This window comes from Inquilinus sp. 2KB_23, from assembly GCF_052115705.1.
GTDB classification, from domain to species: Bacteria; Pseudomonadota; Alphaproteobacteria; order DSM-16000; family Inquilinaceae; genus Inquilinus; species Inquilinus ginsengisoli_A.
Map to the genome: position 1 here is coordinate 1 of NZ_JBFRHF010000016.1, position 187,244 is coordinate 187,244.

Here is a 187,244-nt window from a genome sequence, read left to right on the forward strand (position 1 = left end):
CTCACACCTGAGCCATCCTACCGAACCGGCTTGCACCGATCCGATACTCATAGCTCTACTAGCGTCCGAGATACCGCGCCCGCTTGTTTGTGCCTCCCACCAGAGACCAAACCGCCGGCCGCGTATCCCTTCTCCACTCTCGTCCAACTTGTCCAAGATCCGTGGCTCACCACTCGATTTCCCGAGCTTCAGAGCCGCATCCGCCCGCCGCGCCTTCCCCCTTCAAGGGACGGCCCGCCAGGGCAGAGGCAACGATGTAATCTCTCCGACTTCTTAGTGCAACCGAATTTTCATCCGGCCCACCGTCTCGTCACCGCCGCTTCGCTTTCGCTCGCCGCCGTGTCGCCGTCGGTGAAGCGGTTTATAGGGAGGTCACCACACCCTGTCAAACGCTTTGTGACGAAAAAAATGCGGACACCGATTTCTCCCCGCGAGGCGCTTTCCCGCGCAAGGCAGAAGGGCCGTCTGACATCGATGGACCAGGTCGGTACGGCCCGGTCCAGCCCCACCTAGATGGTTCTCTACGCGGGCGCGCGCAAGGGCATGCGCTTGTCAGGCGAAAACGGCCCCATCGGTTGACCTCGATCCGCCGGTCCCGCATCTTCGGCCGTCGATCCGGGCGCGCCCATGCCGAACGGGCGGCGCCCCACCCCGCCCCATTGGAGACCGGCCCATTGCGACTCGCGCCGATCGCAGCCCTGTCCTTTCTCGCGCTGGCCGGATTCGGCATCGGCGCGTTCCTCCTCCCCGGATCCCCGCCCGAGGCCGATGCGGCCACCGAGGCCCCGTCGCTGCGGTCCGAGCTGCGCGACCAGATCGCCTATCAGGCGCTGCGCCCGGCGCCGGCCGGGCTGTCGGACTGGATGCTGTCGAATGTCGCCGAAGGGCTGCTGGCCCGCCGCGGCCGCAGCGGCCCGGAGCGCAAGGTACTGGAGGTCGCCGAGGGCGACACGCTGGGCGGCCTGCTGACCGAGGCCGGAGTCGATGAGGGCGATGCCCATGCCGCCGTCTCCGCCCTCGATGGGCTGTACGACCCGACCCGGCTGAAGATCGGCCAGCCGGTCACCCTGACCTTCGACCGCCGCGGCCATGACCGGGTGCTGCGGGCGGTGACGCTGATGCCGGAGGTCGACCGCACCGTCACCGCCCGCCGCGCGCCCGATGGCGGCTTCCGCAGCAGCGAAGCGGAAATGGAGCTGGAGAGCCGGCCGGTCGGGGTTCAGGGCCAGATCGAATCGAGCCTGTATGCCGACGCCACCGCCGCCGGGGTGCCCGACGCGGTGGTGCTGTCACTGCTGCAGACCTGGGCCTATTCGGTCGATTTCCAGCGCGACCTGCAGCCGGGCGACCGATTCGCCGTGCTGTTCTCCCAGGACCACAACGCCGACGGCAGTGTCGCCCGACTCGGGCCGGTCGAGATGGCCCGGCTCGAACTCACCGGCAAGACGCTGACCATGTACCGGTTCGAGAGCCGCGACGGCACGGTCGACTATTACGACCGCGACGGCACCAGCGTGCGCCGCCTGCTGCTGCGCACCCCGGTCGACGGGGCGCGGCTGACCTCGCGATTCGGTGCCCGGCGCCACCCGATCCTGGGCTACACCCGGATGCATCGCGGCGTCGATTTCGGGGCGGCGCGCGGCACCCCGATCTATGCCGCCGGCGACGGGATGGTCGAGATCATCGGCACCCAGCGCGGCTATGGCCGCTATATCCGGCTGCGCCACAGCAACCGGCTGTCGACCGCCTATGCCCATATGAGCCGCTTCGCCAAGCTGGCGAAGGGGGCGCGGGTGCGGCAGGGCGAGGTGATCGGCTATGTCGGCGCCACCGGCCAGGCCACCGGGCCGCATCTGCACTACGAGGTGCTGGTCGGCGGCGCCCAGGTCAACCCGCTGAGCGTCGACCTGCCGACCGGCAACACACTGGAGGGCCGCGACCGCGCCGAGTTCCGCCGCCGGATCGAGGAGATCGACCGCCGGTTCACGCGGCTGACCGAACAAGCGCCGGTCGCCGCCAATCCCCGCGCCGGTGGCTAGGCCGCTTCGGCGAAGCGCAGCGTCAGGCCGGTTCCCGGCAAAGGCGGCACCACCACCTCACCCTGCTGTCGGACATGCGCGACATGGCCCGCGACCAGGCAGGCCTCGCACGCCGCCAAGTCACGGCTGGCGAGGTGAAGCACCGGCGCGGCGCCGAATCCGAGGGTGAATCCGCCGACGCCGACCGAATCGCCGTCGCGCGACGCTCCGTCCAGCGCCGCCCAGGCCGCGGCCGCCGATTCGGTCAGCGGCCCGGCCAGGTCGAGACCGAGGATCCCGGTGGCGCCATTGGGGTGGCGCTCCCACTCCGGCCGGCGCAGCAGCTCCGGCGTCCGGTGCTCGCAGGCGAAGAGCGGCAGGCCGAAGGCGTCGCGCCGGGCCGGATGGGCGAGCCGGAAGGCGGGCTGCACCGGGCCGTCGGGCAGGTCCAGCAGCCGGGCGAGATGGCGCGGCGGCTCCGCCCCTGCCCCGGCCGCCGCGAAAGCCGCCGCCGCCGAATCGGCCGATCCGGTCGCCAGCGCGATGCCGAGCAGGCCCTCGCCCTCCCCCGCCAGCCGCTCGCCCAGGCCGTTGTCGAACTGCGTGGGGTCGAGCACGCCGAGCAGCTCGACATAGTCGGTGGCCAGCATGATGCAGTAGTTCGCGGTGCCCCAGCCGATGTGCCGGCCCCGCGGCGTCACGGTGAAGCCGAGCCGGCGCCAGGTGTCACGCGCCTGGTCCAGCGCCGCGACCGCCAGGATGACATGGTCGAGCCCGGTGATCGCCGGCATCAGAAGCCCCCATGTTCGGCCAGATGCGCCGCCTCATCCGGTGTGCTGTCCCGCCCCAGAATGGGGTTGCGGTGCGGGAAGCGGCCGAAGCGTTCGATCACCGCGAGATGGCGCCGGGCGTAGTCGACATATTCCGGATCACTCAACCCCGCGGCCGACAGCGCGACGCTGCGATGCTGATCGGCCAGGTCCTCGCTGTGCTCGAAGGGCAGGTACAGGAACAGCCGGTGGTCCTCGCCGATCGACGGATCGCGGTCGAAACCTTGGTCCACCGCCGCCTTGGCGGTCGCCAGCGCCCGGGCGTCGGTGGCGAAGGCGCGTGGCGTGCCTCGGAACAGGTTGCGCGGGACCTGGTCGAGCACGATGCACAGCGCGACGGCGCCGAGCGGCGTCCCGCCCCAATCGTCGTGCCGGCCGGCCGCGGCCTCCTCATGCAGGGTGAGGAACCGGGCGCGAATCTCGGCATCGAAGCCGGCATCGCCGCCGAACCAGCGCTCCTTGCCCGACGGCTGGAACCAGAAGGACAGCACGTCGCTGGCAGCGACGGACAGAAGGGTCATGCCGGGCACACTCCGTAGCCGATGGCGTCGTCGAAGACGGCATGCAGCGGATCCTCGGCCAGGTCCAGCCCCGCGACCGGATCGAGCCGGCGGGCGAATCGGTCGGCCATCAGCGCCTTGCGCCGGTCGCCGGCGGCGAGATCGGCCACGGCCTCCTCCAGCATCAGCGCCGCGGCCAGTAGTTTCGCCGCGGGCTGCAGCAGCTTGCGGGCCAGACGCGGCCCATCCTCCGGCCGAGCCCGCAGATGGGCGAAGCCGGCGCGGCACGAGTCGAGCGTCGGGCGCAGCTGGGCCGCGATTCCCGCCAGGGCGGCCGGCGCGGCGTCGAGAATGCCGGAGACCCGGTCGAGGAAGGCCCGATCGCCCGGCAGCTTACCGATGGTGGCGCGCAGGAACTCCAGCGCCTGGACATTGGCCGGCCCCTCCCACACCGCGGTGACCAGGGCGTCGCGGTACAGCCGGGCGGTCGGCCATTCCTCGGTGTAGCCGTTGCCGCCGACGATCTCGACCGCCCGGGCCGCAGCCACGGTGGCCTGCTCTGCGGTCCAGTACTTGGCCAGGGCGACCACGCCGCGGCGCCAGCCCTCGACCGCCGGATCCTCGCCCGGCGCCTCGAACGCCTCGGCGGCCTCGAAGGCCAGCGCGGCCGCGGCCTCTTGGGTCGCGGCGAGGTCGAGCAGCGCGTCGCGCATCATCGGAGTCGTCCGCAGCAGCGTGCCGCCGACCGTGCGGTGGCTGGTCCAGGCCAGCGATTCGAGCAAGGCGCGGCGATGCATCCCGGCGGCGCCGAAGGCGTTGTGCACCCGGCTGTATTCCAGCGCCTCGAGCATCGCCTTCAGCCCATGCGGTGGCGGCGCCACCTCCAGCGCCCAGGCGCCGTCGAGCACGGTTTCGCCGGTGGCCAGGCCACGGGTGCCGATCTTGTCCTTCAGCCGGCGGACATGCAGCCGGTTCGGCGTGCCGTCGGGCAGGGCCGAGGGCACGAGGTAGCAGCCTAGGCCGCGGGCCCCGTCCGGTGCGCCGCGCGGCCGGGCGGTCGCCAGGGCCACCCCGGCGCCGGCGTTGCTGGTGAACCATTTGAGGCCGGTCAGTCGCCAGGCCGATCCGTCCGGCTCCGCCACCGTGGTGGTGGCGCCGACATCGGTGCCGCCATGCAGCTCGGTCGCCCAGGTGCCGCCGGTCAGGGCCTGCCCGTCCATCCGCGCGAGCTGGGGCAGCCAGTCGGCGCGGACAGCATCCGGCGCCAGCCGGTCGAGCACCCAGGCGACGGCGCCGGTCAGGGTCACCGGGCAATGCAGCGAGACATCGGCCTGGGACAGCACGCCGCCCATGACGAAGGACAGCAGATGCGGCGCCCGCCCCGGCCCACCCACCTCGGACCCGAAGGCCAGGCCGATGATGCCGCGGCAATAGGCTTCGGCATGGCAGGCCCGGTATTCGGCGTTCAGCACCACCCGGCTGGTCGACCGGCCCTGGCCGTCATGGGTCTCCAGCCGCGGCGGCGCGTGCCGGCTGGTGTAGTCGGCCTGGGCCTCGACGGTGTCGCCGACCCAGGCGCCGAACTCCGCCAGCCGGTCGCCGAAGCGGGGCAGCAGGTCCGGGCTGCGCCGCACCAGGCGGCGGATGAGGTCGCGGTCGCGGGTGAAGAGGTTCAGGCCGCGCACCGCGGGCGGGGCGTCCAGCGGCCGGGTCTCGATCCGATCCATGACAGCAGCCTCCGAGAAAAGCACCGGCCCAAAATAGCACGAGGCGGCGCAAGCGCCGCCTCGTCCAGGATCATTGCCGCCGCAGGGCAGCTCAATGGGCGTTGGCCCAGACCTTGCGCTTCACGGCATAGAGCAGCCCGGCGAAGACGATCAGGAACAGGATCACCTTGATGCCGATGTGCTTGCGGTCCTCGAGCGAGGGTTCGGCTGTCCACATCAGGAAGTTGACGACATCCCAGGCTTCCTGTTCATGCGTCGCCTTGGTGCCGTCGGTGTAGGTGACGGCGTCGTCGGTAATCATGTTCGGCATCGCCGTGACATGGCCGGGGAAGGCGGCGTTGTAGTTCAACCCGTCCGGGACCTTGAAGCCCTCGGGCGCGTCATGGAAGCCGGTGAGGAAGGCGTAGATGTAGTTCGGGCCATCGGTCTCGCCACCCTCGCCGCGCGCCTTGGCCATCAGCGACAGGTCCGGCGGGGTCTTCCCGCCATTGGCCGCAGCCGCCGCCTTGTCGTTCGGGAACGGGTTGTGGAACGGGTCGGCCGGCAGTGCGGTGCGCTCGATCGGCTCGCCGGCGTCGTTGGTGTCGGCGACCTTGTATTCGGCGGCGATCGCCTTGACCTCGTTCTCGTTGAAGCCGAGCCCCGTGAGGTCACGGAAGTACATCAGCTTCATCGAATGGCAGTTCGAGCAGACCTCCTTGTAGACCTGGAAGCCGCGCTGGGCGGAGGCCCGGTCGAAGGTGCCGAAGAAGCCGCCGAACGACCAGTTCTGCTCCTTCGGGGCGGCCTCGCCTTCGGCCGCCTGGGCGGCCGGGACGATGGTTCCGAGCGACAGCACCACGGCAGCGGCGGCGCCGATGATCTTCAGCTGGGCGGATTTCAGCATGATCTTGTCGAAGAGCGGCATGGTCACGCCTTCACCGTGTTCGGAGCGGCCGACGGGCCGAGGACGGATTCGCTGATGCTACGGGGCAACGGCAGCGGCCGCTCGATCTTGCCCAGGATCGGCAGGATCACCAGGAAATGCAGGAAGTAGTAGACCATGCCGACCTGGCCGATCACCACGGCCGGCCCTTCCGGCGGCTGCGACCCGGCATAGCCAAGGCCGATCACCGAGATCACCAGCAGCCAGAAGAACCAGCGGTAGACCGGGCGGAAGCGGGTGCTGCGGACGCGGCTGGTGTCGAGCCAGGGCAGCACGAACAGCACCGCGATGGCGCCGAACATGGCGATGACGCCCAGCAGCTTCGCCGGGATGCCGAACAGGCTGAAGGTGATCGAGCGCAGGATCGCGTAGAACGGCAGGAAGTACCATTCGGGCACGATGTGCGCCGGCGTCTGCAGCGGGTTGGCCTGGATGTAATTGTCCGCATGCCCCATGAAGTTCGGCATGAAGAACACCATGAAGGCGTAGAAGACCAGGAACACGACGATGCCGAAGCTGTCCTTGACCGTGTAGTACGGGTGGAACGGCAGCGTGTCCTGCGGGCCCTTCGGATCGATGCCGGACGGGTTGTTCGAGCCGGTGACGTGGAACGCGCCGATATGGATGACGACCACGCCCAGGATCACGAAGGGCATCAGGAAGTGCAGCGAGTAGAAGCGGTTCAGCGTCGGATTGTCGACTGCGAAGCCGCCCCACAGCCAGGTCACGATGTTCTCGCCGACCAGCGGGATGGCCGAAAACAGGTTGGTGATGACGGTGGCGCCCCAGAAGCTCATCTGGCCCCAGGGCAGCACGTAGCCCATGAAGGCGGTGGCCATCATCAGCAGGAAGATCACCACGCCGAAGATCCACACCAGCTCGCGCGGCGACTTGTAGGAGCCGTAGTACATGCCGCGGAAGATGTGGATGTAGACGGCGATGAAGAACATCGACGCGCCGTTGGCATGGATATAGCGCAACAGCCAGCCGTAGTTGACGTCGCGCATGATGCGCTCGACCGACTGGAAGGCGAAGTCGACATGCGGCGTGTACTGCATCGACAGGAACAGGCCGCTGGCGATCATGATCACCAGCATCATCCCGGCGATGGCGCCGAAGTTCCACAGGTAGTTGAAGTTCCGCGGCGCCGGATATTCGCCATACTCCTTGGAGAGCATGGAGAAGATCGGCAGCCGCGCGTCGATCCAACGGATCGCCGGGTTCTGGAAGGTCGACTCAGCCGAGCCGTTCGAGCCATGGGCCATGAGGGTAGTCTCCGGAACGAGCGGCTCAGCCGATCTTGATCTTCGTGTCGGTGGTGAAGGCGTAGGTCGGCACGACCAGGTTGGCCGGCGCCGGGCCCTGCCGGATGCGCCCCGAGGTGTCGTAGATCGAACCGTGGCAAGGGCAGAACCAGCCGCCGTAGGGGCCGCGGTTGTCGCCCGGGTTCTGGCCCAGCGGGATGCAGCCGAGATGGGTGCAGACGCCAACGACCACCAGCCACTCCGCCTTCTGCACCCGCGCGGAGTCGGGCTGCGGGTCCGGCAGCACGCCGAGATCGACGTCCTGGGCGGCCTTGATCTGGTCTTCCGGACGGTGGCGGATGAAGACCGGCTTGCCGCGCCACTTCACCGTCAGCGACTGGCCGACCGCGGCGGGCGCCAGGTCGACCTCGACCGAGGCGAGGGCCAGCACGTCCTTCGACGGGTTCATGCTGTCGATCAGCGGCCAGGCGACGCTGCCCACGCCGACCGCGCCGACCGCGCCGGTCAGGAGATACAGGAAGTCACGGCGGGTGCCCCCCTCCCCGGAAGCATGGTGGCCAGACGGCGTGTGGCTCGGGCCGGGTGCGCCCTGGAGGGTGGTGTCCGACATCGCTGCAACGGTCCTTGGGTAGCTGCTCGACCTTGTTGTTACCCATTACCCGCGTCGAAGGCTGGCTTCGGCAACGGGACAGGGCGCCGCATCCCTGGCAGAAGGCGGCCCCGGGTCTATACAATGCCGACCCGACCCTGGCAATTCGCTAGAACCAATATCGACCAGTCGCCGCAACGGGAATTCATGCGCCTCGTCCTCTATGAGCCGGATATTCCGCAAAACACCGGCACCATGCTGCGCCTCGGGGCGGCTCTCGGGGTCGCCGTCGACCTGATCGAACCCTGCGGTTTCCTGATCGACGACCGGCGGCTGCGGCGCGCCGCCATGGACTATGCCGATTTCCTCGACCTCACCCGCTGGACCAGCTGGCGGCGCTATTCCGAGGCCGGCCACGCCGGCCGCCTGGTGCTGCTGACCACCCGCGCGGCGCAGCCCTATACCGAATTCGCCTTCGCCGCCGACGACCGCATCATGGTCGGGCGCGAAAGCGCCGGCGTGCCCGACGCGGTGCATGACGCGGCCGGGGCCCGGCTGGTGATCCCGCTGCGGCCCGAGGCCCGCTCGATCAACGTCGCCACCGCGGCGGCGATGGTGCTGGGTGAGGCGATTCGCCAGACCACGTTATCTATGATCGCTCGGAGATAGGCCTGCGGCTGAAACGCCGATTCCCGCCCCTTCCCGCCCCCGCTAAGGTGCCCGCCCACCCGTGAAGGCCCGCCGCATGAGCACGACATCGCCCGCCGCCCCCGATCCGCAGCGAGTCGAGGCGCAGAAGACCGAGGCCGCGACCTGGTTCGCCGAGCTGCGCGACCGGATCTGCGCCGCCTTYGAAGCGATCGAGGACGACCATGCCGGGCCGTTCGCCGGCCGGCCGGCCGGCCGATTCGAGCGCCGTGCCTGGGACCGGCCGGGCGGCGGCGGCGGTGTGATGTCGACCATGCGCGGCCGGGTGTTCGAGAAGGTCGGGGTCAATATCTCGACCGTCCACGGCGAATTCTCCGAAGCCTTCCGGGCGCAGATCCCGGGCGCCGCCGGCGACGGACGGTTCTGGGCGGCCGGCATCAGCCTGGTGGCGCATCTGCACAGCCCGCTGGTGCCGGCGGTGCACATGAACACCCGTCGCATCGTCACCTCGATCGGCTGGTTCGGCGGCGGCGCCGACTTGACCCCGATGGTGCCCGACGAGACCGACACCCGGGACTTCCACGCCGCGCTGAAGACGGCCTGCGACCGGCACGATCCGGCGTACCACCCGCGCTTCAAGGAGGCCTGCGACAAGTATTTCTACCTGCCGCACCGCGACGAGCCGCGCGGCGTCGGCGGCATCTTCTTCGACAATCTCGACACCGGTGACTGGGACGCCGATTTCGCCTTCACCCGCGATGTCGGCCTGGCCTTCCTGGATTGCTATCCCGGCATCGTCCGCCGCCACATGGACAGGCCCTGGACCGAGGCGCAGCGTGCCCATCAGCTGCAGCGCCGCGGCCGCTATGTCGAGTTCAACCTGCTCTACGACCGCGGCACCACCTTCGGCCTGAAGACCGGCGGCAACACCGAGGCGATCCTGATGTCCCTGCCGCCGATGGTGACCTGGCCTTAGAGACCGCCTGTAAACGCTACTGGTGCGGCCGTCTCGCGGCGGCTTCTCCGCTTCCGGCGCTTACGGACGAGCATGTCCGCTGCGCTCCGGTTCTCGAAGCCACCACCAGCCGACTCACACCAGCGCGTTTCCAAACGATCTCTTTGAAGAATTGCAATTTCGATCACGTGGGATTATTCTCCCCGGGCATTTTGTTCTGAATTCACGACCCGATAATTGTGGATCGCACATCTGATTTCACTATTCGTGCCCCTGTGTGCAATTGACATCGACCGTTGGGCAATTTTGAGAAGCGACTAATTTTCGTCGTCGCGCTGTGGCTTCGTCAGTTTGGCTGCCCCCTCCAGACGATCCTGTTGCTCTGGTGCCAGACCTCGTCTGCCGCAGCCTGCGCATTCCGTGGAGGTCACCGGATGATCGTCGGGATTCCCGTCTACCAGCAGGTCGATCTGCTCGACGTCACCGCACCGCACGAGGTGTTCAAATGGGTGGGCCCGGATGTCGAGGTGCGGCTGCTCGCCGGCTCGACCGAGGAGCCGATCGTGACGCGCGACGGCTTTCGCTTCCTGGCCACGCATCGGTTCGCCGACACGAAGAAGCTCGACATCCTCTGGGTCCCCGGCGGCGATCCCAAGGCGCTGGCGCCGATCATGAGCGGAAAGGAGCCGCGCGACGTCCTGGATTTCCTGCGTCGCATCGGCCCGCATGCGGGCTGGGTCTGCTCGGTGTGTGAGGGTGCCCTGCTGCTTGCGGCCGCCGGGCTGCTCGACGGCTACCACGCCACCACGCACTGGGCATTCATCCCGTGCCTGAAGGAGTTCGACAAGGTCTCCGTCGTGAAGGGATTTCCGCGCTTCCACCAAGACCGCAACCGCCTGACCGGCGGCGGCATCTCGTCCGGGCTCGACGAATCGCTACATCTCGTCCGGCTGTTAAAGGGAGATGACGCGGCGCGCGAGGTCCAGCGCACCATCCAGTATTACCCGAAGCCGCCGTTCCGCAGCGACCTGAAGGCCCCGGCAAACTGCATGTTCTCCTGGTAGGGCCCGTCATTTCCGCAACTGCATTTTCAACCGAAGGAGATTTCCCGATGGCCCGTTCAAGCTCCGACATTGCCGGCAAGTGGACCTATCGCAGCTTCAACAACGATCCCGTGCAGGTCGGGGACGACCCGAAGAAGGCGCTCGCCCTGATCTTCGCCGAGGCCGCGCTGCTGCTGCGGCCGCTCAATAATGTCGACTTCGCCGGCCTGCTCGATTGGGACGGTGGCGGCATGGACCTAAAGGGCAAAATGATCGAAGGCAGCCCCGACATGCCCGTGGCCTTCGCCATCGTCGGCTACGGCCGGCAGGGCACCTCCACCGACGGCTGGGAATACGGCTATAACGGTTGCCTGCCCTACACATGGCCGGAGGGGATCGACCAAGTCCCCTCCCTGGTCGGGTCGATCGTCCGGGTCAAGCCGCACAACGGCAGGCCGGCCGGCTACACCGCCAGCTTCGTCGCGGTGCTGAACAAGGGGTGACATCAGGCCGGTCGGACCATGGGTCCGGCCGGCACTATTTCCGCGGGGCGAAGCTCAGGCGGACGAAGCGCGACCGGTCGGCGCCGATGACCACGGCGTCGATCCGGCGCGCCGTACAGCGGGCCGGGCACCAGCACCGGGACATGCGCCACCCCACCGGGCCGAAGCGGAAGCCCTCAAGATACTGCCGCGCGACGCGTCGGAATTGCGGCCCGGCCCCGGCGGCTACACCGGCTGCTGCTACACCGGCTTCGGATCGAAGCTGTCGGACCGGGCGAGGTTCCAGCTGTCGGCGTACAGCGTGCTCTTCGACTCGCCGTCGACCAGTTCGCCCGGCTTGGCAAAGTAATGCAGCTGGGAGAACAACCGAACCTCGGCCGTGCCGGTCCGCCGCACCAGGTGGTGGGGGCCGAGCTGGGAGGGGTGCTCCAGACCCGCCGCCGCCAGCATCTCGGCCAGGGCCTTCAGGGTGTTGCGGTGGAAGCTGCGCACCCGCTCGGCCTTGTCCGGCACCACCAGGGCCCGCTGGCGCAACGGGTCCTGGGTGGCCACGCCGGTCGGGCAGCGGTTGGTGTGGCAGCTCTGCGACTGGATGCAGCCGATCGCGAACATGAAGCCGCGCGCCGCATTGGCCCAGTCGGCGCCGATCGCCAGCAGGCTGGCGATGTCGAAGGCGCTGACCACCTTGCCGGCGGCGCCGATGCGGATCTTGCTGCGCAGATTGGCGCCGACCAGGGCGTTGTGGACGAACAGCAGGCCCTCGCGCATCGGCACGCCGATATGGTCGGTGAATTCGACCGGCGCCGCGCCGGTGCCGCCCTCGGCGCCGTCGACCACAATGAAGTCAGGCAGGATGCCGGTCTCCAGCATCGCCTTGACGATGCCCATGAACTCCCAGGGATGGCCGAGGCAGAACTTGAAGCCGACCGGCTTGCCGCCGGACAGCTCGCGCAGCCGGGCGATGAAGCCCATCATCTCGACCGGCGTGGAGAAGGCGCTGTGGCTGGACGGCGAGATGCAGTCCTGCCCGACCGGCACGCCGCGGGTCTCGGCGATCTCCGGCGTCACCTTGCGCGCCGGCAGGATGCCGCCATGGCCGGGCTTGGCCCCCTGGCTGAGCTTGATCTCGATCATCTTGACCTGGTCGCTCTGCGCCTGCTCGGCGAAGCGCTCCGGGTCGAAATGCCCGTCGGCGGTGCGGCAGCCGAAATAGCCGCTGCCCAGCTCCCACACCAGATCGCCCTGGTTCTCGCGGTGGTAGGGGCTGATGCTGCCCTCGCCGGTGTCATGGGCGAAGCCGCCCAGCCTGGCGCCGCGGTTCAGCGCCCGGATGGCGTTGGCGCTGAGCGCGCCGAAGCTGATCGCCGAGATGTTGAACACCGAATGCGAATAGGGCTTGGTGCATTGCGGCCCGCCGACGGTGATGCGGAAGGTCGCGGGGTCGGCCACCGGCGCCGGCCGGGTGGAATGGCCGATGAACTCGTAGCCCGGCTGGTAGACGTCGAGCAGCGTGCCGAACGGCTTTTCCCCGCCCTCGTTCTTGGCGCGGGCGTAGACCAGCGAGCGCTGGGCCCGCGAGAAGGGCAGCATCTCGTTGTCGGATTCCAGCAGGTACTGCCGGATCTCCGGCCGGATGCCCTCCACGAGGTAGCGGATGTGGCCGATCACCGGATAGTTGCGCCGCACCGCATGCGGCGCCTGCACCAGATCCCAGACCCCGAGCAGGCTGAGCAGCCCGGCGACCGCCGTCACCGGCCACAGCCAGTGGACCTGGCCGAGCAGCGGCAGGGTGGCCAGGGTGATCAGGACCAGCAGCCCGAAGGCCACGTAGCGGTTCAGCAGGGACATCGGGACCTCGGCGGCATCGGGACTCGCCGCCGACGATACGCCGCCGAACCGAAGCGGCAAATCCACCCTCGGCCTGCCGCCGGATATTGTTCGGTGGCAACCACCGCCGCGGAGGGCGCCGGCCGGGCGCCCTCCGCGGCGGTGACGGCCGCTACGCGGGCAAGGCGCCGGAGCGCTTGGCGGTCCAGGTGGCCATGTAGTCCATCAGCCCGGGCGACAGGCAGTCATACGGTTCGAGCTTCAGCTCCCGCAGCCGGGCCCGCACGCCGTCCATGGTGCTGGGATCGACGCCCGACTCGATGATCGACGACACGAAGGCGGCGAAGCCCGGCTCGGCATAGCCGTCCCGGTCGAACCGCTCCGGATGGATGAAGGACAGCCCCTTGAACGGGTGGTCGCGCTCGACCGGCCCGTGCATGTGGACGCCGCACTGCTTGCAGGCGTGCCGCTGGATCAGGGCGCTGGGATCGACCACCGCCAGCTTGTCGCCGTTCTCCAGCACCGTCACCTTGTCGGACGGCACCACCGCGACGATCGAGAAGGCGACGCCCTTCGGCTTCCAGCATTTGGTGCAGCCGCAGGCATGGTTGTGGGCGACATCGCCCTCGATGCGCACTTTGACGGGACGGTCGGTGCAGGCACAGGTCAGCGTCCCGCCCTGGAAGCTGCCGGACCCGCGGCGCACGCCGCCATCGACGACCGGGTGTATGGAAACTTGGCCGCTCATAGCGTTCTCCCCTGAGGTTTGTTGTCCCGGATGGTCGTTCCGGTGGGAGTTTCGGACATGCGCGACGAAATCTCTATTGGTCCCTCGGATGAGAATTGGTGCCGGGATCGGGCGTCAGCCCAGCCCGGGGAGCGCAATGTTCGGGGCTAAAGCACCGCCGCCGTGTGCTCCGCCATCGCGGCGATGATGAGATCCCAGTCGTCGGGATGCAGCTCGTGGCCGCCGCCGTCGATGCGGACCAGCCTTGCCCCCACCACCGCATTCGCCAGCGCGGCGCCGCGCTCGACCGGGAAGATCGGGTCCGCCGTGCCATGGATGACCAGCAGCGGCGCCTGCAGCTCGCCCAGGCGGCCCCGCCACCGCTCGCCGCCCTTCAGCAGGAAATGGTTGGTCGCGCTGGCAAAATTCCTGGCCCGATCATAGTCGCGCTCGGCCAGCCGGCGGGCGGCGGCCGCGTCATGCGGATGCGCGCTGCCGGCGATCATGCGCGCGTCCCCGGTGATGGCGTCGATCGCCTGGCCGCGGTCCGACCAGTCGACGGCCGGGCCGGTCGCGGCATCCTCGGGATCGGCCGCCGCGGTCTCCGGCGGATCCGGCCTGTCGACGCCGACCGGGGTGGAGCTGATCGCGGTCAGCGAGGCGATCCGGGCCGGATGCGCCAGCGCGGCGAATTGCGCGATCATGCCTCCGGCCGACATGCCGACGAGATGGGCGCGGCGCAGGCCATAGCCGTCGAGCACGCGGATCGCGTCCTCGGCCATGTCGTCGAACCCGTAGGGCGGTTCGCCCGGCGGGTAGGTTGTCGACAGGCCGGTGTCGCGGTTGTCGTAGCGGATCACGTGGCGCCCCTGGCCCGCCAGGCGCCGGCAGAACTCGTCCGGCCACCACAGCATCGAGGCCATGGCGCCCATGATCAGCAGCACCGGCGAGTGGGTCGGGTCGCCGAAGGCCTCGGTCGCGATCTCCACGCCGTCGGCCCTGACCGTCTTCTCGCTCATCTCCCCCCTCCTCCGTCGATACCCGGGCGAGCCGGCCGTCCTAGGCTCCGGCCAGCTCGCGCAGCCGGCCCAGGCTTTCGGCCCGGCCCGGCCGCAGGCCCTGGCCGATCCACCAGCGTTCGACCTCGGCCAAGGCACGGCCGACCGCCGGGCCGGACAGGCCGAGCGCGACGATGTCGCGGCCGCGCACCGGCAGCGTCGGCACCGGCTCCTTCTCCGCGGCCGCCAAGGCACGCTTGAAGCTCCGGCGCTTCGGCGCCGCCGCCCAGGCCAGGCGGATGCGGTCGCGCGCGCCGCCGCGGCCATGCCGGTACAGCAGCAGCCGCACCCCGGCCTCGTCGGGCGCGTCCGCCATGGCATCGGCCCGCAGCCCCGCCAGCCGGTCGCGCTCCTCGTTTGACAGCTTCAGCCGGGCGGCCACCGGCGCCACATCGCCGCGCAGCAGCGCCGCCAGCCGCAGCACCGGATCGGCGCCGGGCGCCACCCGGACCAGGCCCTGCAGCCGTGCGATGTCGCCGTCCTCACCCAGCACATGCCGGGCGATGCCGGCATCGGCCATGACCTGCCACACCGGCACCGGGTCCGGCGCGGCCAGCAGCTTCAGCAGCTCGGCCCGGACCCGCTCACCCGACAGCCGGTCGAGGCCGCCCGCCGCCGCGGCGCAGGCGGACAGCGCCGCCGGGTCGGGGTCGCCCTGGCCGTAATGGGCGTGGAAGCGGAAGAAGCGCAGGATCCGCAGAGCATCCTCGGCGATGCGCTGCGCCGGGTCGCCGACGAATCGCACCCGCCCCTCGCGGGCATCCGCCACCCCGCCGAAATAGTCGTGGACGGCGCCGTCGGGTTCGGCCGACAGCGCGTTCATGGTGAAGTCACGCCGGGCCGCGTCGGCCCGCCAGTCGGCGGTGAACTCGACCACCGCATGCCGGCCGTCGGTCTCGACATCGACCCGCAGCGTGGTGACCTCGAAGCTCTTGCCGCCCGACCGCGCGGTGACGGTGCCGTGCTCCAGCCCGGTGGGGATGAAGCCGAGCCCGGCGTTGCGCAGCGCGGTCATCACCGCCTCCGGCCGCAGCGGCGTGGCGATGTCGACATCCGCCGCGTCACGGCCCAGCAGGGCGTTGCGCACGCAGCCGCCGACGAAGCGCGGGTCGAAGCCCGGGATCGACAGGGCGGCGATCACCGCCCGGGCGGCGGGATCGGTGGCCCAGCCCGGCAGCGACATCAGGTGGTGCGAGGGCATGTCGTAGGCGGTCAAGATGCGGTTCCGAGCAGCACGTCACGCAGATTGCGCAGGATGCCCGCGGTCACGCCCCAGACATAGCGGTCGCGATACGGGAAGGCGTAGTACTGCCGCTCGACCCCCTGCACGGTGATGCGGTGCAGCTTCGGGTTGCCGGGGGCCAGGATGAAGGCCAGCGGCACCTCGAAGATCTCAGCCACCTCGAACGGGTCGGGCGCGGTCTCGAAGGGCGGCACCAGCAGCCCGACGAAGGGATGGATCTCGAAGCCGGTGCGGCTGACATAGGTGTCGAGCCGGCCGACGATCTCGACCCGGTCACGCGTCAGCCCGATCTCCTCCTCGGTCTCGCGCAGCGCCGCGGACAGCGGGTCGGGGTCGCCGGGGTCGATGCCGCCGCCGGGAAAGCTGATCTGCCCGGCATGGGCGGTCAGGTGCGGCGTGCGCAGGGTCAGCAGGATGGTGTCGCCGTCCGGCCGCCGGATGATCGGCACCAGCACCGCGGCCGGCCGCAGCGCCGCCAGCGGCTTGAGGTCCGGGTTGAGGTCGTGGTCGCCGCGCGGGCCGGAACCATGGTCGCTACGTGACTGGCTCGGCCGGTAGCGCCGCAGCCGGTCCAGATCGACCGGTGCCGAGGGGCCCTCCGCGGTCACGCCTGGTCCAGCGGGAAGAAGATCCGATGGCTCCACACCCCCATCCGGCCGTCATGGCTGACGGCGATGTCGGCCAGCTCGTAGAACACCGGGCGCGTCAGCAGCGCCTCGAGCCCGTCCTTGACGTGGACATAGGGCGACGGCTCGCCGGTGTCGGGGGCGAAGGCGACGCGGATCGGGTGGTCGGGCCCGGCCTGGCACAACACATCGAGATTGGTGCGGAAAGTCAGGACCTGGTCCTCGCCGGAACCCTCGGCCTCGACCGCCACGGCGACGAAGGGCGCGTCGTCGACCGTGATCCGCCCGCGCTCGGCCGGCGTGATCAGCCAGTAGTCCCCGGCGGCATCGCGTCGCAGCACGGTGGCGAACAGCTTGACCAGGGCGATCCGGCGGATCGGGCCGCCATGATAGTACCAGGTGCCGTCACGGCCGATGCGGATGTCGTAGGCCTCGTCGGCGGCGGTCGGATCGCGCCGGGCCCCGGCCAGCGCAGCGCCGACATCGGCCGCGGGGGCTGGAGTCTGACCCGGCGACGTTTTGCCCGCCTGCGTTTTGTTCGACTCGTCTTCGCTCAATTCCGCCATACTCTTGCAATAGATCCGTCAGACCACCGGCAGAGCGGCCCGCCCATGCAAACGACCGTTTCGTCCTCGCCCGAGCTCGACACGCCGGCCACGCCCGGCGACATCGATGCGGCGGGTGAACGCCTGTCCGCCGTGCGCACCATGATCGGCCGGGTCATCTTCGGCCAGCAAGAGGTGATCGACCAGAGCCTCATCACCATCCTGGCCGGCGGCCACGTCCTGCTGGTCGGCCTGCCCGGCCTGGCCAAGACCCGGCTGGTCGAGACACTGGGCACCGTGCTGGGCCTGGAGGAGCGGCGGGTGCAGTGCACGCCGGACCTGATGCCGGCCGACATCCTCGGCTCCGAGGTGCTGGAGGAGGCCGAGAACGGGCGCCGCAGCTTCCGCTTCCTGCCCGGCCCGGTGTTCTGCCAGCTGCTGATGGCCGACGAGATCAACCGCGCCAGCCCGCGCACCCAGTCGGCGCTGCTGCAGGCGATGCAGGAGCACCGGGTGTCGATCGCCGGCCGGTATCTGCCTTTGCCCGAACCCTTCCATGTCCTCGCCACCCAGAATCCGCTGGAGCAGGAAGGCACCTACCCGCTGCCCGAGGCACAGCTCGACCGCTTCCTGATGCAGGTCGATGTCGGCTATCCCGACCTGGCGGCCGAGCGGCGCATCCTGCTCGCCACCACCGGCGTCGCCGAGGCCCAGATCGAGCCGGTGATGAGCCCGGATTCGCTGCAACGGACCCAGCGCCTGGTGCGCCGCCTGCCGGTCGGCGAGACCGTAATCGAGGCGATCCTGTCGCTGGTTCGCGCCGCCCGGCCCGATTCGACCGACCTGCCCGAGGTTCAGCGCATGGTCGGCTGGGGCCCCGGCCCGCGCGCCAGCCAGTCGCTGATGCTGGCCTGCCGCGCCCGCGCCCTGCTGACCGGCCGCCCGTCGCCGTCGATCGACGACGTCGCGGCGCTGGCCCATCCGATCCTGCAGCACCGCATGGCCCTGACCTTCGCGGCGCGCGCGGATGGCGCGACGATCACCGATGTGATCGACCGGCTGGTCGCGCGTCTCGGCTGAGGCCGCGATGGCGCTCGCCCCCCCGCCCCTGACCGGCGCTGCGCGGCGCAAGGCCGCCGATGCGCTGGCGGCCACGCTGCCGCCCCTGCTGGTCGCCGCCGACCGCATCGCCGCGACGGTGGCCCAGGGTGTGCACGGGCGGCGCCGGGTCGGGGTCGGCGACAGCTTCTGGCAGTTCCGCCGCTACCAGCCGGGCGAACCGGTCGGCCGGATCGACTGGCGCCAGTCGGGCAAGACCGAAGGCCTGTTCCAGCGCGAGACCGAATGGGCGGCGGTGCAGACCGCCTGGCTGTGGCGCGACGCCTCGCCCTCGATGGACTACCGCTCCTCCAACGCCCTGCCGACCAAGCGCGAGCGCGGCGAGGTGCTGCTGCTGGCCCTCGCCTCCCTGCTCAACCGCGCCGGCGAGCGGGTGGCGCTGATCGGCGGCGGGGCACCGCCGGCGACCGGGCGGGCCAACCTGCTGCGCCTCGCCGCGGCGCTCGACCATTCCGCGCCCGATGACGGCACCAAGGCGGTGCCGTGGGAGCTGCGGGTGCCGCGCCACGCCGCCATGGTGCTGCTGAGCGACTGCCTGGCCCCGCTGGAGGAGATCGGGCAGTCGGTCGCGGCCTATGCCGCACGCGGCGTCCGCGGCCACATCCTGCAGATCCTGGACCCGGCCGAGGCGACGCTGCCCTTCGAGGGTCGCATCCGCTTCGAAGGCATCGAGGAGGTCCAGTCGGCGCTGATCCCGCGGGTGCGGTCGGTGCGCGACGCTTATCGCGACCGCCTTGCGGCGCATCAGGACGGTCTCGCCGCGATCGCCAGGACCGCCGGCTGGAGCTTCGCCATCCACCGCACCGACCGGTCGCCCGAGGCCGCGCTGCTGGGCCTGTGGGCGATCATGTCCGGGGCCACGACCGGCAGGGCCAGATGGTGATCCTCGGCGCGCTCGTGTTCCTGGCCCCGGCCATCCTGGCGGCGCTGATCCTGCTGCCGGTGATCTACTGGCTGCTGCGGGTCACCCCGCCGGCGCCGCGCCGCCTGAGCTTCCCCGCGATCCGCCTGCTGCTGGGCCTCGACGCCCAGGAGGAGACGCCGGAGCGGATGCCCTGGTGGCTGCTGGTGATGCGCCTGGCGCTGGCCGCGCTGATCATCGTCGCCCTGGCCCATCCGGTGCTGAACCCCGCCGCGGCGCTGCCGGGCAACGGCCCGGTGCTGCTGGTGGTCGACAACGGCTGGGCCGCCGGCAAGGCCTGGCCGCAGCGCCAGGACGCCCTGCGCGCCGCCGTCGACAAGGCCGAGCGGGCCGGCCGCGAACTGCTGCTGCTGCCCACCGCGCCGACCGCCCCGGGCGAGCCGGTCGCGGTCAGCCGCCTGCTGCGTCCCGGCGAGGCGCGCGGCGTGATCGACGGCCTGGCTCCCAGCCCCTGGCCGACCGACCGGGCCGCGGCGCTGAAGGCGGTCGACGCGCTGCGCCTGTCCGGCGGCACCCATGTCGTCTGGGCCGGCGACGGCATCACCACCGAAAAGGATGCGGCCGGCGTCCGCGACTTCGCGGCGCGGCTGCAGCGTTTCGGCGGCCTCGAGGTCCTGACCCCGCCGGCCTTCGACCTGGCGCATCTGGTCGGGACGCCCGAGGTGGTCGACACCGCCCTGACCGTGCCGGTCCGCCGCGCCACCGCCGTCGGCGACGTGCCGCTGGTGCTGCGGGCCACGGCCGAGGACGGCCGGCCGCTGGCCCGGACCGAGCTGCGCTTCGCCGCCGGGCAGCGTCAGGCCGAGGCCCGGTTCGACCTGCCGTCGGCCGCGCGCAACGCCATCGCCTCGGTCTCGATCGAGAGCGAGGCCACGGCCGGGGCCACGGTGCTGGTCGACGAGCGCTGGCGCCGCCGCCCGGTCGGCCTGGCCACGCCGCAGGACACCGCGCGGGCCCAGCCGCTGCTGACCGAGAGCTACTATCTGGACCGGGCGCTGGAGCCCTTCGCCGAGATCCGCCGCGGCAGTGTCGCCGAGCTGCTGGGCGGCACCCAGCCGACCGACCGGCTGGCGGCGCTGCTGCTGCCGGACGGGGCACTGTCCTCCGACGCCGACCGCGAGGCCGCCGACCGCTGGATGGAGGGCGGCGGCGCCCTGATCCGCTTTGCCGGGCCGATCCTGGCCGCCAACCCGGACGCGCTGGTGCCGGTGCCGCTGCGCTTCGGCGACCGCACCCTGTCCGGCGCCATGTCCTGGACCGAGCCGATGCCGCTGGCGCCGTTCGACGCCGCCAGCCCGTTCCAGGGCCTGACCATCCCATCGGACATCCGCATCCAGCGCCAGGTACTGGCCGACCCGTCGCCGGACCTGGCCGACAAGACCTGGGCCCGGCTGACCGACGGCACCCCGATCGTCACCGCCGAGCGGCGCGGCCGCGGCTGGCTGGTGCTGATCCACACCACCGCCGGCCCAGGCTGGTCGAACCTGCCCTTCTCCGGCCTGTTCGTCGACATGTTGCGCCGCGTGGTGGCGCTGGGCAGCGGCGTCGGCGGCGACAGCGGCCAGGCCAGCCTGCCGCCGGTGCGGGTGCTGGACGGCTATGGCCGGCTGATCCCCCCGCCGCCCCTGGCGCTGCCGATCGCCGGCCCCGCCTTCGCCACCACCGTGCCGGGACCGGAGCATCCGCCCGGCTTCTACGGCACCGAGGACAACCGCCGCGCCCTTAATCTGGGAGCCGCCGTGACCAGCCTGGAGCCGTTCCCCGACCTGCCCGCGGGCGTCACGGTGTCCAGCTACCAAGCCCCGGTGGAGGTCGACCTGCGGCCCTGGATCTTCGGTGCGGCGATGGCGCTGCTGATCATCGACGGCATCATCGCCCTGGTCATGCGCGGGTTGCTGACGCCGCCGCGGCGCACCACCGTCGCCTCGGTCCTGGTCGCCGGCCTCGCCGCCGCGTCGCTGCTGGGTCCGGCGCCGGCGCGGGCCCAGGACGACGCCCGGATCATCGCCATGGCCAACCATGTCCGCCTCGCCTATGTCGAGACCGGGCAGCAGGATGTCGACAGCGTCAGCCAGGCCGGGCTGGAGGGCCTGGCCCAGGTGCTGCGCGACCGCACCTCGGTCAACGCCGAGGGCGCCGTCGGGGTCAATGTCGAGAGCGACGAGCTGGCCTTCTTCCCGCTGCTGTACTGGCCGGTGACCACGGCCCAGCCGGCGCTGTCCGATGCCGCGATCGCCCGGCTGAACGCCTTCCTGCGCACCGGCGGCACCATCTTCTTCGACACCCGCGACCAGGCGGTCGGGGGTGGCGGCGCCCTAGCCGGCCCGGGCGCCCAGAAGCTGCGCGAGCTGACCCGCGGCCTCGACATTCCGCCGCTGACACCCGTGCCGCCCGACCACATCCTGACCCGCGCCTTCTACCTGATGCAGGATTTCCCGGGCCGCTACGCCGGCGGAGACCTGTGGGTCGAGACCGGGGACGCCACCGTCAATGACGGCGTGTCGACCATCATCATCGGCGCCAATGACTGGGCCGGCGCCTGGGCGATCGATGCCGGGGGCACGCCGATGCTGCCGGTGGTGCCGGGCGGCGAGCGCCAGCGCGAGATGGCGTTCCGCTTCGGCGTCAACCTGGTGATGTACGCCCTGACCGGCAACTACAAGTCGGACCAGGTGCATGTCCCGGCGATTCTGGAACGGCTGGGCCAATAGATGACCGACGCCGCCTCCGTCGCCCTCTCACCCCTGCTGCCCTGGATCGTCCTGGGGCCGCTGCTGGGGCTGGCCGTGCTGGCCCTGCTGGTCGGCGCCTGGCGCCGCGCCCCGGGGCTGGGCTGGCGCACCCTGGCCGCCGCCATGCTGGCGGCCGCGCTGCTGAACCCGTCGCTGGTCGAGGAGAAGCGCGACCCGATCCACGACGTCGCGGTGGTGGTGGTCGACCGCTCGCCCTCGGACCAGATCGAGGACCGCCCGGCCCGGATCGATTCGGCCGTGGCCGAGCTGCGCACCAAGCTGGCCGCCTTCCCCGACCTCGACACCCGCTTCGTCACCGTCGGCGAGGGCGCCAACGCCTCGCTGGACGAGACCCGGCTGTTCGAAGCGCTGGGCGCGGCCACGGCGGACGTGCCGCGGCGGCGGCTGGCCGGCGCCATCCTGGTCACCGACGGCCAGGTGCACGACGTGCCGACCGACCCGGCGGCCCGCACCGCCTTCGGCCCGGTCCACACCTTGCTGACCGGCCGCAAGGACGAGATCGACCGCCGCATCGTGGTCGCCCAGGCGCCGAGCTTCGGCCTGGTCGGCCAGGACGTCACCGTGACCCTGCGGGTCGACGACCTGCCGAAGGGCGAACCCGGTGCCGTCGCCACCGTGACCGCGACCAAGGACGCCGGCGCCCCGGAGGCGCTGCAGCTGCCGGTCGGGCGCGACACCCAGGTGACCTTCCGCCTCGACCATGGTGGGCCGACCGTGTTCGAATTCGCGGTCGAGGGCCTGCCGGGCGAGCTGAGCCAGGCCAACAACCGCGCCGCCATCGTGGTCAACGGCGTGCGCGACCGGCTGCGCGTGCTGCTGGTGTCGGGTGAGCCGCATCCGGGCGAGCGAACCTGGCGCAACATCCTGAAGTCCGACCCGTCGGTCGACCTCGTCCACTTCACCATCCTGCGCCCGCCGGAGAAGCAGGACGGCACGCCGATCAACGAGCTTTCACTGATCTCCTTCCCGATCCGCGAGCTGTTCGAGACCAACCTCAAGGATTTCGACCTCATCATCTTCGACCGCTACCGGCGGATGGGGGTGCTGCCCAACCTCTATCTCGGCAACATCGCCCGCTACGTGCAGGAGGGCGGCGCCTTCCTCGAGGTCTCCGGCGAGGCCTTCGCCGAACCCCTGAGCCTGTACCGCACCCCGATCGGCAACATCCTGCCGGCCGAACCGACCGGCGAGGTGCTGGAGCAAGGCTACCGCCCGACCGTCACCGAACTCGGCCAGCGCCATCCGGTGACGGCGACGCTGCAGGGCGCCACCGACGGGCCGGGCGGCGGGCCGAGCTGGGGCCGCTGGTTCCGCCAGATCGACGTGGTGCCGCATGGCGGCAACGTGGTGATGACCGGGGTGGGCGGCCGGCCCCTCCTGATCCTCAACCGGGTCGGCGAGGGCCGGGTGGCGCAGATGGCGTCGGACCAGATCTGGCTGTGGAGCCGCGGCTTCGAGGGCGGCGGCCCACAGGCCGAGCTGCTGCGCCGCCTGGCGCATTGGCTGATGCGCGAGCCCGAGCTGGAGGAGAACGTGCTGCGGGCAGAGGCCGCCGGCCAGCGCATCGAGATCCACCGCCGCAGCCTCGACCGCAGCAACCCGCCGGTGACCGTGACCGATCCCGACGGCAAGACCCAGAGCCTGGCGCTGACCGAGGCCACGCCCGGCCTCTACACCGGCCGCCTCACCGCCCAGGGGCCGGGCATCTACCGCGTCAGCGACGGCGACAAGACCGCCCTGGCGGTGGTCGGCACGCTGAACCCGCCGGAGCTGAGCGACATGCGCGCCGTGCCCGACAAGCTGGCACCGGTGACCGAGACCAGCGGCGGCGGTGTCGCCTGGCTGGCGACCGACGGGGTGCCGAGCATCCGCCGCACCCGGCCGGACCGTGCCGCCGCGGGCACCGGCTGGATCGGGTTGCGCGGCAACGGCGACTACACCGTCACCGGCATGACCGAGACGCCGCTGCTGCCACCGCTCGTCGCCCTGTTCCTGGGCCTCGGCGGGCTGATGGCGGCCTGGCGACGCGAGGGGCGGTAGCGCCCGCTCTTGGTGCCGGCATTGTCGCCATCGGCGAGGAAGCGTAGGATTATCCGATAATCCGATCGATCGTCGGGCCAGGTCCGGTGATGGGCCCGGCGACCGCTCTGCAGCTTGTTGCAGCCGTAGCTCTTCCGTCGGGCCATGACATCTTTTGATCACAAGGCGGTCCTTATCGTTGGCGGACGGCAGATCGCCGGCGAGGCGCGTTCCCATGCATGGATGGGCAGGGCCGCCGCCCGCCGACGCGATGAGAAGCCGTTCGACGAGGACTGACACCGTTCAGGGAGGCCGAAATGACGAAAGTGAGCTGGGTCGTGAAGGCGACGGAGCTTGCCAACTGCAACTGCGCCTATGGCTGCCCCTGCCAGTTCAACGACCTGCCGACGCATGGGCATTGCCGTGCCGTGGTCGGCTTTCTGATCGAAACGGGACATTTCGGCGATGTCAGCCTCGACGGGCTGCGGGCCGTTGGCCTCTACGCCTGGCCCGGGCCGGTGCATGAGGGCAAAGGCACCATGCAGCTGGTCATCGACGAGCGGGCCGACGCCGCCCAGCGGGACGCGTTGCTCAAGATCATGACCGGCGAGGAGACCGAGGACATGGCCACCATGTGGTGGGTGTTCGCCGCCATGAGCCCGACCCGGCTCGAGCCGCTGTTCCGGCCGATCGAGATCGAGATCGATGTCGACCGCCGACGCGGCCGGTTCGTCGTGCCGGGGCTGGTCGAGACGACCGGCGAGCCGATCCGCAACCCGGTGACCGGCGCCGAGCACCGCGTCCGCATCGACCTGCCGAACGGCTTCGAATACCGCTTGGCCGAGATCGGCAGCGGCACGACCAAGGCGGCCGGCGGGATCGAGCTGGACCTGGCGGGCACCTATGCCCAGTTCGCGCACATCCATCTCAACAACGCCGGCATTGTGGCGTAACCGGCGGCGATGGACACGGGTGCTGCCCCATCCGCGATCGAGGCGGTGCTCCGCCGCGACCGTCTGGTGACGCTCGTCGCCCTCGCCTGTGTCTGCATTGCGGCCTGGATCTATGTCGGCCTCGGCATCGGCGTGGAAATGCCCGGTATGGAAATGCCCGGCATGGAGATGCCTGGCACGGCGATGTCCATGCCGATGCCCTGGACCGGCGCCTATTTCGCCCTGATCGTCGCGATGTGGGCGGCGATGATGGTGGCGATGATGCTGCCCGGGGCGGCGCCGATGGTGCTCACCTATGCCGCGCTGCAGCGCCATCGCCGGCGGGCCGCGCCACAAGCGGCGACCGCCCTGTTTACGCTCGGCTACCTGACGATCTGGGCCGGCTTCAGCATCCTGGCCGCCACCCTGCAATGGCGCCTCGATGCTCTGGCCCTGCTGTCCCCGGCGATGGCGACCGCCAACACGGTCCTGGCCGGCGGCGCCCTTGTGATCGCCGGCGCCTACCAGCTCACCCCGCTGAAGCGCGGCTGTCTCGTCCGCTGCCGGTCACCGGTCGAGTTCCTCACCCGCCACCATCGGTCCGGACCGTTCGGCCTCGGCCTTCGCCACGGCCTCTTCTGCCTCGGCTGCTGCTGGGCGCTGATGCTGCTGCTGTTCGTCGGCGGCGTGATGGATCTCACCTGGATCGGCGTCATCACGCTGTTCGTGCTGCTCGAAAAGACGGTGCCGGCCGGCCGCTGGCTCAGCCGCGTCACCGGAGTCGGCCTGATCCTGTGGGGCGGCTGGACGGCGCTGGTCGTTCTGTAGGCGCCCAGGCAGGGCCGGAAGCGGTCGGCCCCCGGCTCCCCTCCTCTCCTCAGTTCATCACGATCTCGACCCGGCGGTTCTGCGGTTCGCGGACGCCGTCGGCGGTCGGCACCAGGGGATCGGCCTCGCCGACGCCGCGGACCGCGATCAGGGTGTCGTCGACACCGTCGGCGACCAGCTGGCGCCGGACCGCATCCGCCCGGCGCACCGACAGCGCCTGGTTGTAGGCGTCGGTTCCGGACCGGTCGGTGTGGCCGGTGACGCCGATGCGGGTCGATTCGCCCCGCAGCGCGTCGGTGGCGGCGGAGGCGACGATCGACGTCGCCTCGGGCGTCAGCTTCGAACTGTCGAAGTCGAAGAACACGAGATAGCTGCGCTCGCCGGTGGTGACCGGGCTGTCCGGCACGGTCTGCGCCGCGGCCTGGCCGAAGTCGAAGGTGTATTTGAAGCCGGCCAGGATGGTGTGGTTGTTAGGGGCGCCGACCTTGATCTTGGTGTCGCCCGAGGTGGTGTTGCCCTCGGTCTCGCCGAAATAGCGATACTCCAGATTCGCCGCCCAGTTCGGCGTGATGGAGTAGGACACGCCGGCGATGCCCTGGTAGGCGAACAGCGGTGAGCTGAACTCGGTGTCGATGTCGGCGTCCTTGACCTTGACCTTCCAGGTGTTGAAGCCGACGCCGATGCCGCCGCCGACATAGGGCACGAAGGGCGAGCCGAACTCGAAATCGTAATAGACGTTGGCCATCAGCCCGATCGTCCGCTCATGGCCGTCGACGTCGACCTTGACGTCGCTGGCACCCGGGACCGCGAACCGGCCCCGGCGGAAGGAATCGAAGCCGAACAGCACGTTACTGATGTCGTTCTGGCGGAAGCTGGCCTCGAGGTCGGTGCGGAACGCGCCGAAATCGTAGCCGATGTAGACATCACCCGCGACCGCCGCATCGAGGGAGACATCGGCACGGCCTTTGGTGGTCGGGTTCGAGAAGTCCCAACCCTGAGTCTGCGGGATGTTCACCCCCGCCCCGGTGCCGAGATAGATGCCTCGCGCCTGCTGGGCCATCCCGGGCGTGGCCAGCAGCGCGACCACGGCGCCCGCAACAAACACTGCCAGAGTTTTCATCTGCCGCCTTCCTGATCAGAGTCAAACCGAAGGCCGCGCCCTCCCCGACGCCCCACTGCAGGGTTTTATCCAGGCCCCTCGCATCATTACGAAGGCTTCGATAGCTGATCAACCCGAAATCAAAGAATTCACGAGAACCATGCCATTTTAAATCTTCATGAAAAGGTAAAGTCTTGAGCGAGAATCCCGGCCGAATCTGGTTGGACTGCAACCCTGGAGATGCCGTCATGACGACAAGATCGTATTTAGTCGGAATTCTCCACGATTGCATGGCAATCCTGGACATGCCGCAGCGGCGACGGCGGGCCCGGATCAGGGCCGGCCGCTGAATCTCTGACGTCGTGATTCGCTGGGGACGGACGGGGGGCCCTATCCTTGGCGCCGGCAGTCGAACAGGTGGTTGCGGTTCACCCGGAACCGGCGGCGGCGGTGCGGGCCCAGCAGGCGGCGGCTGTCGACGATGATGGGCACCAGCCCGGCGGCAGCCAGCCGGCCGGGAAACTCCCGCCCGTTGATGCGGTAGTGGTAGGGGTGGCCGAAGCGCCGCATCCGTTCGACCGGGTCGACGATGTCGGCCCCGTCCTGGGTCGGCCCCTTGGGATCGAACGGCACCATGATGATGGCATGGCCGCCAGGCCGCAGCACCCGCGCCAGCTCGGCGATCGCCGCGCCGTCGCCGGGGATGTGCTCCAGCACATGGTTCGCCAGCACCCAGTCGAAGCTGGCGTCGGCGAAGGGCAGCGCCGCCAGGTCGGCCTGGATGTCGGCGGAGGGGTCGAACAGGTCGACCGAGCGGTAGCGCAGGTTGGGCAGGCCCCGCAGCCGCTGCTCCAGCCACGGTTCGGGCGCCGCATGCAGCACCCGGTGCCGGCCGGTCAGGAGGTCGGTGTGGGCGGTCAGGTACAGCCAGAGGAAACGGTGCCGCTCGACGCTGCCGCAGGCCGGGCACATGGCGTTGCGCCGCCCGTCCAGGCCGAAGCGCAGGAAGCGGCCGGCCCGCGTGCCGCAGATCGGGCATTCCAGCACCCCGGCCGGGCCCGCCTGCACCTGGGGCCGGGCATGCAGCCGTTCCCGCCGATAGATCGCCGCCTCGTCCAGCCGGTCGCGGGCGATGTCCCCGACGACCCGGCCGAGGTCATGCAGCATTCGAGGATTCCTCGGCCTCGCGGGGGACCTCCCGGGCGGCCTCGCTTCGATCCGCGCCCGGCTTTGCCACTGCGCCGTCGCGCTCGCGCACCGCCGTGGCCAGCACCTGCACCGCCTGCGGCAGCGAGATGTCCGACGCCGCCGGCTGGAACGCGATCTTGGCCTCGCGGAACGCCTTCCAGATGGCGAATCGCAGATCGGTGCCGACACCGGCGAAATTGTCGACGTCGGAGATGTGGCAGCGCAACTCGAGATCCAGCGTCGTGGTGCTGAAGCCCTTGAAGGCGACGACCGGGGCCGGGAAGGCGCTGACCCGGCTGTCCGCCTTGGCGATCTGCAGCAGGATATCGCGCGCCTGCTCGACATCCGCCGAGGCGGCGATGTCGACCGGGATGTCGACCCGGCCGTTCTTGTCCTTATGCGTCCAGTTCACGACCTGGGACGAGATCAGATTGCCGTTCGGCACGATCACCGAGGAGCGCTGGAAGGTCTGGATCTCGGTGGCGCGGACGCTGATTCGGCGGACCACGCCCTCGGCGCCGCCGATCACCACCCAGTCGCCCACCTTCACCGGGCGCTCGACCAGCAGGATCAGGCCGGCGACGAAGTTCTGCACGATGTTCTGCAGGCCGAAGCCGATGCCGACCGAGAGGGCGCCGGCGATCAGCGCCAGGTTCGACAGGTCGAGCCCGAGCACGCCGACGCCGAGCAGCGCCGCGATCAGCACCCCGAGATAGCCGATGCCGGTGCGGATCGAATTCTTCAGGCCGCGGTCGATCTGCAGCTTTTCCAGGAAGCGGGCGTCAAGCCGCCGCTGCAGGAAGCGGGTGGCGGTGATGCCGACGGTGAAGGCGACGATGGCGCCGAGGATGTCGAGCGGCGCGATACGGACGCCGCCGACCTTCGCCCCCTCCAGGATGGTGGTGCCGATCGCCGAGATGTCGCTGGTGCTGAGCCCCAGGACAGGCGCCAGCACCAGCAGGGCGGCCAGGCCGAGGACGATGTCGGTGCAGAGGGCGGCGCCGGTCTCGAACACCCACAATCCGCGATCGGCCGGGAACAGCGAGTGGCGCACCCTGGCCATCGGCCCGACCGGCTGGGTCAGGAACCGGCCGATCGCTTCATGCACCATGCCGCGCAGGACCAGGAAGGCGGCACCGATACCCATCGAGGTGACGAGGAGATAGGTGATGTACAGCGCCAGCTTCTGATAGCCGATCAGCCCGGCGACCAGCACCACCACGGCCAGCAGCGCGGTCACCAGCCGCAGCCGCGGCCAGCGTCCGGCCGGCCGGGCCGGCGCCGGCTGATCGTCGGTCGGCTCGCCTTCCGGCAGCGCCTTGAGGTCGGCGCGATACCCCCACAGCGATCCCGGCAGCAGCGCCAGCAGCGCCAGCGCCCCCGCGGCCAGCGACGCCGCAACCAGCACGGCACGCAGCTCGCTTTGCATCAGGATGCGGCCATCGGCCATCGCCAGCGTCACCCCGGCGACGGCCCAGATTGCCGCGCCCAGCCGCAGCCTGTGGCACAGGGTGCGGGCCGAGGCGTCGGTCAGGTCGATCAGGCGCCAGGCCGGATCGTCGGGTGTCAGCGCGGCCGAGATCGCGGCCGATGCGAGGAAATAAGCGACGATTCCCCAGGCCAGGACGCCCAGGGTGATCATGGCGACGTAGCTGGCCGGCCGGTCGCCGAGCCAGCCGGCGCAGATCACCGCCACCGCCAGCGTCATCATCGCCGGCAGCACGCCATGGGCGATGGTGTAAACTAGGGCCGCGGCCGCCCGCCGCCTCAGGGACGGCACGGTTTCGGTCAAACGGCGGCCGAAGCGTCGCAGCAGCCAGCGCCGCGCCAGCCAGCCGAGGCCGAGGACGATGCCGGCGAACAGGATGCGCCGGGCCATCTCGCCCACCCCATCCCAGCCGGCGCCGGCCTGGTCCTGGAACGGCAGCAGCAGCCGTGTGGCGAGATAAGTGGCCTGATCGGGGACCGAGCCCCAGAGCTGCGGGTCGAAGGCGGCGGGAGCCACCGTCAGCAGATCGCGCCGGAACCGGTCGACGCGCGCGGCATCGGCGGTCTGCTGCAGCAGGTTGGCCTGGGTCTTGACCGCTTCGGCCTGCCGGACCTGCCCGTCGAACTTCGCGAGGGCGTCCGCCAGCTCCTGCCGCTGCTTCACCACATCTGGCGACTCCGGCGGGGCGCCTTCGGCCGGCGGCGGCCCCAGCGCGTCGCTGACCTGCTTGATCTTGCCGAGGGTGTCATTCGCGGCAGCCGACGCGGCCTGGGCCTGATCGACCACCGCAGCCAACTGGATGCGCAGCGCGTTGTAGCCATCGTCGGACAGATTCTGCGCCGACAGCTGGACATAGAGCCGCTTGATCGTGTCCTGCCACCCCGCACTCTGCTTGTCGAAATCCGGGTTGGTCTGGGCCGCGGCCGGCAGGGCGGCGCAGACGAGAGCCAGCAGCAGGAACAGGCGGGGGAACAGGGCGCGAAAGGTCATGGGCGGCCGAACCGGCACCTGATGCAATGGGGGATACGTCTCTTTCCATGCCAAAGCGGCGACAAGAAGGCGAGCCCGCCGATCGTCGCAGCAGCAATGCGCCCCGTCGCACTCAGGATTCGTGGATCAAGCCGTGGCCAGAGGCCCGATCCTCTTGATATGAATCAAAGACCTCGGCCGGCATTGCCGGTATATCGAGACGCGCACTGAGAAGACGATCGAGCGGGAGACCCCATGAGCAGCGAGACCAGCCTCTTCCCCGTGTCCGACGACTGGGCCAAGCGCGCCTGGGTGAATTCCGCGCGGTACAAAACGCTGTACGAGCGTTCGGTCAATGATCCGGAGGGCTTCTGGGCCGAGCACGGCAAGCGCGTAGACTGGATCAGGCCCTTCACCAAGGTCAAGGACACCAGCTTCACCGGCGACGTCCACATCCGCTGGTTCGAGGACGGCACGCTGAACGCGTCCGCCAACTGCATCGACCGGCATTTGGCCAAGCGCGCCGACCAGACCGCGATCATCTGGGAGGGCGACGACCCCAAGGACAGCCGCCACATCACCTATCGCGAGCTGCATGAACAGGTCAGCCGCCTGGCCAATGTGCTGAAGGCGCGCGGGGTGAAGAAGGGGGACCGCGTCACGGTCTACCTGCCGATGATCCCGGAAGCGGCCTATGCCCTGCTGGCCTGCGCCCGGATCGGCGCGGTCCATTCCGTGGTGTTCGGCGGCTTCTCGCCCGACAGCCTGAAGGACCGCATCCTCGATTGCGGCTCGACCATCCTGATCACCGCCGACGAGGGGCTGCGCGGCGGCCGGGCGGTGGCGCTGAAGGCCAATGCCGACGAGGCGCTGAAGAGCTGCCCCGACGTCACCAGCTGCATCGTGGTGCGCCGCACCGGCGGCAAGATCGGCTGGACCGAGGGCCGCGACCTCTGGCTGCATGAGGCTTCGGCCCAGGTCTCCGCCGACTGCCCGCCCGAGGAGATGGGCGCCGAGGACCCGCTGTTCATCCTCTACACCTCGGGCTCGACCGGCAAGCCGAAAGGGGTGCTGCACACCACCGGCGGCTATCTGGTCTACGCCGCCATGACCCACCAATACGTCTTCGACTACCATGACGGGGACATCTACTGGTGCACCGCCGATGTCGGCTGGGTGACCGGCCACAGCTACATCCTGTACGGACCGCTGGCGAACGGCGCGACGACGCTGATGTTCGAGGGCGTGCCGAACTATCCCGACACCTCGCGGTTCTGGCAGGTGGTCGACAAGCACAAGGTCAACATCTTCTACACCGCCCCCACCGCCATCCGCGCCCTGATGCGCGACGGCGAAGGCCCGGTGAAAAAGACCAGCCGCGCCTCGCTGCGGCTGCTGGGTTCGGTCGGCGAGCCGATCAACCCCGAGGCCTGGCTATGGTACCACCGCGTGGTCGGCGACGGCCGCTGCCCGATCGTCGACACTTGGTGGCAGACCGAGACCGGCGGCATCCTGATCACGCCGCTGCCCGGCGCCATCGCGCAGAAGCCCGGCTCGGCCACCCTGCCCTTCTTCGGGGTCAAGCCGCTGATCGTCGACGGCGAGGGCAAGCCGCTGGACGGCGCGGTCGAAGGCAACCTGTGCATATCGGACAGCTGGCCGGGCCAGATGCGCACCGTATTCGGCGACCATGAGCGCTTCATCCAGACCTATTTCGCCACCTTCAAGGGCCTGTACTTCACCGGCGACGGCTGCCGCCGGGACGAGGACGGCTACTACTGGATCACCGGGCGGGTGGACGACGTGCTCAACGTCTCCGGCCACCGCATGGGCACCGCCGAGGTCGAGAGCGCGCTGGTCGCCCACCCCAAGGTCGCCGAGGCCGCGGTGGTCGGCTATCCCCACGACATCAAGGGCCAGGGCATCTACGCCTATGTCACCCTGATCGCCGGCGAGCAGCCGACCGAGGAACTGCGCAAGGAGCTGGCGCAGTGGGTGCGCAAGCAGATCGGGCCGATCGCGACGCCCGACCTGATCCAGTGGGCGCCGGGCCTGCCCAAGACCCGGTCGGGCAAGATCATGCGCCGCATCCTGCGCAAGATCGCCGCCAATGAGCAGGAGACGCTGGGCGACACCAGCACCCTGGCCGATCCGGCCGTGGTGACCGACCTGGTCGACAACCGGATGAATCGGGGGTAGCGCCGCCGGCCATGGCGGAGCCGCATCGCGGCCGATCCCTCGAGACCGCGTGGCTCGAGGATTTCCTGGCAGTGCTGGACGAGGGCGGCTTTTCGCGCGCGGCGGAGCGCCGGGGCGTCAGCCAGCCGGCCTTCAGCCGCCGCATCCGGGCGCTGGAGGACTGGGTCGGCACCACCCTGTTCGACCGCAGCACCCATTCGGTCCGCCTGACTCCGGCGGGCGAGCGCTTCCGACCGGCCGCCGAGGAGATGCTGCGGCGGCTGCAGATCGGCCGGCAGGACGCGCTGAGCGCCGCCCAGGCGGGCTCGGAGACGCTGCGCTTCGCTGCCACCCATGCGCTGGCGCTGACCTTCTTCCCGGCTTGGCTGCGCGCCCTGGAGGCGGCAGCGCCGACCACGATGACGGTGCAGCTGACCGCCGACACCATGGTGGCGTGCGAGCGGCTGATGGTGGAGGGCCGGGCCCAGTTCCTGCTGTGCCACGACCATCCGGCGGCGCCGCGGCGGCTGGCCGGCGACAGCTTCCCGTCGATCGCGCTGGGCCAGGACGTGCTGCTGCCGGTCGCGGCGCCGGTGCTGGCCGGCGGGGCGGCCGCGCCCTATCTGGCCTACACCGCGGAATCGGGCATGGGCCGCATCCTGGCCGCCGCCTGGGCGCAGGCCGGGCGAACGGCGCCGGCCGAGCCGGCCTTCTCCTCGCACCTCGCCAGCGTGCTCGCGGCCATGGCGCGCGACGGCCGCGGTATCAGCTGGTCGCCGCTGAGCCTGGTGGCCGAGGACCTGGAGTCGGGACGGCTGGCGCGGGTCGGCACCGCGGCCGACGAGGTGCCGATGGAAATCCGCCTGTTCCGCCCCAGGGCCCGCCAGAACCCCGCCGCCGAGGCATTCTGGGACCGGGCGGTGACGCTGAGTCGCCAGGCCTGAGCGCAGACCGACTACGAGAAGAACGCCAGCAGCTCCGCCGCCGTCTCCTCCGGCCGCTCCTCCTGCAGGGTGTGGCCGCAGTCGAAGGCGCGCCCGCGGACGTCGCGGGCCTTCTCGCGCCAGGTCTCCAGCACGTTGTACAGCGCCCCGACCGTGCCCTGCCCGCCCCAGAGCGCCAGCAGCGGCGCCGTGACCCGGGCGTCGGCATCGGCGGCGTCGTGGTCGAGGTCGATGGTCGCTGCCGCGCGGTAGTCCTCGCAGATGGCGTGGCGCGTCGCCGGGTCGCGGTAGCAGCGCAGGTACTCGGCGAAGGCGGCCGGCTCGGTCGCGCCGGGCGTCTTGCTCTGCCCGTCGATGTGCTTGCGCAGGAAGAACTCCGGGTCGGCGCCTATCATCCGTTCCGGCAGCGGCTCCGGCTGGATCAGGAAGAACCACCAGAAGTAGCGGGTGGCGAATTCCTTGTCGGTGCGGGCGTACATCGTCGCCGTCGGTGCGATGTCGATCACCGCGAGGCGCGTGACCGCGTCGGGATGGTCCAGCGCCATGCGGTGCGCCACCCGGCCACCGCGGTCATGCCCGGCGACGCCGAAGCGGTGATGGCCGAGCAGCCGCATCAGCGCCACCTGGTCGGCCGCCATGGAGCGCTTGGAATAGGCGATGTGGTTGGCGCCGCCGTCCGGCTTGCTGCTGTCGCCATAGCCGCGCAGGTCGGCGGCGACGACGGTGAAGCGCCGCGCCAGCACCGGCGCCACCTTGCGCCAGGTGGCATGGGTCTGCGGATGGCCGTGCAGCAGCAGGAGCGGCGGCCCATCCCCGCCGACCGCGGCGCGGATGGTCAGGCCGGGCGCCACCGTGGCGTCGACCAGCCGGAACCCGGCCAGGAAGGGCGAGGCGCCGCGCTCGGCGATGGCGTCGGTCAGGCCAGCCATGGGTTCTCCGCGAGATAGTCCCGTTCGAAGGTCTTGATGGCGGCGCGATGCTGCAGGGTCGCGCCGACCGCGTCGAGACCCAGCACCAGCGCCTCCTTCCGGCCCGGCTCGATCTCGAAGCCGGTCGTCGACCCATCCGAAGCCTCGATGCGCTGCCCCGGCAGGTCGATGGTCAGCCGGTTGCTGGCGGCGTCGGAGGCCAGAACCATCAGCCGGTCGACCACCGCGGCCTCCAGGGTGATCGCCAGCAGGCCGTTGCGGGCGCAGTTGTCGAAGAAGATCCCCGCAAAGCTGGTGCCGATCAGCGCCCGGATGCCGAGCTGGCCGAGGCCCCAGACCGCATGCTCGCGGCTGGAGCCGCAGCCGAAGTTCGGGCCGACCACCAGCACCTTGGCGTCGCGCCAGCCCTCCCGGTTCAGCACGAAGCCCGGCCGCTCGGCGCCGGACTCGTCGAAGCGCAGGTCGCGGAAGACGCCGTCGCGCAGGCCGCTGCGGTCGATGCCCTTGAGGTACTGCTTGGGCATGATCACGTCGGTGTCGACATTCGCCGCCGGCAGCGCCGCCGCCGGGCCGGAGAGCAGGGTGAAGGGCTGCATAGTCAGGCTCCATCGCCGGCTTGCCGGGGATCGGCCAGCCGGCCATTGATGGCGGCGGCGGCGACCATGGCCGGGCTCATCAGATGGGTGCGGCCGCCCGCCCCTTGCCGCCCCTCGAAGTTGCGGTTGGTGCTGGAGGCGCAGCGCTCGCCGCTGCCGAGCACGTCGTCGTTCATCGCCAGGCACATCGAGCAGCCGGATTGCCGCCATTCGAAGCCGGCCTCGGTGAACACCCGGTCCAGGCCTTCGGCCTCGGCCTGCCGCTTCACCGCGCTGGACCCCGGCACCACCATCGCCCGCACGCCCGCGGCGACGTGGCGACCGCGGACCACGGATGCAGCGTCGCGCAGATCCTCGATCCGGGCGTTGGTGCAGGAGCCGATGAAGGCCCGCTCGATCGCGATCTCGCTGAGCTTCATGCCGGGCGCCAGGCCCATATAAGCCAGCGCCCGCTCCATATCCCGGCGCCGGTCGGGGTCGGGCTCGGCCGCCGGATCCGGGATGCGGGCGCCGATCGGCGCCGCCTGATCCGGGCTGGTGCCCCAGGTGACCATCGGCTCGATCCCGGCGGCGTCCAACGCCACCTCGCGATCGAAGCGGGCGTCGGGGTCGCTGTTAAGCCCGCGCCAGGCGGCGACGGCCTGGTCCCACAAGGCGCCCTGCGGCGCGCGGGGCCGGCCGTGGAGATAGTCGAACACCCGCTCGTCCGGCGCCGCCAGGGCACCGCGGGCACCGCATTCGACCGCCATGTTGCACAGGGTCATGCGCCCCTCGACGCCGAGGCCGGCGATGGTGCTGCCGGCGAATTCGATGGCGAAGCCGGTGGCGCCGGACGCCCCGATCCGCCGGATCAGCGCCATCACCACATCCTTGGCGCGGACGCCCGGTCCCAGCGGCCCGTCGACGGTGACGCGCATCGATTTCAGGCGGCGGTACACCAGCGTCTGGGTGGCCAGGTAGTGTTCGATGTCGGAGGTGCCGATGCCGAAGCCCAAGGCACCGAAGGCGCCATAGGTGGTGGTGTGGCTATCGCCCGCCGCGATCACCATGCCCGGCAGCACCAGGCCGAGCTCCGGCATCACCACATGCTCGATGCCCTGCAGCGGGTGCAGCACGTCGAACAGCTCGATGCCGAAGTCGCGGCAGTTCTCGGCGAAGTAGGAGGTCTGCCGCGCCGCGCCGGCATCGGGCATCGCCGCGGTGCGCCGCGCCGCGGTCGGGTTGACATGGTCGACGGTGCCCAGCGCCGCGGCGGGGCGCCACAGCGGCCGACCGGCCTCGCGCAGCCCGGTGAAGGCCTGGGGGCTGGTGTATTCGTTCAGCACTGTGCGGTCGATGTACAGCAGCACCTGCCCGCCGTCCGGGTCGAGGCGGCGGACGGTGTGGCTGTCGACCAGCTTGTCGTAGAGCGTTCGCGCTGGGGCAGGCACGGCGGTTCTCCGGGTCTTCGTGTCTCGCCCGCCAGCATGCACCCCGGCAGCGGCAGCGGTGATGCCGTGTTTGCATCAATCGATCCGGCAAAGCTGGCCTGGATCCGCGACCGCCTGGCCGGCACGCCGCTCAGTCCAGGTGGAACACCTCCTCCATCATCGCCCACCACTCGCCCTCGGCGCGGGTCTCGAACGGCTCCTGGCAGGGGATGCAGACCGCCCACCACTCCTGGGTCACCGGATCGGCCGCCATCGCCGCCATGTCGGCCGTGAAATCGGTGCCGTGATACTCCCAGCAGCCGAACAGCAGGTTCTCCGGCTGCTTCAGGTAGATCGAGTAGTTGCGGATGTTCGAGGCGCTGATCCGCGCCAGCACCGCGGGCCACACCGCGGCGTGCAGGCGCTTGTATTCGGCCACCTTCTCCGGCTTCAGCCGCAGGCACATCCCCATGCGCTGCATGTCCGCACCCCGTGATTGCCTGCGCATACGTCTTACAAATATAAGGAATGTCACGCGCCGCGGGAACCCCGGGGCACCCGACACCGAGGCACCGCCATGGCCAGAATCGTCCGCGTCGAAGCCCTGATGCTCGACCTCGTGCCCAAGGTGAAGCGGGTCGACGCGATCCAGTCCTTCGTCAGCCAGGAAACCCCGATCATCCGCATCACCGATGCCGATGGCGCGGTCGGCACGGGCTACAGCTACACCATCGGCACCGGCGGCCCGTCGGTGATGAAGCTGATCGAGAAGACGCTGGGCCCCGCCCTGATCGGCCGCGAGGCCGGCATGGTCGAGCAGGTCTGGCGCGACCTGCTGTTCCTGACCCACGCCACCACCGTCGGCGCCATCACCGCCATCGCCCTGGCGGCGATCGACACCGCGCTGTGGGACCTGCGCTGCCGCAAGGCCGGGCTGCCGCTGCATGTCATGGCCGGCGGGGCGCAGGAGAAGATCCGCCTGTACACCACCGAGGGCGGCTGGCTGCACCTGGAGCCGGCGGCGCTGGTCGAGGACGCGCTGCGCCAGAAGGCGGCGGGCTTCGGCGGCGCCAAGCTGAAGGTCGGCCGGCCGATCCATGAGGATGTCGCCCGCATCGCCGCGGTGCGTGAGGCGGTGGGCCCCGGCTTCGAGATCTTCACCGACGCCAACCAGGCCTTCTCGGTCGACGACGCGATCCGCCGCGCCCGCCACTACGAGCCGCTCGACATCGGCTGGCTGGAGGAGCCGCTGCCGGCCGACGACGTCGAGGGCCATGTCCGGCTGTCCAACGCCACCACCCTGCCGATCGCGGTGGGCGAGAGCCTGTACAGCCATCTGCATTTCCGCGACTACCTGCAGCGCGGCGCCTGTTCGATCGTCCAGGTCGATGTTGGCCGCATCGGCGGCATCACGCCATGGCTGAAGGTGGCGCACCTCGCCGAGTGCTTCAACGTCGCGGTCTGCCCGCATTTCCTGATGGAGATCCATGTCGCGCTGTGCGCCGCGGTGCCGAACGCCCGCTGGGTCGAGTACATCCCGCAGCTGGACAGCCTGACCACCGAGGGCATGACCATCCGCGACGGCTACGCCGTGCCCAGCACCGAGCCGGGCCTGGGCATCAAATGGGACCTGGCGGCGATCGACCAGCAGACCGTCGCCGGCTCCCGCTTCGAGATCAAGGCGTAGGACCCCGAGATGAGCAGAACCATCATGGTCGTCGGCGGCCTCAACCGCTCCGCGCCCTACTTCGCCGACGCGCATGGAAGGGGCCTGAGCCTCTTCGCCTTCGACGAGGCCGACGCGACGGCGGCGCCGCTGTGCGAGGTCACCGGCATCGACAATCCGAGCTACCTCTCGATCAATGCCGACGGCCGCTTCCTCTACGCCAACAGCGAGGTGTCCGGCTGGCCCGAGGGCACCGTCACCGCCTATGCCATCGATGCGGCGGCGCCGCGGCTGCGGGCGCTGAACCTGCAGTCGAGCGCGGGCAGCATCGCCGCCCACAGCAGCTTCGACGCCACCGGGCGGTTCCTGCTGGTGGCGAATTACAGCCTGGGCCCGATGGACGAGGGCTCGAACCAGGCCATCGCGGTGCTGCCGCTGGGCGCCGACGGCCGGCTGGGCCCCGCGGTTTCCAGCGTGCTGCATGAGGGCACCGGCCCGAACCCCGACCGGCAGGAGCGGCCACACCCGCATTGCGTGTTCGCGGCGCCGGACAACCGCTTCGTCGTGGTCGCCGATCTCGGCCTCGACGCGCTGTTCGCCTATCCCTTCGACGCGGAGGGGCGGCTGGATGCGGCGGGCGCGGTGCGCAGCCCCCTGCCCGCCGGCAGCGGCCCGCGCCACTTCGCCTTCCACGGCAACGGCCGGCTGGCGGTGCTGATCTGCGAGCTCGATTCGACCGTGGCGTCGCTGCGCTACGACCCGGCGAGCGGGCGGTTCGAGATCATCGCCATCGTCTCGGCGGTGCCCGAGGGCGTCAGCGGCAGCCATTGCTCCGGCATCCAGATCCACCCCAACGGCCACTTCGTCTACGGCGCCAACCGCGGCCATGACAGCGTCGCGGTGTTCGGCCTCGACGCCGTCAGCGGCCGTCTGACCCCGCTGGGCCACACTCCGTGCGGCGGGAAGACGCCGCGCGACATGACGATCGACCCGTCCGGCCGCTTCCTCATGGTCTGCAACCAAGACAGCGACGTGATCTCGGTCTTCGCCATCGACCCGGCGACGGGCGCGCTGGCCCCGACCGGCCGCGACATCGCCATCGGCACGCCGATGTGCGTGAAGTTCGCGCGGATCGGGTAGCCGCACGCCTACATCACCGCACGCAGCGCCACCACGGCGACCACGCCGACCAGGATGGTGGCGAGCAGCGGCAGCCGGGTGGCGGCCACGGCGGTGACCAGCGCGGCCACGGTTTCCGGCCAGCCGGTGGCCAGCACCATCGGCGCGATCACCGCGGTCAGCACCGCCGGCGGCGCCGCGTCGAACGCGGCCTTCAGCCGGCCCTCCAGCCGCAGCCGGCCAACCAGGAAAAGCCCGGAGATCCGGGTCAGGTACGTCACCACCGCCATGCCGAGGATGGCGGCGAGGGTCGTGAGGTCCACGCTCATGCCGTCACCTCCTCCGGCGCGGCGGTCAGCCACGCCGCGCCGATGCCGGCCAGGGCGCCGGCCGCGACATGCCAGGGCGGCCCGGCGAAGCGGTAGACCAGGGCGGCCACCACCAGGCTGGCGCCGATGGTGGCGGTGCTGCGGTGGCTGCGCCAGAAGCCGGCGACCAGGCCGATGAACAGGGCGGTGAAGGCGAAGTCGGCGCCGATCCGGCTGGGGTCGCCGATGACCGCGCCGACGGCGGCGCCCAGCGTCCCCCACACCACCCAGTTCAGCCAGAAGAAGCCGCCCATCGCCAGGAAGTAGACCGGGGTCATGGCGCCCGAAGCGGCCCGCCGCTCCGCCATCGCCCAGTTCTCGTCGGCCAGCACGGCATAGCCCAGCAGCCGCTGCGCCCAGGTGAAGCCGCCGGTGCGGCGAGCCAGCGACAGGCTCATCAGGATGTGGCGGGAGTTCACCAGCAGGGTCGAGACCACCAGCGTCGCCACCGGCACCGGCCAGGACCACAGGTCGATGGCGGCGAACTGCGCCCCGCCGGCGAAGACCAGCGCGCACATCAGCGCCATCTCGGCCGGGGACAGGCCCTTGGCGGCGCCGAGCGCGCCGCACAGCAGGCCGATCGGGATCGCGGCGATGGCGGGCGGAAGGATGTCTCGGATGCCGTCCGCGGCATCGCGCCAGGGAGATCGGGTCATGCGGGAGCCGTGCGTTAGAGGCGGAGGCCGGCCCGGTAGGCGCCGGGGGCGACGCCGAGCCGGGCCTTGAAGGCGTGGGTCAGATGGGCCTGGTCGCAGAAGCCGGTGGCGGCGGCGACCTCGGCCGGGGTCTCGCCCGCCTGCAGCCGGCGGCGGGCGGCCTGGACCCGCAGGCTGAGGAGATAGGCGTGAGGCGTCATCTGCATCTCGCGCCGGAAGGCGCGGATCAGATGGTGGCGCGACACCCCGGCCTCGGCGGCGAGGTCGTCGAGCGACAGGTCGTCGGCATGGCGGTCGCGCATCAGCCGCGTCACCCGGGCGATGCGGTCCGACCCCGGAGGCGTCTCCGGCTGCAGCGCGGCGTGGCGGACCAGGCAGCGGCCATAGGCGCGCAGCAACAGCTCCTCCGCCGCCATCGGGTCGCCGCCATCGGTCATGGCGGCGAAGGCGGCGGCGAACAGGGCCAGCGTGTCCGGGTCGTGCACCACCGGCTCGGGGAAGAACGGGGTCCCGGTCACCGGCCGGCCGGCGATCTCCGACGCCAGGCGGCGCATCAGCGCCACCGAGGGATAGGTCATGCGGTAGCGGTAGCCGCCGCCATGCGGCGCCCCGTCATGCACGTCCTCGGGGTTGACCAGGGTCAGGTCGCCGGGCCCGCCATAGTGCTGGGCGCCACGGGCGAACCAGGTCTCGCAGCCGGCGAAGATGCCGCCGACGACATAGGTCTCGTGGGTGTGCAGGGCGTAGCGATGGGTGCGGAAGGTCGCCTCCAGGCAATCCAGCCCGTCGAAATCCGCGGCCGTGAAGAACCGCGCCCGCTCGTTCTGCGCGAGCGGCTCGCCCTCCACCGCCTGTTCCTGGGTCACCGTGTCCATCGCCCCGATCATAAGGCCCGGCCCGGAGGCGTCTTGTAGAAAATCGGCATGCCGGCGTGGCCGGGCGCGTCGCCTCTCCCGCACGGCGAGGGCCGGCACGGGCGGCGCCCCCCTCACCCTCCCGGCCCAAGCGGGCCGGGCCCCCTCCCTCTCCCCAAGGAGAGGGAAAGGAAGAGCCGGCCCATTCACCTCTCCTTGGGGAGAGGTCGAAATCGCCTGGCGATTTCGGGTGAGGGGGTGGCACCGGCGGATGGAAAGAGCCCGGAGGCGCAAACGCCTCCGACCTCTCCCGCAAGCGGGAGAGGCGACACACGCAGTCCTGACAGGGCTCGGAGAGGTGGTCACCATCCCATCGGCTCAACTGCTGTCCGGCGGCTTGCGGGCCGGGCGGCCGGCCTCCTCCGCGTCGGCGGACGGTTCGGCCGCCTCGGGGGCGGGGTCGGTCAGCGGTTCGTCGAGCGGCTCGGCCGCCTCGTCCTCTACGACGACGTCGTCCCAGCCCTGCGGCAGCCGGTGCGGCTCGCGGCCGAGGCGGCGGCAGATGCGCCGAACGATCTCATCGATCGGCAGGGTGTCGAGCTCGACATCCAGCACCTCGGTTTCGGTCAGGCTCTCGCGCGGTTCGGCGGCCGGGCTCGCGGCGCCCTTGGTGGCCGCACCATCCGGCCTCTCGGCCTGAAGCGCCTCGGCCACGGCGCGGGCGACCTGCGCCCGCCGCCGCTGCCGGCGCTCCTGGATCTCGACGGCGGCTTTCTCCGCCGCGTCCTTGCGGGCCCGGTAGGCCTCGCGGATGCGCTCGGTCATGGCGATGGTCAGGCGCACCGCACGGGCGATGCGGGCCTGGGACAGCGCGAAGTCGATCACCGGCGGCTCGAACCGGTTCCCGGCCACGATGTGCTGGCCCTCGAGCCGGCGGGCGGTGCGCATGTCGATGTCGACCAGCTCGCGCAGGGTGCCCAGCGCCCACACCGTCCACTCCCGGTCGGGGTCGACCGGCGGGGTCTCGGCGGGAGCGATGTCGGGCGGCGCCTCATTCATGGAACATATCATGAACAAAAAATAGAAGTTAAGCTAGTCCCATCTCACGGATACGCGGTTCCCCGCCTGCCGTCCCCGCCGGCGCAGGGTTGCCGAAACGGGGGAAACTGCCGGCCACCGGCTCCTTTCGTGCGAAAATTATCTCTATGGAATAGCTCTGGACTGCACCCCATAGGTGAGACAGCGGTGACGAATTGCGGTGACAGTGCACTCTTAGGGGCCATGCCGGTTTGGCGGAACCATTCGGGCCGGCCGGAGAGGCGCGGACCGCGCTGTCGGCCCATCACCAGCGCCCCACCAACACCTTTGGCATTTCCTTCGATTTTGGCGTAAAATCGGGCCATGAGCGACGTCCAGGCCCTGTTCACGGCCCTGCGGCAGTCTGCCGACGGCGAGGCCGCGGCGGCGGTGGAGCGGCTGGTGCGGGACGGGCCGGACCGCGCGCTGTGTCGGGTCAATGTTCTCGACTTCGCGGCCCAGACCGGGATCGACGTCGAACGCGCCATCGCGGTGTTCCTGCATGCCGCCCGCCTCGGGCTGTTCGAGCTGTCGTGGAACGTGCTCTGCCCCGGTTGCGGCGGCGTTCTCGACGCCGGCGCCACGCTGAAGACCCTGGACCGGGACGAGTACAACTGCGCCCTCTGCGCCGCAGGCTACGAGGCCACGCTCGACGAGATGGTGGAGGTGGCCTTCACCGTGAGCCCGCGGGTGCGCCGGATCGGCGCCCACGACCCCGACACGCTGCCGCCGGTGGAGTATTGCCGCCAGATGTTCTGGGGATCCGGCATCGATCTGCCGCCGAATTTCGAGCAGCTGGTCGAAGACATCACGCTCGACTTCGTCGAGCTGCCGGCCGGCGAGAAGGCGCTGCTGTCGCTGCAGCTGCCGGCGGAGTTCCTCATCGTCTTCGACCCCGTGAGCCACGCGACCCAGTTCCTCGACGTGAAGGGCGAGCCGACGCGCGATCGCCAGACGCTGTCCTTCATCATCGATCCGGTGCATCGGCCGAACGAAACCATCCCGCTGCGGCCCGGCCCGCTGCGCCTCTCGGTCGAGAACCGCACCCATCGCCGGGTGCTGGCAGGGGTGTGGATCGCCGGGCACGCCATGCACGAGCTCCTCGGCCGGCGCAAGCCGTTCCTGACGGCCAAGCGCCTGCTCACCAACCAGACGTTCCGCGACATCTACCGGACCGACACGCTGGATATCGACCAGCGGCTCAAGATCACCAGCATGACGTTCCTGTTCACCGATCTCAAAGGGTCGACGGCGCTGTACGAGCGCGTCGGCGACCTGGCCGCGTTCGACCTGGTGCGCGCCCATTTCCGCGTGCTGCACGAGATCGTCGCGGCCGAGGCCGGCGCCGTGGTCAAGACCATCGGCGATGCCGTGATGGCCACCTTCCCGACACCCGACCGCGCCGTGGCCGCCGCGCTGCGCATGCGCGACGCCATGGGCCGCCTCAACGACGCGCACGCGAACGAAGACCTGGTGCTCAAGATCGGCATCCACGAAGGGCCGTGCCTCGCGGTCTCGCTCAACGAGCGGCAGGATTATTTCGGCCAGACCGTCAACATCGCCGCCCGCGTGCAGACCCTGGTGAATTCGCGCGCCATCTTCGCGACGGAGTCGGTCGTGACCGATTCCGCCACCGCAAAACTGCTGCAGACCAGCGGCATCGAGCCGGTCGCACAACGCCACACGCTGCGCGGCATCGCGGACGAGCTGACGCTCTACGAGATTCCTTAGCGTCCAAAGGGCCGTCGCTTCCGCCGAATGGTGCGAGAGCGCGGGCGTTATCCCTAGAGGCAGCTCACCACGGGACGGTGCGGCCGAGATAGTCGAGATACTGCAGCCCGGGCGTCTCCTGCTTCGCGAGCAGGACGTTGACCAGGCTGGGAATGCTCTCTTCGATCGAGAGCTTTGCATCCGGGCCGCCCAGGGCGGTGCGGACCCAGCCCGGCGCCATCACCACCATGGCGCGCGCCGTCCCGGCCTGGCGGGCCGCGAAGCTGCGCATGAACATGTTCAGCGCCGCCTTGGTGCCGCGATACAGCTCCCGCTGGCCGGATTCGTTGTTGGCGATGCTGCCCTGCCCGGACGACATCACCCCGATCAGGCCGGTCGCCGCGACGCAGGGCTCCAGGCGTTCGATCACCCGCATCGGGCTCAGGGCATTGGTGACCATGAGGTGCACGAACTCGTCGGTCGAGACCTCGCCGATGGTCTGGTTCGGGTCCCGGTTGGCGGTCCCGGCATTGACGAACAGCATGTCGAACACCCGCCCCGACAGGCGGTGGTGCAGCGCCGCGAGCTGATCGGGGTCGCAGATATCAAGGGTCTCGATCTCGACCCGGCCGCGGTGCTCGTCCGCCAGGTCGTGCAGCAGGGTGCGGCTTTCCCCGCGCACCGTGCCAATGACGTTCCATCCGTGTTTCAGGAATTCAGCCGCCATGGCGTGGCCGAGGCCGCGGGACGCGCCGATGAGCAGAAGGGTGCGGCGGGGCTGATGGGGTTCAGAGAGGGGCATGGGGTCGATGCTTTCGCTGGTGGGGTCTGCCGCTGATGTGGCGGACCGCGCGGGCTTGCACCAGACGCACAAGATTCAATGAACGATTGCATGTGGCGCTATGCCTGCATGCGCCCGCGGCCTATCCTGGGCCATGCAAAGCGTGGATCTGAACCTGCTGATTGCGCTGGACGCGCTGCTCACCGAGCGCAGCGTGACCGGGGCGGCCCGCCGGCTGGGCCTGAGCCCTTCCGCCATGAGCCGGGCGCTGGCACGGCTGCGCCATGCCACCGGCGATCCGCTGCTGGTGCAGGCCGGCCGCAGCCTGGTCCCCACGCCCTATGCCGAAAAGCTGGGCGGGCGGGTTCCCGCGCTGACCCAGGACGTCCAGGCGGTGCTGCGGCCGCCCGCCAGCCGGCTGGACCTGGCGGCCCTGCATCGCACCTTCACCATCCGCGCCGGCGAGGGGTTCGTGGAACTGCTGTCCGCCCCGCTGATGGCGGCGATCACCCGGGCCGCCCCGCATGTCCGCCTCCGCTTCGCGCCGAAGCCCGACAAGGATGCCCAGCCGCTGCGGGACGGGCGGATCGATCTGGAGATCGGGGTGCTCGGAACCGCGGCGCCGGAGGTGCGGACCCAGCTGCTGTTCCGGGACAGGTCCGTCGGGGTCGCCCGGACCGGGCATCCGCTGCTGGGGCCCGGGGGCGTGACGCCGGAGCGCTATGCCGCCTGCAGCCATGTCGTGGCGTCGCGCGAGGGAGACTTCATCGAACCGGTCGACCATGCCCTGGAGGCCCTGGGCCTGAAGCGGACGGTGCGCCTCGTGGTTCCGGGACATCCCGATGCGATGCGGATCGCCAGCCGCTCGGACCTGGTCGCGCTGGTGCCGCGGTCGTGCCTGGGGAATGCCCTGGCGGCCGATCACGCCGCCATTCTGGGGCTCCAGAGCTTCGAGCTACCGGTCCGGACGCCCGAATTCGCCATTTCCGCCATCTGGCATCCCCGCCTGGATGCCGACCCCGCGCATCGCTGGCTGCGCGACACCATCATGGCGGTGGGCAGGGAGGCCTATCCGTAGAGCCAGGCCCGGCTCAGGACATCCCGCAGCGGCCGGGGCTGGCGGTCGAGGTCCAGCGCGCCGACGAAGAGGCCGGCATAGCGCAGCTTCCGGCGTGCGCCCGCACCCAGGAACCGGCGGAACTGGTCGACGAAGCCGGCGTCCCGCCAGGCCGCCTGCTTCTGCAGCGTGCGAAACGCCGTGAGGTCCCGCTCTTCCGCCAGGATCGCCTCGATGGCGTCGGGCCCGACGGCGCGGATCAACTCGTCCTCCAGGTCGCGGTCGCAGATGAAGAAGCCCTCGCGCTCGAGGTCGCTGCGCGTCTCGGGCTGCGTCTGGCCGGACCGCGCCAATGCGCGGCAGAAGTGCCGGGCTTCGGCGGCATCGCACAGGCCGCTGACGCGCAGCCCGACGCCGGCAGGCCCGAAACGGGCCAGGAACTTCGCCACCGATTGCGCGCCGCCGATCGGCACCACCGCCACGCCCTCCTTCGCCAGGTCCCTGGCCTGGAGGCCGGCCAGGGTCTCGACCGCGATCTGGTCGCTGATGCCCTCGACCAGCACGACGGAGCGGGCGTTCCGGGCACGCTCCAGCGCATCGGCGGTCGCCCGGAGCGGAGCATCGGCCCCGCTGGCATATCCGGGAACGGACATCTCCCGGCGCTGACGGCGTCGCGTTCGCACCGGCCCGGTCTCCGCGGCATCATCGGCCAAAGCAGCCACCCATGCTCTGCGACAGGCGCGGCGATCGTACACATCCCGCAGGCCCCCTGGCTACGGATCGGGGACCGATTGCGCCGTCCGGGCCGATACACCGGCGCGGCATTGGTGTCCGGCCGCGCCGGGCGCGATGATGCCGGCAGGCAAGACAGGGGAACCGCCATGAGCGCGATCAAGGAAGTGCAGTCGTGGAGCGCCGAGGGCTATGCCCGCAACGCGCGCTTCGTCGCCGATCTGGGCCAGCCGGTGCTCGACCTGCTGGCGCCGCAGGCGGGCGAGCGCATCCTCGACCTCGGCTGCGGCGACGGCGCCCTGACCGCCAAGCTGGTCGCCGCCGGCGCCACCGTGGTCGGGGCCGACGCCTCGGCCGAGCTGGTGGCCGCGGCCCGGGCGCTGGGCCTCGACGCCCGCATCGCCGACGGCCAGGCCCTGGCCTTCGACGCCGAGTTCGACGCCGTCTTCACCAACGCCGCGCTGCACTGGATGCGCGACGCCGACGCGGTCATCGCAGGGGTCAAACGGGCGCTGAAGCCGGGCGGCCGCTTCGTCGGCGAATTCGGCGGCCACGGCAATGTCGCGGCCATCGCCACCGCGCTGATCGCGGCCTTGAGCGCCCGCGGCATCGACGGCGCCGCGCGCGTCCCGTGGTTCTTCTCGACCCCGGCCGAATACGCCGCGAAGCTGGAGGCGCAGGGCTTCACCGTCGAGACCATCGGCCGGTGCCGCGCCCGACGCCGCTGCCGACCGGCATGCGCGGCTGGCTGGACACCTTCGCCAGCCCGTTCCTCGAAGGCCTCGACGGGCCGGCGCGGGTCGCGGTGCTGGACGAGGTCGCGGCGCTGCTGGCGCCCAGCCTGCGCGACCAGTCCGGCCGCTGGACCGCCGACTACGTCCGGCTGCGCTTCGCCGCGACGCTGGAGGCATAGCCAAGCCCGCCGGCCCGCCGAGGCAGTCGGCCACCGCCTAACCTGGGCGTGGCCGGACAAGGGCTTGGATGGATTTGGGAATTCTGCGGCATCGGGCTCCGGGGCCTGCCGCGGCGGTGGACGCTAAAGGGTGCTCACATGGGGGAACGGGCGGCCGTCACCACAGCTGGGCGACGGCCGTCACCACGAGGCAAACCGCCGCCAGTCCGGCCAGGCCGACCGCAGCCATCACCCAGGCGGCCGCGACCTCCGACCATGACACGGTGGGGGACCGCGTCTCCGACGCCACTCGGCGGCATCTCTGCACCACCGAATCGTCCGGCTCGACGCCGGTCATTCCGATGAGGCTCATCTCACTCTCCGCACATCAATCTGCAATGCTGCGCCCCGGTCCCGGATGTCCTCGGCCGACGCGCACCACCAGATATGACGGTTCCGGCAGCCCGAGGGTGTGACCTGCGCCACAGACGAGGGCCGCGAAAGCAGATTTTTGCGGAAATTCGGAAGGTCGGGTGCCGTCGGCCGCAGGTCCTGGAGCCGACGGCACCCGACCTCGCCCCGCGGAAGCAGGGCGAGGCAGGCTCAGGCCGTCACGTCAGGAGGGCAGGACCAGGGGCCGGCGCGTCAGCGCCAATGGCCCTCGACCCAGCCACCGCCGCGCCAGTAGCCCGGCACCCAGATCCGCTGCGGTGCCTGCTGATAGACCACCCGCGGCTGGGCGTAGACCGGCGCCTGCCCGTAGACTGGCGCCTGCTGATAGACCACGGGCGGCGGGGCATAGACCGGCGGCGGCGCGTAGTAGACCGGGGGCGGGGCGTAATAGACCGGCGGAGCCACCAGCGGCAGGCCGATGCCGATGCTGACGCCGGAATGGCAGCACCAGCCGCCGCCATGCCAGCCACCGCCCCATCCGCCGCCGCGCCACCAGGCCTCGGCCGGGGTCGACATCATCATCGGAAGGGCCAGCGCGGCGCCGAGGGCCGCGAAGACCGCGGCGCGGCGGGGGTTGACGTGGAGCACCTTCAACATGGTGAACACCATCTCTGCTGAACGCGGCACGCCGGACGGGGCGTGTCTCTGTGTCCTACACGAAGAGATGGGGTCTCGCCGTCGCCGGTGACAAGGAATGAATGGAATTTAATGCCGTAACACAAAGGGCGCCGCCCACTGGACGACGCCCTTTGCTTCGCGAAATGCGCCCCGGCGGCTCAGGCCTGGACGGTCTTCTGGGCCTGTTCGCCCAGCTTCTCGATGCCGAGGCGGATGGTCTGGCCGGCCTTGAGGTACTTCGGCGGCTTCTGCCCCATGCCGACGCCCGGCGGCGTGCCGGTGGAGATGATGTCGCCGGTCCGCAGGCTCATGAACTGGCTGAGGTAGCTGACCAGGAACGGCGCCTTGTAGACCATCGTCTTGGTCGAGCCGTTCTGGTAGCGGTGGCCGTCGACCTCGAGCCACATGTGCAGGTTGTCGTAGTCGCCGACCTCGTCCGGCGTCACCAGCCACGGGCCGGTCGGGCCGAAGGTGTCGGCGCTCTTGCCCTTGGTCCACTGGCCGTGGCGCTCGGTCTGGAAGGCGCGCTCGGACACGTCGTTGATCACGCAGAAGCCGGCGATGTGGCTGAGCGCATCGGCCTCGGAGACATACTTCGCCGGCTTGCCGATGACGATGCCGAGCTCGACCTCCCAGTCGGTCTTCTCGCTGTTGCGCGGGATCTCGACGTCGTCGTTCGGCCCGACGATGGCGCTGGTGGCCTTCATGAAGATGATCGGCTCGGGCGGCACGGTGGCGCCGGTCTCGGCGGCGTGGTCGGAGTAGTTCAGCCCGATGCAGATGAACTTGCCGGTGCCGGTGACACAAGGGCCGAGCCGCGGGTTGCCGGTGACCACCGGCAGCGTGGCCGGGTCGATCGCTTTCAGCCGGGCGATGCCGGCCGGGGTCAGCGCCTCGCCGGCGATGTCGGGCACGGCGCCGGACAGGTCGCGGATGCGGCCCTCGGCATCGAGCAGGCCGGGCTTCTCCTGGCCCACGGGGCCATAGCGCAGCAGCTTCATCGGTGTTCGCTCCCTGGAACTCTCATGGCAGGCCTCACGGGCCTGGTTCAGATGGTGATGCCGCCGTCGACGGCGATGGCCTGGCCGGTGATGTAGGAACTCTCGTCCGAGGCGAGGTAGACCGCAAGCGAGGCGATCTCCTCGGCGGTGCCGAGGCGGCCCATCGGCTGGCGCGCCACGAAGGCGGCCCGCGCCTTCTCGACATCGCCCTGCGCCGCCATGCGGTCGTGCAGGCTGGGCGTCTCGACCGTGCCGGGGCAGATGGCGTTGCAGCGGATGCCCTGGCCGACGAAATCGGCGGCGATCGACTTGGTCAGGCCCAGCAGCGCCGCCTTGGTGGCGCCGTAGATGAAGCGGTTGGGCAGGCCCTTGATCGAGGAGCAGACCGAGGCGACGCTGACGATCGAGCCGCCGCCGGCCGCGATCATCGCCGGCAGGAAGGCCCGGCACATGTGGTAGGCCGAGCGGACATTGAGGTCGAAGGAGAAGTCGTAGTCCTTCTCTTCGCAGTCGAGGATGGTGCCGGCATGGACGAAGCCGGCGCAGTTGAACAGCACGTCGACCGCGCCGCGCTCGGCGGCATAGGCCTTGATCGCGTCGTGGCTCAGCACGTCGAGCCGGGTGGTCTTGATCGCGGGCACCTCGGCCGCCAGGGTCTCCAGCGCCGCCGCGTTGATGTCGGTGGCATGCACCGTCGCGCCTTCGCGGGCGAAGGCCAGCGCCACCGCCCGGCCGATCCCCTGCCCCGCCGCGGTCAGCACCGCCGTCTTGCCCGCCAGCCTGCCAGCCATCTTCGGATGCCCCGTTGTTAAGTCGGACGTATTCCTCGCCCCGAGGCATGGCCGCCGTCAAGCCGGAAGCGCATCATCGCTGGTCAAAGCCTGGGCATCGGCGCTAGGAAAGCGGAGCATAGTCGGTGATGAGCGTGGAGACGTCATGAAGCGGTATCGGACCGCGGTGATCGGCGCGGGCTATTTCGGCAGCCTGCACGCAGCCAAGCACGCGGAGCTGCCCGAGGCGGAACTGGTCGCGATCTGCGACACCGACCCCAGCCGGGCCGAGGCGCTGGCGACCAAGCACGGCGCCAGGCCGGTGACCGCGCTGGCCGACCTGATCGGCCAGGTCGACGCCGTCAGCGTCGCGGTGCCGACCAACGCCCATTTCGACACCGCCCGGATCTGCCTGGAGGCCGGCATCCATGTGCTGATCGAGAAGCCGATCAGCAACACGCTGGACGAGGCCGACGCGCTGAGCCGCCTGGCCGCCGACCGCAAGCTGGTGCTGCAGGTCGGCCATCTCGAGCGCTTCAACCCGGTGGTGCAGGGCCTGGCCAAGATCCTGAACCGGCCGCGCTACATCGAATGCCAGCGCATCTCGGCGTTCAAGCCGCGTGGCACCGACGTCAATGTCGTGCTCGACATGATGATCCACGACATCGACCTGGTGCTGAAGATCGTCGGAGCGCCGCTGGAGCGGATCGACGCGGTCGGCGCGTCGGTGCTGAGCGAGGCCGACGACATCGCCAATGCCCGGCTGCAATTCACCAATGGCTGCACCGCGACCGTGACCGCCAGCCGGGTCAGCTGGAAGCGCCACCGCACCATGCGGATCTTCCAGCAGGACGGCTACATCATGGTCGACCTGAGCGAGGCCAAGCTGACCTTCATCCGCAAGACCCGCGGGCGCGACGGCCAGCCGGAGCTGTACCAGGAAGAACAGCAGTTCGAGGCCGGCGACCCGCTGAAGCTGGAGATCCAGAGCTTCCTGCAGAGTGTCGGCAATGGCGGCCCGCCGGCGGTCAGCGGCCCCGAGGGCCGGGCCGCGCTGGCTGCCGCCCTCGAGATCACGCACCAGCTGGCCGACTGGCGTCGGCGCTTCGAGGACGGCGACGCAACTGCAAATTGAAGGCGTGGGCGAAGGGGGGATGCGTTGAAACCGAAGGGGTGCGACATCATCTATCTGGATCAAAGACTTATCTCCCAAGATCCGTTCCCCCGAGATCCCCTTCATGGATGACCCGTACACCGTGCTCGGCGTGCCCCGTACCGCCAGCGACGACGACATCCGGCGGGCCTATCGCAAGCTCGCCAAGAAGCACCACCCCGACCTGAACCAGGGCGACCCGCGGGCCGAGGAACGCTTCAAGTCGGTATCGACCGCCTACGACCTGCTGGGCGACGCCGCCAAGCGCAAACGCTTCGACGCCGGCGAGATCGACGCCACCGGGGCCGAGCGCCCCTATGCCCGCCGCGCCGGCCCGGGGCCGGGGATGGGCGCCGGCATGGGCGGAGGCGGCACCCGCTACCAGCGCTACGACAACTACGACGCCTTCACCGACGCCGGCGACCTCGACGACGTGCTGCGCGGCATGTTCGGCCAGGGCGCGAATGCGCGCGCCGGCGGCGGCAAGGGCCGCGACGTCACCTATGCGCTGCGGGTCGAGTTCCGCCGCGCCATCGAGGGCGGCGAGACCACAGTGACCCTGGCCGACGGCCGCTCGCTCAAGGTCACCCTGCCGGTCGGCCTGACCGACGGGCAGACCATCCGCCTGCGCGGCCAGGGTGAGAAGGGCCCGCGCGGCGTCGCCGGCGACGCGTTGATCGAGGTCCGCATCATCCCCGACCCGGTGCTGGAGCGCGACGGCAACGACATCCGCATGATCCTGCCGGTGTCGCTGCCGGAGGCGGTGCTGGGCGGACGTGTCGAGGTGCCGACGCTGCTGGGCCCGGTGGTGGTGACCATCCCCAAGGGGTCGAACAGCGGCACCGTGCTGCGGCTGAAGGGCAAGGGCGTGCGCAACCCCACCGGCGACAGCCGCGGCGACCAGTATGTCCGGCTCGCCGTGACCTTGCCGGACCCGATGGACCCGGACCTCGCCCGCTTCCTCGAGGAGTGGGCCGTGGCCCATCCCTACGACCCCCGCGCCGGCAAGGCACGCTGAGGCACGGCGGGCCCGCATGGACAGGCGGGCCCGCAATCGCCATATTCTTCCCATGACCGACGCACCCGACAGCTTGGTCCTGCGCTATCTCCGCCAGATCGATCAGAAGGTCGACCGGCTGGCGGAAGACGTGCATGACCTCAAGGTCAGGATGACGGCGGTCGAAGAGAACCTCGCCGGCGTCCATCGGCGCATCGACCGCGTCGAGGCGCGCCTGGAGCGGATCGAACGGCGGCTGGATCTGGTCGAAACCGGCATCTGATCCGCGACCGCGACCTCCCCTCCTGCCCTGCGACATCTGCAGGTTTGACGCGGCGGCGCGCCGGCGCGATAAGCCGGCCCCATGCAATCGACCCCAGCCGCCGCGGCCCTGCGCCCCACTGTTGCCCAACCGGCCAGACGCTCCGTCGCCGCCTGGCTGTTCCTGTCCGCCGCCATGGTCTTCGCCGCGGCGGTGATCGGCGCCATCACCCGGCTCACCGAGAGCGGCCTGTCGATCGTCGAATGGGCGCCGATCAAGGGCATCGTGCCGCCCCTGTCGGACCAGGCCTGGGCCGACGCCTTCGCCGCCTACAAGGCGACGCCGCAATACCTCTACACCAACAGCGGCATGTCGCTGGACGCGTTCAAGGGGATCTTCTTCTGGGAATGGCTGCATCGGGCATGGGACCGGCTGAGCGGCCTGGTCTTCGCCGCCGGCCTGGCCTGGTTCGCCTGGCGCCGGGCGCTGGGCTGGAACCTGGGCCTGCGCCTGCTGGCCCTGCTGGTGGTCGGCGGGCTGCAGGGCGTGCTGGGCTGGGTGATGGTGCGGAGCGGGCTGGACCACCGGCCGTCGGTCAGCCACTACCTGCTGGCCGCGCATCTCGGCCTGGCCGTTCTGCTGTACGCCCTGATCCTGTGGGCCGCCTACGGGCTGGTGCTGACCCGCCAGGGCAATTTCGCCGCCGCGCCGTCGCTGCGCCGCCACGCCGCCATCGCCATCGGCTGCGTCGCCGTCACCATGTGCTGGGGCGCCTTCGTCGCCGGGCTGGATGCGGGGCAGGTCTACAACACCTTCCCGCTGATGGACGGCCGCTTCCTGCCGCCCGAGGCGTTCAGCATCATCCCGGGCTGGCTGAACCTGTTCGACAACACCGCCCTGGTCCAGTTTACCCATCGCTGGCTGGCGATCGGCACCGCCCTGGTGGTGCTGGCCCTGGCGGTCCGCACCACCCGCACGCCCGTCGCCGGCTGGGGCCATCTGGTCGGGCTGATGGTGCTGGTCCAGGTGGGCCTGGGCATCTCCACCCTGCTGACGCAGGTGCCGGTCGGGCTGGGCGCGATGCACCAGGCGGGGGCCCTGGTGCTGCTGGCCCTGCTGCTGGCGTTGCGTTTCGTAACCCGGCCGGTTTCGGAATCACGGCCCAAATGAGCCCAAGAAGAACTTAAAGTACAACCGAAGGGCTGATTCGACACTTTCCTTTTTGCGACTTTTGCAAGGCGCCAAACCTGCTCCAGAATCATAGCAGACCCGCGAATTCGATTGCCGAAGGGCGGTCGAGTCGATACCGTCCACGCCATCACTCCTCGCTGGTGGGAGACGGACGAAATGCGCGTCTGATTGCGACGCGTTTGATGCAAACAAACCAGCGACCGGGACCGAAACCGGAAACAGTAGGGGCGAACACATGCACAGTTTCACCAAGATCCTGGCGCGCGGGCTGCTCGCCGCTGCCCTGATGGGCGGCGTCTCGAGCGCTGCGATGGCCGAAATCGTCTTCAACAAGGGCAATGGCGCCGAGCCGCTGACGCTCGACCCACACAAGCTGTCCGGCGTGCCGGAATCGAACGTGGCCATGGATCTGTTCGAGGGCCTGCTGACGCCCGACGCCAAGGGCGAGCCTTCGCCGGGCGCGGCGGAAAGCTGGACGGTGTCGGACGATGGCCTGACCTACACCTTCAAGCTGCGCCAGAACGAGCAGTGGTCCGACGGCACCCCGGTGACCGCCGCCGACTTCGTGTTCTCCTGGCATCGCCTGATCGACCCGAAGACCGCTGCCGACTACGCCTACTTCCTGGACCAGGTCGTCGGCGCCAAGGATGCCCGTCTCGGCAAGGGGTCGGTGGACCAGGTCGGCGTGAAGGCGATCGACGACCACACGCTGGAAGTGAAGCTGGTTGCCCCGACGCCGTACTTCCTGTCGTCCCTGGTGCATCAGTCGACCTATGCCATCAGCAAGGCCAACTACGACAAGTTCGGCGACGATTTCATCAAGGCCGGCAACCTGATCTCGAACGGCGCCTACCAGCTGGCCGAGGCCGTGCCGCAGGGCTACATCAAGCTGACGAAGAACCCGCATTTCCATGATGCGGACAACGTCAAGATCGACACGGTGATGGTCTATCCCACCGAGGACATCGACGCCGAGCTGCAGCGCTTCAAGGCCGGCGAGCTGGACATGACCTACGAGCTGCCGAGCCAGCAGATCCCGACGCTGCAGAAGGAGATGACGGACCAGATCCACATCGCACCGTATCTCGGCGTCTACTTCTACGCGTACAACCTGACCCATGAGCCATGGAAGAGCAGCCCGGAGCTGCGCCAGGCCCTGTCGCTCGCGGTCGATCGTGACTCGCTGATCAAGAACGTCACCCAGGCCAGCCAGATCCCGGCCTACACCTTCGTGCCGCCGGGCACGATCAACTTCCCGACCTGGGAGCCGGATGTCGCCAAGCTGACCCAGGCCGAGCGCGACGCCAAGGCCAAGGAGCTTTATGCCAAGGCCGGCTACGGCCCGGACAAGCCGCTGAAGCTGGAGCTGACCTACAACACCAGCGAGAACCACAAGAAGGTGGCCGTGTTCATTGCCGCCATGTGGAAGCAGAAGCTGGGCGTCAACGTCAGCCTGGTGAACCAGGAATGGGGCACCTTCCAAGACACCCGCGACAAGAAGGAATTCCCTGACATCGCGCGCCATGGCTGGATCGGCGACTACAACGACGCCTATGGCTTCCTGCAGCTCGAGCTGGGCGATGTCGGCGAGCAGAGCACCTCGGGCTACTCCAACCCGAAGTTCGACGACCTGATGGCCCAGGCCGCCAAGGCGACCGAAGCGACCAAGCGCGGCGAGCTGATGCAGGAGGCGGAGAAGCTGATGATCGCCGACCTGCCGGTGCTGCCGCTGTACTTCTACACCACCCACCACGCCGTCTCCCCCGCCCTGAAGGGCTGGGTGGACAACGTGTCGGATTACCACCTGTCGCGCTGGCTGTCCGTCCAGCGCTGAGGATGAGTCTGTGACGATGCCCGCCCACCGGACCCGCCGGAGGGCGGGCATCGACCTTTTCGGCCCCCGGGATACGTCCGACATCTCCCGCCGGGCGAGGATCTGATGCCATGCTGAGCTATGCCGTGCGCCGCATCCTGGGCGCGATCCCGACCATCCTGGCGATCATCGCGCTCGCCTTCTTCATGATCCGCCTGGCGCCGGGCGGCCCGTTCGCCAGCGACAAGCCGCTGCCGATCGAGATCAAGCGCAACCTGGAAAAGGCGTATCATCTGGACGAGCCGCTCTACATGCAGTTCGGCCGCTACATGGGCAATGTCCTGCAGGGCGATTTCGGCCCCTCGTTCCGGATGCGCGACTATTCGGTGAACGAGCTGCTGCGCCAGGGCTTCCCGTATTCGCTGCAGATCGGCCTGATCGCGGTGGTGATCGCCAGCTTCTTCGGCATCCTGTTCGGCACCATCGCGGCCCTGAAGCAGAACACGCCCGGTGACTACGGCACCATGGCGATCGCCATGATCGGCATCACCATACCCAACTTCGTCGTCGCCCCGCTTCTGGTCCTGCTGTTGGCCGTCACCTGGCGAATACTGCCGGCCGGCGGCATCACCGCCGGCTGGACCTCGTTCATCCTGCCGATCGTGGCGCTGTCGCTGCCGCCGACTGCCTACATCGCCCGGCTGACCCGCGCCAGCATGATCGAGGTGCTGCGCTCGAACTTCGTCCGCACCGCCCGGGCCAAGGGCCTGCCGGAGCGGATCACGATCATGCGGCACACGCTGAAGGCCGGGCTGCTGCCCGTGGTCTCCTATCTCGGCCCCGCCACCGCCGGCATCATCACCGGCTCGATCGTGATCGAACAGATCTTCGGCATCCCCGGCATCGGCCGCTATTTCATCCAGGGCGCGCTGAACCGCGACTACACGCTGGTGATGGGAACGGTGATCTTCTTCGCCGTCCTGATCATCCTGTTCAACCTGCTGGTCGACCTGCTGTACGGCGCGCTCGACCCGCGCGTGCGCTACGATTGAGGACGCGGCGATGACCGACGCCACCATCGGATCCCTTCCCCCGGCCGCCAAGCCGATCAAGGGACGCAGCCTGTGGCAGGACGCCTGGCGGCGCCTGCGCACCAACAAGGCCGCCATCGTCAGCCTCGCGGTGCTGGCCCTGATCGCCGTCGCCTGCGTGGTCGGGCCGTACCTGCTGCCCTACGGGCTGGACGATGTCGACTACGCCGCCTTCACCACGGCGCCCAGCTTCGCGGCCTCGGCCGACGGCACGGCCGCGCATTATTTCGGCACCGAGGCCAACGGCCGCGACCTGCTGGTCCGCACCCTGTACGGCGGCCAGATCTCGCTGATGGTCGGCATCGTCGGCACCCTGGTCAGCCTGATCATCGGCGTCACCTACGGCGCCACCTCGGGCTTCCTGGGCGGGCGGGTCGACAGCATGATGATGCGGCTGGTCGACGTGCTCTATTCCCTGCCCTTCATGTTCTTCGTCATCCTGCTGATGGTGTTCTTCGGCCGGAACATCCTGCTGATCTTCGTCGCCATCGGCGCGGTCAACTGGCTGGACATGGCGCGCATCGTCCGCGGCCAGACCCTGTCGATCAAGCGCAAGGAATACATCGAGGCGGCGCATGCCTGCGGCGTGTCGAGCTGGGGCATCATCCGCAAGCACGTCATCCCGAACACGCTCGGCCCGGTCATCGTCTACATGACCCTGACCGTGCCGCAGGTGATCCTGCTGGAGAGCTTCCTGTCCTTCCTCGGCCTCGGGGTGCAGGAGCCGATGACCAGCTGGGGGGTGCTGATCTCCGAAGGCGCCCGCAGCATGACCATCGCCTGGTGGATGCTGGTGTTCCCGGCCGTGTTCCTGGCCGTCACCCTATTCTGCCTCAACTTCATCGGCGACGGCCTGCGCGACGCCCTCGACCCGCGCGATCGCTGAGCCCAAGGCCATCGGAACCATGACCGCAACACTCCTCACCCCCCCGAGCGCCATGACCGGCACCGTGGCCACCCCGGCCGTCCAGACCGAGACCATCCTGGCGATCCGCAACCTCGTCACCCGGTTCAAGACCGGCGACGGCATGGTCGCCGCGGTGAACGGCATCTCGCTCGACATCGCCGCGGGAGAGACCATCGGCATCGTCGGCGAATCCGGCTCGGGCAAGAGCCAGCTGTTCATGTCGGTGATGGGCCTCCTGGCCTCCAACGGCCGCGCCACCGGCAGCGTGAAGTACCGCGGGCAGGAGATCCTGGGCCTGCCGCCGGCCAAGCTGAACCGGGTCCGCGGTTCGAAGATGTCGATGATCTTCCAGGACCCGATGACGTCGCTGAACCCCTATCTGACCATCGCCCGGCAGATGACCGAGGTGCTGGTGCAGCACAAGGGGATGACCCAGTCCCAAGCGATGAAGCGGTCGATCGAGATGATGGACCTGGTCCGCATCCCCGAGGGCAAGCGGCGCATCGGCATGTACCCGCACGAATTCTCCGGCGGCATGCGCCAGCGCGTGATGATCGCCATGGCGCTGCTGTGCCAGCCGGACCTGCTGATCGCCGACGAGCCGACCACCGCGCTCGACGTCACCGTCCAGGCCCAGATCCTGGACCTGATGCGCGACCTGAAGCGCGAGTTCAACACCTCGATCGTGCTGATCACCCACGATCTCGGCGTCATCGCCGGCCTCGCCGACCGGGTGATGGTGATGTATGCCGGCAATGTGATCGAGGCCGGGTCGGTGCGGGACATCTTCTACGACCCGCAGCACCCCTACACCGAAGGCCTGCTGCAGAGCATGCCGCGGCTGAACTCGGACCGGCATGCCGAGCTGCCGTCGATCGGCGGCCAGCCGCCGAACCTGCAGGACCTGCCACCGGGCTGCAACTTCCAGCCGCGCTGCCGCTACGCCCATGCGCGCTGCCTGGCCGAGGAGCCGGCGCTGCGCCCCTGCGGCGACCCGGCCGCCCTGCGCGCCAAGGCCTGCCATCTCGAGCAGCTGCCCCTGACCGAGGCCGACCGCGCCGTCATCGACGCCGACCGCGCCGCCCGCACCCGTCATTGAGGCCCGTGCCATGACAGACAGCTTCCAGTCCGACGGCAAGCCCATCCTCTCGGTGCGCGACCTGCGCGTGCACTTCGCCATGCCGAAGCGGCACATGTGGTCGGGCCACCGCGACTACCTCAAGGCGGTCGACGGCGTCAGCTTCGACCTCAAGGCCGGCGAGACGCTGGGCGTGGTGGGCGAATCCGGCTGCGGCAAGTCGACCCTCGGCCGCGCCGTGCTGCAGCTGATCCCGCCGACCGCGGGCCAGGTGGTGTGGATGGGCGAGAACATCGCCAATCTCGACAGCAACACGATGCGCGAGAAGCGCCAGGACCTGCAGATCATCTTCCAGGATCCGCTGGCCTCGCTGAACCCGCGCATGACGGTCGGCGACATCATCGGCGAGCCGCTGGACGTGTTCGAGGCCAAGCTGACCAAGAAGGAGCGCCGGGCCAAGGTCGAGGAGATCATGGCGCTGGTGGGCCTGCGGCCCGAGATGATCAACCGCTACCCGCACGAATTCTCCGGCGGCCAGGCCCAGCGCATCGGCATCGCCCGGGCGATGATCCTGAACCCCAAGCTGATCATCTGCGACGAGCCGGTCTCGGCGCTGGACGTCTCGATCCAGAGCCAGATCGTCAACCTGCTGATGCGGCTGCAGCGCCAGTTCGGCCTGTCGCTGATCTTCATCAGCCACGACCTGTCGGTGGTGCGCCACATCAGCCACCGCATCATGGTGCTGTATCTCGGCAAGCTGGTGGAGGTCGCCGACCGCGACGACATCTACGACAATCCGCGCCATCCCTATACCCAGGCGCTGATCTCGGCGGTGCCCCTGCCCGACCCGGATGCGGAGCGGGCGAAGAAGCGGATTGTGCTGACCGGCGACCTGCCGAGCCCGCTGAACCCGCCCACCGGCTGCTACTTCCGCACCCGCTGCCCCAAGGCGCAGGATCTGTGCGCCCAGGTGGCGCCGCAGCTGATCGATGTCGGCAGCCCCGGCCACCAGGCCGCCTGCCACTTCTGGGACACGCCGACCCCGGCCCGGCGGCAGGAAGAGGCGGCTTAGGCCGCTCCGTCCGCCGCCGACGCTTGCGTGGTCCGCGCGATTCCCGCTGTAATCGGACCTCCCCTCCGCAGCCGGGGCCGCGCATGACCACAGACATCCCGGTGATCGACCTGGCGCCGCTCCGCCGCGGCGGGGCGGCGGGGCTGAAGACGGTGGCGCGGCAGCTCGGCCAGGCCTGCCGCGAGGTCGGATTCTTCGCCGTCACCGGCCATGGCATCGATTCGGATCTGACCGGCCGGGTCTTCGCCGCCTCAAGGGATTTCTTCGCCCGGTCCGCGGCCGAGAAGACGGCGCTGTCGATCACCGGCTCGCCCCACAACCGCGGCTATGTCGGCATCGGCGCCGAGACTCTAGACACGACCCGGCCGAGCGATCTGAAGGAAGCCTTCAACATCGGCCTCGACCTGCCGGCGGACCACCCCGAGGTGGTGGCTGGGCGCCCGTTCCGCGGGGTCAACCTGTGGCCCGGCATTCCCGGCTGGCGCGAGGCCATGCTGGCCTATTTCGACGCGGCCTGGCGCCTCGGCCGGCAGTTGCATCGCGGTTTCGCCAGCGATCTCGGCCTCGACCCCGACCATTTCGAGAGCCGGCTGGACGCCCCGATGGCGATCCTGCGCCTGCTGCATTATCCGCCGCGGCCCGGGCAGGTGGCGCCGGGCCAGATGGGAGCCGGCACCCACACCGACTACGGCAACGTCACCATCCTGGCGACCGACGGCGTGGCGGGGCTGCAGGTGCGGCGTCGGGATGGGGTGTGGCTCGACGCGCCGGCCGTCGACGGCGGCTTCCTGTGCAACATCGGCGACTGCCTGATGCGCTGGACCAACGATGTCTACGTCTCGACGCCGCATCGCGTGCAGCCGCCGGAGCGGGAGCGCTTCTCGGTCGTCTTCTTCCTCGACCCCAACCCGGACGCCCGGGTCGAATCCCTGCCCGGCTGCGTCACCCCGGACCGGCCGGCGCGCTATCCGCCGGTGCTGGGCGCGGACTACCTGCAGTCGCGGCTCGACGCCACCTATGCCCATCTGGCGCCGCGCGGCCGCGCTGAGCCATCGTCCGCATAGCAAAAGGGCGCCGGAAAATCCGGCGCCCTTTGGCGTTCGTCCTGTCCCGGAGGATCAGGCGGCGGCGGCCAGCGAGGCCACAACCGTGGTGAAGTGCTCGACGATCGCGCCCTTGAAGGCGTCCATGTCGAGGTCGTCGCGCGCGGTGATCAGGTTGCCCTCGACCAGCACGCTGTCGTCGGCCAGCTTGGCGCCGGCGGCCTCGAGGATCTCACGCGACGCATCGCTGGCCACGACGGTGCGGCCCTGGATGCGTTCGGCCAGCGCCAGAAGCTGCGGGCCGTCGCCGAGCGCCGCGATGGGCTTGCCGGCGTCGGCGAAGCCACGGAGGATGCGCTTGGTGTGCGGGTTGGCGGAGAGCTTGGCAATGCCGCGCTCGCCGCCCGGGATCAGCACCGCGTCGAAATCCGCGGCCAGGGCGTTCGACAGCGGCACGTCGACCGCGAAGTAGTGGCCCCAGGACTTGTCATGCCAGCCATTGACCAGCCCCTGCTCGGTCGAGACGATCTTGAGCGTGGCGCCGGCGGCCAGCAAAGCGCGCTGCGGCTCGGTCATCTGGATTTCCTCGAAACCATTGGAAACGAGGATGGCAATCGTCTTCCCGGCGAGAGGCTTGTCCTGCTGCATGTATTATTCTCCCTCGTTAAGCCGGCTGATCAGCCGGTCCCGGCGGATCCCCGTTGGATCCAGATGGCCGCCTTCCGGACGCGCGCGCGTCGCCGTCCTGCGCTGCGGGTCGCGTCTCGCGGGCAGCGGCAAAACCATGCCGGGATGGTGATTGAATTCGATCGTAGAAGTGGCGGTGCCGGCATCAAAAGTCAATGCCGCTGACCCTTCGCATGGGTGCATTGCACAATGGTTGGTCTCGGGGTCGGGCTCGGCCCGCTTCGAGGGCCCTGCCCACCAACGGAAAACCGCCGCCCCGAGGGGCGGCGGTCTCCAGTTCAACGTTCGGTGAGGCGCCGGTCTTGGAATGCCGACGCTCGCGGATCACCGCGCCGAAGAGATCGATATCAGGCCGGCAGACCGGAGGTCGCCGACGCCGCTCGATCCGACGCACGTCCCATCAGGGCCGCCGCGGAGATCTGGTTCACCAGAGCGCTAGACATCGGATCACCTCCTTTCGGTTGTTTGCACCTGCGACAAAGGTCGGACGTGACGGCGGCGATGTCAACCCCGGTGCCTCAATGGGCCTGACCGGCCGCGACATTGACCGCCAGCGCCAGGATCACGGTGTTGAACAGGAAGGACGCGACGCCGTGGCCGAGGGTCAGGCGGCGCATGTAGGAATTCGTGACCTGCACGTCCGACACCTGCGCCGTCATGCCGACGACGAAGGAATAGTAGAGGAAATCCCAGATCCCGGGCGCGTCGTCGCCGGGGAACTCCAGCCCCTTGGCGTCGCGGCGCTTGCCCGGCGCGCCCTCGCCCCCGGCCCGGGCGTAGTAGAGATGGGCGTAGCGGAAGGCGATGATGGTGTGCAGGGTGACCCAGCCCAGCAGCACGCTGGCAATCGCCAGCAGCAGATGCAGCGTCGACGAGTCGGACTGGTTCAGCAGGCTGAAGATCGAGGCGACGCTGAGGCCGATGCCGATCACGGTGATCGCCGCGATCAGCGGCATCCCCTCGTCTTCGATATCCGCCTTGCGCCGGATCACATCCGGCGTCGCCCGGCGGACCAGCACCGCCGTCCAGATCAGGTAGAGGCCGAAGAAGCCGTCGCCGGCGACGATCACCGACAGCGGGGCGCCGTTGTGGCGGCCGAGCGCCACCCACAGCCCCAGCCCGAGCAGGGCCGCGGCATAGAAGCGGAGGTGGTGCCGCAGGTGGTTCCGGATCAGCTCGGGCAGGGCAGCCTCCTTGAAGCGTGGCACCGGGGAAGCGTGGCGCCGGGCGATCCGGCCGGCTCAGCCGAAGCGCTTCGCCAGCCGCCCCAGCGCGTCGTCCAGCACCGCATCCTGCTTGGCGAAGCAGAACCGCGCCACGGTCGCCAGCGGATCCTCGGCATAGAAGGCCGAGACCGGGATGGCGGCGACGCCGACATCCTCGATCAGGTGGCGGCAGAAGGCCTGGTCGTCGCCGTTGAAGCCGGTCGAGCCGATGTCGAGATTGACGAAATAGGTGCCGTCGCAGGGCAGGACGCCGAGCCCCAGCCGCCGCAGCCCGGCGGCGAAGCGGTCGCGCTTGCCCTGCAGTTCGGCAATCACGCCGTCATAGTAGTCGTCGCCCTTGGCCAGGCCATAGGCCACGGCGGCCTGCAGGTTCGGCGGGGTGGTGAAGGTCAGGAACTGGTGCGCCTTGCCCAGCAGCGTCGCCAGAGGCGGCGCCGCGGTGACGTAGCCGACCTTCCAGCCGGTCAGCGAGAAGGTCTTTCCGGCCGATCCGATCTTCAGGCAGCGGTCGCGCATGCCGGGCCGGGCGATCAGCGGCTGGTGCCGCCGGCCGTCGAACACCAGGTGCTCATAGACCTCGTCGCAGATGGCATAGGCGTTCGAGCCGGTGATGAATTCGGCGAGGAGGTCGAGCTCGGCCGCCCCGAACACCTTGGCCGCCGGGTTCAGCGGGTTGTTGAACAGCACCGCCTTGGTGCGGGGCGAGAAGGCGCGGGCCAGCGCCGCCCGGTCGAACGACCAGTCGGGCGGGGTCAGGTGCACGAATTTCGGCACGCCGCCGGCACGGCGGACCAGCGGCAGGTAGGCGTCGTAGAGCGGTTCGAACAGCACCACCTCGTCGCCCGGCTCGATCAGCGCGAACAGGGCGGCGGCCAGCGCCTCGGTGGCGCCCGACGTGACCACCACCTCGGCCTCGGGATCGACCTCGAGGCCGTAGAAGCGCTTGTCGTGGTCGGCCACGGCCTTGCGCAGCTCGGGCAGGCCGAGCATCGGCGGGTACTGGTTCCAGCCATCGGTGACGGCGGTGGCCGCGACCCGCAGCACATCCTCCGGCCCGCGGCCGTCGGGGAAGCCCTGGCCGAGATTGACCGCGCCATGCTGGCGCGCCAGCCGGGACATGACCTCGAACACCGTGGTGCCAAGGCCGGAGAAGAGGGCGTTTCCGGGCTTCATCATGCGCTTTCGGGACGGTCGACGGGCCGGGGCAAGGTCAGTGCTTGGTCACCTCGGGCGCGTCGAAATCATCCTCGTCGTCGGCGCCGTCCTCGACCACATCGAGCATCTCCTCGAATCGGTCGAGCAGGTCGGAATAGTCGCGGTTGGCGCGCAGGAACTTGCGAAAGGCGGTGTCGTGGCGGTGGTCCGCCTCGAACCAGGCATCGGCCGCCCGCTGGTGCTCGCCATGGGCCGACAGGTGATAGAAGGCGGCCTGCTCGACGCTGTTGATCTCGCTCTCGTCGAGGAGCTCGAGCACCGACCCGACATAGGTCGGCAGGCCGGTGAGGAAGGCGATCTCGTTCGCTGCGGCGGCCAGCTCGGCATCGTCCAGCGGCTCGTCCGGCGCCTCGCCGGCGGCGACGGCGGCGGCGTGCGCGTCCTCCTCCATCTTCTGGATCTCGGCGCGCAGGGCCGCGAAGTCGCTGCCCTCGCCGATCAGCGCCTCGTTCGGGCTGCCGCCGATCGCCGCCTCGATCGCCAGCAGCGTGTCGAGCAGCCGGCGCTTGCGCACCACCCAGTTGGCCCCGCTGCGGATCTCCTCGGCGATCGACCGCAGCCGCTCCTGTTCCTCCGGCGCCATATCGGCGAGCAAAGACGTCTCAGGCTTGGCAATCGCAGTCACGTCGGTCGTCCTGTCTGTCGCGCCCCGGCGGCGCGGCGGCACCCTAGCACAAGCCCCCCGCCGATGGCGAAGCTTGACCCCCGTCCGGCACATGCCTATCTGGTCCGCACGATGTCCAAACTTCCCATCCTCGTCGCCCCCGATTCCCGCCTGAAGACCAGGGCCAAGCCCGTCGCGCAGGTGGATGACCGCGTCCGCAAGCTGACCGACGACATGCTGGAAACCATGTACGACGCGCCCGGCATCGGCCTGGCCGCGCCGCAGATCGGCGTGCTGGAGCGGATCGTGGTGATCGACGTCGCCGGCAAGGACGAGCCGCGGGCACCGCTGCGCCTGATCAACCCCGAGATCACCTGGGCGTCGGAAGACCTGCAGACCGCCGAGGAGGGCTGCCTGTCCCTGCCCGAGCAATGGGCCGAGGTGGTGCGGCCGGCCGAGGTCAAGTTCCGCTATCTCGACGAGACCGGGGCGAAGCAGGAGCGGCACGCCACCGGCATCCTGGCGGTGTGCGTGCAGCACGAGATCGACCATCTCGACGGCGTGCTGTTCGTCGACCACCTGTCGGCGCTGCGCCGGAACATGATCCTGAAGAAGGTCCTGAAGTGGAAGAAGGAGCACGTGGAGTAAGGCTCTCCACGCGCCGCCCGGCTATTCCTTCGCCGCGTCCCAGTAACTGGTGCCGCCGATGTTGAGCGTGTCCGGCGCCGCGGCGTCGCCGACCGCGACGCCGATCCGCAGCCGGGTGACCGTGCCGTCCTCCGCCGTCAGCTGCAGCGCGTAGCCGTCGAGCCGATAGCGCCCGGCCGAATCATGTGACTTGGTGGCCCCGCCGACGGAGAAGCCATTCTCGTTCATGACGGCGCCGAAACCGCCCCCCGAGCCCCCGACCGAGCCGCCATCGGGGCCGGTGCCTGCCAGGCTGTGCATGAAGAAGCTGCCGGACTGGTGCCGCTCGAAGGTCCCATCGGGCCGGAAGACATAGGTGATGCGCGTGGTGACACCGCCCTGCGACACGTTCAGGTAGTAGTAGGAATGGTCGAGCCGGGCATCGGCCGGGAACGGCTTCAGCACGGTGAAGCTGGGCAGGTCCGCCTTCGGCCCCGCCGCCGCGGTCATCACATAGGTGTCGTCCGGATGCTCCCAGCGCGACCAGTCCTGCGGCGCCCGGCGCCGCACCTGCGCCGCGTCCAGGTCGGTCGGCGGATAGGCGAAATCGTAGCGGTAGCCGGTGCCGTCCTTCAGCAGCAGGTAGCTCTCCTCGTTGCGGTCGGTGTAGGTGCCGCCGCCCATCGGATTGATCCCGATCTGGAACTGCTCGCGGAACAGCACCGCCTCGATCTGGTCGGCCGGCACGCCCTTGTCCGCCCCGGCATAGACCTCCTCGGCGCTGGGCGGCCGGTATTCCAGGAGGTCCGTCTCCGGCAGGTCCGACCGGGCGATGCCGCCCGCATCCGCCAGCTGCCGGCAGCCGGACAGCTTGATCACCTTGAAGGCGTAGACCCGGCTGACCTGGCCGAGGATGGTGACGTCCCGCCCCCGCGCCTGCTCGAACCGCGCCTCCTCCGTCTTGTCGGCGAAGTCGCAGGAGACGGTCCAGATCGACCGCTGCTCCGGCAGCCATTGCTGCAGGTCGTCGCTGCCGATCACTCGGCCGGCGACCGCGACAGGCCCGAGCTGCTGCATCGCAGCGACGGCGGCCTCGGACTTCTCGTCGTCGTCCTTGCCCGGCACGCGCTGCAGCAGGCCGGCGCCGAGCGCGGACAGCTGGCCGACGCTGAACAGCGTCTTCGGCTTCGGGGTCAGGCCGGCATCGTCGGGCAGGTTGGCCTTGGCGATGCCGTCGGCACCGTCGAGCAGCCGGCACCCGTCCAGCGTGACCAGCTCGAAGTCGTAGACCCGGTCGATGTGGCCGGAGACGACGACGTCGCGCCCCTCCTGCTGCCGGAACAGCCGCTCCTCGGTGTCGTCGGCGAAGTCGCAGCGGACGCTCCACAGCGACTGCCGGTCGGCGGTCCATTGCTGGATGGTGTCGCTGTCGATGGCCCGGCCGGAGACGGCGATCAGTCCGGTCCGGCCCAGCACCTTGGACACCCAGTCGGTCCGGTCGGTGTCGTCGCCGGGCGGCGCCTGGCGCCACCCTTCGGCCGCCAGAGCCGAGAGCTGGCCGGCGGTGTACAGCGTCTTCGGCTGCGGCATCGTCCCGGCCATCGCCTCCAGCACCGCCCGGGCCGCCGGCGCCTTGTCGGCCAGGGCGAAGGTCTTGTCGCCGAACAGCGCCGGCAGGGCGGCGCACAGGAGCGGCGTCTTCTGGATCAGGGCGTCGGCCTGGGCCGTCAGCGCGCCGTCGAGCTTCGACCGGTTCTGGTCGAGGGTGCCGAACCCAGCCATCGCCCGCTCCAGCAGCCGCTCCAGACGATCGGCGTCGTTGGCGCGGCGCCAGGCGTCGAGCGCCGCCGCATGCGCCGCGGCGCCGGCCGCATCGACCTTGTCGCAGCTGGCGGCGACCGCCCGGGTCAGGCCGATCGGGACATAGACGGTGGTGATGGCCTGGGCCGCGGCCTTGGGATCGGGGCTGCCGGCCGCGTGGGCCGTGCCCGCGGCCAGGGTGGCGGCCAGCGACGCGCCGATGACGAGATGCGCCAGGGTCCTCATCCATCCCTCCCCATCCGACTCCGGCGCCAGCCTGACGCGGCGTCGGGGCAAGAACAAGGCAGGCGGTCAGGCGGCCCGGGACGCCCCGCGCAGGCCGTCGCGCATCGCTTCCTCGCCGTCGCGCAGGGCCAGCACATAGGCCGGCAGGTCCGGGGCGTCGCCCTGCCAGCCGAAGGCGGCGGCGATCTCGGCGGTCGGCACGGCGCCGCCGCGGCGGCGGAACGCGGCCTTGACCACGGCATGGGCCGCGGCCGCGCCGGAGGCATTTTCGAAGCTCTGCTCGAGATACAGCCACTTCCCATCCCAGCCCAGCAGCCGGCTGCGCAGGCTGTAGCGGGCGAAGGCGGGGATCGAGCGGCGGTAGCGGATGGTCACCGCCGCGATCACCGGCATCCAGCCCTGGCGGCGGATGATGCCGACCAGCCCGGCCCTGATCATCAGGTCGGTGCGGCCGAGGTCCATCACCGTGAGGTAGCGGCCGTTGTTGAGGTGCAGGTTGAGGTCGAGGTCGTTCGGCCACACCCGGAACGCGACCACGCTGTCGTCGAACATGCCGATGCGGCGCCCGAACAGCGCCGCCAGCATGACCCGGATGAGGCGGAGATAGAGGTTCATCGGCGTCCCATCCGCCCGTTTGTCATGCCACGGCTCGACCGTGGCATCCAGGGGCCACCAGAGCGGCTCTTCGTGGCCCCTGGATTGCCCGGTCAAGCCGGGCAATGACAGTCAGAGTTACACGCGGCGCGAAGAGGCCCCTCAGAACGCCTCCGCCTCCAGCGCCATCAGGGGCGCCTTGCCGGCCATGATCTGGATGAACAGCGACCCGGTCTCCGGCAGCATGCGCTGAATGAAGAACCGCGCCGTCTTCAGCTTGGCGTCGTAGAATCCGGCCCGGCCCTCGGCCTTCGGCGCCTTCTCCAGCGCCAGCTTGGCCATCCGCGCCCACATCCAGCCCATCGCCACCAGGGCGAACAGCTTGAGGTAGTCGGTCGACGCGGCCCCCGCCTCCTCCGGGTCCTTCAGCCCCTTCTGGGCGATCCAGGCGGTGGCCTGCTGCAGCTTGCCGAAGGCCTTTGCCAGCGGGCCGACGAATTCCAGCATCGCCGGGTTCTCGGCCTCCTCGCGGATGAAGGCGTCGACCGGATGGAAGAAGCTGCGCAGCAGCCGGCCCATGTCCTGCGGCATCTTGCGGCCGACCAGGTCGAGCGCCTGGATGCCGTTGGCGCCCTCGTAGATCTGGGCGATGCGAGCATCGCGGACGAACTGCTCCATCCCCCATTCCCTGATGTAGCCGTGGCCGCCCAGCACCTGCTGCGACCGGGTGGCGACCTCCAGCCCCATGTCGGTGAAGTAGGCCTTCAGGATCGGCGTCATCAGCGACACGAAGTCGTTCGACTGCTGCCGCACCGCCGGATCGGGATGCCTGGTGTAGAGGTCGATGTTGATGCCGACCAGGTAGCCCAGCGCCCGCGCGCCTTCGGCGAAGGCCTTGCCGGTCAGCAGGTTCTTGCGCACGTCGGGATGGACGATGATCGGGTCGGCCGGCTTGTCCGGCGCCTGGGTGCCGGCCAGCGAGCGGCCCTGCAGCCGGTCCTTGGCATAGGTCACGGCGTTCTGGTAGGCGACCTCGGCCACGCCCAGCCCCTGCAGCGCGACGCCGAGCCGGGCGGTGTTCATCATCACGAACATCGCCCGCATGCCCTTGTGCTTCTCGCCGACCAGCCAGCCGGTGGCGCCGTCGAGATTCATCACGCAAGTGGACGACGCCTTGACCCCCATCTTGTGCTCGATCGAGCCGCAGGCGATGCCGTTGCGGGGGCCGGCGACGACCGACCCGCCCTCCTCCTTCGGCAGGAACTTCGGCACCACGAACAGGCTGATGCCCTTGATGCCGGGCGGCGCGTCGGGCAGCCGGGCCAGCACCAGGTGGATGATGTTCTCGGTCAGGTCGTGCTCGCCGGCCGAAATGAAGATCTTGGTGCCGGTGATGCTCCAGGCGCCGTCAGCCGCAGGTTCGGCCTTCGTGCGAATCAGGCCGAGATCGGTGCCGCAATGCGGTTCGGTCAGGCACATGGTGCCGGACCAGATGCCGTCGGCCAGCTTGGGCAGATAGGTCGCCTTCTGCGATTCGTCGCCATAGGCCTCGATCGCGTTGTAGGCGCCCTGCGACAGGCCGGGATACATGCCGAAGGACATGTTGGCCGAGGACAGCACCTCCTCCATCACGAAGTTGACCGCCTTGGGCATGCCCTGGCCGCCATAGGCCGGGTCGGCCGACAGGCCGGTCCAGCCGCCTGCGGTGAAGGTGCGGTACGCCTCCTTGAAGCCCTTCGGCGTGTAGACGACGCCGTTCTCGAAGCGGCAGCCCTCCTCGTCGCCGGGCTGGTTCAGGGGCGTCAGCTCGTTCTCGGCGAGGCGCGCCGCCTCCTCCAGGATGGCGTCGACGGTATCAGGCGTCGCCTCCTCATAGCCGGGAAGCTTGGCGAGCTGGCCGACATCGAGCAGTTCGTGCAGCACGAAGCGGATGTCGTCGAGCGGGGCCTTGTAGCTGGGCATCTCTCGAGTCCTCTCAGTTCCGCAGCGGCTTGCCGGTGGTCAGCATGTGCTCGACGCGGGCGATGGTGCCGGGCAGGCGCACAAGCTGGCTGAACATCTCGTGCTCCAGCGCCAGCACGTCATCCTCGGTCAGCGTCTCGGTGATGTCGGTGTCGCCGCCCGAGAGCACATAGGCCAGCTTGTCCGAGACCACGACGTCGTAGGGCGTCGCCTTGCCGGTGCGCGCCAGGTCGCCCACCGCCAGCGCGAAGCCGGTCCGGGCGGTCGGGCCCGGCAGGCGAATCTCCACCGCCGGCTTGGGCGGCTGGTAGCCTTCGGCCAGCGCCAGCGCCTTGGCCTTGGCGTCGGCCAGCAGCCGGTCGCGGTTCATGGTGATGCCGTCGGCGGGGCGGAGATACAGCAGATCCTTCGCCTCGAAGGCCGATTTCGCCACCTGGGCCGTGCCGATGGTCTGGAACACCTGGCCCAGCGGCGGCATCGGGCCGCCCGGGCGCTTCGGCTGAGCGTTGGCGCGCAGCAGCATCTCCTTGCAGCCGCCCCAGCCGGGGATCAGCCCGACCCCGACCTCGACCAGGCCGCAATAGGTCTCGGCATGGGCCTGGATCGCGGCGGAATGCAGCAGGATCTCGCAGCCGCCGCCCAGCGCCATGCCGGCGGGCGCCGCCACGGTCGGGAACGGAGCGAATTTCAGCGCCTTGTAGGCGTCCTGCCCGCCCTTGATCAGCGCCTCGATCTGCGGCCACAGCGCGATGTTGATGCCGAACAGGGCGAGGCCGAGATTGGCGCCGACCGAGAAGTTGGTGCCCTCGTTGTAGATCACCATCGCCTTGTACTTCGACGCGGTGATGCGGATCGCCTCGCCCAGCAAGGCCATGGTCTGGTCGTCGAGACTGTTCATCTTCGAGATGAACTCGAAGCAGGTGACGCCGTCGCCGATGTCCCACAGCGCCGCCGAGCCGTTCTTCGCGATCGGCTTGGCTGTGCGCTTGATGTCGGCCAGCAGCAGCACGCCGTCCGGCCGCTTCACCTCGGCGTAGTCGCCGCCGGTGGTAAGGTACTGCAGGCGGCCATCCTGGACCCGGTAGAAGCTGCGGCCCTGCGCGGATTTCAGCAGCGCCGGCACCGGCTTGCCCTGGGTTTCCAGCCAGCCGATCAGCCAGTCGGCGCCGACCTGGTCGATCAGCTCGAACGGGCCGAAGCCCCAGTTGTAGCCCAGGCGCATCGCCTCATCGACCGCGACCACGGTGTCGGCGATCTGCGGCACCAGCCCGGCTGCGTAGGACAGGGTCTGGCCCAGCACCGTCGCGGCGAAGCGGCCGGCCTTGTCGTCGAACCCGACCAGCGCCTTCAGCCCGCCCCGGCGTGCCTCCTCGACGCTGTCCAGCTTCGGCTTGTCCGACTTCGCCCAGGCGCCGGTCTTGAGGTCGACGCTTTCCTTCACCCGGGCACCGTCGGTGGCCTTGCTGAGGCGGTAGAAGCCGCCCTTGCCCTTGCGCCCGGTGTAGCCGTCGGCGATCAGGTTCTCGATCACCGGCTCGACCCGATAGATGTCGCGGTACGGGTCGTCCTTCGGCAGGGTGGCCAGCAGGCTCTTGGCGATGTGCGGCATCAGGTCGAGCCCGACCAGGTCGATCAGCCCGAACACGCCGGTCTTGGGCACGCCCATCGGCCGGCCGGCGACCGCATCCGCCTCCTCGACCGTCAGGCCCAGATCGATGGCGGCGTTGACCGCGGCCTGGATCCAGTAGGTGCCGATGCGGTTGGCGATGAAGCCGGGCGTGTCCTTGCAGTCGACCACGCCCTTGCCGAGCGCGATGTCGGCGAAGCGGCGGATGCCGGCGACCAGGGCCGGGTCGCTGTCCGGCCCGACCACCAGCTCCAAGAGGCGCATGTAGCGCGGCGGGTTGAAGAAATGGGTGACCATGAAGGCGCGGCGGAAGGGCTCCGACCGGCCCTCGGTCAGGATCGCCAGCGGGATGGTCGAGGTGTTGGAGGAGACCACCGCCCCCGGCTTCAGCACCTGCTCGATGCGGGCGTAGAGGTCCTGCTTGACCTTCGGGTCCTCCAGCACCGCCTCGACGATCCAGTCGCAGCCGGCCAGCTTGCCGAGGTCGTCCTCGGTGTTGCCGGTGGCGACCAGCCTCGCTGCCGCCGTCGACATGAAGGGCGCTGGGTCGGTCTTGGCCATGCGCGCCAGCGCGCCATCGGCGATCACGTTCCGGTTCTGCGCATCCCTCGGCACGATGTCGAGCAGCAGCACCGGCACGCCGGCATTGGCGAAGTGTGCGGCGATGCCGCTGCCCATCACCCCGGCGCCGATCACCGCGACTTGCTTGATATCCATGGTCTCAGCTCCCTGGTCGCCCTCGCTTCCCCTGGCCGTCATCCCCGCGCAAGCGGGGATCTCATGCAGACCTGGACGAGACTCCCGCTTGCGCGGGAATGACGGGAAAGGGTGGGACGGAAATCGTCAGATGGTCAGGCGGCTTCGAGGATGGTGGCGATGCCCTGGCCGCCGCCGATGCACATGGTAGCCAGCGCCAGCCGGCCGCCCTCGCGCTGCAGCAGCGTGGCCGCCTTGCCGGTGATCCGGGCACCCGAGGCGCCGAGCGGGTGGCCCAGCGCGATGGCGCCGCCGTCGATGTTGGTCTTGGCCCAGTCGAGCTCGAGGTCATGGCCGACCGCCAGCGCCTGGGCGGCGAAGGCCTCGTTCAGCTCGACCACGTCGATGTCCTTGATGGTCAGCCCGGCGCGCTTCAGCGCCTTGCGGCTGGCGTCGACCGGGCCGATGCCCATGATCTCCGGCGCGCAGCCCGCCACCGCGATCGACTTGATGCGGGCCAGGATCGGCAGGCCGGCGGCCTTGGCGAAGGCCTCGCTGGTGACCAGCGTCGCCGAGGCGCCGTCGGTCAGCGGGCTTGAGGTGCCGGCGGTGACGGTGCCGTTCTGGTCGAAGGCCGGCTTCAGGCCCGACAGGCCTTCCTGGCTGGTGTCGGGGCGGATGGTGCCGTCGCGTTCGACCGTGCCGTCCCGGGTCGCGATCGGCACGACCTCTGCGGCGAACTTGCCATCGGTCCAGGCCTTGGCCGCGCGCTGCTGCGAGCGGATGGCGAAGTCCTGCTGGCTCTCGCGGGTGATCTGGTACTTCACCGCGAGGTTCTCGGCGGTCACGCCCATGTTGAAGTAGGCCTGCGGCATCTCGGCGGCCAGCTTCGGGTTCGGCGCCGGGTTGAAGCCCATCATCGGCACCCGGGTCATGCTCTCGACCCCGGCGCACAGGAAGGCCTCGCCCGCGCCCATCTGGATGGCGCCGGCGGCCTGGTGGATCGCCTGCATCGACGACCCGCAGTAGCGGTTGACGGTGACGCCGCCGACCGACTGCGGCAGGCCGGCCAGGAACACCACCATGCGGGCCATGTTGAAGCCCTGCTCCCCCTCCGGGAAGGCGCAGCCCAGGATCAGATCCTCGATCGCGGCGGGGTCGACCCCGGTCTCGGCGACCAGCGCCTTGACGACCGTGGCGACCAGATCGTCGGGCCGCACCCGGCGCAGCTCGCCCTTGTTGGCGAGATGGAAGGGCGACCGCTTGAAGCCGGCGATGACGACGCTCGTGTCCATGATGGTCTCAGGCTCCTCAGCTCTTCTTGTCGTGGGCGCGCGAACACGCCCCGTGCGGATCGGGTGGCGGGCGGCTCAGCCTTCCGGCAGCGCCCCTTCGCGTTTCAGGAAATCGGTGATCTCGGCCTCGATGCCGCGCAGGTCCTCGATGGTCTGCTGCACGTCGACCAGCTGGGTCTCGAGCGAGGCCCGTCGGGCGCGGGCGCGGCCGAGGAAGAAGCTCATCTGCTCGACCTTGCGGTGGTCGCGGGCGTAGAGGTCGAGGAACTCCTTGATTTCGGCCAGGGAGAAGCCGAGCCGCTTGCCGCGGCAGATCAGGGCCAGGCGGGCCCGGTCGCGATGGCTGTAGATGCGCGTCAGCCCGGCCCGTTCGGGCGACAGCAGGCCTTCATCCTCATAGAACCGGATGCTGCGCGGGGTGATGTCGAACGCGGCGGCGAGGTCGCCGATCGAGTAGCTGCGCTGCTCGACGTCGCGCTTCTCCTGGGTTTCCGCCTCCATGGCCGATCCGCCTCCGACTGCGTTGAGAGGGCATGCCGTTTACGTAAACGTAAAGTAGCGCAGCCGGAGCGTCCGGTCAATCGGCGGCGATCAGGTGGCGGCCCGCGCCACCTCCGGCTGGGCCGCCTTCGCCGCCTCCTCCTCCAGCAGCGCCTTGCGCGACAGCTTGCCGATCAGCGTCTTCGGCAGCGGCTTGTCGCGGAACTCGATCAGCTTCGGCATCTCGATCGGCGACAGCTTGTCGTGCAGGAAGGCGACCAGCCCCTCGGCCGTCAGCGCCTGGCCGGCCCGCAGCCGGACATAGGCCTTCACCGTCTGGCCGCGATAGGCGTCGGGCAGGCCGGCAACCACGCATTCCTCGACCGCCGGGTGCAGGTAGATCGCCTCTTCGACATTGCGCGGATAGACGTTGAAGCCGGAGCACAGGATCATGTCCTTGATCCGGTCGACGATGAAGGTGTAGCCGTCCTCGTCCATGTACCCGACGTCGCCGGTGTGCAGCCGGCCGCCGAACAGCGCATCGGCCGATTCCTCCGGCCGGTGCCAGTAGCCCTTCATCACCTGCGGGCCGCTGATGCAGACCTCGCCGCGCTCGCCGGTCGGCATCACGGTGGTGCGGTCGTCCAGCGACACGATCTCGATCATGGTCTGCGGCAGCGGGATGCCGATCGACCCCGCCTTGTTGATGCCGTAGAGCGGGTTGCAGGTGGCGATCGGCGAGCTTTCCGACAGGCCGTAGCCTTCGACGAGCTTGCAGCCGGTCGCCGCCTCGAACGCGTTCTTGACCTCGAGCGGCAGTGGCGCCCCGCCGGAGATGCAGCGCTTCAGCGACGACAGGTCGTATTTGGCCCGGTCGGGGTAGTTGGCGATCGCGGTGTAGATGGTCGGCACCGCCGGGAACAGGGTCGGCTTCTTCTCGTGGATGGTCTTCATCACGGTGTCGAGCTCGAAGCGCGGCAGCATGATGATCTCCGCCCCCGCCCAGATCGACAGGTTCATCACCACGGTCATGGCGAAGACGTGGAAGAACGGCAGCACGCCCAGCATGCGGTCCTGGCCCGGCACCATGCCCTCGAACCAGCAGCCGGCCTGGACCGTGTTGGCATAGAGGTTGGCATGGGTCAGCATCGCGCCCTTCGGCGTGCCGGTGGTGCCGCCGGTGTATTGCAGCACCGCCAGATCGTCCACCGGCGCGATCGGCACCGGGGCGAAGCGGCCGTCATTGCCGACCAGCTCGGCCCAGCGCAGGTATCGCCCGTCGCGCGGCACCTTCGCCACCTCGCGCCGCTTGACGATCGGGAACAGCAGGTTCTTGGGGAACGGCAGGATGCCTGCCATCGGGCAGACCAGGATGCGCTTCAGCGCTGTGCGTCCCAAGAGCGGCGCCAGCTTGGCGTGCAGCTGCGCCAGGTCGAGCGTCACCATCAGTTCGACGCCGCTGTCGTCGATGTTGGTGATCAGCTCGCGCTCGGCGTAGAGCGGGTTGAAGTTGACGACGACGGCGCCGCATTTCAGCAGCGCGAAGTAGCAGATCACGAAATAGGGGCAGTTGGGCAGGAACAGGCCGACCCGGCTGCCCTTGGTCACGCCCGCGGCCTGGAAGCCCTTGGCGGCGCGCGCCACCAGATCGCCGATCTGGCCGTAGGTGAAGGTCTTGTCCATGAAGGTGGCGCAGGGCCGGCCGGCGAACTGCGCGACGGCGTCGTCGAGGATGGCGTAGAGCGGACGCGGTTCGATCGGCCGGTCCCAGGAGATGGCGGGCGGGTAGAGCCTGGCCCAGGCGGGCGGGCGGTCCGAGGCAGCCACGTCCGTCATGTCGGTCTCTCCCCCAAACGATCTTTACCCGGCCGGCGCGCGGCCTTATCCCAGCGATGTAATCGGCGATCGGTTCCGGCCGCAAGGTTGAACGGCAGCCGATAGCGTGGTTTAACGGCCCGCCCGACACCAGCCCACGGATCACCTTGGCCCAGCGCAAGGACAAGAAGCCGCAGCCGCGGCGGTTGAGCGACCGCGAGATCTCGCAGCGGCTGTTGCGCAACTACATCCGGCCGCATTGGCCGAAGGTGGTCATGGCGCTGGTCTGCATGGCGCTGACGGCGGCGACCACCGCGGCCTCGGCCTGGGTGATGAAGCCGGTGATCGACGGCATCTTCACCGAGCGGAACGGCGCCCTGCTGTGGCCGCTGGCCACGGCGGTGATGGTGATCTTCCTGGTCAAGGGCGTCACCGGCTACGCCCAGGGCGTGATCCTGAACAATGTCGGCCGGCTGATCATCGCGGAGCTGCAGGTGCGGATGTTCCGCAACCGGGTGCGGGCCGACCTCGCCAGCTTCCACGACACCAGCTCGGGCCGGATGGTCAGCCACTTCACCAACGACGTGCAGTCGATGTACGGCGCCGTCGCGACCGGCATCACCGGCATCGGCCGCGACCTGCTGTCGTTGATCGCCCTGATCGCGGTGATGTTCTACACCGACATCGAGCTGGCGGCGGCCACCTTCGTGATCTTCCCGCTGACCGTGCTGCCGGTGCTGCAGATCGGCAAGCGCATCCGCAAGATCACCGGCAAGACCTTCACCCAGTACGGCTCACTCAACAACCATCTCGGCCAGGTCTTCCAGGGCATCCGCCACGTCAAGGCCTACAACGCCGAGGAGCGCGAGACCAACCGGGCCGCCAAGATCATCAACGAGGTGTCCCGGCTGCGGCAGAAGGCGATGCGGGTCAGCTCGGCGACCAACCCGATCCTGGAGACCCTGTCCGGCCTGGCCATCGTCATCGTCATCCTCTACGGCGGCAACGAGGTGGTCTCCGGCTCGCGCACCCCCGGGTCGTTCTTCTCCTTCATCGCCGCGCTGCTGATGGCCTATGAGCCGCTGAAGCGGCTGGCCAGCCTGCACAACACCCTGTCCTCCGGCTTCGCCGCCGCCGAGCGGGTGTTCGAGACGATCGACGAGGTGCCGACGATCCGCGACGCGCCCGACGCCATCGCGCTGGAAAGCTGCCGCGGCCGCATCACCCTGACCGACGTCCAGTTCTCCTACAGCCCGAAGATCCCGGCGCTGCGCGGCGTGACCCTGGAGGTGCCGGCCGGCAAGACGGCGGCGCTGGTCGGCCCGTCCGGCGCCGGCAAGTCGACCATCCTGAACCTGATCCCGCGCTTCTACGACGCGACCGGGGGTTCGGTCGCGATCGACGGCCACGACGTGCGCAGCCTGACCCTGGATTCGCTGCGCGGGCAGATGGCGCTGGTGAGCCAGGAGATCACCCTGTTCGACGACACGGTCCGCGCCAACATCGCCTATTCCCGCCCCTCGGCGACGCAGGAGGAGGTCGAGGCCGCGGCCCGCGGCGCCGCGGCGCACGAGTTCATCCTGCGCCTGCCCAAGGGTTACGACACCCTGGTCGGGGAACAGGGGGTGAAGCTGTCCGGCGGCCAGCGCCAGCGCCTGTCGATCGCCCGCGCCATGCTGAAGAACGCGCCGATCCTGCTGCTGGACGAGGCGACCTCGGCGCTCGACACCGAAAGCGAGCGGCAGGTCCAGGCGGCCCTGACCCAGCTGATGGCCGGCCGCACCACGCTGATGATCGCCCACCGCCTGTCGACCGTGCGCAACGCCGACCTGATCTATGTGCTCGACCATGGCCGCGTCGCCGAGATCGGCAGCCATGCCGAGCTGATCGCCGGCGGCGGCCTGTATGCCCGGCTGTGGGCGCTGCAGACCGCCGATGACGAGGAGCTGTCGCCGTGGCCGGTGTGACGGGCCACGGCTCAGGACGTTTGGGGGAAGCACCGATGACCGAGATCGAAAAGCTGCAGCAGCGGCTGCGCGGCATGCGCTGGTTCGCCGTCTGGGCCCTGATCTTCGGCCTCGGCATCGGCCTCTACATCGGCTTCAACCTCGGCGTCAGCACGGCGCGTGACGCTGCGTCCGCACTGGCGCCGAAGTCGGAGTAGCCAGGGTCAGGCTGCGGCCTGCCTCAGGGCGGGATAGTCGGTGTAGCCCTTGGCGGTGCCGCCGTAGAAGGTCTCCTGGTCGGCCGGGTTCAGCGGCGCGCCGTGGCGCAGCCTGTCGACCAGGTCGGGATTGGCGATGAACAGCCTGCCGAAGGCGATCGCGTCGGCCCGGCCGGTCTCCACCGCCTCGATCGCCAGGTCACGGTCATAGCCGTTGTTGGCGATGTAGCTGCCCTTGAACCGCCGGCGCAGCGCCTGGATGTCGGCGCCGGGCGGCAGTTCGCGGGTGCCGCCGGTCTGGCCCTCGACCATGTGGAGGTAGCCGACGCCGAGGCCGCTGAGGCCCTCGATGGCATGGCCGAAGGTCGCCACCGGGTCGCTGTCGGTCATGTCGCCGAAATTGGAGAATGGCGAGAGACGGACGCCGACCCGGCCGGGCCCCCACACCGCCGCCACCGCTTCCGCCACCTCGAACAGCAGCCGCGCCCGGTTGGCGATCGAGCCGCCATAGGCGTCGGTGCGCTGGTTGCTGCCGTCGCGCAGGAACTGGTCGAGCAGGTAGCCGTTGGCGGCGTGGATTTCGACCGCGTCGAAGCCGGCGTCGCGGGCTTGCTTCGCGGCATGGACGAAGTCCCGCACGAGCCGCGGCATCTCATCGGTCTCCAGCACCCGCGGCGCCGAGGACGGGACGAAGCCTTCGCCGTCATAGACCCGCGCCTTCGGCGTGATCGCCGATGGCGCGACCGGCGCGGCACCGTCCGGCTGCAGCACGGTGTGCGAGACCCGGCCGACATGCCACAGCTGCGCCGCGATCCGGCCGCCGGCCTGGTGCACGGCGTCGGTCACCAGCCGCCAGCCGGCGACCTGTTCCGCGCTGTGGATGCCCGGGGTCCAGGCATAGCCCTTGCCCTCCGGCGAGATCTGCGTGCCCTCGCTGATGATCAGCCCTGCCGTGGCGCGCTGGGCATAGTATTCGGCGTTCAGCGCGTGCGGCACGTCGCCCTGGGGCAGCGCCCGGTTGCGCGTCAGCGGCGCCATCACCAGCCGGTTCGGCACTTCCAGGTCGCCGATCCGGGTCGGCGTGAACAGCTTCGGTACGGACATCAATCTCTCCAGGTCGACGCTCTTTTTGAACTGGTCAGTCCATAATTGAGCAAGGGTTAACGCAAAAATCCCCGGCCCGCGCTACCGCATCAGCGGTTCGGCGGCGGCCAGAAGTTCGTCGATCGTGGTGGGCTCGGCGCCTGCCTTGCGCATGACGGACGCGCCGGTGGCCAGCGACAGCAGCGCCCGGGCCTGCGCCGTGACTGCGGCGGCGTCCGCGGCCCCGACATGGCGGGCGAGCAGCCTGGCCAGCACGGCCTCGAGCCGTTCGAGATGCCGGCGCCCCAGGCGTTCGACCTCCGGGTCCTGCCGCGCCAGCTCGACCGTGCAGTTGATCAGGAAACAGCCTTCGCGGCTGCCGCCGACACCGGCGAGCGCGGCCACGGCGGTGCGCAGCGCCCGCCCGGCATCCGGCTCGGCCTCGACCAGTTTTTCCAGGTCGGCCAGCCGCAGATCGCCGTAGCGGCGGATCGCCGCAACCAGGGTGTCACGCTTCGAGCCGAAGCAGCCGTAGAAGCTGCTGCGGCTGAGGCCCATCGCCCGCGTCAGGTCATCCAGCGAGGTCGCTTCGTAGCCCTGGCGCCAGAACACCGCCATCGCCGCGTCGAGGGCGGCGTCGGGGTCGAATTCGCGGGGGCGTCCGAGCGTTTGAGCCATGGCCGGATATATGGACTGGCCGTTCCGGAAGTCAAGCCGACCCGCATCGCGGCACATGCCGCCTGGAACTCCCGGCCCGGCGAAGCGATATGAAGGGGAGGCGGAGGAGCACGGCCATGACGACCAGCAGCGACCCGCGATACCTGTTCGACCCTGCGGCGCTGGAGCGCAACCTCCAGGGCTTCGACGGGGCGGCCCGCCGCGCCATGATCGACGACCTGGTGGAGGAGCTGGGTGAGCGCGCCGCCGCGATCAGCGCCGCGGCCGGTTCCGGCGACCGCGAGGCGGTTGCGCTGGAGGCCTACGCCCTGCGATCCTGCGCCGCGATCTGCGGCGCCCGCACCCTGATCGACCTGGCCGACACCCTGGCCGGCAAGGCGGAAAGCCAGCCCGGCCGGCCGCAGGAGTTGGCCAAGGTGGTCAAGGCCCGCGTTGCCGAAACCCTCAGGGCGCTGGCGATGTGGCGCGGCGGCGAAGAGGAGCTGGAGCGGGAGGAGGAATGCTGACCGGCACCGCCGGGATGGTGTCGTAATCCGCCTCGCCCAGGATCTCGATCCCATCGAGCAGCAGCGCCGCACGCGCCTCGGCCGTCGCCGGGTCGGCCAGCGCATCGCGCAGCGCTCGCTGCAGGGCCGCGACGGTGCCGTCGTCGATCCCCCGCCGCGTGACATAAGGCAGCCCGGGCGCCGGGGCGGTGCTGCCAATCACGCGCAGCCCCGCCAGGGCGGCGGGTCGGTGGCGCTGCAGCAGCGCATGGGTGACGCAGTCGATCGCGGCGATGTCGGCCTCACCAGCCGCCACGGCGGCCAGGCTGGCGACATGAGCGCCGGTGACCACCGCGCCGGCGAAGAACCGGTCCGGCGCTTCCGGCAGCACCGCGGCAAAGCCGACCCAGCCGGACAGGCTGTCCCATTCGTTGACGGCGCAGACGGCGCCGCGGAAATCCGCCAGGGCCCGTTCCGGCCCGCCCGCCCGCGCCACAAGCTGGCTGCGGTAGCGCGGCCCGTCGCAGCCGGGCGCGGCGTAGCATGGCGTCGCCACCAGCCGCAGCCGGTCACGGAAGCGCCTGATATAGGGGTTGCCGCAGGTCTGGCTGAACAGCAGCGCCGGGTCGGTCCACAGATCGGGCAACGCCGGGCCACGGGTCAGCGCCGGCGGCGCCGCGACATGGTCCGCCGAAAGGCGTTCGGCCACCGCCGACCACAGCGCATCGGTGGCCCAGCGCACCTCCGGCAGGTCGTACATCGGCAAGCTGGCTTGGAGCGGACTGGCTTGGAGCAGGCTGGCCGTGCCGGGCACGGAGGTCATCGGGCGCGGCGCTCTTCGTCGAAATCGGGATGGACCGGCGCGTCGACCGGGCGGAACAGGTAGCGCCGGGCGATCTCGCCATAGCCACGATACAACCCGGCGCCGCGCTGCGCCACGGCGGCGGAGTCGTTGGCGGCGGCGAAGCGCGGCAGCTGGTACCAGGCCAGGCCGGGCCGGGCGTGGTGGGCCACATGCAGGTTGTTGTTGAGGAACAGCAGCGAGAAGAACGGCCCGGACGAGACCACCGCGGTGCGCAGGCCTTCCGGCCCGGCCCGGTGCTCGGCGAAGGAGCGCAGCTGCGACAGGGCGGTGCCGGCGTAGCAGGTCGCGACATAGACCATCAGCGGGACGCCGAAGACGCCGGTGACGATGGCGAGGATGGCGGCCGCCCCGGCCAGATGCAGCGCCCAGACGGCGCGGACCTTCCGGTCACGGCGCAGCAGCGGCAGCTCCGCCGCCCACAGCCCGTACCAAGCCAGGGCCGGGCCGACCAGGAAGCGGCCCAGCAGGGTGCGGTTGAAGCGCAGCACCGCCTGCCCCGCTGGGCTGAGCGACGACCAGCGGGCATCGGTGACGTAGTAGCTTTCCGGATCCTCGACCGGCGAGGTCAGATGCGCCTCGCGGTGATGGTGCAGGTGCAGGTCGCGATAGCTGGCATAGGGCAGCCACAGCGACAGGGGCACCCAGCCGATCGCGGCGTTGATCCGGCGCGACCGTGTGGGATGGCCGTGGATGGTCTCGTGCTGCAGCGACCCGTGCCAGGCCAGCAGCACCGCGCCGATGGCGATGAAGGCCGGCCAGGGCAGCCAGGCGTGGAACGAGAGCAGCGCCACCCAGCCGCCATAGGCCGCGGCCGCCACCGCCCAAGTGGGCCATTCGATCCGAGCTCTCTTCACCGTCTCCGCCATTGATCCGTCCTCTTCGGATCAAGACTCTCGCCAAATGCCATGCTGAACAACGCGAGAATGCGCACGAAACAACTCGATTGCTGTATACTCAAACGAACTGTTGATATCTCGCACGAATTGTTTCGGAAACACCGCAATGGCACAGACCCGGCACGAGATGATCGAGACCTTCCGCGGCCGGCTGGAGGAGATCATCGCCGCCTCCGGCCAGAGCCGCAGCGCCTTCGCCGCCGCGGCCGGCATGGACCGGTCGACCCTGTCGCAGATCCTGTCGCCGACCAATGACCGGCTGCCGCGGGCCGAGACCCTGGCGGCGATCGCCGCCGCCCGCCAGGTCAGCATCGACTGGCTGCTGGGGCTGAGCCAGCGCGGCCCCCTGTCGGCCGACATCCTGCCCGAGCGCATGGCAATCGAGCGCGACGCGCAATGGGCCGATGACGAGCGGCTGGTGGCGTGGCACCGCGAGGCGATCGGCTACAAGATCCGCCACGTCCCCACCACCCTGCCCGACCTGCTGAAGAACCGCGACGTGATCCGGCACGAGCTGGAGCACTTCACCGCGACGCGGCCGGAGCAGCGGATCGAGACCGCGGCCGCCCGCCTGGCCTATCAGCGGCGGCCGGAGACCGACATGGAGGTCTGCAACTCGATCCAGGCGATCGAGGGCTTCGCCCGCGGCGAGGGCATCTGGCACGACCTCGACGATTCGATCCGGGCCCGCCAGCTCGACCACATGATCGCCCTGGTGGAGGAGCTGTACCCGACCTTCCGCTGGTTCTTCTACGACGGGCGGCAGCATTATTCCGTGCCGCTGACCGTGTTCGGGCCGCTGCGGGCGGTGATCTATCTCGGCGGCATGTACTTTCTGTTCAATTCGACCGAGCACATCCGCGCGCTGTCGGAGCATTTCGACAGCCTGATCCGCGGCGCCAGCGTGCAGCCGCCGGACGTGCCGAAGATGCTGCGCCGGCTGCGGGCGCGGCTGGGCTAGGATCGCCGCCTCAGGCGCATCCGCCGTCCGGGCCTCCGATCGGGAAATCCGGCTCCGGCCCCTGTTCGCCGCCCTCGAGCCAGGCGACCTTGGCGCGGAGATAGCCGGTCACGGCCTCCAGCGCCGCCGCCTTCCGCTCCAGCCGGGCGAGCTGCGCGCTCATGAGCTCGATGCTGCGCTCGCGGGTGATGCCGCCGTCGCGATACTCCTCGCCGATCGCGGCGATCTCCTTCAGCGACATGCCGAGCGACTGCGCCAGGCGGATGATCCGTGCGGTGCGCACATGTTCGGCGGTGAAGACCTGGTAGGGGTTGCGGCCGCCCTTGCCATTGGTCTCGGGCGCCAGCAGCCCGCGGCGGACGTAGAACCGCACCGTGTCCGTGCTCAGGCCCGCCGCCCGCGCGAACTCCGAGATCAGCATGCCGAACGCCCCTTGACCATGGACCTAGGTCCACACTTATAGAGACAGCTCCCTCGGATGGTGAGCAGGAAGACATGGACCGGACGGCATTGGTGACGGGCGCTTCGGCCGGGATCGGCGAGGCGACCGTGAAGCGGCTTCTGGCGGATGGCTACACCGTCTACGCCGCGGCGCGGCGGACCGACCGCCTGCTGTCGCTGGCCGCCGCCGGCGCCCGGCCGGTCGCGCTGGACCTGACCGACGACGCCTCGCTGGTCGCGGCGGTGGAGCGGATCGGGATCGAGACCGGCCGCCTCGACGTGCTGGTCAACAACGCCGGCTACGGCAGCTACGGCGCGCTGGAGGATGTGCCGGTCGAGGAGGCCCGCCGCCAGTTCGAGGTCAACCTGTTCGGCGCCGCCCGGCTGTGCCAGCTGGCCCTGCCGATGATGCGGGCGCAGAAGCGCGGCAGGATCGTCAATGTCAGCTCGATCGGCGGCAAGGGCGGCGAGCCGTTCGGCGCCTGGTACCACGCCACCAAATTCGCGCTGGAGGGGCTGAGCGACAGCCTGCGGATGGAGCTGATCCCCTTCGGCGTCGACGTCATCGTCATCGAGCCCGGCGCGATCCGGACCGAATGGGGCGGCATCGCCCATGAGAGCATGCTGCGCATGTCCGGCGACACCGCCTACGGCCCCTACGCCCGCCGTCACGCCAAGATGTTCGAGGCGGCGGCGGCGTCGAAGATGCCCTCGCCGCCCGAGGTGGTGGCCGACATCATCGGCCGCGCGGTGGCGGCCCGGCGGCCGCGCACGCGCTATGCCGCCGGCGGCGGCGCCCGGATGATCCTGTTCCTGCAGCGCTTCCTGACCGACCGGATGCAGGACCGGCTGATGTGGCGCATCTCGCAGGCGAACCGGTAACGCGGCGGTCGCCTCTACAGCAGCCGCGCCGAACGCTCAACACTGCCATGTCCGACTTTTGTGCACCGCAACAGGATGGGATGTTCTATATTTGATCCTTATCATCCATCCTGTTTTCCGAGAGGCGTCGCCATGGCCACAGGCGAACCCGGTCGCGCGCATCCCGCCGCTCCGACGATCACCCGGGCGCTGACGGTCCTGCTGGCGGTCGCCTGCGGTGCCATCGCCGCCAACCTGTACTACGCCCAGCCGCTGATCGCGCTGATCGCGCCGTCGGTCGGCCTGGGCACCGTGGCCGCCAGCCTGGTCGTCACCCTGACCCAGATCGGCTACGGCGTCGGGCTGATCCTGCTGGTGCCCCTGGCCGACATGATCGAGAACCGCCGGCTGGTGATCGTGACCCTGTCCGGCACCGTGGTCGCGCTGGCGATCGCCGCCGTCGCCCCCGGCGCCGGCCTGTTCCTGTTCGCCGCCCTGCTGATCGGCATCAGCTCGGTCGCCGCCCAGATCCTGATCCCGATGGCGGCGCACATGTCGCCCGACGCCATCCGCGGCCGGGTGGTCGGCAACGTCATGAGCGGCCTGTTGATCGGCATCCTGCTGGCCCGGCCGATCGCCGGCGTGGTCGCCGACGTGGCGGGCTGGCGCGCCATATTCTTCCTGTCCGCCCTGATGATGGTCGGGCTGCTGCTGGTGCTGGCCTGGCGCCTGCCAAAGTGGCAGCCGGCGCCGGGGCCGCGCTACGGCCAGGTGCTGCGCTCGCTCGGCACCCTGTTCCGGCGCAACCCGCTGCTGCGGCGACGGTCGGCCTACCAGGCGGCGATGTTCGCCGCCTTCAGCCTGTTCTGGACCGCCGTGCCGCTGGAGCTGGCGGGCCCGCGCTTCGGCTATAGCCAGTCCGGCATCGCCCTGTTCGCGCTGGTCGGCGCGGCCGGCGCCCTTGCCGCCCCCCTGGCCGGGCGCGTCGCCGACCGCGGCTGGACCCGGCCGGCCACCGGCGGCGCCCTGGCCTCGGTCGCGCTCGCCTTCGCCATGGCCTGGGCCGGCGGCGCCGCCGGGTCGGTGGTGGTGCTGGCCGCCGCCGGAATCCTGCTGGATTTCGGGGTGCAGGCCAACATGGTGCTGGGGCAGCGCACGATCTACGCCCTGGCGCCGGAGGCGCGGGGCCGTCTGAACGGCATCTATGTCGCCAGCGCCTTCGCCGGCGGCGCCGTCGGGTCGGCCATCGCCAGCGGCACCTTCGGCCAGGGCGGCTGGAGCCTGGTCACCCTGGTCGGCCTGGTCTTCCCAGTCGCGGCGCTGCTGTTCTACAGCACCGAGCTGCTGCGCCGCCGGGCAGCGCCGCGCTGCGCTTGACGGGAACGCCGAGGGCGAGGACGAAGGCAGGGAGCCGGGCCCGGTCTCAGTCGTGGCCCTCGGCTTCCCAGTTCAGCCGCTTGCGGTAGATCGTCGAGGCGCTGATACCGAGCAGGGCCGCGGCCCGCGGCACATGCCCGTCGCAGGCCGTGATCGCCGCCTCGATGGTTTCCTTCTCGACCATCCACAGCGGCCGCACCGGGGACGTCGCGCCGCTCGGCATGAGCGGCGGCAACTCGATCGGCCGGCTGGGCTGCGCCGCCGGGATCAGCGACCGCACCGGCGACGGCAGCATGGCCCGCGACACCCGGCCGCCATCGTGCAGCACGACGATGTTGCGGACCACGTTCTGCAGCTGGCGGACATTGCCCGGCCAGGCGTAGCGCTGCAGGTCCTCGGCCACCTCGATGTCGAAATCGCCGAAGGTCTTGCCCTCCTCCGCCGCATAGTCGTGCAGGAACTGCCGCGCGATCAGCAGCACGTCGTCCTCGCGCTCGCGCAGCGGCGGCAGGGTCACCGGGATGACCAGCAGGCGGTAGTAGAGATCCTCGCGGAAGCGGCCCCGCCGCACCTCCTCGGCCGGGTCGCGGTTGGTGGCGCAGACGATGCGCAGGTCGACCTTGCGGTCGCGGCTGCCGCCCACCGCCGTGACCTGCCCGGTCTGCAGGAAGCGCAGCAGCTTGGTCTGCAGCTCCGGCGGCAGCTCGCAGATCTCGTCCAGGAACAGGGTGCCGCCATCGGCCCGCACCGCGGCGCCCTCGCGGTCGGCCACCGCGCCGGTGAAGGCGCCCTTCACATGGCCGAAGATCTCGGATTCCATCAGGTCGCGCGGGATGGCGCCGCAGTTCAGGGCGATGAAGGGCTGGTCGCGGCGCGGGCTGCGGCGGTGGATCGCCTCGGCGCACAGCTCCTTGCCGGTGCCGCTCTCGCCGGTGATGAACACCGTGGCCTTGGAGGCCGCCGCCGAATCGATGATGCGGTAGACCGCCTGCATCGTCGGCGACCGGCCGATGAAGCCATAGTAGCGGTCGCGGCCGAGATCCTCGCGCCAGGCATCGACCTCGCGCTGCAGCCGCATCCGCTCCAGCGTGTTGCGCACGGTGACGGTCAGCCGGTCGCCGGGGAACGGCTTGACCAGGAAGTCGAAGGCGCCGAGCCGCATGGCATCGACCGCGGTGTTGACCGAGCCATGCGCGGTGATGACGATCGGCGCCACCGGGATCTGCTGGTCGCGGATGTGCTGCAGGATGTCCATGCCGTTCATGTCGGGCAGGTTGAGGTCGAGCAGCACGGTCGCATAGCGCCCTTGTGCCAGCGCCGCGAGCGCTTCGGCCCCGGTCTCGGCATGATCCACCGCGATGCCGACCTTCGACAGGGTCTCGATATAGAGCCGGGCCAGGGCCGGCATGTCCTCGACCAGGAGGACGGCCGCACGGTCGATCGTGGGCGTTTCGGCAATCGGAGCCATGGCTATATCGTGGCCCATGGGGGCATCCATCTTCAATACTATCCGCAAGAACAATTCAGTTTAACAGCAACGACGTTCCAAGCGTGCATCCATCGCGACGATGCCCCGAGACAGAAAGAATACCATGATAGGACCGAAAACGATTCTGATCGATGGAATTTGGAACCCGGCCGCGGATGGGCGGGTGATTCCGGTGATCGATCCGTCGACCGGGGCGGAGATCGACAGCCTGGCCCGCGGCGGCGCGGTCGAGATCGACGCCGCCGTGCGGGCCGCGCGGCGCACCTTCGACGAGGGCCCCTGGGGCCGGATGCCGGCGGTCGAGCGCGGCCGGATCCTGGCCCGGCTGGGCCGCGCCATCGAGGCCGATTTCGAGACGTTGTGGCGCCTGGAGGCCGCGGATGCCGGCAAGCCGGTGAAGCAGGCCAAGGCCGACATCACCGCCTGCGCCCGCTATTTCGAGTTCTATGGCGGCGCCTGCGACAAGCACCATGGCACCACCATCCCCTATCTCGACGGCTACACCGTGCTGACGGTGAAGGAGCCCTACGGCGTCACCGGCCACGTCATCCCGTGGAACTATCCGGCGCAGATCTTCGGCCGCACCATCGGCGGCGCCCTGGCCGCCGGCAATGCCTGTGTGCTGAAGCCGGCCGAGGATGCCTGCCTGACCCCGCTGCGCATCGCCCAGCTGGCGCTGGAGGCCGGGCTGCCGCCGGGCGTGCTGAACATCGTCACCGGGCTGGGGGCCGAGGCCGGGGCCGCGCTGGCGTCGCATCCCGGCATCGACCACATCAGCTTCACCGGCTCGCCCGCCACCGGCGCGGCGATCCAGGCCGCCGCGGCCGCGTTCAACCGGCCGGTGACGATGGAGCTGGGGGGCAAGTCGCCGCAGCTGGTGTTCGACGATGCCGATGCCGAGGCCGCCCTGCCCTTCGTCACCGCGGCGATCGTGCAGAATGCCGGCCAGACCTGTTCGGCCGGCAGCCGCCTGCTGCTGCAGGATGGCATCGCCGATGACTTCCTCGACGCACTGGCCGGCCGCTTCCGGGCCCTGGAGACCGGCCCGTGGGACCGCGACCCGGATTGCGGCCCGCTGATCAGCGCCCGCCAGCGCGACCGGGTCCGCACCCATCTCGACCGCGCCCGGGCCGACGGGCTGCCGGTGCTGGCCGAGGGGCGGCTGAGCCCGAACGCCCCTTCCGGCGGCTTCTACCAGGTGCCGACGCTGGTCGGCGACGTGCCATCGAACCATCCGCTGGCGCAGGAGGAGGTGTTCGGCCCGGTCATGGCGGTGCTGCGCTTCCGCGACGAGGAGGAGGCGATCCGCCTGGCCAACGGCACCGAATTCGGCCTGGTCGCCGGGGTCTGGACCCGCGACGGCGCCCGCCAGATGCGCTGCGCCCGCCGCGTCCGCGCCGGCCAGGTCTTCGTCAACAACTACGGCGCCGGCGGCGGGGTGGAGCTGCCCTTCGGCGGCATGAAGCGCTCCGGCTTCGGCCGCGAGAAGGCGATGGAAGGGCTGGACCATTTCAGCGTGACCAAGACCATCGCGGTCCGGCACGGGTAAGCCGGGGCTACTCCCCCGGCTCGGTGATCGCCGGGCCGGGCTGGCGCCGCCGTGGCGCCAGCGCCTTGGCCAGCCGGCGGAAGCCCTCGATCTGGTGCCTGATGTAGCCGAGCCCGGCCCAGCGGGCGTCGGCGGCGCGGATGCCGGTGGGCGGGAAGTCCGGGTCCACCCGGCGGGTGCCGAACAGCACGTCCCAGACCGGCAGAATCACCGCGAAGTTGCAGCCATGGGCGCGGGCCGAGGCGGCACCGTCGGCATGGTCCAGCGCGTGGTGCACCCGGTGGAAATGTGGGCTGACCAGCAGCCAGGAGCCGAACCGGCCGAAGCCGAGCCGGACATTGGCGTGCGACAGGCTTTCGACCAGCCGCAGCACGATGACGATGATCGGGAACTGCGCCGGCTCGACCCCGATCAGCAGGGCGATGGCGCCGAGCCACACCGCCTGCAGCACGTCGTCGAGGATGTGGTTGCGGTCGTCGCTCCACAGCGTCATCTGGCGCTGGTCGTGATGCAGGCTGTGCAGCGCCCACCACCAGCGCAGCCGGTGCTGCAGCCGGTGCCGCCAGTATTCCGCGAAATCCAGGATCACCAGGTAGATCGCCAGGGTCAGCAGCGGCCAGTCGGCCAGCGCCGGGACGTACTGGTCGATCGCCTCGGGCAGGATGCCGCGGAACATCAGCGCCCGGTCGATGGCGTAGCCGGCCGGCGTCAGGAGGACGAAGACGATCAGCGGCACCAGGCCGAGGCGGTGGACCAGGGTGTAGGTGACGTCGGTGCGGATCGCCTTGCGGTCGGCCCGCGGCTCGACCGGCCGCCACAGCTCCAGCGGGCGGCAGATGACATAGGCGGCGATCACGGCGACGCCGCCGAACATCGCCACCCACATCCAGTCGAACACGTCCTCGGCATAGTCCATCAGGCCGAGGGCGTAGAGCAGCGGCTCGATCGCCGTTTCGAAGATCCAGCCCTGCAGCAGTCCGAGCTGGTGCAGCAGATCGTCGATCATCGCCCCGGTCCCTGCCCTGTGCCCCCGCGCCTACGGCACATCATGCGCCGGCGCCGGCGGCGCGTCATTCTCTGCCGCCTGCGGCGGCTCGTCATGGATGTAGATCCCGTGCGGCGAGCGCCCGACCGGAATGGTGCCCTTCAGCGACCCCGACGCCAGGTCGATGACATCGACCTGGGACCGCCAGCGGCCGGTGGCCCACAGCTCGGTGCCGCCCGCCGAGAACGCCATATCGTCGGGCCCACCCGGCGCGGTCAGGGTGCGGGTGACGGCGAGCGTCGCGGGGTCGAGCACCGAGATGGTGTTGGCGACGCGGTTGCTGACGTACAGCGCCTTGCCGTCCGGCGCCGCCAGGAAGTTGTGCGCGCCCCTGCCGGTCTCGATGGTGCGGATGACATGGCCGTCGGCCGGGTCGATCTCGGCGACATGGTTCGACCCCATGATCCCGACCACCAGGGTCCCCGCCGGGGTCATCCAGATCCCGGCGGGCTGCGGCCCGACCGGCTGGGTCCAGGCCACGGCGCCGGTGGCGAGGTCGATGGCGGCGACGCTGTCGGTCGCCTGCAGGGTGATGAAGACCCGGCTGCTGTCGGGCAGGAAGGCGATGTGGCTGGGCATCCGCGGCAGTGACAGCCGGTGCGCCAGGGTGAAATCGGCGGCGTTGTAGATGTCCACCCGGTCGAGCCGGTCGGAGGTGGTGACGAACCATTTGGCGTCGGGGCTGAAGCCGACCTGGTAGGGGTCGCTGATTTTCGGCAGGCGACGGCGGATCGCGCCGGTCGCCGGGTCGACGAACACCAGCTCGTTGCCGCCGGCATTGGCGACGATCAGGTCCTGCCCGTCCGGCGTCAGCATCAGATGATGCGGCGCCCGGCCGATCGGTCCGCGCGACAGCTCCTTGAGGTCGGTGCCGCTGATCACGCTCATGGTGTCGTCGTCGGAGTTCAGCACGATCACGGTGTTGGCCATCGCCGACACCGGCACTGCGACCGCAATCATCAAAGCCCAAAGGCGCAGCACGACATTCCTCCAGCACGACAGGCGCCGCCAAGCGCGGCGGCGACCTGTCCTGGATGTAGGCCACCGCGCGGCCGGACGCGATGCCGAAAAGCATTACAAAAAGGCAATGCGGCGAGTCGGAACCTTGGATTCCGGCGGTGGAAGATCCGCGCCCGGGTCATACCTCCTCGGCGGACATTCGCCTGCTGCCCCGGCGGCCCTGCCCCTATAGTCCGGCCATTCGATCCCCCGGGCAGCCCCGGGACCGGCGTCGCAGGCCAGGATTTCGGGCCATCGCCCCCGCGGCGCGACCACCACACGATCCGAAACAAGCGAGAAGGGACTGGCATGCGGCTCGAAGGCAAGGTGGCCATCGTCACCGGCGCGGCGTCGGGGTTCGGCAAGGGCATCGCCGAGCGCTTCGTGCGGGAAGGCGCCAGCGTGCTGATCGCCGACCTGTCGGCCGAGGCCGGTGAGGCGGTGGCCGCGGCGCTGAACGCGGAACGGCCGGACGCCGCCCGCTTCGTCCGCACCGACGTGTCCCGCGACGCCGACACCGCCGTCGCCATCGCCACCGCGATCGAGGCCTTCGGCGGCCTGGACATCGTGGTCAACAACGCCGGCTACACCCATCGCAACAAACCGATGGCCGAGGTCACCGAGGACGAGTTCGACCGCATCTTCGCCGTCAACGTGAAGTCGATCTTCCTGTCGGTCCGCCACGCCGCGCCGCATCTGGCGGCCAAGGGCGGGTCGATCCTCAACATCGCCTCCACGGCCGGGCTGCGGCCGCGGCCGGGCCTGACCTGGTACAACTCCTCCAAGGGCGCCGTGATCACCGCCACCAAGTCGATGGCGGTCGAGCTGGCGCCGAAGCAGATCCGGGTCAACTGCCTGTGCCCGGTGCTGGGCCAGACCGGCATGACCTCGACCTTCCTGGGCGAGGACACGCCGGAGCGTCGGGCCCAGTTCCTGGCGACCATCCCGCTGGGCCGCATGAGCACGCCCGAGGACATCGCCAATGCGGCGCTGTACCTGTCCTCCGACGAAGCCTCGATGATCACCGGCGTGGCGCTGGAAGTCGACGGCGGCCGCTGCATCTGAGGATCCGGCACAGCGCGGGCTTGCTTGCCGGACGGGATCACCGCACCCTCCGCACCACGGATCGCAGCAAGGGGGCGATGAACATGCCAGCAATGGCCGGGTTGCCGGCGGCGCGCCATCCGACTAGGAAGGCGCGATGACGACCCTCGCTTCCGACTCGCGCGACGGCCAATCGCTCGCCCCCAAGCTGCTCGGCGTCATCGGCGTCGTCTATGGCGACATCGGCACCAGCCCGCTCTACACCATCCGCGAATGCTTCACCCATCCGGGCGCCCCAGGCGTCACGGAGGGTGCGGTGCTGGGCGTGCTGTCGCTGATCTTCTGGGCGCTGACGCTGATCATCACGATCAAGTACATCTCCTTCGTGATGCGCGCCGACAACCGCGGCGAGGGCGGCGTGCTGGCCCTGACCGCGCTGGCCTTCCGCTCGCGCAAGGGCGCCAAGCGCGGCCAGCTGATCGTCATGCTGGGCATCATCGGCGCGGCGCTGTTCTACGGCGACGGCGTGATCACCCCGGCGATCTCGGTGCTCAGCGCGGTCGAGGGGCTGAAGATCGCGACACCGGTGTTCGACCCCTACATCATCCCGTTGACCCTGGTGATCCTGACCCTGCTGTTCATGGTCCAGGCGCATGGCACCGCCAAGGTCGGCCGGGCCTTCGGTCCGATCATGTGCATCTGGTTCCTGACCATCGGCGTGCTCGGCGCGGCGCAGATCGTGAACCGGCCCGACGTCATCGCCGCGATCTGGCCGAACCATGCGGTGGAGCTGTTCTTCACCCATCCCTGGGCGGCGGTGGTGGTGCTGGGGTCGGTGGTGCTGGCGGTGACCGGCGGCGAGGCGCTGTACGCCGACATGGGGCATTTCGGCCGCGGCCCGATCCGCGTCGCCTGGCTCGGTTTCGTCTGGCCGGCCCTGCTGCTGAACTATTTCGGCCAGGGGGCGCTGCTGCTGGAGAATCCGGGCGCGATCGAATCACCCTTCTACCTGATGGCCCCGTCCTGGGGCCTGTATCCGATGGTGATCCTGTCGACCATCGCCACCGTGATCGCGGCCCAGGCCGTGATCTCCGGCGCCTTCTCGATCAGCCAGCAGGCGGCGCAGCTGGGCTACATGCCGCGGCTGGAGGTGCGCCACACCTCGGCCGAGGAGAAGGGCCAGATCTACATCTCGCGGGTCAACTGGTCGCTGTACCTCGCGGTGGTGGTGCTGGTGGTCGGCTTCGGCTCCTCCAGCGCCCTGGCCGGGGCCTATGGCATCGCCGTGACCGGCACCATGGCGGTGACCAGCGTGCTGGCCTATCTGGTGGCCCGTCACCGCTGGGGCTGGAGCCGCTGGACCGCGCTGCCGCTGTTCGCCCTGTTCCTGTTCATCGACGTGGTGCTGTTCGGCGCCAACACCATCAAGCTGTTCCATGGCGGCTGGTTCCCGCTGGTGCTGGCGGTGTGGCTGACGACGATGATGTGGGTGTGGCGCAAGGGCCGCGAGATCCTGTTCCGCCGCCGCTACCGCGACGCCATCCCGCTGTCGACCTTCGTCGAGGGCAAGATGTACAAGCGGGCGCACCGGGTGCCCGGCACCGGCATCTTCATGACCGGCAATGTCGGCGTGGTGCCCTTCGCCCTGCTGCACAACCTGAAGCACAACAAGATCATCCACGAGCGGGTGGTGCTGCTGAAGGTCGAGACCACCGACGAGCCGCGGGTGGACGACGAGCAGCGCATCGAGATCAAGGACCTGGGCGACGGCTTCTACACCATCATCGTGCGCTACGGCTTCCAGCAGCAGCCCGACGTGCCCCGGGCGCTCGCCGCCTGCGCCGGCAAGGGCCTGGGCTTCAACATGGCCGACACCTCGTTCTTCATGAGCCGGGAATACTTCGTGCCGTCGTCGCGGCCGGAGCTGCCGCCGTGGCAGGAATGGCTGTTCATCCTGATGTCGAACAACGCCCTGAGCGCCACCGAGTTCTTCCGCATCCCGGCCAACCGGGCGGTGGAGCTGGGCTCGCATCTCGAGATCTGAGAGCCCGTCCGGGAGGGCCCTGCCGCAAACCGGCCGGGGTGCGGCGCGGCCTCGATTGACACCCGCCCGCGGCCCCGCTTTAGTCCCCCGGCGCCCAGTTGACGCCTGCCCAATCGACGCCTGACGGGAGTGACGGGATGAAGAAGGTCTATCCGGATGCGACGGCGGCGCTGGCCGGCGTGCTCCGCGACGGGATGATGATCATGGCCGGCGGCTTCGGCCTGTCGGGCATTCCGGAGAAGCTGATCGACGCGATCGCCGACAGCGGCGTCACCGGGCTGACCGTGATCTCCAACAATTGCGGCATCGACGGCGCCGGCCTGGGCAAGCTGCTCGAGCGCGGCCAGATCAAGAAGATGATCTCGTCCTATGTCGGCGAAAACAAGCTGTTCGCCCAGCAGTACCTGTCCGGCGCGCTGGAGCTGGAGTTCAACCCGCAGGGCACGCTGGCCGAGCGCATCCGCGCCGGCGGCGCCGGCATCCCCGCCTTCTTCACCAAGACCGGCGTCGGCACCATCGTTGCCGAGGGCAAGGAGGTGCGCGAGTTCGACGGCGCCCAGTATGTGATGGAGCGCGGGCTGTTCGCCGACCTGGCCATCGTCAAGGCCTGGAAGGGCGACACCGAGGGCAACCTGATCTACCGGAAGACGGCGCGGAACTTCAACCCGATGATGGCCACCGCAGCCAAGGTGACGGTCGCCGAGGTCGAGGAGCTGGTCGATGTCGGCGGGCTGGACCCGAACCAGATCCACACCCCCGGCATCTATGTGAAGCGCATTCTCGAGGGCAAGAACTACGAGAAGCGCATCGAGCAGCGGACCACCCGGCCGCGCGCCGCCTGAACCCAGGGAGAGCATCATGGCCTGGACCCGTGAGCAGATGGCCGCCCGCGCCGCCCGCGAGCTGGAGGACGGCTTCTACGTCAACCTCGGCATCGGCATCCCGACGCTGGTGGCGAACTACATCCCCGACGGCATCACCGTGGCGCTGCAGAGCGAGAACGGCATGCTGGGCATGGGCCCCTTCCCCTATGAGGGCGAGGAGGACGCGGACCTGATCAACGCCGGCAAGCAGACGATCACCGAGCTGCCGCAGTCGAGCTATTTCAGCTCGGCCGACAGCTTCGCCATGATCCGCGGCGGGCACATCGACCTGTCGATCCTCGGCGCCATGCAGGTGTCGAAGGAGGGCGACCTCGCCAACTGGATGATCCCCGGCAAGATGGTGAAGGGGATGGGCGGGGCGATGGACCTGGTCGCCGGCGTCAAGCGCGTCGTCGTGATCATGGAGCACAACGCCAAGGACGGCACGCCGAAGCTGCTGAACGCCTGCGACCTGCCGCTGACCGGCAAGGCCGTGGTCGACCTCGTCATCACCGAGCTCGGCGTGTTCGAGATCGGGCCGCAGGGCCTGACCCTGACCGAGGTCGCCGACGGCGTCACCGTCGACGAGATCCGGGCCAAGACCGAAGCTCCCTTCGCCACCCGGCTCTGATCTCTTCCGCCGGCGCCCCGGGCGCCGGCCGCTGGAGCCTGCGATGGACGAGACGGGTGCGGGGCCGCTGGCCGGCCACGACCGCTACGACTACAGCGCGATCGTCCACCGGCCCGGCTATGCCTGGCCGAACGGCACCCGTCTCGCCGTCTATCTCGGCCTCAACCTCGAGCATTTCGCCTTCGGCGAGGGCCTGGGCGCCGAGCTGGCGCCCGCCGGGCCGCAGCCCGACGTGCTGAACTACGCCTGGCGCGACTACGGCAACCGGGTCGGCGCCTGGCGGCTGCTGGAGCTGTTCGACCGCCTGGCCCTGCCCTGCTCGCTGATCGTCAACGCCGCGGTCTACGACCATTGCCCGGAGCTGCCGGCCGCCTTCCAGGCCCGCGGCGACGAGATCGTCGGCCATGGCCATAGCAATGCCGAGCGCCAGGGCGCCCTGGCCGAGCCCGAGGAGGCGGCACTGATCCGCCGCGCCACCGACGCCATCGCCCGCCATGCCGGGGCGCCGCCGCAGGGCTGGCTGGGGCCGTGGATCTCGCAGAGCCACCGGACGCCGGACCTGCTGCAGGAGGCCGGCTATTCCTATCTGCTGGACTGGTGCCATGACGACCAGCCGGTGTGGATGCGCACCCGGGTGGGGCGCATCCTGTCGGTGCCCTATCCGCAGGAGCTGAACGACATTCCGGCGATCGTGGCGCGCAAGATGAACGCCGACGCCTTCGCCGACATGGTGATCGGCAATTTCGACGAGATGCTGGAGCAGCAGGCGCGGGGCCAAGCCCTGGTGATGGGGGTGGCGCTGCATCCCTACATCGTCGGCCAGCCCTATCGGCTGCGCCAGCTGCGCCGCGCCCTGGCCCACATCGCCGCCCGGCGCGGCGACATCTGGATCACCACCGCCGGCGCCATCGCCGCCCATGCCGCCGCGCTGCCGGCGGGGACAGTGCCGGGCGATGTTCCGGCAGGCACGGCCACCAATCCGGCTGACTAGGTCGGACATAATGCGCTAGGGTCTCGGCCGCAGACGGGCGAAAGCGCCCCAGGATCGACACGGGAGAAGACGCAGATGGCATCGGAAACCAAGGTGGCCCTGATCACGGGCGCCGGATCGGGCGTCGGCCGGTCGGTGGCGCTGGCCTTCCTGAAGGATGGCTACACCGTCGTGCTGGCCGGCCGGCGGCAGGACGCGCTGGCCGGGACCATCCAGCAGTCGGGCGCGCCCGCGGACCGGACCCTGGCGGTGCCGACCGACGTCACCGACCCGAAGAGCGTCCGGGCGCTGTTCGACGCCACCAAGGCGAAGTTCGGGCGGCTGGACGTGCTGTTCAACAATGCCGGCGTCAATGCCCCCGGCGTGCCGTTGGAGGAGCTGACCTTCGAGCAGTGGACGGCGGTGGTCGACACCAACCTGACCGGGCCGTTCCTGTGCACCCAGGAAGCCTTCCGGATCATGAAGGACCAGGACCCGCGCGGCGGCCGCATCATCAACAACGGCTCGATCTCGGCCCATGTGCCGCGGCCGAACTCCGCCCCCTACACCTCGACCAAGCACGCCATCACCGGGCTGACCCGGTCGACCTCGCTGGACGGGCGGAAATACGGCATCGCCTGCGGCCAGGTCGATATCGGCAACGCAGCCACCGAGATGGCGTCGCGGATGGCCAAGGGCGTGCCCCAGGCCGATGGGTCGATCAAGCCCGAGCCGCTGATGGACGCGACCCATGTCGCCAGCACGGTGCTGGCCATGGCCAACCTGCCGCTGGACGCCAACATCCAGTTCGTGACCGTGATGGCCACCAACATGCCCTTCATCGGCCGCGGCTAAACCGGGGCGGCCGGGCGGTTCAAGCCGCCCCGGCCTCCCGGATATAGGGCGTGGTTGTGGTCAGCGCCCGGAAGCCGAGCCGTTCCAGGATCGGGCGGCTCTCGGACGAGGCGTCGACGGTGAGGAAGCGGAAGCCCCGCGCCTTGGCTTCGGCGGCGCGGCGGGCGACCAAAGCGCGGTAGATGCCGCGGCCGCGCCAATGCGGCCGGGTGGCGCCGCCCCACAGATCGGCAAAGCCGGTGCCGGGGTGGAAGCGCACCCAACCGGCCGAGACGCAATGACCATCGGCCATGGCGAGGTAGACCGACAGCCGGTCCGGCGCCGCCGCGATCTCCGCCCCCAGCACCTCCGACCGCCAGTCCTCGTCGGCGCCGTAGACCGCGGCCATCAGGTCGTCGATGGCGCCGAAGCGGACCGGGTCGACCACCCGCTCGATGGTGGCGCCCTGCGGCTCGACCGGCGGCGGCAATGCGCCGTCGAGGTCCAGGGCCACCACCGTCTCCAGCCCTTCCGGCACGAAGCCGGCGGCCTCGAGCCGACGGCCGAGATCGGCCGGCGCGTCGTGGCCGTACAGCTTCCACTCCAGCGCCCGGCCCTGGCCGGCGAAGAACGCGGCCTCACGCGCGATCACCGCGTCGGCGGAGGCGGCGTCGAGCCCGCTCCACAGGATGCAGTTGTCATATGCCCCCGTGTCCGGGCCGACGGAGCGCGTCACCTCGGCCAGTTGCTCGACCCGATAGGCCGGGTCGGGCGGGACCGGGGCGCGCCGCATCTCGGCGTCGAAGCGTCTCAGGATCTCGGCCTGGTCCATCTCGTCCTCGCTCGCTGCCGCCCGCGTCGATCCGTCAGGCTTGCCCCAGGCGCCCCTTATGGCTGATTTTGGCCCGGGGCGCGACCGCGCGCCCTGTCATGTTTGAGAATCGGCACGACCGCGGCCCTGTGGTGACGGAGATATCGTGAACGCGACCCTGTTTCTGGCCTGCGGCCTCGCCGGCTTCGCCTACGGCATCTCGCCGGGGCCGGCCGTGCTCGCCCTGTTCGGCATCTCCGCCGGCCAGGGACGGAAGGCCGGCGCCGTGTTCCTGAGCGGCCACCTGGTCGGCGACGCGCTGTGGTCGTCGCTGGCGCTGGTCGCGATCATCGGCGCCCAGGCGGTCGGGCCGGCGGTGTTCGACGCGCTCGGGCTGATCTGCGGCGCCTATCTGCTGTGGCTCGGCTGGGCCGCGGTCACGGTGCGCCGCCGCGCCGATGGCGGGGTCGACACCGTGGTGCGCCGGCCACTGCTGCGCGGCCTGGTGTTCGGCGTCACCAACCCGAAGGGCTATCCGGTGGCGGTCGCGACCTTCACCGCGCTGCTGACCAGCTACGCCGCCAGCCTGTCCTGGTCGTCCTTCCCGGCGCTGGTCTTCGCCGCCTGCCTGGGCGCCGTCTGCGCCTACGCCATCCTGGTCGCCGTCACCGGTGCTGCGGCCGTGCGCGGCTTCTACCGCCGGCACGAGATCTGGTTCGTCCGCGCCTCGGGCCTGGTGTTCATCGGCTTCGCCCTGCACGCCCTGGTCCAGTCCGTCTCCGGCTTCGCCGTCCGGCGCAGCTGAGCCGCGACTTTCTTCCCCTTTCCGTGAGTCACCTGCCCCCTATGCCTTCGATCCTGACCATCGCCTTCGACGCCGACGACACCCTGTGGCACAGCGAATCGATCTTCGAGGAGACGCATGGCCGCCTGCGCGCCCTGCTCGCCCCCTGGGTCGAGGCCGAGGCGCTGGACCGCACCCTGCTCGACACCGAAGGCCGCAACCTCAAGACCTTCGGCTACGGGGTGAAGGGCTTCACCCTGTCGATGATCGAGACCGCGATCGACCTGACGCAGGGGCGCATCCCCGCGGCGGACATCCGCACCATCCTCGACCTCGGCAAGGCGATGATGGACCACCCGGTCGAGCTGCTGGACGGTGTGGTCGAGACCCTGGATGCGCTGGCGCCGGAGGCCGAGGCCGGGCGCATCCGGCTGATGGTGGTCACCAAGGGCGACCTGTTCCATCAGGAGAGCAAGGTGGCCAGATCCGGCCTCGCCGAGCGCTTCGAGCGGATTGAGATCGTGGCCGAGAAGGACGAGGCGACCTATCGCCGGATCCTGCAGCGCAGCGGCACCGCGCCGGAAGACTTTCTGATGATCGGCAATTCGATGCGGTCGGACATCTTGCCGGTGCTCGACCTCGGCGGCCGCGCCGTGCACATTCCCTACCGCATCACCTGGGCGCATGAAGCGGTCAGCCGGCCCGATATCGCCCCGCCCGGCTTCCACACCCTGGAGACCATCCGCGACGTGCCGGGCTTGGTGGCGAAGCTGGCCGGCTGATCATGTGGGCCGGCGCGGTATGACCATGTTGACCACCAGGACCTGCACCGGCTCGCCGGCTTGGTTCAGGGTGGTGATCCGGGCCTTGGCCATACCGCGGTCGGGACGCGACTGCGATGGTCGGATCTCCAGGATCTCGCTTTCGACCCGCAGCACGTCGCCCGGGCGCACCGGCCGCGGCCACCGCATCTCGTCCGATCCCGCCCCGATCAGGCCGCCCACCGGCAGGAACTCGCCGCCGACCAGCAGCTTCATGGTCAGGGCCGCGGTGTGCCAGCCGCTGGCGGCCAGGCCGCCGAACAGCGATGCCTTGGCCGCCGCCTCGTCGAGATGGAAGGGCTGCGGGTCGAATTCGGCGGCGAAGGCCTTGATCGCCTCGGTGGTGACCGCGACGGTGCCGGACCCGAAGCGCTGACCGACATGCAGGTCTTCGAGATACAGGCGGGCGGCGTCTTCGGACGGCATGGCGTGTCTCCTCGCAAGTTGCCTAGCATGGCCCGGCGGCGGCGATCGCGGAAGCCTCCTGCCATGGCGCCCGGCTCGATATGGATGTCGCAGGTGTCGACGGCACTGGCCCGGCCCGGCCCGATCGTCTACACCCGGCGGCATGACCGATCCCGGACTGGCCGCCCGCAAGGCGACCCTCGAACTTCTCCGTGCCGTGCTGTCGCAGAGGCGCCCGATCGACGAGGCCCTCGACGGCCATCTCGACCTGCGCGGGATGGAGCCGCGCGACCGCGCCTTCACCCGCCTGCTGCTGAGCACGACGCTGCGACGGCTGGGCCAGCTGGACGCGCTGATCGACGGCGCCCTGAAGTCGCCGCTGCCGCGCGCCGCCGCGACGGTGCGCGACGTGCTGCGGCTGGGATTGGCGCAGCGCCTGTTCCTGGCCACCCCGTCGCATGCCGCGGTCGACACCTCGGTCGAGCTGGCGGGGATCACCGGCTTCGCCGGCATGAAGGGGCTGGTCAACGCCGTGCTGCGCCGGCTGTCCGAGGACGGCCCGGCGCTGCTGACCGCGCAGGACGCGGCCAGGCTGAACACCCCGGCCTGGCTGTGGTCGCGCCTGACCGAGGCCTATGGCGCCGAGACCGCCGCCGCCATCGCCGCGGCGCATCTGCACGAGGCGCCGCTGGACCTGTCGGTCAAGGCCGACCCCGAGGTCTGGGCCCCGCAATTGGAGGCCCGGCTGCTGCCGAGCGGCACGCTGCGGCGCGAGGCCGGCGGCCTGGTGCCGGAGCTGCCCGGATTTGCCGAGGGCGCCTGGTGGGTGCAGGACGCCGCCGCCGCCCTGCCCGCCAGGCTGTTCGGCCCGGTTGCCGGCAAGCGGGTGCTCGACCTGTGCGCCGCGCCCGGCGGCAAGACCGCCCAGCTGGTCGCCGCAGGTGCGGACGTCACCGCGCTGGACCGCTCGACCCGGCGGCTGGCCCGCGTCGCCGAGAACCTCGAACGCCTCGGCCTGCCCGCCACCATGAAGACCGCGGATGCCGAGACCTTCACCGCGGCCGAGCCCTATGACGCGGTGCTGCTGGACGCGCCCTGCAGCGCCACCGGCACCATCCGGCGGCACCCCGACGTGCCCTATCTCAAAGGCCCGGACGACGTCGCCAAGCTGATCGGGGCCCAGTCCCGCCTGCTGCGCCATGCGGTCGAGCTGGTGCGGCCCGGCGGCATCCTGGTGTGGTGCACCTGCTCGCTGCTGCCCGAGGAGGGCGAGACCCAGATCGACCGGCTGCTGGCGACCGACGACCGCATGGTCCGGCTGCCGGTGACGCCGACCGAGGTCGGCGGGTCGGACGAGGTGCTGACCCCGGCCGGCGACGTCCGCAGCCTGCCCTGCCACTGGCCCGACCTCGGCGGCCTCGACGGCTTCCACATCGCCCGGCTGCAACGCCGCGGCTGAGGCCGTCGGCACGCCGCACTGACCTTTCGATGCATTAATCATACAAAAGGGATTGCACTCGAGCGCGCGCTCTTTCACAGTTCCGCCCGAACGAGCCGGGACCCTGCGGGGCAACCCGGGACCAGGGAGGACCGAAGCGGATGGCGCTTCTGGAGCTACGCGACATCACCAAGCATTTCGGGGCGATCCACGCCCTGAACGGCGTCAGTTGGACGGTCGAGCCCGGCGAGGTGGTCGGGCTGATGGGCGACAACGGCGCCGGCAAATCCACCCTGGTCAAGGTGATGGCCGGCAATTTCCCGCCGACCGCTGGCGAGATGCTGCTGGACGGCAAGCCGGTGCATTTCCACAAGCCGGTCGACGCGCGCCATGCCGGGATCGAAGTGGTCTACCAGGACCTCGCCATCGCCGACAATCTGACCGCCGCCGCCAATGTCTTCCTCGGCCGCGAGCTGAAGAAGGGCCCCTGGCCCTTCCGGCGGCTTGACCACGGCACCATGAACCGGCGGGCCCAGGCGCTGTTCGCCGAGCTGAAGTCCGAGACCCGGTCGAACGATCTGGTCCGGCTGATGTCGGGCGGCCAGCGCCAGGCGGTGGCGATCGCCCGCACCCGGCTGGCCAACGCCAAGCTGATCCTGATGGACGAGCCGACGGCGGCGATCAGCGTGCGCCAGGTGCATGAGGTGCTGGAGCTGATCCGCCGGCTGCGCGACAGCGGCATCGCGGTGATGCTGATCAGTCACCGCATGCCCGACGTGTTCGACGTCTGCGACCGGGTGATCGTGATGCGCCGCGGCCGCAAGGTCGCCGACAAGCGGATCGCGTCCAGTTCGCCGGAAGAGGTGACCGGGCTGATCACCGGCGCGTTGGAGGCGGCGTGATGGCGACGACCACGACCAGCCCGATGGGCTTCGAGAACGTCCGCCAGCCGGGCCCGCTGCACCGCATCCTGTCGTCCCAGATCACCTATGTCCTGGCGGCGCTGGTGATCCTGATGATCGTGATGACCATCGGGTCGGACAAGTTCCTGACCGAGCGCAACCTGCAGAACGTCGCCCAGAACTTCTCCTACATCGCCATTGCCGCGCTGGGCCAGACGCTGGTGATCATCCTGGCCGGCATCGACCTGTCGGTCGGGTCGGTGATGGCGGTCGGCGCCGTCGCCACCAGCCTGGCGATGGACGGCAGCGCCGATTGGGGGGTCTTCATCGACTGGCCCGGCCTGGCCCTGGCCTTCGCCGTGCTGGCAGGGGTGGCCGCCGGCGGGTTCGTCGGGCTGATCAACGGCATCCTGATCGCCCGGCTGGGCCTGTCGCCCTTCGTCACCACGCTCGGCATGCTCAGCGTCTGCCGCAGCCTGGTCTATGTCGTCACCCAGGGTCGCGGGTCGCCCACCGCAGGTCCGGCCAAGGACCTGTTCCGGACGCTGGGCAACGAACCGATCCTCGGCGCGGTGCCGCCGTCGCTGATCTACATGGTGGCGCTGGCGCTGATGATCTGGTTCCTGCTGCGCCACATGCAATGGGGCCGGCACGTCTTCGCCATCGGCGGCAACGAGCGGGCGGCGGCGCTGACCGGCGTGCCGGTCGAGCGCATCAAGATCTCGGTCTACGTGTTCTGCGGCGCGCTGGCCGGCTTCACCGGGGTGCTTCTGCTGTCCTGGCTCGGCTCCGCCCCCGCCAACACCGCCGTCGGCTATGAGCTGCGGGTGATCGCCGCCTCGGTGATCGGCGGCGCCAACCTGACCGGCGGCATCGGCGGCCCGCTGGGCGCCGTCACCGGCGCGGCGCTGATCGAGGTGATCCGCAACGGCCTGATTCTGAGCGGGGTGCAGCCCTACTGGCAGGATTTCTTCGTCGGCGTGTTCATCATCCTGGCGGTCCTGCTCGACCGCATCCGATCCAAGCGGGCGGGCTGACGCCCCGCCCGTCCGTTCCGACAACAAGCATTCAACCTGGGAGGACGACATTATGAAGAAGCTTCTTTTGGCGGCGGTGGCATTGGGCGCACTGGCGGCGATGACCGGCGGCGCGAACGCGGCGGACAAGCTGCGCTTCGCCCTGGTGCCGAAGGCCATGAACAACCCCTATTTCGACCTGTCGCGCGACGGCTGCATGGAAGCCGCCAAGAAGCTCGACATCGAATGCGTCTATATCGGCCCGGTCGAGCATGAGCCGGCCAGCGAGGCGCAGATCGTGCAGGACCTGATCACCCAGGGCATCGACGGGCTGGCGATCTCGGTCGCCGATGTCGACGCGCTGACCAACGTGATCAACCAGGCGGTCGCGGCCGGCATCCCGACCATCACCTTCGACGCCGACGCGCCGGGGTCGAAGCGCCAGGCCTTCGTCGGCACCGACAACTACGCCATGGGCAAGGCGATCGGCGAGATGGCGGCCAAGCTGCACCCGAAGGGCGGCACCTTCGCCCTGGTCTCGGGCGGCCCGGCCGCGGCCAATCTGAACGACCGCGTCCGCGGCACCATCGACGGGCTGGGCGCCGGCTGGACCCAGGTCGCCGGGTCGCCGCTGTACTGCAACGACGACGCGGCGCTGGCCGTGCAGCAGCTGCAGGACACGCTGACCGCGCATCCCGACATCGACGCCCTGCTGCCGGTCGGCGGCTGGCCGCTGTTCGTGCCGGACGCCTTCCGCAACTTCGCCGAGCCGATCAAGGCCAAGCTGGCGTCGAAGGAGGTCGTGCTGGTCTCGGCCGACACGCTGAAGACCGAGCTGGAGCTGCTGCGCGACGGCTACGCCAACGCCCTGATCGGCCAGCAGCCGCATGAGATGGGCGCGCTGGCGATGGAGACGCTGTTCAAGCTGAAGAAGGGCGAGAAGGTGCAGGAGATCACCTATGTCGGCCTCGACGTCGTGACCCCCGACAACGTCAAGGAATTCCTCGCCAAGGCCAAGTAGGCCGCGGTCGGACGGGGCCGGGCGCAGCTGCGCGCCGGCCCCGGTTTCCTGCCCCCGGCCTCGTCATGGTTGTGACGGGCCCGGTCCCTTGTTATTCAGGGACGATCATGGTCAAACCCGTCCTGATCGCCCCCTCGATCCTCTCCGCCGATTTCGCCCGCTTGGGCGAGGAAGCCCGCGCCATGACCGAGGCCGGGGCCGACTGGCTCCACCTCGACATCATGGATGGGCATTTCGTGCCCAACATCACCTTCGGCCCGGCCGTGGTGAAGGCGCTGCGGCCCTGGTCCGCCCTGCCCTTCGACGTGCATCTGATGATCGGCCCCGCCGACCCCTACATCCCGGCCTTCGCCGAGGCCGGGGCGGACCGCATCAGCTTCCACCCCGAGGCCGGCCCCCACCCGCACCGCACCGTCCAGCTGATCCGCTCGCTCGGCAAGGCGCCGGGCGTGGTGCTGAGCCCCGGCACGCCCATCGCCATGGTCGAGGAGCTGCTGGGCGACATCGACCTGGTGCTGGTGATGACGGTCAATCCCGGCTTCGGCGGGCAGAGCTTCATCGAGAGCCAGGTCGACAAGGTCGCCCGGCTGCGCGCGATGATCGACAAGGCGGGCCTGGACGTGCGGATCGAGATCGACGGCGGGGTGACGCCGGAGACCGCGCCGCGTGTGGTCGCCGCCGGCGCCGACACCCTGGTCGCCGGCACCGCGGCATTCCGCGGCGGGCCCGCGGCCTACGCCGCCAACATCGCCGCCATCCGCGGCAACGGCTGATACATGCGGAGCCCGCGCACCCTCACCCGCAACGTCCACGACCAGCTGACGCGGATCGCCTATTCAAATCCGCTCTACTCCGTGGCGCTCGGGCGCAAGGGACCGCGCGACCTGCTGATGGTGCCGCCCGACCCCTGGCCGGGCGACGCCGAGCGCGGTGCGGCCCTGATCGCCGGGGTCTACCGGCTGGGCGGCCAGACCTACGAGGCGGCGGCGGCGGCGCCGTGGGAGCCGTTCGGCGCCGACCCCAGCTTCACCGAGGCGCTGCACGGCTTCGAATGGCTGCGCGACCTGCGCGCCGCCGGCGGCGACCAGGCCCGGCGCCAGGCCCGGCGGCTGATCGACCATTGGATCGAGCGCTACGACCGCTGGCATCCGCTGATGTGGCGGCCGGACATCCTGGGGCTGCGCATCGCCAGCTGGCTGGGCGCCCATGATTTCTTCTGCGCCAGCGCCGACGACGATTTCCGCGCCCGCGTCTTCGCCAGCCTGTCGCGACAGCTGCGCCATTTGACCCGCGTCGCCGACGGCGACCCGCTGGACCCGCGCCAGATCCAGACGGTGAAGGGGCTGGTCTACGGCGCCGTCGCCCTGCCGCAGGGCCGCGCGCGGCTGGACCTGGCCCAGCGCATCCTGGGCAAATGCCTGCCGCGCCAGGTGCTGCCGGATGGCGGGCACATCCAGCGCAACCCGTCGATCCACCTGACCATGCTGCGCCACCTGATCGACATCCGCGCCGCCTTCCGCGCCGCCCAGAGCCATGTGCCGGACGCGCTGCACCTGGCGATCGACCGGATGGCGCCGGCGCTGCGCCTGTTCCGCCACGGCGACGGCGGCTTCGCCCTGTTCAACGATGCGCAGGAGGGCGAGCCGGTGCTGATCGACGCCGTCCTGGCCCAGGCCGATTCCAAGAACCGGGCGCCGAAGAGCGCGCGGCACAGCGGCTTCGAACGCGCCATGGCTGGCCGCACCCTGCTGCTGATGGATGTCGGCGCCCCGCCGCCCGCCGGGCTGGACGGCGGCAGCCATGCCGGGCTGCTGAGCTTCGAGCTGTCGGTCGGTCGCGAGCGCATGATCGTCAATTGCGGCGCCTGGACCGGCCGCGGCACGCCCGAGGACAGCGCCTGGCACACCGCGCTGCGCGGCACGCCGGCGCATTCCACCCTGTCGGTCGCCGGCCGCGATTCCGCCGAGATCCTGCGCGACGGCGGCATCGGCAAGCGACCGCGCGACATCGAGATCGACCGCCAGGAGACGCCGCAGTCGATCCTGATCGACGCCTGGCATGACGGCTATCGCGAGGCCATGGGCCTGATCCACCGCCGCCGGCTGGAGCTGTCGGCCAATGGCGACGAGCTGCGCGGCGAGGACATCCTGTTCGCCGAGAACGAGACTTCGCGCGGCCTGCCCTTCGCCATCCGCTTCCACCTGCACCCGGCGCTGCAGCTGTCGCCGGTGCAGGGCGGCAGCTCGGTGATCATCCGGCTGCCCGGCGGCGACGGCTGGCGGCTGCGCGGCTATGGCGGCGAGGTGGCGCTGGAGGAAGGCGTCTATGCCGGCCGCGGCCCCGACCGCCGCAAGACCACCCAGGTGGTGATCTGGGGCGAGGTCGGGCCCGAGAGCACCGGCGTGCAGTGGATCCTGCGCCGCGAGCGGCGTTTAGCTTAGCCCCTAAGCCACGCGCGGGTCGACATCCCTCCCCGTCGGGTCTAAAGACGGGCGCATCCCGTTCAGGAGCCGTCCGATGATGACCGAAGCCGCCCTTCCGATCCGCCGCGCGCTGATCTCCGTCTCCGACAAGGCAGGCATCGTCGAGTTCGCCCGGTTCCTGGCCGACCGCGGCGTCGAGATCCTGTCGACCGGCGGCTCCTACAAGGCGATGGCCGACGCCGGCATCCCGGTCAAGGAGGTCTCGGCCCACACCGGCTTCCCCGAGATCATGGACGGCCGGGTCAAGACCCTGCACCCCAAGATCCATGGCGGCCTGCTGGCCCGGCGCGACAGCGACGAGCATCTGGAGGCGATGACCGATTACGGCATCGCCCCGATCGACCTGCTGGTGTCGAACCTGTACCCGTTCGAGGCGACGATCGCGCGCGGCGCCAGCTTCGACGACGGCATCGAGAACATCGACATCGGCGGCCCGGCCATGACCCGCGCCGCGGCCAAGAACCACGCCTTCGTCGCCGTCGTCACCTCGCCGGTCGACTACGAGCCGCTGCGGCTGGAGATCGCGTCCAACGGCGGCACGCTGGGCGCCACCCGCCGCCGCCTGGCCGCGGCCGCCTTCGCCCGCACCGCCGCCTATGACGCCGCCATCGCCAGCTGGTTCGCCGAGGTCGAGGGCGAGACCTTCCCGCCGCGGCTGTCGCTGTCGGGCAAGCTGGCCGAGACCCTGCGCTACGGCGAGAACCCGCACCAGGCCGCCGCCCTGTACCTGACCGGCACGCCGGTGCCCGGCCCGGCCACGGCCGAGCAGCTGCAGGGCAAGGAGCTGAGCTACAACAACATCCTGGACGCCGACGCGGCGTTCGAGGCGGTGTCGGAATTCGCCGAGCCGGCGGTGGTCATCGTCAAGCACGCCAACCCCTGTGGCGTCGCCGTCGCCGCAACGCTGGGCGAGGCCTATGCCAAGGCGCTGATCTGCGACCCGGTCAGCGCCTTCGGCGGCATCATCGCTGCCAACCGGCCGATCGACGGCGCCACGGCCCAGGCCATCACCGCGCTGTTCGCCGAGGTGGTGATCGCCCCGGAGATCACGCCGGAAGCGGCCGCCGTGTTCGCGGCCAAGGCCAATCTGCGGGTGCTGAAGACCGGGGGCATGCAGGACCCGAAGCAGCGCCGCCGCATCCTGCGCAGCGTCGCCGGCGGCTTCCTGACCCAGACCCGCGACGACGCGGCCCCGGCGGCGTCGGAGCTGAAGGTGGTGACCCGCAAGGCGCCGACCGCGGCGCAGATCGACGACCTGCTGTTCGCCACCCAGGTGGCCAAGCATGTCCGGTCCAACGCCATCGTCTTCGCCAAGGGCCGCATCACCGTCGGCATCGGCGCCGGGCAGATGAGTCGGGTGGACAGCGTCAAGATCGCGGTGGCCAAGGCGGCCGAGGCGGCGACGGCGGCCGGCGAGACCGGGTCTCGCATCGCCGGGTCGGTGGCGGCGTCGGAGGCCTTCTTCCCCTTCGCCGACGGGCTGGTGGCCCTGGTCGAGGCCGGCGCCACCGCGGTGATCCAGCCCGGCGGGTCGATGCGCGACCGCGAGGTGATCGACGCCGCGGACCAGGCAGGCATCGCCATGGTGTTCACCGGCCGCCGGCACTTCCGGCACTGAGGCGCGAGCCGGCGTCCAGCGCGCCGCCGATCGCCATGGTCTGGCAGCTGGCCTTCAGCACCGTGTGGCCGAGCACGATGAAGTTGATCGTCGGCGCCAGCACCACATAGATCCCGATGCCGACGACCGAGAGCAGGTTGGCGCCCGGCCGCGGCAGGCGCGTCCGCCACACCTCCAGCCATTCGAAGATGCTCGGCAGCAGCAGCGCGACGAAGAAGACCAGATTGATGAGCGTGAGCAGGATCGCCGGCCCCAGCACATCGGCCAGGCGCAGGCGGCTGTCGAGCGTGACCCCGGCGACGCTGATGGACGAGGCCCAGCTGCGGAACTCCCGCACCCAGTACCACACCAGCGCGATGCCCAGCGTCGGTGCGGCCAGCAGCAGGGCCAGGATCCAGGGCCAGATCAGCGTCACCCCCCACGCCTCCATGCGGAACGGCACGGTGCCGTAGCGCGCGTGGTTGACGATCGTCCGGGCCTGCCAGGTCCGCAGCAGCGGCAGGCAGATGCCGAGCGTCGCCAGCGCCAGCAGCGAATAGCCGACGCTGCCCAGGATGAAGCTGCCGGCATCGCCGTCCAGGCCGAAGCGGATGCCGCGCCACAGCGTGCGCGACAGCCGGTAGCGCGTGGCGAAATAGACCGCCGCGACAGCAAGCACCAAGAGGACCAGATAGAAGGCCAGCTGAGCCAGCTGCGCGCCGGTCTCGGACTCCGTCCGCAGGCTCAGCCAGATCACCGCCGCCAGCGGCAGGCCGACGCCGATCAGCACGGCGATGGCCTTGAGGAAGCCGAAGACGAGCTCCGTGCCGGTGCCGGTGTATTCGAAGGGCTCGCCGTCGACGCTGACGGCTGCCCAGACCGCCCGCCGGATCTGCGTCCGCCCCCAGAAATTGTAGAGGCCCAGCGTCACCAGCGACAGCAGCACCGTCTTCAGGAACAGGCCACCGATCCCGAACCGGCTGCCGTCATAGCCCACCCGCCCCGTCCGGGGCGCCGCATCCGCAATCGGCATCTGGACATGCCCCCCTGTCCTTGCCGACCACAGTCCTGGAAGCGGGCAGGCCTGTCAAACCGTCGGTCTCACCCCCGCGCCGTCTCCCGCACCGTCGCCACGATCAGCCCGCCGAGGGCGAACAGGACGATCACCGTCGCCATGCCGGCGCGCTGGCTGGCGAAGGCGGCGGTGACGGCGGCGAACAGCCAGGGGCCGACGAAGCCGGTGGCGCGGCCGGTCAGGCCATAGAGGCCATAGGCCTCGCCCTCGCCGCCGGGGGGCGCCAGCCGGCCCATCAGGGTGCGGCTGGCCGCCTGGGCCGGCCCCAGGAACAGGCCCAGTGCCAGGGCCAGGCCGATGAACCAGAGCGGGTCGGTGACCAGGATGATCGGGATGCCGATGGCGACGAGGGCGACGATCGAGACCAGGATCGTCGGCTTCGACCCCAGCGCATCGTCGGCCCAGGCGGCCAGGATGGCGCCGATGCCGGAGGTGACGTTGAGGCCGATCGCGAACAGCACCAGCTGGCCGAAATCGAGCCCCAGCGTCCCGGCGGCGTAGATGCCGCCGAAGGCGAACAGCAGATTGAAGCCTTCGCGATAGACCGCGCTGCCGACCAGGAAGCGCACCAAATTGCCCTGCTGCGGCAGCGATTTCAGGGTGCGTCCCAGATCGGCCAGGCCGCGGCGGACCGCGGTGCCGATCGGGGCGCCGCCGGCACGCTCGCGCACCAGCAGCAGCAGCGGCAGGGCGAAGACCACCCACCACAGCGCCACCAGCGGCCCGGTGGCGCGCGGCCCGGCGGAGTCCACCCCCGGCAGCGGCAGCAGCGGCGCCGCCCCGCCGAAGCCGATCAGCCCGAACAGGGCGATGACCAGGCAGAACAGCCCGCCGAAATAGCCGAGCCCCCAGCCCCAGCCGGAGACGCGGCCGAGCATCCCGGGCGGCGCCACGTCGATCAGCAACGCGTTGTAGAAGACGTAGGACAGTTCGAAGGCGATGGTGGCGATGCCGACCAGGACCATCGTCGGCACGATCGAGGACGGGTCCGGCGCCATGAACCAGAGCAGCGCGGTCGGCACCACGGCCACGGCGACGCAGATGGCCAGCCAGGCCTTGCGCCGCCCGCCATGGTCGGCGACGGCGCCCAGCACCGGGCTGAGCAGGGCGATGGCGATGCCGGCCGTGCCGATGGTGACGCCCCACAGGGCCGCACCCCGGTCGGCGTCGCCGACGATGCCCTTGGTGAAATAGACCGAGAACACGAAGGTGCCGATGACCGTGTTGAAGGCGCTCATCGCCCAGTCGTAGAGGCACCAACCCCAGATCGCGGACCGCGACGTGGCCGGCGCGGCAGCGGGGACGGCGTCAGCGGTCACTTGGAAATTCCTCGGCGACGGAAAGTCCGGAGTCCGGAATCAGCGGCGGCAAGCAATCCTGGTCCCCCCTCCCCTTGCGGGAGGGGGTAGGGGGAGGGGGTTCGTGCCGGAGGAGCAGAACCCGGCCTCAGGATCCGGCCGGCGACGGCTGTCGAATCAGCCCGGGCCGCGCCCTTCGCTCGACAGCCCCCTCCCCCTAGCCCCCTCCCGCAAGGGGAGGGGGGACTTGATGGGGCGGATTCCCTCGCCTTACCCCCACGGCCCGCGGGCCGGGGTGTCGGCCACGCCGGCCATGCGCCGCAGCGCGGCCACGCGATTGGCGGTCGAGGGATGTGTCGAGAACAGGCTGTCGACCGCATTGGCATGCAACGGGTTGATGATGAACATCGGCGCGGTGGCGGGGTTGCGCTCGGCCGCAGCGTAGTCGATCCCCTTGGCGAAGGCTTCGATCTTCTCCAGCGCCGCGGCCAGCCACAGCGGCCGGCCGCAGATCTCGGCGCCGACCCGGTCGGCCTCGTATTCGCGGCTGCGGCTGATCGCCATCTGCACCATCATCGCGGCCAGCGGCGCCAGGATCACGGTCAGGATCACGCCGATGAAGCCGAGCGGGTTGTTGCGGTTGTTGCCGCCGCCGAAGAACAGCCCGAAATTGGCCAGCATCGACAGCGCGCCGGCCAGGGTGGCGGTGATCGTCATGATCAGCGTGTCGCGGTTGCGGACATGCGCCAGCTCATGCGCCATCACCGCCGCCACCTCCTCCGACGACAGCCGCTGCAGCAGGCCGGTGGTGGCCGCGACCGCCGCATTCTGCGGGTTGCGGCCGGTGGCGAAGGCGTTGGGCTGGTCGGCGTCGATCAGGTAGACCCGCGGCATCGGCAGCTGCGCCTGTTCCGCCAGCTGCGCCACCAGCCGGTAGAAGTCGGGCGCGCTGCGGGCGTCGACCTCGCGCGCATTGTGCATGCGCAGCACCATCTTGTCGGCGTTCCAATAGGCGAACAGGTTCATGCCCACCGCCACCAGCAGCGCGATGACGACTCCGCCCCGCCCGCCGAGCAGCCCGCCCACCACCATGAACAGCGCGGTGAGGGCCGCCAGAAGCAGCGCCGTGCGGACATACCCCGACATCCGAATCCTCCGTTGGTTCTCGCCCCGGATCAAATGGCCCTGTCGTCCCCCCGATCAAGGCTGGACGCGAGGCCCCCGCCTCGCCATATCAGGAGGATGAGCGATCGTGACTCCACCCCCGCCAAGCCGTCCACCGACGAGGCGCTGGCTGCCAAGACCCTGGCCGAACGCATCGATGTCCGCACCGGGGCGCCGATCGAGGCCGTGCCGCAGAAGCCCGGCGAGATCGGCGGCCCGAAGGGCCCGGAGCCGACGCGTTACGGCGACTGGGAAGTGAACGGCCGCTGCTCGGATTTCTAAAACCCTAGGACACTGTCGGCAGCGTCACGGTCGATCTGAACTTCGACGCCAGGTGCGGGCCGGACAGCACCGGCGGGTGCTTCGGCGCCTCGCCCGGGGCCAGGCAGGTCGGCAGGCAGGCGATCGACTGCACCAGGCCTATCCGCCCCTCCCCTTTGCCCCTGCCATCTCACGACGAGGCGTGGCCGCGGTCAGAGCCTGATCGCCGGCGCCGTTTGTCGCCCTGGCCTTGTCATCCCCCGGCCGGCGGTCTATGTGCCGGATCGGCGGTTCCGCTGCAGTGGCCCGCCCAAGAGATTCCGGCCAAAGAGATTTCGGGAGGTCGCATGATCGCCACCCCGCTCCACCGCCGCACCCTGTTCCGCGCCGCCGGCGCCGCCGCCCTGCTGGCCGGGCTGCCGGCCGCGCAGCGCGCCGCGGCGGCGGAAGAGCAGGGCCTGGCCCTCGGCGCCGCAACGCCCTTCTCCTACGACCTGCTGACGGCGCGGGCCCAGGCGCTGGCGGCGCAGCCCTACCAGCCGCCCTACCGGCCGGCGCCGGAGATCGTCGAGGCCATCGACTACGACGCCCATGGCAAGATCAAGTTCAAGACCGACCTCGCGCCCTATGCCGACGGCACCGGCGCCTATCCCGCCACCTTCTTCCATCTCGGCCGCTTCTTCGGCGAGGCGGTGCGGATGAATCTGGTCGTCGGCGACGATTCCCGCGAGATCCTGTACCGGCCGCGCTATTTCGACATGCCGGAGGACAGCCCGGCCCGCAAGCTGCCCGCCGATTCCGGCTTCGCCGGCTTCCGCCTGCAGGAATCGAACAAACGCGACGACTGGCGCACCCAGGACTGGGTCGCCTTCCTCGGCGCCTCCTACTTCCGGGCGATCGGCGCGCTGGGCCAGTACGGCATGTCGGCGCGGGGCATCGCCATCGACGTCGCGGTCAAGGGCAGCCCGGAAGAGTTCCCGATCTTCACCCAGTTCTTCATCGCCGAGGCGCCCGACCCGGCGCAGCCGGTGGTGGTCTGCGCCCTGCTGGACGGGCCCAGCGTCAGCGGCGCCTACCGCTTCACCCTGCACCGCACCGAAGGGGTGGTGATGGAGGTCGAGGCGGCGGTGTTCCTGCGCAAGGCGGTGACCCGGCTGGGGCTGGCGCCGCTGACCTCGATGTTCTGGTACGGCGAATACGGTCGCGGCCGGATGCTGGACTGGCGGCCCGAGGTGCATGATTCCGACGGGCTGGCGATCTGGACCGCCGGCGGCGAGCGCATCTGGCGGCCGCTGAACAATCCGCGCGAGATCATGGTGTCCAGCTTCGGCGGCGACAGCCCGCGCGGCTTCGGCCTGATGCAGCGCGACCGCAATTTCGACCACTACCTCGACGGCGTGTTCTACGACCGCCGGCCCAGCGTGTGGGTCGAACCGCTGGCGCCGCTGGGCCGCGGCGCGATCCAGCTGGTGGAACTGCCGACCGACGACGAGATCCACGACAACATCGTCGCCTTCTGGGTGCCGGAGGACCGGCCCGCCGCCGGGTCGCGCCTGGACCTGAGCTACCGGCTGCACTGGCTGGCGGACGAGCCCTATCCCGACCAGGCCGTCGCTCGCACCATCGCCACCCGGATGGGTCGCGGCGGCGAGCCGGGCAAGCCGCGGCCGCCCGGCGTCTACAAGATCGTCGCCGAGTTCGACAACCCGGCGGTGATGCGGCAGATCCCCTACGGCGTGTTCCCGGACGTGGTGGTGACGGCGTCGCGCGGCACCATCGTCCGGCCGTTCAGCGAACCGGTGCCGAACGGCAATGTCTGGCGCGCCACCTTCGACCTCGCGGTCGACGGCACCGACCCGGTGGAGCTGCGCCTGTTCCTGCGGCTGAACGACAAGCCGCTGACCGAGACCTGGCTGTACCAGTTTCACCCGGAGCCGCCGCCGGCCTGAGCCCGGCGCGGGGAACCCTGGTTCCCCGCCGCCCGGTCACTTCAGCTTCGACAGGTCGACCGCCGTCGCATAGGCCTGCTTCGCCTCCGCCGGCGCGTCGCCGGTGACAGTCACCAGGACGCGGTTGTCGACCAGCATCTGGAGCTCGCCCTGCTCGTTCTGCACCGCCTGCCGGTCGCCGATCTTGACCAGCTTGCCCATCATCGCCGCCATCGCCGGGTTGGCGTAGAGACCGGCCATCTGCGCCACCAGCGGCGAATCGACCATCACCTGGATGCGCACCTGCTGGCTGTCCGCGTTGGCGTAGCCGCGCTCGGCCTGGACGCCGCCGCCGAACATCGCCGCGGCGCTCGAATCGCCGGACGCGTCCTCCGCCGTCCAGCCGTCGAGCGGCCCGGGCAGGGCCTTGGCCAGCTGCTCCGCCGCCAGCTGGCCCAGCAAGGTCGCCGCCAGGTCGGCCGCCCGTTTGGCCCGCCCGTAGTCGGCGCTGCTGTAGGCCGATTCCGCCTGGTCGAGCGCGTCGTGGATGTCGTCCGCCAGGGCCGGCCGGATGCCCCACCCGGCCAGCGCCACCAGCAGCGGCACGATGATGTACTTCATGTCGGTCCCCTTCGGATGCCTCGCGCCCGGACGGTCCGGCCGCGCCCCTGCATCCATGCCGCCCGATCCTAGCGGCGGCTGCGGACCTGCCAGTGACCATGCGCACAGCGCAGAAAATATCCCGAGCCCTGCGCTGGGCGAATTCCTGTGTCCAATTGTCCGGTCTTTTCGACGACACATTACCGTCGCAGGCTGGAAGCCTGCCGCCCAAACAAGAAACGCCGCCGGAAGGCCCAGCCATGTTCCGCTTTTTCGAAGCCCGCGTGCGCCCGACCGCCACGGGTATGCCTGGCCAGCCGCCCGGCACGCTGCTGCGCTTCTACTGGTTCTTCCTGCGTCAGGTCCGCTGGTACTACGTCGGATTGCTCGGGGTCGGGCTGCTCGTCGCGCTGCTCGACGCGCTGATCCCGGTGTTCATCGGCCGGGTGGTCACCCTGCTCAGCACCACATCGCCCGAATCGCTGCTGGCCGAGCACTGGCCCCTGCTGCTGGGCATGGCCGCGGTGCTGCTGCTGTGCCGGCCGGCGGCGCTGTTCCTGCAGGCGCTGGTGATCAACCAGATCATCGCCTCGGGCTTCACCAACCTGATCCGGTGGCAGAGCCACTGGCACATCGTCCGGCAGAGCTGGAGCTTCTTCCAGAACGACTTCGCCGGCCGCATCGCTAACCGGGTGATGCAGACCGGCGTGGCCCTGCGCGACAGCACGGTGATGACCATCGCCGCGGTCTGGTACCTCACCATCTACGGCACCAGCGCCCTGATCCTGCTGGCCACCGCCGACCTGTGGCTGGCGCTGCCGACCGTGGCCTGGTTCGCCGTCTACATCGTCCTTCTCGTCTACTTCGTGCCGCGGCTGAAGCAGCGCTCGGTCGAGATGTCGGAGGCGCGGTCGCTGCTGACCGGCCGGATCGTCGACAGCTACACCAACATCCTGACGGTGAAGCTGTTCGCCCGGGCGAAGGAGGAGGACGACTACGTCCGCGAGGCGGTGGACGACCACACCCTGATCTTCCGCAGCCAGCTGCGGCTGATCAGCCTGTTCAACCTGTGCCTGTCCACCACCAACGCGCTGCTGGTGGTGTCGACCGCGACCATCGCGATCTATCTGTGGAGCCGGGGCCAGGTGGCGATCGGCGCCGTGGCCATGGTGCTGCCGCTGACCTGGCAGATCGTCACCATGGCCGGCTGGGTGGCGCAGCAGGTGACCACGATCTTCGAGAACATCGGCGTGGTGCAGGAGGGCATGATCTCGATCGCCAACCCGCTGCGCCTGGTCGACAAGCCGGAGGCCAAGCGCCTGGCGGTCAGCGAAGGCGGCATCCGCTTCGACCATGTCAGCTTCAACTACGGCCGGCCCGGCGGCGTGATCGACGACATGAACCTGGAGATCCGCCCCGGCGAGAAGATCGGCCTGGTCGGCCGCTCCGGCGCCGGCAAGTCGACCCTGGTCAACCTGCTGCTGCGCTTCTTCGACCTGGAGAGCGGCCGCATCCTGATCGACGGCCAGGACATCGCCGGGGTGACGCAGGAGAGCCTGCGCGAGCAGATCTCGGTGGTGACCCAGGACACCTCGCTGCTGCACCGGTCGATCTTCGAGAACCTCAACTACGGCCGGCCGACCGCGACCGAGGACGAGGTGATCGCCGCGGCCAAGCAGGCCCATGCCCATGACTTCATCCTGAATGTCGAGGATTGGCGCGGCCGCCGCGGCTACGAGGCCCATGTCGGCGAGCGCGGGGTCAAGCTGTCCGGCGGCCAGCGTCAGCGCGTCGCCATCGCCCGGGTGGTGCTGAAGAACGCGCCGATCCTGATCCTGGACGAGGCCACCTCGGCGCTGGATTCCGAGGTCGAGGCGGCGATCCAGGAGCAGCTGGAGGATCTAATGGAGGGCAAGACGGTGATCGCCATCGCCCACCGCCTGTCGACCATCGCCCGGATGGACCGGCTGGTGATCCTGGAGCGCGGCCGCATCGTCGAGCTGGGCTCGCATGAGGAGCTGCTGAAGGCCAACGGCCACTACGCCGCGCTGTGGCGCCGCCAGTCCGGCGGCTTCCTGGGCGAGGAGGAACAGGCGGCGGAGTAGGCGGCCCCGCCCTCTACTTCGCCGGCGCGGTCGCCGCCGGCATCACCTCGACCGTGGCGGTCATGCCCGAGGCCAGCAGCACGCCGTCGGGCATCGAGTCGATCGCGATCCGCACCGGGATGCGCTGGGCCAGCCGGACCCAGCTGAAGGTCGGGTTGACGTCGACGATCTGGTAGATCGAGTTGAGCGCGATCTCGCGGTCGGCGATGGCGCGGTCGATGCTGAGGACATGGCCCTGCAGCGGCGCCGACATCCCCATCAGCCTGATCTCGACCTTGTCGCCCGGGTGGATGCGCGGGATCTTGGTCTCTTCGAAATAGCCTCGGACGTGGAAGCTGTCGGCGTCGACCATCGCCATCACCTGCTTGCCCGCGGTGGCGTAGTCGCCCTGCCTCAGGATCAGCGACGAGACGAAGCCGTTGACCGGCGAGCGCACCGTGGCGCGCTCGAGGTCCAGCTTCGCCGTGTCCAGCGCCGCCTGGGCCTGCTCCACCGCCGCGCGGGCGGCCTCGGCCGCCGATTCGGCCTGCTGCTTGGCCTCGACCGAAATCGCGTTGAGGCCCAGCTTGGCCCGGCGCTCCGCATCCGCCTCCAGCTGGTCCGCCTGGGCCTGCTGGTTGTCCAGCGCCGCCTGGTCCCGCTGGATCGCCAGCTTGAACCGGTCCAGGTCGATCACGAACAGCACGTCGCCCTTCTTCACCAGCTGGTTGTTGGTGACGTGCAGTTCGGTGACGAGGCCGGAGACGTCGGGCGCCACCTGCACGATCTCCGCCGCCACCCGGGCGTCCCGGGTCCAGGGGCTGTCGATGTAGTACTGCCACAGCAGCACGCCGGCGACGACGGCGCCGGCCGCCACGACCAGGGTGATGAAGATGCGGAGGGCGAGGGCTGCGGTTTTCATGGCTTTCTTCGCCTCACATCGTCAGCGCGACGAGGGTGGTCATGATGATCAGGAGCAGGGACAGGTCGAACAGCGCCGGATGCCAGATCCAGCGATAGGCGCCGACGCGCGCCAGCACGAAGCGCAGCACGCCGGTGAGGAGGAGCGCCACCACGAGGTAGCCGAGCATCGGCGACAGGTAGACGCCGGCGAAGTCGATTTCCTTGATCATGGTGTCGGCACAATCAGGTCATGGATGAGGGCCGGGCCGCCGGTCTGCGGCAGGGCGAAGAATTCGGACTGGTAGGACAGCGTCACCCAGATCGCGGTGACCGAGACCAGGGCGGCGACGGTGTTGCGGTCGACCTCGAGCCCCTGCAGCGCCTCGCCGGCGCGGGCCAGGGCCGCCAGCGCCTCGGGGCCGCTGGGGCCGCGGTGGCGCCAGGCCTGGCCGAAATGGCGCTCCAGCGCGGCCAGTGCCGCGTCCACCGCCCGAATCCCCGGCGGCGGCAGCCGGTCGGACAGACGGCGCAGGATCATGATGTTGTGGCCGACGCGCAGGCTGGCCAGGCTGCCATCCAGGATCGGCCGGTCGCCGGGCAAGGCGTGGTCGAGCCGCGCGAACAGGCCGTTGATGCGGTCGAACATCCGGCTTTCGAACTCGGCCTGCGACAGGCCGGCGCCGGACGCCATGCGCGACAGGTCGGCCATGATGCCGGTGACGAAGCGCTGCGCCATCCAGCGCACGCCGAGCGGCCGGATCAGCCGGAACAGCAGCACCGCCAGGGCGATGCCGGCCAGGGTGGCGAGGCTGTTGTTGACCGCGCCGGCGAAGTCGAGCGAGGCGCGATCGGACAGCCCGAGCAGGGTCAGGAAGTTGATGCAGAGCAGCAGCCCCGAGGCCCCGATCCGCGGCGCCGGCATCAGGACGCCGGCCGGCACCAGCACCGTGGCCAGCACCAGGGCCAGCATGGGGAAGCCGTCGACCCGGGGCAGCACCAGCGCGAAATAGAGCAGGTAGACGATGGACGCGACCGCCGCCATGCGCAGGAATTCCTTGGCCGGCAGCGCCGGCTCGTCCGCGCCGGAGAAGAAGCCGAAGACCACGACCAGGATGGTGGCGGCCGCGGCGCCGTTCGGCCAGGCGGTGAGGATCCAGAAGCTGCAAGCCACCACCAGCGCGGTGAAGGCGGTGATCCCGGCCATGATGGCGGCGGCCTGGTCGCGGTGCCGGCTGACCGACGGCGCCGACCCCATGCTGCGCGGCCGGGTGCCGGCGGCAACATGGTCGCGCAGCCGCCGGCAGTCGTCGCGCAGCGTCAGCACGTCCTGCAGCCGGTCCAGCAGGATGCGCACGACCATCGCCGTCTGGCTCTGGCGCAGCTCCTCCAGCGTCGGCTGAAGGGTGTCGATCAGGCGCCGGGCGGCGCCGATGCTCTCGCCGTCATCCGGCTGGTCCGGGCCCGGCGACCGGTCCATGATCCGCGCCACCGCCTCGAAGGCCGGACGGATTTCCTGCCACCGCGCCGGGTCGCGGAAGCGCAGCAGCCGCCCGCGCTCCTGCACCGAGACCAGCACGGCGAGGAAGGTGAACAGCCGCCCCTGCAGCTGGCGGACCACGTCATTGGCCAGGCGGATGGCCCGTGTGTCGAATACGGCGTGGGCGCGCAGGGTCTCCAGCGCCACCGCATCGCCGATCAGCCGGGCGCGGTCGGCCTGCGGCGCCTCGTCGGTGCCCTCGGTGCGCAGGATGCCGACCGCCCATGTCGCGGTGGCCGCCAGCAGCGCCTCGATCCGGCCCAGCAGCACCGGCCCGACCGGGCGTGGCAGCACGATGGCGCTGAGCACGCCGGCGCAGCCGATCGCCAGCAGGATCTCGACGCAGCGGTTGGTGGCGATGTCGAACACCGTGTCCGGCGCGGTGATCGCGGGGAAACCGATGATCGCGGCGGTGTAGCCCGCCAGCAGCGGCGCATAGGCGCTGGGCGCGTCGCGCAGCAGCACCGAGACGTAGATGCAGCATCCGAACCACAGCGCGCTGGCCAGCACGAACAGCTCGCGCTCCTGCGCGAACAGGCCGATGAAGGTCATGCTGGCGATGACCCCGGCGGCAGTGCCGATCACGCGGTAGACGCTCTTCGACAGCATCATCCCGGTCAGCGGCTGCGACACGATGTAGGCGGTCAGCATCGCCGTGCCGGGCGAGGACAGGTTGATGCGCAGGGCGATCCAGGCGGCCAGGATCGCGGCGCAGAAGGTGCGCAGCGAGAACACGCCATCACGCCAGGTCGGCCAGTCCATGCGTCCCCCGCGTCCCTCGTCGCCTAGCGGCCGCCCGCAGCCTCGGGCCGGCCGGCGGCGATGGTCGCCTCGATCCGGCTGAGCACGTCGAGGCAGACGATCATATCCTGGTCGGAGACGCCGTCGAGCAGCCGTTCGCGCACCTCCGCGACGACGCCCTGGATGCCTTCCACCAGGGTGCGGCCGTCGGCGGTCAGATGCACCGTGCGGTCGGCGCCGGCCTCGCGCCGTTCGATCACGCCCTGGCCCTCCAGCGTGTCGAGCAGCGGGGCCAGCGAGGAGCCTTCGACGCCGAGCGAATCCGCCAGGTCGCGCTGGCGGATGCCGTCGCCCAGCCGCGTCACATGCAGCAGCGGCTGCCAGGTGGCGGCGCTGAGGCCGTAGCGGCCGAGCACGTCATCGATCTCGCGCCGCCACAGGCGGGCGATCAGGAACAGGCGATAGCCGAAATCGGCGCGGGCGGGAGGCGTCTGGGGCATGGGCACCTTCATAGCCTCCTCATGGCGGGGCGAAACCGCGATTGCCGTATGCCAGCCATCCCGGCTGGCGTCACGCTGGCCCGGCTGGCGCGATGCCGGCCGGGCCGGGCGGATCAGGAGCTGGCGCCGTCGACCGGGATGGTCTGCAGCATGGCGAGGTCGATGCCGTCGAGGCAGCGCACATTGATCGCGATCATGGCGGTGCCGTCCGGCTTGCGGCCCCGGGCGAAGGATTCGATGCCGCAGGACGGGCAGAACAGGTGCTCGATCACCTTCTTGTTGAAGCGGTAATCGACCAGGTCGGTGTCGCCCGACAGCAGGGTGAACCGGTCGGGCATGACGAAGTTGAGCAGCAGCCCGCGCTTCGAGCAGTTCGAGCAGTTGCAGCTCACGACCTTGGCCAGGTCGGTCTCGACCTGGTAGCGCACGGCGCCGCAATGGCAGCCACCCTCATAGGTCTTCATCTCGGGCATGGGGCGTTCCTCCGGCGCTTTGGATCGCCGCGCGTCACGACGGCGTTCGGGCCCGAGAGTCGTCCGGGACGAGCGCCATGTCCACCCGCGATCGCGGATCCGCAGCGCCATTTCGCGGCGGCCATCAAGAGTCCCCCCTCCCCTTGCGGGAGGGGGTAGGGGGAGGGGTCTGCGCGCGTCCGCGCGCGATTGCGCAAAGGACAGGCCTCGCCATCGACGGCCGGATCGTTGAAATCAAAGCCGGCTCCGGCGGCGAAAACCCCTCCCCCTACCCCCTCCCGCAAGGGGAGGGGGAGTTTGTTTTGATTTGCTTCGGCTTCGGTCCCGGCCCATCCAGCCCGTCACCCGGTGTCCGGCGCCTTCGGCTTGAAGCCGAAGATCATCGGGCTGAGCCCGAGCGACCGGCAGAGGCGTTGGGCCGCGGTGGCGATGGTCTCGGTGTCGAGCATCTCGATCCCGTCCGGCTCCTGCAGCCGCACCGCCAGCCCGGCCCGGAGCGCCGGGATCCAGGCGGGATCGGCGCATTCCGCAAAGTCCCGCTCGACCGCCGCGGTCACCGCCTTCCGGCGCTTGGCCCGGATCGCCTGGATCTCCGCCGGGCTGCCCGCCGGCCGCCTGGGGCGCGGCGTCGCCGGCCATTCCTCGCCGCGCCAGCGCTGCCAGGTCTCCGACAGGCCGAGGCCGCAGGCCACCCCCGCCATCACCGACCCCACCGGCCGGTCCTCGACCTGGACATCCTGGTCCTCGTAGAGCGCGTCGACCCGCTCCTCGAGATCGTCCTTCAGGGCGTTGAAGCGGCCCTCTTCCTCGATCTCCTCGCAGATCATGTCCTGCAGGGTGTCCCGCACCTCGTCGCGGTGCCGCTCGCGGCGGGCCTTGCGGGCGGCCAGGCGGTCGGGGGTCTCGGCCCGGTCCTGGGCGCACAGCTTGTCGGCGGTGCGGGCGCGCTGGGCCAGGGACTGATGCACCGTGCGGGTGAAGCGGGTAAAGGCCAGCCCGGCCTCGCGCGCCTCGGCCCTGGCCGCCGCGGCCTCGTCGGTCCCGGGCGCCGCGGCCCTCACCTTGGCCTGGGCGTCGAGGGCGCGGGCGCCCTCGACCCTGACCAGCTGCAGGCTGATCTCGGCGATTTCGGTCAGCATCTCCATCTGCTGCAGCGCGAGGCTGCGGCAGTGGGCCTGGATGTCGAAACCTTCTGGTGCTGTTTCCATGGAACGTATCATGAACGAGTCGTTCCACTTAACACAATGCACATTGTGTTTACGCCTGCGCCTCTCCCGCTTGCGGGACCCTTTCGGAATGAACCGAGCCCATTCCTTTCTTGTCCCCCCTCCCCTTGTGGGAGGGGGTAGGGGGAGGGGTCTGCGCGCGTCCGCGCGCGAATGGGGCAAAGGACAGGCTTCGCCGTCGGAGCCAAATTGCCAGAGTCAGGGCCGGTTCTGGGCATCGAAAACCCCCTCCCCCTACCCCCWCCCGCGAGGGGAGGGGGGACTCATTTTAACCTCGGCCAATGTCGTTGCGAGCCGCCGGGACGGTTCGGAGGCATTCTGAAAAGGTCTCGCTTGCGGGAGAGGTCGGAGACGCGAAGCGGCTCCGGGTGAGGGGATTTTGTCGAGGCCGGGGCCCGCCCTCACCCGGTCTCGCTGCGCGAGCCCGACCTCTCCCGCCACGCGGGAGAGGCAATCTGAGCGGTTTTCTGGCTTCGCATCCCAGCCTCAAACATCGTCATTGCGAGCGCAGCGAATCCATCCATCGGGCAGTCCATACCGGCGCCATGGATTGCTTCGTCGGCTTCGCCTCCTCGCAATGACGAAGGGGGAAGAGGCCTAGCGAAGGGCTTAGCTAGCGGCCTCGCAGCCCCGCCCCGCCGCCTCAGCCTTCGCCGACGCCGTATTCCTGGCCGGCGTCGGCCAGCCAGTCCCACAGGTACTGGGCGAAGGACCGTCGGACATAGACCCGCAGCCGCGGTGCGCCGTCGGCATCGTCCAGGCGGTGCAGGATCACGTCGGCGTGGCACACCACGCTCTGTGCCACCGATCCGGCCGGGAAGGCCCTATGGTGCAGGTCCAGCGGGCAGCCCTTGGCCAGCACGTCCAGCGCCTTCGGGCCGGACAGGGCGAACACGGTCCAGTTGTCGGTGACGTTGGTGACCGCGGCGTGATGGCCGGCCAGCCCATCGCCCAGCCGGGCGGCGAGATCGGCCTCGCGGTCCACCCCGCCGACCACCAGCCATTCATTGGGGCCGAGCCACAGCGCCGCCAGACCGTCCGCCGCGGCCACGCCGGGCCGGGCGGGCAGGCCGAGGCCGAGCACGCCGGAGACCGCCGCGGTGAAGCCGGCATCGCCGGCGTCGCCGCGCAGGTTCAGCTTGGCCTCATGCGCGATCTCGGCCAGGCGGAGGCCGGGATCGGCCGGCGCCACCAGCGGCCGGACCAGGCCTTCGGTGGCGGTGCGGCGGGCCGGCAGGTCGGCCGGGGCGTCGTCATGGGCGTAGGCCGTGTCAGCCATGGAGGCGCGCTCCCTCGAGATCGACGAACACCGGCTTCACGACCTTGGCCGGGATGGTGCGGTCGGGCATGGCGATGTGGACCGTGCCGTCCAGCCGCTCCGCGCCGCCCTTGACCATGGCCATGGCGATCGACCGCTGCAGGTTCGGGCTCCAGTAGCTCGAGGTGACATGGCCCAGCATCGGCACCGGCGGGGCGCCCGGCGTCGCGGTGTCGATGATGTGCGCCCCCTCCTCCAGCACCAGCTTGGGGTCGTCGGTCAGCAGGCCGACCAGCTGCTTGCGGTCGCCCCGCGCCGTGTCGGTGCGGTCGAGCGAGCGCTTGCCGATGAAGTCCGGCTTCTTCTTGCCGACGATCCAGTCCATGCCGAGGTCGCCGGGGGTGACGGTGCCGTCCGTCTCCTGGCCGACGATGATGAAGCCCTTCTCGGCGCGCAGCACATGCATCGCCTCGGTGCCGTAGGGGACGAGGTCGAGCCCCTGCCCCGCCGCCTCGATCGCCTCGATCAGGGCCATGCCCTGGGCGGCCGGGACGTTGATCTCGTAGGACAGCTCGCCGGTGAAGGAGATGCGGAACACCCGCGCCTTCAGCCCGGCCACCACGCCCTCGCGCATCGACAGATGCGGGAAGGCCTCGTTCGAGAGGTCGATGTCGGTCAGGCGCGCCAGCAGCTCGCGGCTCCTGGGGCCGGAGATGGTGGCGACCGCCCATTGCTCGGTGACCGAGGTCAGGAACACCTTGAGGTCCGGCCACTCGGTCTGGTGCCATTCCTCGAGCCAGGCGAGGATGGTGGCGGCGCCGCCGGTGGTGGTGGTCATGTGGAAATGGTCGTCGGCAAGGCGCGTGGTGACGCCGTCGTCCTTGACCATGCCGTCCTCGCCCAGCATCAGGCCGTAGCGGCAGCCGCCGATCGCCAGCTTGGCCCAGGCGTTGGTGTAGACGCGGTTCAGGAACTCCGCCGCGTCCGGGCCCTTGACGTCGATCTTGCCCAGGGTGGTGGCGTCCATCACGCCGACCGACGTCCGCGCCGCCTTGACCTCGCGGTTGACCGCCGCGTGCATGTCCTCGCCCGGCTTGGGGAAGTACCAGGCCCGCTTCCAGCCGCCGCCGACATTCTCGAACACTGCGCCGTGCCGTTCGGCCCAGCGATGCATCGGGGTGCGGCGGATCGGGGCGTACAGCGCCTTGACGCTGCGCCCGGCGATGGCGCCGAAGGTGACCGGGGTGTAGGGCGGGCGGAAGGTGGTGACGCCGATCTCCGGAATGGTCCGGCCCATGGTCTGCGCCACGATGCCCAGCGCGTTGACGTTGCCGGTCTTGCCCTGGTCGGTGGCCATGCCGGTGGTGGTGTAGCGCTTGACGTGCTCGACCGAGACCATGCCCTCGCGCAGCGCCAGCCGCAGGTCCTTGGCGGTGACGTCGTTCTGGAAGTCGACGAAGGCGCGCACCGCATTGGCCGGCCGGTCCGACGGCACGTACCACAGCGGCTTGCTGTCGTCGGCCTCCGGCTCCTCCTGCGCGGTCTCGACCGCCGGCACCGCCACCGCCACCGCGGTCAGCCCGGCGGCCTCGGCCGCGCCGGCGCCGGCCACCAGGCCCTCCTGCAGCGCGTCGGCGAAGCGGATGGTGCCGGCGCAGCCGCCGGCCGACCGCTCGGCCTGGAAGCTGTCGCCGGGCATGAAGGTCGACCGCGCCTCGTCCCAGCGCAGGCGGCCGCGCGACTGCGACTGCAGGTTCAGCACCGGATTCCAGCCGCCGGACATGGCGACCGCGTCGCAGGCGATGGTGGTCTCGGCGCCGCGCCGCACCGACAGGCCGTCGGCGGCCAGCGGCATCAGCCGCACCTCGTTCACCCGCAGGCGGCCGGAGGTGCCGACGATGGCATGGCCGGCATAGACCGGCAGGCCGGCGGCGCGCGCCGCCCGGACCAGCGGCCCGTCGGGGTCGGGCCGGGTGTCGACGATCGCCGGCACGGCGACGCCGGCGGCGGCGAGGTCCAGGGCGGTGGCATAGGCGCTGTCGTCGCCGGTCGCGACCACCACGCGGTCACCGACCTTGACGCCCCAGCGGTTGAGATAGGCGCGCACCGCGCCGGCCAGGATGATGCCAGGCCGGTCGTTCTCGGCGAACACCAGGCTGCGTTCGATCGACCCGGTGGCCAGCACCACCTGCTTGGCCCGCACCTTCCACAGCCGCTGCCGCGGCGTGCCGGCCGGCACCGCATGCGGCGGGATGTGGTCGGCGACGCGTTCCAGCAGGCCGAGCCAGTTGTGGCCGTAATAGCCGAAGCCGGTGGTGCGCGGCAGCACCCGGACATCGGGCATCGCCGACAGCTCCGCCACCGTCGCCGCGACCCAGTCGAGCGCCGCGACGTCGCCGACCGACGCGGTCGGTTCCGACCGCAGCCAGCCGCCGAACCGGGCCTGGTCCTCGGCCAGGATCACCCGGGCGCCGGCGCGGGCGGCAGCCAGCGCGGCGCCGAGGCCGGCGATGCCGCCGCCGACCACCAGCACGTCGCAATGGACGTTCATATGGTCGTAGCGGTCGGGGTCGGGCTGGCGCGGCGACACGCCGAGGCCCGCGGCCTTGCGGATGAAGCGCTCATAGACCATCCAGGCCTTGGGCGAGCGCGGCCACATGAAGGTCTTGTAGTAGAAGCCGGCCGGGATCATCGGCGCGATCAGGTCGTTGACCGCCTGCAGGTCGAAGCGCAGCGACGGCCAGCGGTTCTGGCTGCGCGCCACCAGCCCGTCGAACAGCTCGACCTGGGTGGCGCGGGTGTTGGGGTCGGTCCGCGCCGCGTCGGGGCCCAGCTGGACCAGGGCGTTCGGCTCCTCCGGCCCGGCCGACACCACGCCGCGCGGCCGGTGGTACTTGAAGCTGCGGCCAAGCAGGTGCACGCCGTTGGCCAGCAGGGCCGAGGCCAGGGTGTCGCCGTCATAGCCGCGGTAGGACCTGCCGTCGAAGGCGAAGTCGGCGCTCTGGCTGCGGTCGATGTCGGCGCCGCGGCCGACCAGGCGATAGCGTTGGGTCATGGGGTCTGCCTGGCCATCACGTCTGGGGGCCGGAAACGCTGGCGGAATCGACCAGCGGCGTGTTGGCGGTGCCCCGCGCCGGTTCGCCTGATGGCGTCGGGATCGACTGGCCCTCGATCGCCGGCGGCGGGTCGCCGGCGCCGTAGATCGCCAGGATCTCATCGGTCGCGGTGTTGCGCGCGATGTTGAACCAGCGGCGGCAGCCATGGATGTGGACCCAGCGCTCGTAATGCAGCCCCTTGGGGTTCGAGCGCATGAAGACGTAGTCGGCCCATTCGGCGTCGCTCAGCTCGGCCGGGGCCGCCGGGCGGCGGATATGGGCCTCGCCGCCGCAGCGGAATTCGCGTTGGTCGCGGGTGCCGCACCAGGGGCAGTCGATCAGGAACATCGGGCGACCCTCTTCAATGCGCCACGGCGGCGGCGCCGTGCTCGGCCACCAGCGCGCCGGAGCTGAAGCGGTCGAGCGCGAAGGGGGCGGCGATGGCGTTGGGCTCGCCCCGGGCGATGGTGTGGGCGAAGACATGGCCGGAGCCGGGGGTGGCCTTGAAGCCGCCGGTGCCCCAGCCGCAGTTGATGAACAGGTTGTCGACCGGGGTCTTGCCGATGATCGGGCTGGCGTCCGGCGACACGTCGACGATGCCGGCCCATTGCCGCAGCATGCGCATGCGGCTGAAGATCGGGAACATCTCGACGATCGCGCCCAGCGTCTCCTCGATCACCGCGAAGCCGCCGCGCTGGGAGTAGGAGACGTAGCCGTCGATGCCGGCGCCGATCACCAGTTCGCCCTTGTCGGACTGGCTGACATAGGCGTGCACCGCGTTCGACATCACCACGCAGTCGATCACCGGCTTGATCGGCTCCGATACCAGCGCCTGCAGCGGGTGGCTTTCCAGCGGCAGGCGGAAGCCGGCGAGGTTGGCCAGCACCGAGCTGTGGCCGGCGGCGACCACCCCGACCTTGCCGGCGCCGATATAGCCGCGGCTGGTCTCGACCCCGACGACGCGGCCCTGTTCGGTGCGGAAGCCGGTGACCTCGCAGTTCTGGATGATGTCGACGCCACGGCTGTCGGCGGCACGGGCGTAGCCCCAGGCCACGGCGTCGTGCCGGGCGGTGCCGGCGCGGCGCTGCACGGTGCCGCCATAGACCGGGAAGCGGATGCTCCGGTCCGGGTTCAGCGCCGGGCAGAATTCCAGCACCTGCTCGCGGGTCAGCCAGTCGCTGTCGATGCCGTTCAGCCGGTTGGCGTGCAGCCGGCGCATCAGCTCGCGCGCCTCATGCGGGTCGTGGCAGATGTTCATCACGCCGCGCTGGCTGAACATCACGTTGTAGTTGAGGTCGGCCGACAGGCCTTCCCACAGCTTCAGCGCGTGCTCGTAGATGAAGGCCGAGGCATCGAACAGGTAGTTGGACCGGACGATGGTGGTGTTGCGGCCGGTGTTGCCGCCGCCGATCCAGCCCTTCTCCAGCACCGCGACATTGGTGATGCCGTGCTCTTTCGCCAGGTAGTGGGCGGTGGCCAGGCCGTGCCCGCCGCCGCCGACGATGACGACGTCATAGGCCGGCTTGGGCTCGGGCGAACGCCACGCCTTCTGCCAGCCTTCATGGTGCGACAGCGCATTGCGCGCGAGGGCGAAGAGGGAATAGCGCGTCATCGATCCGTGGCCGGTCCGGGTTGAGCGTGGGCATCGTGCAGAAGCGGGCGGCCGGTCGCGAGCTTAGGCGCGACATCGAGGCGTCGCCCTGCGCCAAGGCCGATGGCGGGCGTCCCGCGGCCCGGCAGGGATCGGGAACCGCGGGCCGGCCTGACGGCAATGTCGCAAAGAAGCGAGGCGACCGCGTCAGTCGACCGGGATCTCGCGGGTGCGGCCGACCCGGCGCAGCAGCGCCATCAGCTCCGGCTGCTCGACCGCGACGCGGCGGTACTGCGGGCGCAGCGCCTCGCGCAGCCGGCCCTTGGTGCCGAGTTGGGCCTCGGCATAGTCGATCATCACCGTGTTCGGCCAGGCCTGCGGCCGGATCGCGGCCAGCCGCGCCACCGCCTTCTCCTCCTCGCCCGGATCGCGCTGGGCGATCAGCATCAGCATCGCCGCGGTCGAGCGCGACACGCCCATATGGCAGTGGACCAGCAGGTGGCGCAGGCTTTCGCCCTCGGCCGCCATCGCCTCGCCGAATTCGAGGATCGAGGCGACATGGTCCGGCGTGGGGAAGATATGGCCCGGCAGCTCGTCGATGATGTCGTGGAAGCGCAAATCCAGCCGGCGATGCACCGCGAAGCCGTCGAAATAGGTCTCGGCCGGGGTGCCGGGATCGGCGATCGACAGCACATGGGTGACGCCGGCGGCGCGGAAGCTTGCGATCTCGTCGAGCCCGCAGACGGTGAGATGGCGGTCGGGGTGCAGCAGCATCGGTCTTCCCTCGTGTCTGCCGCATTGTCCCCGCCCGGCCGCCGCCGGGTCAAACGCCGATGGGGTGCGTCAGCCGTGCGGGGCCGGAATGCAGGCCTCCCAATCGAGTCAACACATCTGTGGACTTCTACAGAAGTGTGGATCATCATTATCTTGATGAACGCGCAAGAGCTGAAACGGCTGCTCGCCAAGCATGACTGTACCTTCGAGACGCATCGAGGAGGCAGCGGACATCTCACCGTTCGACGAGGCGATCGAGTCAGCCAGCTTCCGATGCATGGCGCTCACAAGGAGCTCGGCAAAGGTCTCGTGAACAAGATCCTGAAAGATCTAGGGCTGAAATGATGTTCATCTACAAAATCGAACTGACCCCGGACGATAACGATACATTTCTGGTGACCTGCCCGCTTCTTCCGGAGGTGACCAGCTTCGGGGACAGCATGGAGGACGCCAAACGCCACGCGGTCGATGCGATCGACGAGGCCCTGGCCGCGCGCGTTGCCGCTGGCGCGGATATCCCAGTCGAGGACAATGGGACGGTCGATCTGGATCGAGATTTGGCGTCCCTGGTCCGCGTGCCGCTGCAATCTGCGATCAAGACGCTGCTCCACATCGCATGTCGTTCAGTCGGTGTCAGTCGGGCTGAACTCGCCCGCCGCCTGGGTTGGCATCGGGAGCAGGTGGACCGCTTGTTTCGCTTCGACCATGCGACAAGGTTGGACCAGTACGATGCGGCATTCGGCGCGCTCGGCCGAGCACTCGACTTGGAACTGGCCTCTGCGGCGTAGCGGGACGATTTCCTCGTTCAGAACAGCCCTTCCACCTGGCCGTCGGCGTCCAGCCGGATGGCGTTGGCGGCGGGGACCTTGGGCAGGCCGGGCATGGTCATGATGTCGCCGCACACCGCGACCAGGAACTCCGCCCCCGCCGACAGCCGCAGCTCGCGCACCGGCACGACATGGTGCGACGGCGCCCCCTTCAGCGCCGGGTCGGTGGAGAAGCTGTACTGGGTCTTGGCGACGCAGATCGGGAAATGGCCGTAGCCGCCCTTCTGGTACTGGAGGAACTGGTCGCGCACCTGCTTGTCGGCGATGACGTCGTCGGCGCCATAGATCGAGGTCGCGATGGTCCGCATCTTCTCCCACAGCGGCACGTCGTCGTCGTACAGGGTGCGGAACTGCGAATGGCCGCCATCGGCCAGGGCCACCACCTTGCGCGCCAGCTCCTCGGCACCGGCGCCGCCATCGGCCCAGTGGGTGCAGACCTGGGCGTCGACCCCATGCTCGGCGCAATAGTCGCTGACCGCCTGCAGCTCGGCCTCGGTGTCGGCGACGAAGCGGTTGATCGCGACCACCGCCTGCACGCCGAACTGGCCGACATTGCGGATGTGGCGGCCGAGATTGGCCAGGCCCTTCTTCAGCGCCGCGACATTCTCGCGCCCCAGATCGTCCTTCGCCACGCCGCCATGCATCTTCAGGGCGCGGACGGTGGCGACGATCACCGCCGCCACCGGCTTCAGCCCGGCCTTGCGGCACTTGATGTCGAAGAACTTCTCGGCCCCGAGATCGGCGCCGAAGCCGGCCTCGGTGACGACATAGTCGGCCAGCTTCAGCGCCGTCTTGGTCGCCATCACCGAGTTGCAGCCATGGGCGATGTTGGCGAAGGGCCCGCCATGGACGAAGGCCGGGTTGTTCTCCAGCGTCTGCACCAGGTTGGGCATGAACGCGTCCTTCAGCAGCACGGTCATCGGCCCGTCCGCCTTCAGGTCCTTGGCCGTCACCGGCTTGCGGCTGCGGGTGTGGCCGACGATGATGCGGCCCAGCCGCGCCTCCAGATCCTTCAGGTCCTTGGCCAGGCAGAAGATCGCCATCACCTCCGACGCCACGGTGATGTCGAACCCGTCCTCGCGCGGGAAGCCGTTGGCGGCGCCGCCCAGGCTGGTGACGATGCCGCGCAGCGCCCGGTCGTTCATGTCCATCACCCGCCGCCAGGTGACCCGGCGGGTGTCGATGTCGAGCGCGTTGCCCCAGTAGATGTGGTTGTCGAGCAGGGCCGACAGCAGGTTGTGGGCGCTGCCGATGGCGTGGAAGTCGCCGGTGAAGTGCAGGTTGATCTGCTCCATCGGCACCACCTGGGCATAGCCGCCGCCGGCGGCGCCGCCCTTGACCCCGAAGCAGGGGCCCAGCGAGGGCTCGCGCAGGCAGATCGCGGCCTTCTTGCCGATCCGGTTCAGCCCGTCGCCGAGGCCGACGGTGGTGGTGGTCTTGCCCTCGCCCGCCGGCGTCGGGGTGATGGCGGTGACCAGGATCAGCTTGCCGTCGGGCCGGTCCTCGAGCCCGTCGACGAAGCCGGAGGCCAGCTTGGCGATGTTCGGGCCGTAGCTGTAGAGCGCGTCCGCCGGGATCCCGAGCTTCGCCCCGATCTCGACCACCGGCCGCATCTTCGCGGCGCGCGCGACCTCGATATCCGACGGTACCGACATGAATCTGCCCCCAAGCCAGCGTTTTGAGCCATCGTCGCATAGCATCCCGAAGGCGGCCCCGTCTGCGGCGACATTGCGCGACCCCGATGCGACACCCCGCGGATCCGGCCCCGAGCCATGCGTTTCCGCTGTTCGCCCCCATCCAGCCCGTCGCATGTAGCCTCTTTGTCGAATTTGCGACCCGTGCTACCGATTCGTCAGGCAGGCGCAAACGCCGCCGGGAGGCAGAGGGACCAATGGGCCAGGATTCAGGGTTCGACACCGAGACCATCGGGTTCCTGCTGATTCCGCAGTTCTCAATGATCGCCTTCACCTCGGCGGTCGAACCGCTGCGCATCGCCAACCGCATGGCCGACAAGACGCTGTACCGCTGGATCGTGCTGTCCAAGGACGGCCAGCCGGTCAAGGCCAGCAACGGCATCAGCGTCGGCGTCGACACCGCGCTGGCCGAGCTGAGCCGCCAGTCCGGCATCTCCAAGCCGCTCGACATGATCTTTGCCTGCTCCGGCCTGGGCATCGAGCGCTATCGCGACGACGAGGTCTTCGCCTGGCTGCGCCGGGCCGAACGCCAGGGCGTCGGCATCGGGGCGCTGTGCACCGGCTCGCACCTGCTGGCCCGCGCCGGCCTGCTGGGCGGCCACCGCTGCGCCATCCATTGGGAGAACCTGCCCGGCTTCGCCGAGACCTTCCCCGAGATCCCGGTGTCGAGCGACCTGTTCGAGGTCGACCGCAACCGCTTCACCTGTTCCGGCGGCACCGCGGCGATCGACATGATGCTGCACCTGATCGCGCTGCGGCAGGGCCGCGACCTCGCCACCAAGGTGTCCGAGCAGTGCCTGGTCGACCGCATCCGCAGCCCGCACGACCGCCAGCGCCTGCCGCTGCGCGCCCGCCTCGGCGTGCACAACCCGAAGCTGGTCTCGGCGATCGAGCTGATGGAGGCGAACATCGCCGAGCCGCTGCCGCAGGAGGAGCTGGCCGCCCATGTCGGGCTGTCGCGCCGCCAGCTGGAGCGGCTGTTCCGCAAGCAGCTGGGCCACAGCCCGGCGCATTACTACCTGGAACTGCGGCTGGAGCGGGCGCAGCATCTGATCAACCAGAGCGACCTGCCGATCGTCGATTTGGCCCTGGCCTGCGGCTTCGTCTCGGCGTCGCATTTCTCGAAATGCTACCGCCAGCTCTATGGCCGGTCGCCGCGCGAGGAGCGGGCGAACGCCATCCTGCGCGGTGTGCCGATGCCGGAACGACCGGTGCGCCAGAAGATCCTCGCTTGACGACGCAGCCCAGCTTTGCTGCGCTGCGTCATGAGAGGACTCGCAACGGAGGATGGTTCTGTGCATAGTCCGTGGCTTCGCGTAACGGCATCCCGGACCCGAATGCCCGTAGACCGGACCTGGCAGGCCTTTCTGGCCGCCGCCCGCCCCGTCGTCGAGACCTGCAGCACCCCATGACACGATTCTTTGTGACCGGCACCGACACCGATGTCGGCAAGACCCTCGCCTGCGCCTGCCTGGCCGTTGCCTGGGACGCGGATTACTGGAAGCCGGTGCAGACCGGCCTGGCCGAGGAGCCGGGGGACACCGCGACCATCGCCGCGCTGACCGGCATGTCCGCCGACCGGCTGCAGGCGCCGCGCTATTCCTTCCAGGCGCCGCTGGCCCCCGTGGCCGCCGCGGCGCTGGAGGAGAGCGAGATCGACCCGGCCGCCATCGTGCCGCCCTTCTCGACCCGGCCGCTGCTGATCGAAGGTCCCGGCGGCGGGCTGATGGTGCCGCTGGACTGTTCGACCCTGGCGGTCGACCTGCTGTCGGTGTGGCGCTACCCCACCATCGTGGTGGCGCGCAGCGCCCGCGGCACGATCAACCACACCCTGCTGACGATCGAGGCGCTGCGCGCCCGGAAGATCCCGATCGCCGGGGTGGTGATGAACGGCCCGCTGAACGGCGGCAACCGCGCCGCGATCGAGAAGCATGGCGGCGTGCCGGTGATCTTCGAGATCCCGGAGCTGCAGCGCGTCACCCGCGCCGTGATCGCCGAGCTGGCCCATGCCGTGCCGCCGCTGGGCGAGATCCTGGCCGAAGCCATCGCCGCCTGAGGCGGCGAACGCCCCCTCCTCGTCATTGCGAGGAGGCGAAGCCGACGAAGCAATCCATAGTCCCGCACGAACGGCCCGATGGATTGCTTCGCTACGCTCGCAATGACGGGTTTGGAATTCCACACAGAAACAGAACGGGCCCCCCTGAGGCGCCCGTCTTCATTCCGGAACGGCGGTTCGGATCAGTCCAGCGACTCGTCCATGGCGAAGCCGCCGCGGCCGTCGAAGGTGAAGCGGCCGTCCTGCATCGCCTTGACCCAGCGCGCCGACCGCTCGAGCCCGCCGAAGGCGAATAGGTGCAGCTGGGCCAGGCCGCAGCCCTGCTCCTTGGCGCGATAGTCGGCGAGTTCGACCAGCAGCTTGTCCGGCACCGACACCGAGGCCAGCTTGGCGATGTTCATCGCCTGGCGGGTCAGGAAGCGGATCGACGGGCCGACGCCGCACATCGCGGCATAGTGGATCAGGCTCTTCAGCTTGGCCGGGCCGGCCAGGCCGAGATGGATCGGCAGCGCGTTGCCGGCGCGGCGCAGGCTGCGGTCCCAGGCGATGATCGCCTCGGCGTCGAAGCAGAACTGGGTGGCGATGTACATCGCCGTGCCGGTCGCCTTGGCATAGGCGTTCTTCTCGACCACGGCGCGGGCGATCTCGTCGGCCGGGATGTCTTTGCTGCCCTCTGGGTGGCCGGCGACGCCGATGGTCTTGATGCCGTGCTTCTGCAGCAGCCCGGTCTCCAGCACCTGCATGCTGCGGTCGAACGGGCCGGCGGGGGTCGAGACGCCGCCGCCGATCACCAGCACCTGGTCGACGGCCGCTTCGCCGGCGAGGCGGCGCAGATAGTCGTCGAGCTGCGCGTGGCTTGCCAGGCTGCGGGCCGCGATGTGCGGCACCGGCACCAGGCCTTCGCCGCGCAGCCGGGCCGCGGTCTGCACGATTTCGCCGAGATCGGCGCCCGGCAGCATGGTGATGTAGACGGGGGTCTCAGGCGCCAGATGCGCGCCGTAGCTGGCAGTCTTGGCGGCGATGCCGGGGGCGGTCTCGATCGACAATCCGCGGAACAGATCGACCACCGCCGTCTTGGGCGTGGGCAGGGAGACGATCTTCGCGGTCGACCGATTGAACCCGAGCATTCACCGACCTCCATGGGCACGGCGCCAGCACCGGCGCTTGATCACAAGATGGTGACGACAGGGCTTTCCTGCTGCATCGGCGACGACCGGAACTGTCCGGAAGGCGACACCGCGGCGCGATTGCGACAGGTACGGCTGCGATGGCCATCCCCAATTTCGACATGGTCGGCTGGTGACCTGGGCCGGTCACTACGCCCGGAGGACCGCATGCGCGCCCCGCTTCTGCTCGCCGCCCTGCTGCTGGCCGGCACCGCCGTGCCCGCCCTGGCCTTCGACTGCACCAAGGCGCGGTCGCCGGTGGAGAAGGCGATCTGCGCCATGCCGGAGGCCAAGCGGGCCGATGACGCCATGAGCGCCGCCTATGCCGCCCTGCAGGCCGGGATGGACAAAGCGCACGGCCAGGTGCTGCTGCGCAACCAGCGCAGCTGGCTGCAGCAGCGTGAGGCGCGCTGCCGCGACTGGAGCCAGGAGACGGTCAAGATCGACGGCGCCTGCCTGGCACGCGAGACCGAGTCCCGCCGCCGCCTCCTGACCGGCGAAGCGGAGTATGCCGGCCCGGGCGCCCTGCCCTTCCGCCCGAGCTTCAGCGAGCGGATCGAGCCGGCGCACAAGGTCGAGGTGTCGATCGCCGTGCCGCAGCTCGCGGCCGGGGCAGGCCCTGCGCCCGGGCTCGATGCGCTGCTGCAGGCGACAGCAAAGACCGCCGACGACCCGGTCGACGATGATCCGCACTACAACTACGACGCCGGCTACACCATCACCTATGACAGCGGCGAGCTGGTATCGGTGGTGTTCGATATTTACGTCGACCACGGCGGCGCGCATGGGCAGGGCGTGCAGGCGGCCGCCAATTACGCGCCGATGCTGGGGCGGGCGCTGAAGGCCGACGACCTGGTCGACGACAAGGGCGTCACTGCCCTGACCAACCTCTGCCGTGCCCAGCTGCGCCAGGAAAAGATCCGCCGCGGCGCGGACGCCGATGCGGTCGATGGCGACCTGACCGACAAGGCCGTGGGGGACGGCATCCGGACCATCGAGTCGTGGCAGTTCCGCCGCGACGGGGCCGCCATCCATTACGACGCCTATGAGATCGGCGCCTATGCCGAAGGGTCGTATGACTGCACCATTCCCTGGCCGGTGCTGCGCAAGGCGGCGAAGCCCGACGCGCCGCTGCCCCGCAGCTAGCTAGGCCGCCGCGGCCAGGATTTCCTTCGCCACGTCGATGAAGGCGCGCAGCTTCGGCGCGGTGCCGGCGCGCCGGGGGTGGTAGAGGAACAGCCCGGCCTCCTCGATCGCCGTCGCCGGCAGCAGCCAGCGCAGCCGGCCGTCGCGCAGCTCCTGCCGGACCAGCGGTTCGAACACATAGGCGATGCCGGCGCCGGCCAAGGCGAGGTCCTTGGCGTAGCTGGAATCGGTGACCCGCACCGTGCCGGTCACGCCGACCGCGACGTCCTCGCCATCCTGCACCAGGTCCCAGGCATAGACGCCGCCGGAAGCGAGCAGGCGGAAGCCGATGCAGTTGTGCCGGGCCAGCTCGGCGATGGCGGCCGGTTCGCCCCGCGCCGCGAGATAGGCCGGCGCCGCCACCATGATCGCCCGGAACGGCGGGGTCAGCCGCACCGCCACCATGTCCTGCGCGATCATGCCGCCCAGGCGCACCCCGGCGTCGAAGCCTTCGGCGACGATGTCGGCCAGCCGGTCATCGCTGGTGACCTCGACCACCAGCTCCGGATGGCGCCGGGCCAGTTCCAGCAGGATCGGGGTCAGCGCGATCGGCTGGGCGATGCGCGGCACGTTGAGGCGCAGCACCCCGGTCACCCGGCCGCCGGCCAGGCGCAGCCGTTCGAGCCCGTCCTGCAGGTCCTGCAGCGCCGGGCCGAGGGTGGCGACGAAGCCCTGCCCCGCCTCGGTCAGCGCGACGCTGCGGGTGGTGCGGGCGAACAGCGGCGCGCCGATCCGGTCCTCGACCATCCGCACGGCGTGGCTGACCGCGGACGGGCTCATCCCCAGCTCCCCCGCCGCCGCCGCGAAGCCGCCGCGCCGGGCCACGGCCAGGACCACCGGCAGATGGGGCAGCAGGTCACGATCCATTCATGCACCCGATCGCACAGTCATTGCGAACTGAACCATATTATCAACGAACCGATCGCAGGCCATCCTTCTCCGCACACCCCCATTCCGGGGTCCGATCCGGAGAGCATCATGCCCAAGACCTGGTTCATCACCGGCGCCTCGTCCGGCTTCGGCCGCGCCTTCGCCGACCATGCCCTGGCCCAGGGCGACGCCGTGGTCGCCGCGGTCCGCACCGTCGCGAAGCTGGACGACCTGGCGGCGCAGGCGCCCGACCGGGTGCTGGTCCTGCCGCTCGACGTCGACCGGCCGGGCGCCGCCCAGGCGGCGGTCGATGCGGCGGTGGCGCGCTTCGGCGGCATCGACGTGCTGGTCAACAACGCCGGCTACGGCATCGTCGGCGCGGTCGAGGAGACGCCGGAGGCCGAGCTGCGGGCGCAGATGGAGACCAATTTCTTCGGCGCCGCCGCCGTGATCCGTGCCGCGCTGCCGGTGCTGCGGGCCCAGCGCCGCGGGGCGATCGTCAACATCTCCAGCCTGGGCGGGCAGCTGTCCTTCGCCGGGTTCAGCGCCTATTCGGCCTCGAAATTCGCGCTCGAAGGCCTGTCGGAGGCCCTGGCGCAGGAGCTGGCGCCGTTCGGCATCAAGGTACTGATCGTCGAGCCCGGCGCGTTCCGCACCGGCTTCCATGGCGGCGCCCTGCGTCCCATGCCGGTGATGGCCGCCTATGCCGAGACGGTCGGCAAGACCCGCGACTTCGCCCGCGGCCTGCACGAGGCCCAGGAGGGCGACCCGCGCAAGGTCCCCGCCGCGGTCGAACGGGCGCTGGCGGCGGCGCGGACGCCGCTGCGGCTGCAGCTGGGCGCCGATGCCGTGGCCATGGTGCGCGAGCATGCCGAGACCCTGCTGGCCGAGCTGAAGGCCTGGGAGGCGGTGGCGCTGGCGACCCGGGTCGAAGCGATCGGGGCCTAGCCGATCGGCAGCCCCTCCACGGAGTTCACCGCCTCTATCGTGAAGGAGAAGCCAAGGGCCGGCCATTGTCGAAGCCTCGGGCGCCGCGGCACAGTGGGCGCGGGCGCCGCCGGCGCCCGACACACAGGAGCACCCGTCCCTTGCCCCGGCCGACCCGCGACGCCGCGCCCGAACCGACCCCCGACTTCCAGCCCCCCGTGCGGTCGGCGAAGCTGGCCGACCAGCTCTATGAGCAGGTGCTGGCCAAGATCGTCTCGGGCGAGTTCGCGGAGGGCGACAAGCTGCCGTCGGAGACCCGGCTGGGCGGCCTGTTCGGCGTGTCGCGGCCGGTGGTGCGCGAGGCGCTGTCGCGGCTGCAGGCGGACGGGCTGGTTGCCGCCCGCCACGGCGCCGGCAGCTTCGTCCGCCACCGGCCGCGCACCGAGTTCCAGAGCGTCGCGCCGATCGGCAGCATCGCCGACCTGATGCGCTGCTTCGAGTTCCGGGTGGCGCTGGAGGGCGAGGCCGCCTGCCTGGCCGCCGAGCGGCACACCGCGGCCGAGCTGACGGCGATCGAGGAGGCGCTGGCCGCCCTGGACCGGGTGATCGAGACCGGCGCGTTGGGGGCGGAGGAGGACAACGCCTTCCACATCGCCGTCGCCCGGGCGGCGCAGAACGACCTGTTCACCACGGCGCTGGAGAGCCTGGGCCGGCATGTGCTGAACGGCATCCATGTCGCCCGCATCCTGTCGCTGGCGCACAACCGGTCGCGGCTGCGCCTGGTGCAGGACGAGCATGTCGCCGTGGTCGAGGCCATCCGCCGGCGCGACCCCGACGGCGCCCGCAACGCCATGCGCCGCCACATCGAGAACGCCCGGCTGCGCGTCCTGGGCCGGGCCGACGTGCCGCCGGACGACAAGCCCGACGCCGTTGGCGGGTCGTGATCCCGATCAGCGCTGCTCGGCGGCGATGCGCAGGCCCAGCGCGATCAGCAGCACGCCGGTGACGCCCTCGATGGCGCGGCGGATGCGCGGCCGGCGCAGCACGTCACCGGCCTTGGCCACGGCGACGGCATAGGCGGCGAGCCAAGCGAAGGTCATCAGGCTGAACACCAGCCCGAGGGCCAGGAAGACAGCGAAGGCCGGCTGCCCGTCCGGCACGAATTGCGGCAGCAGGCTGGCGAAGAACACCGCCATCTTCGGGTTGCCGAGATCGCTGACCAACCCCTGGCGGAACGCCGTGCCCCGGCCGAGCCGCCGCGCCTGCGCCGTGGTTGCGGCGTCGGCCATGCCGGGGCGCCAAGCCGCGCGCAGGGCGTGCAGGCCGAGCCAGACCAGATAGGCGGCGCCGGCGTATTTCACCGCCAGGAACAGCGGCTCGGACGCCACCAGCAGGGCGACGATGCCAAGGCTGGTGGCGAAAGCCCAGACCGCCTGGCCGAGCGACACGCCGAGCGCGGTGAAGATGCCGCCGGCGCGGCCGCCGAGCAGGGCGTTGCGCACCGTCACCGCGGTGTCCGGCCCGGGCGTGACGATGACCAGCAGCGACACGCCGAGAAACGCCAGGATCGACCCCGTCACCATGTCCTCTCTCCTCCGCGCCCGTGAGCCGAAGTCCCGACGGTAGCGGGGCGGCCCGCCGGGTGTCGAGTCGCCGGCGTCACCGCCCGCCTCGGCGCACGCCGAAGCTGGCGAGGAAACCGAGGGTGCCGAGCACGGCGGCGACGCCGAACACCCAGGCGGCGGCGTGGATGATCTCGGCCGCGCCGCCGGCCCCGGCCATGCCGGCCTCGTTGGCGACCAGCCCCGACACCGCCGCGCCGATGGCGTAGCCGCCGGATTGCAGCGTCGGCAGCAGGCCCGAGGCGGCGTCGCGTTCGCCCGGCCGCGCCGCCTCCATCACCGCCTGGCTGAGGAAGGCCCAGGACAGGCCGAAGCCGGTGCCGATCAGGATCTGGCACAGCATCAGCAGCCAGGGCTGGCCGGACACCAGCGCGACCATCACGCCGAGCAGGCCGACCGCGAGCAGGAACGGCCCGAGCCGGATCAGCCGGGCCTGCACCGCGGGCCGGGCGACATTGGCGACCAGGATGGCCGACCCGCTCCAGGACAGCGCCATCAGGGCGCTGACATAGCCGGCCATGGTCGGGCCGTAGCCCCAGAGATGCTGGATGGTGATGTTGAGGTAGACCGAGGTCGCGGCCTGGGCCAGCGGCATCAGCAGCACCACCCACAGCCCGGCCCCGACCGTCGAGCGGAAGGTGAAGGCGTCGGACGGGAACAGCCGGTCGGGGCTGCGGCGGTCGAGCAGCACCACCCCGGCCAGCACCGCCATCGCCGCGGCGACGCAGAGCGCGGCCTGCCAGCTGTGCGGCACGATGCCGGCGACCGACACCAGCATGATGCCGACGGCGCAGCCGGACAGGCGCAGGAACGGCACCGCGACCCGCTTGCGCTCGCCGCGGTCCGGCGGCACCACCACGGCGACCAGGGCGACGAAGATCAGGATCAGCGGCACGTTGATCAGGAAGGCGGCGCGCCAGGACACGGTCTCGGTCAGCACGCCGGACAGCAGCGGTCCGCCGAAGGCGGCGGCCGCCCAGACGATCGCCTCGGCCCCGAACACCTTGGGCAGCAGCCGCGACGGGAACAGCTCGGGGATCAGGGCGTAGCAGATCGCCGCGATCACCCCTTCGCCGGCGCCCTGGAACAGCCGCCCGACCAGCACCATCGGCATCGACCCGGCCAGCCCGGCGACCAGGGTGCCGACCAGGAAGGCGGCGGCCGAGGCCATCAGCGCCGGGCGGGTGCCGATGCGGTGCTTGATCATCGCCGCGGCGGCGCCGCCGACGATCGCCGCGACCAGATAGACGGTGAAGGCCCAGCTGATCAGGTCGACGCCGCCGAGTTCGGTCACCGCCGTCGGCAGCGAGGTCGAGACCAGGAAGCCGTTGAGGGCGTAGAGCGCCACGCCGAGGCACAGGGTGGCGACGGCCGCGCCGTAGCGCCGGGTGAACAGCTCACCCCACCGGCCACCGATCGTCTCCTCCATGGTCTCGTCCTTTTTGCAAGTTGGCTCTTGCTATATCCGGCCGATTAAAAAAGCAACTGCTTTGAAAAATGCGTGACCGGCAACGTCGATCTGGAGAGGGAGGATAGGTCGGTGAGGCCGCAGAGCGTACCGTTCAAGAGCGATCGCTGCCGACCGTGGCGCCCGTCATCGGCCGCAGCCGGCCCGTTGCGGAGGGCGGCCGCGATCCGGCGCTCCTGCGCTTTCCAACTCAGCCGCCGGTCTTCAGCAGAGCGGTCCGGACCGAGAGGATGTCGCTCCGCAGCCTTCGCAAGGCATCCTCGGAAAGCCCGGTGGCCCCATCGACGCAGGACGGGAAGTCGCGGGCCTTGTCCCGCAAGGCCGCGCCCGCTTCGGTCAGGCGCACGCGCACCTGGCGCTCGTCGTCCGGGTCGCGACGGCGCGCCAGAAGTCCCATCCCTTCGAGCCGCTTGAGCAACGGCGTCAAGGTGCTCGATTCGAGGAACAGCGTCTCGCCCAGGCTGCCGACGGTCCGGTCGTCCTTGGCCCAGAGCGCGACCAGCACGAGGTATTGCGGATAGGTCAACCCCAGGGCCGACAGCAGCGGTTTGTAGACGCGGTTGAATGCGTGGCCCGCCGAATAGACCGCGAAGCAGATGAAATCGTCCGGAACCGGGGCTGTGTCGGACATGAGGGGACTCCAGGCTGATCGGGCGAGCCCTGTCTCGCCATCCTCTAGATAAGTCGTGCGCGATCATATCGCAAGGTATTGACATCGCCGATCGATGAGCACATTTAGTTATCGAGCGATTATATCGCTCACGATATTAATGTATCCCCGAGGTGTCCGCCATGGACCTGCATGCCGATGGCCGACGGAAATATCCGAGATCGAAGTTGCTGGCGTCATCCGCCGGCCGCGGCTGGTCGACGATCGCCGCCGAGCTCCGCTCCCATCCCGCAGGCCGGATCGTCTCCGTCGCCCAGCAGAGCGTCGAGATCGTCATCGCCGTCTGCGGCAGCGATGACGGTTTCGTCATCCGCACCGGTGCGGGGCGGCGGCAGCAGGCCCGGCCGACATCGGGCACCATCTGGCTGGCCCCGATCGGCATCGGCGACGAGGAGATCACGATCACCGCCCCGATTCCCGAGGCCTTGCACCTGTATCTGCCGGCCCGGCAGTTCAACCTGCTGGCGGATCGGTACAACCTCGCCGGATCGCCGATTCACGCCATCCAGTACCGGGGCGGCCTGAACGACGAGCTGATCCGCCAGATCGGCCTGTCCGTGCTGACGGAGATGATGCGGGAAACCTCGACCGGCCGCATGTTCGCGGAGGTCTCGTCCCTGATGCTCGCAGCCAGGCTGGCGCACGACTATGCCGACAGCAGCGCCCTCGATCCCGGCCCGGGCCGTCCGCATCGGCTCGACAATGCGCGGCTGCGCCGGGTGCTGGACCACATCGAGCGGCATCTGGAGGATGAGATCGTCGTCGCAGGCTTGGCTGAGATGGCCCATCTGAGCACCTTCCATTTCACTCGGATGTTCACGGCCGCGGTCGGCATCCCGCCCTACCGCTATGTCAGCCGCCGGCGCCTTGAAAATGCGATGGCCATGCTCGCCGTCGGCAGGCTGCCGCTCAGCGAAATCGCGCACCGGTCCCGCTTCTCGTCACAGGCGAGCTTCAGCCGCGCGTTCCGCCGCGCCACCGGCATGACCCCGGGCGAATACCGGCGCCTCGTCCGCTAGGCCGCCGCCGGGCCGGATTTCCGGGCCGATCGCAAGCACGGTCAAGACCACAGCAGGCTCGGGAAAGACGCGCCTCGGCCGGCCTTCCTAGCCTGGGGCGTTCAAAGCCGGTTCCGCGCCGAAGGCCGCAGCCGGCCCCCCCATGACGAACAGCCGGATCCCCCATGACCCGCTTTCCGAAACTCGCAGCCCTGATCACCGGAGCCTGTCTCATGACCCAGCTTGCCGCGGCCGCGTCCCCGGACCCCGCCACCGACCCGCGCATCGATCCCCAGGTCCGGTCGTTCCTGTCCGGGATCAACAAGGACCCCAGCCCATTCTGGGAACTGCCCCAGCCGAAGCCGCAGGACATCCTGACCGGCCTGCAGTCGCAGACCGCGGTCGACATGTCCGGCGTCACCACGACCGAGCGCACCGTCACCGTGGATGGGCGGCCGGTGAAGCTGTACGTCATGACGCCCGACCACCCGGCCGCGAAGCCGGGCGTGCTGCTGTTCATCCATGGCGGCGTCTGGATCGTCGGCAATTTCCAGAACCACCAGCGCCTGCTGCGCGACCTCGTCGTCGGGTCCGGGCAGGTCGGCGTGTTCGTCGAATACACCTCGCTTCCGGCCGCGAAGTTTCCGACCCAGCTGGAGGAGAGCTACGCCGCGCTGACATGGGCCTCCGCTCATGCCAGCGAATTCGGCGCGGATGGCAGCCGCATCGCCGTGGCCGGCAACTCCGTCGGCGGCAACATGGCCGCGGCGCTGACGCTGATGACCCGGGACCGCAACGGGCCGAAGATCAGCTACCAGGTGCTGTTCATTCCGGCGACCGACGCCAGCGTCGATACCGAATCCTATCACGACTACGGGATCGGCCGCTTCCTGGCCCGCGCCTTCATGAAGTATGGCTGGGACCTCTACGCGCCCGATGCGAAGACGCGCGACAACCCCTATGTGTCGCCGCTGCGGGCGACCATCGACCAGCTCAAGGGCCTGCCCCCCGCGCTGGTCATCACCGCGGAGAACGACCCGTTGCGCGACGAGGGCGAGGCCTATGCCCGGAAGCTGAAGGCGGCCGGCGTCGAGGTCGCGGCGGTCCGCTACAACGGCACGATCCATGACTTCGTGCTGCTGAACGCGCTGCGCCATGTGCCCTCTACCGAGGCGGCCATCGAGCAGGCCAGCGAAGGCCTTCGCCGGCATCTCGAGCCGTAACCAACGACGGACTCGGCGCGGCGGGGCTGCTCCGCCGCGCCTGTGTCGCGACATCGACGACGGCGTCCGCCCCACAGGCGCGGGGCGGACGCCATGTTGATTGCGTGCCCCATATCCTGTTCGTTGTTTGCCCTATGAACAGGGCGCACTCCGCCAGCGCTGTCCAGGCCGCCCGCCGCGAACCGGCCCGGGACCTGCCAGGAAGAGACGGACCGTATCACCTTGACGGATCAGCCCAATATACAAGCCCATCTATCAAATACAGAAAATGCAGATCAATTTGTCTATACATCAAAGACGCAAACCTTGACTGTATAAGTCCGACATACTATCATAAACTTCTTAATTATTGCGCCAATAAGGACATATTATTATGCAGCAAGCGTTCGGCAGCATCAGCGGCAGCGACGGCTCGATCCTGTGCGGTTCCGGAAATTTCTCGGTCGAAAAGACCGGCAAGGGCACGTTCACGATCACGCTGCAGGGCTCGTCTTCGATCCCCCCGGTCGTGGCGGCCACCCCGGGCGACCAATACGTGACCGCGTCGATCGTCATCCCGTCGACAGATGGTGGAAACGGCAGGCAGCCCAGCTTCAACCTGATAACGGGCTACACCGATCAGGGCAGCAACAACCCGATGGACATCTATGTCGTCAACTTCATCGCGGCCTGGACTTAGCCCGTATATCTCACACCCCCTGCGTCCTGCGCCGGTTCAAAATGCCGGCGGGGCAGGAGAGCGGCGCAGCGCGATGCGGTGGCATCGGGCAAGCCGTTCGACGCACCGCGTCGGCATTTTCAACCGGCCCGGAGGGTCGTCTTGCGGCGGCCGCCTGCGGGGGCGGGCCGCTCAACCGTATGGCCCCATACGTTTTTCGCGTCCCGCCCCCGCAGCCGACTCGCCGCAAGGCGACGCAGGGCGTAGGGGGTGTGAGATATTCGGGCTAGGGCCGCAACATCGTCGGACCCCGCCCGGTCACAGTCCCGGGCGGGCGATCCGATAAAGCACATGCGGGCGCAGTTCGTCGCCCGGCGGAACCGTGACGTCTTCGAAGTCGCTATCGGGGACATGGGCCAGGCCCAGGCGCTCCATGGCGCGGCGTGACGGGAGGTTGATCGCCGAGGTGTAGCCGATCACCTGCGGCAGGCCGAAGCGGGACCAGGCGGCGCCCAGGCAGGCCTGGCCGATCTCCGTCGCATAGCCCTGGCGCCAGAAGGCGCGGCCGAGGATCCAGCCGATCTCGGCCGGGTGGTCGCCCGGCACCTCGGGGCCGGGGCGGGACAGCCCGCCGCCCCCGACCAGCGCGCCGTCCGCCTTGCGTTCGACCGCCACGAAGCCGAAGCCGCATTCCGCCAGCGCCGCGATCGCGTCGTCGATCACGGCGCTGGTCTCGGCAAAGCTCAGCAGGCTGGGATGATAGTACCGCCGGACCTCGGGGTCTGCGTTGATCGCCGCGAAGTCGACGCGGTCGGAATCTTCCCAGGGGCGCAGGATCAGCCTGGGAGTCTCGAATCTCATGGTTCGCCTCTCGCCGGTCGCGCCGGCCCTCGAAGCGCCGGCCCGGACCCGCGAGTCTCAGGCCGGCCTTGTCCGGTATTCTGCCGATGGGCCGGCGCCGACGTCAGCGCACAGGCCGGGAGGGCCGAAGGCGCGGTCCCGTCCTACTCCAGCATGCCGAGGGCCTGCTTGTAGAGGTCCAGCAGCTCTTCCTGCTCGCGACGGTCATCCTGCTCCATCTTCCGCAGGCGGATGATCTGGCGAATGATCTTGTTGTCGAAGCCGGTGCCCTTGGCCTCGGCATAGACATCCTTGATGTCGCCCGCGATCCCGGCCTTCTCCTCTTCGAGGCGCTCGATGCGCTCGATGAACGACTTCAGGCGATCCGCGGCGATACCACCGACATCCGACATGGGCTGGTCCTTCGACGAAATTGGCAACGGGCGACGAAATTGGCAACAGGGCGAGGCGATCGGGCCTGCTCAGGGCGCGGGACCATAAAGCGCCGCCGCCGGGCCGGCAAGCGCGGCCGGACGGGGCCAGCGCCGGCGCGGGATTGCGCCCGGCAGAGTGCCGCCGGGACCGGCCGGGAGCGATTCGCGCCCGGGATCGGGGTCAGTGCTTGTGCGAGGCGTCGAAGGCCTTCTGCTGACCGGCCGAGGCATCCTTCTGGTGCTTGGCCTTCCAGCTCTCATACGGCTCGCCATAGACCGCCTCGCGCGCCGCCGGGTCGGACAGCGGAATGCCCCGCTGCTCCGCCGCCTCGCGGTACCAGCGCGACAGGCAGTTGCGGCAGAAGCCGGCCAGGTTCATCAGGTCGATGTTCTGCACGTCGGTCCGCCCGCGCAGATGCTCGACCAGGGTGCGGAAGGCGGCGGCCTCCAGCTCGGTGCGGGTCTTGGCGTCGATCTCGGTCATGGCGGGGTCCACGGGGTCAGGATGCGGTGGCGGGCGGGTCTTCCGACAGCCCGGTCTTGGTCTCCAGGATCAGCCAGTCGACGACGCGGCGCAGCGCCTCGGCCTCGTCGACGCCCTGGGCCAGGGCCTCATAATATGTGGCGAGCTGGCGGTGGGCGGAAGTGCCACGGGCCAGGATGTCGCGCGCCTGGGCGATCTCGGCCTCGCAGCCCAGCGCCGCGGCGTCCACGGCCACCAGCACCATGACCTCCTCCAAGAGCTCGGCATAGGGCACCAGCTTGCCCTTGCCCCAGTCGATCAGCCCTTCCTCGAAGCCGTAGCGCATGGCGCGCCAGCGGTTCTCCTCGATCAGCACGCTGCGGTAGCGGCGCCAGGCGATGTTCTGGGCGCGCAGCCGCCACAGCATGCGCAGCAGGCACAGGTACAGCGCGGCGACGGTCAGCCCGTCCTCGACCCGGGTGCAGACGTCGGAGACCCGCATCTCCAGCGTCGGGAAGCGGGCGGAGGGGCGGATGTCCCACCAGATCTTGCTGCCGTCCTCGATCACCCCGGCCTGGACCAGCGAGGCCAGCGCCGATTCGTATTCGCCATAGCTCTGGAACTCCTCCGGCATGCCGGTGCGCGGCAGCTCGGAGAACACGGCCAGGCGGTAAGATTTCAGCTTGGTGTCGGTGCCCTGCCAGAACGGCGAGGAGGTGGTCAGCGACAGCAGGTGGGGCAGGAAGTAGCGGATCTGCCGCATCAGGTCGATGCGCAGGTTGGGGTCCTCGATCCCGGCATGGACATGGGCGCCGCAGATCAGGAGGCGCCGCACCGGCACGCCGAGGTCGCGCGCCAGCTGGTCGTAGCGGCTGCGGTCGGTGTGCTTCTGCGGCCGCCAGGTGCCGAAGGGATGGGTCGAGGCCGCGATGATGGCGAGGCCGTGCCGCTCCGCCTCCTCCACCACCGACCGGCGCAGCCGCTTAATCTCGGTCCGCGCCTCGCCGATGGTCCGGCAGACGGGGGTGCCGACCTCGACCTGGCAGCGGAAGAATTCGCGGGCGACGCTGCCGGCATGCCGGTGCTCCAGCGCCTCGACCAGCTCGGGCGGCGGGTCGGCCACCAGGTCGCGGCTGACCGGGTCGACCAGCAGGTACTCTTCCTCGATGCCGAGGGTGAAGGCGGGTTCCCCGGACACGGTGTGCCTCATGCGACGGCCTGCAGCGGCTGGTAGAGGGCCGGATCGGCCAGGATCGGGGTGAAGATGTCGGCCATGCGGTCGGCCCAGGCCTCGGCCGCCGCGTCGGCGGCGATCAGGTCCTGGCGCATCTCGATCAGCACATGGGGCAGGCCGCGCGGCTCGGCATGCGAATGCATGGTGTAGCCATGGGCGTTGCGGCCGGAATAGGGCTGGTTGTCGCCGACCGTGATTTCCGGGTCCTGGCGCAGCGCCTCCATCAGCGGCAGCGGGATGCGGCCGTCGTCGCGCCACAGCACCCCGACCTGCCAGGGCCGGGCAAAGCCGCGCATGACAGGGGTGAAGCTGTGCAGCGACAGCAGCGCCGGCGCCGGGCAGCGCGCCTGCACCCGTTCGAGCTGCCGGGTGATGGCGTCGTGGTAGGGATGGAACAGCGCCGCCGCCCGGGCCGCCGCATCCTCGGCACTGACCCTGGCATTGCCCGGCACGATCACCCCGTCGCTGATGGCGCAGATCGAGGTCGGGTCGTCGAGCTGGCGGTTGGGGTCGAGGACCAGCCGGGAATAGCCGTGCAGCAGCAGCGGCGCGTCCAGCCGTTCGGCCAGGCGGCGGGAAAAGGCGGCGATGCCGATGTCATAGGCGACATGGCGGTCGAGCGCCTCCGGCCCCAGGCCGAGCCGGCCGAGGGATTTCGGAAAGGCGCGGCCGGCATGATCGGCCACCAGCAGGGCGCAGGCCTTGCCGTCGGGGTTGACCAGCTCGAAGGCCGGCGGATCGTCGGGGCTGAGGAGCGTCATCCGACAAACCCTAGCAGGGCGCCGCGACGCTGTGGAGAGCGGCGCGATGCGGCGGCCTCGCGCATATCGTGGCTCGTATGCATCCCGGCAAATTGTCTGACATGATGTTGTCTGACAAGATGGACGGATCGCACAAACCGAGGTGAGCCCGATGACCAGCCCCCTGCCCGTCTTCCCCGACCTCGCCGGCAAGGCGGTGCTGATCACCGGCGCCAGCACCGGCATCGGCGCCGCCGCGGCCCGCGCCTTCGGCCACAATCGCGCCAGGGTGGCGGTCAACTTCAACGCCAGCCGCGCGGCGGCCGAAGCCGTCGTGGCCGACATCCAGGCGGCCGGCGGCGAGGCCATCCTGGCCCCGGGCGATGTGACCAGGCCGGAGACGGCACAGCGCCTGGTCGAGCAGACCGTGGCGGCCTTCGGCGGCCTCGACGTGCTGGTCAACAACGCCGGCGCCCTGGTCAAGCGCACGCCGGTCGCCGACTACAGCGACGAGTTCGTCGACGCGGTGCTGGACCTCAATGTCCGCCACGTTGTCCGCTTCCTGCGCGAGGGTGCGGCGCAGATGCGCCGGCAGGGAAGCGGCGGGTCGATCATCAATCTCAGCTCGATCGCCGCACGCAGCGGCGGCGGCACCGGCTCGGTGATCTACGCCGCGGCCAAGGGCTTCGTCGCCGTCGCCACCCGCGGCTGGGCCAAGGAGCTGGTCCAGGACAACATCCGGGTCAACGCCGTCTCGCCCGGCGTGATCATGACCCCGTTCCACGAGCGCTATTCGACGCCGGAGCAGCTGGCCGCGATGCAGGCCACCATCCCGATGAAGCGGCTGGGCGTCGCCGACGACTGCGCCGCCGCCTTCCTCTATCTCGCCTCCAGCATCGCGAGCGGCTACGTCACCGGCCAGATGATCGAGGTCAATGGCGGCCAGTCGATGCCGTGACCACGGGTCGAGGCGTCCGACCGGCACAGACGCCCCGCCGCCCCACGGATCAGGGCACGGTGGTCTCGTAGACCAAGATCCGGGAATGGTCGTCCTCCGGCATCGCCGTCAGCCGCAGGCCCGTCGCCGTCTCCTCCACCAGCACCGGGTTGCGGGTGATGGCGGTGCCGTCCTCGGTCCACAGCAGCACCGGCACCTGGAACACCGGCCGGCCGGCGGCGAGGTCGACGATCTCGATGCCGCCGAGGCCGAACACCGGGGCATCCGGCGTGCGGCGGAATTCGGTGATGCCGGTGCAGATGGCGCGGCCGACCGGCAGATAGGCGCAGTCCTGATAGTCGAGATAATGCTCGGGGTTGAGGGTCGGCTTGGCCTCGGGGTCGGTCACCCGGCCGTCGGCGTCGAGATGCCAGGTGGTGAAGCGGCGCGAACCCCAGCTGACGCCGTGCAGCGTCTGGTGGTCGGTGTCGTGCACCAGCCCGCCGACATGGTCGGCAATGCGCCCGACCGCCACCGCCTCCAGCGTCTGCGGATCGACCCGGTAGAGGATCGACCGGCTGTCCGGCCGGTATTCCGCCACCGGCACCCACAGCCAGCGGCCGTCATAGTCGATCCCGCCGGGATGGTAGATCGCGCCCTCGCCCAGGGTGATCTGGCCGACCAGCTTGCCCTGCGCGTCCAGCTTGAACAGGTGGCCGACGCCCTGGCCGGTGTCGCGGTCGTAGCCGTCCTGCGGCTGGGGATAGCGCTTGGTCGGCACCGTGATCTCGACCGAGGTGACGAAGATGGCGTCGCCGACCCGGGCGAAGCCCTGGGGGTGCTGGGTGTCGAACGGCACCGGGATGGTCTCGACCAGCTGCCACTGGGTCGACCGCGACAGCCCTTCGATCTTGCGGGCCAGGTCGTCCGGCCCGGCCATGGCGGCGGTGGCGGCCAGGGCCAGGACGGCCCCGGCCACGAGACTGGCGAAACGATGCATGCTGGATCCCCGGTTCTTGACGTCGATCCATTCTGGCGTGGAGCCGTGACGATTCGATGATGGCCGCAGACAGAGCCCGGCGGATCGCCCGCGCCGCGCGCCGGCCTCCCTTGCACCGCCGGGCATGGCCGCGGCGCGGCGGCCGGACTAAGCTCCGGCCCATCATGACCGAGGCCGTCCTGTCCCCTTCCCCCGCCCAGCGCCTGGCGCTGCCCGCCCTGATCCTGGGCGGGCTGGCGATCGGCAGCTCGCCGATCTTCGTCCGGCTGTCCGAGGTCGGGCCGATCGCGACGGCGGTGTGGCGCGTGGCCCTGGCCCTGCCGATCCTGTTCCTGTGGTACCGGGCCGAACGCGCCCGGGGCGAGGCGGCGCGGCCCCGGGGCCTGGCCGATTACGCCGCGCTGGCGCTGCCTGGCCTGTTCATCGCCGCCGACCTGGTGGCCTGGCACTGGGCCATCGCCGTCACCTCGGTCGCCAATGCCACGCTGCTGGCCAACCTGGCGCCGATCTTCGTCACCCTGGGCGCCTTCGTGCTGTTCCGCACCCCGATCCGCCCGATCTTCGCGGCCGGCCTGGCCGTCGCCATCGTCGGCGTCGTGGTGCTGAAGGGCGGCCCGGGCGCGTTCGGCGACGGCCACCTGGCCGGCGACGGCATGGCCGCGCTGGCGGCGGTGTTCTACGGCGGCTACATCCTGGCGGTCGGCCGGCTGCGCGACCGCTTCTCGGTGGCCACGGTGATGCTGTGGACCAGCGCCGTCGCCGCGGCGGTGACGCTGCCGCTGGCGCTGCTGACCGAACCGGTGCTGCTGCCGTCGACGCTGGCCGGCTGGGCCGTGCTGTTCGGCCTGTCCTGGATCTCGCAGGTCAGCGGCCAGAGCCTGATCACCTACGCCCTGGCCTGGCTGCCCCCCGCCTTCTCCTCGCTGACCCTGCTGATCCAGCCGGTGGCGGCGGCCGCGCTGGCCTGGATCATCCTGTCCGAACCGCTGGGGCCGGCCCAGGGCATCGGCGGTGTGCTGGTGCTGGCCGGCATCCTGCTGGCGCGCCGCGCATGAGCGAAGCTCGCCTCGTCCTCAGCCTGCTGCCGGAGACGCTGGCGGTGGCTCGGCTGCCGGCCGGCGCCGCCCTGCCCGGCTGGATCGACTGGACCGACCCCTTCGTCACCGTCAGCCGCACCCGCGACGAGCTGTCGGTGGTATGCCCGGAAGCGCGGTTGCCGGCGGATGTGCAGGCCGAGCGCGGCTGGCGCGGCTTCAAGGTCGAAGGGCCACTCGACTTCGCCCTGACCGGAATCCTCGCCCGACTCGCCGCGCCGCTGGCCGAGGCCGGCATCAGCATCTTCGCGATCTCGACCTACGATACCGACTATCTCCTGGTGCGCGGCGGCGACCTAGACGCCGCGACCGCGGTGCTGCAGCAGACAAACACCGTGCGGATCTGACTGCTCCCGCAGGACGGAAACGCGCCAAAAACCAAGCCGATCCAGCACGTTCGGACTAGCTAGCCGGTGCCGGATTGAAATATTAAGTCCGCGTAACATCCGAAGCTCGGCGCACATTCGACATTGGCGAAAGCCCCCGGATGTGATTTCTTCCCGGGCGGCCGGCGCATGCGGGGCCGGGCTTCAGGCCCCGGTCCACGGCGAACCGGCCCCGTGATCCGGGAGTCAGCCATGCCCAAGAAGCGCCCGTCGTTCCGCCGAACGCGCCAGACCAAGATCGTCGCCACGCTGGGCCCCGCCACCAGCACGGCCGAGGGGATCCGCAGGCTGTTCGAGGCGGGCGTCGACGTCTTCCGGCTCAATTTCAGCCATGGCAAACAGGAGGACCACGCCGCCCGGCTGGCCCTGATCCGCGAGGTCGAGCGCGACTTCGACCACCCGATCGCCGTGATGGCCGACCTGCAGGGGCCGAAGCTGCGCCTGGGCACCTTCGCCAACGGCCCGGTCCAGCTGACCGAAGGCCAGAGCTTCCGCCTGACCCTGGACAAGCGCGAGGGCGACGTCACCGGCGTGACCCTGCCGCATCCCGAGATCTTCGCCGCGATCGAGCCCGGCCAGCTGCTGCTGCTCGACGACGGCAAGGTGCGGCTGCAGGTCACCGCCTGCGGCCCCGGCTACGCCGACACCGTGGTCGAGGCGGGGTCCCGCCTGTCCGACCGCAAGGGCGTGAACGTGCCGAACGCGGTGCTGCCGCTGTCGCCGCTGACCCCCAAGGACCTCGACGACCTGCGCTTCGCCCTCGACATCGGGGTCGACTGGGTGGCGCTGTCCTTCGTGCAGCGGCCCGAGGACGTGGCCGAGGCGCGCAAGCTGATCGCCGGCCGGGCCCAGGTGATCGTCAAGCTGGAGAAGCCGGCGGCGATCCAGCATCTCGACGCGCTGGTCGAGATGACCGACGCGGTGATGGTCGCCCGCGGCGACCTCGGCGTCGAAATGCCGGCCGAGGACGTGCCGTCGCTGCAGAAGAAGATCATCCGGGCCTCGCGCCATGCCGGCAAGCCGGTGATCGTGGCGACCCAGATGCTGGAGAGCATGATCACGGCGCCGACCCCGACCCGGGCCGAGGCCTCGGACGTCGCCACCGCCGTGTTCGATGGCGCCGATGCGGTGATGCTGTCGGCCGAGACCGCCTCCGGCGACTACCCGATCGAGGCGGTGACCATGATGGACCGCATCGCCCGCCGGGTGGAGAAGGATCCGATCTACCGCACCATCCTCGACGCGGTGCACTACGACCCGGAGAGCACGGCGGCCGACGCCATCACCGCGGCGGCGCGGCAGGTGGCGCACACCATCGGCGCGGTGGCGATCGCGACCTACACCACCTCGGGGTCGACCACGCTGCGCGCCGCGCGCGAGCGGCCGGAGGTGCCGATCCTGTGCCTGACCTCGAACCTGCAGACCGCCCGCCGCATGGGGCTGTGCTGGGGTGTCCACGCGGTGCACACCGAGGATGTGAACAACTTCACCGAGATGGTCAGCAAGGCCTGCCGCCTGGCCAAGCATGACGGCTTCGGCACCACGGGCCAGCGCATCGTGGTGACCGCCGGCGTGCCGTTCGGGACCCCGGGCAATACAAACGTCCTGCGCATCGCCTGGATCGAGGACTGAGGCTGCATGGCCGAGTCCGCCCTCGCCGCCAACGAAGCCTTCTATGCCGCCCTGGCGCGCGGCGATGCCGCCGCCATGACGGCGCTGTGGTCGCACAAGCGCCCGGTCGCCTGCATCCATCCGGGCTGGCCGGTGCTGGCCGGCCGCGAGGCGGTGATGCGGAGCTGGGAGTCGATCCTGCGCACTCCGCCACGCATCGTGGCCGAGGCGGCGCGGGTGCTGGAATACGGCGACACCGCGGTGGTGCTGTGCATCGAGCGGATCGGCGACAACCGGCTGGCCGCCACCAACGTGTTCACCCGCGAGCCCGAGGGCTGGCGCATGGTGCACCATCAGGCCGGGCCGACCCGCGAGGCCACGCCACAACAGCCGCGCCCGGCCGGCACCATCCACTGAGGCCGGCGCCGTCGTCGGCGAGAACCACCGGATATCGCGAAACACCCGGTTGACTCGGTCCCTGGGACAGCCCCGATAAGGGGAGCGGTCAGCGATCAACGAGGTGAGTCGTGAGTCCCTCCGCCCTCTTCCTGAACCCGTCCGAGGCCGCCAGGCGGCTCGGCGTCTCCGCCAAGGCCCTACGGCTCTACGAGCAGCGCGGCATGGTCGCCCCGATCCGCACCGCGGCCGGATGGCGGGCCTATGGCCCCGGCGAGATGGCCCGGGCCGCCGAGATCGCGGCCCTGCGCGCGCTCGGCTTCAGCCTGGCCCAGGTGGCGCGGGTGCTCGGGGGAGACCCGCAGGGCCTGGAGCCGGCCCTGGCCGCGCACCAGTCGACCCTCGAAGGCCGCATCCGGGACCTGGCCGGCGCGGTGGAGACGATCCGCGGCCTGCGGGTCGACCTCGCCCGTGGCCAGGCGCCGGCGGCCGGAGAGCTGGCACGGCTGTTCGGCCCGGCCGCCGAACCCAGCGTCGCCTTCGACCTGCCCTGGCCCTGGGGCGGCGAGCGGTTCGAACTGCACGGCATCCGGCCGCTGACCTACATCATCGGCCCGCTGGGCAGCGGCAAGACAAGGCTGGCGAAGCGTCTGGCCGAGACCCTGCCGGGCGCCGCCTTCCTGGACCTGGACCGGCTGGCAGACGGCGGCGCGGCCGCCCGGGCCCGGCTGGACGCCGATCCGGCGCTCGGGTCGCGGGTCGACCGCACCCTGGCCTGGCTGGTCGAGGACGGCGCCACGGTGTCGGGCGCCCTCGTCGCCTTGCTCGCCGGGCTGGAATCGGACGGCCCGTCCGTCCTGGTCGTCGACATGGTGGAACAGGGGCTGGACCACGCCACCCAGGAGGCCCTGATCGCCTGGCTGCGCCGCCGCGGGCCCGGCGAGCGGCCGCTGTTCCTGATGACGCGCTCCTGCGCCATCCTGGACCTGGCCGCCGTGGGCCCCGACGAGGCCATCCTCCTCTGCCCCGCCAACCATAGCCCGCCGACCCTCGTCACCCCCTATCCCGGCGCACCCGGCTACGAGGCCGTCGCCACCTGCCTGGCCTCGCCCGCGGTGCGGGCACGGCTGGCGGCGGGCCAGCCCGCAGCGGCGTGATGGCTGCGCGCATCGGAACGTGGCGCGGCCTGGTCTGGGTGGTCCGCCCCTAGATCGGGTCGCCGGCCTGCAGCTTCTTGAGCTGTTCGATCTGGTCGCGGGCGGCGGCCATCTGCGGGTCGATCGCCAGCGCCCGCTGATAGGCCTCGATCGCGCCGGCATAGTCGCGGAGCTTGATCCGACACAGGCCCAGGCCCGACAGCGCGCCGAAATGCCGGGGCTCGCGCGCCAGCACCTGGTCGATGTCGGCGATCGAGCCGCGGATGTCGCCGCGCAGGTAGCGCACCGTCGCCCGCCGGTTCCAGCCCTCGGCATAGGCCGGGTCGCGCTCGATCACGGCGGAGAAGGCGGCTTCGGCCACGGCGTAGTCGTCCTTCGCCATCGCGGTGTTGCCGCGCTCCAGCAGCCCGGGGATCTCGGTGTCGGCGCCCTCATAGCGGAACCAGAGATGCCAGATCGCGATCTGCAGCGCCGGCTCCTCCTCCGGCGCCGCGGTCTTCAGCTGGGCGAACAGTGCGTCCAGCTGGGCGGCGCGATCATCGGCCGCCGCCGCCGGCAGGGCCGCGGCGATCAGGAAGACGGAGAGCAGAAAGGCGAGAATGCGCCGCATCCCATGGAGATCGGGCGTGCGGTGGCCGCCGGCAAGGGCTCAGAGCGGGTAGCCCGCGAGGAATTTTCGCACCCGCTCGGCCTGGCTGAGCGCCGGCGCGTAATGCGGGTCGACCGCCAGCACCCGATCGAAGGCGTCGAGCGCCGCCTGGTAGTCGCCGAGCGCGGCCCGGCACAGGCCGAGGCCGAACAGCGCCCCGAAATGCCGCGGCTGCAGCGCCAGGGTGCGGTCGATGTCGCGCAGGGCGCCGGCGCAGTCGCCGCGCAGGAAGCGCGTCACCGCCCGGCGGTCCCAGGCCTCGACGAAATCCGGCGCCCGGTCGACCACGGCGGTGAAGGCGGCCTCGGCCACCGCGTAGTCGCGGCTCAGGAGAGCGGCGCTGCCCCGCCGCATCAGCTGCGGCACCAGCTCGTCGGCGCCGCCATAGTCGAGCCAGATCGTCCAGATCTGCCGCTCCAGCCGCTGTGCCTCCGCCGCATCCGCGGTCGTCTGCAGCTGGTCGAGGAGGGTGTCGAGACGCGTCGGGGCGTCTGCCGCCGAGAGGGTCCCGCACGGCGCCGCAAGAATGGCCGCGATCAGGGCCAGAATGCGCAACGCCTTCATGATCAACAGATTGGTGCCGATTCCTGAGAAGGCAACGTCAAAAGATGCAACAAGCGGCGCACTGTCCTGCGTCCAGCACAGGGGTCGCAATCGACATCGCGGCCGGGCCCGCTATAGTCCCCGGGTCGATCGGATCGCCTCCGCCGGCCACGCAGGACTCCTCGCTCGAAGCTCGCCTGCGTTCTCGTGCCCAGCTTCGGGCCATCGCTGTCCGATACGGCCCGCCATGACCTCCCTGCCCGGCCGGCGCCTGCTGCCGCTCATGCTCGTGATGTTCCTGATCGGCGGCGCCGAGGTGGTGGCCGGCCCGATGATGGCACCGATGGGCGACAGCTTCGGCGTGCCGGCGGCGCGGATCGCCTGGCTGCCCGCCAGCTACGCTCTGGTCTATGCCGTGCTGGCGCCGCTGCTGGGCCCGCTGTCCGACCGGCTGGGACGCAAGGCGCTGCTGCTGCCCGCCCTGGTCGGCTTCGGCGTCGCCAATGCCGGGATCGCCCTGGCGCCGGTCTTCGCCGTCGCGCTGCCCTGCGCCGCCTTGGCGGGGCTGAGCGCCGCGGCGATGGCGCCCAACGCCGTCGCCATCGTCGCCGACACCGTCGACGCGCCGCGCCAGCCCGCCGCCATGGGCCGGATCCTGGCCGGGCTGACCGTCAGCTTCGTCCTGACCCCGGCCGGCGCCGCCCTGGTGGCGGCGCGGCTGGACTGGCGCGTCGCCTATGTGGCGATGGCCGTGGGCGCCCTGCTGGCCGCCGCCGCCGTCGCCACCATGCCGCTCCAGCGGCCGGAGGCGCGGCCGCGCGCCGGGGTCGCGGTCAGCATCGGCGCAGCATTCCGCCAAGCCGGGGCCACGCCGCGGCTGGCCGCCACCTTCCTGTGGCTCGGGGTGTCGATCGGGGTGATCACGGTGATGGCCGAGATCCTGCGCCGCCGCTACGGCCTGTCGACCGAGGCGCTGGGTCTGGCGCTCGGCCTGTTCGGCCTGGTCACCATCGCCGGCAACCTGCTGATCCCGGCGGCGGTGCGCCGCCTGGGCAGCCCGTCGCGGGCGGTGCTGGCGGGCATCGCCGGCACCCTCGCCGGCATCCTGGTGCTCGGCGTGCTGCCGACCCTGCCGGCGCCGCTGGCCGTGGCGGCCGGGGCGCTGTGGGCGCTGGGCTACGGCGTCGCCGGGCCGACCCACCAGGCGGTGCTGGCGGGGATGGCGGCGTCGCTGCGCGGCACCACCGTCGCCCTGACCGCCAGCCTGGTCAATCTGGGCATCGTCGTCGTCGCCTTTGGCGCCGGGCGATTCTTCGATACGCTGGGGATCGAGGCGACCATCGGAGTCGCCGCGGCGGGGGTGGCGGCGGGCTTCGCGGTGCTGCTGGCGACGGAGCGTCGCCAGGCCGCGATATAGGTCTTTCCGCCGCGCCGGCGGAACCAAGCCGGCCTTCGTTCCTTCCCTGACCTGTGACCATAGCGGAGCACGAAATGGCGGCAGCGACAGGGCACCCGGATGCAGTCCACAACCCCGGCCCCGAGGGCATCGAGGGGCAGGCCAGCGGCAAGCAGCCGCGCACCCGGGCCGAGGGACGGTTCAAAGGCCCGGCCGGGCGGATCGAGGACTACGCCATCATCGGCAACTGCCGGACCACGGCGCTGGTCGGGCGCGACGGATCGATCGACTGGCTGTGCCTGCCGCGCTTCGATTCCGACGCCTGCTTCGCCCGGCTGCTGGGCGACGTCGAGAACGGCCACTGGCAGATCGCGCCCGAGCCCGGCACCGTCGTCACCACGCGCCGGCGCTATCGCGACAACACCCTGGTGCTGGAGACCGAATTCGAGACCGAGGGCGGCACCGTCGCCCTGATCGACTTCATGCCGTTCCCGCATCGCGAGGACGAGCTGTCGATCGTGCGCGTGGTCGAAGGCCGCAGCGGGTCGGTGGCGATGCGGATGGAGGCGGCGTTCCGCTTCGACTACGGCCGCATCGTGCCCTGGGTGCGGCACCGTCCGGACGGCATCGTCGCCATCGCCGGGGCCGACGCGCTGCGCTTCCGGTCGCCGATCGCGCTGCACGGCGAATCGATGAAGACGGTCGGCGACTTCACGGTCGCGGCCGGCGAGCGGGTGCCGTTCATCCTGACCTGGTACCCCTCGCACATGCCCGAGCCGGGCGGGCTGGACCCGTTCCGGTCGCTGACCGACACCGAGACCTGGTGGCACGGCTGGGCCCATCACTGCACCTATCAGGGCCCCTACCGCGAGGCGGTGCTGCGCTCCGCCCTCACGCTCAAGGCGCTGACCTACGCCCCGACCGGCGGCATCGTCGCCGCGGCCACCACCTCGCTGCCCGAGGAGATCGGGGGCGAGCGCAACTGGGACTACCGCTACTGCTGGATCCGCGACGCTACCCTGACCCTCTACGCCCTGCTCGGCGCCGGCTTCACCGAGGAGGCGGCGTCGTGGCGCGACTGGCTGCGCCGGGCCGCGGCGGGACGGCCGGAGCAGCTGCAGATCATGTACGGCCTGGCCGGCGAGCGCCGGCTGACCGAGCTGGAGATCCCCTGGCTGGCCGGCTACGAGGGCAGCAAGCCGGTGCGCATCGGCAACGGCGCCCATTCCCAGCTGCAGCTGGACGTCTATGGCGAGCTGCTGGACGCCATCCATGTCGCCCGCAAGAAGCACCTGACCCATCCGCACGACGCCTGGCGGGTGCAGCGGGTGCTGCTCGGCTTCCTCGAGAAGATCTGGGACAAGCCGGATGAGGGGCTGTGGGAGGTGCGCGGCGCGCGCCGGCACTTCGTCCATTCCAAGGTGATGGCCTGGGTCGCCTTCGACCGGTCGATCAAGGCGGTCGAGCAGTTCGGGCTGGAAGGGCCGGTCAAGGCCTGGCGGAAGCTGCGCGACCGCATCCATGCCGAGATCTGCGACAAGGGCTTCTCCCGGACGCGCAACAGCTTCACCCAGTCCTACGGGTCGGAGATGCTGGACGCGGCGCTGCTGCAGATCCCGATGGTCGGCTTCCTGCCGCCCGACGACCCGCGGGTGATCGGCACGGTCGAGGCGATCGAGCGCGAGCTGACGGTCGACGGGCTGGCGCGGCGCTACGAGACCGAGCACGGCGTCGACGGGCTGGCCGGCGAGGAGGGCACCTTCCTGGTCTGCAGCTTCTGGCTGGCCGACGCCCTGGCCATGATCGGCGCGGTCGACCGCGCCACCACGCTGTATGAGAGGCTGCTGAGCCTGACCAACGATGTCGGGCTGCTGGCCGAGGAATACGACCCGATCGCCAAACGCCAGCTCGGCAATTTCCCGCAGGCCTTCAGCCATATCGGCGTGATCAACACCGCGCTGAACCTGGCAACGCTGCGCGGCCCGGCGGAGGATCGCAGCGAGGACGGGCACGGCACCGGCGAACATGGCGCCCCTGCGACCGATGCGCGGTGAAATGCACGGAAATCCGGGTTAGTCTCCCCGGCTCGACCTGGGAAGCCCTGTGATGACCGACCTGCTGGACCCCAAGACTGAAAGCACACCAGAAGCCGTGAGCGACCTGCTCCGCCGCCTTGGCGCCGGCGCCCGCGCCGCGGCCGCCGTGCTGGCCCTGGCGCCGCGACCGCAGAAGGACGCGGCGCTGGTCGCGGCGGCGGCGGCGATCCGCGACGACAAGGCGCTGATCCTGGCGGCCAACGCCCAGGACATGGCGCTGGCGCGGCAGAACGGCACCAGCCCCGCCTTCCTCGACCGGCTGGTCCTCGACGACAAACGGATCGAGGCGGTGGCCCAGGGGCTGGAGGCGGTGGCCGCGCTGCCCGACCCGATCGGCAGCGTGCTGGCCGACTGGATCCAGCCGAACGGCATGCGCATCCAGCGGGTGCGGGTGCCGCTGGGCGTCGTCGGCGTGATCTTCGAGAGCCGGCCCAACGTCACCGCCGACGCCGCGGCGCTGTGCCTGAAATCGGGCAATTCCTGCATCCTGCGCTGCGGGTCGGACAGCTTCCAGACCTCGACCGCGCTGGCCGCGGCGATCGGCCATGGGCTGAAGAAGGCTGGCCTGCCGCGCAGCGCGGTGCAGCTGATCCCGACCCGCGACCGCGCCGCGGTGGGCGAGCTGCTGGGCCTGACCGAATTCGTCGACGTCATCATCCCGCGCGGCGGCAAGTCGCTAACGGCGCGGGTGGCGGCGGAGAGCCGGATCCCGGTGCTGTGGCACGAGGACGGGATCAACCACACCTATGTCCACGAGGCCGCCGACCCGGAGATGGCGCGCCGCGTCGTGTTCAACGCCAAGATGCGGCGCACCGGCGTGTGCGGCGCCACCGAGACGCTGCTGATCGACCGTAGCGTCGCCGGGACCATGCTGCGGCCGATCCTGGACGACCTGATCGAGGCCGGCTGCGAGATTCGCGGCGACACCGCGGTGCAGGCGATCGACCCGCGCGTGGTCGCGGCGTCCGACGACGACTGGGACACCGAGTACCTCGACGCCATCCTGTCGGTGAAGACGGTGGACGGGGTGGATGCCGCGATCGAGCACGTCAACCTGCACGGCAGCCACCACACCGACTGCATCGTCACCGCCGACCCGGCGGCGACCGAGGCCTTCCTGGGGCGGGTCGACAGCGCCATCGTGCTGGTCAATGCCTCGACCCAGTTCGCCGACGGCGGCGAATTCGGCATGGGCGCCGAGATCGGCATCGCCACCGGCCGGCTGCACGCCCGCGGCCCGGTCGGCACCGAGCAGCTGACGAGCTACAAATACCTCGTCCGCGGCACCGGCCAGACCCGGCCCTGACGGCCGGACCAAGGACCCCTCCCGATTGCATCAGCAGGATCGCCCCACACCCTCGACCGACTCTTCTTCTCGTTACGGGAAGAAGAGTCGGTGCTGACCGTGCCCAATCCCCGTCACGGCCGGATCTGGGACGGCTGCCGGGTCGGGCTGCTCGGCGGGTCGTTCAACCCGGCGCATGACGGCCACCGCCACATCAGCGTCGAGGCGATGAAGCGGCTGGGGCTGGACGCGGTGTGGTGGCTGGTGTCGCCGCAGAACCCGTTGAAGCCGGTCAACGGCATGGCGCCCTTCGCCGAGCGCATCGAATCCGCCCGGCAGGCGGCGCGGCATCCGCGCATCGTCGCCACCGGGATCGAGGCCGAGCTGGGCACCCGCTTCACCGCCGACACGCTGAAGGCGCTGGTCGCCCGGTTCCCCAAGACCCAGTTCGTCTGGCTGATGGGTGCCGACAACCTGGCCCAGATCCGCCACTGGCAGCGCTGGACGAAAATCTTCGAGACCGTGCCGGTTGCCGTCTACGACCGGCCTTCCTATTCTCTAAGGGCGCTGTCGGGACTGGCGGCGCAGCGGTTCGTGCGGGCGCGGATCGACCAGGATCACGCCCGGTCGCTGGCGGGAATGAAAACGCCGGCCTGGGTGTTCTTCCTGGCAAAGCGCCATCCGGCCTCGGCCACGGCGCTGCGGGCCGCACGATCGCTTCGCCAAGGTCCGTCACCATCGCGCCGCTGACGCGCGATGGCTATGCCGAGTCCCCGTGGCGCTGACGAGCCACGACTATGGTAGCATCGTCGCGGCGGCGTCAGCGCCGTGACCATCGTGCAACCTTGAGGTGAACGCCATACGACCGAACACCGAGACGCCCCGGGCCGAAGCCGGGCGTCTGCCGCCGGGTCTCGCAGCCAGCCTTGCCCGGCCCATTCTCGAGACCGCCTTGACGTCGCTCGACGCCGACAAGGCCGAAGATCTGGTCGTGATCGACCTCACCGGCCGGTCTTCCATCGCCGACAGCCTGATCATCGCCACCGGCCGCTCCTCGCGCCAGGTCGCCGCCATGGCCGACCACCTGATGGAGAAGCTGAAGGCGCTGGCCCCCGGCCCGATCCTGGTCGAAGGCCAGGCGCGCGGCGACTGGGTGCTGCTCGACGCCGGCGACGTGATCGTCCACCTGTTCCGCCCCGAGGTGCGCGACTTCTACGCCCTCGAGAAGATGTGGGACGACGATTCCGAGCGGGTCACGCGCATCGCCGGCACCGCTTAAGCCGGACCCGGCATGCGGCTGACCATCGCCGCGGTCGGCCGCGCCAAGGCGGGCCCGCTGCGCGACCTGTTCGACGAGTATGTCGGCCGGTCGGCGTGGCCGATCTCCCTGCGTGAGGTCGAGGCCCGCAAGGGCCTCGCCGGCCCGACCCTGCGGCGCGAGGAAGCCGCCCTGCTGCTGGCCGCGGTGCCGGCCGGCGCCGCCGCGGTGGTGCTGGACGAACGCGGCCGCGACCTCGACAGCGCCGGCCTCGCCCGCGTCCTGGGCCGCTGGCGCGACGAGGGCCGCGGCGATGCCGCCTTCCTGATCGGCGGCGCCGACGGCCATGACGATGCGGTGCGCGACCGCGCCGACCTGCTGCTGTCCTTCGGCCGCCTGACCTGGCCGCACATGCTGGCCCGGACCATGCTGGCCGAGCAGATCTACCGTGCCCAGACCATCCTCAGCGGCCACCCGTATCACAGGGCGTGAGGCTTCACCTGTCATTGCCCGGCTTGACCGTGGCATCCAGGGGCCACCGAGAGCCGCTCTGGCCGCCCCTGGATGCCACGGTCAAGCCGTGGCACGACACCCAAAGTAGAAGGCGGTTTGCGGTCATCGCCCGGGCGCCGGGCTCTCAGCCCGTCGCCGCGAAGTTCCGGTAGCTGCCGATCAGCTCCTCGACCGTGCCGGAGCGGCAGCCGCGCTGGCGGACCACGGTCGCCGCGTCCTTCTCGTTCGCCGAGCGCCGGGCCCCGAGCTCCTGCCAGATCACGGACTGGTCGGTGGGGGCGCCCGACCCGCCGGCGAGCTGTGCCGCGGCCTCGGATTCGGCCTGCTGCAGCACCGCGTCGAAGCGCTGCGCCTGCTGCGGGTCGAGACGGACGCGGCAGGACCGGGCGGCGGCATCGGCCCGGACGATGGCGTCGTAGCGCTGCAGCGAATCGCCGGCGTGGCCCGCCGCCGCCTGCTGCGGCCCCGCCCCCGGCCCGCCATAGCCTGGGTATCCGGGATCGATGTAGCCCTGCTCCGCGCAGGCCCCGAGGGCCAGCATCGCCAGGACCGCGGCCAGCGCCGCGCCGTTCACTCGCTTCATCTCGTCCTCTTCGTCCTCGGACCGATCGACCTAACCAAGCCTTTAGGTCGGAAATGCGACCGTCCGCTCCCAGGCCCGCCTCCCCTTTCCCTCTGAGATAGGGTGCCGCCCCGCCGCGTCACCCCTGCCCGGCGGACAAACGGTCGGCGAGGGCGGTCAGCGCCATGATCTGCGGATCGCGGCAGCCGCGCTGTGCGACCACATCGCGCACCGCCCGCTCCTGCGCGGTCCGGCGCCGGGCGAGGTCGCCCAGCACCTCCGGATCGGTCGCCGGCGCGTCCTCGCGCCGGGCCAGCGCCGCGGTGGCCTGGCGCTGGGCGTCGACCATGACGTCGGCGAAGCGGGTCTCGCCGCCTTCGAGCGGGGCGCCGCAGACATAGCGCGCGGCGTTGGCGCGCAGCACCGCCTGCCAGCGGTCGACCGGGTCGGTGGTATCATAGGCGGCGGTGACCACGGGCCCGCCACAACCGGCCAGGAGCAGGGCGGTCACCAACCAGCGGCCGCCACTTGGTGCCATTCGGTCGCGCATGTCAGGCGGAACTCCCTTGTGCCGGTGGCGTCAATCGATACATGAAGGGCAGATTCCGTGAAAGGACATGCGATGAGCGCCGCAGCCACCCCCCCGTCCCGCCCTGTGGTCCTGTGCATCCTCGACGGCTGGGGCTGGCGTGAGGAGGAGGCGGACAACGCCGTGCGCCTGGCCGACACCCCGAATTTCGACCGGCTGTGGGCCGGAGAACCGCACGCCTTCCTGCAGGCGAGCGAGGAGGCGGTCGGCCTGCCGCACGGCCAGATCGGCAATTCCGAGGTCGGGCACATGAACCTGGGCGCCGGCCGGGTGGTGTTCCAGGACCTGCAGATGATCTTCAACGCCATCGCCGACGGCTCGCTGGCCAAGGCCAAGGCGCTGCGCCGGCACATCGAGGCGCTGAAGGCCTCGGGCGGCACCTGCCACCTGATGGGGCTGCTGTCGCCCGGCGGCGTCCATGCCCATCAGGACCAGATCGCGGCGCTGGCGAAGATCGTCGCCGAAGCCGGGGTGCCGGTCGCGGTCCATGCCTACACCGACGGCCGCGACACCCCGCCCCGCGCCGGCGCCGACTATCTCCGCCGCTTCCTGAGGGACATCGACGGGCTGCCGCACACCCGCATCGCCACCGTCGACGGCCGCTACTACGCCATGGACCGCGACAAGCGCTGGGAGCGGGTGGAGAAGGCCTACCGCGCCGTGGCCGAGGCCAAGGGCGAGACCGCATCCGACGCCGTCGCCGCGGTCGAGGCCGCCTACCGTGCCGACACGGGCGACGAGTTCATCCTGCCGAGCGTGATCGGCGGCTACGCCGGCATGAAGGATGGCGACGGCGTGCTGTGCGCCAATTTCCGCGCCGACCGGGTGCGCGAGATCCTGCAGGCGCTGCTGGACCCCGCCTTCGACGGCTTCGCCCGCACCCCGGTGCGCTTCGCCGATGCCTGCGGCCTGGTCGAGTATTCCGAGCAGCTGAACGGCCTGATGTCGGCGATCTTCCCGCCGAAATCGATTGCCAAGGGGCTGGGCGAGGTCGTCGCCGCGGCCGGCAAGACCCAGCTGCGCACCGCCGAGACCGAGAAGTACCCGCACGTCACCTTCTTCTTCAACGGCGGCGAGGAGACCCAATTCCCCGGCGAGGACCGCATCATGGTGCCCTCCCCCAAGGTCGCGACCTACGACCTGCAGCCGGAGATGTCGGCGCCCGAGGTGTGCTCCAGGCTGGTCGCCGCGATCGACAGCGGCAAATACGACCTGGTGGTGGTCAACTTCGCCAACCCGGACATGGTCGGCCACACCGGCATCCTGGAGGCGGCGATCAGGGCCTGCGAGACGGTCGATGGCTGCCTCGGCCAGGTCGAGGCGGCGGTGCGGCGCCAGGGCGGCGCCATGCTGGTCACCGCCGACCACGGCAATGCCGAGCTGATGCGCGACCCGGTCACCGGCGGCCCGCACACCGCGCACACGCTCAACAAGGTGCCGGTGATCCTGGTCAACGCGCCGGCCCCGCGCCGCACGCTGCACGACGGCAGGCTGGCCGATGTGGCGCCGACTCTCCTGTCCCTGATGGGCCTGCCGCAGCCCGAGGAGATGACCGGAAGGAGCCTGATATCGGCCTCGGATGGGGCGGCGCAGTGACGCGAAGACATAAATATGGACGTCAGGTAACTTGATCCCGCCGAAACCCGGCAGATATCATCGAATGGCGTCCACCCTGGCCAGCCTCCCCTCCGGTTCCGGAGACGGCCGGTCGGCCGATTGACTCGAGCGCCTGGCGGTTCGCCGCCAGCGAGGGCAAGCATGAAGAAGCACCTGAACGCCGTCGCCATCGGAGCCCTGATGGGCCTCGCCTTCGTCGGCGGACATACCTTGACCTTCCAGGGCTGGGCGCAGGACAAGGCGCCGGACAAGGCCGCGACGAGCAGCGACGCCAACGACACCTACAAGCAGCTGGACCTGTTCGGCGAGGTGTTCGAGCGGGTGCGCGCCGAATATGTCGAGGAGGTCAGCGACAAGCAGCTGATCGAATCCGCGATCAACGGCATGCTGACCTCGCTGGACCCGCACTCCAACTTCCTGAACGCCGACGAGTTCCAGGACATGCAGTCCCAGACCCGCGGCAGCTTCGGCGGCCTCGGCATCGAGGTGACGATGGAGAACGGGGTGGTGAAGGTGGTGTCGCCGATCGACGACACCCCCGCCGCCAAGGCCGGCGTCCAGGCCGGCGACCTGATCATCGCCATCGACGGCAAGCCGATCGTCAATATGAGCCTCAACGAGGCGGTGGATAAGATGCGCGGCCCGGTGGGCAGCAACATCACCATCACCCTGCGCCGCGGCGACGCCGACCCCTACGACCTGACCATGGCGCGCGCGACCATCCCGGTCGAATCGGTGCGGTGGCGGACCGAGGGCAATGTCGGCTACATCCGCATCACCAGCTTCACCGAGCGCACCGAGGACGGGCTGAAGCGCGGCATCGCCGACATCAAGAAGAAGCTCGGCGACAAGCTGCAGGGCTATGTCCTCGACCTGCGCAACGATCCGGGCGGCCTCTTGGACCAGGCGATCGCCGTGTCCGATGCCTTCCTCGACAAGGGCGAGATCGTCTCGACCCGGTCGCGCAAGGCCGACCAGGCCCAGCGCTACAACGCCACCCCGGGCGACCTGGCCGACGGCCTGCCGCTGGTGGTGCTGATCAATGGCGGTTCGGCCTCGGCCTCCGAGATCGTCGCCGGCGCCCTGCAGGACCACCACCGCGCCGTGCTGATGGGGACGCAGAGCTTCGGCAAGGGCTCGGTCCAGACCATCATCCCGCTGCCGGGCCATGGCGCCATGCGCCTGACCACGGCGCGCTACTACACCCCGTCCGGCCGGTCGATCCAGCAGCTCGGCATCACGCCGGACATCGAGGTCCAGCAGGCGAAGATCGAGGAAATCGCGCAGCTGCGCGGCTACCGCGAGGCCGACCTGAAGGGCGCGCTGAACAACGACAACAACAAGAATCTGCCGGGCCAGGACGGCGACGCCCAGAAGACCCCGCCGGCCCCGGGTGCGGTGCCGGACAAGACCGCGACCCCCGACAAGGCGGTGGTGCCGCCGACCGATGGCGCGGCCGATGCCACCAAGCCGGCGGATGTCGACTACCAGCTGTCCCGCGCGCTCGACCTGCTGCGCGGCCTTGCCCTGTTCCAGAAGGGACAGGCGGACTGATCCCGCCTGGAACCGCCATGTCGACGCCGGACAAGCGACGGGACGGGCTGCCCTATCGGCCCTGCGTCGGCATCATGCTGCTGGACCGCGGCGGCCGCGTCTTCGTCGCGCGCCGCCGCGACACACCCGATGGCTGGCAGATGCCGCAGGGCGGCATCGACCGGGGCGAGAGCGTGCGCGAGGCCGCCTTCCGCGAGATGAAGGAGGAGATCGGCACCGACCACGCCGAATTCCTGGCCGAGGCGCCGGATGCGACCCGCTACGACCTGCCCGACCATCTGGTCGGCAAGGTCTGGGGCGGGCGCTACCGCGGCCAGGAGCAGCGCTGGGTGGCGCTGCGCTTCCTGGGCGAGGATGGCGAGATCGACATCGAGACCGAGCATCCCGAATTCGACGCCTGGCGCTGGTCGGAGCCGGACCGGGTGCTGGCCGAGATCGTGCCGTTCAAGCGCGACGTCTACACCACCGTGCTGGCCGCCTTCGCCCCGCTGCTGACGCGGGGCTAGAGCGCTCGGCTACAGCGCCAGCGGCGCCGAGCGCAGCAGCGACCAGGCCCGCTCCAGCGCCGCCTCCTCGTCGGCGAACAGCGCGATCGGATAGGGGAAGGCCTTTGCCACCCTGGCGGTCACGACCATTGCCTGCATCGCCGCGCGGCGCAGCGGGTCCGGCTCGACATGCAGATGCGACAGGCACAGCCGGGCCAGGTCGCCCCGCCGCCGCTTCAGCCATAGCGTCCGCGCCTTGCGGTCGTCATGCCGCTCGCCATCCGGCATCGGCCCGATGCTGAGCATCACGAAGCGGGTCTCGCGCGCCAGGATGGCGTCGAGTTCGACGGCCCAGCGGTCGCCATAGCCGGGCATCTCGGCCTGCGGCACCGGCATCTGCACCAGTGGAAAGGCGGCAAGATCGAACACGGCCGGCAGGGGTATGTCGGTGGCCAAAATCATGTTCATGTGATAACAACTCGCATTCTCAGTCTGAGCCGGTGACCGGCCCCAGGGAGATCCACCCTAGCGGGCGGCGGCGGCGCGATCGCACGAGGCCGGGCCATGGAGTATCGCGAAACGGCCATTCGCATGCGGCCGGGCTCCGCCGAGGCGGCGGCGCTCGACCGGATGGCGGACGAGATGGTCCGGCTGGAGGTGCGGTTCGACACCGCCTTCGAGGCTCCGACCCATGCCCATCGCGGCGGCCTGCTGTTCTGGCCCGAGGCCGGCAGCGCCACGGTCGGCACCGCCGAAGGCCGCTGGTGCGTGCCCACCGGCTGCGCCCTGTGGATGCCGCCCGGCCTGATGCACGAGGCCAGCACCGAGGGCGGCCTGCACATGCACGGCATCCAGGTCCCGATCGAGGCGGCAGCCGGACTGCCCGCCGGCTGCCGGATCCTGCCCTTCTCGCCCCTGCTGCGCGAGCTGGCGCTGCGCGCCGCGACCTGGCCCCAGGCCTGGCCGCTGGACGACCGCCAGCGCCGGGTGGCCACCGTCATGCTGGACGAGATGGCGGCGGCCACGCCGACCCCGCTGCTGCTGCCGATGCCCAGGGACCGCCGCGCCCGACGCCTGGCCGAGGCGCTGCTGGCCGCCCCCGGCAGCCGCCGCCCGCTGGCGGAATGGGCCCGGATCGCCGCCGCCAGCCCGCGCACGCTGGAGCGGCTGTTCGGGGCCGAGACCGGCCTGTCGGTGGCGGCCTGGCAGCGCCGCGCTTTGCTGCTGGCGGCGCTGGACCTGCTGGGCCGCGGCCGCGGCGTCACCGCGGTGGCGCTGGAGCTGGGCTATGACAGCCCCAGCGCCTTCATCGCCATGTTCCGCCGCAGTCTGGGCACCACCCCGGCGCGGTACCGGACCATCGCTGCGGCCTGAGGACTGCCCAGCGTCGCAGCACCATTGCCAGGGACCAGCGTCGGCGATATAGATAGGTAGCCTATCTACCTGGATGAACCTGCCGAGATGCCCGCCGCCCCCGACGACACCGATGCCCTGGCCGATGCGCTGCGCCAGCCGCTGCTGCGGCTGTACCGCCGGATGCGGCGCGAGACCCAGGATCCGGCCATATCCCCGCTGCAGAACCTGCTGCTGGTGCTGATCATCAAGCATCCCGGCATCGGCGTCGGCGCCCTGGCGGAGATGGAGGGGCTGCGCGGCCCGACCATCAGCGGCCATGTCAAGCAGATGGAGGCGGCCGGGCTGGTCGGGCGCGCCCCGCCGGACCCGGCCGACCGCCGCCGCACCGGCCTGGTGGCGACCGAGGAGGGCCGCCGCCGGGCCGAAGCGCTGCGGCAGCAGCGCACCGACTGGCTGGCGCGTCAGCTGGCGGCGCTGTCGCCGGAGGAGCGGCAGGCAATCCAGGCGGCGATCCCGGCGCTGACGGCACTCGACCGATGAGCGGCCCGCAGGCGGCCGCGCCGGCCGAGGCGACGGCGCGCGAGATCCGCTTCGTGCTGCTGGGGCTGATGATCGTGCTCGGGCTCAGCGCGCTCGACCAGAACATCGTCGCCACCGCCCTGCCCAGCATCGTCGGCGACCTCGGCGGCGGCATCCACCTGTCCTGGGTGGTGACGGCCTATGTCCTGGCCTCGACCAGCGTCATGCCGCTCTACGGCAAGCTGAGCGACCAGTACGGCCGCAAGCCGATGCTGTATGTCGCGATCCTGGCCTTCCTGCTGGGATCGGCGCTGAGCGGCGCGGCCCAGAGCATGACCCAACTGATCGTCTTCCGCGCCATCCAGGGGCTGGGCGCCGGCGGCCTGATGCCGCTGGCCCAGACCATCATCGGCGACCTGGTGCCGCCGGCCCGGCGCGGCCGCCAGCAGGGGTCGGTCGCAGCGGTGTTCGCGGTCTGCAGCGTGGTCGGGCCAGCGCTGGGCGGAGCCATCACCGACCTCTTGTCCTGGCACTGGATCTTCTATGTCAACCTGCCGATCGGCGCCGTCGCCCTGGCGGTGGTCAGCCGGGCGCTGCGCCGGCCGCATCTGGCCCGCCGGCGGCGGATCGACTATGCCGGCGCCGTGCTGCTGACCGGGGCGACCACCGCCTTCCTGCTGGTGCTGACCCTGGGCGGGTCGCAATTTCCCTGGGCCTCGCCCGAGATCCTCGGCATCGCCGCCGCCACCGCGATCCTGGCCCTGCTGTTCGCGGTCCAGGCCCGCCGCGCGCCGGAGCCGGTGCTGCCGCTGCACCTGCGCGGCAACCGGGTCTTCGCCGTCGCCTGCCTGGTGCTGGCCCTGACCTTCATGGGGCTGCTGGGCGCCAGCGTGTTCTTCCCGCTGTTCTTCCAGCTGGTGCTGGGCATCGGCGCCGCCCGCTCGGGCCTGCTGACCGGGCCGCTGATGATCGGCCTGGTCGCCGCCGCGATCGTCAACGGCCGGGTGCTGCTGCCGCGCTCCGGCCGCTACAAGCCGGCCCAGACCGGCGGGCTGGCGCTGGCGGCGCTGGCCTTCGCCGTGCTGGCCTGGGCGGTGGCCAGCGTGCAGGGGCTGGCGGTGATCGAGCCGGCGCTGATCGCGATCGGCATCGGCCTGGGCCTGGTGATGCCGAACATGACCATCGCGGTGCAGAACGCGGTGCCGCGCGAGGACATGGGCGCGGCGACCGCCACCCTCGCCTTCTGCCGCTCCCTGGGCGGCGCGATCGGGGTGGCCGGCGCGGGCGCCATCCTCGCCGCGCGGCTGGGGACCGGCGCGCCCGGCACCGAGGGCCTGGCCCAGGAGGGGCTGCGCCAGCTGGCGGCGCTGCCGCCGGAGGCGCATGCCGCCGCGGTCGCGGTCTACCGCCACGCCATCGCCGGCACCTTCGCCGCCGGCGCCGCCATCGTGGCGCTGGCCCTGGCCGCGATCCTGTTCCTACCGGAGCTGCCGCTGCGGTCGAGCCACGCACCGGCGAAAGGCTGATGTCGGCAGGCCTGAGCAGCACCCTTCACAACTTGAGTATGGATAGCGATATAGTTCTGTATGGATTGCCGGCCCACCAGGAGGGTTCATACCGTGACGCTGCAGATCCGTGACGACCGCGCGCGTGCGCTCGCCCGGGAACTGGCCGCCAGGCGCAAGGTGACCATGACCGAGGCCGTCATTCAGGCCCTGGAGGCCGAACTGCGCCGCGAGGCGGAGAAGGAGCCCCTCGCCGATCGCATCGCACGGATCGCGGCCACCCTAGCCGCAGAGGCCGGCCCGAACCGCCATGTGATGAGCAAGGAAGAGATCAACGCCATGTGGGGCCATTGATGTTCATCGACACGTCGGCGATCGTGGCCCTTCTCGCCGACCAGCCGGACGCGCCCGCTATGCCGGCCTGATCGACCGGGCCGAGACGCCCCTCACATCAGGCCTCGTCGTCCTGGAAGCGGCGATGCGGCTGTCGAGCATGCTGGATGTCGATCCGATCCTGGTCGAGACCCGCATCCGGACCCTTCTTGATGATGCCGGGATCACGGTCGTTCCGATCGACGGCAAGACAGCGACCGCTGCCGTCGCCGCCTTCGCCGCCTATGGCAAAGGCCGGGGCCATCCGGCACAGCTCAACCTCGCCGACTGCATGTCCTATGCCTGCGCCCGAACGCATGGCGTGCCGCTGCTGTTCAAGGGCGACGACTTCTCGAAGACGGACATCCGCGCGGCCGGCACCGCCCTATAGGAAGCTGTACGGATCGATGTCGATCTGCACCCGCACGATGCCCGGCACCTGCACCCGCGCCACCCACTCCGTCACCAGCGGCTGCACCGCGATGCGGCGGTCGGCCTTGAACAGCAGGCGGCGGCGGTGGCGGCCGCGCAGCAGGGCCAGCGGCGCCTCGGCCGGCCCCAGCACCATGATGCCGTCGCCCTGCGGCGCCGCCTGCCCGAGCTCGCGCGCCACCCGGTCGACCGCGCCGCGGTCGGGGCCGGAGACGATCAGCGCCACCAGCTTGCCGTAGGGCGGCAGGCCGCGCGACCGCCGCGCCTCGGCCTCCGACGCCAGGAAGCCGTCGCGGTCGTTGGCGACCAGGGTCTGCATCACAGGATGGTCGGGCATGAAGCTCTGCAGCAGCACCCGCCCCGGCTTCTCGGCCCGCCCGGCCCGGCCGCCGACCTGGTGCAGCAGCTGCCAGGTCCGCTCCGCCGCGCGCAGGTCGCCGCCGGCGAGGCCGAGATCGGCATCGACCACCCCGACCAGGGTCAGGCCGGGGAAGTTGTGGCCCTTGGCCAGGATCTGGGTGCCGATCAGCAGGTTGACCGCGCCGCTGTCGAGATCGGCGGTCAGGTCGGCGATCGCCTGGGGGCCGGAGAAGGTGTCGGAGGCGACGATGGTCCAGCGCGCCTCCGGCAGGGTGGCGTCGACCTCCTCGGCGATCCGCTCCACCCCCGGGCCGCAGGCGGCGAAGCTGCCCTCGGACTGGCAGGACGGGCAGGTCTTCGGCAACGCGGCCCGGTGGCCGCAATGGTGGCACTCCAGCCGCCCGGCCAGCCGGTGCTCGACCAGCCAGGCGGTGCAGTTCGGGCATTCCATGCGGTGGCCGCAATGCCGGCACAGGGTCAGGGGGGCGTAGCCGCGGCGGTTCAGGAACAGCATCGCCTGCTCGCCCTTCGCCAGCGTCTCGGCCACCGCCTCGCGCAGGGTCGGCGACAGGAAGCGGCCGCGCGCCGGCGATTCGCGGCGCATGTCGATCGCCGTCACCGCCGGCATCTGCGCCACGCCGTGCCGGTCGGGCAGGTGCTGCACGGCGTAGCGCCCGGCCTCGACATTGGCCAGCGTCTCCAGCGACGGCGTGGCCGAGACCAGGATCACCGGGAAGCCGCCGAGATGCCCGCGCAGCACCGCCATGTCGCGGGCCTGGTAGACGACGCCGTCCTCCTGCTTGAACGCGCTCTCATGCTCCTCGTCGACCACGATCAGGCCGAGCTCGGCATAGGGCAGGAACAGGGCCGAGCGGGCGCCGACCACCACCCGCGCCTCGCCCAGCGCCACCGCCCGCCAGTTGCGCCGGCGCTGCACCGGGGTCAGCTCGGAATGCCATTCGACCGGGCGCACGCCGAAGCGGGCGGCGAAGCGGTCGAGCCAATGGCCGGACAGCGCGATCTCCGGCAGCAGCACCAGCACCTGCCTGCCGCGCGCCAGCGCCGCCGCCACCGCCTCGAAATAGACCTCGGTCTTGCCCGATCCGGTGACGCCGTCGATCAGCGTGGTCGAGTAGCCGTCGATCGCGACGGTGTCGATCAGCGTGTCGGCGACCTCGCGCTGGGTCTCGCCGAGATTGGCCCGCGGCCGGGCCAGGTCGGGCTGCGGCACCGGGTCGAAGCCGGGCAGCAGCACCACCTCCAGGAGACCGGCCGCGGCCATGCCCTTGACCACGCTGCCGCCGCAGCCGGCCTCGCGCGCCAGCTCGGCCGGCAGCCTTGGCGGCCCGTCCTCCAGCACCGCCAGCACCCGGCGGCGGGCGGCGCTGAGTTTCACCCCTTCCGGCGGCATCCCGGCGCGCCGATAGGCCAGGACCGGCTTCGGCGGCTCCAGCGCGCCGGTCGAGGACAGGCTCATGCGCAGCACGGCGCCGGGGGGCGACACAGTGTAGCGGGCGACCCGGTCGATGAAGCTGCGCGCCACCTCCGGCAGCGGCGGCAGGTCGAACCGGTGCGCGACCGGCTTCAGGCGCGACCGCGCCACCTGGCCGGTGCCGGGGCCCCAGACCACGCCGATCCGCTGCAGCCGGCCCAGCGGCACCTCGACATAGGCGCCGGGCGGCAGGTCCATGCCTTCGGGCACCACATAGTCGTAGGCGTCGGCCAGCGGCAGGGGCAGCAACACCCGCACCGTGGCGATCGGGCCACTGTCTTCCGCCATCGCTGTCGCTGGTGTGGCCTCGGACTCCGCCATGGGCTAAACTCGGTCCCGCGGGCCGAATTCGGCGCCGCGCATCGGCCCGAAGCGATCGCCGGCCATTGGAACGAGGCCCATGAAGTTCTTCATCGATACCGCCGACTTCAACGAAATCCGTGACCTGGCCGCCACCGGCCTGGTCGATGGGGTGACCACCAACCCCTCGCTGATCGCCAAGTCCGGGGCCCAGTTCCTGGACCTGATCCCGCGGATCTGCGAGGTGGTCTCGGGCCCGGTCTCGGCCGAGGTTGCCGCGACCGACTTCGACACCATGATGGCCGAGGGCCGCAAGCTGTCCAAGATCGCGAAGAACATCGCGGTCAAGGTGCCGCTGACGCCCGCCGGCCTGAAGGTGTGCCGCACCTTGTCCGACGCGGGCACCATGGTCAACGTCACGCTGTGCTTCTCGGCCGGCCAGGCGATCCTGGCGGCCAAGGCGGGCGCGACCTTCGTGTCGCCCTTCGTCGGCCGACTCGACGACACCGGCCAGGACGGCATGGAGCTGATCCACGACATCGTCCAGATCTACCGCAACTATCCCGCGCTGAAGACCGAGGTGCTGGTCGCCTCGATCCGCGGGCCGCAGCACGTGATCCAGGCGGCCAAGCTGGGCGCCCATGTCGGCACCCTGCCGCCGGCGGCGCTGCGCGCACTGTACAGCCACCCGCTGACCGACAAGGGCCTGTCCGCCTTCGTCGCCGACTGGGCGAAGACCGGCCAGAGCATCCTCACCGAGCAGGAGCTCGCGGCCGTCAAAAAGACGGCGTGAGGGTCGATTGGCACAGGAAGTGAAGCGTCCGGACTCCCCCGCGCTGAGCGCGGGGGACGTGTCGGCATGGCTGCTGGCGCACCCGGACTTCCTGGTCCAGCATCCGGAGCTGGTGGGGCGCCTCGCCCTGCCGCCCCGCGACCGCGGCGAAGGCGTGATCGACCTGCAGGGCTACCAGACCGAAAGGCTGCGTGGCCAGGTCGACCGGTTGAAGGACCAGCAGCGCGCCTTCATCACCGCCAGCCGGGCCAACCACAACACCCAGAACCGGGTCCATGCCGCGATCCTGTTCCTGCTCGACGCCGAAAGCTTCGAGCAGCTGATCCACACGGTGTCGACCGACCTCGCCGTGCTGCTCGACCTCGATGTCGTCACCCTGCTGGTCGAGGCGACTGAGGGTGAGGAGTCGGCGGCGCAGAGTGCCGAGGTCCGCATCGTCGGGCCGGGGGAGATCGCCCGCCGCCTGGGCGCGCAGGAGCTTGCCCTCGAATCCGACATGGCCGGGGACGAGACGGTGTTCGGCGCCGGCGCCGGGCTGGTGCGCAGCCAGGCGCTGATTCGCCTGAACGTGTCGCCGGAGACACCGTCCTGCCTGCTGGCACTCGGCAGCCGCGACCCCGAGATGTTCCATCCCGGCATGCGGACCGAGCTGGTCGGCTTCCTCGGCCGGGTGCTGGAGCGCTGCATCCGCTCCTGGCTGACCACGGCCGGCCAGGACGGCTAGGCGTATCCCCGCATGACCGCCACGCCCGACATGGCGCCCCCATCGGCGGAGGCCATGGCGGGCTGGCCGGCCGCGGCCGACCTGCGCGACGCGGCCGGGCGCTGGCGGGCCTGGCTGGAGGATGAGAAGCGGGTGTCGCCGCACACGCTGCGGGCCTATCTCGGCGATGTCGGCCGCTTCGTCGGCTTCCTGTCCGACCATCTCGGCCGGCCGCCCGGCCTGAACGACCTGTCCGCCGCCGCCCTGGCCGACCTGCGCGCCTTCCAGTCGCGCCGCGCCGCGGGCGGCGCCGGGGCCGCCACCCGGGCCCGCGGCCTGTCCGGCGTCCGCAACTTCCTGACCCATCTCGACCGCATCGGCGTGCTGCACAACGCCGCCATCGGGTCCCTGCGCAACCCCAAGCTGCCGAAGCGCCTGCCCCGCCCGCTCGCCGTCGCCGACGCGCTGGCCGCGGTCGACACCGTGGCGACGCTGAGCGACGAGGAATGGATCGGTCAGCGCGACCGCGCCTTGCTGTTCCTGCTGTATGGCTGCGGCCTGCGCCTGGGCGAGGCGCTGGGGCTGACCCGGCGCGAGGCGCCGGCGGGCGACACGCTGGTGGTCACCGGCAAGGGCCGCAAGCAGCGCATGGTCCCGGTGCTGCCGGCGGTGCGCGAGGCGGTCGACGCCTATATCGCCGCCTGCCCGTTCCCGCTGCCGGCCGGCGGCCCGCTGTTCCTGGGTGCCCGCGGCGGCCCGCTGAACCCGGCCGTGGCCGAACGCCAGATGCGCCAGCTGCGCGTGGTGCTGGGCCTGCCCGAATCGGCGACGCCGCACGCGCTGCGGCACAGCTTCGCCACCCATCTGCTGGCCGGCGGCGGCGATTTGCGCACCATCCAGGAGCTGCTGGGCCACGCCGCCCTGTCGACCACCCAGCGCTACACCGGCGTCGACGCCGAGCGGCTGATGACCGTCTACGCCGACGCCCACCCAAGGGCGCGGCGCACCGGCGGGTAGGCCGCGACCAGGAGCATTCGATGACCGACCGTCCCGATCACGACGAGGACTCCTGGGGGCCCTCCACCACCGCGATCCACCACGGCTATGACCCGGCCAATGCGCAGGGCGCCCTGACGCCGCCGATCTACATGACCTCGACCTACGCCTTCCCCGACACCGAGGCCGGCGCGGCCGTGTTCCGGGGTGAGGCCCAGGGCTATGTCTATGGCCGCCGCCACAACCCGACCCAGACCATCCTGGAAGACCGCATCGCGCGCCTCGAGGGCGGCGCCGCGGCGGTGGCGATGGCGTCGGGCATCGCCTGCATCACCACGCCGATGTGGACGCTGCTGCAGGCCGGCGACGAGGTGGTGATCGACCACACCTTGTACGGCAACACCTACGCCTTCTTCATGCAGGGCCTGACCCGGTTTGGGGTCAAGGTCACCAAGGTCGACATGACCCGGCTCGACACGCTGCAGGCCGCGCTGACGGCCCGGACCCGGGTGGTCTATTTCGAGACGCCGGCCAACCCGAACCTGCGGGTGATCGACATCCGCGCCGTGTCCGAGCTGGCCAAGCGGGCCGCGCCCGAGGTGCTGGTGGTGGTCGACAACACCTTCTGCACCCCGATCCTGCAGCGGCCGCTCGACCATGGCGCCGACCTCGTGCTGCATTCCGCGACCAAGTTCCTGAGCGGGCATGGCGACGTGCTCGGCGGCGTGCTGGTCGGCCCGGCCGACATCATCGCCCGGGTGCGCAACGAAGGGCTTCGCTACCTCACCGGCGCGACGCTGTCGCCGATGAACGCCCATCTGGTGCTGCGCGGGCTAAAGACGCTGGAGATACGGATGGCGCAGCACTCCCGATCCGCCACCGCCGTAGCGCAGCTGCTGGAAAGCCATTCGGCGGTGGAGCGCGTGTTCTATCCCGGGCTGGAATCGCACCCGCAGTTCGCGCTGGCCGGGCGGCAGATGCAGGCGTCCGGCGGGCTGATCGCGTTCGAGCTGAGGCGCGGGATCGAGGCCGGCCGGAAGTTCATGGACCGGCTGCGGGTGGTGACGCTGGCGGTCAGCCTGGGGGACGCGGAATCGCTGGTCCAGCACCCGGCCAGCATGACCCACGCGAACTACACGCCGGAGGAACGGGCGGCGCAGGGCATCGGCGAGGGGCTGGTGCGCCTGTCGATCGGGCTGGAGAACACGCCGGACATCCTGGCCGACATCGAACAGGCGCTGGGCAACCTGTAGCGGGCCCAGGGCCCATATAGACAAGCCATCGCCGCAAATTCCGGGGCATTGACGATGCGCGGATGGCGTCGGCAGACTCCCGCGCCAGGGGAGTCCTGATCCATGACATTCGAGATCACCGCCGTCGTCGCCGGCAAGGTCGGCTTCGCGTCGCATCAGAACGCCGTGCCGGTGCTGCGCGAGCTGGAGATCGCCAGCACCGCCGAGTCGGCGATGAACGACCTCGAGCTGACGCTGACCGCGGATCCGCCCTTCCTCGCGCCCAAGACCTGGCGGATCGACCGCCTGGCGCCGGACGGCCCGTTGCATGTCGCCGACCGCGACGTGGCGTTGAATGCCGGCTTCCTGGGCGAGCTGAACGAAAGCATCCGTGGGACCGTGACGCTGCGCCTGGCCGCCGGCGGGCAGGTCCTGGCCGAATCCGCGCATCCGATCGAGCTGCTGGCCCGCAGCGAATGGGGCGGGGCCGGCACGATGGCGGAACTGCTGCCGGTCTTCGTGATGCCGAACGATCCGGCGGTCGACCGCGTGTTGAAGGCGGCATCGGACGTGCTGCGCCGCGCCGGCCGGCCCTCCGGCCTCGACGGCTACGGCGCCGGATCGCGGGAGCGGGTGTGGGAGCTGGCCTCGGCGATCTGGTCGGCGATCGCCGGCTTCCGCATCGCCTATGCCCTGCCCCCGGCCAGCTTCGAACAGCAGGGCCAGAAGGTGCGAACGCCGGGCGCCATCCTGGACGGCCAGGTGGCGACCTGCCTGGACACCGCCCTGCTGTTCGCCGCCGCCCTCGAACAGGCCGGCCTGAATCCGCTGATCATCATGACCCGGGGCCACGCCTTCGCCGGCTTATGGCTGCAGCCGGTCGAATTCTCGGCCCTGATCATCGACGAGGCCGCGGCCCTGCGCCGCCGCATCGACCTGAAGGACCTGCTGGTGTTCGAGACGACATTGGCGACCCAGGCCCCGCCGCCGAGCTTCAGCCAGGCCGAGCGCACCGCGCTGCGCCAGATCGCCGAGGACGCCGTCGCCCCGTTCGAGCTGGCGGTCGACATTCGCCGCGCCCGGATGCAGAAGATCCGGCCGCTCAGCCTGGCGGGGACCGCCCCGGCGGGGGCACCGGCCGAAGCCGTCCCGGTCGCCGAGGCGCTGGAGGCGGCGCCGGTCCTGCCGGGCTTCGACGTCGAGGTGGCGGAGGCGCCGACCACGGCCGCCGGCCGCATCGCGCTGTGGCAGCGCAAGCTTCTGAACCTGACCACCAGCAACCGCCTGCTGAATCTGCCGGAAGGCGGCAAGGTGGTGCGGCTGCAATGCCCCGAACCGGGGTCGCTGGAGGACCGCCTGGCCGCAGGCGGCAAGGTCCGCATCGTCGCCATGCCCGACCTGGCCGCTGGTGGCCGGGACGAGAAGCTGTTCGAGGCCCAGACCAACGAGAACCTGCGCGACCAGTACGCCCAGGCGGCGATGGAGCGCGGCGAGGTGCTGTCCCTGCTGGACAAGCAGACGCTCGACACCACGCTGGTCGACCTCTACCGCAAGGCCAGGAGCGACATGGCCGAAGGCGGCGCCAACACGCTGTTCCTGGCGCTGGGCTTCCTGAAGTGGAAGAAGGCCGCGACCGACCCGCGCAGCTTCCGGGCACCGCTGATCCTGCTGCCGGTCCGGCTGGAGCGGAAAAGCGCGCTGTCCGGCGTGATCATGACCCAGCATGAGGACGAGCCACGCTTCAACCTGACCCTGCTCGAATTGCTGCGCCAGGATTTCGAGTTCACCATCCCGGCGCTGGACGGGCCGCTGCCGACCGATGAGCGCGGCGTCGATGTCGCCGGGATCTGGACCACGGTGCGCCGCGCGGTGCGCGACCTGCCCGGCTTCGAGGTGACCGAGGAGTTGGTACTGGGCACCTTCTCCTTCGCCAAATACCTGATGTGGAAGGATCTGGTCGACCGCGCCGACCGGCTGAAGCAGAGCCCGACGGTCCGCCACCTGATCGAGCGCGACGGCACCAGCTTCCCGGTGCGGGGCGAGTTCCCGCGGCCGGACCGGCTGGACCAGTCGGTCGACCCGGCCGACCTGTTCGTGCCGTTGCCGGCCGACAGCTCGCAGATCGCCGCGGTGGTGGCGTCGGGCCAGGGCCATGACTTCGTGCTGGACGGCCCGCCGGGCACCGGCAAGTCGCAGACCATCGCCAACATGATCGCCCACAACCTGGCGCTCGGCCGGCGCGTGCTGTTCGTGGCCGAGAAGATGGCGGCGCTGAACGTGGTGCAGCGCCGGCTGGCCGAGCGCGGCCTGGGCGAGTTCTGCCTGGAACTGCATTCGGCCAAGGCGACGAAGACCGAGGTGCTGAAGCAGCTCGACCGCGCCTGGACCACCCGCGAGACCATGAACGCCGAGGAGTGGGCGCGCGAGGGGGCGGAGGTGAAGCGCCTGCGCGACGGGCTGAACGACCTGGTGGCGCTGCTGCACCGCCGCGCCGCCAACGGCCTGACCATCCGCGATGCCATCGGCCGGGTGGTCCGCGATTGGACCGAGACGAGCCCGCGCTTCGCCTTCGCGCAGGGCCGCGACCATGGCGAGGCCGACCTCGCCCGGCTGCGCGACATCGCCCGCCGCCTGGGGCTGGCCCGGACCGATGCAGATGGCCTGTCCGGCGCGCTCGATGGCATCGGCCATGCCGACTGGTCGAATGGCTGGCAGGAGGCGATCGTCGCCGCGGCGCGGGCGCTGCCCCCGGCGCTGGACGCCATGCAGGCCGCGCGCGACGAGGTGCTGGCCGCCACCCGCCTGCCGCTGGCCGCCGAGGATCCGGCGCAGTTGGCCCGCCTGCGCCGCCTGGCCGGGCTGGCGCTGGACAGCCATGGTCGCGACCTGCGCCTGGCCTTCGCGCCGGATGCCGCCGACCGGATCGCCGCCGCGCGCCAGGCCATCGGCCTGGTCGAGCGCTATCGCCGCGACGAGGCGGCGCTGTCCGCCCGCTATGCGCCGGAGGCGGCACGCCGCATCGGCCTGGCGGCGATCCGGGCGGCCTGGCAGGAGGCCGAGGCGAAGATCTGGCCGCTCGCCGGCCTTGCCCGGAAGCGCGTCGGCCGCGACCTGGCGCAACAGGGCGGCGCCGCGGGCCCGGTCGACGTGCCGGCCGACCTGCCCCATCTCGACGCCATGGCCGCCGCGCTGGCGGAGCTGGACGGGCTGGCCCCGCGCCTGGCCGGCGTGCCCGGCTGGGCCGGGCTGGCCAGCGACGGCGCGGCGGTCGAATCCGCCCTGGCCCTGGCCGAGGCCCTGCGCGCGGCGATCTCGGCGGCGGCGACCGGCCCCGAACATCTGGCCGCGCTGCGCGGCGCCATGACCACCCTGGTGGTCGACGCCAACGACCTGCTGGCGGATGGCGGCGCCATCGCCCGCGCCCAGGCCCGGCTGGGCGAGGCCGCTGCAAGCTATGATGCCGCGGTGCAGCGCTTCGACGAACTGGCGGAACCACCCGTCCCCGCCGGCGACTTCGCCGCGGTCCGCGGCCACGCCGGGATGGTTGCCGGCCATGCGCCCCGGCTGAAGGCCTGGACCGACTGGCGCCGGGTGCGCGACGAGGCGATGCAGTCGGAGCTGGGGCCGCTGGTCACGGCGCTGGAGACCGGCGCGATCGCGCCGCGCGAGACGTCCGACGCCTTCGAGACCGGCTATGCCCGCTGGTTCGCCAGCGGGCGGATCGACGCCGAGCCGCTGCTGTCGCGCTTCGCCGCCTCGGTCCATATGGACAACATCGAATCCTTCCGCCGGCTGGACGGCCGGCTGTCCGAACTCGCGGTGCGCTACATCCGCGCCCGGATCTGCGGCCTGATCCCGGCGAAGGACAGCGTCGGGCGCGGCGACGGCTATGCCGTGCTGAAGCATCAGCTGCAGTTGCAGCGCCGGCACAAGCCGATCCGCCAGCTGGCCGCGGAGATGGGCGAGTCCTTCACCCGGCTGGCCCCCTGCATGCTGATGAGCCCGCTGTCGATCGCGCAGTACCTGCCGCCGGACCAGGCGCTGTTCGACCTGGTGATCTTCGACGAGGCCTCGCAGATCTCGCCCTGGGACGCGGTCGGCGCGATCGCCCGCGGCGCCCAGGTGGTGATCGCCGGCGACCCGCGGCAGATGCCGCCGACCAGCTTCTTCACCCGGTCCGCCACCGCGACCGACAGCGACGCCGACCTTGAAGAGGACATGGAGAGCATCCTCGACGAATGCCTGGCCGCCGGAGTGCCGATGCACAGCCTGTCCTGGCACTACCGCAGCCGGCACGAAAGCCTGATCGCATTCTCCAACCACCGCTATTACGAGAGCGGGCTGGTCACCTTCCCGGCGCCGGTGACGCGGGCCAGCGCGGTGGAATGGCGTCGGGTCGACGGAGTCTACGCCCGCGGCAAAGGCCGCACCAACCCGATCGAGGCGCAGGCGCTGGTCGACGAGGCCGTGCGCCGCCTGACCGACCCCGCCTTCGTCGCCGCCGGCCGGACCCTGGGCATCATCACCCTGAACGCCGACCAGCAGCGGCTGGTGGAGGACCTGCTCGACAAGGCCCGGCGCCAGCACCCCGAGATCGAGCCCCATTTCGGCGAAGACCGCACCGAGCCGGTGGTGGTGAAGAACCTGGAGACGGTGCAGGGCGACGAGCGCGACCTGATCATGCTCGGCATCGGCTTCGGCCCGACCGAGCCGGGGGCCAGGACGATGTCGATGTCTTTCGGCGCGCTGAACAGCGAAGGCGGCTGGCGGCGGCTGAACGTGGCGGTGACCCGTGCGCGGCAGGAGATGATGGTGTTCACCTCCTTCGACCCCGGCATGATCGACCTGAACCGGACGAGTGCCCGCGCGGTGCGCGACCTCAAGCATTTCATCGAATTCGCCGAACGCGGCCCGGCCGCGCTGGCCGAAGCCGTGCACGGGTCGGTCGGCGGGCCCGAATCGCCGTTCGAGGTGGCCGTGGCCCGGGAGCTGGCCCGCCGTGGCTGGACCGTGGTGCCGCAGATCGGCGTGTCGCGCTTCCGCATCGACCTCGGCATCGTCCATCCCGACCGGCCCGGCGACTATCTGGCCGGGGTGGAGTGCGACGGCGCCGCCTATCACAGCGCCGCGACCGCCCGCGACCGTGACAAGGTGCGCGCCGGCATCCTGGAAGGCCTGGGCTGGACGCTGATGCGGATCTGGTCCACCGACTGGTGGATCGACAAGGCCGGGTCCGCCGACCGGCTGCACCGCGCGCTGGAGGCGGCGCTGGACGCCTCTCGCGCCGAGGCCGCGGTGGCAGCCGCCGCAGCGACGCCGACGCCGCCCGAGCCGATCCTGGTCGCCCCGCCGCCCGAGGCCGACATCGTGCCGACAGTGGAGCTGCCGCCGGCCTCTGCCACCGCCAACGGTGCCGCGGCGCATGTTCCGGACGAGGCGCCAGCGCGGTTGGCGCGGCAGGTGCCCGCCGACGGCATCGCCCCGGCACCGGCCCCCTACCGGGTGACCGACTTCACACCTCACCAAGCCGCGATCGACCCGGTGGCGTTCTACGAGCCCGCCTATGATTCGACGCTGGCGGCGCTGGTCGGGCATGTGCTCGATGGCGAGGCGCCGATCTCGGAAAGCCTGCTGGTGCAGCGAATCGCCCGGGCGCATGGCTTCCAGCGTGCTGGACGCCTGATCCGGGAGCGGGTGATGGGCATCGTGGCACAGCGGCACCACACGGCGCCGGACGGGACGGCCGGGCTGTTCGTCTGGCCCGACCGCGAGGTGCCGGCGCGCTGGCAGGGCTGGCGCACACCGGCCACGCCGGACGATATCCGCCAGATCGAGGAGATCGCGCTGGCCGAGATCCGGGCCGCGGCCCCTGGCCAAGGGACAGAGGACGCAGCGGTCGAGATCGCGCGGCTGTTCGGCATCCGCCGCCTCACCGCCCCGGCCCGCCAGCGCATCGAGGCGGCGCTGGCCGCCGGGCCGGACGAGGCCCAGGCGCAGGCTCAGCCCGGCGGGAGCCCGTTCTCGAAGCAGTAGTGGATCGTCGGGAAGCTGTGGCGCAGGGCGACGACATCGGGCAGCACCGCCTCCGGCGCCTCGCCGCGCACCAGCACGCGGGCGATCAGCTCGGCGATCGCCTCCATCTCGCGTTCGCGCATGCCGAAGCGGGTGACCTCGATGGTGCCGATGCGCAGGCCGCCGGGGTAGTCCCAGTCTTCCTTGCGGTCGGCCGGCAGCAGGTTCTTGTTGACGATCAGGTTCGCCCGTTCGAGTTGCTGCGCCGCCGCCAGGCCCCGGCCGAAGCCGCGGGCATCGGCGATGGCCTGATGGGTGGTGGTGAAGCCCTTGTGCGCCCCCAGCATCGGAATGCCGCGATCCTGCAGCGCCTGGGCCAGCGCCCTGGCGTTGGCGACGATCTGCGCCTGCAGCGCCGCGCCGAATTCGATCGCCTCCGCCGTCGCCAGGGCCAGCGCCGCCACCCGGTTGACCTGGTGGGTCGCGGCCCAGACCGGGAACACCGCCGTGGTCACCGCCTCGGTGATCTCAGGGTCGTTCCACAGGATGATGCCGGATTGCGGGCCGGCGAAGGTCTTGCCGGCCGAGCCGGTGACGATGTCCGCCCCCTCCCCCAGCGGGTCCTGGAACTGGCCGCCGCCGATCAGGCCGAGCTGGTGCGCCGCGTCGAAGAAGAACCGGCCGCCCCAATCGGCGATGACCTCGCGCATCGCCGCCAACGGCTGCGGGAACAGCGTCATCGACAGGCCCAGCGCCACCAGCTTCGGCCGGGCCAGCGGCGCCGCCCGGCGGAACAGGTCGAGGTCGACCACCAGCTCGTCCGGGTCCATCGGAATGTCGACGACGGTGCGGCCCATGGCGCCGGCCGGGCCGTCGAGCCGGTTCGAGGAATGGCCGCCGGTGGGCTGCGGCGCGGTCATCACCACGTCGCCCGGCGCAGTCAGCGCGGTGTAGACCACGGCGTTGCCGATCATCGAGGCGCACATCCGGTGGTCGGCGTAATTGCAGCGGAAATGCCGCTTCAGCAGCTCGACGCACAGCGCCTCGACCTCGTCGATGTGGCGGGTGCCGGCGAACCAGCGGTTGACCCGGCCGATATGGCCCTCCGCCGCCCGGGTACCGATCTCGGCCGCCAGCAGCGCCCGTACCCCCGGGCTGGTCGGCGCCTCGGGCGCCAGCAGGTTGATGCAGTCCTCGCCGCGCCATTGCGCGTTGCGCCCGACCGCCGCCTTGACCGCCTCGCCCATCGCCGCGGGGTCGACGCAGGCGTCCAGCACGGCGCGCGCCGTGGCCAGCGTGTCGCGGTCATGCACCTCGATGCGGTTCGTCAGATCCGTCTGCCCCATGCCGGCCTCCCCTGGTTCGAGCGAATCCAGGCTAGGGCAGAATCAATGGGACCGGATTTCGATTTACAGGCCCGGAGTTTCCGTTTTGGATCGCCTTGGGTCCCGTTTGGAGAAATCCATGAAAAGTCCTGCTGCCGGCAAACCGGCCCCGATCGTGCTCGACGCCATCGACCGGCGCATCCTCGACCTGCTGCAGGAGGACAACCAGGTCACCAACCTGGCCCTGGCCGAACGCGTCGGCCTGTCGCCGCCGGCCTGCCTGAAGCGGGTGCGGCGGCTGCGCCAGGAGGGGGTGGTGGTGAAGGATGTGGCGCTGGTCGATCCCGAGAAGGTCGGCCAGACCATCGTCGCCTTCGTCGGGGTCGAGCTGGACCGCCAGCGCGAGGACGTGCTGGCCGCCTTCGAGCGCAAGATCGCCGCCGAGCCGGAGGTGCAGCAATGCTATTTCGTGTCCGGCGAGACCGACTATCTCTTGGTCGTGACCTGCCGCGACATGGAGGCCTACAACCTGTTCTGCCGCCGCGTGCTGGCCAATGAGCACAACATCAAGCGCTTCCGCACCAGCTTCAACCTGTCGCGCGTGAAGTACGAGACCAAGGTGCCGATCGGGGCCTAAGAGCTTTCACCGGCTCGGAGGCCGTTCGAGAACGCGCTCGGCGCGAGTCGGCTGGCGATGGTTTCGAGAACCGGAGCGCAGCGGACATGGTCGTCCGTGAGCACCGGAAGCGCAGAAACCGCCGTCAGACGGCCGCGCCGGGCGTGTTATCGGACGGTCTCAGCGGGTGGGGACCGGGACGTCCTTGGAATAGTCGTAGAAGCCGCGCTTGGTCTTGCGGCCGAGCCAGCCGGCCTCGACGTATTTCACCAAGAGCGGACAGGGCCGGTACTTGCTGTCGGCCAGGCCGTCATACAGCACGTTCATGATCGACAGGCAGGTGTCGAGGCCGATGAAGTCGGCCAGCTCCAGCGGCCCCATCGGGTGGTTGGCGCCGAGCTTCATCGAGGTGTCGATGGCCTCGACCGACCCCACCCCCTCATACAGGGTGTAGACCGCCTCGTTGATCATCGGCAGCAGGATGCGGTTGACGATGAAGGCCGGGAAATCCTCGGACACCGCCGGGGTCTTGCCCAGCTTGACCGACAGCTCGTGGATCGCCTCGTAGGTCGCGTCGTCGGTGGCGATGCCGCGGATGATCTCCACCAGCTTCATCACCGGCACCGGGTTCATGAAGTGCATGCCGATGAAGCGTTCCGGACGGTCGGTCGTGGCCGCCAGCCGGGTGATCGAGATCGAGCTGGTGTTGGTCGCCACCATCGCACGTTCGTTCAGATGCGGCACCAGATGCTTGAAGATCTCGCGCTTGATCGGCTCGTTCTCGGTCGCCGCCTCGATCACGAGGTCGCAATCCTTGAAATCCCGGTAATCGGTGATGCCGTGGATCCGGCCGAGGGTCTCGGCCTTTTCCTCGGCGGTCAGCTTGCCGCGGGCGATCAGCCGCTCAAGGTTGCCGTCGATGTGTTCGACCGCATGCGCCAACGCCTTCGGATCGACATCCAGGAGCCGGATGGTGAAGCCGTTCTGCGCGCCGACATGGGCAATACCGCTGCCCATCTGCCCTGCGCCGATCACCCCGATCGTCTGGATCATGCCGCGGTTCCGCTCCGAACGTCCCTGGATCTTGCGCCGCCCGCATTGGTGCGGTGCAGCAAAGAGGTCGAACGATAGTGATGTCCGACATAGCTTGTCAACGCGACTGCCGCCGACGCAAGCATCTTGCTCAAGTCATGGGCAATCGCCCTTAGAGACCGTTTGGAAACGCGCTGGTGTGAGTCGGCTGGCGGTGGTTTCGAGAACCGGCGCGCAGCGGACGTTTGGGTCCGTGAGCACCGGAAGCGCAGAAACCGCCGTCAGACGGCCGCACCAGTAGCGTTTCCAAACGGTCTCTCAGCGATGGGCGCCGGGCACCCACAGCACATCCTTCTCGCCGTCGCCGTTCAGATGGCGCGACAGCACGAACAGATGGTCCGACAGCCGGTTGGCGTATTTCAGCGCCTCCGGGTTCACCGCCTCGGCCGCCATCAGCGCCGAGACCAGCCGTTCCGCCCGCCGCACCACGGTGCGGGCGAGGTGCAGATGGGCCGCGGCGGCGCTGCCGCCGGGCAGGACGAAGCTGTTGAGCGGCGCCAGCACCGCGTTCATGGCGTCGATCTCGCGCTCCAGCCGGTCGACCTGCCCCGCCGTCACCCGAAGCGGCGGGTATTTGGGGTCCTTCTCCTCCGGCGTCGCCAGGTCGGCGCCGAGGTCGAACAGGTCGTTCTGGATGCGGCCGAGCATGGCGTCGGCTTCGCCCTCCCCCGGCAATTGGGCGGTCTGCAGCCGGGCCAGGCCGATCACGGCATTGGCCTCGTCCACCGTGCCGTAGGCCTCGACCCGCAGGTCGTGCTTGTCCACCCGCCGGCCGCCGACCAGCGAGGTCTGCCCGCCGTCGCCGCCGCGCGTGTAGATCCGGGTCAGCGTCACCATGGCCGCGCGCCCTGGGCGCAGGCGAGCGCGCCGCTCAGGCCGTCCACAGCGCCAGCATGAAGAACAGGATCGCCAGGGCCTGGAAGCCGATGCGGGCCTGCATCAGCCGGTTGCCCCATTTGCGGTTGAACGGTCCGTGCTGGGCCATGCCGACCACACCGGTGGCGAGCGAGGCGAGGACCCCGGCCATGCAGATCACGGCGAGGATGATGAAGACGATGCTCATGCGACGATTATAAGACGCCGGCCCGGCCTCGCCCAGCGCGATTGCAGGGGCGGGTCACCCGGCGGCTCAGCCGGGCCGGCGGCGGGGCACCGGCACATCCGACAGGCCGCGCGGCACCGGCCGGGCGCCGGGGACGACGACCGGCAGGGCCGGCGCGGCCGGCTGCGCCG

At 70.4% G+C, this 187,244-nt stretch carries 178 protein-coding genes and 1 pseudogene; 91 read left to right on the plus strand and 88 right to left on the minus strand.

What is annotated here, in order from left to right:
- The first annotated feature begins 674 nt into the window (after positions 1 to 674).
- Positions 675 to 2,039: a peptidoglycan DD-metalloendopeptidase family protein gene (locus AB4112_RS20290; protein WP_309797441.1), complete on the plus strand. Its 1,365-nt coding sequence runs from the start codon at positions 675 to 677 to the stop codon at positions 2,037 to 2,039.
- Here the strand turns inward: AB4112_RS20290 and AB4112_RS20295 are convergent.
- The 6 genes from AB4112_RS20295 to petA all read right to left on the minus strand — a co-directional run bounded on the left by AB4112_RS20295 (position 2,036) and on the right by petA (position 7,875).
- A complete protein-coding gene (locus AB4112_RS20295) occupies positions 2,036 to 2,809 on the minus strand; it encodes a VOC family protein (RefSeq protein WP_309797439.1) in 774 nt (257 codons plus the stop codon). The genes AB4112_RS20290 and AB4112_RS20295 overlap by 4 nt on opposite strands.
- The gene (locus tag AB4112_RS20300) at positions 2,809 to 3,369 is read right to left on the minus strand and encodes a DUF924 family protein (RefSeq protein WP_309797438.1); all 561 of its coding nucleotides are present in this window, start codon (positions 3,367 to 3,369) and stop codon (positions 2,809 to 2,811) included. The genes AB4112_RS20295 and AB4112_RS20300 overlap by 1 nt, the downstream gene beginning before the upstream one ends.
- Positions 3,366 to 5,075 carry an acyl-CoA dehydrogenase family protein gene (locus AB4112_RS20305; protein WP_309797436.1) on the minus strand — a complete coding sequence of 570 codons (1,710 nt, stop codon included), beginning with the start codon at positions 5,073 to 5,075 and terminating at the stop codon, positions 3,366 to 3,368. Before AB4112_RS20305 ends, AB4112_RS20300 begins: the two co-directional genes overlap by 4 nt.
- 91 nt (positions 5,076 to 5,166) lie before the next feature.
- Entirely contained in the window at positions 5,167 to 5,982 is an 816-nt protein-coding gene (locus AB4112_RS20310) for a cytochrome c1 (RefSeq protein ID WP_309797435.1), read from the minus strand.
- Positions 5,983 to 5,984: 2 nt separating this feature from the next.
- On the minus strand, positions 5,985 to 7,265 hold the full coding sequence (locus AB4112_RS20315) for a cytochrome b (RefSeq protein WP_309797433.1): 1,281 nt from the start codon (positions 7,263 to 7,265) through the stop codon (positions 5,985 to 5,987).
- A 25-nt stretch (positions 7,266 to 7,290) separates the two neighbouring features.
- Positions 7,291 to 7,875 (minus strand): ubiquinol-cytochrome c reductase iron-sulfur subunit, encoded by a 585-nt coding sequence (petA, locus tag AB4112_RS20320; protein WP_309797431.1) that lies wholly within the window; start codon positions 7,873 to 7,875, stop codon positions 7,291 to 7,293.
- A gap of 186 nt (positions 7,876 to 8,061) precedes the next feature.
- Between petA and AB4112_RS20325 the strand changes: the two genes are divergently transcribed.
- From AB4112_RS20325 to AB4112_RS20340, 4 genes are all read left to right on the plus strand, one after another.
- Positions 8,062 to 8,523 carry a tRNA (cytidine(34)-2'-O)-methyltransferase gene (locus AB4112_RS20325; RefSeq protein WP_309797430.1) on the plus strand — a complete coding sequence of 154 codons (462 nt, stop codon included), beginning with the start codon at positions 8,062 to 8,064 and terminating at the stop codon, positions 8,521 to 8,523.
- A gap of 76 nt (positions 8,524 to 8,599) precedes the next feature.
- Entirely contained in the window at positions 8,600 to 9,478 is an 879-nt protein-coding gene (gene hemF / locus AB4112_RS20330; protein WP_441722619.1) for an oxygen-dependent coproporphyrinogen oxidase, read from the plus strand.
- A gap of 413 nt (positions 9,479 to 9,891) precedes the next feature.
- On the plus strand, positions 9,892 to 10,521 hold the full coding sequence (locus tag AB4112_RS20335; RefSeq protein ID WP_309797426.1) for a DJ-1/PfpI family protein: 630 nt from the start codon (positions 9,892 to 9,894) through the stop codon (positions 10,519 to 10,521).
- Between the two features lie 47 nt (positions 10,522 to 10,568).
- Positions 10,569 to 11,003, plus strand: coding sequence for a hypothetical protein (locus tag AB4112_RS20340; RefSeq protein ID WP_441722622.1), 435 nt, complete (start codon positions 10,569 to 10,571; stop codon positions 11,001 to 11,003).
- 240 nt (positions 11,004 to 11,243) lie between these two features.
- Here AB4112_RS20340 and AB4112_RS20345 read toward each other — a convergent pair whose 3' ends face one another.
- The 6 genes from AB4112_RS20345 to AB4112_RS20370 all read right to left on the minus strand — a co-directional run bounded on the left by AB4112_RS20345 (position 11,244) and on the right by AB4112_RS20370 (position 17,041).
- Entirely contained in the window at positions 11,244 to 12,851 is a 1,608-nt protein-coding gene (locus AB4112_RS20345) for an FMN-binding glutamate synthase family protein (protein WP_309797421.1), read from the minus strand.
- A 151-nt stretch (positions 12,852 to 13,002) separates the two neighbouring features.
- Positions 13,003 to 13,578 (minus strand): S-(hydroxymethyl)glutathione synthase, encoded by a 576-nt coding sequence (gene gfa, locus AB4112_RS20350; protein WP_309797419.1) that lies wholly within the window; start codon positions 13,576 to 13,578, stop codon positions 13,003 to 13,005.
- A gap of 146 nt (positions 13,579 to 13,724) precedes the next feature.
- On the minus strand, positions 13,725 to 14,576 hold the full coding sequence (locus tag AB4112_RS20355; RefSeq protein ID WP_309797417.1) for an alpha/beta fold hydrolase: 852 nt from the start codon (positions 14,574 to 14,576) through the stop codon (positions 13,725 to 13,727).
- Between the two features lie 40 nt (positions 14,577 to 14,616).
- Positions 14,617 to 15,831 (minus strand): CCA tRNA nucleotidyltransferase, encoded by a 1,215-nt coding sequence (locus AB4112_RS20360; RefSeq protein ID WP_309797415.1) that lies wholly within the window; start codon positions 15,829 to 15,831, stop codon positions 14,617 to 14,619.
- Complete coding sequence (locus AB4112_RS20365; protein ID WP_309797413.1) at positions 15,828 to 16,466, minus strand: CoA pyrophosphatase; 639 nt, start codon at positions 16,464 to 16,466, stop codon at positions 15,828 to 15,830. Before AB4112_RS20365 ends, AB4112_RS20360 begins: the two co-directional genes overlap by 4 nt.
- Positions 16,463 to 17,041 (minus strand): DUF1285 domain-containing protein, encoded by a 579-nt coding sequence (locus tag AB4112_RS20370; protein WP_309797411.1) that lies wholly within the window; start codon positions 17,039 to 17,041, stop codon positions 16,463 to 16,465. The genes AB4112_RS20365 and AB4112_RS20370 overlap by 4 nt, the downstream gene beginning before the upstream one ends.
- A 54-nt stretch (positions 17,042 to 17,095) precedes the next feature.
- On the opposite strand from AB4112_RS20370, the gene AB4112_RS20375 reads away from it, so the two are divergent.
- The 6 genes from AB4112_RS20375 (at position 17,096) to AB4112_RS20400 (ending at position 25,602) form a co-directional block, all read left to right on the plus strand.
- On the plus strand, positions 17,096 to 18,109 hold the full coding sequence (locus tag AB4112_RS20375; protein WP_309797409.1) for an AAA family ATPase: 1,014 nt from the start codon (positions 17,096 to 17,098) through the stop codon (positions 18,107 to 18,109).
- A gap of 7 nt (positions 18,110 to 18,116) precedes the next feature.
- The gene (locus AB4112_RS20380) at positions 18,117 to 19,031 is read left to right on the plus strand and encodes a DUF58 domain-containing protein (protein WP_309797407.1); all 915 of its coding nucleotides are present in this window, start codon (positions 18,117 to 18,119) and stop codon (positions 19,029 to 19,031) included.
- Positions 19,025 to 21,781: a DUF4159 domain-containing protein gene (locus tag AB4112_RS20385; RefSeq protein WP_309797404.1), complete on the plus strand. Its 2,757-nt coding sequence runs from the start codon at positions 19,025 to 19,027 to the stop codon at positions 21,779 to 21,781. The genes AB4112_RS20380 and AB4112_RS20385 overlap by 7 nt, the downstream gene beginning before the upstream one ends.
- A complete protein-coding gene (locus tag AB4112_RS20390) occupies positions 21,782 to 23,863 on the plus strand; it encodes a hypothetical protein (protein WP_309797402.1) in 2,082 nt (693 codons plus the stop codon).
- 296 nt (positions 23,864 to 24,159) lie between these two features.
- A complete protein-coding gene (locus tag AB4112_RS20395) occupies positions 24,160 to 24,795 on the plus strand; it encodes a DUF1326 domain-containing protein (protein ID WP_309797401.1) in 636 nt (211 codons plus the stop codon).
- Between the two features lie 9 nt (positions 24,796 to 24,804).
- On the plus strand, positions 24,805 to 25,602 hold the full coding sequence (locus AB4112_RS20400) for a DUF2182 domain-containing protein (protein ID WP_441722632.1): 798 nt from the start codon (positions 24,805 to 24,807) through the stop codon (positions 25,600 to 25,602).
- Positions 25,603 to 25,651: 49 nt separating this feature from the next.
- On the opposite strand, the gene AB4112_RS20405 is transcribed toward AB4112_RS20400, so the two are convergent.
- The 3 genes from AB4112_RS20405 to AB4112_RS20415 form a co-directional block, all read right to left on the minus strand.
- A complete protein-coding gene (locus AB4112_RS20405; RefSeq protein ID WP_309797397.1) occupies positions 25,652 to 26,722 on the minus strand; it encodes an OmpA family protein in 1,071 nt (356 codons plus the stop codon).
- Positions 26,723 to 27,091: 369 nt separating this feature from the next.
- Positions 27,092 to 27,868: a methyltransferase domain-containing protein gene (locus AB4112_RS20410; protein WP_309797395.1), complete on the minus strand. Its 777-nt coding sequence runs from the start codon at positions 27,866 to 27,868 to the stop codon at positions 27,092 to 27,094.
- Positions 27,858 to 30,368 (minus strand): mechanosensitive ion channel family protein, encoded by a 2,511-nt coding sequence (locus tag AB4112_RS20415; RefSeq protein ID WP_309797394.1) that lies wholly within the window; start codon positions 30,366 to 30,368, stop codon positions 27,858 to 27,860. Before AB4112_RS20415 ends, AB4112_RS20410 begins: the two co-directional genes overlap by 11 nt.
- A gap of 234 nt (positions 30,369 to 30,602) precedes the next feature.
- Between AB4112_RS20415 and acs the strand changes: the two genes are divergently transcribed.
- Together acs and AB4112_RS20425 are read left to right on the plus strand one after the other, a co-directional pair.
- Positions 30,603 to 32,546, plus strand: a complete 1,944-nt coding sequence (gene acs / locus AB4112_RS20420) for an acetate--CoA ligase (RefSeq protein WP_441722637.1) — start codon at positions 30,603 to 30,605, stop codon at positions 32,544 to 32,546.
- An 11-nt stretch (positions 32,547 to 32,557) separates the two neighbouring features.
- Positions 32,558 to 33,469 carry a LysR family transcriptional regulator gene (locus AB4112_RS20425; RefSeq protein ID WP_441722640.1) on the plus strand — a complete coding sequence of 304 codons (912 nt, stop codon included), beginning with the start codon at positions 32,558 to 32,560 and terminating at the stop codon, positions 33,467 to 33,469.
- An 11-nt stretch (positions 33,470 to 33,480) separates the two neighbouring features.
- Here the strand turns inward: AB4112_RS20425 and AB4112_RS20430 are convergent, their stop codons facing one another.
- From AB4112_RS20430 to AB4112_RS20445, 4 genes are all read right to left on the minus strand, one after another.
- On the minus strand, positions 33,481 to 34,398 hold the full coding sequence (locus AB4112_RS20430) for an alpha/beta fold hydrolase (RefSeq protein WP_441722643.1): 918 nt from the start codon (positions 34,396 to 34,398) through the stop codon (positions 33,481 to 33,483).
- Entirely contained in the window at positions 34,386 to 34,994 is a 609-nt protein-coding gene (gene leuD / locus AB4112_RS20435) for a 3-isopropylmalate dehydratase small subunit (RefSeq protein WP_441722646.1), read from the minus strand. Before leuD ends, AB4112_RS20430 begins: the two co-directional genes overlap by 13 nt.
- 2 nt (positions 34,995 to 34,996) lie before the next feature.
- Positions 34,997 to 36,424 carry a 3-isopropylmalate dehydratase large subunit gene (gene leuC / locus AB4112_RS20440; RefSeq protein ID WP_441722649.1) on the minus strand — a complete coding sequence of 476 codons (1,428 nt, stop codon included), beginning with the start codon at positions 36,422 to 36,424 and terminating at the stop codon, positions 34,997 to 34,999.
- Positions 36,425 to 36,554: 130 nt separating this feature from the next.
- Positions 36,555 to 36,884, minus strand: a complete 330-nt coding sequence (locus AB4112_RS20445) for an L-rhamnose mutarotase (protein ID WP_441722652.1) — start codon at positions 36,882 to 36,884, stop codon at positions 36,555 to 36,557.
- Positions 36,885 to 36,980: 96 nt separating this feature from the next.
- Between AB4112_RS20445 and AB4112_RS20450 the strand changes: the two genes are divergently transcribed.
- On the plus strand, positions 36,981 to 38,090 hold the full coding sequence (locus AB4112_RS20450) for a mandelate racemase/muconate lactonizing enzyme family protein (RefSeq protein WP_441722654.1): 1,110 nt from the start codon (positions 36,981 to 36,983) through the stop codon (positions 38,088 to 38,090).
- Between the two features lie 9 nt (positions 38,091 to 38,099).
- Complete coding sequence (locus AB4112_RS20455; protein ID WP_441722657.1) at positions 38,100 to 39,209, plus strand: lactonase family protein; 1,110 nt, start codon at positions 38,100 to 38,102, stop codon at positions 39,207 to 39,209.
- An 8-nt stretch (positions 39,210 to 39,217) separates the two neighbouring features.
- Here the strand turns inward: AB4112_RS20455 and AB4112_RS20460 are convergent, their stop codons facing one another.
- The 4 genes from AB4112_RS20460 to AB4112_RS20475 form a co-directional block, all read right to left on the minus strand.
- Complete coding sequence (locus AB4112_RS20460) at positions 39,218 to 39,517, minus strand: AzlD family protein (RefSeq protein WP_441722660.1); 300 nt, start codon at positions 39,515 to 39,517, stop codon at positions 39,218 to 39,220.
- A complete protein-coding gene (locus AB4112_RS20465; RefSeq protein ID WP_441722663.1) occupies positions 39,514 to 40,212 on the minus strand; it encodes an AzlC family ABC transporter permease in 699 nt (232 codons plus the stop codon). The genes AB4112_RS20460 and AB4112_RS20465 overlap by 4 nt, the downstream gene beginning before the upstream one ends.
- Positions 40,213 to 40,226: 14 nt before the next feature.
- Positions 40,227 to 41,087: an AraC family ligand binding domain-containing protein gene (locus AB4112_RS20470; protein ID WP_441722666.1), complete on the minus strand. Its 861-nt coding sequence runs from the start codon at positions 41,085 to 41,087 to the stop codon at positions 40,227 to 40,229.
- 357 nt (positions 41,088 to 41,444) lie between these two features.
- On the minus strand, positions 41,445 to 42,125 hold the full coding sequence (locus AB4112_RS20475; RefSeq protein ID WP_441722669.1) for a hypothetical protein: 681 nt from the start codon (positions 42,123 to 42,125) through the stop codon (positions 41,445 to 41,447).
- A 342-nt stretch (positions 42,126 to 42,467) separates the two neighbouring features.
- On the opposite strand from AB4112_RS20475, the gene AB4112_RS20480 reads away from it, so the two are divergent.
- The gene (locus tag AB4112_RS20480; RefSeq protein ID WP_441722671.1) at positions 42,468 to 43,874 is read left to right on the plus strand and encodes an adenylate/guanylate cyclase domain-containing protein; all 1,407 of its coding nucleotides are present in this window, start codon (positions 42,468 to 42,470) and stop codon (positions 43,872 to 43,874) included.
- A 64-nt stretch (positions 43,875 to 43,938) separates the two neighbouring features.
- On the opposite strand, the gene AB4112_RS20485 is transcribed toward AB4112_RS20480, so the two are convergent.
- Positions 43,939 to 44,655, minus strand: coding sequence for an SDR family oxidoreductase (locus AB4112_RS20485; RefSeq protein ID WP_309797366.1), 717 nt, complete (start codon positions 44,653 to 44,655; stop codon positions 43,939 to 43,941).
- 133 nt (positions 44,656 to 44,788) lie between these two features.
- Here AB4112_RS20485 and AB4112_RS20490 point away from each other — a divergent pair, with 133 nt between their 5' ends.
- Positions 44,789 to 45,712 (plus strand): LysR family transcriptional regulator, encoded by a 924-nt coding sequence (locus AB4112_RS20490; protein ID WP_441722673.1) that lies wholly within the window; start codon positions 44,789 to 44,791, stop codon positions 45,710 to 45,712.
- On the opposite strand, the gene AB4112_RS20495 is transcribed toward AB4112_RS20490, so the two are convergent.
- The gene (locus tag AB4112_RS20495) at positions 45,703 to 46,344 is read right to left on the minus strand and encodes a TOPRIM nucleotidyl transferase/hydrolase domain-containing protein (protein WP_441722676.1); all 642 of its coding nucleotides are present in this window, start codon (positions 46,342 to 46,344) and stop codon (positions 45,703 to 45,705) included. The genes AB4112_RS20490 and AB4112_RS20495 overlap by 10 nt on opposite strands.
- A gap of 228 nt (positions 46,345 to 46,572) precedes the next feature.
- On the opposite strand from AB4112_RS20495, the pseudogene AB4112_RS20500 reads away from it, so the two are divergent.
- Together AB4112_RS20500 and AB4112_RS20505 are read left to right on the plus strand one after the other, a co-directional pair.
- A pseudogene (locus AB4112_RS20500) lies at positions 46,573 to 47,058 on the plus strand (class I SAM-dependent methyltransferase); the annotation flags it as partial.
- Positions 47,059 to 47,129: 71 nt separating this feature from the next.
- Positions 47,130 to 47,336 (plus strand): hypothetical protein, encoded by a 207-nt coding sequence (locus AB4112_RS20505; RefSeq protein WP_441722859.1) that lies wholly within the window; start codon positions 47,130 to 47,132, stop codon positions 47,334 to 47,336.
- A 157-nt stretch (positions 47,337 to 47,493) separates the two neighbouring features.
- On the opposite strand, the gene AB4112_RS20510 is transcribed toward AB4112_RS20505, so the two are convergent.
- The 4 genes from AB4112_RS20510 to AB4112_RS20525 all read right to left on the minus strand — a co-directional run bounded on the left by AB4112_RS20510 (position 47,494) and on the right by AB4112_RS20525 (position 50,178).
- A complete protein-coding gene (locus AB4112_RS20510; protein ID WP_309797359.1) occupies positions 47,494 to 47,688 on the minus strand; it encodes a hypothetical protein in 195 nt (64 codons plus the stop codon).
- A 272-nt stretch (positions 47,689 to 47,960) separates the two neighbouring features.
- A complete protein-coding gene (locus AB4112_RS20515) occupies positions 47,961 to 48,365 on the minus strand; it encodes a hypothetical protein (protein ID WP_309797358.1) in 405 nt (134 codons plus the stop codon).
- 179 nt (positions 48,366 to 48,544) lie between these two features.
- Positions 48,545 to 49,387, minus strand: a complete 843-nt coding sequence (locus AB4112_RS20520; RefSeq protein WP_309797356.1) for a fumarylacetoacetate hydrolase family protein — start codon at positions 49,385 to 49,387, stop codon at positions 48,545 to 48,547.
- A 47-nt stretch (positions 49,388 to 49,434) separates the two neighbouring features.
- Complete coding sequence (locus AB4112_RS20525; protein WP_309797354.1) at positions 49,435 to 50,178, minus strand: SDR family oxidoreductase; 744 nt, start codon at positions 50,176 to 50,178, stop codon at positions 49,435 to 49,437.
- A 145-nt stretch (positions 50,179 to 50,323) separates the two neighbouring features.
- Between AB4112_RS20525 and AB4112_RS20530 the strand changes: the two genes are divergently transcribed.
- The 10 genes from AB4112_RS20530 to AB4112_RS20575 all read left to right on the plus strand — a co-directional run bounded on the left by AB4112_RS20530 (position 50,324) and on the right by AB4112_RS20575 (position 60,785).
- A complete protein-coding gene (locus AB4112_RS20530; RefSeq protein WP_309797352.1) occupies positions 50,324 to 51,292 on the plus strand; it encodes a Gfo/Idh/MocA family protein in 969 nt (322 codons plus the stop codon).
- A gap of 103 nt (positions 51,293 to 51,395) precedes the next feature.
- A complete protein-coding gene (locus AB4112_RS20535; RefSeq protein WP_309797350.1) occupies positions 51,396 to 52,328 on the plus strand; it encodes a DnaJ C-terminal domain-containing protein in 933 nt (310 codons plus the stop codon).
- Positions 52,329 to 52,344: 16 nt separating this feature from the next.
- A complete protein-coding gene (locus tag AB4112_RS20540) occupies positions 52,345 to 52,590 on the plus strand; it encodes a hypothetical protein (RefSeq protein WP_309797348.1) in 246 nt (81 codons plus the stop codon).
- 81 nt (positions 52,591 to 52,671) lie between these two features.
- Complete coding sequence (locus AB4112_RS20545; RefSeq protein ID WP_441722683.1) at positions 52,672 to 53,739, plus strand: COX15/CtaA family protein; 1,068 nt, start codon at positions 52,672 to 52,674, stop codon at positions 53,737 to 53,739.
- A 256-nt stretch (positions 53,740 to 53,995) separates the two neighbouring features.
- A complete protein-coding gene (locus AB4112_RS20550; RefSeq protein WP_441722686.1) occupies positions 53,996 to 55,594 on the plus strand; it encodes a peptide ABC transporter substrate-binding protein in 1,599 nt (532 codons plus the stop codon).
- Between the two features lie 110 nt (positions 55,595 to 55,704).
- Positions 55,705 to 56,625, plus strand: coding sequence for an oligopeptide ABC transporter permease OppB (oppB, locus tag AB4112_RS20555; RefSeq protein WP_309797343.1), 921 nt, complete (start codon positions 55,705 to 55,707; stop codon positions 56,623 to 56,625).
- A gap of 10 nt (positions 56,626 to 56,635) precedes the next feature.
- Complete coding sequence (locus tag AB4112_RS20560) at positions 56,636 to 57,550, plus strand: ABC transporter permease subunit (RefSeq protein WP_309797341.1); 915 nt, start codon at positions 56,636 to 56,638, stop codon at positions 57,548 to 57,550.
- A 19-nt stretch (positions 57,551 to 57,569) separates the two neighbouring features.
- On the plus strand, positions 57,570 to 58,670 hold the full coding sequence (locus AB4112_RS20565; RefSeq protein WP_309797339.1) for an ABC transporter ATP-binding protein: 1,101 nt from the start codon (positions 57,570 to 57,572) through the stop codon (positions 58,668 to 58,670).
- A gap of 10 nt (positions 58,671 to 58,680) precedes the next feature.
- On the plus strand, positions 58,681 to 59,721 hold the full coding sequence (locus AB4112_RS20570; RefSeq protein ID WP_309797337.1) for an ABC transporter ATP-binding protein: 1,041 nt from the start codon (positions 58,681 to 58,683) through the stop codon (positions 59,719 to 59,721).
- Positions 59,722 to 59,804: 83 nt separating this feature from the next.
- A complete protein-coding gene (locus AB4112_RS20575) occupies positions 59,805 to 60,785 on the plus strand; it encodes an isopenicillin N synthase family dioxygenase (protein WP_309797334.1) in 981 nt (326 codons plus the stop codon).
- Between the two features lie 54 nt (positions 60,786 to 60,839).
- On the opposite strand, the gene AB4112_RS20580 is transcribed toward AB4112_RS20575, so the two are convergent.
- From AB4112_RS20580 to AB4112_RS20595, 4 genes are all read right to left on the minus strand, one after another.
- On the minus strand, positions 60,840 to 61,412 hold the full coding sequence (locus AB4112_RS20580) for a DJ-1/PfpI family protein (RefSeq protein WP_309797331.1): 573 nt from the start codon (positions 61,410 to 61,412) through the stop codon (positions 60,840 to 60,842).
- A 557-nt stretch (positions 61,413 to 61,969) separates the two neighbouring features.
- Positions 61,970 to 62,659, minus strand: a complete 690-nt coding sequence (locus AB4112_RS20585; protein ID WP_309797329.1) for a DUF1345 domain-containing protein — start codon at positions 62,657 to 62,659, stop codon at positions 61,970 to 61,972.
- A gap of 33 nt (positions 62,660 to 62,692) precedes the next feature.
- Complete coding sequence (locus tag AB4112_RS20590) at positions 62,693 to 63,850, minus strand: aminotransferase (protein ID WP_309797455.1); 1,158 nt, start codon at positions 63,848 to 63,850, stop codon at positions 62,693 to 62,695.
- A gap of 37 nt (positions 63,851 to 63,887) precedes the next feature.
- Positions 63,888 to 64,517 (minus strand): hypothetical protein, encoded by a 630-nt coding sequence (locus AB4112_RS20595; RefSeq protein ID WP_309797327.1) that lies wholly within the window; start codon positions 64,515 to 64,517, stop codon positions 63,888 to 63,890.
- 111 nt (positions 64,518 to 64,628) lie between these two features.
- On the opposite strand from AB4112_RS20595, the gene def reads away from it, so the two are divergent.
- Positions 64,629 to 65,144 carry a peptide deformylase gene (def, locus tag AB4112_RS20600; RefSeq protein ID WP_309797325.1) on the plus strand — a complete coding sequence of 172 codons (516 nt, stop codon included), beginning with the start codon at positions 64,629 to 64,631 and terminating at the stop codon, positions 65,142 to 65,144.
- Between the two features lie 21 nt (positions 65,145 to 65,165).
- Here the strand turns inward: def and AB4112_RS20605 are convergent, their stop codons facing one another.
- From AB4112_RS20605 to AB4112_RS20635, 7 genes are all read right to left on the minus strand, one after another.
- Positions 65,166 to 67,169, minus strand: coding sequence for a hypothetical protein (locus tag AB4112_RS20605; RefSeq protein WP_441722694.1), 2,004 nt, complete (start codon positions 67,167 to 67,169; stop codon positions 65,166 to 65,168).
- 66 nt (positions 67,170 to 67,235) lie between these two features.
- Positions 67,236 to 67,784 (minus strand): thioesterase family protein, encoded by a 549-nt coding sequence (locus tag AB4112_RS20610; RefSeq protein ID WP_309797321.1) that lies wholly within the window; start codon positions 67,782 to 67,784, stop codon positions 67,236 to 67,238.
- A gap of 141 nt (positions 67,785 to 67,925) precedes the next feature.
- On the minus strand, positions 67,926 to 69,725 hold the full coding sequence (locus AB4112_RS20615) for an acyl-CoA dehydrogenase C-terminal domain-containing protein (RefSeq protein ID WP_309797320.1): 1,800 nt from the start codon (positions 69,723 to 69,725) through the stop codon (positions 67,926 to 67,928).
- A 13-nt stretch (positions 69,726 to 69,738) separates the two neighbouring features.
- A complete protein-coding gene (locus tag AB4112_RS20620; RefSeq protein WP_441722698.1) occupies positions 69,739 to 72,069 on the minus strand; it encodes a 3-hydroxyacyl-CoA dehydrogenase NAD-binding domain-containing protein in 2,331 nt (776 codons plus the stop codon).
- A gap of 134 nt (positions 72,070 to 72,203) precedes the next feature.
- Positions 72,204 to 73,343, minus strand: a complete 1,140-nt coding sequence (locus tag AB4112_RS20625; RefSeq protein ID WP_441722701.1) for a thiolase family protein — start codon at positions 73,341 to 73,343, stop codon at positions 72,204 to 72,206.
- Between the two features lie 75 nt (positions 73,344 to 73,418).
- A complete protein-coding gene (locus AB4112_RS20630; RefSeq protein WP_309797315.1) occupies positions 73,419 to 73,844 on the minus strand; it encodes a MerR family transcriptional regulator in 426 nt (141 codons plus the stop codon).
- 90 nt (positions 73,845 to 73,934) lie between these two features.
- Positions 73,935 to 75,659, minus strand: coding sequence for a long-chain-fatty-acid--CoA ligase (locus AB4112_RS20635; RefSeq protein ID WP_441722706.1), 1,725 nt, complete (start codon positions 75,657 to 75,659; stop codon positions 73,935 to 73,937).
- Positions 75,660 to 75,805: 146 nt separating this feature from the next.
- Between AB4112_RS20635 and AB4112_RS20640 the strand changes: the two genes are divergently transcribed.
- The gene (locus tag AB4112_RS20640; protein WP_309797313.1) at positions 75,806 to 77,605 is read left to right on the plus strand and encodes an ABC transporter ATP-binding protein; all 1,800 of its coding nucleotides are present in this window, start codon (positions 75,806 to 75,808) and stop codon (positions 77,603 to 77,605) included.
- 35 nt (positions 77,606 to 77,640) lie between these two features.
- Positions 77,641 to 77,802: a hypothetical protein gene (locus AB4112_RS20645; RefSeq protein ID WP_309797312.1), complete on the plus strand. Its 162-nt coding sequence runs from the start codon at positions 77,641 to 77,643 to the stop codon at positions 77,800 to 77,802.
- 6 nt (positions 77,803 to 77,808) lie between these two features.
- Here the strand turns inward: AB4112_RS20645 and AB4112_RS20650 are convergent, their stop codons facing one another.
- Both AB4112_RS20650 and AB4112_RS20655 read right to left on the minus strand, forming a co-directional pair.
- Positions 77,809 to 78,906, minus strand: coding sequence for an alkene reductase (locus AB4112_RS20650; protein WP_441722711.1), 1,098 nt, complete (start codon positions 78,904 to 78,906; stop codon positions 77,809 to 77,811).
- 81 nt (positions 78,907 to 78,987) lie between these two features.
- Positions 78,988 to 79,563, minus strand: a complete 576-nt coding sequence (locus AB4112_RS20655; protein WP_441722714.1) for a TetR/AcrR family transcriptional regulator — start codon at positions 79,561 to 79,563, stop codon at positions 78,988 to 78,990.
- Between the two features lie 116 nt (positions 79,564 to 79,679).
- Between AB4112_RS20655 and AB4112_RS20660 the strand changes: the two genes are divergently transcribed.
- On the plus strand, positions 79,680 to 80,069 hold the full coding sequence (locus AB4112_RS20660) for an Hpt domain-containing protein (protein ID WP_309797306.1): 390 nt from the start codon (positions 79,680 to 79,682) through the stop codon (positions 80,067 to 80,069).
- On the opposite strand, the gene AB4112_RS20665 is transcribed toward AB4112_RS20660, so the two are convergent.
- Both AB4112_RS20665 and AB4112_RS20670 read right to left on the minus strand, forming a co-directional pair.
- Positions 80,008 to 80,871 (minus strand): phosphate/phosphite/phosphonate ABC transporter substrate-binding protein, encoded by an 864-nt coding sequence (locus AB4112_RS20665; protein WP_441722718.1) that lies wholly within the window; start codon positions 80,869 to 80,871, stop codon positions 80,008 to 80,010. The genes AB4112_RS20660 and AB4112_RS20665 overlap by 62 nt on opposite strands.
- Positions 80,868 to 81,779, minus strand: coding sequence for a fatty acid desaturase (locus AB4112_RS20670; RefSeq protein ID WP_309797301.1), 912 nt, complete (start codon positions 81,777 to 81,779; stop codon positions 80,868 to 80,870). The genes AB4112_RS20665 and AB4112_RS20670 overlap by 4 nt, the downstream gene beginning before the upstream one ends.
- A gap of 136 nt (positions 81,780 to 81,915) precedes the next feature.
- Between AB4112_RS20670 and AB4112_RS20675 the strand changes: the two genes are divergently transcribed.
- Complete coding sequence (locus tag AB4112_RS20675) at positions 81,916 to 82,770, plus strand: helix-turn-helix domain-containing protein (protein WP_309797299.1); 855 nt, start codon at positions 81,916 to 81,918, stop codon at positions 82,768 to 82,770.
- A 10-nt stretch (positions 82,771 to 82,780) separates the two neighbouring features.
- On the opposite strand, the gene AB4112_RS20680 is transcribed toward AB4112_RS20675, so the two are convergent.
- The gene (locus AB4112_RS20680; RefSeq protein WP_309797297.1) at positions 82,781 to 83,191 is read right to left on the minus strand and encodes a MerR family transcriptional regulator; all 411 of its coding nucleotides are present in this window, start codon (positions 83,189 to 83,191) and stop codon (positions 82,781 to 82,783) included.
- Positions 83,192 to 83,265: 74 nt separating this feature from the next.
- On the opposite strand from AB4112_RS20680, the gene AB4112_RS20685 reads away from it, so the two are divergent.
- On the plus strand, positions 83,266 to 84,093 hold the full coding sequence (locus tag AB4112_RS20685; RefSeq protein WP_441722723.1) for an oxidoreductase: 828 nt from the start codon (positions 83,266 to 83,268) through the stop codon (positions 84,091 to 84,093).
- 132 nt (positions 84,094 to 84,225) lie between these two features.
- The gene (locus tag AB4112_RS20690; protein ID WP_309797293.1) at positions 84,226 to 85,449 is read left to right on the plus strand and encodes an MFS transporter; all 1,224 of its coding nucleotides are present in this window, start codon (positions 84,226 to 84,228) and stop codon (positions 85,447 to 85,449) included.
- Between the two features lie 46 nt (positions 85,450 to 85,495).
- On the opposite strand, the gene AB4112_RS20695 is transcribed toward AB4112_RS20690, so the two are convergent.
- A complete protein-coding gene (locus AB4112_RS20695; RefSeq protein WP_441722727.1) occupies positions 85,496 to 86,917 on the minus strand; it encodes a sigma-54-dependent transcriptional regulator in 1,422 nt (473 codons plus the stop codon).
- 124 nt (positions 86,918 to 87,041) lie between these two features.
- On the opposite strand from AB4112_RS20695, the gene AB4112_RS20700 reads away from it, so the two are divergent.
- Positions 87,042 to 88,487, plus strand: a complete 1,446-nt coding sequence (locus AB4112_RS20700; RefSeq protein ID WP_441722730.1) for an aldehyde dehydrogenase family protein — start codon at positions 87,042 to 87,044, stop codon at positions 88,485 to 88,487.
- 7 nt (positions 88,488 to 88,494) lie between these two features.
- On the opposite strand, the gene AB4112_RS20705 is transcribed toward AB4112_RS20700, so the two are convergent.
- Both AB4112_RS20705 and AB4112_RS20710 read right to left on the minus strand, forming a co-directional pair.
- Positions 88,495 to 89,493, minus strand: a complete 999-nt coding sequence (locus tag AB4112_RS20705) for a sterol desaturase family protein (RefSeq protein WP_309797289.1) — start codon at positions 89,491 to 89,493, stop codon at positions 88,495 to 88,497.
- A 30-nt stretch (positions 89,494 to 89,523) separates the two neighbouring features.
- Positions 89,524 to 90,513 (minus strand): YncE family protein, encoded by a 990-nt coding sequence (locus AB4112_RS20710; RefSeq protein ID WP_309797287.1) that lies wholly within the window; start codon positions 90,511 to 90,513, stop codon positions 89,524 to 89,526.
- Between the two features lie 327 nt (positions 90,514 to 90,840).
- Between AB4112_RS20710 and AB4112_RS20715 the strand changes: the two genes are divergently transcribed.
- The 6 genes from AB4112_RS20715 to AB4112_RS20740 all read left to right on the plus strand — a co-directional run bounded on the left by AB4112_RS20715 (position 90,841) and on the right by AB4112_RS20740 (position 96,938).
- A complete protein-coding gene (locus tag AB4112_RS20715; protein ID WP_309797285.1) occupies positions 90,841 to 91,596 on the plus strand; it encodes an SDR family oxidoreductase in 756 nt (251 codons plus the stop codon).
- 136 nt (positions 91,597 to 91,732) lie between these two features.
- Positions 91,733 to 93,619 (plus strand): potassium transporter Kup, encoded by a 1,887-nt coding sequence (locus tag AB4112_RS20720; RefSeq protein ID WP_309797283.1) that lies wholly within the window; start codon positions 91,733 to 91,735, stop codon positions 93,617 to 93,619.
- Between the two features lie 137 nt (positions 93,620 to 93,756).
- On the plus strand, positions 93,757 to 94,461 hold the full coding sequence (locus AB4112_RS20725; protein WP_309797281.1) for a CoA transferase subunit A: 705 nt from the start codon (positions 93,757 to 93,759) through the stop codon (positions 94,459 to 94,461).
- Positions 94,462 to 94,477: 16 nt separating this feature from the next.
- On the plus strand, positions 94,478 to 95,113 hold the full coding sequence (locus AB4112_RS20730) for a CoA transferase subunit B (RefSeq protein WP_309797279.1): 636 nt from the start codon (positions 94,478 to 94,480) through the stop codon (positions 95,111 to 95,113).
- Positions 95,114 to 95,156: 43 nt separating this feature from the next.
- Positions 95,157 to 96,104, plus strand: a complete 948-nt coding sequence (locus AB4112_RS20735) for a polysaccharide deacetylase family protein (protein WP_309797277.1) — start codon at positions 95,157 to 95,159, stop codon at positions 96,102 to 96,104.
- 75 nt (positions 96,105 to 96,179) lie between these two features.
- On the plus strand, positions 96,180 to 96,938 hold the full coding sequence (locus AB4112_RS20740) for an SDR family oxidoreductase (protein ID WP_441722736.1): 759 nt from the start codon (positions 96,180 to 96,182) through the stop codon (positions 96,936 to 96,938).
- A gap of 19 nt (positions 96,939 to 96,957) precedes the next feature.
- On the opposite strand, the gene AB4112_RS20745 is transcribed toward AB4112_RS20740, so the two are convergent.
- Entirely contained in the window at positions 96,958 to 97,749 is a 792-nt protein-coding gene (locus AB4112_RS20745) for a GNAT family N-acetyltransferase (protein WP_309797273.1), read from the minus strand.
- A gap of 145 nt (positions 97,750 to 97,894) precedes the next feature.
- On the opposite strand from AB4112_RS20745, the gene AB4112_RS20750 reads away from it, so the two are divergent.
- Both AB4112_RS20750 and AB4112_RS20755 read left to right on the plus strand, forming a co-directional pair.
- A complete protein-coding gene (locus AB4112_RS20750; protein ID WP_309797271.1) occupies positions 97,895 to 98,533 on the plus strand; it encodes a LysE family translocator in 639 nt (212 codons plus the stop codon).
- Between the two features lie 41 nt (positions 98,534 to 98,574).
- Complete coding sequence (locus AB4112_RS20755; RefSeq protein WP_309797269.1) at positions 98,575 to 99,294, plus strand: HAD family hydrolase; 720 nt, start codon at positions 98,575 to 98,577, stop codon at positions 99,292 to 99,294.
- On the opposite strand, the gene AB4112_RS20760 is transcribed toward AB4112_RS20755, so the two are convergent.
- Positions 99,295 to 99,759: a MaoC family dehydratase gene (locus AB4112_RS20760; RefSeq protein WP_309797267.1), complete on the minus strand. Its 465-nt coding sequence runs from the start codon at positions 99,757 to 99,759 to the stop codon at positions 99,295 to 99,297. It lies immediately after the preceding gene.
- Positions 99,760 to 99,901: 142 nt separating this feature from the next.
- Here AB4112_RS20760 and AB4112_RS20765 point away from each other — a divergent pair, with 142 nt between their 5' ends.
- The 7 genes from AB4112_RS20765 (at position 99,902) to purH (ending at position 108,216) form a co-directional block, all read left to right on the plus strand.
- Positions 99,902 to 101,197 carry an RsmB/NOP family class I SAM-dependent RNA methyltransferase gene (locus AB4112_RS20765; RefSeq protein WP_309797265.1) on the plus strand — a complete coding sequence of 432 codons (1,296 nt, stop codon included), beginning with the start codon at positions 99,902 to 99,904 and terminating at the stop codon, positions 101,195 to 101,197.
- A 140-nt stretch (positions 101,198 to 101,337) separates the two neighbouring features.
- Positions 101,338 to 102,078 carry an ATP-binding cassette domain-containing protein gene (locus tag AB4112_RS20770; protein ID WP_441722743.1) on the plus strand — a complete coding sequence of 247 codons (741 nt, stop codon included), beginning with the start codon at positions 101,338 to 101,340 and terminating at the stop codon, positions 102,076 to 102,078.
- Complete coding sequence (locus AB4112_RS20775; RefSeq protein WP_309797261.1) at positions 102,078 to 103,115, plus strand: ABC transporter permease; 1,038 nt, start codon at positions 102,078 to 102,080, stop codon at positions 103,113 to 103,115. The genes AB4112_RS20770 and AB4112_RS20775 overlap by 1 nt, the downstream gene beginning before the upstream one ends.
- A 52-nt stretch (positions 103,116 to 103,167) precedes the next feature.
- On the plus strand, positions 103,168 to 104,115 hold the full coding sequence (locus AB4112_RS20780; RefSeq protein ID WP_309797259.1) for a sugar-binding protein: 948 nt from the start codon (positions 103,168 to 103,170) through the stop codon (positions 104,113 to 104,115).
- 107 nt (positions 104,116 to 104,222) lie between these two features.
- Positions 104,223 to 104,888, plus strand: a complete 666-nt coding sequence (gene rpe / locus AB4112_RS20785) for a ribulose-phosphate 3-epimerase (RefSeq protein WP_441722748.1) — start codon at positions 104,223 to 104,225, stop codon at positions 104,886 to 104,888.
- A 3-nt stretch (positions 104,889 to 104,891) separates the two neighbouring features.
- On the plus strand, positions 104,892 to 106,556 hold the full coding sequence (locus AB4112_RS20790; protein WP_441722751.1) for a heparinase II/III family protein: 1,665 nt from the start codon (positions 104,892 to 104,894) through the stop codon (positions 106,554 to 106,556).
- A gap of 79 nt (positions 106,557 to 106,635) precedes the next feature.
- Entirely contained in the window at positions 106,636 to 108,216 is a 1,581-nt protein-coding gene (gene purH / locus AB4112_RS20795; RefSeq protein WP_441722853.1) for a bifunctional phosphoribosylaminoimidazolecarboxamide formyltransferase/IMP cyclohydrolase, read from the plus strand.
- Here purH and AB4112_RS20800 read toward each other — a convergent pair.
- The 3 genes from AB4112_RS20800 to htpX form a co-directional block, all read right to left on the minus strand.
- Complete coding sequence (locus AB4112_RS20800) at positions 108,188 to 109,228, minus strand: DUF898 family protein (RefSeq protein WP_441722754.1); 1,041 nt, start codon at positions 109,226 to 109,228, stop codon at positions 108,188 to 108,190. The genes purH and AB4112_RS20800 overlap by 29 nt on opposite strands.
- A 68-nt stretch (positions 109,229 to 109,296) precedes the next feature.
- Entirely contained in the window at positions 109,297 to 110,589 is a 1,293-nt protein-coding gene (locus AB4112_RS20805) for an MFS transporter (protein WP_441722756.1), read from the minus strand.
- Between the two features lie 249 nt (positions 110,590 to 110,838).
- Complete coding sequence (htpX, locus tag AB4112_RS20810; protein ID WP_441722759.1) at positions 110,839 to 111,714, minus strand: zinc metalloprotease HtpX; 876 nt, start codon at positions 111,712 to 111,714, stop codon at positions 110,839 to 110,841.
- 96 nt (positions 111,715 to 111,810) lie between these two features.
- Here htpX and AB4112_RS20815 point away from each other — a divergent pair, with 96 nt between their 5' ends.
- The gene (locus AB4112_RS20815) at positions 111,811 to 112,014 is read left to right on the plus strand and encodes a DUF1674 domain-containing protein (RefSeq protein WP_441722762.1); all 204 of its coding nucleotides are present in this window, start codon (positions 111,811 to 111,813) and stop codon (positions 112,012 to 112,014) included.
- Between the two features lie 4 nt (positions 112,015 to 112,018).
- Here the strand turns inward: AB4112_RS20815 and AB4112_RS20820 are convergent, their stop codons facing one another.
- Positions 112,019 to 112,147, minus strand: coding sequence for a hypothetical protein (locus AB4112_RS20820; RefSeq protein ID WP_441722765.1), 129 nt, complete (start codon positions 112,145 to 112,147; stop codon positions 112,019 to 112,021).
- Positions 112,148 to 112,340: 193 nt separating this feature from the next.
- On the opposite strand from AB4112_RS20820, the gene AB4112_RS20825 reads away from it, so the two are divergent.
- Complete coding sequence (locus AB4112_RS20825; protein ID WP_309797250.1) at positions 112,341 to 113,942, plus strand: glucan biosynthesis protein; 1,602 nt, start codon at positions 112,341 to 112,343, stop codon at positions 113,940 to 113,942.
- A gap of 36 nt (positions 113,943 to 113,978) precedes the next feature.
- Here the strand turns inward: AB4112_RS20825 and AB4112_RS20830 are convergent, their stop codons facing one another.
- Entirely contained in the window at positions 113,979 to 114,542 is a 564-nt protein-coding gene (locus tag AB4112_RS20830) for a hypothetical protein (protein WP_441722768.1), read from the minus strand.
- Positions 114,543 to 114,781: 239 nt separating this feature from the next.
- Here AB4112_RS20830 and AB4112_RS20835 point away from each other — a divergent pair, with 239 nt between their 5' ends.
- Positions 114,782 to 116,626 carry an ABC transporter ATP-binding protein gene (locus AB4112_RS20835; RefSeq protein WP_441722771.1) on the plus strand — a complete coding sequence of 615 codons (1,845 nt, stop codon included), beginning with the start codon at positions 114,782 to 114,784 and terminating at the stop codon, positions 116,624 to 116,626.
- A gap of 13 nt (positions 116,627 to 116,639) precedes the next feature.
- Here the strand turns inward: AB4112_RS20835 and AB4112_RS20840 are convergent, their stop codons facing one another.
- The 11 genes from AB4112_RS20840 to AB4112_RS20890 all read right to left on the minus strand — a co-directional run bounded on the left by AB4112_RS20840 (position 116,640) and on the right by AB4112_RS20890 (position 128,703).
- Positions 116,640 to 117,527, minus strand: coding sequence for an efflux RND transporter periplasmic adaptor subunit (locus AB4112_RS20840; protein WP_309797244.1), 888 nt, complete (start codon positions 117,525 to 117,527; stop codon positions 116,640 to 116,642).
- Positions 117,528 to 117,540: 13 nt separating this feature from the next.
- Complete coding sequence (locus AB4112_RS20845; RefSeq protein WP_309797242.1) at positions 117,541 to 117,738, minus strand: DUF1656 domain-containing protein; 198 nt, start codon at positions 117,736 to 117,738, stop codon at positions 117,541 to 117,543.
- A complete protein-coding gene (locus tag AB4112_RS20850) occupies positions 117,735 to 119,807 on the minus strand; it encodes an FUSC family protein (protein WP_441722774.1) in 2,073 nt (690 codons plus the stop codon). The genes AB4112_RS20845 and AB4112_RS20850 overlap by 4 nt, the downstream gene beginning before the upstream one ends.
- Positions 119,808 to 119,830: 23 nt before the next feature.
- Entirely contained in the window at positions 119,831 to 120,286 is a 456-nt protein-coding gene (locus AB4112_RS20855) for a MarR family winged helix-turn-helix transcriptional regulator (RefSeq protein ID WP_309797239.1), read from the minus strand.
- A 113-nt stretch (positions 120,287 to 120,399) separates the two neighbouring features.
- Positions 120,400 to 120,759: a GFA family protein gene (locus AB4112_RS20860; protein ID WP_309797238.1), complete on the minus strand. Its 360-nt coding sequence runs from the start codon at positions 120,757 to 120,759 to the stop codon at positions 120,400 to 120,402.
- A gap of 341 nt (positions 120,760 to 121,100) precedes the next feature.
- Complete coding sequence (locus AB4112_RS20865; protein WP_441722776.1) at positions 121,101 to 121,967, minus strand: hypothetical protein; 867 nt, start codon at positions 121,965 to 121,967, stop codon at positions 121,101 to 121,103.
- A 661-nt stretch (positions 121,968 to 122,628) separates the two neighbouring features.
- The gene (locus AB4112_RS20870; protein WP_441722778.1) at positions 122,629 to 123,264 is read right to left on the minus strand and encodes a sarcosine oxidase subunit gamma; all 636 of its coding nucleotides are present in this window, start codon (positions 123,262 to 123,264) and stop codon (positions 122,629 to 122,631) included.
- On the minus strand, positions 123,257 to 126,298 hold the full coding sequence (locus AB4112_RS20875; protein ID WP_441722780.1) for a sarcosine oxidase subunit alpha family protein: 3,042 nt from the start codon (positions 126,296 to 126,298) through the stop codon (positions 123,257 to 123,259). The genes AB4112_RS20870 and AB4112_RS20875 overlap by 8 nt, the downstream gene beginning before the upstream one ends.
- Positions 126,299 to 126,314: 16 nt before the next feature.
- Positions 126,315 to 126,686 carry a sarcosine oxidase subunit delta gene (locus AB4112_RS20880; RefSeq protein ID WP_441722782.1) on the minus strand — a complete coding sequence of 124 codons (372 nt, stop codon included), beginning with the start codon at positions 126,684 to 126,686 and terminating at the stop codon, positions 126,315 to 126,317.
- A gap of 13 nt (positions 126,687 to 126,699) precedes the next feature.
- A complete protein-coding gene (locus AB4112_RS20885) occupies positions 126,700 to 127,950 on the minus strand; it encodes a sarcosine oxidase subunit beta family protein (RefSeq protein ID WP_441722784.1) in 1,251 nt (416 codons plus the stop codon).
- A gap of 186 nt (positions 127,951 to 128,136) precedes the next feature.
- Positions 128,137 to 128,703: a tyrosine phosphatase family protein gene (locus tag AB4112_RS20890; protein WP_441722786.1), complete on the minus strand. Its 567-nt coding sequence runs from the start codon at positions 128,701 to 128,703 to the stop codon at positions 128,137 to 128,139.
- Positions 128,704 to 128,859: 156 nt separating this feature from the next.
- Between AB4112_RS20890 and AB4112_RS20895 the strand changes: the two genes are divergently transcribed.
- Positions 128,860 to 129,048, plus strand: coding sequence for a type II toxin-antitoxin system HicA family toxin (locus AB4112_RS20895; protein ID WP_441722855.1), 189 nt, complete (start codon positions 128,860 to 128,862; stop codon positions 129,046 to 129,048).
- Positions 129,045 to 129,491 (plus strand): type II toxin-antitoxin system HicB family antitoxin, encoded by a 447-nt coding sequence (locus tag AB4112_RS20900; protein ID WP_441722788.1) that lies wholly within the window; start codon positions 129,045 to 129,047, stop codon positions 129,489 to 129,491. Before AB4112_RS20895 ends, AB4112_RS20900 begins: the two co-directional genes overlap by 4 nt.
- A 17-nt stretch (positions 129,492 to 129,508) precedes the next feature.
- Here AB4112_RS20900 and AB4112_RS20905 read toward each other — a convergent pair whose 3' ends face one another.
- A complete protein-coding gene (locus tag AB4112_RS20905; protein WP_441722789.1) occupies positions 129,509 to 131,185 on the minus strand; it encodes a formate--tetrahydrofolate ligase in 1,677 nt (558 codons plus the stop codon).
- Between the two features lie 236 nt (positions 131,186 to 131,421).
- Between AB4112_RS20905 and AB4112_RS20910 the strand changes: the two genes are divergently transcribed.
- A complete protein-coding gene (locus AB4112_RS20910; RefSeq protein ID WP_441722791.1) occupies positions 131,422 to 132,459 on the plus strand; it encodes a GlxA family transcriptional regulator in 1,038 nt (345 codons plus the stop codon).
- A gap of 173 nt (positions 132,460 to 132,632) precedes the next feature.
- The gene (gene bioD / locus AB4112_RS20915; RefSeq protein WP_309797219.1) at positions 132,633 to 133,280 is read left to right on the plus strand and encodes a dethiobiotin synthase; all 648 of its coding nucleotides are present in this window, start codon (positions 132,633 to 132,635) and stop codon (positions 133,278 to 133,280) included.
- Between the two features lie 182 nt (positions 133,281 to 133,462).
- On the opposite strand, the gene AB4112_RS20920 is transcribed toward bioD, so the two are convergent.
- On the minus strand, positions 133,463 to 134,407 hold the full coding sequence (locus tag AB4112_RS20920) for a metFprotein (protein WP_441722793.1): 945 nt from the start codon (positions 134,405 to 134,407) through the stop codon (positions 133,463 to 133,465).
- A gap of 207 nt (positions 134,408 to 134,614) precedes the next feature.
- Here AB4112_RS20920 and AB4112_RS20925 point away from each other — a divergent pair, with 207 nt between their 5' ends.
- Positions 134,615 to 135,592 (plus strand): DUF3298 domain-containing protein, encoded by a 978-nt coding sequence (locus AB4112_RS20925; RefSeq protein WP_441722795.1) that lies wholly within the window; start codon positions 134,615 to 134,617, stop codon positions 135,590 to 135,592.
- Here AB4112_RS20925 and AB4112_RS20930 read toward each other — a convergent pair whose 3' ends face one another.
- Entirely contained in the window at positions 135,593 to 136,498 is a 906-nt protein-coding gene (locus tag AB4112_RS20930) for a LysR substrate-binding domain-containing protein (RefSeq protein ID WP_309797211.1), read from the minus strand.
- Positions 136,499 to 136,609: 111 nt separating this feature from the next.
- Between AB4112_RS20930 and AB4112_RS20935 the strand changes: the two genes are divergently transcribed.
- Positions 136,610 to 137,449: an oxidoreductase gene (locus tag AB4112_RS20935; protein WP_309797210.1), complete on the plus strand. Its 840-nt coding sequence runs from the start codon at positions 136,610 to 136,612 to the stop codon at positions 137,447 to 137,449.
- A 140-nt stretch (positions 137,450 to 137,589) separates the two neighbouring features.
- Entirely contained in the window at positions 137,590 to 138,372 is a 783-nt protein-coding gene (locus AB4112_RS20940; protein ID WP_441722797.1) for a FadR/GntR family transcriptional regulator, read from the plus strand.
- Positions 138,373 to 138,378: 6 nt separating this feature from the next.
- On the opposite strand, the gene AB4112_RS20945 is transcribed toward AB4112_RS20940, so the two are convergent.
- The 3 genes from AB4112_RS20945 to AB4112_RS20955 all read right to left on the minus strand — a co-directional run bounded on the left by AB4112_RS20945 (position 138,379) and on the right by AB4112_RS20955 (position 141,149).
- Positions 138,379 to 139,011 carry a LysE family translocator gene (locus AB4112_RS20945; RefSeq protein WP_441722799.1) on the minus strand — a complete coding sequence of 211 codons (633 nt, stop codon included), beginning with the start codon at positions 139,009 to 139,011 and terminating at the stop codon, positions 138,379 to 138,381.
- Positions 139,012 to 139,087: 76 nt separating this feature from the next.
- Complete coding sequence (locus tag AB4112_RS20950; RefSeq protein ID WP_441722800.1) at positions 139,088 to 140,479, minus strand: MFS transporter; 1,392 nt, start codon at positions 140,477 to 140,479, stop codon at positions 139,088 to 139,090.
- 229 nt (positions 140,480 to 140,708) lie between these two features.
- Complete coding sequence (locus AB4112_RS20955; protein WP_441722803.1) at positions 140,709 to 141,149, minus strand: MarR family winged helix-turn-helix transcriptional regulator; 441 nt, start codon at positions 141,147 to 141,149, stop codon at positions 140,709 to 140,711.
- Between the two features lie 206 nt (positions 141,150 to 141,355).
- Between AB4112_RS20955 and AB4112_RS20960 the strand changes: the two genes are divergently transcribed.
- The 3 genes from AB4112_RS20960 to AB4112_RS20970 all read left to right on the plus strand — a co-directional run bounded on the left by AB4112_RS20960 (position 141,356) and on the right by AB4112_RS20970 (position 144,088).
- Positions 141,356 to 142,207: a helix-turn-helix domain-containing protein gene (locus AB4112_RS20960; protein ID WP_441722805.1), complete on the plus strand. Its 852-nt coding sequence runs from the start codon at positions 141,356 to 141,358 to the stop codon at positions 142,205 to 142,207.
- Between the two features lie 212 nt (positions 142,208 to 142,419).
- The gene (locus tag AB4112_RS20965) at positions 142,420 to 143,409 is read left to right on the plus strand and encodes an alpha/beta hydrolase (RefSeq protein WP_441722806.1); all 990 of its coding nucleotides are present in this window, start codon (positions 142,420 to 142,422) and stop codon (positions 143,407 to 143,409) included.
- 373 nt (positions 143,410 to 143,782) lie between these two features.
- On the plus strand, positions 143,783 to 144,088 hold the full coding sequence (locus tag AB4112_RS20970) for a hypothetical protein (RefSeq protein ID WP_441722808.1): 306 nt from the start codon (positions 143,783 to 143,785) through the stop codon (positions 144,086 to 144,088).
- 297 nt (positions 144,089 to 144,385) lie between these two features.
- Here the strand turns inward: AB4112_RS20970 and AB4112_RS20975 are convergent, their stop codons facing one another.
- The 5 genes from AB4112_RS20975 to AB4112_RS20995 form a co-directional block, all read right to left on the minus strand.
- Positions 144,386 to 144,928: a GNAT family N-acetyltransferase gene (locus tag AB4112_RS20975; RefSeq protein ID WP_441722809.1), complete on the minus strand. Its 543-nt coding sequence runs from the start codon at positions 144,926 to 144,928 to the stop codon at positions 144,386 to 144,388.
- A gap of 143 nt (positions 144,929 to 145,071) precedes the next feature.
- Entirely contained in the window at positions 145,072 to 145,320 is a 249-nt protein-coding gene (locus tag AB4112_RS20980; RefSeq protein WP_309797195.1) for a DUF2312 domain-containing protein, read from the minus strand.
- Between the two features lie 202 nt (positions 145,321 to 145,522).
- Positions 145,523 to 145,825 (minus strand): DUF1244 domain-containing protein, encoded by a 303-nt coding sequence (locus tag AB4112_RS20985; protein ID WP_309797193.1) that lies wholly within the window; start codon positions 145,823 to 145,825, stop codon positions 145,523 to 145,525.
- 16 nt (positions 145,826 to 145,841) lie between these two features.
- Entirely contained in the window at positions 145,842 to 147,014 is a 1,173-nt protein-coding gene (locus tag AB4112_RS20990) for a carboxylate-amine ligase (protein WP_441722811.1), read from the minus strand.
- Positions 147,011 to 147,799 carry an N-formylglutamate amidohydrolase gene (locus AB4112_RS20995; RefSeq protein WP_309797187.1) on the minus strand — a complete coding sequence of 263 codons (789 nt, stop codon included), beginning with the start codon at positions 147,797 to 147,799 and terminating at the stop codon, positions 147,011 to 147,013. The genes AB4112_RS20990 and AB4112_RS20995 overlap by 4 nt, the downstream gene beginning before the upstream one ends.
- Before the next feature lie 151 nt (positions 147,800 to 147,950).
- On the opposite strand from AB4112_RS20995, the gene AB4112_RS21000 reads away from it, so the two are divergent.
- Positions 147,951 to 148,736, plus strand: a complete 786-nt coding sequence (locus AB4112_RS21000; protein WP_441722813.1) for an SDR family NAD(P)-dependent oxidoreductase — start codon at positions 147,951 to 147,953, stop codon at positions 148,734 to 148,736.
- Between the two features lie 49 nt (positions 148,737 to 148,785).
- Here the strand turns inward: AB4112_RS21000 and AB4112_RS21005 are convergent, their stop codons facing one another.
- Positions 148,786 to 149,715 carry a DUF6454 family protein gene (locus tag AB4112_RS21005; RefSeq protein WP_441722815.1) on the minus strand — a complete coding sequence of 310 codons (930 nt, stop codon included), beginning with the start codon at positions 149,713 to 149,715 and terminating at the stop codon, positions 148,786 to 148,788.
- 164 nt (positions 149,716 to 149,879) lie between these two features.
- On the opposite strand from AB4112_RS21005, the gene AB4112_RS21010 reads away from it, so the two are divergent.
- The 5 genes from AB4112_RS21010 to AB4112_RS21030 all read left to right on the plus strand — a co-directional run bounded on the left by AB4112_RS21010 (position 149,880) and on the right by AB4112_RS21030 (position 154,359).
- On the plus strand, positions 149,880 to 150,770 hold the full coding sequence (locus AB4112_RS21010; RefSeq protein WP_441722817.1) for a DMT family transporter: 891 nt from the start codon (positions 149,880 to 149,882) through the stop codon (positions 150,768 to 150,770).
- Positions 150,767 to 151,156 carry an ACT domain-containing protein gene (locus tag AB4112_RS21015; protein ID WP_309797179.1) on the plus strand — a complete coding sequence of 130 codons (390 nt, stop codon included), beginning with the start codon at positions 150,767 to 150,769 and terminating at the stop codon, positions 151,154 to 151,156. Before AB4112_RS21010 ends, AB4112_RS21015 begins: the two co-directional genes overlap by 4 nt.
- A gap of 231 nt (positions 151,157 to 151,387) precedes the next feature.
- On the plus strand, positions 151,388 to 152,827 hold the full coding sequence (gene pyk, locus AB4112_RS21020) for a pyruvate kinase (RefSeq protein WP_309797178.1): 1,440 nt from the start codon (positions 151,388 to 151,390) through the stop codon (positions 152,825 to 152,827).
- A 6-nt stretch (positions 152,828 to 152,833) separates the two neighbouring features.
- Positions 152,834 to 153,223 carry a nuclear transport factor 2 family protein gene (locus tag AB4112_RS21025; protein WP_441722820.1) on the plus strand — a complete coding sequence of 130 codons (390 nt, stop codon included), beginning with the start codon at positions 152,834 to 152,836 and terminating at the stop codon, positions 153,221 to 153,223.
- 110 nt (positions 153,224 to 153,333) lie between these two features.
- The gene (locus AB4112_RS21030; protein WP_441722822.1) at positions 153,334 to 154,359 is read left to right on the plus strand and encodes a MerR family transcriptional regulator; all 1,026 of its coding nucleotides are present in this window, start codon (positions 153,334 to 153,336) and stop codon (positions 154,357 to 154,359) included.
- Between the two features lie 49 nt (positions 154,360 to 154,408).
- On the opposite strand, the gene AB4112_RS21035 is transcribed toward AB4112_RS21030, so the two are convergent.
- Together AB4112_RS21035 and AB4112_RS21040 are read right to left on the minus strand one after the other, a co-directional pair.
- Positions 154,409 to 154,969 carry a tetratricopeptide repeat protein gene (locus AB4112_RS21035; RefSeq protein WP_309797173.1) on the minus strand — a complete coding sequence of 187 codons (561 nt, stop codon included), beginning with the start codon at positions 154,967 to 154,969 and terminating at the stop codon, positions 154,409 to 154,411.
- A 39-nt stretch (positions 154,970 to 155,008) separates the two neighbouring features.
- A complete protein-coding gene (locus AB4112_RS21040; protein ID WP_441722824.1) occupies positions 155,009 to 155,572 on the minus strand; it encodes a tetratricopeptide repeat protein in 564 nt (187 codons plus the stop codon).
- A gap of 226 nt (positions 155,573 to 155,798) precedes the next feature.
- On the opposite strand from AB4112_RS21040, the gene AB4112_RS21045 reads away from it, so the two are divergent.
- From AB4112_RS21045 to rlmH, 6 genes are all read left to right on the plus strand, one after another.
- Positions 155,799 to 156,968, plus strand: coding sequence for an MFS transporter (locus tag AB4112_RS21045; RefSeq protein WP_441722826.1), 1,170 nt, complete (start codon positions 155,799 to 155,801; stop codon positions 156,966 to 156,968).
- A gap of 74 nt (positions 156,969 to 157,042) precedes the next feature.
- Positions 157,043 to 159,001, plus strand: coding sequence for a glycoside hydrolase family 15 protein (locus AB4112_RS21050; RefSeq protein WP_441722828.1), 1,959 nt, complete (start codon positions 157,043 to 157,045; stop codon positions 158,999 to 159,001).
- Positions 159,002 to 159,065: 64 nt separating this feature from the next.
- A complete protein-coding gene (locus AB4112_RS21055; protein WP_441722857.1) occupies positions 159,066 to 160,349 on the plus strand; it encodes a glutamate-5-semialdehyde dehydrogenase in 1,284 nt (427 codons plus the stop codon).
- A gap of 90 nt (positions 160,350 to 160,439) precedes the next feature.
- Positions 160,440 to 161,078: a nicotinate-nucleotide adenylyltransferase gene (locus tag AB4112_RS21060; protein WP_309797164.1), complete on the plus strand. Its 639-nt coding sequence runs from the start codon at positions 160,440 to 160,442 to the stop codon at positions 161,076 to 161,078.
- 202 nt (positions 161,079 to 161,280) lie between these two features.
- Entirely contained in the window at positions 161,281 to 161,607 is a 327-nt protein-coding gene (gene rsfS, locus AB4112_RS21065; protein WP_309797162.1) for a ribosome silencing factor, read from the plus strand.
- A gap of 12 nt (positions 161,608 to 161,619) precedes the next feature.
- On the plus strand, positions 161,620 to 162,078 hold the full coding sequence (gene rlmH, locus AB4112_RS21070; protein ID WP_441722831.1) for a 23S rRNA (pseudouridine(1915)-N(3))-methyltransferase RlmH: 459 nt from the start codon (positions 161,620 to 161,622) through the stop codon (positions 162,076 to 162,078).
- Positions 162,079 to 162,223: 145 nt separating this feature from the next.
- Here the strand turns inward: rlmH and AB4112_RS21075 are convergent, their stop codons facing one another.
- Entirely contained in the window at positions 162,224 to 162,682 is a 459-nt protein-coding gene (locus tag AB4112_RS21075) for a hypothetical protein (RefSeq protein WP_309797160.1), read from the minus strand.
- 118 nt (positions 162,683 to 162,800) lie between these two features.
- Entirely contained in the window at positions 162,801 to 163,172 is a 372-nt protein-coding gene (locus AB4112_RS21080) for a hypothetical protein (protein WP_309797159.1), read from the minus strand.
- 111 nt (positions 163,173 to 163,283) lie between these two features.
- Here AB4112_RS21080 and gpmI point away from each other — a divergent pair, with 111 nt between their 5' ends.
- From gpmI to AB4112_RS21095, 3 genes are all read left to right on the plus strand, one after another.
- Positions 163,284 to 164,846: a 2,3-bisphosphoglycerate-independent phosphoglycerate mutase gene (gene gpmI, locus AB4112_RS21085; protein ID WP_309797157.1), complete on the plus strand. Its 1,563-nt coding sequence runs from the start codon at positions 163,284 to 163,286 to the stop codon at positions 164,844 to 164,846.
- A gap of 162 nt (positions 164,847 to 165,008) precedes the next feature.
- Complete coding sequence (locus AB4112_RS21090; RefSeq protein WP_309797155.1) at positions 165,009 to 166,421, plus strand: S41 family peptidase; 1,413 nt, start codon at positions 165,009 to 165,011, stop codon at positions 166,419 to 166,421.
- Positions 166,422 to 166,438: 17 nt separating this feature from the next.
- On the plus strand, positions 166,439 to 166,927 hold the full coding sequence (locus tag AB4112_RS21095; protein ID WP_309797153.1) for an RNA pyrophosphohydrolase: 489 nt from the start codon (positions 166,439 to 166,441) through the stop codon (positions 166,925 to 166,927).
- A gap of 9 nt (positions 166,928 to 166,936) precedes the next feature.
- Here AB4112_RS21095 and AB4112_RS21100 read toward each other — a convergent pair whose 3' ends face one another.
- The gene (locus tag AB4112_RS21100; protein ID WP_309797152.1) at positions 166,937 to 167,374 is read right to left on the minus strand and encodes a hypothetical protein; all 438 of its coding nucleotides are present in this window, start codon (positions 167,372 to 167,374) and stop codon (positions 166,937 to 166,939) included.
- Positions 167,375 to 167,470: 96 nt separating this feature from the next.
- Between AB4112_RS21100 and AB4112_RS21105 the strand changes: the two genes are divergently transcribed.
- The 5 genes from AB4112_RS21105 to AB4112_RS21125 all read left to right on the plus strand — a co-directional run bounded on the left by AB4112_RS21105 (position 167,471) and on the right by AB4112_RS21125 (position 171,049).
- Positions 167,471 to 168,280, plus strand: coding sequence for an AraC family transcriptional regulator (locus AB4112_RS21105; protein ID WP_309797150.1), 810 nt, complete (start codon positions 167,471 to 167,473; stop codon positions 168,278 to 168,280).
- Positions 168,281 to 168,367: 87 nt separating this feature from the next.
- The gene (locus tag AB4112_RS21110; RefSeq protein WP_309797148.1) at positions 168,368 to 168,802 is read left to right on the plus strand and encodes a MarR family winged helix-turn-helix transcriptional regulator; all 435 of its coding nucleotides are present in this window, start codon (positions 168,368 to 168,370) and stop codon (positions 168,800 to 168,802) included.
- On the plus strand, positions 168,799 to 170,307 hold the full coding sequence (locus AB4112_RS21115; RefSeq protein ID WP_309797147.1) for an MDR family MFS transporter: 1,509 nt from the start codon (positions 168,799 to 168,801) through the stop codon (positions 170,305 to 170,307). The genes AB4112_RS21110 and AB4112_RS21115 overlap by 4 nt, the downstream gene beginning before the upstream one ends.
- A 93-nt stretch (positions 170,308 to 170,400) precedes the next feature.
- On the plus strand, positions 170,401 to 170,640 hold the full coding sequence (locus tag AB4112_RS21120) for a type II toxin-antitoxin system VapB family antitoxin (RefSeq protein ID WP_309797145.1): 240 nt from the start codon (positions 170,401 to 170,403) through the stop codon (positions 170,638 to 170,640).
- Complete coding sequence (locus AB4112_RS21125; RefSeq protein WP_309797452.1) at positions 170,636 to 171,049, plus strand: type II toxin-antitoxin system VapC family toxin; 414 nt, start codon at positions 170,636 to 170,638, stop codon at positions 171,047 to 171,049. Before AB4112_RS21120 ends, AB4112_RS21125 begins: the two co-directional genes overlap by 5 nt.
- Here AB4112_RS21125 and AB4112_RS21130 read toward each other — a convergent pair.
- Positions 171,044 to 173,230 carry a primosomal protein N' gene (locus AB4112_RS21130; protein WP_441722835.1) on the minus strand — a complete coding sequence of 729 codons (2,187 nt, stop codon included), beginning with the start codon at positions 173,228 to 173,230 and terminating at the stop codon, positions 171,044 to 171,046. The genes AB4112_RS21125 and AB4112_RS21130 overlap by 6 nt on opposite strands.
- A 112-nt stretch (positions 173,231 to 173,342) precedes the next feature.
- Here AB4112_RS21130 and fsa point away from each other — a divergent pair, with 112 nt between their 5' ends.
- From fsa to AB4112_RS21155, 5 genes are all read left to right on the plus strand, one after another.
- Positions 173,343 to 174,035, plus strand: a complete 693-nt coding sequence (gene fsa, locus AB4112_RS21135) for a fructose-6-phosphate aldolase (protein WP_309797141.1) — start codon at positions 173,343 to 173,345, stop codon at positions 174,033 to 174,035.
- 7 nt (positions 174,036 to 174,042) lie between these two features.
- The gene (locus AB4112_RS21140; protein WP_441722837.1) at positions 174,043 to 174,759 is read left to right on the plus strand and encodes a DUF484 family protein; all 717 of its coding nucleotides are present in this window, start codon (positions 174,043 to 174,045) and stop codon (positions 174,757 to 174,759) included.
- Between the two features lie 12 nt (positions 174,760 to 174,771).
- Positions 174,772 to 175,755, plus strand: coding sequence for a tyrosine recombinase XerC (locus AB4112_RS21145; RefSeq protein WP_441722839.1), 984 nt, complete (start codon positions 174,772 to 174,774; stop codon positions 175,753 to 175,755).
- Positions 175,756 to 175,775: 20 nt separating this feature from the next.
- Positions 175,776 to 176,987 (plus strand): trans-sulfuration enzyme family protein, encoded by a 1,212-nt coding sequence (locus AB4112_RS21150; protein WP_441722841.1) that lies wholly within the window; start codon positions 175,776 to 175,778, stop codon positions 176,985 to 176,987.
- 102 nt (positions 176,988 to 177,089) lie between these two features.
- A complete protein-coding gene (locus AB4112_RS21155) occupies positions 177,090 to 182,999 on the plus strand; it encodes a DUF3320 domain-containing protein (protein ID WP_441722843.1) in 5,910 nt (1,969 codons plus the stop codon).
- Here the strand turns inward: AB4112_RS21155 and glyA are convergent.
- Positions 182,966 to 184,324, minus strand: a complete 1,359-nt coding sequence (gene glyA, locus AB4112_RS21160) for a serine hydroxymethyltransferase (RefSeq protein ID WP_441722845.1) — start codon at positions 184,322 to 184,324, stop codon at positions 182,966 to 182,968. The genes AB4112_RS21155 and glyA overlap by 34 nt on opposite strands.
- A gap of 118 nt (positions 184,325 to 184,442) precedes the next feature.
- Between glyA and AB4112_RS21165 the strand changes: the two genes are divergently transcribed.
- On the plus strand, positions 184,443 to 184,940 hold the full coding sequence (locus AB4112_RS21165; protein ID WP_441722847.1) for an Lrp/AsnC family transcriptional regulator: 498 nt from the start codon (positions 184,443 to 184,445) through the stop codon (positions 184,938 to 184,940).
- A 159-nt stretch (positions 184,941 to 185,099) separates the two neighbouring features.
- Here AB4112_RS21165 and AB4112_RS21170 read toward each other — a convergent pair whose 3' ends face one another.
- The 3 genes from AB4112_RS21170 to AB4112_RS21180 form a co-directional block, all read right to left on the minus strand.
- Positions 185,100 to 185,972: a 3-hydroxybutyryl-CoA dehydrogenase gene (locus AB4112_RS21170; RefSeq protein WP_441722849.1), complete on the minus strand. Its 873-nt coding sequence runs from the start codon at positions 185,970 to 185,972 to the stop codon at positions 185,100 to 185,102.
- A 297-nt stretch (positions 185,973 to 186,269) separates the two neighbouring features.
- Positions 186,270 to 186,848, minus strand: coding sequence for a cob(I)yrinic acid a,c-diamide adenosyltransferase (locus AB4112_RS21175; protein WP_441722851.1), 579 nt, complete (start codon positions 186,846 to 186,848; stop codon positions 186,270 to 186,272).
- A 34-nt stretch (positions 186,849 to 186,882) separates the two neighbouring features.
- Complete coding sequence (locus AB4112_RS21180; RefSeq protein WP_309797127.1) at positions 186,883 to 187,074, minus strand: twin transmembrane helix small protein; 192 nt, start codon at positions 187,072 to 187,074, stop codon at positions 186,883 to 186,885.
- Between the last annotated feature and the right edge of the window lie 170 nt (positions 187,075 to 187,244).

Coding starts and splice junctions, on each gene's coding strand:
- AB4112_RS20295 (WP_309797439.1), bottom strand. CDS start 2,809: ATGCCGGCGATCACCGGGCTCGACCATGTCATCCTGGCGGTCGCGGCG.
- AB4112_RS20300 (WP_309797438.1), bottom strand. CDS start 3,369: ATGACCCTTCTGTCCGTCGCTGCCAGCGACGTGCTGTCCTTCTGGTTC.
- AB4112_RS20305 (WP_309797436.1), bottom strand. CDS start 5,075: ATGGATCGGATCGAGACCCGGCCGCTGGACGCCCCGCCCGCGGTGCGC.
- AB4112_RS20310 (WP_309797435.1), bottom strand. CDS start 5,982: ATGCCGCTCTTCGACAAGATCATGCTGAAATCCGCCCAGCTGAAGATC.
- AB4112_RS20315 (WP_309797433.1), bottom strand. CDS start 7,265: ATGGCCCATGGCTCGAACGGCTCGGCTGAGTCGACCTTCCAGAACCCG.
- petA (WP_309797431.1), bottom strand. CDS start 7,875: ATGTCGGACACCACCCTCCAGGGCGCACCCGGCCCGAGCCACACGCCG.
- AB4112_RS20325 (WP_309797430.1), top strand. CDS start 8,062: ATGCGCCTCGTCCTCTATGAGCCGGATATTCCGCAAAACACCGGCACC.
- AB4112_RS20335 (WP_309797426.1), top strand. CDS start 9,892: ATGATCGTCGGGATTCCCGTCTACCAGCAGGTCGATCTGCTCGACGTC.
- AB4112_RS20340 (WP_441722622.1), top strand. CDS start 10,569: ATGGCCCGTTCAAGCTCCGACATTGCCGGCAAGTGGACCTATCGCAGC.
- AB4112_RS20345 (WP_309797421.1), bottom strand. CDS start 12,851: ATGTCCCTGCTGAACCGCTACGTGGCCTTCGGGCTGCTGGTCCTGATC.
- gfa (WP_309797419.1), bottom strand. CDS start 13,578: ATGAGCGGCCAAGTTTCCATACACCCGGTCGTCGATGGCGGCGTGCGC.
- AB4112_RS20355 (WP_309797417.1), bottom strand. CDS start 14,576: ATGAGCGAGAAGACGGTCAGGGCCGACGGCGTGGAGATCGCGACCGAG.
- AB4112_RS20375 (WP_309797409.1), top strand. CDS start 17,096: ATGCAAACGACCGTTTCGTCCTCGCCCGAGCTCGACACGCCGGCCACG.
- AB4112_RS20380 (WP_309797407.1), top strand. CDS start 18,117: ATGGCGCTCGCCCCCCCGCCCCTGACCGGCGCTGCGCGGCGCAAGGCC.
- AB4112_RS20385 (WP_309797404.1), top strand. CDS start 19,025: ATGGTGATCCTCGGCGCGCTCGTGTTCCTGGCCCCGGCCATCCTGGCG.
- AB4112_RS20390 (WP_309797402.1), top strand. CDS start 21,782: ATGACCGACGCCGCCTCCGTCGCCCTCTCACCCCTGCTGCCCTGGATC.
- AB4112_RS20395 (WP_309797401.1), top strand. CDS start 24,160: ATGACGAAAGTGAGCTGGGTCGTGAAGGCGACGGAGCTTGCCAACTGC.
- AB4112_RS20400 (WP_441722632.1), top strand. CDS start 24,805: ATGGACACGGGTGCTGCCCCATCCGCGATCGAGGCGGTGCTCCGCCGC.
- AB4112_RS20405 (WP_309797397.1), bottom strand. CDS start 26,722: ATGAAAACTCTGGCAGTGTTTGTTGCGGGCGCCGTGGTCGCGCTGCTG.
- AB4112_RS20410 (WP_309797395.1), bottom strand. CDS start 27,868: ATGCTGCATGACCTCGGCCGGGTCGTCGGGGACATCGCCCGCGACCGG.
- AB4112_RS20415 (WP_309797394.1), bottom strand. CDS start 30,368: ATGACCTTTCGCGCCCTGTTCCCCCGCCTGTTCCTGCTGCTGGCTCTC.
- acs (WP_441722637.1), top strand. CDS start 30,603: ATGAGCAGCGAGACCAGCCTCTTCCCCGTGTCCGACGACTGGGCCAAG.
- AB4112_RS20425 (WP_441722640.1), top strand. CDS start 32,558: ATGGCGGAGCCGCATCGCGGCCGATCCCTCGAGACCGCGTGGCTCGAG.
- AB4112_RS20430 (WP_441722643.1), bottom strand. CDS start 34,398: ATGGCTGGCCTGACCGACGCCATCGCCGAGCGCGGCGCCTCGCCCTTC.
- leuD (WP_441722646.1), bottom strand. CDS start 34,994: ATGCAGCCCTTCACCCTGCTCTCCGGCCCGGCGGCGGCGCTGCCGGCG.
- AB4112_RS20445 (WP_441722652.1), bottom strand. CDS start 36,884: ATGCAGCGCATGGGGATGTGCCTGCGGCTGAAGCCGGAGAAGGTGGCC.
- AB4112_RS20450 (WP_441722654.1), top strand. CDS start 36,981: ATGGCCAGAATCGTCCGCGTCGAAGCCCTGATGCTCGACCTCGTGCCC.
- AB4112_RS20455 (WP_441722657.1), top strand. CDS start 38,100: ATGAGCAGAACCATCATGGTCGTCGGCGGCCTCAACCGCTCCGCGCCC.
- AB4112_RS20460 (WP_441722660.1), bottom strand. CDS start 39,517: ATGAGCGTGGACCTCACGACCCTCGCCGCCATCCTCGGCATGGCGGTG.
- AB4112_RS20465 (WP_441722663.1), bottom strand. CDS start 40,212: ATGACCCGATCTCCCTGGCGCGATGCCGCGGACGGCATCCGAGACATC.
- AB4112_RS20470 (WP_441722666.1), bottom strand. CDS start 41,087: ATGGACACGGTGACCCAGGAACAGGCGGTGGAGGGCGAGCCGCTCGCG.
- AB4112_RS20475 (WP_441722669.1), bottom strand. CDS start 42,125: ATGAATGAGGCGCCGCCCGACATCGCTCCCGCCGAGACCCCGCCGGTC.
- AB4112_RS20480 (WP_441722671.1), top strand. CDS start 42,468: ATGAGCGACGTCCAGGCCCTGTTCACGGCCCTGCGGCAGTCTGCCGAC.
- AB4112_RS20485 (WP_309797366.1), bottom strand. CDS start 44,655: ATGCCCCTCTCTGAACCCCATCAGCCCCGCCGCACCCTTCTGCTCATC.
- AB4112_RS20490 (WP_441722673.1), top strand. CDS start 44,789: ATGCAAAGCGTGGATCTGAACCTGCTGATTGCGCTGGACGCGCTGCTC.
- AB4112_RS20495 (WP_441722676.1), bottom strand. CDS start 46,344: ATGTCCGTTCCCGGATATGCCAGCGGGGCCGATGCTCCGCTCCGGGCG.
- AB4112_RS20510 (WP_309797359.1), bottom strand. CDS start 47,688: ATGAGCCTCATCGGAATGACCGGCGTCGAGCCGGACGATTCGGTGGTG.
- AB4112_RS20515 (WP_309797358.1), bottom strand. CDS start 48,365: ATGTTGAAGGTGCTCCACGTCAACCCCCGCCGCGCCGCGGTCTTCGCG.
- AB4112_RS20520 (WP_309797356.1), bottom strand. CDS start 49,387: ATGAAGCTGCTGCGCTATGGCCCCGTGGGCCAGGAGAAGCCCGGCCTG.
- AB4112_RS20525 (WP_309797354.1), bottom strand. CDS start 50,178: ATGGCTGGCAGGCTGGCGGGCAAGACGGCGGTGCTGACCGCGGCGGGG.
- AB4112_RS20530 (WP_309797352.1), top strand. CDS start 50,324: ATGAAGCGGTATCGGACCGCGGTGATCGGCGCGGGCTATTTCGGCAGC.
- AB4112_RS20535 (WP_309797350.1), top strand. CDS start 51,396: ATGGATGACCCGTACACCGTGCTCGGCGTGCCCCGTACCGCCAGCGAC.
- AB4112_RS20540 (WP_309797348.1), top strand. CDS start 52,345: ATGGACAGGCGGGCCCGCAATCGCCATATTCTTCCCATGACCGACGCA.
- AB4112_RS20545 (WP_441722683.1), top strand. CDS start 52,672: ATGCAATCGACCCCAGCCGCCGCGGCCCTGCGCCCCACTGTTGCCCAA.
- AB4112_RS20550 (WP_441722686.1), top strand. CDS start 53,996: ATGCACAGTTTCACCAAGATCCTGGCGCGCGGGCTGCTCGCCGCTGCC.
- oppB (WP_309797343.1), top strand. CDS start 55,705: ATGCTGAGCTATGCCGTGCGCCGCATCCTGGGCGCGATCCCGACCATC.
- AB4112_RS20560 (WP_309797341.1), top strand. CDS start 56,636: ATGACCGACGCCACCATCGGATCCCTTCCCCCGGCCGCCAAGCCGATC.
- AB4112_RS20565 (WP_309797339.1), top strand. CDS start 57,570: ATGACCGCAACACTCCTCACCCCCCCGAGCGCCATGACCGGCACCGTG.
- AB4112_RS20570 (WP_309797337.1), top strand. CDS start 58,681: ATGACAGACAGCTTCCAGTCCGACGGCAAGCCCATCCTCTCGGTGCGC.
- AB4112_RS20575 (WP_309797334.1), top strand. CDS start 59,805: ATGACCACAGACATCCCGGTGATCGACCTGGCGCCGCTCCGCCGCGGC.
- AB4112_RS20580 (WP_309797331.1), bottom strand. CDS start 61,412: ATGCAGCAGGACAAGCCTCTCGCCGGGAAGACGATTGCCATCCTCGTT.
- AB4112_RS20590 (WP_309797455.1), bottom strand. CDS start 63,850: ATGAAGCCCGGAAACGCCCTCTTCTCCGGCCTTGGCACCACGGTGTTC.
- def (WP_309797325.1), top strand. CDS start 64,629: ATGTCCAAACTTCCCATCCTCGTCGCCCCCGATTCCCGCCTGAAGACC.
- AB4112_RS20605 (WP_441722694.1), bottom strand. CDS start 67,169: ATGAGGACCCTGGCGCATCTCGTCATCGGCGCGTCGCTGGCCGCCACC.
- AB4112_RS20610 (WP_309797321.1), bottom strand. CDS start 67,784: ATGAACCTCTATCTCCGCCTCATCCGGGTCATGCTGGCGGCGCTGTTC.
- AB4112_RS20615 (WP_309797320.1), bottom strand. CDS start 69,725: ATGCCCAGCTACAAGGCCCCGCTCGACGACATCCGCTTCGTGCTGCAC.
- AB4112_RS20620 (WP_441722698.1), bottom strand. CDS start 72,069: ATGGATATCAAGCAAGTCGCGGTGATCGGCGCCGGGGTGATGGGCAGC.
- AB4112_RS20625 (WP_441722701.1), bottom strand. CDS start 73,343: ATGGACACGAGCGTCGTCATCGCCGGCTTCAAGCGGTCGCCCTTCCAT.
- AB4112_RS20630 (WP_309797315.1), bottom strand. CDS start 73,844: ATGGAGGCGGAAACCCAGGAGAAGCGCGACGTCGAGCAGCGCAGCTAC.
- AB4112_RS20635 (WP_441722706.1), bottom strand. CDS start 75,659: ATGACGGACGTGGCTGCCTCGGACCGCCCGCCCGCCTGGGCCAGGCTC.
- AB4112_RS20645 (WP_309797312.1), top strand. CDS start 77,641: ATGACCGAGATCGAAAAGCTGCAGCAGCGGCTGCGCGGCATGCGCTGG.
- AB4112_RS20650 (WP_441722711.1), bottom strand. CDS start 78,906: ATGTCCGTACCGAAGCTGTTCACGCCGACCCGGATCGGCGACCTGGAA.
- AB4112_RS20655 (WP_441722714.1), bottom strand. CDS start 79,563: ATGGCTCAAACGCTCGGACGCCCCCGCGAATTCGACCCCGACGCCGCC.
- AB4112_RS20660 (WP_309797306.1), top strand. CDS start 79,680: ATGACGACCAGCAGCGACCCGCGATACCTGTTCGACCCTGCGGCGCTG.
- AB4112_RS20665 (WP_441722718.1), bottom strand. CDS start 80,871: ATGACCTCCGTGCCCGGCACGGCCAGCCTGCTCCAAGCCAGTCCGCTC.
- AB4112_RS20670 (WP_309797301.1), bottom strand. CDS start 81,779: ATGGCGGAGACGGTGAAGAGAGCTCGGATCGAATGGCCCACTTGGGCG.
- AB4112_RS20675 (WP_309797299.1), top strand. CDS start 81,916: ATGGCACAGACCCGGCACGAGATGATCGAGACCTTCCGCGGCCGGCTG.
- AB4112_RS20680 (WP_309797297.1), bottom strand. CDS start 83,191: ATGCTGATCTCGGAGTTCGCGCGGGCGGCGGGCCTGAGCACGGACACG.
- AB4112_RS20685 (WP_441722723.1), top strand. CDS start 83,266: ATGGACCGGACGGCATTGGTGACGGGCGCTTCGGCCGGGATCGGCGAG.
- AB4112_RS20690 (WP_309797293.1), top strand. CDS start 84,226: ATGGCCACAGGCGAACCCGGTCGCGCGCATCCCGCCGCTCCGACGATC.
- AB4112_RS20695 (WP_441722727.1), bottom strand. CDS start 86,917: ATGGCTCCGATTGCCGAAACGCCCACGATCGACCGTGCGGCCGTCCTC.
- AB4112_RS20700 (WP_441722730.1), top strand. CDS start 87,042: ATGATAGGACCGAAAACGATTCTGATCGATGGAATTTGGAACCCGGCC.
- AB4112_RS20705 (WP_309797289.1), bottom strand. CDS start 89,493: ATGATCGACGATCTGCTGCACCAGCTCGGACTGCTGCAGGGCTGGATC.
- AB4112_RS20715 (WP_309797285.1), top strand. CDS start 90,841: ATGCGGCTCGAAGGCAAGGTGGCCATCGTCACCGGCGCGGCGTCGGGG.
- AB4112_RS20720 (WP_309797283.1), top strand. CDS start 91,733: ATGACGACCCTCGCTTCCGACTCGCGCGACGGCCAATCGCTCGCCCCC.
- AB4112_RS20725 (WP_309797281.1), top strand. CDS start 93,757: ATGAAGAAGGTCTATCCGGATGCGACGGCGGCGCTGGCCGGCGTGCTC.
- AB4112_RS20730 (WP_309797279.1), top strand. CDS start 94,478: ATGGCCTGGACCCGTGAGCAGATGGCCGCCCGCGCCGCCCGCGAGCTG.
- AB4112_RS20735 (WP_309797277.1), top strand. CDS start 95,157: ATGGACGAGACGGGTGCGGGGCCGCTGGCCGGCCACGACCGCTACGAC.
- AB4112_RS20740 (WP_441722736.1), top strand. CDS start 96,180: ATGGCATCGGAAACCAAGGTGGCCCTGATCACGGGCGCCGGATCGGGC.
- AB4112_RS20745 (WP_309797273.1), bottom strand. CDS start 97,749: ATGGACCAGGCCGAGATCCTGAGACGCTTCGACGCCGAGATGCGGCGC.
- AB4112_RS20755 (WP_309797269.1), top strand. CDS start 98,575: ATGCCTTCGATCCTGACCATCGCCTTCGACGCCGACGACACCCTGTGG.
- AB4112_RS20760 (WP_309797267.1), bottom strand. CDS start 99,759: ATGCCGTCCGAAGACGCCGCCCGCCTGTATCTCGAAGACCTGCATGTC.
- AB4112_RS20765 (WP_309797265.1), top strand. CDS start 99,902: ATGACCGATCCCGGACTGGCCGCCCGCAAGGCGACCCTCGAACTTCTC.
- AB4112_RS20770 (WP_441722743.1), top strand. CDS start 101,338: ATGGCGCTTCTGGAGCTACGCGACATCACCAAGCATTTCGGGGCGATC.
- AB4112_RS20775 (WP_309797261.1), top strand. CDS start 102,078: ATGGCGACGACCACGACCAGCCCGATGGGCTTCGAGAACGTCCGCCAG.
- AB4112_RS20780 (WP_309797259.1), top strand. CDS start 103,168: ATGAAGAAGCTTCTTTTGGCGGCGGTGGCATTGGGCGCACTGGCGGCG.
- rpe (WP_441722748.1), top strand. CDS start 104,223: ATGGTCAAACCCGTCCTGATCGCCCCCTCGATCCTCTCCGCCGATTTC.
- AB4112_RS20790 (WP_441722751.1), top strand. CDS start 104,892: ATGCGGAGCCCGCGCACCCTCACCCGCAACGTCCACGACCAGCTGACG.
- purH (WP_441722853.1), top strand. CDS start 106,636: ATGACCGAAGCCGCCCTTCCGATCCGCCGCGCGCTGATCTCCGTCTCC.
- AB4112_RS20800 (WP_441722754.1), bottom strand. CDS start 109,228: ATGCCGATTGCGGATGCGGCGCCCCGGACGGGGCGGGTGGGCTATGAC.
- htpX (WP_441722759.1), bottom strand. CDS start 111,714: ATGTCGGGGTATGTCCGCACGGCGCTGCTTCTGGCGGCCCTCACCGCG.
- AB4112_RS20815 (WP_441722762.1), top strand. CDS start 111,811: ATGAGCGATCGTGACTCCACCCCCGCCAAGCCGTCCACCGACGAGGCG.
- AB4112_RS20825 (WP_309797250.1), top strand. CDS start 112,341: ATGATCGCCACCCCGCTCCACCGCCGCACCCTGTTCCGCGCCGCCGGC.
- AB4112_RS20830 (WP_441722768.1), bottom strand. CDS start 114,542: ATGAAGTACATCATCGTGCCGCTGCTGGTGGCGCTGGCCGGGTGGGGC.
- AB4112_RS20835 (WP_441722771.1), top strand. CDS start 114,782: ATGTTCCGCTTTTTCGAAGCCCGCGTGCGCCCGACCGCCACGGGTATG.
- AB4112_RS20840 (WP_309797244.1), bottom strand. CDS start 117,527: ATGAAAACCGCAGCCCTCGCCCTCCGCATCTTCATCACCCTGGTCGTG.
- AB4112_RS20845 (WP_309797242.1), bottom strand. CDS start 117,738: ATGATCAAGGAAATCGACTTCGCCGGCGTCTACCTGTCGCCGATGCTC.
- AB4112_RS20850 (WP_441722774.1), bottom strand. CDS start 119,807: ATGGACTGGCCGACCTGGCGTGATGGCGTGTTCTCGCTGCGCACCTTC.
- AB4112_RS20855 (WP_309797239.1), bottom strand. CDS start 120,286: ATGCCCCAGACGCCTCCCGCCCGCGCCGATTTCGGCTATCGCCTGTTC.
- AB4112_RS20860 (WP_309797238.1), bottom strand. CDS start 120,759: ATGCCCGAGATGAAGACCTATGAGGGTGGCTGCCATTGCGGCGCCGTG.
- AB4112_RS20865 (WP_441722776.1), bottom strand. CDS start 121,967: ATGGAAACAGCACCAGAAGGTTTCGACATCCAGGCCCACTGCCGCAGC.
- AB4112_RS20870 (WP_441722778.1), bottom strand. CDS start 123,264: ATGGCTGACACGGCCTACGCCCATGACGACGCCCCGGCCGACCTGCCG.
- AB4112_RS20875 (WP_441722780.1), bottom strand. CDS start 126,298: ATGACCCAACGCTATCGCCTGGTCGGCCGCGGCGCCGACATCGACCGC.
- AB4112_RS20880 (WP_441722782.1), bottom strand. CDS start 126,686: ATGTTCCTGATCGACTGCCCCTGGTGCGGCACCCGCGACCAACGCGAA.
- AB4112_RS20885 (WP_441722784.1), bottom strand. CDS start 127,950: ATGACGCGCTATTCCCTCTTCGCCCTCGCGCGCAATGCGCTGTCGCAC.
- AB4112_RS20890 (WP_441722786.1), bottom strand. CDS start 128,703: ATGCTGCTGCACCCCGACCGCCATCTCACCGTCTGCGGGCTCGACGAG.
- AB4112_RS20895 (WP_441722855.1), top strand. CDS start 128,860: ATGAACGCGCAAGAGCTGAAACGGCTGCTCGCCAAGCATGACTGTACC.
- AB4112_RS20900 (WP_441722788.1), top strand. CDS start 129,045: ATGATGTTCATCTACAAAATCGAACTGACCCCGGACGATAACGATACA.
- AB4112_RS20905 (WP_441722789.1), bottom strand. CDS start 131,185: ATGTCGGTACCGTCGGATATCGAGGTCGCGCGCGCCGCGAAGATGCGG.
- AB4112_RS20910 (WP_441722791.1), top strand. CDS start 131,422: ATGGGCCAGGATTCAGGGTTCGACACCGAGACCATCGGGTTCCTGCTG.
- bioD (WP_309797219.1), top strand. CDS start 132,633: ATGACACGATTCTTTGTGACCGGCACCGACACCGATGTCGGCAAGACC.
- AB4112_RS20920 (WP_441722793.1), bottom strand. CDS start 134,407: ATGCTCGGGTTCAATCGGTCGACCGCGAAGATCGTCTCCCTGCCCACG.
- AB4112_RS20925 (WP_441722795.1), top strand. CDS start 134,615: ATGCGCGCCCCGCTTCTGCTCGCCGCCCTGCTGCTGGCCGGCACCGCC.
- AB4112_RS20930 (WP_309797211.1), bottom strand. CDS start 136,498: ATGGATCGTGACCTGCTGCCCCATCTGCCGGTGGTCCTGGCCGTGGCC.
- AB4112_RS20935 (WP_309797210.1), top strand. CDS start 136,610: ATGCCCAAGACCTGGTTCATCACCGGCGCCTCGTCCGGCTTCGGCCGC.
- AB4112_RS20945 (WP_441722799.1), bottom strand. CDS start 139,011: ATGGTGACGGGGTCGATCCTGGCGTTTCTCGGCGTGTCGCTGCTGGTC.
- AB4112_RS20950 (WP_441722800.1), bottom strand. CDS start 140,479: ATGGAGGAGACGATCGGTGGCCGGTGGGGTGAGCTGTTCACCCGGCGC.
- AB4112_RS20955 (WP_441722803.1), bottom strand. CDS start 141,149: ATGTCCGACACAGCCCCGGTTCCGGACGATTTCATCTGCTTCGCGGTC.
- AB4112_RS20965 (WP_441722806.1), top strand. CDS start 142,420: ATGACCCAGCTTGCCGCGGCCGCGTCCCCGGACCCCGCCACCGACCCG.
- AB4112_RS20970 (WP_441722808.1), top strand. CDS start 143,783: ATGCAGCAAGCGTTCGGCAGCATCAGCGGCAGCGACGGCTCGATCCTG.
- AB4112_RS20975 (WP_441722809.1), bottom strand. CDS start 144,928: ATGAGATTCGAGACTCCCAGGCTGATCCTGCGCCCCTGGGAAGATTCC.
- AB4112_RS20980 (WP_309797195.1), bottom strand. CDS start 145,320: ATGTCGGATGTCGGTGGTATCGCCGCGGATCGCCTGAAGTCGTTCATC.
- AB4112_RS20985 (WP_309797193.1), bottom strand. CDS start 145,825: ATGACCGAGATCGACGCCAAGACCCGCACCGAGCTGGAGGCCGCCGCC.
- AB4112_RS20990 (WP_441722811.1), bottom strand. CDS start 147,014: ATGAGGCACACCGTGTCCGGGGAACCCGCCTTCACCCTCGGCATCGAG.
- AB4112_RS20995 (WP_309797187.1), bottom strand. CDS start 147,799: ATGACGCTCCTCAGCCCCGACGATCCGCCGGCCTTCGAGCTGGTCAAC.
- AB4112_RS21000 (WP_441722813.1), top strand. CDS start 147,951: ATGACCAGCCCCCTGCCCGTCTTCCCCGACCTCGCCGGCAAGGCGGTG.
- AB4112_RS21005 (WP_441722815.1), bottom strand. CDS start 149,715: ATGCATCGTTTCGCCAGTCTCGTGGCCGGGGCCGTCCTGGCCCTGGCC.
- AB4112_RS21010 (WP_441722817.1), top strand. CDS start 149,880: ATGACCGAGGCCGTCCTGTCCCCTTCCCCCGCCCAGCGCCTGGCGCTG.
- AB4112_RS21015 (WP_309797179.1), top strand. CDS start 150,767: ATGAGCGAAGCTCGCCTCGTCCTCAGCCTGCTGCCGGAGACGCTGGCG.
- pyk (WP_309797178.1), top strand. CDS start 151,388: ATGCCCAAGAAGCGCCCGTCGTTCCGCCGAACGCGCCAGACCAAGATC.
- AB4112_RS21025 (WP_441722820.1), top strand. CDS start 152,834: ATGGCCGAGTCCGCCCTCGCCGCCAACGAAGCCTTCTATGCCGCCCTG.
- AB4112_RS21035 (WP_309797173.1), bottom strand. CDS start 154,969: ATGCGGCGCATTCTCGCCTTTCTGCTCTCCGTCTTCCTGATCGCCGCG.
- AB4112_RS21040 (WP_441722824.1), bottom strand. CDS start 155,572: ATGAAGGCGTTGCGCATTCTGGCCCTGATCGCGGCCATTCTTGCGGCG.
- AB4112_RS21045 (WP_441722826.1), top strand. CDS start 155,799: ATGACCTCCCTGCCCGGCCGGCGCCTGCTGCCGCTCATGCTCGTGATG.
- AB4112_RS21050 (WP_441722828.1), top strand. CDS start 157,043: ATGGCGGCAGCGACAGGGCACCCGGATGCAGTCCACAACCCCGGCCCC.
- rlmH (WP_441722831.1), top strand. CDS start 161,620: ATGCGGCTGACCATCGCCGCGGTCGGCCGCGCCAAGGCGGGCCCGCTG.
- AB4112_RS21075 (WP_309797160.1), bottom strand. CDS start 162,682: ATGAAGCGAGTGAACGGCGCGGCGCTGGCCGCGGTCCTGGCGATGCTG.
- gpmI (WP_309797157.1), top strand. CDS start 163,284: ATGAGCGCCGCAGCCACCCCCCCGTCCCGCCCTGTGGTCCTGTGCATC.
- AB4112_RS21090 (WP_309797155.1), top strand. CDS start 165,009: ATGAAGAAGCACCTGAACGCCGTCGCCATCGGAGCCCTGATGGGCCTC.
- AB4112_RS21095 (WP_309797153.1), top strand. CDS start 166,439: ATGTCGACGCCGGACAAGCGACGGGACGGGCTGCCCTATCGGCCCTGC.
- AB4112_RS21100 (WP_309797152.1), bottom strand. CDS start 167,374: ATGAACATGATTTTGGCCACCGACATACCCCTGCCGGCCGTGTTCGAT.
- AB4112_RS21105 (WP_309797150.1), top strand. CDS start 167,471: ATGGAGTATCGCGAAACGGCCATTCGCATGCGGCCGGGCTCCGCCGAG.
- AB4112_RS21110 (WP_309797148.1), top strand. CDS start 168,368: ATGCCCGCCGCCCCCGACGACACCGATGCCCTGGCCGATGCGCTGCGC.
- AB4112_RS21115 (WP_309797147.1), top strand. CDS start 168,799: ATGAGCGGCCCGCAGGCGGCCGCGCCGGCCGAGGCGACGGCGCGCGAG.
- AB4112_RS21130 (WP_441722835.1), bottom strand. CDS start 173,230: ATGGCGGAAGACAGTGGCCCGATCGCCACGGTGCGGGTGTTGCTGCCC.
- fsa (WP_309797141.1), top strand. CDS start 173,343: ATGAAGTTCTTCATCGATACCGCCGACTTCAACGAAATCCGTGACCTG.
- AB4112_RS21145 (WP_441722839.1), top strand. CDS start 174,772: ATGACCGCCACGCCCGACATGGCGCCCCCATCGGCGGAGGCCATGGCG.
- AB4112_RS21150 (WP_441722841.1), top strand. CDS start 175,776: ATGACCGACCGTCCCGATCACGACGAGGACTCCTGGGGGCCCTCCACC.
- AB4112_RS21155 (WP_441722843.1), top strand. CDS start 177,090: ATGACATTCGAGATCACCGCCGTCGTCGCCGGCAAGGTCGGCTTCGCG.
- glyA (WP_441722845.1), bottom strand. CDS start 184,324: ATGGGGCAGACGGATCTGACGAACCGCATCGAGGTGCATGACCGCGAC.
- AB4112_RS21165 (WP_441722847.1), top strand. CDS start 184,443: ATGAAAAGTCCTGCTGCCGGCAAACCGGCCCCGATCGTGCTCGACGCC.
- AB4112_RS21170 (WP_441722849.1), bottom strand. CDS start 185,972: ATGATCCAGACGATCGGGGTGATCGGCGCAGGGCAGATGGGCAGCGGT.
- AB4112_RS21175 (WP_441722851.1), bottom strand. CDS start 186,848: ATGGTGACGCTGACCCGGATCTACACGCGCGGCGGCGACGGCGGGCAG.
- AB4112_RS21180 (WP_309797127.1), bottom strand. CDS start 187,074: ATGAGCATCGTCTTCATCATCCTCGCCGTGATCTGCATGGCCGGGGTC.